191 protein-coding genes, 2 tRNA genes and 1 other RNA gene (2 of these 194 cut by a window edge) are annotated in these 230,686 nt (G+C 51.4%); 110 read left to right on the forward strand and 84 right to left on the reverse strand.

Annotated elements, in window-relative coordinates; genetic code table 11:
- Positions 1–2,125, forward strand: partial view of a hybrid sensor histidine kinase/response regulator transcription factor gene (locus ACS5NO_RS23730; protein WP_439417436.1) — the 3' portion only. 1,016 nt of this gene lie to the left of the window's left edge; the window shows 2,125 of its 3,141 coding nt (coding positions 1,017–3,141); the start codon falls outside the window, past its left edge; its stop codon occupies positions 2,123–2,125.
- Between the two features lie 301 nt (positions 2,126–2,426).
- Here the strand turns inward: ACS5NO_RS23730 and ACS5NO_RS23735 are convergent, their stop codons facing one another.
- From ACS5NO_RS23735 to ACS5NO_RS23745, 3 genes are all read right to left on the reverse strand, one after another.
- A complete protein-coding gene (locus tag ACS5NO_RS23735) occupies positions 2,427–4,064 on the reverse strand; it encodes a two-component regulator propeller domain-containing protein (protein WP_439417437.1) in 1,638 nt (545 codons plus the stop codon).
- 560 nt (positions 4,065–4,624) lie between these two features.
- Positions 4,625–4,997: a transfer-messenger RNA gene (gene ssrA / locus ACS5NO_RS23740) on the reverse strand.
- Between the two features lie 37 nt (positions 4,998–5,034).
- Complete coding sequence (locus tag ACS5NO_RS23745) at positions 5,035–5,664, reverse strand: hypothetical protein (RefSeq protein ID WP_439417438.1); 630 nt, start codon at positions 5,662–5,664, stop codon at positions 5,035–5,037.
- A 209-nt stretch (positions 5,665–5,873) separates the two neighbouring features.
- Between ACS5NO_RS23745 and ACS5NO_RS23750 the strand changes: the two genes are divergently transcribed.
- The 5 genes from ACS5NO_RS23750 (at position 5,874) to ACS5NO_RS23770 (ending at position 16,749) form a co-directional block, all read left to right on the forward strand.
- Positions 5,874–9,230, forward strand: coding sequence for a ThuA domain-containing protein (locus ACS5NO_RS23750; protein WP_439417722.1), 3,357 nt, complete (start codon positions 5,874–5,876; stop codon positions 9,228–9,230).
- A 177-nt stretch (positions 9,231–9,407) separates the two neighbouring features.
- Positions 9,408–9,812 (forward strand): BlaI/MecI/CopY family transcriptional regulator, encoded by a 405-nt coding sequence (locus ACS5NO_RS23755; RefSeq protein ID WP_439417439.1) that lies wholly within the window; start codon positions 9,408–9,410, stop codon positions 9,810–9,812.
- A 21-nt stretch (positions 9,813–9,833) separates the two neighbouring features.
- Positions 9,834–11,795 (forward strand): M56 family metallopeptidase, encoded by a 1,962-nt coding sequence (locus ACS5NO_RS23760; protein ID WP_439417440.1) that lies wholly within the window; start codon positions 9,834–9,836, stop codon positions 11,793–11,795.
- Between the two features lie 130 nt (positions 11,796–11,925).
- A complete protein-coding gene (locus tag ACS5NO_RS23765) occupies positions 11,926–15,501 on the forward strand; it encodes an SNF2-related protein (RefSeq protein ID WP_439417441.1) in 3,576 nt (1,191 codons plus the stop codon).
- A 450-nt stretch (positions 15,502–15,951) separates the two neighbouring features.
- Positions 15,952–16,749, forward strand: a complete 798-nt coding sequence (locus tag ACS5NO_RS23770; RefSeq protein WP_439417442.1) for a hypothetical protein — start codon at positions 15,952–15,954, stop codon at positions 16,747–16,749.
- Positions 16,750–16,800: 51 nt separating this feature from the next.
- On the opposite strand, the gene ACS5NO_RS23775 is transcribed toward ACS5NO_RS23770, so the two are convergent.
- Positions 16,801–19,320 carry a PAS domain-containing sensor histidine kinase gene (locus ACS5NO_RS23775; RefSeq protein ID WP_439417443.1) on the reverse strand — a complete coding sequence of 840 codons (2,520 nt, stop codon included), beginning with the start codon at positions 19,318–19,320 and terminating at the stop codon, positions 16,801–16,803.
- Positions 19,321–19,645: 325 nt separating this feature from the next.
- On the opposite strand from ACS5NO_RS23775, the gene ACS5NO_RS23780 reads away from it, so the two are divergent.
- Entirely contained in the window at positions 19,646–20,281 is a 636-nt protein-coding gene (locus tag ACS5NO_RS23780; RefSeq protein WP_439417444.1) for a hypothetical protein, read from the forward strand.
- Here the strand turns inward: ACS5NO_RS23780 and ACS5NO_RS23785 are convergent.
- From ACS5NO_RS23785 to ACS5NO_RS23800, 4 genes are all read right to left on the reverse strand, one after another.
- Positions 20,276–21,796, reverse strand: coding sequence for a GH3 family acyl-acid amido synthetase (locus tag ACS5NO_RS23785; RefSeq protein WP_439417445.1), 1,521 nt, complete (start codon positions 21,794–21,796; stop codon positions 20,276–20,278). The two genes, ACS5NO_RS23780 and ACS5NO_RS23785, sit on opposite strands and share 6 nt — an antisense overlap.
- Before the next feature lie 78 nt (positions 21,797–21,874).
- On the reverse strand, positions 21,875–22,663 hold the full coding sequence (locus ACS5NO_RS23790; RefSeq protein ID WP_439417446.1) for a carbohydrate-binding family 9-like protein: 789 nt from the start codon (positions 22,661–22,663) through the stop codon (positions 21,875–21,877).
- Positions 22,664–22,736: 73 nt separating this feature from the next.
- Positions 22,737–23,063, reverse strand: a complete 327-nt coding sequence (locus tag ACS5NO_RS23795; RefSeq protein ID WP_439417447.1) for a hypothetical protein — start codon at positions 23,061–23,063, stop codon at positions 22,737–22,739.
- Between the two features lie 69 nt (positions 23,064–23,132).
- Complete coding sequence (locus ACS5NO_RS23800) at positions 23,133–23,375, reverse strand: YcgL domain-containing protein (RefSeq protein ID WP_439417448.1); 243 nt, start codon at positions 23,373–23,375, stop codon at positions 23,133–23,135.
- A 292-nt stretch (positions 23,376–23,667) separates the two neighbouring features.
- Between ACS5NO_RS23800 and ACS5NO_RS23805 the strand changes: the two genes are divergently transcribed.
- Positions 23,668–25,611, forward strand: a complete 1,944-nt coding sequence (locus ACS5NO_RS23805; protein WP_439417449.1) for a KUP/HAK/KT family potassium transporter — start codon at positions 23,668–23,670, stop codon at positions 25,609–25,611.
- Between the two features lie 202 nt (positions 25,612–25,813).
- Here ACS5NO_RS23805 and ACS5NO_RS23810 read toward each other — a convergent pair whose 3' ends face one another.
- The 5 genes from ACS5NO_RS23810 to ACS5NO_RS23830 all read right to left on the reverse strand — a co-directional run bounded on the left by ACS5NO_RS23810 (position 25,814) and on the right by ACS5NO_RS23830 (position 30,621).
- The gene (locus tag ACS5NO_RS23810; protein WP_439417450.1) at positions 25,814–26,983 is read right to left on the reverse strand and encodes a chromate transporter; all 1,170 of its coding nucleotides are present in this window, start codon (positions 26,981–26,983) and stop codon (positions 25,814–25,816) included.
- Between the two features lie 156 nt (positions 26,984–27,139).
- On the reverse strand, positions 27,140–27,937 hold the full coding sequence (locus ACS5NO_RS23815) for an SH3 domain-containing protein (RefSeq protein WP_439417451.1): 798 nt from the start codon (positions 27,935–27,937) through the stop codon (positions 27,140–27,142).
- A gap of 19 nt (positions 27,938–27,956) precedes the next feature.
- Positions 27,957–28,943 carry a DUF1259 domain-containing protein gene (locus ACS5NO_RS23820; protein ID WP_439417452.1) on the reverse strand — a complete coding sequence of 329 codons (987 nt, stop codon included), beginning with the start codon at positions 28,941–28,943 and terminating at the stop codon, positions 27,957–27,959.
- Between the two features lie 139 nt (positions 28,944–29,082).
- Entirely contained in the window at positions 29,083–29,919 is an 837-nt protein-coding gene (locus tag ACS5NO_RS23825; RefSeq protein WP_439417453.1) for a chromate resistance protein ChrB domain-containing protein, read from the reverse strand.
- Between the two features lie 294 nt (positions 29,920–30,213).
- Positions 30,214–30,621, reverse strand: coding sequence for a hypothetical protein (locus ACS5NO_RS23830; RefSeq protein WP_439417454.1), 408 nt, complete (start codon positions 30,619–30,621; stop codon positions 30,214–30,216).
- A 476-nt stretch (positions 30,622–31,097) separates the two neighbouring features.
- On the opposite strand from ACS5NO_RS23830, the gene ACS5NO_RS23835 reads away from it, so the two are divergent.
- Entirely contained in the window at positions 31,098–31,232 is a 135-nt protein-coding gene (locus ACS5NO_RS23835) for a hypothetical protein (RefSeq protein ID WP_439417455.1), read from the forward strand.
- 216 nt (positions 31,233–31,448) lie between these two features.
- Here ACS5NO_RS23835 and ACS5NO_RS23840 read toward each other — a convergent pair.
- The 4 genes from ACS5NO_RS23840 to ACS5NO_RS23855 all read right to left on the reverse strand — a co-directional run bounded on the left by ACS5NO_RS23840 (position 31,449) and on the right by ACS5NO_RS23855 (position 36,608).
- Positions 31,449–31,521 (reverse strand) — tRNA-Lys (locus tag ACS5NO_RS23840).
- Positions 31,522–31,599: 78 nt separating this feature from the next.
- A complete protein-coding gene (locus ACS5NO_RS23845) occupies positions 31,600–34,437 on the reverse strand; it encodes a PAS domain S-box protein (protein ID WP_439417456.1) in 2,838 nt (945 codons plus the stop codon).
- Between the two features lie 426 nt (positions 34,438–34,863).
- Positions 34,864–35,256, reverse strand: a complete 393-nt coding sequence (locus ACS5NO_RS23850) for a T9SS type A sorting domain-containing protein (RefSeq protein ID WP_439417457.1) — start codon at positions 35,254–35,256, stop codon at positions 34,864–34,866.
- Between the two features lie 185 nt (positions 35,257–35,441).
- Positions 35,442–36,608 carry a YncE family protein gene (locus ACS5NO_RS23855; protein ID WP_439417458.1) on the reverse strand — a complete coding sequence of 389 codons (1,167 nt, stop codon included), beginning with the start codon at positions 36,606–36,608 and terminating at the stop codon, positions 35,442–35,444.
- Between the two features lie 197 nt (positions 36,609–36,805).
- Between ACS5NO_RS23855 and ACS5NO_RS23860 the strand changes: the two genes are divergently transcribed.
- Positions 36,806–37,888, forward strand: a complete 1,083-nt coding sequence (locus tag ACS5NO_RS23860; protein WP_439417459.1) for an SDR family NAD(P)-dependent oxidoreductase — start codon at positions 36,806–36,808, stop codon at positions 37,886–37,888.
- A 70-nt stretch (positions 37,889–37,958) separates the two neighbouring features.
- Here ACS5NO_RS23860 and ACS5NO_RS23865 read toward each other — a convergent pair whose 3' ends face one another.
- Genes ACS5NO_RS23865 through ACS5NO_RS23880 form a run of 4 tightly spaced genes read right to left on the reverse strand, consistent with a single transcriptional unit; the run spans position 37,959 to position 43,081 of the window.
- Entirely contained in the window at positions 37,959–38,591 is a 633-nt protein-coding gene (locus ACS5NO_RS23865) for an OmpA family protein (RefSeq protein ID WP_439417460.1), read from the reverse strand.
- 47 nt (positions 38,592–38,638) lie between these two features.
- The gene (locus ACS5NO_RS23870; RefSeq protein ID WP_439417461.1) at positions 38,639–40,399 is read right to left on the reverse strand and encodes a serine/threonine-protein kinase; all 1,761 of its coding nucleotides are present in this window, start codon (positions 40,397–40,399) and stop codon (positions 38,639–38,641) included.
- On the reverse strand, positions 40,392–41,339 hold the full coding sequence (locus tag ACS5NO_RS23875) for a Stp1/IreP family PP2C-type Ser/Thr phosphatase (protein ID WP_439417462.1): 948 nt from the start codon (positions 41,337–41,339) through the stop codon (positions 40,392–40,394). Before ACS5NO_RS23875 ends, ACS5NO_RS23870 begins: the two co-directional genes overlap by 8 nt.
- A 47-nt stretch (positions 41,340–41,386) precedes the next feature.
- Positions 41,387–43,081: a trypsin-like peptidase domain-containing protein gene (locus ACS5NO_RS23880; RefSeq protein WP_439417463.1), complete on the reverse strand. Its 1,695-nt coding sequence runs from the start codon at positions 43,079–43,081 to the stop codon at positions 41,387–41,389.
- Between the two features lie 221 nt (positions 43,082–43,302).
- On the opposite strand from ACS5NO_RS23880, the gene ACS5NO_RS23885 reads away from it, so the two are divergent.
- Positions 43,303–45,372, forward strand: a complete 2,070-nt coding sequence (locus tag ACS5NO_RS23885; RefSeq protein WP_439417464.1) for a tetratricopeptide repeat-containing sensor histidine kinase — start codon at positions 43,303–43,305, stop codon at positions 45,370–45,372.
- A 13-nt stretch (positions 45,373–45,385) separates the two neighbouring features.
- On the opposite strand, the gene ACS5NO_RS23890 is transcribed toward ACS5NO_RS23885, so the two are convergent.
- From ACS5NO_RS23890 to ACS5NO_RS23920, 7 genes are all read right to left on the reverse strand, one after another.
- The gene (locus ACS5NO_RS23890) at positions 45,386–46,036 is read right to left on the reverse strand and encodes a response regulator (RefSeq protein WP_439417465.1); all 651 of its coding nucleotides are present in this window, start codon (positions 46,034–46,036) and stop codon (positions 45,386–45,388) included.
- A gap of 218 nt (positions 46,037–46,254) precedes the next feature.
- Entirely contained in the window at positions 46,255–47,886 is a 1,632-nt protein-coding gene (locus tag ACS5NO_RS23895) for an FAD-dependent oxidoreductase (RefSeq protein ID WP_439417723.1), read from the reverse strand.
- Positions 47,887–47,986: 100 nt separating this feature from the next.
- Entirely contained in the window at positions 47,987–48,709 is a 723-nt protein-coding gene (locus tag ACS5NO_RS23900; protein WP_439417466.1) for an SGNH/GDSL hydrolase family protein, read from the reverse strand.
- 135 nt (positions 48,710–48,844) lie between these two features.
- Entirely contained in the window at positions 48,845–50,275 is a 1,431-nt protein-coding gene (locus tag ACS5NO_RS23905) for a RagB/SusD family nutrient uptake outer membrane protein (protein WP_439417467.1), read from the reverse strand.
- 4 nt (positions 50,276–50,279) lie between these two features.
- On the reverse strand, positions 50,280–53,753 hold the full coding sequence (locus ACS5NO_RS23910) for a SusC/RagA family TonB-linked outer membrane protein (RefSeq protein WP_439417468.1): 3,474 nt from the start codon (positions 53,751–53,753) through the stop codon (positions 50,280–50,282).
- A complete protein-coding gene (locus tag ACS5NO_RS23915) occupies positions 53,750–54,769 on the reverse strand; it encodes a FecR family protein (RefSeq protein WP_439417469.1) in 1,020 nt (339 codons plus the stop codon). The genes ACS5NO_RS23910 and ACS5NO_RS23915 overlap by 4 nt, the downstream gene beginning before the upstream one ends.
- A 22-nt stretch (positions 54,770–54,791) precedes the next feature.
- A complete protein-coding gene (locus tag ACS5NO_RS23920; RefSeq protein ID WP_439417470.1) occupies positions 54,792–55,472 on the reverse strand; it encodes an RNA polymerase sigma-70 factor in 681 nt (226 codons plus the stop codon).
- A gap of 150 nt (positions 55,473–55,622) precedes the next feature.
- Here ACS5NO_RS23920 and tnpA point away from each other — a divergent pair, with 150 nt between their 5' ends.
- A complete protein-coding gene (tnpA, locus tag ACS5NO_RS23925) occupies positions 55,623–56,084 on the forward strand; it encodes an IS200/IS605 family transposase (RefSeq protein ID WP_439417471.1) in 462 nt (153 codons plus the stop codon).
- Positions 56,085–56,694: 610 nt separating this feature from the next.
- On the opposite strand, the gene clpB is transcribed toward tnpA, so the two are convergent.
- From clpB to ACS5NO_RS23940, 3 genes are all read right to left on the reverse strand, one after another.
- Positions 56,695–59,340, reverse strand: coding sequence for an ATP-dependent chaperone ClpB (gene clpB / locus ACS5NO_RS23930; protein ID WP_439417472.1), 2,646 nt, complete (start codon positions 59,338–59,340; stop codon positions 56,695–56,697).
- A gap of 235 nt (positions 59,341–59,575) precedes the next feature.
- Positions 59,576–61,135, reverse strand: coding sequence for a C1 family peptidase (locus ACS5NO_RS23935; RefSeq protein ID WP_439417473.1), 1,560 nt, complete (start codon positions 61,133–61,135; stop codon positions 59,576–59,578).
- Positions 61,136–61,211: 76 nt separating this feature from the next.
- A complete protein-coding gene (locus tag ACS5NO_RS23940) occupies positions 61,212–64,562 on the reverse strand; it encodes a T9SS type A sorting domain-containing protein (protein ID WP_439417474.1) in 3,351 nt (1,116 codons plus the stop codon).
- 444 nt (positions 64,563–65,006) lie between these two features.
- Between ACS5NO_RS23940 and ACS5NO_RS23945 the strand changes: the two genes are divergently transcribed.
- The 5 genes from ACS5NO_RS23945 (at position 65,007) to ACS5NO_RS23965 (ending at position 69,163) form a co-directional block, all read left to right on the forward strand.
- Complete coding sequence (locus tag ACS5NO_RS23945) at positions 65,007–66,770, forward strand: histidine kinase dimerization/phosphoacceptor domain -containing protein (protein ID WP_439417475.1); 1,764 nt, start codon at positions 65,007–65,009, stop codon at positions 66,768–66,770.
- Between the two features lie 30 nt (positions 66,771–66,800).
- Entirely contained in the window at positions 66,801–67,538 is a 738-nt protein-coding gene (locus tag ACS5NO_RS23950) for a response regulator (protein WP_439417476.1), read from the forward strand.
- Between the two features lie 63 nt (positions 67,539–67,601).
- A complete protein-coding gene (locus tag ACS5NO_RS23955) occupies positions 67,602–68,384 on the forward strand; it encodes an RHS repeat domain-containing protein (RefSeq protein ID WP_439417477.1) in 783 nt (260 codons plus the stop codon).
- A gap of 75 nt (positions 68,385–68,459) precedes the next feature.
- Positions 68,460–68,906, forward strand: a complete 447-nt coding sequence (locus ACS5NO_RS23960; protein WP_439417478.1) for a hypothetical protein — start codon at positions 68,460–68,462, stop codon at positions 68,904–68,906.
- Between the two features lie 86 nt (positions 68,907–68,992).
- Positions 68,993–69,163 carry a hypothetical protein gene (locus ACS5NO_RS23965; RefSeq protein WP_165840955.1) on the forward strand — a complete coding sequence of 57 codons (171 nt, stop codon included), beginning with the start codon at positions 68,993–68,995 and terminating at the stop codon, positions 69,161–69,163.
- Positions 69,164–69,208: 45 nt separating this feature from the next.
- On the opposite strand, the gene ACS5NO_RS23970 is transcribed toward ACS5NO_RS23965, so the two are convergent.
- A complete protein-coding gene (locus tag ACS5NO_RS23970; protein ID WP_439417479.1) occupies positions 69,209–69,916 on the reverse strand; it encodes a DUF4369 domain-containing protein in 708 nt (235 codons plus the stop codon).
- Between the two features lie 57 nt (positions 69,917–69,973).
- Between ACS5NO_RS23970 and ACS5NO_RS23975 the strand changes: the two genes are divergently transcribed.
- The gene (locus tag ACS5NO_RS23975) at positions 69,974–70,150 is read left to right on the forward strand and encodes a hypothetical protein (RefSeq protein WP_439417480.1); all 177 of its coding nucleotides are present in this window, start codon (positions 69,974–69,976) and stop codon (positions 70,148–70,150) included.
- A gap of 40 nt (positions 70,151–70,190) precedes the next feature.
- Here the strand turns inward: ACS5NO_RS23975 and ACS5NO_RS23980 are convergent, their stop codons facing one another.
- From ACS5NO_RS23980 to ACS5NO_RS23990, 3 genes are all read right to left on the reverse strand, one after another.
- Positions 70,191–71,783, reverse strand: coding sequence for a cryptochrome/deoxyribodipyrimidine photo-lyase family protein (locus ACS5NO_RS23980; RefSeq protein ID WP_439417481.1), 1,593 nt, complete (start codon positions 71,781–71,783; stop codon positions 70,191–70,193).
- Positions 71,784–72,147: 364 nt separating this feature from the next.
- Complete coding sequence (locus ACS5NO_RS23985) at positions 72,148–73,245, reverse strand: fatty acid desaturase family protein (RefSeq protein WP_138990849.1); 1,098 nt, start codon at positions 73,243–73,245, stop codon at positions 72,148–72,150.
- Positions 73,246–73,614: 369 nt separating this feature from the next.
- Positions 73,615–74,973: a GH1 family beta-glucosidase gene (locus ACS5NO_RS23990; protein WP_439417482.1), complete on the reverse strand. Its 1,359-nt coding sequence runs from the start codon at positions 74,971–74,973 to the stop codon at positions 73,615–73,617.
- 191 nt (positions 74,974–75,164) lie between these two features.
- Between ACS5NO_RS23990 and ACS5NO_RS23995 the strand changes: the two genes are divergently transcribed.
- From ACS5NO_RS23995 to ACS5NO_RS24025, 7 genes are all read left to right on the forward strand, one after another.
- Complete coding sequence (locus ACS5NO_RS23995) at positions 75,165–76,331, forward strand: glycosyltransferase family protein (protein WP_439417483.1); 1,167 nt, start codon at positions 75,165–75,167, stop codon at positions 76,329–76,331.
- A gap of 44 nt (positions 76,332–76,375) precedes the next feature.
- Complete coding sequence (locus ACS5NO_RS24000; protein WP_439417484.1) at positions 76,376–77,983, forward strand: calcineurin-like phosphoesterase C-terminal domain-containing protein; 1,608 nt, start codon at positions 76,376–76,378, stop codon at positions 77,981–77,983.
- 110 nt (positions 77,984–78,093) lie between these two features.
- On the forward strand, positions 78,094–78,312 hold the full coding sequence (locus ACS5NO_RS24005) for a hypothetical protein (RefSeq protein WP_439417485.1): 219 nt from the start codon (positions 78,094–78,096) through the stop codon (positions 78,310–78,312).
- 132 nt (positions 78,313–78,444) lie between these two features.
- Positions 78,445–78,939 (forward strand): hypothetical protein, encoded by a 495-nt coding sequence (locus tag ACS5NO_RS24010; protein WP_439417486.1) that lies wholly within the window; start codon positions 78,445–78,447, stop codon positions 78,937–78,939.
- A gap of 182 nt (positions 78,940–79,121) precedes the next feature.
- Positions 79,122–80,513: a PhoX family protein gene (locus ACS5NO_RS24015; protein ID WP_439417487.1), complete on the forward strand. Its 1,392-nt coding sequence runs from the start codon at positions 79,122–79,124 to the stop codon at positions 80,511–80,513.
- 74 nt (positions 80,514–80,587) lie between these two features.
- Positions 80,588–82,417: a cytochrome-c peroxidase gene (locus tag ACS5NO_RS24020; protein ID WP_439417488.1), complete on the forward strand. Its 1,830-nt coding sequence runs from the start codon at positions 80,588–80,590 to the stop codon at positions 82,415–82,417.
- 54 nt (positions 82,418–82,471) lie between these two features.
- The gene (locus ACS5NO_RS24025; RefSeq protein ID WP_439417489.1) at positions 82,472–83,260 is read left to right on the forward strand and encodes a DUF1801 domain-containing protein; all 789 of its coding nucleotides are present in this window, start codon (positions 82,472–82,474) and stop codon (positions 83,258–83,260) included.
- Positions 83,261–83,270: 10 nt separating this feature from the next.
- On the opposite strand, the gene ACS5NO_RS24030 is transcribed toward ACS5NO_RS24025, so the two are convergent.
- The 3 genes from ACS5NO_RS24030 to ACS5NO_RS24040 all read right to left on the reverse strand — a co-directional run bounded on the left by ACS5NO_RS24030 (position 83,271) and on the right by ACS5NO_RS24040 (position 85,990).
- Positions 83,271–83,945, reverse strand: coding sequence for a hypothetical protein (locus ACS5NO_RS24030; protein WP_439417490.1), 675 nt, complete (start codon positions 83,943–83,945; stop codon positions 83,271–83,273).
- A 23-nt stretch (positions 83,946–83,968) separates the two neighbouring features.
- Positions 83,969–84,337, reverse strand: a complete 369-nt coding sequence (locus tag ACS5NO_RS24035; RefSeq protein WP_439417491.1) for a DUF6036 family nucleotidyltransferase — start codon at positions 84,335–84,337, stop codon at positions 83,969–83,971.
- Positions 84,338–84,739: 402 nt separating this feature from the next.
- Positions 84,740–85,990, reverse strand: coding sequence for an MFS transporter (locus ACS5NO_RS24040; RefSeq protein WP_150875561.1), 1,251 nt, complete (start codon positions 85,988–85,990; stop codon positions 84,740–84,742).
- Positions 85,991–86,188: 198 nt separating this feature from the next.
- Here ACS5NO_RS24040 and ACS5NO_RS24045 point away from each other — a divergent pair, with 198 nt between their 5' ends.
- On the forward strand, positions 86,189–87,313 hold the full coding sequence (locus ACS5NO_RS24045) for a hypothetical protein (RefSeq protein ID WP_439417492.1): 1,125 nt from the start codon (positions 86,189–86,191) through the stop codon (positions 87,311–87,313).
- Positions 87,314–87,537: 224 nt separating this feature from the next.
- Here the strand turns inward: ACS5NO_RS24045 and mutS are convergent, their stop codons facing one another.
- Positions 87,538–90,225 (reverse strand): DNA mismatch repair protein MutS, encoded by a 2,688-nt coding sequence (mutS, locus tag ACS5NO_RS24050; protein ID WP_439417493.1) that lies wholly within the window; start codon positions 90,223–90,225, stop codon positions 87,538–87,540.
- Between the two features lie 228 nt (positions 90,226–90,453).
- Here mutS and ACS5NO_RS24055 point away from each other — a divergent pair, with 228 nt between their 5' ends.
- The 3 genes from ACS5NO_RS24055 (at position 90,454) to ACS5NO_RS24065 (ending at position 93,247) form a co-directional block, all read left to right on the forward strand.
- Positions 90,454–90,999 (forward strand): RNA methyltransferase, encoded by a 546-nt coding sequence (locus ACS5NO_RS24055; RefSeq protein ID WP_439417494.1) that lies wholly within the window; start codon positions 90,454–90,456, stop codon positions 90,997–90,999.
- 77 nt (positions 91,000–91,076) lie between these two features.
- Entirely contained in the window at positions 91,077–91,526 is a 450-nt protein-coding gene (locus ACS5NO_RS24060; protein WP_439417495.1) for a hypothetical protein, read from the forward strand.
- Between the two features lie 434 nt (positions 91,527–91,960).
- Positions 91,961–93,247: a sensor histidine kinase gene (locus ACS5NO_RS24065; RefSeq protein WP_439417496.1), complete on the forward strand. Its 1,287-nt coding sequence runs from the start codon at positions 91,961–91,963 to the stop codon at positions 93,245–93,247.
- 124 nt (positions 93,248–93,371) lie between these two features.
- Here the strand turns inward: ACS5NO_RS24065 and ACS5NO_RS24070 are convergent, their stop codons facing one another.
- Both ACS5NO_RS24070 and ACS5NO_RS24075 read right to left on the reverse strand, forming a co-directional pair.
- Positions 93,372–97,157, reverse strand: a complete 3,786-nt coding sequence (locus ACS5NO_RS24070; protein WP_439417497.1) for a PVC-type heme-binding CxxCH protein — start codon at positions 97,155–97,157, stop codon at positions 93,372–93,374.
- Between the two features lie 24 nt (positions 97,158–97,181).
- Complete coding sequence (locus ACS5NO_RS24075) at positions 97,182–98,300, reverse strand: Gfo/Idh/MocA family protein (protein ID WP_439417498.1); 1,119 nt, start codon at positions 98,298–98,300, stop codon at positions 97,182–97,184.
- A 299-nt stretch (positions 98,301–98,599) separates the two neighbouring features.
- Here ACS5NO_RS24075 and ACS5NO_RS24080 point away from each other — a divergent pair, with 299 nt between their 5' ends.
- Positions 98,600–99,472 (forward strand): AraC family transcriptional regulator, encoded by an 873-nt coding sequence (locus ACS5NO_RS24080; RefSeq protein ID WP_439417499.1) that lies wholly within the window; start codon positions 98,600–98,602, stop codon positions 99,470–99,472.
- A 36-nt stretch (positions 99,473–99,508) separates the two neighbouring features.
- Complete coding sequence (locus tag ACS5NO_RS24085) at positions 99,509–100,849, forward strand: sigma-54-dependent transcriptional regulator (protein ID WP_439417500.1); 1,341 nt, start codon at positions 99,509–99,511, stop codon at positions 100,847–100,849.
- A gap of 62 nt (positions 100,850–100,911) precedes the next feature.
- Here the strand turns inward: ACS5NO_RS24085 and ACS5NO_RS24090 are convergent, their stop codons facing one another.
- Both ACS5NO_RS24090 and ACS5NO_RS24095 read right to left on the reverse strand, forming a co-directional pair.
- Positions 100,912–101,775 (reverse strand): alpha/beta fold hydrolase, encoded by an 864-nt coding sequence (locus ACS5NO_RS24090; protein ID WP_439417501.1) that lies wholly within the window; start codon positions 101,773–101,775, stop codon positions 100,912–100,914.
- Positions 101,776–101,874: 99 nt separating this feature from the next.
- Positions 101,875–102,936: a PA0069 family radical SAM protein gene (locus ACS5NO_RS24095; RefSeq protein WP_439417502.1), complete on the reverse strand. Its 1,062-nt coding sequence runs from the start codon at positions 102,934–102,936 to the stop codon at positions 101,875–101,877.
- Positions 102,937–103,111: 175 nt separating this feature from the next.
- Between ACS5NO_RS24095 and ACS5NO_RS24100 the strand changes: the two genes are divergently transcribed.
- On the forward strand, positions 103,112–103,813 hold the full coding sequence (locus tag ACS5NO_RS24100; protein WP_439417503.1) for a hypothetical protein: 702 nt from the start codon (positions 103,112–103,114) through the stop codon (positions 103,811–103,813).
- 300 nt (positions 103,814–104,113) lie between these two features.
- Here the strand turns inward: ACS5NO_RS24100 and ACS5NO_RS24105 are convergent, their stop codons facing one another.
- Positions 104,114–104,779 carry an ABC transporter ATP-binding protein gene (locus ACS5NO_RS24105; RefSeq protein WP_138990873.1) on the reverse strand — a complete coding sequence of 222 codons (666 nt, stop codon included), beginning with the start codon at positions 104,777–104,779 and terminating at the stop codon, positions 104,114–104,116.
- Positions 104,780–104,944: 165 nt separating this feature from the next.
- Between ACS5NO_RS24105 and sucC the strand changes: the two genes are divergently transcribed.
- The gene (gene sucC, locus ACS5NO_RS24110; protein ID WP_138990874.1) at positions 104,945–106,168 is read left to right on the forward strand and encodes an ADP-forming succinate--CoA ligase subunit beta; all 1,224 of its coding nucleotides are present in this window, start codon (positions 104,945–104,947) and stop codon (positions 106,166–106,168) included.
- A 109-nt stretch (positions 106,169–106,277) separates the two neighbouring features.
- On the opposite strand, the gene ACS5NO_RS24115 is transcribed toward sucC, so the two are convergent.
- Positions 106,278–107,096, reverse strand: coding sequence for a M48 family metallopeptidase (locus ACS5NO_RS24115; RefSeq protein ID WP_439417504.1), 819 nt, complete (start codon positions 107,094–107,096; stop codon positions 106,278–106,280).
- A 149-nt stretch (positions 107,097–107,245) separates the two neighbouring features.
- On the opposite strand from ACS5NO_RS24115, the gene ACS5NO_RS24120 reads away from it, so the two are divergent.
- The 10 genes from ACS5NO_RS24120 (at position 107,246) to ACS5NO_RS24165 (ending at position 115,523) form a co-directional block, all read left to right on the forward strand.
- A complete protein-coding gene (locus tag ACS5NO_RS24120; RefSeq protein ID WP_439417505.1) occupies positions 107,246–107,857 on the forward strand; it encodes a fumarylacetoacetate hydrolase family protein in 612 nt (203 codons plus the stop codon).
- A 50-nt stretch (positions 107,858–107,907) separates the two neighbouring features.
- Positions 107,908–109,872 carry a M23 family metallopeptidase gene (locus ACS5NO_RS24125; RefSeq protein ID WP_439417506.1) on the forward strand — a complete coding sequence of 655 codons (1,965 nt, stop codon included), beginning with the start codon at positions 107,908–107,910 and terminating at the stop codon, positions 109,870–109,872.
- A 66-nt stretch (positions 109,873–109,938) separates the two neighbouring features.
- The gene (gene bcp / locus ACS5NO_RS24130; RefSeq protein WP_114405797.1) at positions 109,939–110,388 is read left to right on the forward strand and encodes a thioredoxin-dependent thiol peroxidase; all 450 of its coding nucleotides are present in this window, start codon (positions 109,939–109,941) and stop codon (positions 110,386–110,388) included.
- Positions 110,389–110,461: 73 nt separating this feature from the next.
- Positions 110,462–111,319: a transketolase gene (locus tag ACS5NO_RS24135; protein WP_114405798.1), complete on the forward strand. Its 858-nt coding sequence runs from the start codon at positions 110,462–110,464 to the stop codon at positions 111,317–111,319.
- 2 nt (positions 111,320–111,321) lie between these two features.
- Complete coding sequence (locus ACS5NO_RS24140) at positions 111,322–112,422, forward strand: AAA family ATPase (protein ID WP_439417507.1); 1,101 nt, start codon at positions 111,322–111,324, stop codon at positions 112,420–112,422.
- Positions 112,419–112,979 carry a DUF4276 family protein gene (locus ACS5NO_RS24145; protein WP_439417508.1) on the forward strand — a complete coding sequence of 187 codons (561 nt, stop codon included), beginning with the start codon at positions 112,419–112,421 and terminating at the stop codon, positions 112,977–112,979. The genes ACS5NO_RS24140 and ACS5NO_RS24145 overlap by 4 nt, the downstream gene beginning before the upstream one ends.
- Complete coding sequence (locus ACS5NO_RS24150; RefSeq protein WP_114405801.1) at positions 112,976–113,935, forward strand: transketolase family protein; 960 nt, start codon at positions 112,976–112,978, stop codon at positions 113,933–113,935. The genes ACS5NO_RS24145 and ACS5NO_RS24150 overlap by 4 nt, the downstream gene beginning before the upstream one ends.
- Positions 113,936–114,028: 93 nt before the next feature.
- Positions 114,029–114,589, forward strand: a complete 561-nt coding sequence (locus tag ACS5NO_RS24155; protein WP_114405802.1) for an RNA polymerase sigma factor — start codon at positions 114,029–114,031, stop codon at positions 114,587–114,589.
- Between the two features lie 44 nt (positions 114,590–114,633).
- Positions 114,634–115,077: a hypothetical protein gene (locus ACS5NO_RS24160; protein ID WP_114405803.1), complete on the forward strand. Its 444-nt coding sequence runs from the start codon at positions 114,634–114,636 to the stop codon at positions 115,075–115,077.
- Positions 115,078–115,109: 32 nt separating this feature from the next.
- Entirely contained in the window at positions 115,110–115,523 is a 414-nt protein-coding gene (locus ACS5NO_RS24165) for a hypothetical protein (protein ID WP_114406023.1), read from the forward strand.
- Between the two features lie 83 nt (positions 115,524–115,606).
- Here the strand turns inward: ACS5NO_RS24165 and ACS5NO_RS24170 are convergent, their stop codons facing one another.
- The 3 genes from ACS5NO_RS24170 to ACS5NO_RS24180 are packed head-to-tail and all read right to left on the reverse strand — an operon-like array spanning position 115,607 to position 119,268.
- On the reverse strand, positions 115,607–116,851 hold the full coding sequence (locus ACS5NO_RS24170; protein WP_439417509.1) for an adenylate/guanylate cyclase domain-containing protein: 1,245 nt from the start codon (positions 116,849–116,851) through the stop codon (positions 115,607–115,609).
- 3 nt (positions 116,852–116,854) lie between these two features.
- Positions 116,855–117,535: a DUF6989 domain-containing protein gene (locus ACS5NO_RS24175; protein ID WP_439417510.1), complete on the reverse strand. Its 681-nt coding sequence runs from the start codon at positions 117,533–117,535 to the stop codon at positions 116,855–116,857.
- The gene (locus ACS5NO_RS24180; RefSeq protein WP_439417511.1) at positions 117,532–119,268 is read right to left on the reverse strand and encodes a hydroxysqualene dehydroxylase; all 1,737 of its coding nucleotides are present in this window, start codon (positions 119,266–119,268) and stop codon (positions 117,532–117,534) included. The genes ACS5NO_RS24175 and ACS5NO_RS24180 overlap by 4 nt, the downstream gene beginning before the upstream one ends.
- A gap of 212 nt (positions 119,269–119,480) precedes the next feature.
- Here ACS5NO_RS24180 and ACS5NO_RS24185 point away from each other — a divergent pair, with 212 nt between their 5' ends.
- Complete coding sequence (locus ACS5NO_RS24185; protein WP_439417512.1) at positions 119,481–120,074, forward strand: HD domain-containing protein; 594 nt, start codon at positions 119,481–119,483, stop codon at positions 120,072–120,074.
- Here ACS5NO_RS24185 and ACS5NO_RS24190 read toward each other — a convergent pair.
- Positions 120,055–123,300, reverse strand: a complete 3,246-nt coding sequence (locus tag ACS5NO_RS24190) for a cyclic nucleotide-binding domain-containing protein (RefSeq protein WP_439417513.1) — start codon at positions 123,298–123,300, stop codon at positions 120,055–120,057. The two genes, ACS5NO_RS24185 and ACS5NO_RS24190, sit on opposite strands and share 20 nt — an antisense overlap.
- An 87-nt stretch (positions 123,301–123,387) precedes the next feature.
- Here ACS5NO_RS24190 and ACS5NO_RS24195 point away from each other — a divergent pair, with 87 nt between their 5' ends.
- The 4 genes from ACS5NO_RS24195 to ACS5NO_RS24210 all read left to right on the forward strand — a co-directional run bounded on the left by ACS5NO_RS24195 (position 123,388) and on the right by ACS5NO_RS24210 (position 132,919).
- A complete protein-coding gene (locus ACS5NO_RS24195; protein ID WP_439417514.1) occupies positions 123,388–126,837 on the forward strand; it encodes a methylmalonyl-CoA mutase family protein in 3,450 nt (1,149 codons plus the stop codon).
- Positions 126,838–127,181: 344 nt separating this feature from the next.
- Positions 127,182–129,857 (forward strand): MGH1-like glycoside hydrolase domain-containing protein, encoded by a 2,676-nt coding sequence (locus tag ACS5NO_RS24200; protein WP_439417724.1) that lies wholly within the window; start codon positions 127,182–127,184, stop codon positions 129,855–129,857.
- Between the two features lie 301 nt (positions 129,858–130,158).
- Positions 130,159–132,315: a tetratricopeptide repeat protein gene (locus ACS5NO_RS24205; protein ID WP_439417515.1), complete on the forward strand. Its 2,157-nt coding sequence runs from the start codon at positions 130,159–130,161 to the stop codon at positions 132,313–132,315.
- Positions 132,316–132,484: 169 nt separating this feature from the next.
- Positions 132,485–132,919: a DoxX family protein gene (locus ACS5NO_RS24210; protein WP_439417516.1), complete on the forward strand. Its 435-nt coding sequence runs from the start codon at positions 132,485–132,487 to the stop codon at positions 132,917–132,919.
- 6 nt (positions 132,920–132,925) lie between these two features.
- Here ACS5NO_RS24210 and ACS5NO_RS24215 read toward each other — a convergent pair whose 3' ends face one another.
- A complete protein-coding gene (locus ACS5NO_RS24215) occupies positions 132,926–133,855 on the reverse strand; it encodes an AraC family transcriptional regulator (RefSeq protein WP_439417517.1) in 930 nt (309 codons plus the stop codon).
- Positions 133,856–134,079: 224 nt separating this feature from the next.
- Here ACS5NO_RS24215 and ACS5NO_RS24220 point away from each other — a divergent pair, with 224 nt between their 5' ends.
- The 7 genes from ACS5NO_RS24220 to ACS5NO_RS24250 all read left to right on the forward strand — a co-directional run bounded on the left by ACS5NO_RS24220 (position 134,080) and on the right by ACS5NO_RS24250 (position 139,851).
- On the forward strand, positions 134,080–135,618 hold the full coding sequence (locus tag ACS5NO_RS24220; protein WP_114405813.1) for an aldehyde dehydrogenase family protein: 1,539 nt from the start codon (positions 134,080–134,082) through the stop codon (positions 135,616–135,618).
- Positions 135,619–135,727: 109 nt separating this feature from the next.
- Positions 135,728–136,120, forward strand: coding sequence for a DUF779 domain-containing protein (locus ACS5NO_RS24225; protein WP_439417518.1), 393 nt, complete (start codon positions 135,728–135,730; stop codon positions 136,118–136,120).
- Positions 136,121–136,295: 175 nt separating this feature from the next.
- A complete protein-coding gene (locus tag ACS5NO_RS24230) occupies positions 136,296–137,174 on the forward strand; it encodes a cell division protein FtsX (protein ID WP_150875596.1) in 879 nt (292 codons plus the stop codon).
- Between the two features lie 62 nt (positions 137,175–137,236).
- Positions 137,237–137,440: a DUF3098 domain-containing protein gene (locus tag ACS5NO_RS24235; RefSeq protein ID WP_439417519.1), complete on the forward strand. Its 204-nt coding sequence runs from the start codon at positions 137,237–137,239 to the stop codon at positions 137,438–137,440.
- The gene (locus ACS5NO_RS24240) at positions 137,437–138,216 is read left to right on the forward strand and encodes an undecaprenyl-diphosphate phosphatase (RefSeq protein ID WP_138990897.1); all 780 of its coding nucleotides are present in this window, start codon (positions 137,437–137,439) and stop codon (positions 138,214–138,216) included. The genes ACS5NO_RS24235 and ACS5NO_RS24240 overlap by 4 nt, the downstream gene beginning before the upstream one ends.
- The gene (gene truB, locus ACS5NO_RS24245; protein WP_439417520.1) at positions 138,206–138,919 is read left to right on the forward strand and encodes a tRNA pseudouridine(55) synthase TruB; all 714 of its coding nucleotides are present in this window, start codon (positions 138,206–138,208) and stop codon (positions 138,917–138,919) included. The genes ACS5NO_RS24240 and truB overlap by 11 nt, the downstream gene beginning before the upstream one ends.
- Positions 138,916–139,851, forward strand: coding sequence for a bifunctional riboflavin kinase/FAD synthetase (locus ACS5NO_RS24250; RefSeq protein ID WP_439417521.1), 936 nt, complete (start codon positions 138,916–138,918; stop codon positions 139,849–139,851). Before truB ends, ACS5NO_RS24250 begins: the two co-directional genes overlap by 4 nt.
- A gap of 101 nt (positions 139,852–139,952) precedes the next feature.
- On the opposite strand, the gene pheA is transcribed toward ACS5NO_RS24250, so the two are convergent.
- Together pheA and ACS5NO_RS24260 are read right to left on the reverse strand one after the other, a co-directional pair.
- Positions 139,953–141,029, reverse strand: coding sequence for a prephenate dehydratase (gene pheA / locus ACS5NO_RS24255; protein ID WP_439417522.1), 1,077 nt, complete (start codon positions 141,027–141,029; stop codon positions 139,953–139,955).
- A gap of 101 nt (positions 141,030–141,130) precedes the next feature.
- The gene (locus ACS5NO_RS24260; protein WP_439417523.1) at positions 141,131–143,023 is read right to left on the reverse strand and encodes a DNA topoisomerase IV subunit B; all 1,893 of its coding nucleotides are present in this window, start codon (positions 143,021–143,023) and stop codon (positions 141,131–141,133) included.
- Between the two features lie 319 nt (positions 143,024–143,342).
- Between ACS5NO_RS24260 and ACS5NO_RS24265 the strand changes: the two genes are divergently transcribed.
- From ACS5NO_RS24265 to ACS5NO_RS24370, 22 genes are all read left to right on the forward strand, one after another.
- On the forward strand, positions 143,343–145,925 hold the full coding sequence (locus tag ACS5NO_RS24265; RefSeq protein ID WP_439417524.1) for a polysaccharide biosynthesis/export family protein: 2,583 nt from the start codon (positions 143,343–143,345) through the stop codon (positions 145,923–145,925).
- Positions 145,926–145,960: 35 nt separating this feature from the next.
- Positions 145,961–147,058, forward strand: coding sequence for a hypothetical protein (locus tag ACS5NO_RS24270; protein ID WP_439417525.1), 1,098 nt, complete (start codon positions 145,961–145,963; stop codon positions 147,056–147,058).
- 81 nt (positions 147,059–147,139) lie between these two features.
- Entirely contained in the window at positions 147,140–147,979 is an 840-nt protein-coding gene (locus ACS5NO_RS24275) for an ABC transporter permease (RefSeq protein WP_114405824.1), read from the forward strand.
- Between the two features lie 93 nt (positions 147,980–148,072).
- Positions 148,073–149,344, forward strand: coding sequence for an ABC transporter ATP-binding protein (locus tag ACS5NO_RS24280; RefSeq protein ID WP_439417526.1), 1,272 nt, complete (start codon positions 148,073–148,075; stop codon positions 149,342–149,344).
- Complete coding sequence (locus ACS5NO_RS24285; RefSeq protein WP_439417527.1) at positions 149,337–150,410, forward strand: DegT/DnrJ/EryC1/StrS family aminotransferase; 1,074 nt, start codon at positions 149,337–149,339, stop codon at positions 150,408–150,410. Before ACS5NO_RS24280 ends, ACS5NO_RS24285 begins: the two co-directional genes overlap by 8 nt.
- Positions 150,411–150,554: 144 nt before the next feature.
- A complete protein-coding gene (locus ACS5NO_RS24290) occupies positions 150,555–152,597 on the forward strand; it encodes an ArnT family glycosyltransferase (RefSeq protein WP_439417528.1) in 2,043 nt (680 codons plus the stop codon).
- Between the two features lie 58 nt (positions 152,598–152,655).
- Positions 152,656–153,354 carry a WbqC family protein gene (locus ACS5NO_RS24295; protein WP_439417529.1) on the forward strand — a complete coding sequence of 233 codons (699 nt, stop codon included), beginning with the start codon at positions 152,656–152,658 and terminating at the stop codon, positions 153,352–153,354.
- 101 nt (positions 153,355–153,455) lie between these two features.
- Positions 153,456–154,109 (forward strand): acetyltransferase, encoded by a 654-nt coding sequence (locus ACS5NO_RS24300; protein ID WP_138990908.1) that lies wholly within the window; start codon positions 153,456–153,458, stop codon positions 154,107–154,109.
- Positions 154,110–154,120: 11 nt separating this feature from the next.
- Entirely contained in the window at positions 154,121–155,317 is a 1,197-nt protein-coding gene (locus ACS5NO_RS24305) for a glycosyltransferase family 4 protein (RefSeq protein WP_439417530.1), read from the forward strand.
- Positions 155,301–156,011, forward strand: coding sequence for an NAD-dependent epimerase/dehydratase family protein (locus ACS5NO_RS24310; RefSeq protein WP_439417531.1), 711 nt, complete (start codon positions 155,301–155,303; stop codon positions 156,009–156,011). Before ACS5NO_RS24305 ends, ACS5NO_RS24310 begins: the two co-directional genes overlap by 17 nt.
- On the forward strand, positions 156,008–156,991 hold the full coding sequence (locus ACS5NO_RS24315) for a glycosyltransferase family protein (protein WP_191908744.1): 984 nt from the start codon (positions 156,008–156,010) through the stop codon (positions 156,989–156,991). The genes ACS5NO_RS24310 and ACS5NO_RS24315 overlap by 4 nt, the downstream gene beginning before the upstream one ends.
- 102 nt (positions 156,992–157,093) lie before the next feature.
- Positions 157,094–157,927, forward strand: a complete 834-nt coding sequence (locus ACS5NO_RS24320) for a DUF5672 family protein (RefSeq protein ID WP_439417532.1) — start codon at positions 157,094–157,096, stop codon at positions 157,925–157,927.
- The gene (locus ACS5NO_RS24325) at positions 157,911–158,939 is read left to right on the forward strand and encodes a glycosyltransferase family 2 protein (RefSeq protein WP_439417533.1); all 1,029 of its coding nucleotides are present in this window, start codon (positions 157,911–157,913) and stop codon (positions 158,937–158,939) included. The genes ACS5NO_RS24320 and ACS5NO_RS24325 overlap by 17 nt, the downstream gene beginning before the upstream one ends.
- A gap of 7 nt (positions 158,940–158,946) precedes the next feature.
- Positions 158,947–159,909: a hypothetical protein gene (locus tag ACS5NO_RS24330; protein WP_439417534.1), complete on the forward strand. Its 963-nt coding sequence runs from the start codon at positions 158,947–158,949 to the stop codon at positions 159,907–159,909.
- A gap of 157 nt (positions 159,910–160,066) precedes the next feature.
- Positions 160,067–161,416 carry an O-antigen ligase family protein gene (locus ACS5NO_RS24335; protein WP_439417535.1) on the forward strand — a complete coding sequence of 450 codons (1,350 nt, stop codon included), beginning with the start codon at positions 160,067–160,069 and terminating at the stop codon, positions 161,414–161,416.
- Positions 161,417–161,433: 17 nt separating this feature from the next.
- On the forward strand, positions 161,434–162,594 hold the full coding sequence (locus ACS5NO_RS24340) for a glycosyltransferase family 4 protein (protein WP_439417536.1): 1,161 nt from the start codon (positions 161,434–161,436) through the stop codon (positions 162,592–162,594).
- Between the two features lie 17 nt (positions 162,595–162,611).
- Positions 162,612–163,790 carry a glycosyltransferase gene (locus ACS5NO_RS24345; RefSeq protein ID WP_439417537.1) on the forward strand — a complete coding sequence of 393 codons (1,179 nt, stop codon included), beginning with the start codon at positions 162,612–162,614 and terminating at the stop codon, positions 163,788–163,790.
- Entirely contained in the window at positions 163,787–164,710 is a 924-nt protein-coding gene (locus tag ACS5NO_RS24350; protein WP_439417538.1) for a glycosyltransferase family 2 protein, read from the forward strand. Before ACS5NO_RS24345 ends, ACS5NO_RS24350 begins: the two co-directional genes overlap by 4 nt.
- A complete protein-coding gene (locus ACS5NO_RS24355; protein ID WP_439417539.1) occupies positions 164,670–165,245 on the forward strand; it encodes a WcaF family extracellular polysaccharide biosynthesis acetyltransferase in 576 nt (191 codons plus the stop codon). Before ACS5NO_RS24350 ends, ACS5NO_RS24355 begins: the two co-directional genes overlap by 41 nt.
- On the forward strand, positions 165,242–165,994 hold the full coding sequence (locus tag ACS5NO_RS24360; protein ID WP_150875616.1) for a glycosyltransferase family 2 protein: 753 nt from the start codon (positions 165,242–165,244) through the stop codon (positions 165,992–165,994). Before ACS5NO_RS24355 ends, ACS5NO_RS24360 begins: the two co-directional genes overlap by 4 nt.
- Before the next feature lie 138 nt (positions 165,995–166,132).
- Positions 166,133–167,341 carry a glycosyltransferase family 4 protein gene (locus tag ACS5NO_RS24365; protein WP_150875617.1) on the forward strand — a complete coding sequence of 403 codons (1,209 nt, stop codon included), beginning with the start codon at positions 166,133–166,135 and terminating at the stop codon, positions 167,339–167,341.
- Between the two features lie 78 nt (positions 167,342–167,419).
- Entirely contained in the window at positions 167,420–167,728 is a 309-nt protein-coding gene (locus ACS5NO_RS24370; protein ID WP_439417540.1) for a hypothetical protein, read from the forward strand.
- Positions 167,729–167,794: 66 nt separating this feature from the next.
- Here ACS5NO_RS24370 and ACS5NO_RS24375 read toward each other — a convergent pair whose 3' ends face one another.
- Genes ACS5NO_RS24375 through ACS5NO_RS24395 form a run of 5 tightly spaced genes read right to left on the reverse strand, consistent with a single transcriptional unit; the run spans position 167,795 to position 171,055 of the window.
- Entirely contained in the window at positions 167,795–168,355 is a 561-nt protein-coding gene (locus ACS5NO_RS24375; RefSeq protein WP_439417541.1) for a YceI family protein, read from the reverse strand.
- Between the two features lies 1 nt (position 168,356).
- Entirely contained in the window at positions 168,357–169,079 is a 723-nt protein-coding gene (locus ACS5NO_RS24380) for a hypothetical protein (RefSeq protein WP_439417542.1), read from the reverse strand.
- A 19-nt stretch (positions 169,080–169,098) separates the two neighbouring features.
- On the reverse strand, positions 169,099–169,938 hold the full coding sequence (locus ACS5NO_RS24385) for a DM13 domain-containing protein (RefSeq protein WP_439417543.1): 840 nt from the start codon (positions 169,936–169,938) through the stop codon (positions 169,099–169,101).
- A gap of 49 nt (positions 169,939–169,987) precedes the next feature.
- Complete coding sequence (locus tag ACS5NO_RS24390) at positions 169,988–170,524, reverse strand: hypothetical protein (protein WP_439417544.1); 537 nt, start codon at positions 170,522–170,524, stop codon at positions 169,988–169,990.
- A 30-nt stretch (positions 170,525–170,554) separates the two neighbouring features.
- Complete coding sequence (locus tag ACS5NO_RS24395; protein ID WP_439417545.1) at positions 170,555–171,055, reverse strand: YHS domain-containing (seleno)protein; 501 nt, start codon at positions 171,053–171,055, stop codon at positions 170,555–170,557.
- Positions 171,056–171,352: 297 nt separating this feature from the next.
- Between ACS5NO_RS24395 and ACS5NO_RS24400 the strand changes: the two genes are divergently transcribed.
- From ACS5NO_RS24400 to ACS5NO_RS24425, 6 genes are all read left to right on the forward strand, one after another.
- Positions 171,353–175,210, forward strand: a complete 3,858-nt coding sequence (locus tag ACS5NO_RS24400; RefSeq protein WP_439417546.1) for a hybrid sensor histidine kinase/response regulator — start codon at positions 171,353–171,355, stop codon at positions 175,208–175,210.
- Positions 175,211–175,214: 4 nt separating this feature from the next.
- A complete protein-coding gene (locus ACS5NO_RS24405) occupies positions 175,215–176,690 on the forward strand; it encodes a sigma-54-dependent transcriptional regulator (protein WP_439417547.1) in 1,476 nt (491 codons plus the stop codon).
- A gap of 173 nt (positions 176,691–176,863) precedes the next feature.
- Entirely contained in the window at positions 176,864–177,610 is a 747-nt protein-coding gene (locus ACS5NO_RS24410) for an NRDE family protein (protein ID WP_439417548.1), read from the forward strand.
- Positions 177,588–178,706 (forward strand): ATP-grasp domain-containing protein, encoded by a 1,119-nt coding sequence (locus tag ACS5NO_RS24415; RefSeq protein ID WP_439417549.1) that lies wholly within the window; start codon positions 177,588–177,590, stop codon positions 178,704–178,706. Before ACS5NO_RS24410 ends, ACS5NO_RS24415 begins: the two co-directional genes overlap by 23 nt.
- Entirely contained in the window at positions 178,703–179,326 is a 624-nt protein-coding gene (locus ACS5NO_RS24420; RefSeq protein ID WP_439417550.1) for a LysE family transporter, read from the forward strand. The genes ACS5NO_RS24415 and ACS5NO_RS24420 overlap by 4 nt, the downstream gene beginning before the upstream one ends.
- Positions 179,327–179,361: 35 nt before the next feature.
- Entirely contained in the window at positions 179,362–179,808 is a 447-nt protein-coding gene (locus tag ACS5NO_RS24425) for a YHS domain-containing (seleno)protein (protein ID WP_439417551.1), read from the forward strand.
- A 16-nt stretch (positions 179,809–179,824) separates the two neighbouring features.
- On the opposite strand, the gene ACS5NO_RS24430 is transcribed toward ACS5NO_RS24425, so the two are convergent.
- Together ACS5NO_RS24430 and ACS5NO_RS24435 are read right to left on the reverse strand one after the other, a co-directional pair.
- Positions 179,825–180,112 carry a hypothetical protein gene (locus ACS5NO_RS24430; protein WP_439417552.1) on the reverse strand — a complete coding sequence of 96 codons (288 nt, stop codon included), beginning with the start codon at positions 180,110–180,112 and terminating at the stop codon, positions 179,825–179,827.
- A 95-nt stretch (positions 180,113–180,207) separates the two neighbouring features.
- Positions 180,208–180,471, reverse strand: a complete 264-nt coding sequence (locus ACS5NO_RS24435) for a hypothetical protein (RefSeq protein WP_439417553.1) — start codon at positions 180,469–180,471, stop codon at positions 180,208–180,210.
- A 213-nt stretch (positions 180,472–180,684) separates the two neighbouring features.
- Here ACS5NO_RS24435 and ACS5NO_RS24440 point away from each other — a divergent pair, with 213 nt between their 5' ends.
- Both ACS5NO_RS24440 and ACS5NO_RS24445 read left to right on the forward strand, forming a co-directional pair.
- Entirely contained in the window at positions 180,685–180,894 is a 210-nt protein-coding gene (locus ACS5NO_RS24440) for a hypothetical protein (protein ID WP_439417554.1), read from the forward strand.
- A gap of 61 nt (positions 180,895–180,955) precedes the next feature.
- Positions 180,956–181,432: an FKBP-type peptidyl-prolyl cis-trans isomerase gene (locus tag ACS5NO_RS24445; protein WP_439417555.1), complete on the forward strand. Its 477-nt coding sequence runs from the start codon at positions 180,956–180,958 to the stop codon at positions 181,430–181,432.
- A gap of 20 nt (positions 181,433–181,452) precedes the next feature.
- On the opposite strand, the gene ACS5NO_RS24450 is transcribed toward ACS5NO_RS24445, so the two are convergent.
- Positions 181,453–182,481, reverse strand: coding sequence for a dienelactone hydrolase family protein (locus ACS5NO_RS24450; protein ID WP_439417556.1), 1,029 nt, complete (start codon positions 182,479–182,481; stop codon positions 181,453–181,455).
- Between the two features lie 343 nt (positions 182,482–182,824).
- On the opposite strand from ACS5NO_RS24450, the gene ACS5NO_RS24455 reads away from it, so the two are divergent.
- The 4 genes from ACS5NO_RS24455 (at position 182,825) to ACS5NO_RS24470 (ending at position 185,797) form a co-directional block, all read left to right on the forward strand.
- On the forward strand, positions 182,825–183,724 hold the full coding sequence (locus ACS5NO_RS24455; RefSeq protein ID WP_439417557.1) for a bestrophin family protein: 900 nt from the start codon (positions 182,825–182,827) through the stop codon (positions 183,722–183,724).
- 111 nt (positions 183,725–183,835) lie between these two features.
- On the forward strand, positions 183,836–184,666 hold the full coding sequence (locus ACS5NO_RS24460) for a phosphatase PAP2 family protein (RefSeq protein WP_439417558.1): 831 nt from the start codon (positions 183,836–183,838) through the stop codon (positions 184,664–184,666).
- A gap of 151 nt (positions 184,667–184,817) precedes the next feature.
- On the forward strand, positions 184,818–185,447 hold the full coding sequence (locus ACS5NO_RS24465) for a Crp/Fnr family transcriptional regulator (RefSeq protein ID WP_439417559.1): 630 nt from the start codon (positions 184,818–184,820) through the stop codon (positions 185,445–185,447).
- Positions 185,448–185,617: 170 nt separating this feature from the next.
- A complete protein-coding gene (locus ACS5NO_RS24470) occupies positions 185,618–185,797 on the forward strand; it encodes a DUF1059 domain-containing protein (protein ID WP_439417560.1) in 180 nt (59 codons plus the stop codon).
- Between the two features lie 113 nt (positions 185,798–185,910).
- On the opposite strand, the gene ACS5NO_RS24475 is transcribed toward ACS5NO_RS24470, so the two are convergent.
- Genes ACS5NO_RS24475 through ACS5NO_RS24485 form a run of 3 tightly spaced genes read right to left on the reverse strand, consistent with a single transcriptional unit; the run spans position 185,911 to position 187,894 of the window.
- On the reverse strand, positions 185,911–186,189 hold the full coding sequence (locus ACS5NO_RS24475; protein ID WP_439417561.1) for a Txe/YoeB family addiction module toxin: 279 nt from the start codon (positions 186,187–186,189) through the stop codon (positions 185,911–185,913).
- Positions 186,179–186,556, reverse strand: coding sequence for a hypothetical protein (locus ACS5NO_RS24480; RefSeq protein WP_439417562.1), 378 nt, complete (start codon positions 186,554–186,556; stop codon positions 186,179–186,181). Before ACS5NO_RS24480 ends, ACS5NO_RS24475 begins: the two co-directional genes overlap by 11 nt.
- Positions 186,557–186,571: 15 nt before the next feature.
- Positions 186,572–187,894, reverse strand: a complete 1,323-nt coding sequence (locus ACS5NO_RS24485) for a hypothetical protein (protein ID WP_439417563.1) — start codon at positions 187,892–187,894, stop codon at positions 186,572–186,574.
- 247 nt (positions 187,895–188,141) lie between these two features.
- Here ACS5NO_RS24485 and ACS5NO_RS24490 point away from each other — a divergent pair, with 247 nt between their 5' ends.
- The 4 genes from ACS5NO_RS24490 to ACS5NO_RS24505 all read left to right on the forward strand — a co-directional run bounded on the left by ACS5NO_RS24490 (position 188,142) and on the right by ACS5NO_RS24505 (position 191,034).
- Positions 188,142–188,882, forward strand: a complete 741-nt coding sequence (locus ACS5NO_RS24490; RefSeq protein WP_439417564.1) for a methyltransferase domain-containing protein — start codon at positions 188,142–188,144, stop codon at positions 188,880–188,882.
- A 102-nt stretch (positions 188,883–188,984) separates the two neighbouring features.
- A complete protein-coding gene (locus tag ACS5NO_RS24495; protein WP_439417565.1) occupies positions 188,985–189,680 on the forward strand; it encodes a ferredoxin reductase domain-containing protein in 696 nt (231 codons plus the stop codon).
- Between the two features lie 61 nt (positions 189,681–189,741).
- Complete coding sequence (locus ACS5NO_RS24500; protein WP_439417566.1) at positions 189,742–190,554, forward strand: AraC family transcriptional regulator; 813 nt, start codon at positions 189,742–189,744, stop codon at positions 190,552–190,554.
- 126 nt (positions 190,555–190,680) lie between these two features.
- A complete protein-coding gene (locus ACS5NO_RS24505) occupies positions 190,681–191,034 on the forward strand; it encodes a hypothetical protein (RefSeq protein ID WP_439417567.1) in 354 nt (117 codons plus the stop codon).
- A gap of 65 nt (positions 191,035–191,099) precedes the next feature.
- On the opposite strand, the gene ACS5NO_RS24510 is transcribed toward ACS5NO_RS24505, so the two are convergent.
- Positions 191,100–192,155 carry a dihydrodipicolinate synthase family protein gene (locus tag ACS5NO_RS24510; RefSeq protein WP_439417568.1) on the reverse strand — a complete coding sequence of 352 codons (1,056 nt, stop codon included), beginning with the start codon at positions 192,153–192,155 and terminating at the stop codon, positions 191,100–191,102.
- A gap of 399 nt (positions 192,156–192,554) precedes the next feature.
- Between ACS5NO_RS24510 and ACS5NO_RS24515 the strand changes: the two genes are divergently transcribed.
- The gene (locus ACS5NO_RS24515) at positions 192,555–195,746 is read left to right on the forward strand and encodes a SusC/RagA family TonB-linked outer membrane protein (protein ID WP_439417569.1); all 3,192 of its coding nucleotides are present in this window, start codon (positions 192,555–192,557) and stop codon (positions 195,744–195,746) included.
- Positions 195,747–195,772: 26 nt separating this feature from the next.
- Positions 195,773–197,344, forward strand: coding sequence for a SusD/RagB family nutrient-binding outer membrane lipoprotein (locus tag ACS5NO_RS24520; RefSeq protein ID WP_439417570.1), 1,572 nt, complete (start codon positions 195,773–195,775; stop codon positions 197,342–197,344).
- Positions 197,345–197,438: 94 nt separating this feature from the next.
- Here ACS5NO_RS24520 and ACS5NO_RS24525 read toward each other — a convergent pair whose 3' ends face one another.
- From ACS5NO_RS24525 to ACS5NO_RS24565, 9 genes are all read right to left on the reverse strand, one after another.
- Positions 197,439–197,702: a hypothetical protein gene (locus ACS5NO_RS24525; RefSeq protein WP_439417571.1), complete on the reverse strand. Its 264-nt coding sequence runs from the start codon at positions 197,700–197,702 to the stop codon at positions 197,439–197,441.
- A gap of 41 nt (positions 197,703–197,743) precedes the next feature.
- Positions 197,744–197,932, reverse strand: a complete 189-nt coding sequence (locus ACS5NO_RS24530) for a hypothetical protein (RefSeq protein ID WP_439417572.1) — start codon at positions 197,930–197,932, stop codon at positions 197,744–197,746.
- Positions 197,933–198,045: 113 nt separating this feature from the next.
- Positions 198,046–198,882, reverse strand: coding sequence for a DUF2306 domain-containing protein (locus ACS5NO_RS24535; protein ID WP_439417573.1), 837 nt, complete (start codon positions 198,880–198,882; stop codon positions 198,046–198,048).
- Between the two features lie 103 nt (positions 198,883–198,985).
- Positions 198,986–199,570, reverse strand: coding sequence for a Crp/Fnr family transcriptional regulator (locus ACS5NO_RS24540; protein WP_439417574.1), 585 nt, complete (start codon positions 199,568–199,570; stop codon positions 198,986–198,988).
- A gap of 130 nt (positions 199,571–199,700) precedes the next feature.
- Positions 199,701–201,275 carry an FG-GAP repeat domain-containing protein gene (locus ACS5NO_RS24545; protein ID WP_439417575.1) on the reverse strand — a complete coding sequence of 525 codons (1,575 nt, stop codon included), beginning with the start codon at positions 201,273–201,275 and terminating at the stop codon, positions 199,701–199,703.
- A 109-nt stretch (positions 201,276–201,384) separates the two neighbouring features.
- The gene (locus ACS5NO_RS24550) at positions 201,385–202,005 is read right to left on the reverse strand and encodes an outer membrane beta-barrel protein (protein WP_439417576.1); all 621 of its coding nucleotides are present in this window, start codon (positions 202,003–202,005) and stop codon (positions 201,385–201,387) included.
- An 851-nt stretch (positions 202,006–202,856) separates the two neighbouring features.
- Positions 202,857–203,789, reverse strand: a complete 933-nt coding sequence (locus ACS5NO_RS24555) for a hypothetical protein (RefSeq protein WP_439417577.1) — start codon at positions 203,787–203,789, stop codon at positions 202,857–202,859.
- 3 nt (positions 203,790–203,792) lie between these two features.
- The gene (locus ACS5NO_RS24560) at positions 203,793–204,032 is read right to left on the reverse strand and encodes a hypothetical protein (protein WP_439417578.1); all 240 of its coding nucleotides are present in this window, start codon (positions 204,030–204,032) and stop codon (positions 203,793–203,795) included.
- A gap of 107 nt (positions 204,033–204,139) precedes the next feature.
- Positions 204,140–204,616 carry a helix-turn-helix domain-containing protein gene (locus ACS5NO_RS24565; protein WP_439417579.1) on the reverse strand — a complete coding sequence of 159 codons (477 nt, stop codon included), beginning with the start codon at positions 204,614–204,616 and terminating at the stop codon, positions 204,140–204,142.
- A gap of 123 nt (positions 204,617–204,739) precedes the next feature.
- Here ACS5NO_RS24565 and ACS5NO_RS24570 point away from each other — a divergent pair, with 123 nt between their 5' ends.
- Genes ACS5NO_RS24570 through ACS5NO_RS24590 form a run of 5 tightly spaced genes read left to right on the forward strand, consistent with a single transcriptional unit; the run spans position 204,740 to position 208,830 of the window.
- Positions 204,740–204,982, forward strand: a complete 243-nt coding sequence (locus ACS5NO_RS24570; protein ID WP_439417580.1) for a hypothetical protein — start codon at positions 204,740–204,742, stop codon at positions 204,980–204,982.
- Positions 204,979–206,256: a site-specific integrase gene (locus ACS5NO_RS24575; RefSeq protein WP_439417581.1), complete on the forward strand. Its 1,278-nt coding sequence runs from the start codon at positions 204,979–204,981 to the stop codon at positions 206,254–206,256. The genes ACS5NO_RS24570 and ACS5NO_RS24575 overlap by 4 nt, the downstream gene beginning before the upstream one ends.
- A gap of 58 nt (positions 206,257–206,314) precedes the next feature.
- Positions 206,315–207,445 carry a hypothetical protein gene (locus ACS5NO_RS24580; RefSeq protein WP_439417582.1) on the forward strand — a complete coding sequence of 377 codons (1,131 nt, stop codon included), beginning with the start codon at positions 206,315–206,317 and terminating at the stop codon, positions 207,443–207,445.
- Positions 207,442–207,918, forward strand: coding sequence for a hypothetical protein (locus tag ACS5NO_RS24585; protein ID WP_439417583.1), 477 nt, complete (start codon positions 207,442–207,444; stop codon positions 207,916–207,918). The genes ACS5NO_RS24580 and ACS5NO_RS24585 overlap by 4 nt, the downstream gene beginning before the upstream one ends.
- 12 nt (positions 207,919–207,930) lie before the next feature.
- Complete coding sequence (locus tag ACS5NO_RS24590; protein WP_439417584.1) at positions 207,931–208,830, forward strand: DUF8464 domain-containing protein; 900 nt, start codon at positions 207,931–207,933, stop codon at positions 208,828–208,830.
- A gap of 393 nt (positions 208,831–209,223) precedes the next feature.
- Here the strand turns inward: ACS5NO_RS24590 and ACS5NO_RS24595 are convergent, their stop codons facing one another.
- From ACS5NO_RS24595 to ACS5NO_RS24605, 3 genes are all read right to left on the reverse strand, one after another.
- Positions 209,224–210,243 carry a protein NO VEIN domain-containing protein gene (locus tag ACS5NO_RS24595; RefSeq protein WP_439417585.1) on the reverse strand — a complete coding sequence of 340 codons (1,020 nt, stop codon included), beginning with the start codon at positions 210,241–210,243 and terminating at the stop codon, positions 209,224–209,226.
- Between the two features lie 39 nt (positions 210,244–210,282).
- Positions 210,283–210,843 (reverse strand): hypothetical protein, encoded by a 561-nt coding sequence (locus tag ACS5NO_RS24600; RefSeq protein WP_439417586.1) that lies wholly within the window; start codon positions 210,841–210,843, stop codon positions 210,283–210,285.
- Positions 210,844–211,160: 317 nt separating this feature from the next.
- Positions 211,161–211,245, reverse strand: a tRNA-Ser gene (locus tag ACS5NO_RS24605).
- A gap of 108 nt (positions 211,246–211,353) precedes the next feature.
- Between ACS5NO_RS24605 and ACS5NO_RS24610 the strand changes: the two genes are divergently transcribed.
- The 8 genes from ACS5NO_RS24610 (at position 211,354) to ACS5NO_RS24645 (ending at position 218,028) form a co-directional block, all read left to right on the forward strand.
- Positions 211,354–211,614 carry a 4a-hydroxytetrahydrobiopterin dehydratase gene (locus ACS5NO_RS24610; protein ID WP_421831066.1) on the forward strand — a complete coding sequence of 87 codons (261 nt, stop codon included), beginning with the start codon at positions 211,354–211,356 and terminating at the stop codon, positions 211,612–211,614.
- Positions 211,615–211,709: 95 nt separating this feature from the next.
- On the forward strand, positions 211,710–212,378 hold the full coding sequence (gene rsmI, locus ACS5NO_RS24615; RefSeq protein ID WP_439417587.1) for a 16S rRNA (cytidine(1402)-2'-O)-methyltransferase: 669 nt from the start codon (positions 211,710–211,712) through the stop codon (positions 212,376–212,378).
- Entirely contained in the window at positions 212,344–213,588 is a 1,245-nt protein-coding gene (locus ACS5NO_RS24620; RefSeq protein ID WP_439417588.1) for a lipoprotein N-acyltransferase Lnb domain-containing protein, read from the forward strand. Before rsmI ends, ACS5NO_RS24620 begins: the two co-directional genes overlap by 35 nt.
- Complete coding sequence (locus ACS5NO_RS24625) at positions 213,575–214,423, forward strand: inositol monophosphatase family protein (RefSeq protein ID WP_439417589.1); 849 nt, start codon at positions 213,575–213,577, stop codon at positions 214,421–214,423. The genes ACS5NO_RS24620 and ACS5NO_RS24625 overlap by 14 nt, the downstream gene beginning before the upstream one ends.
- A gap of 12 nt (positions 214,424–214,435) precedes the next feature.
- Positions 214,436–214,972, forward strand: coding sequence for a YfiT family bacillithiol transferase (locus ACS5NO_RS24630; protein WP_439417590.1), 537 nt, complete (start codon positions 214,436–214,438; stop codon positions 214,970–214,972).
- Between the two features lie 123 nt (positions 214,973–215,095).
- Entirely contained in the window at positions 215,096–215,269 is a 174-nt protein-coding gene (locus ACS5NO_RS24635) for a FeoB-associated Cys-rich membrane protein (protein WP_439417591.1), read from the forward strand.
- A 79-nt stretch (positions 215,270–215,348) separates the two neighbouring features.
- Positions 215,349–216,719, forward strand: a complete 1,371-nt coding sequence (locus ACS5NO_RS24640) for a DUF4403 family protein (RefSeq protein WP_439417592.1) — start codon at positions 215,349–215,351, stop codon at positions 216,717–216,719.
- 97 nt (positions 216,720–216,816) lie between these two features.
- Positions 216,817–218,028 (forward strand): metallophosphoesterase family protein, encoded by a 1,212-nt coding sequence (locus ACS5NO_RS24645; protein WP_439417593.1) that lies wholly within the window; start codon positions 216,817–216,819, stop codon positions 218,026–218,028.
- A gap of 77 nt (positions 218,029–218,105) precedes the next feature.
- Here the strand turns inward: ACS5NO_RS24645 and ACS5NO_RS24650 are convergent, their stop codons facing one another.
- Positions 218,106–218,714: a DNA-3-methyladenine glycosylase family protein gene (locus tag ACS5NO_RS24650; protein WP_439417594.1), complete on the reverse strand. Its 609-nt coding sequence runs from the start codon at positions 218,712–218,714 to the stop codon at positions 218,106–218,108.
- Positions 218,715–218,961: 247 nt separating this feature from the next.
- On the opposite strand from ACS5NO_RS24650, the gene ACS5NO_RS24655 reads away from it, so the two are divergent.
- Positions 218,962–219,942 (forward strand): c-type cytochrome, encoded by a 981-nt coding sequence (locus ACS5NO_RS24655; RefSeq protein ID WP_439417595.1) that lies wholly within the window; start codon positions 218,962–218,964, stop codon positions 219,940–219,942.
- Positions 219,943–219,965: 23 nt separating this feature from the next.
- Here the strand turns inward: ACS5NO_RS24655 and ACS5NO_RS24660 are convergent, their stop codons facing one another.
- The 7 genes from ACS5NO_RS24660 to ACS5NO_RS24690 form a co-directional block, all read right to left on the reverse strand.
- Positions 219,966–220,994 (reverse strand): sensor histidine kinase, encoded by a 1,029-nt coding sequence (locus tag ACS5NO_RS24660; protein ID WP_439417596.1) that lies wholly within the window; start codon positions 220,992–220,994, stop codon positions 219,966–219,968.
- Positions 220,995–221,805: 811 nt separating this feature from the next.
- Positions 221,806–222,501 (reverse strand): 2OG-Fe(II) oxygenase, encoded by a 696-nt coding sequence (locus ACS5NO_RS24665; RefSeq protein WP_439417597.1) that lies wholly within the window; start codon positions 222,499–222,501, stop codon positions 221,806–221,808.
- Between the two features lie 58 nt (positions 222,502–222,559).
- A complete protein-coding gene (locus tag ACS5NO_RS24670; RefSeq protein ID WP_439417598.1) occupies positions 222,560–223,429 on the reverse strand; it encodes a methylated-DNA--[protein]-cysteine S-methyltransferase in 870 nt (289 codons plus the stop codon).
- A 61-nt stretch (positions 223,430–223,490) separates the two neighbouring features.
- A complete protein-coding gene (locus tag ACS5NO_RS24675) occupies positions 223,491–224,225 on the reverse strand; it encodes a T9SS type A sorting domain-containing protein (protein WP_439417599.1) in 735 nt (244 codons plus the stop codon).
- A 161-nt stretch (positions 224,226–224,386) separates the two neighbouring features.
- The gene (gene acs, locus ACS5NO_RS24680) at positions 224,387–226,303 is read right to left on the reverse strand and encodes an acetate--CoA ligase (RefSeq protein ID WP_439417600.1); all 1,917 of its coding nucleotides are present in this window, start codon (positions 226,301–226,303) and stop codon (positions 224,387–224,389) included.
- Between the two features lie 47 nt (positions 226,304–226,350).
- Positions 226,351–226,572 (reverse strand): DUF6814 family protein, encoded by a 222-nt coding sequence (locus tag ACS5NO_RS24685; RefSeq protein ID WP_114405895.1) that lies wholly within the window; start codon positions 226,570–226,572, stop codon positions 226,351–226,353.
- A 12-nt stretch (positions 226,573–226,584) separates the two neighbouring features.
- Entirely contained in the window at positions 226,585–228,114 is a 1,530-nt protein-coding gene (locus ACS5NO_RS24690; protein WP_439417601.1) for an MFS transporter, read from the reverse strand.
- A 201-nt stretch (positions 228,115–228,315) separates the two neighbouring features.
- On the opposite strand from ACS5NO_RS24690, the gene ACS5NO_RS24695 reads away from it, so the two are divergent.
- Positions 228,316–230,686, forward strand: partial view of a TonB-dependent receptor plug domain-containing protein gene (locus tag ACS5NO_RS24695; protein WP_439417602.1) — the 5' portion only. 194 nt of this gene lie beyond the right edge of the window; only the first 2,371 of its 2,565 coding nucleotides appear in the window; the start codon lies at positions 228,316–228,318; the stop codon falls past the right edge of the window.

A 230,686-nucleotide genomic window follows, 5' to 3' on the forward strand; every position in this document is an offset into this window, starting at 1 on the left:
AATTCCCGCGTTGAATCTGATCGACATCGTCATCAACCAGAACCGGCTGGAAGAACCCGGTTCCGGATACCATGTCGTTCGGGACTCGCGGGGGCATCCCACGCTGACGGTGCAGGAGGGTGATTTGATTACCCTGCGGGTGTCGCCCCAGGTGCTATACAGGGCCCGGGCGTTCCGGCTGCGGCTGGACGGATACGATCAAAACTGGAACGTGGTCGAAGACGTCGTCAGCCAGGTTGCCTATCAATTGGGGGCCGGAACGTATACACTGACACTCAATCAATACAACCGGTCGTTGGGTTGGGAAAAACCGGTATCTACGATGACCATTACCGTTCGGCCGGTGTTCTGGAAAACCGCCTGGTTCTGGCTGATGGTGCTGGCGGTGACGGGCTTGGTGGGCGGAAAGCTCCTGCACAGCGGCCACCAACGGCGAAAACTTCGGCGGGAACTGACCCGCCGGGAATTTGAAGCTGCGACAATTCGGGAACTGGATGAGTTAAAAAGCCGGTTTTTTACCAACATTACCCACGAACTACGCACCCCACTGACCATTATTCTCAACGGCACGGAACAATTGGAACAGGCTCCGCTGGCGGAACCGCACCGGCGACAACTACACGCCATTCAGCGCAATACGCAGCACCTGATGCGACTCATCAACGAAACACTCGACATGGCCAAACTCGACGCCGGGCGACTCGATAAACGGGAACGGGTGGGCGATCCGGTGGCCTTCGTCGCGCAGGTGGTGGCACAGTTTACGGACCTGGCCCACCAGCGCCACATTATGCTCGAGAGGATCGACCGGGAATCGGAGGCCCTTTCTCATTCCGACCCATCCAGCTCAGGACTCTACTACTTCGACGATGACAAATTGGAAAAAATTACGCACAACCTGCTTTCGAACGCCCTCAAATTCACCCCGGTAAACGGACAGGTGCGTGTCGAAGCCCGGATCAAAACCGATCATCGACTGATGCTGGTCGTGGCGGATACGGGTATTGGTATTCCGGGCGATCAACTGCCCCGCATTTTTGAACGGTTCCACCAGGTTGACAGCTCTTTGACACGGTCTTATTCCGGCACGGGCATTGGACTGGCGCTGGTCAAGGAACTGGTCGATTGGTTAGAGGGGACGGTTTGGGTCGAAAGTACGCTGGGAAAGGGCAGTGTTTTTACCGTCGAGTTACCCCTCTCTCCTTCATCAATCGTCGTCCCGGTTGAGGGCGCCGACCCACAGGGTGGCTCCCGATCCGATGCCCAGAGCCCTGAAGAAAAACGGTTGTCACCCGATTCCGAGGCCGTAATTTCTGCGGGCAATGGGTCCGTTCAGATCGCGTCGGCGTCCCCTCCTTTTCTGCTGGTAATCGAAGATAATAGCGAATTACGTACGTACCTGGGTGAACATCTTGCCCGATCCTACCGCGTTGCCACGGCCGAAAACGGTCGATTGGGGTTGGAGATGGCACTGGCGGAAGTTCCCGACCTGATTATTAGTGACGTGATGATGCCCGAACTGGACGGGTATCAACTGGTGGAGCGCCTGAAATTGGACGAGCGAACCAGTCATATTCCCATTATGCTCCTGACGGCCAAGTCATCGTTTGATAGTCGACTGAAAGGATTAAGATTCGGTGCCGACGATTACCTGGAAAAGCCGTTTAGTCTGGCCGAATTAAGCCTGCGGATTTCGAATGGCCTGCGCACCCGCCAGAACTGGCAACGGCAGCTCACCGGCAACAATCCGCCGGAAGAAGTTATTTCCCCATCCGATCCGCTATTGAGCCGCGAAGAACAATTTCTGGCCCGGGTGAAGACGCTCATCCTGGATCACCTGACCGACGAAGCGGTTGATGTCGATTGGCTGACGCAGAAAATGGGCATGAGTCGCACGCAGCTTCACCGGAAACTGGTCGCCCTGACCAATCGGAGTACGACCCGCTTCATTCACAGTGTGCGGTTGGAAAAAGCCGTTGAATTGTTGCAAACCGGGGAGCTAAATGTGGCGCAGGTAGCCCAGGCGGTTGGGTATAGTTCGCAGTCATATTTCACCAAAATGTTTCAGGAACATTTTGGGTATTTGCCGGCCAGCCTCAAAGGAAATGGATTCGTTTCTTTTTAGATCCTGTAACATACCCTAACCTGCTGCTACTTACTCTTGACTGACAAGTAGATTTTGGCATTGGCCCATCTCCCCCTAGCCCATTGTGGTATTTTGAGTTTCTACTGGTATACCAAAAAACGAGCCGGATAATTTCATCATTTCGCCCACATGCCGGTAGATAAACCCGATTGAAGCCGTTTCTTCATTAAGTCGAAGATCGATGTTCTCTGCTGTAATTTGATCGAAAGCAACCGAACAGGTTGTCCGGTTTTGGGCTAATATCTTTAAAAGTACCTCTTACGGCATCGTTATTATTACGCTATTTTTTTGCCACGATTTTCATAAGGAGTTTAACGTCGTCCAAAATCGCATTACCAGACTTAGACTGATAAAAGTGCTTTTCTGATGCATAATCGATCCCCCAATCTGTTCGATCAATGGTCAGCGTGCCATTCAACTCGATAGTTCCGTCCATTCCGTCCTTAAAATACATTTTGGCTGGAAAAGTAACTGTTTTCGTGATGCCCTCAATGGTCAGGTTCCCTGTAACTTTTATATTCCCATCGTTAACTCTTACACTTCCATCATTTGGAACTTTTGTATTTCCATCGTTCCCTGTTTCAACCTCCGTAATTGCGAAGGTTGAGACAGGGAATTTTTTGACATCAAAAAATGCAGGTAATTGATTGAGTGAACGTTGATCGACAAAATTTTCAATTGTATTCATGCCGACTTCAACGGCACCGCCCACCAGATGACGATTTTCGATCAACAATTCTCCTTTTAACAGATCGACCTTTCCTGTATTGGAACCATCACCAAGAAACTTAGCGCCTTCCCATTCACCAAGTAGCCAAGAAGCTTTCCATATTACCACACTCTGTTTCGTATCTATGGTATATTTTTTCTGACCTTCTTTATTATAAAAGTCCGTGATGATCTTTCCATCATAACGATACACTCCGGTCGCATCTCCAAACCAAACACTTCCATCGTTCGCTTCCAAAAGACCCAGAAAAGCATTTCCTGACCTAATTTCGGTTACAGTGGGCTTATTACTATACAAGGACCTTGCATCATAACGGGAAAGTGCCTGGATCGTCGAATTAGCAGGATTTACCGGACCAGTAGTCCAGATGTTTCCTTTTTTATCTTCGATGATAGCATAAGCACCTCGCTCCGATACCTTAGTAAAGGTACCGTCGTCATAGCGCCAGAGGCCACCGGGTAGTCGGCCTCCTTTAAAGCCATTGAAACCGCTGAGCCAAATAGTGCCTTTTCGATCTTCCATTATACCCCAAACCTCGAGAAAGGGCTCGCCTTGATGGGTTAAAGTGGTAAATTTCTTCCCATCATAAACAAAAGCGTCGCCCCTTGCGCCAACCCATAATTTCCCGGTTTTATCTTCAAGGATGGTAGTAATATCATTATTCAAATGCCCTTCTTTATAAAAAAGCGGGGCATTCGGGTTTTTAAAATTTCGAAAAGACTTCCCGTCGTAGCAACTCAGGCCATTCCCCGTGCCGAACCAAATAATACCGGCTTTATCTTCATAGACAGACATAACCCGGTTATCTGCAAGCCCATCCCTGGTAGTAAAATGTTGAAAGGATTTCCCGGTGTGATAATAAACGCCGGAATCAGTAGTAGCGAACCAAAGATTTCCTTTGCGATCTTCCAGGGCGTCCCAGAATCTATGCTGACCTATTTTACTTGTAAGATTAGTAAAAGATTTTCCATCGTATCGAAAAACATCCCCAAACAATGAGTTGTTGGGTCCAGCAATCAAAATGGTGCCATTTCTGCCTTTTTTTAAATGACGAACCATCATATTAGGCCCCATGTCTTTAATTTCGGTCTTGATATTATCTTTTGGTACGCTTGTTTGGTTTTGTCCACAGGAAGTGCAAAAAACAAACAGCAAGAACAAAGGACATACATACACGAGTTTATTCATTTCATTTTTTGTTTTCGAGGATTTCAACAAAGCTAGAAGCTTTTATCCTGCCCTCTGTCAAGGACCTGTAAAAGAAGTTTAATGAATCGTAAATGCCGCTTTTACGCAATGTGGTCAATGTCATGAATGCCATCGACGTCGTCGACAATGATAGCAATCTGAAAAAATGTTAGACAAAGGCGGTTTATTGATCGAACTGCGGAAACGGCTTAACCTGTGGCTGTATTTCAATGTACGCCGAAAAATCTGCACGATTGATTTCGTGGATGACGCTGTCGGAGGCAATTGTTCCTGCTTCGTCTTCAGACAGATCTGTTTATATGGTCACGTTGTTTGAAGCTGTATGGAGTATGTTTGTACCGGCGAAAGGACAGTGACCCATTGTTTGGACAAATTGTTGTCTTCTGGTTTCGATAGAAATGGGTATTTAAAGGGGTATTTTGCGGTGTTATGGAGTGCTTCTGACATCAAAATTTTGACTTTTCTTTGCCATTTTCTTGCCATTTTTGAGGATATGGCAAGAATAAGCCCTGTAAATACTTGATTTACAGGGCTTTGTGAAGTGGAGACGCAGGGAGTCGAACCCTGGTCCAGACAAGGAAACCGTCGTGCTTTCTACATGCTTAGATGCGATTGGGATTGTCGGGAATCGGTCAGGCCCGCATCACGCCGTACCTCATCCTTAGGTATTTTTGTCTCGCTCCGTAGTCAACACCATTACCGGAACCAGCGCTGCGAGTCGATGCCCCAGAGTCCAACCCAGCAGCACGTAGGGTCGGTGAGACAATGGCATTTGCTAATCCTCCGGATTAAGCAGCCATGGCGTAGTTATATTCGCCAGTTATTGTGTGAAGGTTTGTTATACAGGAAATGCCCTCAACTCCCGGCATGCTTACACGCAGCGTCAACAAGCTGTCAATTCCGGTCGTCCCCAGAAACGTGTGCTAAGAATAACACAAAGGTACGGAAATTAGTTTTCCTTTCCTGCAATGATTTTTTCTGTCGCCATCAGGCTGGTCAGCCAGGCCGTATACAAACCGGTTTCAATCGCCACCGCCCGCTCGGCGTGGCCCTGCCAGTCGCCAAAAAATGTTTCCATCTGCCGCAGCATCTCGGCCAGGTGTCCCTCCTCTTCCACAATGATCGACCGGACGTTCACCTTGCTGCCCGACTCGGTCAGTACGTCCTGGTACACCGGATACAGTTCGTCGGCCCGCACCTCAATGGCGTAGGTCACCAGCAGGTAAGCCGCGTATTTCAGTTCCGCCCCCGCAAAACCCAGCGTGTCCTTCAAATACCGGCAGACCTGCACATCGAGCCGGTTGAGGTACGCGTGGCTGTCGTTCGGAGCCAGCAGATAAGCCGGTTCGTAGGTCGGGCAGTCGGTTTCGGCCACTTTCTGAATCTGCTTTTTCAGATAATACGCGTGCCGGGCTTCCTCAGCCGCGTGTTTGAGCATCAGCAAATCGACAGTGGTTTTGGGTTCAGCCGCCGAAATCTTGCGGGCCCCGGTATTTTCCATCATCGACAACGTGTTGAGCCAACGGGCGTGCAGCGAATCGTCGGCCACGATATGCATTAAAAGGTTTGTAAATTCCATCCAGAAATTTGAATTGATATCCCGCAAAGATACGGCACAGGCGTGGGTCGCAGACCGTTTTTTTTTGTACTTTTGAAGCTTTGTAAAAGTCTATTTGAAACCCGAATCTTTATAAGCCGGTTTCTTGACCACGTAGTATTTTTTAACTAACCTCTATGTATTCTGACAACCCCCAATCCTCATTGCGCTTTCGGGCATTCCTGTCGTGGATGCTGGTGGGATTCCTGACGCTGTCGACCCTTTGGGTGCAGGCGCAGCCCCCCCAGAAACGTTTATTAGTTTTTTCTAAAACCGCCGGTTTCCGGCACACGTCCATCCCAGCCGGCCAGCAAGCCCTGATGAAACTGGGCAAAGAAAACGGTTTCGCCGTCGATACCACCGAGAATGCCGCCAAATTTACCGAAGCGAACCTGAAACGCTACAATGCCGTCGTCTTCCTCAGCACCACGGGTGATGTCCTGAACGATGGTCAGCAAGCGGCTTTCGAACGCTACATTCAGGCCGGTGGCGGCTTCGTCGGGATTCACGCGGCTGCCGATACGGAATACGACTGGCCGTGGTATGGCAAGCTGGTGGGTGGGTATTTTGCCAGCCACCCCGGCAATCCGAACGTGCAGGAAGGCGAAGCTTACGTCGTCAGCAAAGACCACGTTTCGATGTTCGGTTTCCCCGATCGCTGGAAGATCAAGGATGAGTTTTATGATTTCAAGAATGTCAACCCCGACGTGACGGTTCTCGTAAAAATCGACGAGAAAACCTACAAAGAGGGTAAAATGGGCGACAACCACCCGATGTCGTGGTTTCATGAATACGATGGCGGTAAAGTGTTTTACACCAACTTCGGCCACCCCGACGAAACCTTCACCAATCCCGTTTACCTCAAGCATTTGCTGGGCGGTATTCAGTATGCCGTTGCGCCGAAACTGGATTACACGAAAGCCAAAACGCTGCCCTTTCCGGAAGAAAACCGCTTTAACAAGGAAGTGCTGGCCGAGAAACTGGACGAGCCTACCGAACTGGTTGTGCTCGACAACGGCAAAGTGCTGTTCACCGAACGGAAAGGCGCGCTGAAAGTCTACGACCCCAAAACCAAAGTTACCAAAGTGGTGGCCACTCTGCCGGTGTATACCAAGCAGGAATACGGTTTGATGGGGATGAACATCGACCCGAAATTCAAGGAAAACCAGTGGCTGTACCTCTATTACTCGCCAACCGTCGAAAAATGGAAAGCCGATACGGCCCAGCACCTGTCTCGCTTTAAGTTCGATGCCGAAAAGAACGAGCTGAAAATGGAGAGCGAGCAGGTCATTCTGCGGGTTCCGGTGAAACGCAACAACGAGTGCTGCCATACCGGCGGTTCGGTAGCCTGGGATAAGTCGGGCAACCTCTACCTGTCGACCGGCGACGATACCAACCCGTTCGAGTCGCGGGGCTTCAGTCCGTCCGACGACCGGCCCGGCCGCGAGAGTTTCAATGCGCTGGTGACGTCGAGCAACACAATGGATCTGCGCGGAAAAATCCTGCGCATCAAACCGCTCGACAACGGTACCTACGAGATTCCCGAAGGCAACCTGTTCCCGAAAGGCACGCCCAACACCCGGCCCGAAATCTACGTGATGGGCAACCGGAACCCGTATCGCATCTCGGTGGATCAACGCACCGGTTTTCTGTACTGGGGTGAAGTTGGCCCGGATGCCGCCAACAACATCGAAAAATACGGCCCGCGCGGCCACGACGAAGTGAACCAGGCCCGCAAAGCCGGGTATTACGGCTGGCCTCTGTTCGTTGCCGACAACAAGGCGTATCGTCATTACAATTTTGCCGACAGCACCTCCGGCCCGTCCTTCGACCCGGCCAAACCGGTCAATCCTTCAAAATTAATCAAGGGACTCAGCGAGTTACCCCCGGCCCAGAAGGCCTTTATCTATTACCCGTATGCCGACTCGCCCGAATTTGGTCCGATTGTCGGCAAAGGTGGTCGGAACGCGATGGGTGGCCCGGTGTATTATTACGACGATTATCCGGAAACGCCGGTGAAATTCCCGCGCCATTACGACGGCAAGTTTTTTGCCTACGACTGGATTCGTGACTGGATTCACCCGGTAACGATGACCAAAGACGGTGATTTTGTGAAGATGGAAACCTTCATGCCAAACACGAAATTCAGCCACCCGATCGACATGCAGTTCCACAAAGACGGTTCGCTCTATGTGCTGGAATACGGCAGCAACTGGTTCGCTCAAAACGACGACGCGCGCTTGTCGCACATCACCTACAACGCCGGAAACCGCAAACCGCTCGTGGTTGCCAACGCCAGCAAAACCGTGGGAGCCGCGCCCCTGGCCGTTCAATTCAACGCCAAAGGTTCGCTGGACTACGACGGTGACGCGATCAAATACGAGTGGACCTTCGGACAGGGATTGCCAAAAAGCACCCAGGCCGCTCCCACTTTTACCTATGCCAAACCGGGTGTGTATACGCCGACGCTGAAAATTACCGATGCCGCCGGAAATGTTTCGACCAAGAAACTGGAAATCCGGGTTGGTAACGATGTTCCAAAAGTGGAAGTGGCCGTGAAAGGCAACAAAACCTTCTATTTCGACAACAAACCGGTGGAATACGAAGTCAAAGTGGCCGACAAAGAAGACGGTAGTTTGACGACCGGTAAAATTAGCCCGGAAGACGTCACGATGACCATCAACTACCTCGAAGGATTCGACAAAACGCTGCTGGCGCAGGGCCATCAGGCCAACGTCGGTTTTGCGACCGGCAAACGGCTCATCGAACTCAGCGACTGCAAAGCCTGCCACAGTGTCGACAAAAAATCCATCGGACCGGCTTACCAGGAAGTGGCTAAAAAATACGCCAAAGAACGCCGGGCGGAGATTGTCAACAAACTGGCGAAGAAGGTGATCGAAGGCGGTGGCGGTGTCTGGGGTGAACAGGCGATGAGCGCCCACCCGCAATTGAAAGAAGACGAAGCGAAAGAAATGGTGAGCTACGTAATGTCGCTGGGCGACAAAAAGCAGGTCGACAAAAAACCGCTGAAAGGTACCTACACCGCACAGGCGAAAGAGAAAGACGGTTCATATCTGTTCTCCGCCAGCTATACCGACAAAGGCGGTGCTGTAATCGGGCCCCTGACGGGTAGCTCGACCGTTGCGCTGCGCAGTGCCAAGATGAAAGCGGCTGCGTATGACGGCGGGAAAGACGTTTCGAAATACAAACTGCCGTCCGGCAATGAAGTGGTATTCGGTGCCAAATCGACCGGTTTCTTCTTTCTGGATGATATCGACTTGTCGGGTATTCGCAGTCTGACGGTGCTCGGTTCGGCATCGTCACAATACATGGCGGGCGGCACCCTGGAAATTCGGCTCGATTCGCCCACCGGAACGCTCCTGGGCTCCGGCGATGTAAAAAGTGATAAATCGGAGCCGGTGAACATTGCTTTCAAAACCCCGGTTACCGGTCAACACAAGGTGTACTTCGTTTTTGTCAATCCGAATGCCGGCAGCAAACCGCTGTTTGCGTTGAGCGACATTCAGTTTAACGGGGAAACGATGTAAGGTATCTCAGGATTAAAAAGGGTTGTATCGCAGAGATACGCAGAGGAAATCAGAGTTACGCAGAGAAAAACTCCGCTCGACTCCTTTAACTCCGCTCAACTCCGCGATACAACCTTTTTTTTTGCAAAAAATATCCCTAATAATTTGTTCGTACGAAATATTTCCTACCTTTGAATCATGAACGATTCAAAGAACAAAAACACCCCTTCCACCGAGCCGACGAAGGCCGAGTTGGAAATCCTTCAGGTGCTCTGGCGACACGGCCCTTCTACCGTCCGGTTTGTCAACGAAGAACTGAATCAACAGAAGCGGGAAGTGAATTATTCCTCGACGCTCAAGCTGATGCAGATCATGTTTGAAAAAGGGCTGGTCCGGCGCGACGAAAGCCAGATGAAACACAAATACGAATCGGCGGTTGAGGAAAGTGTTACCAAGAACCTCCTGCTCAACCGCTTTGTCGACACGCTCTACGAAGGCTCCGCCACCAATTTGATGCTTCAGTTGCTCGGCAACCAAAAAACGTCGAAAGAAGAAATCGAAGCCATCAAAGCATTGATCCGCAACCTGGAGTCCGATCAATAACCCTTTCTTCTTTCTCCCAACATGTCAACAACAGATTCTATTTTGAACGCTTTCTGCTGGATGCTGATCCATTCGCTCTGGCAGGGAATTCTGGCCGCGGTCTTAGCCGGTCTGGTTATTCTTTCAACGCCCAAAGCGGGGGTCCGGTGGCGGTATGGCCTGCTGGTTTCGGTGGTTTGCCTGTTTCTGCTGGCCTGCGGTTTTACCTTTTTCCAGCAACTGGCCCCATCCGGTGTCAGCTCTCCCACCCTGGTGACTCCTTCAGGCAATGAAACCCTTCCCTCCTTCCGGCAAACCCTCATTCCAGCATCGGCGGGGCCGGAATCCACGTTTTGGCAAGCTACCGTCCAATTTCTGAATACGCACACTGATTGGATTATATTGATCTGGGCCTGCTGTTTTTTGTTCAAAGCGGCTCGCCTGTCGATCGGCTTGCGGCATTTGCACCAGTTGCGCCATCGGAACATCCATCCGCCAACCGAGCGGTGGCAGTCGGAATTGCGTCGCTTGTGCGGTTTGCTCGGTATTCCGAAAACCGTCCGGTTGCTGGAATCGGAACGCGTACAGGTTCCCGTCACCATTGGCTACCTCAAACCGCTGGTTTTGGTCCCGCTGGGTCTGCTGGCATCGCTCTCGCCGGAACAGGCCGAAACCGTTCTGCTTCATGAACTGGCGCACATTCGGCGGAAAGATTACCTGGTGAACCTGTTGCAATGTGTGGTCGAGACCGTGTTTTTCTTCCATCCGGCCCTGCTCTGGATTTCGGCGCTGATTCGGGATGAACGCGAAGCCTGCTGCGATGACCTGGTGATGACCACCGCCGGAAACCGAAAAAGCTACCTCGAAGTGCTGGTACTTTTCCAGGAAACTCAGCTTGGTGTTCTTCCGTTGGCAATGGGCTTGGCCGACCGGCGGATGCCCCTCCTGAACCGGGTGAAACGGATGCTTTCCAAAGAAAACCAGCCGTTGACCAGCCTGGAAAAAACCCTGCTGGTGCTGGCACTGGTGGGCATGACGGCATTCACGTTTTTACCCGAAACCTCACCGGCTCCCCTAAAAACCAGAACCGGGTTCCAGCAAGCGGAGCAAAAACCGGCTCCTGCCGGACAGAAACCACAACCGCCCCAAACGCCCGCGGCCAAACCCAAGAAGAATGCACCGAAAAAAGCGGCTTCGTCCAAACCAAAACCCATCCAACCGTTGGTGATCGACACGATCCGGTTTGAAAAAAAGCCTTTCACCAGCATCCGGTTTGATCCAACCAATCAGCAGAACAGCCAGGATGTGACCATTACGGCCATTGATGAAACCAGCAAAAAATACACCATCCTGAAGCGCAACGGACAGGTGGCCGGTTTGTCCATCAACGACCAGCCCATTCCGACGAACGAGCTTTCCCGGTATACCGATCTGTTCCAACAGGTCGATCGCTTCTTCGGGGAGCATTTGGAACGAAAGCAAAAACGCATCGCAGAGCGACTGGCCGGAAACCAGGTGGAACACAAACGGAGCCAGGAGATAGTGAAGCAGGCGATGGCGTACAAACAGGAAATGCTCCGAAAGGAAAGAGCGGAATTGTTCGACAAGAGCCGGGAATTTCATCCGCAGAAAGAAAAACTTCGTTTGCGGGAAAAAGAAACGCTTTTGCGGGACAAGGAAACAGCTTTCCAGATTTCTTCCGTAAAAAAGAAGCGGGAATTCGATCACGCCCGGATTCAGCCGGATGTCGACCGAATCCACGGCATCATGGCCGATCTGGTTCAGGAAGGCATTGTCCAGGATTTGGATGACATCGACTGGTTTGGTCTGAGCGAGACGGAGCTGATCGTCAATGGCCGAAAACTATCGCCCGAACTGCACGAAAAACTGCGGAGCAAATACGGTATTCGACCGCAATACGGTTTGTATTACGGCCCCGTTCAAATGTCCGGCACCGGTTTTTTCCTGGATCGGAAGGAAACTTCCACCCCATCCAAAGAGTAAACCAGCGATACCAATAAAACCGGTCTTCTCCGGTAAAGCCGTCGGATCACTCATCTGGCGGCTTTTTGATGCAATTCCCGGAACCCGGATGCCATTTGCGTAACAGGGTGTTTCTGCCGTATTTTGCTTTATGAGAGGGATTCAAGGAGGTGGCAAAACCACTGTTCCGGCTTACGGCAAAACCTGGTGGGGACAGCAATGGCTCAACGCCCTGACCAAAATCGACTGGTCGAACCGCCTGCCACGGGGCCGGGCCTACGCCAACAAGGGAGCCGTGAAGGAGGTTCAGATCAAAAACGGCAGCATTGAAGCCCAGGTGCAGGGCTCAAGACCGCGCCCGTATAAAGTGACCGTCAAAATCCCGGCTTTTACCGAGCGCGAAAAACAACAGCTTGTCGATGAAGTGCTGACCAACCCGGCTTTACTGGCCCAATTCCTCAACCGCGAACTCCCCGCCGACCTCAACGACTTTGCCGAACGCAACGGCATCCGGGTGTTTCCGCGCTCGTGGGCGGATTTTCCCATGAGCTGCTCCTGCCCCGATTTTGCGGTGCCCTGCAAACACCTGGCCGCCGTGGTGTATCTGATTGCCAACGAAATTGACCGAAATCCGTTTGTGGTCTTCCAGCTTCACGGTCTGGACTTGTTGCAGGCTCTCAAAAGCCGGAACCTCGACGTCAAAAAAGGCACCGCCGTGTCGATTCCGACGGCTGCGGAGTTGGCGAAGCCGGAGCCGTTCGACCCAATCGCACCCGATGAAAGCATCTGGTCGACCCTCGACTTCAGCCGGATGAGTCCATTGGGTGACAAGTTGCTGAAATTATTACCCGACAACCCGATTTTCTGGGAGAAGAACTTTAAAAATACCCTCGGGAAAGCCTATAAGCTCGCGGCAAAAGGAGCGGCAAAAGTTAAACGGGAAGACACCCAAAAGCTTGACTCCTTTGCGTGGCACCACGACCTGGCCCTGCATTTCGACGCTTCGTTTCGCCTGCAACGTCTCTCGTTTCGCGATGACGACGAGCAAATCGCATCGGCCAACCAGCCCGACAACCTGAGCCAACATTTCTGCAACACCCTGCTGACCGATGACCTCCGGGTGGTAGAGCAGGCGTCGGACTCGCTTCGGGCCTTATACTGGATTCAGCAATTTTGCCTGAAACTGCTCGAAAACGGGGCTATTCTGCCGCAACTGCTGCAAGTCGAAAAGAATACGTTTGCCGTTCGCTGGCTTCCGGCGACCAACGAAACCACCGTCAAAACGCTGTTTGACCAGTTGCTGTCCATCACGCCCGTTAACGTGGTCAGGGTGTCGCTGATGGACAACCAAGCCGGTTTTCAGGCTCCTGTCGAGCAGTTGTTTACGCTTTGTTCGCTGTTTCTGAGCGAATACATGCGTCAGTTTACGCAACCGCTGGGACAGTCGTATTACGACTTCAAATCGCGAAACCAAACCCAGTGGTTTGAGTGGCCCGACGAACTGTTTTTCCAGCACCGCCCGGTTTCGTTCGACGGCAAGGGCATGAGCGATTTCCCGGCGACCATTCAGCTCTGGCTCAATCCGTTTTACATTACGCACAAACAATGGGTGCCGCTGCTGCGTGTAGCCGACACCGACCTGGGTGAACAGTTTAAAGTGGACGTGCTGGCCGAAGACCGAAGTCAGCCCCTGCAACCGCCGGTTGAACTTCATCCCTTTCTGACCCAAAAGCAGTTTGACCCCGTCAAATTTGATTTTTTGCAGGATTTGATATTACTGGTCAATCATTTCCCGCAACTGAACGCCGTTGTGCGGTCGCAGGGGCAGAAAAAGGCGGTTTTTGATGCCCGGACGTTCGTCGAAATCTTGCTCGAAACGCTCCCGGTGATGCAACTGCTGGGCATCTCAATTCTGTGGCCCAAATCGCTGCGGGAGTGGATTCGGCCGCAGGTGTCGGGGCAAATCAAGAAAACCGCTACCGACAAAGCCGGTTCCTTTCTGGACCTCGATAACATGCTGTCTTTCGACTGGCAGGTGGCACTGGGCGATGAACGGCTGTCGCCCGGGGAATTCAAAAAACTGGTGAAAGGCGCATCCGGTCTGGTCAAAATCCGGGATCACTACGTGCTCATTCAACAGGACGAATTGGATAAGCTTTACAAAAAACTCGAAAATCCGTCCAAACTGACGGGCAACGATTTACTGAAAGTGGCGCTGGCCGAAGAGTATATGGGGAACCACGTTGGGTTGTCGCCTGACGTCATTGCCCTGCTGCGCGAACTAACCCAACCGGCGCCCGTTTCGTTACCAAAGGGCTTGCGGGCCGACCTTCGCCCCTATCAGCTACGTGGTTACGAATGGATGGTGAAAAACACGCGATTGGGATACGGCAGTCTGATCGCCGATGACATGGGGCTGGGTAAAACACTCCAGGTCATTGCCCTGTTGCTGAAATTTAAGGAAGAAGGCCGGTTTGAGAAAAAACGCGGGCTGGTGGTGGTGCCGACGACCCTGCTGACCAACTGGCAGAAAGAAATCACCCGATTTGCACCCGGTTTACGGGCTGAGATCTACCACGGCACCAAACGCCAGCTTGACCTAGACGACTGCGATGTGTTGCTGACCACCTACGGATTGGTTCGCAGCGACCTTGATGTGTTGAAAAAACAGGCGTGGCACACGATGGTGATCGACGAAGCGCAGAACATTAAAAATCCGGGGGTGGAACAAACCAAAGCCGTGAAGGCCCTGAAAGCCGATGTAAAAATCGCCATGAGCGGAACGCCCGTCGAAAACCGCCTGTCGGAGTTCTGGTCGGTGCTCGATTTTACCAACAAGGGCTATTTGAATACCCTGCCAAAGTTTATCAACGAATTTGCCAAACCGATTCAGATGGAACGCAATCAGGCTCAGCTTGAGGTGTTTCGCAAAATAACCGCGCCATTTCTGCTGCGCCGACTCAAAATCGACAAAAGCATCATATCGGATTTGCCCGACAAAGTCGAAAACAACCAGTATTGTACGCTCACCAGCCAACAAGCCGCGCTCTACGAAGGGGTGGTTCGCGAAAGCCTGGATGCCATCCAAAGCGAAGACGGGATCGCGCGCCGGGGACTGGTGTTGAAGCTCATGACGGCGCTGAAGCAAATCGGCAATCATCCCACGCAGTATACCAAAAAAGGCCAGCCCAAATCCGAATGGTCGGGCAAAATGGCGCAGTTGTTCGAACTGCTGCCCACGATGTATGATGCCGGCGAAAAAGTCCTGATTTTTACGCAATACCGCGAAATGGGCGAATTGCTGGCCGGGTTTATCGAAACCGAATACGGCACAAAACCGCTGTTTCTACACGGCGGCACCGACCGCAAACAACGCGATGCGCTGGTGGATCGCTTCCAGACCGACCGCCATGCCAACACCTTCATCCTGTCGCTCAAGGCGGGGGGAACCGGCCTGAACCTGACGGCTGCCAACCACGTCATTCATTACGATTTATGGTGGAACCCCGCCGTCGAAAGCCAGGCGACCGACCGGGCCTTCCGGATTGGGCAAACCCGCAACGTGATGGTCTACCGGCTCATCAACCAGGGAACGATGGAGGAAAAAATCGACGCCATGATCCGTTCCAAACGCGAATTGGCCGACCTGAGCGTATCGACCGGCGAAACTTGGCTCGGTGACCTTAGCAACGAAGACCTGCGGGCGTTGGTCAGACTGGAGAAGTAGAAAACCGGAAGATTAGAAAACAATTCGACCTGCCTAGTTATAAATAACTAATGATCACTCCCGTATCGAGTTGCTGCTAACTGATACTATTTTACCATTTCTGTCTGGCAACTGGCAAAATCTGGAAAATGATGACGCAATTTTTCAAGTGGCTTACTTTGGGCGGCTGCGGACTTTCATAGAATGAACTACTCATTTTCGAAAAACTACCGTTAAACGTATAAGTATTTTTACTTCCCGAAGCAGGCTGACAGTAGACTTTTCGGCCTGCTTTTCAATAAAGCCATCCTTCAAACGCCATCGAATTTTCCAAAAGATTTGGAAAAACGAATTGTGGCCTACTTCCCGCCATTTATTTATCCAGATCAACTCGGTACCAATTTGAACTGGCTTGCTGCCGGATGTCCATCTATTTTTAGGGGATCACGCCATATCGTATTGACTGATGTTATGAAACCCGTTATTCTTATCCTTCTTGCAACGACCTCATATCTGTTTTGCGGCTGTGAGCCGGAAGACCATGCGCTGGTGGTCAGCACCTACCATGGTCACACGCTGCAATTAATCGACCACACCACCGTTCGAAGCATCGGCGAGCGAAACCACCAGGCGGTGTTGGTGTTTGACGGAAAAACCGTGTGTGACTACAATGCCGGGTTCCCGTTGTTGCCGGAGCAGTATCCAAACTGGGTCATTCGCAACTACGACCTGGAGCTTTCCAGCCCCGATCAGACACCCTGGACCGTTTATATGTCGCCCAAAGCCTTCAGCCGGGCCGAATTCGACCAGTTTATTGCCTGTTTCGAAGCCAAATGGAATGACATCGATTCGACCCTGACGCATTTCAGCACACCGACATCCGGCAAAACGGGTCGCATCGAACGGGTGGTATACGGCGAAGCACCCAGGCCCCTGGTGTTCCGGCCGGCCCGCCTTCGCTACCAAACCGTGTATGGCCCCAATGCCGACCCCGAAGAAACTTTCATCATCCAGCCCGATGGCACCTGGTCTTTTCAGATCGCCGGCAACGGCGACGGGAGTCGTTTTGTAGCCAATGCCGCCAGTGGAATGTTGATGGCGATCAACGGAGAATTGTGGCTCGAAAAACCATTTGTGATCGATCATCCCATGCTCAGCATTCGGCCCGACATGCTCGACCTCTCCGACTCAGAATACTTCCGGTCTTTTGCCGACTCAACCGGAAAACCGTTGCTGAGCATCATGAAATATCCTTTTACGACAAATTAGCCCTTCGATCGGTCAGGCAGGCGGCAGACTTTTTGTGCTGGTTGAAACCGGTCAAAGATGAGTACCGCGTTCTTTCCGCAGGGATTCCGCCACGGGGAGATAGACGCTGAACGTGGCTCCCAAACCGGATTGGCTCGTGGCGGTGATGGCTCCACCGTGGTTGGACGCAACTTTCTCACAGATCGCTAGACCGATGCCGGTTCCGGCAAATTCGGCCTTGCCATGCAGCCGTTGAAATACCTGAAAGATGCGATCTACGTATTTCTGTTCGAAACCGATTCCGTTGTCTTTTACCTCGATGCAGTGGTAAGCTCCGGCGGCCCGGGCCGGTTTTACAGTTGTCGGCAACGCGATGCTGCTCACGATTTGGGCCGTAACCCGAATCTCGGGAGTCACCAGAATCCCATTGACTCCCTTCCGGCGAAATTTGAGTGCATTGCTGAGGAGATTTTGAAAGAGCTGTTCGAGTTGCGACGAATCGCCCGGCACCGTCGGCAGCGGATCGACCGTCACCACGGCTTTTGACTCCTGAATCACCAGTTCCAGGTCATTAACAACGGTTTTGACCACAACCGCCAGCGAGACCGGCTCAACGGTATCCTGTTGCGTGGAAATGCGCGAAAACGTCAGCAAGTCTTTGATGAGGGCCGACATCCGGCCGGCCGCCAGTTGCATGCGCTCCAGGTAGTTGATGCCGTCGCCCAACTGAGAGAAGTACTGATTTTTGAGCAGGTCACCAAATTGCTGTACCTTTCGCAGCGGTTCCTGCAAGTCGTGGCTGGCAATGTAGGCAAACTGCTCCAGGTTTTCATTGGAACGCATCAGGAGCTGGTTGGATTCGGAAAGTTCCTCATTGGTCGTTGCCAGTTCTTCGATGGTCGCGGCCAGTTCTTCGTTGGTCGACGCCAGTTCTTCATTGGTGGCTTCCAGTTCTTCCGTTCGTTCCTGCACCTGGTGCTCCAGGGCAATCTGTATCTTCCGTTGTTCCGTTATATCCTGCGCCGTTCCGACCAGCCTGAGCGGTTTTCCCTTTGCATCGATAAAGAGCCGGGCCTGGGCGTGAATGATCCGCACCTGCCCCGTCAGGCGGTTGATGATCGGATGTTCGTTGTCGTAGAAACCGGACGATCCGGGCTGGGTCACAGCCGCAATGGCATCGGCAACCGACTGCCGGTACTCATCCGGCACCGGATTAAAGGCTTCATCCATGCTTTTGGTGTTTTCCGAAAAGCCCAGCCAATGCATGAACCGGTCCGAATAGGTGAACAGGCCGGTTTCTACCTCCATGCTCCAGGTGCTGAGTTCCGCCAGTTCGACGGCATCCCGCAGCGCACTTTCGGCTTCTTCGATTTTTTGGCGGGCGCGCCGTTGCGCGGTAACGTCCAGCGCTACATTCAGAATGGCATACACCTGGCCCTGCTCGTTGGTCAGCGGCTGGTAGGTGAAGGTAAACCAGAAGCTCTGCAAACGGCCATCCACTACCAAATCGGCCTGCTGTTCAGCCGATTGGTAAGGCACGCCGGTCGTGTAGACTTCTTCCAGCAAACCGATAAACGGCTGTCCTTCCAGTTCCGGCAAAGCCTCTGCCAGTTTCATTCCAATCACGGCGGGGGTTTTCCCCCAGACGTGGATCATGGCGTCATTGGCCATTTCGATGACAAAATTCAGGCCCGCATACACCGCCATCGCCACCGGGGCCTCCGCAATTAGCGTTCGGAAACGGGCGTCGCTTTCCCGCAGAGATTCTTCGGCCAGTTTCTGATCATGTACGTCCACCACCGTTCCAATCATTCCCTCATACTGTCCGTCTGCATTAAAACGGGGGGTACCACTGTCGATGGCCCAGCGATAGTGGCCGGCTTTGCTGCGCAAGCGATAGAGGGCGGTGAAAGGCACCTGCTTTTCATTGGCCTCAATAAATTGCGTTCCGGCTTCTTCCTGGTCGTCGGGGTGCGTCATGTTGAGCCAGCCAAATCCTTCCGCTTCCTTGTCCGACTGACCGGTGTGGTCATACCACTGCTTGTTCAGGTAGGAACAATAGCCATCGGGTTCGGTAATCCAGAGGATGGCCGGCATGGTTTCGACAAGCTGGCGGAAATAATTCTCAGTTTCCTCCCCTTTTTCTCGCCCGGCTACGGAAGACGCTTTTTCAATGCAAACAACCAGTACCCCGCTGATTTGTCCGTTATCGTCATAGGCAGGACTGCTACTGAGAGTCCAGTAAATAGCATCCAGCCGGTTGTTTCGGAAAAGGGGGATGAGCAGGTTGTCGCTCCAGGTTGCTTCGCCCGTTGCCCGTACCTGGTCGATCAGGGGGCTGATGATGGGCCAACTCTCCGGCCACACGGTTTCGCCCTTCCGGCCCAGCGCACCGGGGTGCTTTCCTTCCACCCCGAAGCTGGCGCGAAACGCATCGTTGTAAAAAAAAAGGAGATCGTCACCCAAGAACAGAAACATCGGAAACCGGGACGACAGAATCAGGTTCAGGGTGGTTTTCAGGCTCTGTGACCAGTTTTCAAGCGGTCCCAGGGGAGTTGCAGACCAGTCAAACGAACGAATGCGGCTCTCCATCTCACTTCCTCCAGCCGGGAAGTCCGGAGAAGACGCAGGTTTATTTATACCAGTAGAGTTCATAAAGCAAATACGCAGCGCAAAGGCAAGGAAAAGAATATCGAATAAGTTAACGGAATGTATTTTTAACAAATAAAAAGGGGAAATTCTGATTGTATGGCCCCTAATACACGCATTTTTTCATCTATCCCTTTTCCCAAGCCTGCTTTTCAGGCAATTTTGTCTCGGTCAATCGGTGAAACGCTGACCAGGTTTTCAAAAACCAATCATTCAAAAATGGGTTATTGTGGTACCTATGCCCCCGTGGGTTTTTGTTTCGTAGCCTATGCTGTCCTCCAAAATTAGCCCTCAAAACCAGGAAATCACGCCCGCGCTCGCTGAGTTCGGAGCCCGTAAAATCATTCCGGCGGTGATCAAAAAAAACGTTCTGGTGGCTTTGTCGTTCTATCCGGCACTAAAAAACACTGCCATCCGATTCGTCTTCAAACAACGCATCAGATCGTCGGTCATGCAGGCCCAGCCGGTTTTTTATACCCTGCTACACCGCCGGAAAAACCGCTCCTACCAGATCAACATCAGTGCGATGTTCAAACTGACGCATACCGCCATCCCAATTCACCAGATTCCTGATGCCATTCTGATCGGCTGGATTGGCCACGAGCTCGGTCACATCATGGACTACGAAAACCGCAGCAACCTTGGCCTGGTGGGCTTTGGGCTTTCGTACGTTCTTTCACCCGCGTACGTCCGGAAAGTGGAAAGAATTGCCGACGCCTACGCGGTCAGCCACGGACTCGGGCGGTATTTGATTGAAACCAAACAGTTTATCCTGAATCACGCGGAGCTTCCGCAAGCCTATAAAGACAAGATAGCCCGCTTGTACGTTTCGCCGGAAGAGATTGTCGACCAGGTGAAAAAACTGGAAGAGCAGAAGCTGGACGAGCAGAAAAAAGCCCTATGACAGACTCCTGATGTACTGTTCAAAGTCCAGAAAATCCTCTTCTTTCATCACCCGGGGTATTTTGGTTTGCCCCCCCAGTTTTTTGTAGTCCTCACTCCAGCGGTAGAATTGCTCGACCGGAATCACCTCCGCTTCCACCCCTTTCAGCGACTTGCTCCGGGCTACTTTGTAATTCTTGTTGGATTCACACAATTCCTGATCCAGCGAAACCGCAAATGCCTGATTGTCAACCGTCCGGTTGGAACCAACATACCATTTGTTGATGTATTCCCCGTCTTTCCGAACGGCGGCCACCACAAATTCCTTGATTTCCAGATCATACTGGCTCTGCAAATTCTGCATCGCCTGGTTCATTTGAAAAACCGACAATTGCTCGCCCACCACGTTCAGGAAGTGCTTCGTCCGTCCGGTAATTTTGATTTCCGACCGTTGCTTGTCCGTAATCATCACCGTATCGCCAATCATGTAGCGCCAGGTTCCCGAAACTGTCGAAATCAGCAATACATAGTCAGTATTTTCCTGGGCCTGTTCCAGGGTCAAAACTTCCGCATCGGGTTTCACCCGGCCGTCTTCGTCCATATTTTCGTTCGAAAACGGCACGAACTCGAAGAAGATACCGTTGTCCAGAATCAAAGCCAGCGATGTTGTATCCGGTCTTTTCTGGGTCGCCAGATAACCTTCGGACGTCAGGTAAGTGTCAATGTAGATCAACGGTTTCGCCAGCAGCTTTTCAAAGCTCTTCCGGTAGGGTTCAAAAGCCACCCCGCCCGTGGTGTAGACCTGTAGATTGGGCCAGATGTCGTGAATCGTGTTCAGGCGGTTGTGCGAAATCACTTCTTTCAGCATCATTTCGACCCAGGACGGAATACCGCTCAGGCTGCCAATATCCCAGTTGGGCGCTTCTTCGGCAATCCGGCGCACCTTTTCGTCCCAGTCGGTGATCGATGCAATTTCGGCACCCGGTTTATAAAACGCTCTGAACCAGGTTGGTATATTGGCTGCACTGATGCCACTGATTTCCCCTTCCTGGTGGTCGTCTTTTTCGATCAGGCTGACACTACTCCCCAGCATCATGATCTGTTTCTCGAAAAAATCGGCCGGCAGATCGAAGTTTTTCAGACTCATCACCTGCTGCATACCCGACTTTCGGATGGCATCCAGCATGTCATCCGTCACCGGAATGGATTTGCTGTTGCTGGTGGTGCCGCTGCTCAGGGCAAAATAGTCCTGACCACCCGGCCAGGTCACATTCTGATGCCCTTCCAGCAAATAATGCCACCAGTCGTCGTAGAGTTTATCGTAATCATGGACAGGCACTTCCCGCTGAAATGATCCGATGACATCGTCACTTTGGAGGATTTTGCTGAAGTTGTATTTTTTACCAAACGCGGTCAATCGGGCCTTTTCCAGCAGGTTTTGTAAAACCGTGAGCTGCGCCTTGGCCGGATCGGGTTCCGACGTGATAAAACCGTATACATCAATTGCTTTGCGGATGAATTCGCCAATTACTGCCATAAAGAGTGTTTACCGGATAGGATTCCTACCCGGTAAAACCGCTTTGCCGTGACATTGTTTGCCAGGGTGAGCTGCGGTTTAGTTCTGAAACTCAATTTCGCTCCAGCGTTCGGGCTGGTGCGTGTCATTGACTCCGTGCGGGCTGAGTACCATGGCTTGCTGCCCCTGTGAACCCGAAAGCGGCACTTTCTGAAAGCGGCCGAGAAACATCCGCCAGCGGTCGCCGTTTTGGGGAGGCAGCGAACGACCGTTGGCCAGCCACGTCAGGCTCTGCCACGGAATGGCAATTTCCAGACTCCAGCCCCGGTCAATGTCCCGGTTATCGTTCAGGCTGCCATCAAGCCGGACGGCGGTTTGCAAACCGGGCAGGTCATAGTTCAGAAAAGCCCAACGGAGTCCGCGCGGGTGGTTTCCGTACCAGAATGTGGCCTCATCCCGGTCAAAGTTGCCGCCAAAGGTCATGGCCTGCGGATGATGGACATCGAAAAGCGGCACATCGAACCGCCCCCCTTTCCGGTAAGCATCGCGCCAGATAAAAAATACTTCATACACGGTATTGCGGGCATTGACCTCCAGTTCGTAGTAACAATCGCCCCCGTCAATGAGTACTTCCAGGTCGTTCTCCTGAAAAATAATCGAATCCCGTTCGGTCAGGTGGGCTTCCAGAAAGGGCTCTTCGGCCACGAAGGCGATGTAGAGAAAGTGGTCATTCCAGCACAGGGCGGTTCGCGTATCGTAGAGCCCCGGCCCGGCGGTCGTCATGTCAACAAAGCGGGGGCTCCAGATGGCCGACTGCCAGGCGGGTTTGGTCAGATCGCCATCGATTTCCAGGGTTTCCGAAATTTTTCGGGCGGTATAGTCAGGCATAAGGGAGGGTTATTTTGGCAAATATACGCGGGATTGCCCGGCCAGCTATCGCTCCGGTTCTAAAAAGAACCCATCAATCTTCATATAGATGGTCAATGATTTTATCGGCAATATCTACACTGTCCATTTCACGGAGTTCGAACTGGGAAAAAAAGCCGATCACTTCAAGCCGGTTTTGTTCACAATACTGGTGCATCCGGCGCGCGACCTCCGAGTTTCCTTTGGCGAAAGTCAGATCGAAATGAACCGCCCGGGTGGTGGGTTTGCAAAACAATACGTATTCCGAATCGTCGGATTCGTCCAGGGGATGGCCCCATTTATTCAGGGCCTTGTCAAAAGCCGTCCGTACCGTTTTGGCAATGGACTTGATATCGGCGACGGTAAATTTCTCGGTCCTCATGCGCTTGTCTTTTTGCGAAAGTACGGCGGTAAACCGGATTACCGGCACAGACTCCGCAAATGACTTGCCTCAAGGCGCTGCGGGGGCCACGACTTTTGCCACATGATACTGCTGGGTATCAAAATCACTTCTGACCTGAAAGAGATCGATCCCCAGCGCGCCCGGACCCACATCAGGCGATTCGATTTTTAGGAGCTCCCCGAATTGGGCAAGTACGTCAGCCGGAACATCGGAAAAGTCGTCCTCTTTTTCGACTGGAAGAACCAGATACCAGTTTTCGTGGATACTGGATTGATAGATATGGGTGATCATCGTTTGAATTGGTTTGAATACGTTTAAAACTCCGTTCAGCCCGTTGTGTTCAGAAAGCAACACCGCACCGTCGGGGGCCACTGAGAACGGGTGCCGTACGCAGTCCGATTACCAAAATGAAAAACGACCACTCCAAAATGAAAAAGTGGACGGAGAGTAATTTCGACCTTCAATTTTTATTCAGCTTATTTTCAATCGGATAGAAAATAATCACCGTTATGGCACACAATTGGATGGGATCATTTTTTAACACCTCATTCTCCCCGCTGCCCTGACAGACCAGGGGCCTTTCATGGAACACAAACAACAGTTGGATAAAGTAACGGCCGCCGGTTTACTGGTAGCCATGGGTATTATTTTCGGAGACATTGGCACGTCACCTTTGTATGTTCTGTCGGCCATCATGGGGCCCACCCAGCCGATTCGGTCGGATGTTGTTCGGGGAGCCATCTCCTGTATTTTCTGGACCCTAACCCTGCAAACCACCGTCAAATACGTCATCCTGATCCTGCGGGCCGACAACAAGGGAGAAGGTGGCATTTTTGCCCTCTACGCGCTGGTGCGCAGGCACGCCAAATGGCTCACCATTCCCGCCGTGATTGGCGGCAGTGCCCTGCTGGCGGATGGCATCATTACCCCGCCGGTTTCGGTTTCGTCCGCCGTCGAGGGGCTGGAGTTATTGTATCCAGACATTCCCACGGTTCCCATCGTCATTGGCATTCTGACGGTTCTGTTTTTGATTCAGGCTTTGGGAACGAGCGTTGTCGGGACGGCTTTTGGCCCCGTCATGCTGCTTTGGTTTATCATGCTGGGGACCCTGGGATTGATCCACATCGCGGATTCACCCGGCATTCTGAGTGCGGTCAATCCGTATTATGCCTGGTGGCTGCTGGCAGAATATCCGGGTGGTTTCTGGCTTTTAGGCTCGGTTTTTCTCTGCACAACCGGTGCGGAAGCGCTATATTCCGATCTGGGCCACTGTGGGAGGGGCAACATCCGCATCAGTTGGATCTTTGTAAAGACCTGTCTGCTGTTGAATTACTTCGGACAGGGCGCCTGGCTGCTCTCAATGGAAGGCCAGGCCCTGGGAGATCATAAACCGTTTTATGCGCTCATGCCCGACTGGTTTCTCTTCGCCGGCATCGGCATTGCGACGGCTGCAACGGTTATTGCCAGCCAGGCCCTGATTACCGGCTCGTTCACCCTGATCAGTGAAGCGATCCGGTTGAACCTGTGGCCCAAGGTGATTCTGCGCTACCCATCCGTCAAAAAAGGGCAGCTCTACGTACCCAGCATCAACCTCTTGCTGTGGCTCGGTTGCGTTGGGGTTGTGCTCTACTTTCGGGAGTCGGCCAACATGGAGGCTGCCTACGGATTGGCCATCACCCTGACAATGCTGATGACCACCATCCTGATGACGTATTATTTATACAGCCACCGGTATAAAGCCTGGGGCGTCGTGTTGTTTCTGGTCGTCTATGTCCTGCTGGAAGGCGCTTTTCTGGTGGCCAATCTCATCAAGTTTCCCCACGGCGGCTGGGTATCGCTCTTTATCGGTTCCGCCATTGCGGTGGTGATGTACACCTGGCTGCGGGCGTTTTACATCAAACTCCGGTTGACGGAATACGTCCGAATCGACCATTACCTGAAACCGCTCATCGAACTGAGCCGGGATATCAGCATTCCCAAATATGCCACGCACCTGGTGTTTATGAGCAATGCCGCCCGTCAGTCCGAAATAGAATCGAAAATCATTTATTCCATCTTTCAGAAGCGCCCCAAGCGAGCCGATATCTTCTGGTTTGTCCACGTAGATACGACGGATGATCCGTATACGATGGAATACAAGGTCAACACGATTGCGACCGACGATGTGTATAAAATCACGTTCCGGCTGGGCTTTCGGGTGGAGCAGCGGATCAATCTGTTTTTCCGGAAGGTGATCGAAGATCTGGTTAAAAACAAGGAAGTGGACATCACCAGCCGCTACGAATCCCTCAGTCGTCAGCACGTCATTGGTGATTTTCGGTTTGTGGTGCTGGAGAAGTTTCTCTCCTTCGAGAACGACCTCCCCTGGATGGAGCGACTGATCATGAATCTGTATTTTTTCATCAAACGATTCACGACTGCCGAAGACCGCTGGTTTGGCCTCGACAGCAGTTCGGTCAAGATAGAGAAAGTGCCGCTGGTGATTCGTCCGGTCGAAAACATCAAACTCAAACGAATCGAAGCCTGAGACTCATCCCGCAAAAGCCCACACACTTCAACGGCGGGCGTGAAGATCCAGCCAGATTCCCCGGCGATTGCTCAAACGGGTTTGGTGAAGGAACTCAGCCAGGCTTGCTGCCGGGTTTGAACTGGCCTGGCAGGTACGGTTTGTGTCGTCAGATCTTGGCTGAATCCGATGAAGACTAAAAGCAGAACGGTTATGGTACGAATCATAAAAGTGTAGAGAAAATACCAGATCGCAGCAACAGGCCCAGGATGGCTGCGGCTGCGATCAGACCTAATTCCGATATCTTTTTATAACGATATAGTAAAATGGTGGCGGTTAATGCAATGATGATCGCTGGCAGATCCACCAGTTGCCGCCGGGCCAGAACGACGACTGCACCAGCGATTGCCCCAACAGCCGCGATCGTGACCCCATCGACAAAAGCCTTCAAACCGGGGTGTTTTCCGTACTTTTTGAAATAAGGGGCTGGCAGGATGGTGAGCAGGTAACAGGGTAAAAACGTGGCGGCTGCGGCCACACAAGCACCGGGAAGTCCGGCCACCAGATAGCCGATAAAAGCGACGGTAATTACCACCGGTCCGGGCGTAATCATAGCCACAGCCACAGCATCCAAAAATTGCTGTTCTGTCAGCCAGCCGTATTCCTTGACAACACCACCGTATAGAAAGGGCACGATGGCCAGACCACTGCCAAACACGAAGCTACCGGCCTTGGCAAAAAACAGGGCCAGTTTCCACAGAACGGAGTCGGTGGGTACCGCTAACACCTGCGTGAGAAATGGCCAGCCAGCCTGGCTCACTTTTGAATCCAATCGCAGCGGTGGCGCTTTGATTAGCCAATAAATCCCACCCGATCCGATGACCAGCCACAGTAATTCGGATTCCGTCAGAATGGTGGCTATGGCCGAGATAGCGAACAACAGCCACGCCAGCCAGTCTTTTCCAATCGTTTTGGTGGTTAGTTTATAAGTACCCATCGTAATGATGCCAATAACCGCGGCTCCAATGCCATAGAAAATAGCCTGCATCCACGGCAATCCGTCAAACTGCACGTAAGCCCAGCCCAGCCCTAAAACCATCAGGAAGGATGGCAGCACAAACGTAAAGCCCACCAGGGTGGCACCCCAAATGCCGTAATGAACATACCCCAGGTATATCGCTAATTGAGCCGCCAGCGGCCCCGGAGCCAACTGAGCGAGTGCCATGCCTTCCCGGTAATCTTCTTCGGTTATCCATTGTCGATTTAACACCAGATCCCGGTGCATGGCACTGACTAAGGCAGGAGGACCGCCAAAGCCAAAGGTTCCCAGGCGCAGGAAGTAACTCGTGAGTTGCCAGAGTGAATACGGGGGCGTGAGGAGTTCAGAGTTCATGACTGTAATGAATACTGAGGGGTTGGGCAACCAAGTGGCTACTCAACAGCAGGAAAAGAAAGAGGAAAACGTTTTTCAAGTTCGTTCGGCAGGCGTTTCTAGCCCCCTTTGCAAACATCAGGGCCGCTTCGGCGACCGTCCGCGGCTGCGATCAGATCAAAAGCTCGTAGCCAGCATCAGTCCGTACTGAAAACCCGGGCCGCGTTTTGCTACGCCCAGAATTTTCCCGTCATACCAATACGCACCCACTTCGGGGAGCAGGGCTATATTGGGCCGGATATCTTTTTTCAACCCCAGCGACACGCCCGCGATGTTGACAAAATTAGCCTTTGCACCCCCAGTGGCTGTCGGGATTCCAAGGTGAACGTAACGACCCATGATGGTCAGTACGGTGGTGCCACCCAGATGGTAGGAGTTTAGCAAGGCTACGTTTGGGCTGTAAGCCAGCCGGTTCCGATCTTCAATCAGGACGTGTGCTCCGCCCAATCCCAGCACGATCCCCCAATCAACCTTGCTGGTGGGTGGGGTGAAGCAGTATTTCGCGTCTAAGTTGATGCCAAAACCCGGCCCAACCGACGCGAAAGGCAACGGAATGGGGGCCAGCCGAAGCCCCGCGTCTAAACCCTTTGCCAGGCCCAGCCGAAAGCCTGCGTGTGGAATGGTGAAAAATGCACTGGTTTTCCGGGGGTCGCCGAGGAAAACCACCTGCCCACCCATACCGGCGGCAAAGCCGATTTTTTTGGGCGGCAACGTCCGGGCTGTACCAAAGTTAACGACCCAGAACAGTTTTTTTTTAGGGTATTGAGGAGCAAGCGCGATTAATTCAGGTGCGACCCAGTCAGCAAAGGCTACCGATACGGAATCGGGCCGGGCCAGGGCGGTGGAGAAACACGCCCAGACTATCAGGCAGGTAAAAAAGACCGATTTGATAGAGCTATGTTGTAAAAAAGGCATATCCTGTACGTTTGTCAAATTAGTGTTTCATCCCATCGTTGCCCGTTTTCTTCTCCCCGCGACCCAATTGGTTCAGGGCCGCCCGAAAACCTTTTGCCAATTCCGGGGCCGGACCGCGCCCGTAGTAATGCAGGAAAACCGTCCGGGGTTGTTCCCCCAGCATGTGGTGATGCAAAGCAACCACTTCCAGTTTATGTTGCCGCAGCGTTCGAACGACAGCATTGACCTCACTTTCCAACATAGCAATGTCACCGGCAATATGCGCATCAGCTTGCTTTCCGGCAAAAGAAGCCCAAGAGTTTAGGCCGATAGCGGCCGTCATTTCCGCCCCCATCGCGATAATCTTTACGTCATCACGACCCACGGTGTATTTGTAGGTGGGACCATTGACCGACCCGGTATAGTTGACGATGGCATCCAGTGCGGGCAGATCGAAGAAGTCTTTTCCGGTTGATGGCGTCGTGCCACTTTGCGCCACGGGCGTAGGTTGGTTTGCCGGGAACAATTTGGTGTTGCCAATCGCCTGTGCGTATTTTTTGGCTAAATCCGCCACCGTTCCGACCCCGTGCAGGTGCATGTAGAAGATGCGCGGTTGTTCGTAGAAAAAGTGGTTGTGAATGGCCGAAATTTCCAATCCGGCTGCGTGCGTGGCATCGATGAGGGAATTGACTTCGGTTTCCAGCAAAACCGTATCGCTCATCATGACCGTCTGCTGACCGTCCACCGTTTTCTTAAAGGATACCCAGCCGCCAAATCCAAAAGAGATGGGTACGACTTCCCCTTTGACCGTGACTTTCAAATCATTGCGGGGCAAAGGTACGGTGTAAACCGCCTGCGCTTCGTTATACGTACCCTTTTTACCCAATGCCGTTGCAATGGCTTCCTGTTCACTCACACTCAAAGGTGGGGTGTTTCCTAAAACCGCATTGGGGTCTGGATCCTGGGAACCGCACAAAGGTACAACGCCCGCGATAATGGTATTTTGAATAAACTGTCTGCGTTTCATAGCTGGGTTCGTACAAACTAAAATTGAACTTCTTCTGCGTAGTATTGAAAAAAGAGATCAGACAGAGAGGGTAGCCGGGTACAATGCTACGGGCTTCTACGAGCGAAAAATAGAACAGAACTAACCATTTGTACATTCTTTACTTTTTTGGCAAACTTTTTCGAAAATCGGAAGGATTTTGCCCGGTATGTTTTTTAAAGATGCGGGTGAAATGGCTTTGGTCGGAAAAACCCGTCAGGTAGGCAATTTCCACCAAAGAATGTTTGGAGGTTTGAAGCAAGTCCATCGCTTTTTCAATGCGAAGCTTGCGGATGTATTCCCCGAAGGAGAGATTGCCGAAGTATTTTGAAAACTCCCGGGATAGATACGCTGGATTGACATCCAGACTTTCCGACAATTCCTTCAGGGTGAGCGCCAGGTTGGTATCGGCCTGGTCCTGAATCAGTTCCTTGAGTTCATTAACCCAGACCGGTATTTTCCTGCCCCTGGGTTTGAGATAGGGATGCAGGACTTGAATCAGTAATTTTTCGACGGTACTTTGGGTGTGTTTTTCGCGCTGCAAATACTTCGCCCAGCTATAGAGTGCATCATACAGGTGCATTCCCTGCTCCAGCAGTTCGTAGTCCTGGCGGATATTGAATGCCAAACCCGCCGAAATCGCCCATAAACCGGCAGCCTGGGGAGCCAGCGCATGGTCATCTGTGTCCGCTCCCCGAATGATCGGAGCCATCGCGTGCAAGGCGGGATCGACCAGCTCATGCTTTTTGAGGAAGTAATCAAACGTACACTGATCATTATAATGGGTGTATTCCACGCCCGGGATGTCGAACGGGATAGCCGACCGTTCTTGTGCCAAAGCCACTACTTCGGTATCTGGAACGAAAAGAATTTCGGCCTCGGGATCAATGAACCGCCTGATCAACCAGGGACAGGCAATGCGATCAATTTTGGGACGTTCCCGCGTAATCCATTTCATCTCTGTAAAGTTTTATTCCTGCTCCAATCTCTTCAAGACCCCGATCTGGGACGCTATGGCATCAGCCAAAAGCCGGAGGATAAAAACAAATTCCGGGTGCCAAGCCTGCGCAATATCGCCATGACCACTTAGTATATGCACGACGGTCGTTTTAAAATGCTGGGTCAGGTGCTTAATCCCTACACCACGGGTATTCAGGATGACCCTCAACTCGACTCGCTTCTTAAGAAAAACGATACACCCGGCATTCCCTTGAACCGGCAGGAGCAGCAGGATATTGTTGTTCGTTGGCGATTATGGAATGGACTTTTTAGGCTCCAAAAGAGTCAGATACTGCGCAAACTCGGCACCGGTCATGTCCGAAATTTTCATGGCAAATAATTTCTCTTTCAGGGCCATCTGTTCGATTGCTTTATAGTGTATCAGTAAATTTTGAATCATTTCGGGGTTATTGACGGTCAGACCAAAGAGAAGCATGGGGCTCCCCTGACTGTTGGTGTAATAGAGTTTGTAATCGTGTGGCGCATTATTGACGTGTTTCGCACCAAATTCCAGTAGTTTTCGAATGGCGGGAAAGACCCGGTCGAGATCGTCTTGCGCATAATCGCCGGTTTGTAGTTGTTGATGAACTTTTCCCTGGCTGGCCCGCGCCATAAAGTGTTCAATGGCCTCTAGTTCTTCACGATTGATTGTAGATTCCATACGGGATCTGTTTTAGTGGTTGAATGGTTGAGTCTGTCTTACGCATCTTATAAGTGATAGCGCAACAATTCCAGGTAGTGACCGGGCGATAGATGGAAGGAGAAAACGCATGATCAGCCAGACAGTCGCTATGACCGAAATGACAATCCGGGTTATCCCGTACGAAAGGATTCAGTATTGCAAGAAAGAATAGAAAGTGGGCTAGCTAATAGCCAAAAGAAGGCTGACTCCAGACTAAAAGGTCAGCAGGAAGAAGAAAATGCAAAAGGGGGAGCACGAAGCAGCAGAGAACTAAAGGCCGGTGGTGGTGCCTTGGCACAGGCATAGGTGAGCCAGGCGGTACGGCTTACCCAATGAACGGATGAAACCTGAAAAGTAAAGAGGCAATTCTCACTAATTTCCGGAGTCGTTACCTGAACGTGATCGTTCTTTGCAGCAGCTACATACACGAACCCGGTTTGAACAGCTCCATGCGTGTGCGAGGTCCAGTCCAAGTCATCGGACTTATTGGCCTGATCTTCGTGATGGTGGTGGCCTATTCCCTCGTGATCATGCTCATGGGTGTGATGATGCGGCAACCAGTCGTGAACCAACACGAGGGTGTAGGTTAACAGTAATAACGACGTTATAAAGGTCCGCCAGATCATTCACGGGTAAAGGTATGGAAAGAATAGTTTGAGGGCAAGCGTGATTTCACTCATTCGTAATTGAGATCGGATCGCACTCCAATGGCTTTGTTTATTACAACTCGAATAAGTCTGTTGCAACTTGTATTGCGAGCAAACAAAATAGCACTTGCAATACCTTTGCAAGTGCTATTTTTAACGTGACCCCGGACAGGTTCGAACTGTCGACCCATTGATTAAGAGTCAATTGCTCTACCAGCTGAGCTACGGAGTCGGGTGGTTGGTTAACAAGGATGCGAATGTAATTCGTTCCGGGGATAAAACAAATTCCAGGCGAATCGAAAGAAGTCCGTTACCCTTCGCCCGTTCCTCCCCCCTCCGAATTAGCCTCCAGAACACCCTGGATCACCGGCAGTTCGGATTCCAGCACCAACAGATACTGACTGATCAGCGGGGCGATTTCAGACAGGGCCTTTTTGTCGGCAATCAGGGCTTCTGTGGCCGTAATGAGTCGGGCGGCCTCGTTCAGACCAAAGGTCTGAATCACGGCTTTCTGAGTATGAATCAGCCGCTTAATAGCGAGCAGATCGCCTTCTTCCAGCGACTGTTGCAATTGTTGAATCTCCACCGGCGTCTGGTTCAGAAACAACGTCATCATTTCAACCGCAAAATCCATGTCATGCCCAACGGCTTCCAGGAGCGGTTCCACCGAGAAACTGGGTTTCGGCGTCATATACACTTTTTGGGTTTGAACTTTAGCCGGTGCGATCGGCAGGTATTTACGCATAATTCGTTGTAACTCTTCAATTTGAAACGGTTTGGGTATAAAATCATTCATACCGGCCTGCAAACACTGCTCCCGCTCATTGGCCAGCGCATGGGCAGTCATGGCAATAATTGGCACCGGGCTTTTCAGCGTCGTTCGGATCCGGGTGGTGGTGGTATACCCATCCATCACCGGCATCTGAATGTCCATTAATACCAGGTCGACCTCCTCTTTTTCCAGAATCGAAAGGGCTTCCTGGCCATTCTCAGCTACCTGCGCTCGGTAGCCCAGCCGGTTGAGCACCTGAAGGGCCAGCCGCTGGTTCATCACGTTGTCTTCCACCACCAGAATGGTCACCTCGCGCCCCCCCAGCCCGGACGTCTCCATAGTCAGATCGACTTCATGCTCGGGTTGATGGGGTGCTATTTTATACGGAATTTCCACCGTAAACGTGGAGCCCTCTCCCATTCTGCTTTCCACCTTGATCCAGCCGCCCTGCATTTCCGTCAGCGACTTGACAATGTTCAGCCCCAGCCCCGTACCGCCGTAATACCGGGTCGTGAAATCACTGGCCTGCCGGAACCGCTCAAAGATATGCGGCAGAATGGCCGTTTCCATGCCAATTCCCGTATCCTCCACCGTGAATCGAATACGAACGCTCTCCGGTGTTTCCTCTTTCTTTTCGATGCGTACGGAAACCCCGCCCTGACGGGTAAACTTGATGGCATTGCTGAGCAGATTCAGCAGGATTTGCGTAAGCCGGGTGGGATCGCCCAGAACGACCGCCGGCAAATCAGGATCGGCCGTAACCGTCAGCCGCAGGTTTTTATCCGTTGCCGACGCATCGAGCATCGTCCGGATCGAATCCACCAGGGAACCGATGCTGAATGGAATGCTTTCCAAGGGCAACATCCCCGCTTCGATTTTGGAAATATCCAGAATGTCGTTTACAATCGTCAGCAGATTTTTGCCGGCCGTTCGGATGTATTCTACAAACTCTTTCTGCTCCCGATTCAAAGCCGTCGATTCCAGCAGGTTGGAAAACCCCAGAATGGCATTGAGGGGTGTGCGGATTTCGTGGCTCATGTTGGCCAGAAACTGCTTCTCGGTATGCCGGGCGTCTTCGGCAACCTGCGTAGCCTGGGCCAGTTGCTGTTCGAGCCGTTTCCGTTCCGTAATGTCGTAGTGAATGCCCATCGATCCGATCACGTTCCCGCGTTCGTCGATGATGGGTGCCCCACTGATGATGACCCAGATGCGTTCGCCATCTTTCCGGATCAGTTGCATTTCGTATGAATTGGCACCGCCCTCTCCCCGAAATTTCTGCTGTTTCCCCAGAAAGTCTGTAAATTCTTTCGGTACCAGCAATTCGTCGGCCCGCTGCCCAATCAGTTCTTCTTCCGTGTAGCCCACCATCTGGCAAAACCGGTCGTAGGCCTGCCGAATAACCTGATTGGCATCGACTTCGAGTAACCCGAGTTCCATCCGGTTCATAATCCCCCGGTATTTCTCTTCACTCCGCCGAATCCGTTCATCATAGCGGTATTTTTCCGTGATGTCGGTAAATTGCCACAGGTGACCCCGGTACTGACCCTCCTGAAAAATGGGGATATAACTCCAGTCCAGAACGCGCCCGTCCAGCAGGTTAACAGACGCATTGACCACGGTATGCTGCCGACGGATAGCCTCTTGCATCTGTTGACGGAACAAATCCGGATTGGCAAACAAGGTGTCGTTCGGATGAGCCCACTGCTCAAACCCGGTCCCGATCAGTTCGCCGACCGGCCTGGAAATACCAAACAGATCGCAGTATAACTGATTGACAACAATAACGGTACGGTTTTCATCTTCAACCAGCACCCCGGTTTGCAGGTTGGTAATGAGCGAGGTCAGCCGGGCCTGTGTTGTCCGGAATTCGTCTTCGTTGATGATTCGGTTGGTAATGTCACGGGCCACGGCCACCAGTTCGGGCAGGTCGTTTTCACCACCCACCACCCGCAACGTCTGACCAATCCAGACCGTGCGGCCGTCTTTGGCCAGCACCGGAAACTCCGTGTAGGAACTCCGCTGCTTGTCCAGTAACATCTTCTGGTAAAACTCCGCTACAGACGCTCGCCAGGACGGCACCACGAGCGTCATAAAACTCAATCCAATAATTTCGTCTTTTGTATACCCCAGACACTGTTCGACAACCGAATTGACGAACGTAAAATAACCGTCGATCGACGTCTTGAAAATAATATCCGGCACCGACTCCACCACGTGGCGGTAGTGTCGTTCACTTTTTTTCAGTTCCTTATAAAGAAGAAGCTGCTCATTAGCCTGGGAAAGCTGATGGTTTTTTTCTTCCAGAATAGCCTCCGTCTGCCTGCGGGCTTCTTTTTCAAGAGCCAGTTGGCGTTCGAGGTGCTCTATTGGGGACATATACGGGTTGACAATGATATACGGACGGTACCTATCTCTTCGTTAAGGGCTTCCGGTAAATAAAGCTTTTTATGGATGTGAATTAGGCTTCCACGAATCAATTAATCGACAACGAAATGGATCCCCACGTCGGTTTCCCTCTGGAGTTAAGCACGACTTGTCTCTTGCATTGACTGATAAACCACCAATATGTTACCAAATAGGCGGTATTGTAAATTAATTGGAGCAACAATTATGCCGTGGACCGTCCCGTAAAGGTAAGAATTCCGCCGGTCTTTTCAGATGATCCGTCTTCTGACAGAAGGAATAAGCGAAAAACTTCCCACCTAAACCAGCCAATTTATCAGACAATTCAAATGATAAAAAAAACAGGAAACCCGGTTTTTGAAGCCGGGTTTCCTGTTCAATAATTCGAATGCGGAGCGATTAGTTCATGCTCACCAGACGCTGCGATTCAACTACAGGTGTTTTGGTTTGCAGTTTTACAGTTTTAACCTCCGTATTAGCGCCGTCGGTGATTTCAACTTTGTAGACCCCGTCTTCTAGTTGATTCAGATCAAACCGGATGGTCGTGATCTCGTGGCCCTCGCCCAATCGTTTGGTAGCCAGCGTCCGGCCTTCGCTGTTGATAAGCCGAATATTGATTTTACTGTCGGTTTCTTTCTGAACGTTCACACTCACCTTCATACTGTTGATCATGGGATAAACGGCCGATTGAAACGTTGATTTTGGTTTAACTTTTTCGTTGTTGTCAGCAGCAAACGTGGTTGAAATGGCAAAAGTCAAAGCCAGTAAAGTGGAAGCGAATAGCGTTTTCATAAGATTTGTTGTTTAAGGATGTTCGTGTTTTGTGTTGTTTACTGCCTGGATCGGCCGTTTTGATGATTCAAAGGTAGTCTTTCATAAGGTACCTTGCTATGCATAGTACTTTGGCGGCAAAAATACCTGGACGAATGGTCAATAAACCGGATGAGATTTCGGAGGACCTTCCGAGTCGGCGTTTTTCAGGCTTTTTTGGGTGCCTTTTTCTGCTGACCAATGCCAAACTGATCGCCCGCGGCCACGGCTTTTCCACCACTGAAATGGATTTCAACCATCTTCTCGCTCTGCACCCAGTTGTAATTCGAATCCTCCAGGCTGGTGATAATTTTACGTGTTTTCACCTCGATGACATCCCCGGTAGACGGATAGGCGTATTTTCCGTCCACACTGAACGTAATCCAGCCCGGCATGTCACGCACCAGAATAGAGGTTTTCTGAACCGGCGGCATCACGGTATTGTCAAAAACGTGCAGCCGGTTGTTGGCACCGTCGCACAGCCAGATCTCCTTTTCATCGGGTGTCATCCCAATCCCGTGGCTTGGACAGCCGTGGCGTTTTACCTCGCCGATGTTGAAGCCCTCCACCACCACGCGGTGCAGAAACTGGCCGCTCACCAGATCGCCCACCTCGAAACCCAGCAACCCATTCACGTTTACGTACACCAGGGTCTGCGAACCGTTAATGGTAAACGGACGGATGTCGGCCCCAAAAGGCCCGACTTTTTTGGTGACCGTATGCGTTTTTGCGTCAGCTACATTCAGCATCGTCGATTTCAACCCGGCCAGGTATACAAAATTCCCATCAGGTCCATAAATGGTATTGTGTGAACCCGAATTGGTCACGATTTTGGTGATGACGTTGCCGGTTTTGGCATCCACCACCGTCCAGAATTCTTTTTCCAGTGAAGGCATGTAAATCGTTTTTCCGTCCGGCGAAATCGAAATCCGGTCAACACCGCCTTCGTATTCCTTTTCCCACAATACTTTCTCGGTCGTCAGGTCGAGGCATTGCAACGCTTCCAGCGTGCTGATATACAGGCAATTGGTAGCCAGGCTAACATCCACGCCCTTCACATTCGACGGTTTTCCGTTCTTCTGAAAACCCTTCGTCGGGATAAATTTCACAAACCGGTGGTGGTTATCGATGTCGAAAACCTGAATCCCGTGGCCACCGTAGCCCAGGTAATTACGCACACCCGGCGTTACGACATACAGATACCGCTGCACTTTCGGCGCGGGTTTCACCAGGAAATGGCTGTTTTTTTCGGTAGAGGTAAAAACCCAGGCCGTCGTAAATGTAAGCAACAGCCCGCCAAGCAGAAAGCATGAAATCATTCGTGTCGGTTTCATTTCAGGAGGATTTAGGATGTTATTATCGACGAATGAAGAAAAAATTCAGCCCAATCTACCCGCCGGAAAGTGGGGGAAAGACCGAAACCCGAGCGGTTTTTAATCCCCCTGCGTGCTTTTTTGAATGAAGCTTAAAATATTTCCAACCATCTGACCACCTACGCAGTTAGATTGAAACGAATCAACCAACGCACATCATGACGACAAAGGCAAGCAAAACAGCACTGATTACGGGAGCCTCAAGCGGAATCGGCCAGGAACTGGCAAAACTGTTTGCAAAAGATGGTTACAACCTGGTTCTTGTTGCCCGCAGCACCGACATTCTGAACGAACTCGGCGGACGGTTTTGGGACGAATACGGGGTTGAAACGACGGTCATTACGAAAGACCTTTCGGAAGAAGATGCCGCTCAGGATGTCTATAACCAGGTCAAAGCGAAGAATCTATCGGTCGATGTACTGGTCAACGACGCCGGTGTCGGCCTTTACGGGCTTTTTGCCACCGAAACCGACTGGGAACGGGAAAAATCGCTGATTCACCTGAACGTCCTGACCACCACGCAGATGACCAAGCTCTTTCTGAAAGAGATGGTGGAGCGGAATGAGGGAAAAATCCTGAACCTGGCGTCGCTGGTATCGATAACCCCCATGCCGCTGATGGCGGTATATGCCGCCACGAAGGCCTATATTTATAATTTTACGCAGTCGCTGATCAACGAATTGAAGGACACCAACGTCAGTGTGACGGCTTTGCTTCCCAACGCCACCGATACCGACTTCTTCAACAAAGCCGGTGCCGCGAACACGAAAGCAACTGAGAATCTGGACAATCCGGCCACGGTTGCCAAAGATGCATATCACGCATTGATGAAAGGAGCGTCGAAAGTCGTACCAGGCGGTTTGGTCAACAAAGCCTACGAAGTGGTGTCGTACGTGGCTCCGCAGGAAACCCTGGCGGGGATGATGCGGAAGACAATGCAGCCGAAAGCGGAACCCAAAACCGATGAAAAAGACAACAAAGCGGCTTTGACGTGGGGAATCGGTCTGGCGGCTGTGGTGCTGGCCGGAGCGGCCATTGCCCTCGTGTATGCCAATAGCAGCGAATACGATAAAGTTCGTTATCGCTACAAAGCGGGTAAAATCAAATCCGGTGCCGACGACGTATACGACGATGTGAAAGACAGCCTGCTCAACGGATTGAACAGCATCAAAGATGCCGTCAGCACGGCGAAAGAAGTGGTCGCCAAAGCGAAAGAAACCTTCGCGGAAGCATTGTCCTAACGGAACGATTCGAAACCCTGACAGGGTCTTCGACCACATCGGTGGCCCGTCGCTGTCAGGGTTTCGAACTTCACAATTCACTCAAATACAGCACAATCCCCGCTGAAATCCGAAAGGTGCTGACATCGGCTTTGTCCGTCGTCCGTTCGCCGTTCAGATCGATGCCCGATTTGCCACCTACCTGAAAAGAACCGTTCAGGGTCAGGGCCACAGGCAACGACAAAAAGTAATTGAGTCCCGCGCCGATGTGGGCGGCTCCCCCTTTGAACAGAATGTTGTCGTACGAATTGTTGTTGATCACCTGATCGACTTTCCCGGCCCGGTGAACATACCCAATCTCCGCAAAAGGGCGCAGGGCGTGGGTGGTGGCCGAAAAATTAAAGCGCACACCGCCCGTCAGGTTCGTGAATTGAAAAGACTCGGCGTCAATTTTTTTCAGGTTCATTTTCGTCCGGTCATACTGCGCAAACACCTCAAGCCGCTGCGTCAGACCAAACCCGACACGACCGCCAAAACCGATGCCGTTGCCGGAATTTTCGTCCAGGAACTGGAAATAGTCCGACGACCAGCCGAGCATGTGGCCCTGCAAACTTAGGTTAAGGCCTTCAGTCGTCGATTTCTGACGGATGGTTTGTGAGAAAGCGGGTGCCGATTCGACTAAACCAGTCAGCAAAAACAACAAGAATATCAAGGAAAGTCGCATGGTTGAAAGACGGTTTAAGTACAAAAAATCGACTAATGGATACTGGATTAAAAAGTAAGAACCGTGTCGCCGGTGCGGACTTCGAAGGTTTGGCCGGCCGGAAAAACCACCGGTTTCCCTTTGACTTCTTCACTGATGGTGGCCGACCGCAACGCGAGCCGTTGGCCGTTGGCGGCTTCAACGGCATAGATCCGAAATTCGAGCAAGTCCTTTTTCCGGAATAGATCGTTGCCCGCCTGCCTGATCCGGGTCACTTCTCCAAAAGCCGTCGCACCCGCCAGAATCACCACTTCGCCCTCACTCACCACCGCGTCGATGACCCGAAACCGAACCGTCTCTCCCTCCTGAGCGCGGGACGACGACAGATCGTTGCTCAACGCCAGCTTCACCGGCAAACGCCTGATGGCAACCGACTTGCGGGTCACCGGTCGTTTCACCGGTTCCGGCATGGGCTCGGTAGTCGTCGGCGCAACGGGTTCTGCTTTGGGCGGAGTCACCGGTGTTTCCTCAACCGATTTGGGCGGCACGGTTTTAGGTTTTATTGCACCCGGTTTTTTCGGCAGGCTCGTTTTGGGTTTGTTTTCAACCGGATCAGGTGTTGGTTCAGGAACCGTCACCCGGTTTTCGCGGGGTTCCGCATAAACCAGCGTCGGCGAGGTTACTTGCGAAACAACGGGCTTTACCGGTGCCGATGGCTTCTTGCCGCTATCACCGATTTTTGTCGTGGGTTTGGGCAGCGGCTTGCGTTCCAGCAGCAGCATCCCCAGAAACAGCACCGCGACCAGCGTGAGCGTTCCCGCCAGTAGAAACTCCCAGTTCGTACGAAACCAGTCCGGCGTATGTTGGGCCAAAAACCGCTCCGAAAAGGATGAATCGGCTTTTTGGGTTCCGACCAGCTTTCGGTTGGGCTGCATATCTACCACATCCGTGACCGGCAGTGGTGGTATGATTTGGGCGGGATCCAGAACCGGGGCCGAGGCATAAAAAGGTTGCAGGGCTTTTTGAAAGGCTTTGGCGTCGGCAAACCGTTTGGCCGGATTTTTATCCAGTGCTTTTTGCACCACCGCTTCCAGTTCTTTCGGAATCTGACCATCCAGTTTTCGCAGCGGAATCGGTTTTTCCCGCACAATGGCCTGCATCAGTTCGTAGTCCGTCCGGCTGGCAAAAGGCAGTTTTCCCGACAGCAGTTCGTACAGCAAAACGCCCATGGCATACAGATCCGAAGCGGGCGAAGGCTCCTGTCCTTCAATGAGTTCCGGAGCCATGTATTCGAGCGTACCCACAAGGCGGTTGGCCTGCGTCAGTCGCTGCTCCCCGCTCACGCGGGCAATGCCAAAATCCATGAGCTTGATGGTGCCTTCCGGCGTCAGCATCAGGTTGGCCGGTTTGATGTCCCGGTGCAGAACCCCCTTCCGGTGCGCGTGCGCCATGCCTTCGAGCCCCTGTCTGACAACCTCCGCAGCAATGGCGGGTGACAAAGCCCCGGCTTTTCGAATCAACGCTTCCAGACTATCGCCTTCGACGTATTCCATGGCCATGAAATAGTCGGCGTTATCCTGCAAAAAATTGTAGACAACCGCAATGTTGGGGTGGTTAAGCCGGGCCAGGATCAGGGCTTCGTTCCGAAACCGCTCCATGAAAGACGTCTGCGAAACGAGGTGCGGGTGGAGCATTTTCACCGCAACCAGTCGTTGCAGCAGCGTATCGGTTGCCTGATAAACCGTCCCCATACCGCCTTCGCCCAGGAGCGATTCGATGCGGTAGTGCTGGATGAGACGGCCTTGTAGGGTGGGCTTCTGGTTATTCATGAGCACGTTCGCTGTCACGCGTAAAGGGTACGTCAATTTCGCGGGTTTCGCGCGGGGCGGGCAACGTTCCGGCGACGGTTCGCTCGGCCAGAACCACGGTGATGTTGTCGTGTCCACCCCGGTTTTTGGCCAGTTGAACGAGTTCGGAAGCGACCTGGGGCAAGGTGTCCTGGGCCAGCAGCCGCAGCAAATCGTCTTCCCGGCAGTATTCGTACAGACCGTCGGAACACAGCAGCAGCCGGTCACCGGTATCGAACGGCAACACACAACGGCCCAGATCCACCCGCAGGTCAGCTTTCGTACCCATTGCCTGCGTCAGGACGTTGCGTTCGGGATGGCGGGCGGCTTTTTCCTCCGTGATTTCGCCCATTTTCAGCAATTGCTGGACATACGTATGGTCTTCCGTCAACTGAACGAGCTGGCCATTTTTGTACAGATACGCCCGGCTGTCGCCCACATGCGCGAAGTAGAGTTGCTCGTTCTGAACCACCACGGCGGTGCAGGTTGTCCCCATTCCCCGGAAGGTTTCGTGTTGAAGCGACTCGTCAAAAATTTGCCGGTTGGCGATCTGAAAAGCACGCATCAGGCTGTTTTCAGTGGTATCGCGGAATTGAAAATACTCCCGGCTGACCATCTCGGCGGCCATCTGACTGGCGATCTCCCCGGCCAGATGCCCACCCATGCCATCCGCCACCAGCAACAGATACCCTTTAACCCGGCGGATGCCTTCATCGGCCAGCCGGACGAACAAACCGGTGTCTTCGTTGTTTTTCCGGACATTCCCAATGTCCGAAACGACAATGGCATTGAGGTCGCCGGAAACGACGGGCAGCGGGGTCGACTCTTCCCCCCCGCGTTCCGCCGACACGCTTTCTTCAACGGTTTCCGGCAAGGCGGGTGACAATTTTTTCCCGAAAAGATACTGGACGATTTTTCTCATGAACGTTCTTACTATCAGTTCGTTAAAGCATCTTTTCAGGACTTGAATCAATCGACCACCTGCCGACGTCCCATCAGTTCCAGGCCATACGAGATGGGCACGGCGAAGGTGATGCGGGTCGCATCCTGCGTGGTGTTACTGGCGGTGAATATGCCGATGACGTTGCCTTCCCGGTCGAAAACCGGCCCTCCGCTGTTGCCCGCGCCGGTGGCGTTCACCGTGAGCTGGTAATAATCCCCGAACTCGCTGTAATAACTGGACGACTTACCGCTGCTCTGGCCTTTGATGATTTTGCCGACGTTGCCGGGGGTGACGGTCACGTCCGGCACCTTAACAAACTGCGGGTTGCGATTGGCAAAATCCGACGAATTTTCACCCACAAACACATCCGGCGAAATACCGGGATAACCCATCACCGTGACCAACTGGCCCGAGGCAATGTCTTTTTCCGCATTGCGCATCTGAACGGGTGACAGCGTTTCAGCCAGGTCGATTTTGATCATGGCCACATCGTGTTTCGGCGAGATGATGGGTTTTCCGCTGGCCGGAAAACGTTGTTCGTTTTTGTTAAAAGTCACGTCGAGGTACGTATTGACGCCTTCGATGACTTTTCCCGACATCGGTTTTTTGCCAAAAAACCGTGTTTCACCCGGCACCCAGCGGAACGGCTGCACCCGCTCCGGGCTGATTTCCCAACCCTTGGCACCCTGCACCAGCAACAGGCCGGGAAACGCATCGGGCGGGAAATTGTAGTAGGAATTCCAGGCGGCAGCCACGTGGCGGTTGGTCAGAATGTGGCCCTGGGGCGAAACCACAAAACCCGATCCGCTGGCCCCGTGCATGGCAATGGGTTCGCCCACGGCCACGTCTTTTTTCAGCCCCAGCAGCGGTTCGATCTGGCCGGGTTCGACTTCAATGTACATCGGAATATTTTTAGTGGTACCGTCCCATTGTTTGACCGGCATATACTGGTGGTAAATATCGTCGCCGGTCGGGGTGTAGATCAGTTTGTAGCCAAATTCGATGAAAACCACTTTGCTGGTGTTGGCGGTGGCAATTTGCTCGGTTGTCAGGGAATGATCCGGTTTGGAAGCCGGTAACACAACCGGTCGGTTGACAACCACCGTGGTATTGGTGCGGAACTTGTCCTTAAACGCGAAGGCAATGCCCGAAAGAATGGCCAGCACCAGGGCGGCTCCCACCAGCACCGAGCGCGTTGTTTTTTTGCGTTCGGTCACCATCATCCGTTCGACGGTTTGCTTGCCCAGGCCCACCTTGGCCGGCACACCGGAAAACGCATCAACGTCGGCAACCGGGGCGGGCATTTTGAATTCACTGGTTGGGTTGTAGGGTGCGGGCATGTCAACCACCCGCGTGCTCTGCATCCATTCGGCGGGGCGGGGGTTGAGGTCGAACTGGAAAACCGGGCCGCCCTGGCCAAGCTGCACTTCGTCGCCCGGTTGCAGAATCGCCGAACCGACAATGCGGGTTTTGTTGACGAAAATACCGTTCCGGGAGTTGTTATCGACCACCTTGAAAACCGGCAGCGGGCCTTCTTCTTTCACGAGTTTGCCGTGTTCGCGGGAAACCGTCGAGTCTAGTTCGGGATCGAACCGCAGGTCGTTGGCGATGCCCCGCCCGAACGTCAGTTCAGTGTACTTTTTGTAGTCGAATTCTTCGACCTGGTTGGCTTTGGTGCCGGTAAGATGGCGGATGACAAACCGTTCTATTCGAGTGGCCATGAGTGACAGGAGTTAATACGTTGTAGGGTTGGACTATTTTACCGTTTGGACGATACAAAGGTGGGGAATCGGTCGGCGGGAGGAAATCGGGAAAAGCCCTGATTTTCGACTCCGGGAAACCTGTATTTTACGTCTATAGGAAAACCTATATTTTACGGTAGTCCGTTGTTCTTGAACGTTTTATATCCGTACTTTCGGTGTCTTCTTTCTCTTTTCAGGCCATGCGCAACCTTCTGCTCCTGCTACTTTCCGGTACGTTCGCCCTTGCCCAGAATCCGGTAATCGATTCGTTGCAAAACCGGCTGAAACAGCTCCCGGCGGATAGTTTTCGTGTTCTGACCTTGCACGAACTGGCCACCAATTACTGGTGGAATGGCTATGATTCTCTCGCCATCCAAACGCTTCGTACGGGCCTGCAGGTGGCCCAAAAAGCAAATTACCCGACGGGCGAAATCCGCGCCCGGCTGGCCCTGGCCCGCATCGAAGCCGATTACCTGTCTGACACAAAAACCGCTCACGCTCAACTGGATACAGCCTACAACCAGGCCGTATCCATCCGTGATCTGTCGTTGCAGGGGCAGGTTTTTCTCCGGCGGGGGCAGTTGTATGCCAACATCATGGCGAAACTCCCCGAAGCCCGAACCCTGTTGCAGCAGGCCCTGGCGAAGTTTCGGGAAGGCCACGACCGGCGTTGGGAAGCACAGGCGTACAACGAACTGGCGATCATGCAAATGGGGGAAGGACAGTACGTCGAAGCGATCAATCTGTGGCTTAAGGCCCGGCGGATTCAGGAAAGCATGAACGACTGGAAAAGCCTGCGGTCAACCCTACCGAATCTGGGCGCGGCTTACGTGAAACTCAACCGGTATGACGACGCGCTGGCCTGTTTTGCCGAGGGCGAAAAAATTGCCAACCGGCTGAACGATCGTCTGGTTAAAACCTTTCTGATCGGCAAAAAAGCGGAAATCTTCGAGCGAAAAGGCCACTACACGGCGGCACTTTCCCTTTACCTCGAACAGGTGAAAGCGTATGAGAATCCGTACCTGCCCAGTAATCTGGCGCGGGCCTACGGCGCGGTGGGCCGGATGTACATTGCCCTCCACCAGTATGACAAGGCCCTCGCCTATTCGCAACGCTCGCAGGACACGTACCGAAAAACCGTTGAGAAAACCGAGGAAGCCCTGGAGCACAATGCCCAGCATAATTTCGGGGAAATTTACATCGGACGGAAGCAGTATGAACGGGCGATTCCGTATGCCAAAACCGGGCTGGCCTGGACGAAAGACATTCGTGAAATGCGCCCCGAACGCACCAAATACCTGCAGCAACTGGCCGTTTCCTACGATCACCTGAACCAGCCCGCCCAGGCACTGTATTATTTCAAATGGTATAAAGCGGAAGCCGATACGATGCTGAATGAAGAAGCCATTCAGAAAGCGACGGTGGCCAGCATGACCTACGATTTTGAAAAAAAACAGCAGGTAACCCGGCTCCAGCAGGCCCAGCAACAAAACCGCATTACGACGCTGGAAAAAGATCAACTGGCCCAGTCGCGCAATTTCCTGATTGCGTTGCTGGTGCTCAGTGCCGGAACGCTCGGCTACGTGTTCTGGAGCAACCGGCGGCTGCGGGCCACCAACGAAGCGCTTTCCCGGAAAAATGCCGAGATTGAAGCCGCGCTCTACCGCGGTCAGACGATGGAACGGAAGCGGGTGGCCAGCGAATTGCACGACAGCGTGGCGGCTAAAGTTTCGGCCCTGAAGTGGCGGTTCGAAGCCATGGATACCTCGCAGTTTGACGACGGCCAGCAGCGGGAACACACACGCCTGCTGGATCACATGGGTGAAGTCTACGACGACATCCGGGCGATTTCGCACAACCTGATGCCCGAAATTATCGAAAAACAGGGCTTACAGGCGGCTTTGATCAAACTGACGGATACCTTGAACGTGCAGAACCGCACCCGGTTTCTGCTGGAAGTGGACGACTCGGGCGCGGACGTGCGGGGAAAAACCGCCTACGAACTCTACGCCATTTCGCTCGAACTGGTCAACAATATTCTCAAACACGCCAACGCCCGCAGTGCCGGGATTGCCCTGCACCGCCAGAACGGTTTTCTCAAACTGACCATTCAGGACGACGGCGCAGGAATTGATGAGAACAGGCTTTCGGACGGAGTTGGCATGCGCAATATTCAGTCGCGGCTGGAACGGCTGGGCGGCAGTTTCTACATTTCAAGCCCCGAACCAGGCGGCACCTGTGTGAATGTCCAGATTCCGATGGCCAGTTAAAACAGCCCTGACGTTACAGCAAGCCGTGCCGGACGGCGTATTTGATGATGCCAATTGAATTTTTGACGGCCAGTTTTCGAAGAATGTTGTGGCGGTGTGTCTCGACCGTTCCGGGGCTGATGAACAGTTTTTCGGCGATGGCGTTGGTGGAAAGCTCCTGCGCCACGAGCCGGATGATCTCCAGTTCGCGGTCGGTTAGGGGCGACAGGGGCGCTGGAGCTTCATCCAGCGCCCGAACCGGGCTTACCGGCAGCGCCACCAACTGGGTCATGACCGATTCCGAGAAATACTTCTCCCCACGGGCCACGGTTTTCACGGCTTTCTCCAGTTCGGCTTTCCCGGCTTTTTTCATGACGTAGCCCGAAATACCGGCCCGAAATGCTTCCCGAATGCTGTCGGCATCTTCCGAAACCGTCAGCATCAGCACTTTGATGTGGGAAAACTGCTGGCGGATTTTCAGCGTCAGATTAATTCCGTCAAGGTGCGGCATGTTCATGTCCGACAGCACGATATCAACCTCGTGATTCCCCAAAAAATCCATGACATCGCGGCTGTCGTTCAGCGTACCAACCACTTCCACTCCTTCGATGCGGCTCAGCAGCAGGGACAGGCTGTCCAAAATAATTTCGTGATCATCCGTTAAGAGGAGACGTATGGGGGTCATAGGCAACAGCGTCAGGGTGAATCTCGCGGGTCTTTCAAAGATAAAGAGGATTTAGAAAATAGCAAGGTATCGTGCTGATGTAAAACCACTTAGCTACGTTGGTTTTTACTGTAAAGAATTTTAAATGGAAAATGATGAATGGTAAATGTAAAAGTGCGGGCTTGGAGACTCCTTTTACATTTACCATTCATCATTTTCCATTTAAAATTCTCTTTCTCCTACAGCGTCAGCCGCTGCTTGTCCTTGAGCAGCACCTCTTTCAGTTTCGCGTACGGTACTTTCTGAACGGATGTCTTGCCGTCAATGGCCAGCACGGCGGCTGTGGCGGCTGATTGTCCCAGAATCATGAACACCGGTTCCATCCGGATGGAACCGTAGGCAATGTGTGAACTCGACACACAAACCGGCACCAGCAGGTTTTTGCACTCGTTTTCTTTGGGTACGATTGAACCATAAGCAATCGAATATGGCTTGTCGGGATGAACACCGATATCGCCTTCGTTCTGAACAAAACCGTCTTTTTTGACAAACCGCTGCGAATTGTGGGCGTCCAGCGCGTAGGAACCCATGCCCACCGGATTCGGCACGTCGGTTTTGCCCAGGGCGTCGACTTCTTTCATGACAAATTCGCCCAGCATCCGACGGGCCTCCCGGATGTAGAGTTGGTGCGGCCAGTTTCCGTTGTCCTTGAATTCATCTTTGGGTAACCCCCACTGCTGCATGGCCTGGTGAACATCTGCCGGAATTTTCGGATCGTTCTGCATATAATACAACAGCCCCTTCTGATACAGTTCATGGTCGCGGATGATCTGTTTGCGCCGTTCGTAGGTCGCTTCGGGGTAATCGTAGTTTTTTCCGATGTAGTCGGTGCTGAACGGGCCGTGGTTGTTGGTATCGGTTTTGCGGTTCGGAATGGGGTCGTATTTATCAAACGTTTCGCGCCAGCCCGTGGCGAACACGCGGGCCAGGAGTTCGTAGCGACTCGGATCGTAGCCCGCGGGTTTCGGGAACGGAATACGGTTTTCGGGGTGGTTGCTCAGGCACATCCGGAAACAATACGCCTGAATTTTGTGGTCGCCGGTGCCGTTTGCGCCCGGTTCATCCGCCGATATTTCGGGCAGCAAACCACTTTTGGGGTCCCCTTCGATCTTGTAGGGACTCACATTTTTCTTGAAATAGTGGCCGTGCTGAAAAACGCCAACCTGCACGCCGTTGTGCGTTTCGTTATAGACACTGTTGGCTTCCCGGCCGACGTGGTATTTCACGCCCGCTGCCGCCATCAAATCGCCTTCGTAGGTGGCATCGATGAACACTTTTCCCTGATAAACCGTACCGCCCAGCGTTTTGAACGAGGTGATGGCCCCCGCCTGTTTCTCAATCCCTTGCGCCGACCGGTCCAGCCATTCGTTGCGGTATACCGTCAGCTTGTTTTCCCTGACAAAATCCTCAAAGACCTGCTCGGCCGCGTGTGGTTCAAAGATCCACATGGTGCGGTTGGTGCCGTCGAGTGCGGGCGTTCCCTGACCTTTGTTGCCGTATTCCGAGCGTTTCTGCCAGGTCCACGAAGCGTCTTTCTGGTAGTGCTGATAAAGCCGCTGGTAGAACTCGCGGGAAAGTCCGCCGATGACCTCCTTGTTGCCCGTATCGGTGAAGCCCAGTCCCCCCGACGACAAACCGCCCAGGTGCTTATCCGGCGACACGATGATAACCGATTTGCCCATCTTTTTAACCTGCACGGCGGCCGTGACGGCGGCAGAGGTGCCGCCATAAATGATCACATCGGCCTTCCGCACCACTGCCTTTCGGGTTTCAGACGGTTGAAGGATGGACGTACGATAGCCGGGCAGCATCAGGAGTAAGCCCAACAGGAGGCTGGTGACGGACCCTTTTTTAAAAAATTCAGAAGCGAACGGGTTGTACAAAGTCATAGTGATTCAGGAAAGACAGCACTCAGGCTGCCACTAGTTTTTGAAGATAAGCCGGATAGTTTTTACCATCGCCGTCACCGTGGGTAATGCTGTCACCGAAACAGACGATGCGGTTTTTCACCAATTGACGCTGCACCAGAAACGTGTAAAGGGCCACGGCCATCGTCCGGTAACCCTCCGGCGTAGGATGAATCCCATCGGTTTTGTTGCTGTTGGCTTCGTTTTTCAGCAAGCTGCTCGCTTCCAGACCAATGTTCCCTACGGTTTCGAAAATATGGTGCATATCCAGCAAAGGCAGGTTGTTGTCCAAAGCTACTTTCCGAATGACGTCATTCATGGCCTTTTTTCGGGCAGCATGGCCCTCTGGCTGGTAAAAAGCCGGATCATGTCGGGTCATCAGGTAGGGTTCATACACCGGCAAAATCGTCATCAGCACCAGTTTGCTCCGGATTGCGATCAGTCTGGAACAGATCGTCCGCATGTTTTGCTCATAGACCGGCAATGGAACGTACTTTTTGCTGTTCACGTCGTTGGTTCCGGCCATCAGAATGGTCAGTTCGGGCCGCTGCGCCAGGCAATCTTTTTCGATCCGGGCCAGCAAATCGACGGTATTGTTGCCGCCAACCCCCGCATTGATGACCACCGGATGAGGTTCTGCGGCATTCGGTTGCCCATTCCCAACCAGAGACGGACCCAAAAACGGGGCAACGGCCAGGGTACTTTGCAAAAACGTTCGACGCTGCATGATATAACGGTTTTCGGTTTTCAGTTTACAGTTTTCGGTGGCTGACGCGTTGTTTTTCATTCCCCATTTATTGTTAACTAATGATTTTCAACTGTAAATCGAAAAACCGTATACCGAAAACCGTACACCGAAAATTCAATACCCCGGATTCTGCTCCAGCTTGGGGTTCACATCGCGTTCCGTTTGGGGAATGGGGAACAGATAATGGTGCTCGGCCACAGTAATCGCCGGATTCTGGGCTTTCATTGCACTGATCAGCCGTTTCGTCCGGGCCAGGTCATACCACCGGTGGCCTTCGAAAGCCAGTTCCAGCCGTCGTTCCAGCAGCACACTATCCCGGAACTGGGCCTGCGTCAGGTTCGGGGCCAGATTGGGTAAGCCCGCCCGGTTGCGAATGCGGTTGATGGTGGCATAAGCCTCAGCATTGTTGGCACCCAACTCGTTCAGGGCTTCAGCATACATCAGCAACACGTCCGGGTAGCGAATGATCGGATAATTATTCCCGCCATCCGCGTTACCGGTTGCGGCCGGGTCCAGGTATTTGTAGACGTAACACGGAAACAACACACTGGCCGGAGCCGCCGGGGTGCTGGTGGCCGAATAGAGTCTTAGGGTAACATTCCGGCGTTTGTCATCGTCGCGGTAGGCTCTGTACAGATTTTCGGTGGCGGGGTCATCGCCAAAACCGGCAACGCCGTTGACGCGGTCGAAATTGGGGCGCATATATCCCTGCATCCAACTGCCTTCTCCAAAACCACCACTCAGGGCCTGCATTTCGAAGACGGCTTCTTTGCCATTTTTGTTGGCGATCAGAAAGGCATCGGCAAAGTTGGCCCACAAATCGTATTGCCCCGAATCGATCACCTCTTTCGCCTTGGCCGCTGCCTTCGCCCAGTCCTGACGGGTCAGATAGACCTTTGCCAGATAGGCGGTTGCGGCTCCTTTCGTGGCCCGGCCCCGATCCGCTCCGGTGTAACTCGCGGGCAGTACGGTTTCGGCTTCCGTAAAATCCTGAACAATCAGCGTATAAACCTCATCCACCGACGCCCGGGCCACGCTCAGGTCATTCAGCGATGTGGTTTCGGTGGTCATGATGGGTACGCCCCCGAACAGCCGAACCAGCGTGAAGTAATAAAAACCGCGCATAAACTTCGCTTCGGCTAGGTAGCGGCCTTTCAGAGCCTCATCCATCGGAACGGCCGGTAAGCGGGTAATCACCGCATTGGCCCGGTTGATGGCGGAATAGACCGTCGACCAGATGGCCTGAAACGTATTGGTGGCCGGGGTAAACGTGTATTTGTCGAGGTCGTTTTTCGGCTGGTTCGCGGTCGAGCGGCCATTGCCCCACTCGGCATCGTCGGTGGCCTGATCCTGCAAAATCCACATCACCTGACTATACAGGTTCGCGTTGTTCAGTGGGTCATAGACCGCACTGACAGCCGCTTTGGCATCGTCGGCGTTTTTATAAAAATTCGCGGGCGTAAAATTCGATTCGGGCTTCTGGTCCAGCACTTCACAGGACGTCATCAGGCCGATCAGGCAGAGAAGGATTAGGTGTTTTTTCATAGTGTTAAAATCCTACGTTAAGTCCGAACAGAAGTGTTTTGGCCGCGGGGTAGCTGGCGTAGTCGAAGCCCTGGCTCCGGCTGTCCTGACCAAACCGGTTTACTTCCGGATCGTATCCCGAATAGTTGGTCCAGGTCAGGTAGTTCTGCGCCGTTGCATAGACCCGTACCGACTGAATTTTCAGCCCTTTGAGTACGGAGGCCGGTAAGTTGTACGCCAGTTGAATGTTTTTCAGCCGCAGGTACGACCCATCTTCAATCTGCCGGGTCGACACGCGGTTGGCAGGCCGGGTGGTCGAAGCCCGTGGGATGTCGGTATTGGTGTTCGTAGGCGTCCAGCGGTTCAGCATATCCCGGCTCTGGTTGGTGGTCGCGTTCAGGTATTCGAGTTCGTAACGGTTGGCATTCAAAATGCTGTTTCCGTAAACGCCCTGAAAGAATGCCGTCAGTTCCAAACCCTTGTATGAGAACGTGTTGCTGATTCCGCCGATGAACTTGGGTTGCGACCGGCCGATGATCGTCCGGTCGTTGTCGTCGATTTTCTTGTCGCCGTTCAGATCCAGGTATTTGCGATCGCCCGGTTTTCGGGCCTGCGGATCGGCCAGAGCGGTCAGTTCGTCCGTGGTTTGGTACAGGCCGTTGGTCACGTAGCCAAAGAACGACCCCAGCGGTTCGCCCACCCGAATGATTCCGGAGTTGAGGCCCTGGCCAATGTTGGCAACACTCCCGGCGAAAATCTGGGGTGCTCCGCCAATATCGAGCACTTTGTTGCGGTTGAGGGCAAAGTTAAAATCGGTATTCCACTTGAAAGCTCCCACCAGATTGCGCGACGAGATGCTGAGTTCGATGCCTTTGTTCTCCACTTTGCCAAGGTTTTTAATGGCACTGGAAAAACCCGACGTACTCGGAACCGTCACATTCAACAGCAGGTCTTTCGTCCGTTTCAGATACGCATCGGCGGTCAGGGTAATCCGGTCATTCAGAAAACCGACGTCTATGCCCACATCGGCCTGCGAAGTGGTTTCCCACGACAGATCCGGGTTGGCAATCTGATTCGGCCCCAGGCCCGTCGAAACCGTGTTTCCAAATACGTAGTTCTGGGTACCCAGCAGCGAATACGCCGGGTAGTTGCCAATCCCGTCCTGGTTGCCGGTCGTACCGTACGTCATTCGCAGTTTCAGATCACTGATCACGGCATTGTTCTTCAAAAAGGCTTCTTCCGAAACCCGCCAGGCCAGGGCCGCCGAGGGGAAATAGCCAAATCGGTTGTTCGCGCCAAACCGGGAAGAACCGTCGGTTCGGAACGAAGCCGTCAGCAGGTATTTGTCTTTGTAGCCGTAATTCAGCCGCGCCAGATAGGATTGCAGTCCCCAGGTGCCAATGCTCGATTCGGGCGTCAAGGGCACCGAACCGGAGGCCAGGTTGCTCGAACCCAGGTTGTCGTTCACAAAATTACGTGCCTGCGCCCGGTTGGCTTCCGTCCGGCTGGCCTGCTGCGTATACCCAATCAGGGCCGTTACGTTGTGGTCGTTGTTAAAGGTACGGGTGTAGGTCAGCAGGTTTTCGTTGAGCCAGGTAATGGCCTGTGAATTAAAGATAGCCGCCGATCCGCCCTGAGCCAGACCACTCGAAACCGAGCGGGGCAAGTACGAATCCTGTTTTTGCAAAATCCCGTCGATCCCCAGCGAAACACGCAGGCTCAGCCCGTCAATGATCTGGTAATCACCGAAAATACTACCAAAAACGCGGTAGGCCGTATTGCGGTTTTTGTTGTCGCGGGCCAGCGCCACCGGGTTGTCGGCGGTGAAAGCCAGTGCCGGATTGGTCAGCAGATAGGAACCGTCGGCGTTCCGAACCGGCAGAATGGGCGGAAACTGGAGCGCGGCCATCGTCACCAGACCAGCACTGCCCAAATCGCCGTCCGAGCGGGCCTGGTTGGTAACGGTGCGGTTGACAGTCAGGCTGTTGCCAATTTTGATTTTATTGGTCAGCTTGCGGTCCAGATTGACCCGGAACGAGTACCGGTCAAAATCGGAGTTGACAATCACGCCATTTTGTTTGAAGTAACCGCCCGCAATGGCATACTGCGTTTTTTCATCCCCTCCGCTGATCGATAATTGGTAGTTGGAAATAGGGGCCTGCCGGAAAATCTCATCCTGCCAGTCGGTGCCTTCGCCAAACGCATCGACCTGCGCGGGCGTATACACCGCCGGGCGGCCTTCGTTCGTGTTGGCGTCGTTGACAAACTGGGCGTATTCGCGTCCGTTCAAAACCGGGTATTTCCGGCGCACATTCTGAATTCCGTAATAGGTATCGAAGGTGATGGTCGATTTTCCGGCCTTTCCCCGTTTCGTCGTGATAATTACCACGCCGTTTGCGCCCCGCGACCCGTAAATGGCCGTGGAAGACGCATCTTTCAGCACCGAAATCGACTCGATGTCGCTGGGATTGAGCGTACTCAGCACGTTAAAGCTCGACCCGGAATTGGCTCCATCGTTTTTGAAGGGAATACCGTCGATGACATACAGCGGCTCGTTGTCGCCTTGAATCGAGTTGCCACCCCGGATGCGGATGCTGGTTGAGCCGCCCGGTGCGCCCGAGTTCTGGGTAATCTGGACGCCAGCCGCCCGGCCCTGCAACGCCTGATCGAGCGACGTGACGGCTACTTTGCGAATTTCTTCGACCGGAACCGTGGCCACCGCCCCCGTCAGATCGCTCTTTTTCACCTGGCCATAGCCCACTACCACCACCTCGTTCAGCGATTTGGTATCCGGCACCAGTTGAATATCGATCACGGAGCGGTTTTGAACCAACTGCTCCTGACTCACGTAACCCACAAAGCTGTAAACCAGCGCGGTAGCCTCGTCGGGAATGCTCAGTTGATAACGACCCTGCACATCGGTCGTCGTTCCGCGTGAGGTACCTTTCACCACCACACTGACGCCGGGCAGCCCCTCGCCGGTTTCGCTCGTGACCCGCCCGGTTATCCGGACATCGGCCCGGGTCGTTTCAATGGGCTGAATGGTCGACAGACTCATCAGGCCATCCAGCGAAACGGGGCCGGTTCCGGCGGTTGCGGATGTGGCGGCAACGGGTACACTAATCGTTGTCCGCTCGTTTTTAGGCGGCAAAATCAGATACGCCCCGGAGCGCAGTTTTTTAAACCGCATCCCGTACTTCTTCAGCAACAGGTTGAGATTGGTTTCCAGCCGGGCGTTGAGGTTGAGCGGTTCGGCCGGGCTCAGGTGTCGTGCCACGACTGATTCTTCGAATAAAATATCGACGCCGTAATAGTCCTTCAATTGCAGCAAGGTGTTTTTCAACGGCTGGCTCACCCCAAGGGTGGGCGTGGTTTTTCCGGCCTGTGGGTAGTTGGTCTGCTGTGTTCGGACAAAAGCCAGCGTCTGGGCTACGGCGTGGCCGTAACCGACACTGAGCAACCAGCCAGTGGCCAGTGCAAGCGGTATTGATTTTCTCATTGGGTAAGTGGGATTTCGGTAGGGGTTGAAAAAATGAGATTCTGGTCGCGGTGGCTGAGTTTCAGATCAAGCAGTTCGGCAAGGGCCTCGGCCAGTTCGTCGGAGGAACCGGCGCGAATGGTACCCGTCAGCGTTCGCCGGGCGAGCGCCGGATCGGCGAGCTGGGCATTAACGCCAAAAACCGCCCGGATCTGGCGCACCACCTCGCGCAGGGAGGTATTATTGAAACTAAAAAGCCGGTAGCGCCAATGGGCAAAGCGGTTCGTGTCTGCCTGCTGCTGCAAGCGTAAGGCCCCTTTTTCATCGAGTCTTGCCCAGTCGCCGGGTTTCATCAGCAGGTTTTGCGCCGGTTGATTGGCTGTTTTGTAGTGGAGATTTACTTTCCCCCGCTTCAGCACCACTTCGGCGTGGGCGGCCCGGCTTCGCACCGAAAATTCCGTTCCCAGCACCTCCACCTCCAGGCCATCCGTTGCCTGAACGACAAAGGGTTGGTGCGTGGAAAGGTGCTTCACGTCAAAAACCGCATCGCCTTTCAGGGCCACCCGCCGGGAAAACCAGCCGTAGCCCATCCGGGGCATTTGCAGTGACGAGTTGCTGTTGAGCGCCACCGTGGAGCCGTCGGGCAGGCTCAGCGAACGGAGTTGGTAGGCATTGGTCGTAATGGTCTGGTAGAAAAGCGGTTTCCGAAAAAACCAGCCGCCAGCCAGCAACACGAACGTGAGGGAAGCCGCGATCAGCCAGCGGCCCGGATGCCAAAACGGGCGGATTTCCTCCGGCAGCGATCGGATCACCCGGGCCGGTGTTTCGTCCGGATTGTCGAGCCGTTGCCGGAACTGGTCGAGGTGATGGGCGAAATCGGGGGCATACTGCGGAAAGCTTCGCTCCCATTCGTCCAGCCACTGAAAATACGTTTCCCGGCTGGCCGGGCGAGTCAGCCATTCGCCGATCACTTTCTGCTGGACCGACGTGGCCTGACCGGCAAAGTACGTAAACAACAATTCTTTGGTAGGTTCCATGATGAGGTGTATATCGGTGAGGCTACGCGAAAACCGTCAGCAAAAGCAGCCCATAACTAATCAGTTTCTGATTTCGGAGAAATTGCCGAACCGTTGAAATGGCCTGTAACAAGTGATTTTCGACGGTTTTGGGGGAAAGCGTCATCTCGCTGGCAATCTCTTTGTAGGATTTCCCTTCGAACCGGCTCAACAAAAACACGCGTTGCCGCTGGGGCGACAGTTGCTGAACGGCTTGTTCGAGAGCACGGTACAGTTCGTCCTGTTGCAAGAGCCGGTCGGGCTGCATGGCGTCCTGATCGGGCTGATCGAGGTCGTCGGGCAGCGGTTCCTGGCGGCTCAGCTCCCACCGCAGGCTGTTGTAGGCCCGGTTGCGAACCGCCTGGTAGAGATACGCCCGGTACGATCCCTTGATCTGTTTGTAAAGTTCTCTCTGGTAGAAGGTATAGAACAAATCCGCGACCACATCTTCGGCCACCTGCCGGTCGTAGACAAACCGGATGGCATGGCTGCACAGGGGCGCGAAATACTGCCGGAAGAGCAGTTCACAACCCAGCTTCGGGTCAGCGGCAAAGGCATTGCGGATGAACAACTCGCTGTCGGCACTCACCGGAACCGGGGTTGCGGCATCGCTCCTGAGCAGTGGCGGTGGACCGCCGGGATTTGGGTCGGGAGAGGGCCGGAATGGAAACGCGTTGGCTGGCATCGGTCAAAGGGTCTGGTACAGTGAAGACAAGTTAGTACCAAAAATCCCCCAATCGATTTTTATTTTTTATGTTTAAAATGCAAAAAAGAATCCATACAAGGTGACGATACCCATCCTGGCACCGTCTAATTCCTGTTATTATCGATGGTCATGCCAAACACTTACACCCAACTTTACATCCAGACGGTTTTTGCGGTCAAACACCGTCATGGCCTGATTCGGGTCGAATGGAAAGAAGATTTGTACCGCTATATGACCGGGATTGTCCAGAATCAGGGGCATAAAATACTTGCAATCAATGGAATGCCCGATCACGTTCATGTTTTTCTGGGTCTGAACCCGAATCAGTCGGTTTCGGCACTCCTGCAAGACCTGAAAGGCGACTCTTCCAAATGGATGAATGATCAGCGTTTAATTAAAGGCCGTTTCGAGTGGCAGTCGGGCTACGGTGCTTTTTCCTACGGGCAATCTCAAATCGACCGAGTGGTGCGTTACATTAAAAATCAGGAAGAGCACCACCGTACGATGACGTTTCTGGAAGAGTATACCACCTTCCTGCAAAAGTTCAATGTACCTTTCGACGCGCGGTATATTTTCAAAGCGGTAGAATAAAAATAATGAGATGGTAATTTTCCCGTCGCGTTAGCGACGAAATGTTTGTAGAAACCCGATCTTCTCAACATGTCTCCGGTCGCGTAGCGAACGAACCAACAGAGCCATACACATCAGCAAAAAATAGTTTCGTCGCTATGCGACTCGGTTTCTGGCGGGTCAAGGTTCTTACTACAAACATTGGGTCGCTAACGCGACCGATCATCCAAACGCCCGAAAACGAGTCGCGTAGCGACAAAATGTTTGTAGAAATCGAACGATCTCCACGAAATCCCGGTCGCGTAGCAAACAAACCAACCGGGCCACACACATCAGTAAAAAATGGTTTCGTCGCTACGCGACGGGGTGATGGGTGGGGATTGCTACACTACTACAAACATTGGGTCGCTAACGCGACCGATCAGGCAAACACCCACAACCGAGTCACGTAGCGACGAAATGTTTGTATAAAACCGAACTACTCAGTATGTCCCCGGTCGCGTTAGCGACCCAATGTTTGTAGCAACCGAACGATCTCCACGAAATCCATGGTCGCGTAGCGACCAAACCAATCTGAAACAAAAAATGCCCGACTTCATCAGCCGGGCGTTTCCAATCCAGTACCAGCGCGTTAGTCTAACGCCGGAATCACTTTATCGAGGTTGTAAAATAGAATATCCTCCTTGCCGTTTTCGCCTTCGTTCATCATCATGCCGACCACGGCGTTTTTCTGAATCCGGCCTGCCAGAATCTCCTTCGACAGGGCGTTCAGAATGCGCCGTTGCATGACGCGTTTCAGCGGACGGGCACCAAACTGCGGGTCGAAACCTTCTTCGGCGAGTTTGTCTAGTACTTCCTGATCGGCTTCGATGGTAATGCCCTGCTCGGCCAGCCGGTCCTGAATGTGCTTGAACTGCAGCCCCACGATCTTGCGGATTTCTCGTTTGGTCAACGGCTGGAACATCACCAGCTCGTCGATTCGGTTCAGAAACTCAGGGCGCAGCGTCTGTTTCAGCAACTCAAAGACTTCGTCCTTGGTATCTTCAATGATCTGCTCCCGGTTCCAGTCCTCCATTTGCGCAAACCGCTCCCGAATGATGTGGCTGCCGATGTTCGACGTCATGATCACAATCGTGTTCTTGAAACTCGCCACCCGGCCTTTGCTGTCGGTCAACCGGCCGTCGTCCAGCACCTGCAACAGGATATTGAACACGTCGGGGTGCGCTTTCTCGATCTCATCCAGCAGAATGACGCTGTACGGTTTCCGGCGAACGGCTTCGGTCAACTGACCGCCTTCATCGTAGCCGATGTAGCCCGGAGGAGCGCCAATCAGGCGACTGACGGCATGGCGTTCCTGAAATTCAGACATATCGATCCGCACCAGCGAGTTCTCGTCGTTGAACAGATAATCGGCCAGGGCCTTCGCCAGCTCGGTTTTTCCGACGCCGGTCGTTCCCAGAAAAATGAACGAACCCAGCGGTCGTTTGGGGTCCTGCATTCCGGCGCGGCTCCGGCGAACCGCATCGGCCACCGCCTGAATGGCTTCTTCCTGACCTGCTACGCGTTTCGCCAGTTCGTCTTCCAGGTGTAGCAGTTTTTCCCGTTCCGACTCCATCATCCGGCTCACCGGAATACCCGTCCATTTGGCCACCACCTCCGCAATATCGTCGGCGGTCACCTCCTCCTGCAACAGGTTCTGGCCGTCGCCTTCCGATTTAACCAGCTCATCCAGACGGTTTTGCATTTCGGGCAGACGACCGTAGCGAATCTCGGCCACCTTGCCGTAATCGCCCGACCGTTCGGCCTGCTCGGCTTCCGACTTCAGTTGATCGAGTTGTTCTTTCAACGTCCGGACTTCGTTCACCGACTGTTTCTCCACCTCCCAGCGCGCTTTCAGGCTGTTCCGCAGTTCGTTGAGGTCTTCAATTTGCCGGTTCAGAACGCTTTCCTTGTCACGGTCGGACTCCCGGCGAATGGCTTCCCGTTCAATTTCCAACTGCATGATCCGGCGGTTCAGTTCGTCGAGTTCTTCCGGCACCGAGTCGATTTCCAGCCGCATTTTCGCAGCCGCTTCGTCCATGAGGTCAATGGCTTTGTCGGGCAAAAACCGGTCGGAAATGTAACGGTTTGAAAGTTCGACGGCGGCAATGACCGCGTCGTCCTTGATCCGAACGCCGTGGTGCAATTCGTATTTTTCCTTGATCCCCCGCAGAATCGAAATCGCATCTTTCACATCCGGTTCGTCCACCAGAACCGTCTGGAACCGTCGCTCAAGAGCTTTATCCTTTTCAATGTATTTCTGGTATTCTTTCAGCGTGGTGGCGCCGATGGCGTGCAATTCACCCCGCGCCAGGGCCGGTTTCAGCAGGTTGGCCGCATCCATCGCACCATCTCCTCCGCCAGCACCAGCACCGATCAGGGTGTGAATCTCGTCGATAAACAGCACGATTTCGCCCTCTGAATCCGTCACTTCCTTGATAACCGCCTTCAGCCGTTCTTCAAATTCGCCCTTGTATTTCGCACCCGCCACGAGCAAACCCATGTCGAGCGACACGATAATTTTCGATTTCAGGTTTTCGGGAACGTCGCCCTGCACAATCCGTTGGGCCAGCCCTTCGACAATGGCGGTTTTTCCGACACCCGGTTCCCCGATCAGCATTGGGTTGTTTTTCGTCCGGCGGCTCAGGATTTGCAACAACCGGCGAATTTCTTCGTCACGGCCAATCACGGGGTCAATTTTCCCCTTTTCAGCCCGTTCATTCAGGTTAATACTGTACCGTTCCAGGGAGCGGTATTTTGCTTCGGCATTGGGATCTTTCACAGGATTATTTTTTCCGCGTAATTCTTTAATGGCTTCTTTCAATACTTTTTCAGTGAACCCGACGTCTTTCAACAGCGTCGCCACGGCGTCTTTGCCCCCCGAAAGTCCCAACAGAATCAACTCGATGCTAACGTACTCATCGCCAAACTCTTTCAAAAGTTTGGTCGCTCGTTGCAAAGCTGAATTCAGGTCGTTTCCGAGGTAAATATTGGGGGTTCCCTGCGCGCCGACCGACACTTTCGGGTACCCGTTCACAATGGCGTCCAGGGCCAACGTCAGTTGGCTGGAATTAACGCCGGTTTTTTTCGACAGAAAGCCCATCGTGTTGGGATCTTCGTCTATAATCGCTTTCAGCACGTGGCCGGTTTCCACCGACTGCTGCTGATTTCCCTGCGCAATCTGGGCCGCCTGCTGGATGACCTCCTGCGCTTTGATGGTGTAATTTGTTAAGTTCATGGTTGTGGGTTAAACGCTTTACCGGACTAACAGTTCCTGCCCGGTTTGCGTTTTCGTTGCTGTAATCTATTTATCAAAGAGCAGGCCAGCCGGGTTTTTCGGACAATTTGGCGGAGATTCGGCAAAAACCGATAAAATATTTGCCATAATGACACACCCATCCAAAACAAAACGGGGCACCTGATCTCTCAGGGTGCCCCGTTGGTTAAGTAAGCAATAGGTTACATCAACTTATCTATTTCTGAATTTTCAGATCAAATGTAATCCACCAGCCTGTGCCGGTCTTTCCCCGACCCGTCAATTGCATCAGCCCTTTTTTCCCATCCTGAGTCACAAATCGCCGAAGAACCTTTGTCTCGAAGGTGTCGGCATTACAGGACGAACTTGAAGTAATCAGGGTCCCGATGCTGTAGGTGTCATTGGGTGTGTTGTAACTACCAAAGTTCAACTGATCAATGTCTACGCTGGTTTTTAGATTTTCCCAGATGCTCGACGAAATCTGGCTCTGGTCGTTAAAACTCGTTGCCCCGGTTTCAAAACTCCCCTTGCGGTAAACGCCCCATTTCTGATCAATCACCGTTTTACTGGTTTGGGTTGTCCCGCAGCCAACCGCGCACCCCTGCAACGTTACGGGTGTTATGACCGAAACCTGGCAGATGGAACTCATAAACACACCGTCGATTTTATCGGCATATTTAGCGCCATCTTTCAACTGAAAGACCTCGCCCGTTCGGTAGTTAACGAGACAAGAATCGGCTAAAACACCCTGCTTATCGCTCACGGTAATCCGAATATTTTTGAAATGGTCCAGCGGATCACCTTTAGGCGGCACGGGTTTATAGAGGGTCAATTGCTCCAAAACCGGACCCGTAAACGGGATATAAGCCTCTACCACCACTTTGTTTAACAATCCGTAGTCCATCCAAATAAAGCCCTGATTGGCCCAGTTACTCCCCCAGGAATTCATGATTTTGAAAGCATTTTTCGAGTCATCGAAACCAACCAATACAACCGCATGTAATCCATTCCAACCAGGAATAGACGAAGCATCGAAAGTTTTCCAAATAAATTCTCCACCGACTTTCTCCGAGGGTCGGTTGAAGTTTGGGTCGGTTTTGATCGTGACCTGCACCACATTGTTATCCGATAAAACTGACTTCAGACTTTCTTCCGTCATTGGCGTCCGACCAAAACCCGCGATCCGGTAATTTAACGCGGATTGTTTCTGGCTGGCTGTTGGCTGCGTTTTGTAACTGGGCCAGGCATCTTTATACGGCATGTCTTTCATCGTACAGACGCCACTGTTCTTCATCAGGTTATAAGCCTCCGAAACACTAGAACCTTTATCTTCGCCCTTATTGATCTGGTTATACACAAAAGCCGGACTGAAAACCGCACCGTCATCCCGATTGCCATTGAGTACATACGGTTTTTTCGTTTCTTTATGGTGTAAATAGCTCCTCACCGCATAGGCCGAGGCCCAGGCGTTACAAGATCCTTGCTGTCCCTGATTGCCAACCGGAGGCATCTCGGCGCTAAAGTCAACCTGCGTTTTAGCGACTTTTCTTCCTCCTTTGTAGGTTTTCGAAACATACAACGGTATTTTTTCGTATTCCTCTTTGTCCAGCGGGATCAAACCGGTCTGGCTTTTAGCCTCCTCGCTCAGCGGAGGGGCATCTTTCGGAGGTTCATCCGGTGTTGGATTCGTATCCGATTTTGTACACTGTATGAGTATAAAACCAAGCAGAAGTAGCCAGGTAATCGTACGGAAAGCAGAAAGTAGTTTTTGGATCATAGTAAGACCGTTTAATTTTTAATTCTTTTTCACACTTATCCTACCAATGTTCTGCCATAGAGCCCCGGCTTCCGTGTTAATATTTTGTAAACTTCTTAGTTATAACAGCCTTTTCACTTTGTAATCTCAATAGATAATTTCCACTTGAAAGGTCACCAATGTTTACAGAATAGCTATTTGTTTCATTCGAAGGTTCTGCCGATCTATTACCAAAAAAACGGCCAGTCATATCATAAATCGATATTTCAAAACTGCCACAAGGGTACCAAAAAGAAATTTGTCTATCTGTAGGATTGGGTTTAAGTAAAATATCGTCAGGGCAATCATCACATACCGGAATCTTAACTATCTGTTCAGTCTGGCACATATTGATATCCGTAATATAAAACGCGGTTTCACGGTTTAGAGCAGACCGTTTAATGACTGCATTTACTATGTTTTCTTTTTTCAGACTATCGGGAAAAAGAATTGTCTGATAAACATCGCTAACAATCGAGATCGGTAACGTTGCATTGCTAATCTGACCGGTTATCGTAATATTATCCGAATCACCCCAGCAGGCGGCTGTAATAGTCGATGAAAGTCCACAGGGAGGAAGTGGGCAAACCGCTTTACCACTGACACTTAGCGAGCATTTATCCAAATCGTTGCCACCGGAAATAATGATATGATAAGCCCGACCAGGTTTATAGGGTCCAAACAGGATGGAAGTTGTTTTTCCATCGTCTATAAAAGTCGTCTCTTTCAGTTCTTTGTAGAGATTATTTTTTTCATAAACCCGATAGACCTGGTTACTTGCTAATCCTCGTATGGGAATCCTGACACTATACCCACCGTCCGGATGGCAGATAATTTCTTCTTTTTCCATTTTTAAGGGGCAGGCAGCAAATCCCTTTTCAGCCGTTAGCGAATACAGACATTCACTACCATAGGACCCATCAATCATCAGATAGTATTCCTGCCCTTTCACTAGCCCGCTTACATCAAGTTTTCCAGCGGTAAAGAGGCCATTAAAATTCTGGCATTTCAGGTATTTCCAATTCGTTTTAGGTAAGTCACATGCACCATCCGGTTGAAGAATCGCAAGCTGAACCCCTTCACAGAGTTTATGTGTTCCTCCGCGAGACTGATAACCGAATGTAATTGTTGTATCTTGAGCCAGAAACTTGAAAAATGAATTATTGTGGATAATCCCACAAAATCCTTGCGCCATATTTCCGATTATACTAGCCGAATAATCAATGGATGAAACGCCACAAAAGGTCTGCAAATTATTGATTAAGGGTGCTTCATCACAGGTATTGGAAGGAGTTGGATTGGTGCCACAATTGCAATACTCAGGCGGTTTTACCGCGGTTTCGGTCGTACTTATTCTTGCAATCCAGCCTTCACGAACTGACGAATTATCTGAATCAAATACGACCGTTAGACAACCTCCAGAATTTGAAGAAGCCGTAAAGGTTTGCGGTTTTCTCAGATTATTTTCCAGAATACAGGATGTACCAACCCCATCATATACAGCTAAATGATCTAGCGAGACCGACGTAGAAACAATATCGACGGTCGTGAAATCCAGCGTTATGTATTTTGGGGCACCAGCCTGTTCGGGTGGACAAATCGTATAGACTTTATATTCATTGTTTGCATAAGATCCGTTTTCCCCTCCGCTGTCAGTAAATGTTCCGGAACCCGCTCGGATTTCATGCAAACAACCCGGCGGGGGATTGTCGGTTGTCGTAATGGTTGCCTTCCAGCCTCTCCCGGAAATGTCGTAGGAATTAGCCCGGAAGAAAACCGTCAGACAGCCTTTTGACGTGGCCGAAGCGGTAAATGAAGCTGGGCGATTTACGTTTATATCGAGCGGGCAATCGAAGCTAAACCCGTCAAAAACCCGTAACACGTCCTGGTTATTGTAATTGATCACATCGACCTCTGTAAAATTGAGAACGATGAATTTATTGGGTGATTCAGGGCAAATTGTTACCAGGCGATTTTGGTCACCCGTGTAATCTTTGGTAGGGCCGCCATCATCGTAAAAATTGCCGACGTCGGCCTTCACATTTCCGTCGGAAATCCAGTAACCGGTTTTTTCAAAAACGTCAACCGAATAGGAAGAACTGCATTTAGCGGCATTCGTAACTGTGAGTTTATACGTTCCGGGCGTCGTTACCTCAATCGAAGGCGTGGTAGCGCCGTTTGACCAGCTATAAGTCAAACCGGTTAGTGTGGTATCGGCAGCATTTAGCGTTGCAGTTTCACCCTTTCGTATGGCTACATAGGGAGGTAAATTTATAGTGGGTACAGGCGACTTGTCGTCGATAACAAACGATATAGCCTGTGCGCAACCCGACGGATCACGAACAATAACATAATGCGATCCTTTGGCCAAACCCAATACCGACGACCCGGTTCGTCCGTTACTCCATTCAAAGGTTGCATTCGGGATGGTTGGAATCGAAATGCTGGCCCGGCCGTTGGCCAGACCGCATCGAGCATTCACAGTATCAACTTTGGCTTTGGAAAGGTCGGGGCAGTTGTTTGAAGTACTGGACCCTGTGTAATCAATCCCTGAAATTAATCCTTTTATTGTCAATCCTTCGGGTAAAGGAGTTCCATTTTCTCCAGTGAAATTTTTTACAACTAGTGAGTTTCTAGAAATTGCACCAGCATTTGAACCACATACAATTCGTGCTTTGGGATCAACTCCCATGGCCACTGATTTTGCATATAAAGTACCTTCAACATTTAGTGCGAATACACTTTTACCTTCTGGCACATAAATTTTTAAGACCTTCCGATCATTTGCGTCTTCCATCGCCAAAAACTCTCCATCTTCTAAAATAACCTCTCCATACGCAGTGGCTTTTTGTCCACCAAGTGCTACACTAAGATTAGCTTTAGCAAATGCTGAGGCTCCACTTGGATTACAAAAAGTTTGAACTGCAACAAGAGTAGCAGTGGCTTCAAAAGGCAATTCTATAATAACTCCTTTCTTTGAGTAAATTTCTATTTGATCTCCATAAGAAACATTACTTGGATTAGCAAAACTAAGGGGAATTATAAATGGGTTAACAAGATACGCTTCTACATAACCAGATGCATGTAAAATGTCAGTCGAACAGCTTACACCAAAATCGTAGGTAAGAAAAAAGTCACTAGGGGCCAGAGAAAATTTTCCGCTAAAAACTTTGGCTACACCCAAACTAATCAGGCTTGGAAAACTACTCTTTATTTTGACATTAAAATCTAGTGAAGATCCGGTAAGGCTATCTTTCCCTGATAAGTTTATTGAAGAGCATATACCATCTTTACTAATTTTATATTTTGGATTTAAATTAAATTCGCCCGTTCCAGCATTAATCGAAATTAATTGAGCCTGTACTGAAAAAGAAAAAAGACAAGCAATAAACTGAAGTATATTTCTCATGATGATAACTCAAACACACACATAACTCAATTTTAACACTAAATCACATTACCAGCGCTATGCTAATCAATAAAAAACATTGATTTATAATAAGTTACAATTTTTAACATACACTATTCCTTGCATAAATTAATCTATTGAAAAATCGGGTTATTCTGTAATAAACAGTCTTGTAGTTGAGGAGCTACCCTGCCAAATTATTTATCGCTCGCTGTCTAGAATAATATTATATTCGTAATTTTAAAATTAGTGCTCACCATTGCAAGATCTAACTTATCAAACCCCAGTTTCTTCTTCCCAAACCAATCATTTTTCTTCCATTACAAAACCATACTCGTTCACATCAATGTGTCTTCTATGAAAATTTGACTGTCTGATTGCAATCATCTAACTCTTGAAGTAACTTGTCATGACCAATATGCCCTGAACTGGAAACTTTTCTCAATGCTCCGTTTTGCTCAATGCTGCCTTCTACTCGGCTGTTGGCTATTCACGATTAGCGAAAGTCAGGCACAAGAACACCCCGGCCTCCGCGTCAATCCGGCCCGAATCCAGCACGTCCGGCAATTAGAAGCAAAAGCTCTGCGTGAAAAAGATTCGCTACTTCTGGCCGAAAGCTGGTATTTATTTGGTGAGCAATATCAAGAAGTGGGTAATTATCAGTCAGCTCATCCTTATTTTCTGAAAGCCTTAAAGATTCTGGAACCCCGGGGCGATTCGTATGAATTGGTAAAACTGTATGTCCGGCTGAGTGAAACCGAACAGCGTCAGTCGCATTTTCAAGAGTCGTTGCATTATGCTCTGACGGCCCGGCAGGTAGCCCAGCGGATTGGATCGATAAAAGGGTTGGCTATTGCTTACCGTATGTTGGGTCATATCCGGCAGTTCATCTGGAATGGTCAGGGTACGAAGGCCGAATACGACAGTATATTTTTTTGCTATAAAGAGTCGGAACGACTCAGTACGCTGATTCAGGATACCCTAAAAATTGCCGAAGCAAATGCCTTCATCGGCGCATTATTACTAAGAGACAAGGCGAAGCAATCGATACCTTATCTGACCAAAGCATTGAATCTATTTACATTAAAAAATGATATCGAATGGCAGGTTCGAATATTGATTCATCTTTCAACCGTTTATCAACGGCTTGGCAATCTCAGATTAGCCTGGGAATATATTTCTGAAGCAGATCATTTATACGCTTCCCGCCGGCTCAATGAACACGGAATACGAGCCATGATTGCCGGTTGTTTCTTGACTTATTACGAGCAAACCCATCAATGGGAAAAAGCGCTGGATCAGCACAGAAAATTGACAGATCTGGAAGGCAAACGGCTATGGGCCGACCGCGAAGGTGCTCTATCCCGGCTTAGTATCGAATACGAAACCGCTAAAAAAGAAGCCCTCCTTAAAGCCCAGAAACAGGAAATCGATTTACGAAACAAGGCGCTTGAGAATCAACAGCGTTTCATTGTGGCAACTACCCTGTTTTCTATTTTAGCCGTGATCGCCAGCATCTTTTTTTATAAATTATACCGGAAAAACCAACGCATCAATCACCGAAACGAAGAATTGTTAAAAGAACAGAACCACCGGGTTAAAAATAACTTACAGGTAATATCGAGTCTGCTTAACCTGCAATCCAAGCGCCTGTCGGATAAAAACGCCAAAAAGGCGGTGGAAGAAAGCCGGTTGCGGATCGAATCGATGGCACTCCTGCACCGGAAGCTCTACGACGGCGACAAGCTGGCTCAAGTCGATCTGGATGAATTTGTCCGCGAACTGGTGCAGGGCGTGTTAAGATCCTACGGGTACGATCAGATTCTACCAGAATTTGAGATTGATGCCGGTTACCTGACCGCCGATAAGGCCGTTCCCCTGGGACTGGTCATTAATGAACTCACCACGAATGCCTGTAAATATGCTTTCCCATATACGGTTTTGCCTCGGTTTACCATCCGCTGCCACCGCCACAAAAACAAAATTGAACTAACCGTAGAAGATAATGGCCCCGGAATCGAAAATGCGGAGGTAAGCCGCCTGGTGCTGGTTCAGGATGATAGGCTCCCGAATACCCGAAAAGCTTCGTTCGGAATGTCCCTGATTCAATCCCAGGTCGTTCAGTTGAATGGAATGTCCCGGTTTGTCTCCGGCAGCGAAAATCAATCTTCGGGAACCGTATTTACGATGATGTTTACGGTTTCTTGAGTATACTTGTCCGGTATTCTCTCTTATTCTATGCCTACCTCATTAAAAATTCTGATCGTTGAAGATGAAACCATAACCGCAATGGATCTCAGCGAAACCCTTGAGGAAGCGGGTCACAAAGTCACGGCCATTGCCCGAGATTCTCAACAGGCTTTAGCTGCCGTTAAGCGAAATCCGCCCGATTTAGCCCTCATCGACATTGTACTGGAAGGTTCAACAGCCGATGGGATTGCGACTGCGAAAGAATTGCTGGTTCATCATCAGATGCCCATTCTCTACCTGACAGCGAATTCGGACCCCCAGACGTTTCAAGAGGCCAAAGCGACCCTCCCAGCAGCCTATGTGCTTAAACCTTACCGGGCTAACGAATTAGTATTGCAGGTAGAACTGGCTTACCATTTTTTCCAGTCGACTCTGACTGATCCCGCGGATTCCTCCAGATCACTGTTCTTGCCGGTAAAAAATGGTCATGAGAAAATTGCCCTTGACGACGTTCTATACTTAATTGCTGATAGAGCCTATACCAATGTATATTTAATTGGGAAAGATATCCCCTATTGCATTAGTACAAATTTGAGTCATTTGTCTCAATATTTTCCGGCTTCTAATTTCTACCGCGTATCACAGTCAATATTGATTAACCTTCATCACCTCAAAAGGGTTGAACAGAATCATCTCTATATGACTAATCATACGATGCCCATTCAAATTCCGGTAGCTAATCGGAAAAGGCTTATGCAAAAACTCAAAGTGGTCAAAACGAAGTAAGCGAACTATGAAATAACCCGTACAATTCCCATTTTTACAAAACCGATTCCACTCATTCAACGTATGAAAGCCAGAACTACTTTGCTCGTTTGTGCCGCGGTTGCTTTCCTGCTCGGGTGTGGTGGTGACAAAAAGGATCCGCCGGATCCTCAGAATCAGACCTGCCTGGTCAATGAGGTTCCCGACTTCTATTTTGACTCCGGCCCGGTGTCCATTACCTACGACGCCAACAACCGGGTGGCCGCCATCCGGCAGTCGTCGTTCAACGTGTTTTCGTTTACCTACAACGCCACGGGACGCGTGACCCGGTTTCTGGCCGGCATCTCCCAATTCGAGAACCTCGGGGCGGAAGAGCATACCGTTACCTACGACGCCAGCGGCCGCATTGCAACCATCAACGCCATCGACAATGCCCGGACGGTAACGGCAACGCCGACGTATGATTCGCAAAACCGCATTACCAAAATTTCGGTGGTGGACCCCAGCGGGCAGCGGACCTACTTCAAACGCATGGAATACGATGCCGCCGGGAATGTGACCAAGGTGTTTTACGCGAAAAACCAGGAAGCCGAAAGACTCTATGCAGAATACCGGTACGACGACAAAAAATCGCCCTTTCTCAACCAGCCCGCTTTTCAGCTCATTCCGCTGGTGTCTTCGCTGGTCGACAAAAGCCACTACCTCAGTGCAAACAATCCGGTTCAGTACAAGGATTTCGGCTATGGCTACACCGCAACGTACCAGTACAGCAATGACTTGCCCACCGAAACCTCGCTCCTGTTGCAGCAAACCGGCAATCCATCGATTGTTAACAAACAAAAAGTATATAAATACGACTGTCAGTAGAAAAACCGACAAATTTTAGCCGTTTTTCAATCAAAGCAGTTAGTAAGGGGAATAATCCCTTAACTGACTGACCCCATGAAAATTACCGGTTTCTACCTGGCTCTGCTGCTGCTGACAGGTTGCAAAAACGAGAATTCGCCCAAATTACTGAAAGAAGTGGAAGTGCGGAAAGACGGGTCCAATGGTCTGATTGTCTCCGTTGCGCTGGTGGACGAAGCGGGCAAACCGACCACTGCCGAGGGCCTGTTACTGATTGAAATTCAGGGTATTTCCGCCAAGGATTCCGTTTTTACCGTGACCGAAGTGGATACGGCCTTGACCGAAGCCAGTTTCCGAACGCTTTCGTTTGGGGAAGGATCGCTGAAAAAAAAGATGCTGGGGTTTGAAACGAACCCGATTCCGTATAAAACCTCGGATCAGGAAGCTTCCTATCAAAAATCCAACACAAAAGGGTTGATGCAGGTGTCGTTCAAACCGGTAGGTGGACCGGTGCTTCATCAAACCGTAACCTATGAACTTTAACAGGCTTCTAAGGAAATTCTAAGGAGATATTCAGTTGCGTTTAAGCTTCTGGGGGCAGTTTTGAATCGTGAAACAACCCCAGCGTCATGATGTCTCAACTGTTTTTCCAACGCCCTCTTCAAACCCGATCTACCCGTTTTGCCAATTATTACAACCAATACGGGAAACCGGCCCGGAAAAATCCCCGTCCCGAACGACCCGACTGGCTGGTGGTGCTGACATTCGTAGCCATTGCGCTGACAATTCTGTTTAGCTGACGATGCGGGATTGTGCCCTTCGGGTTCATTCTCCGGGTATCTGACTTACGGAACCCGCTTTCCTTTCACAGCGGCCTGTTCCAGAATTTCCCGGCCAAAACCGGAGTTCTGCCAGGTGGGCGAAAGCGTCCGGTACATCTCCAGGTAATCGGCTTTGGTTAAGTAATTCCCTAAGGTACAAAGCGTTGGCAGTGCCGCACCCACGGCGGTGCTGTGGTAGCGCTTGACGTACGACTTCAACAGCCCGATTCGGCTGTCGGTCATTTCATCCATAATTTTCTTCAGTATTCCCGCACGGGCCGTATCTTTTTGGGCTACCAGTGCTTCCTGAACCTGTTTGATCCGAAAACGCTGGTAACCGATCTGCTGATCTTCGCGCCACCATTCTTTCCAGAGCCGGTCGATGTCTGAACCGTTGACCGTCACGCTGTCATAAACCGGTTTCGTCCCCTCCACCTCGACGGTTCGGTTGTCGAGCAGAATGTCCGCCAGTTTGAGACTTACACTGCCTTTTCCCGCATACAGATACGTGTGGGCAGCCTCCGCCATACTCCCGTCAAAAACAAACCGCTCCTGCCGAACCACCGCCGAATCGATGACCTGCCGTTTTCCGCCGTCGATCAGGTACATTTTTGTCTGATCGGGGAGCCCCCGAATGTGGCCAATGACACGGTAGCCGGGACGTTGCTGGGCAAAACAGAGCGTGCCTGAAAAGAGCAGAATGAGAGTGGAAAGACGTTGGGCGGTTTGCATGAGGTCGAAAGCTAGCGTTGATACCGGCATAGACGAATCCAAGCGGTTTTTATTACAATGAATCCGGTTTTTCCGGTTGCCAAAAAATCGTTTACTTGGTGCTGGCTTCTCCAAACGCCACCCGGCCCCCTCATGCGGTTTTATGAACGCAACGGTTTTCAGCCGACCTATCAGAGCGCTATTGAAGAATTTGGGCAGACCTTTTTGTGTCAGTATTACGTCCTGCGGTTTTAGGATGAAAGCGCTGGCACAGCGGTTTTCCACTACCCAAAGGCTACGGATTCGCTTTCATGGGAATCGTGTGTCGCGTTAGAATCCGCTCGATTTCAGCCTGACCGGTTTCGGTTTCACGCGGTTTATACAGCAGCAACCGCGCCCGGCGGCCCGTCTCTTCGGTATCGATAATCGGAGCCGGGTAATCGATCCCAACCTGAAAATGGCACATAATCTGTTCCAGGGGCGGCATCTGCCACGGTTCGTGGAGGTAGGCCAGCGGACAATTGACCAGTTCGGGCACCCATTGGCGGATAAAGACGCCTTCCGGATCGTGGTCCTGCGACTGCTTGACGGGATTGTAGATCCGGACGGTATTGGTCCCGGTCATGCCAGTTTGCATCTGCACCTGCGCGTAGTGAATGCCGGGTTCAAAATCGGTGAAGAGTCGGGCCAAATGCCAGGCTCCCTCCTGCCAGTGCTGGAACAGATGATGACTCAAAAACGACATCAACATGGCCCGCATCCGGAAATTGATGTAGCCCGTCGCTTTTAGGCAACGCATGCAGGCATCCACCAGCGGATAGCCCGTTTGGCCGTCGCGCCAGGCCCGGTACTGCGCCGGGTTCTCATTTTTTTGCAGCCCGTCGAAAGCCCGGTTGATGTTTTGAAACTCCATCCGGTCTTCGGATTCAAATTTCTGAATGAAATGGCAGTGCCAGCGCAATCGCGAGGCAAAAGCATCGAATTGCCGGCGAAACGACATGCCATCGATGCTCTTTTTGGCCGTTAACTGCGCCTGAAAAACCTGCCGGATGCTCAGACAGCCCCAGGCCAGGTAGGGCGACAGTCGGCTGCATCCCCGACGGCTGGCCAGCGGTTTGGAGATCGACCGGGCATAGAGCGAGATTCGCTTTGCCAGAAAACTGTTCAGATAGCGGTAGGCATTCCGTTCTCCGCCCGGCTGAAACAGCGGGTGGGGTTCCTGCCACGCCGGGGGAAGGTCGGGACCGCGCTGGGCCCGATACCACTCGTCGGGCAAATCAGCCGGTTTCCAGCGGCTGAGGTCAGGATGTTGCTGGGGCGACCGCATGGTTTGTTGCCAGTCGTCCGCCCAGGTTTCCCGATTTTTGAGCCCCCGGATCACGCCATTGGACGGAAATTCCCGCCAGGAAATACCGGCCTGACGACAGAACCGGGCCACGGCTTTATCGCGGTCGTAGGTCACTTTCAGCCCCGTTTCTTCGTAGGAGAAAATAGTGTCGATCGTAAAAATCCGGTGAAGGACGTCGAACACCTCCGGCACACTCCGGTGAAAAATCCAGATGTGGGGTGGGCCTTCCGGTTCCAGTGACTTAACCGATTCGGACTCATCGTCGAACACAAAGGGAAGCCACTCGTGATTGAATTTAGGAGCCACCGGCCCGGTTTTTTCCAGCTCCGAAAGCTGCTGGTTCAGATCGGCCAGTGACTCGCTGACAAACCGCCAGTGGCGCAGATCATAATTCGGATCGGCGATGACTTCGGGTTCGAAAACGTATACCAGCAGCAGCGGCCGGTTACTCACGTTGAGGGCTGTCTGCAAAGGCGCATGATCGCGCAGGCGTAAATCACGCTTGAACCAGAGGATGTTGACAGCAGGGCGATCGGTCATGAGCCAAAGTCGGGCTAAAAAAGCCTGAAAAACAGTGGACAATACAAGATCGTGTTGAATCTAAATGTTTGCGTTCTGGAGGAATTTTCAAATACAAACGCCCTGAACCCGGAAAAACCGCCTGGTGATCAGGCATGTGTAAGACCTGCTTTAGAACGTTGAGTTTCCTGGCCGCCTAGCGAGTGGCCTTTTCGCTTAGAAGTTGTTCGGAATTGCAAAGAATAATAAATGTAAAATGATGAATGCTAAATGTAAAAGTGCTGGATTGAGAGCTGCTTTTACATTTGGCATTCATCATTTTACATTTATTATTCCCTTCATTTTTGCCCTATTTTAAATCCTAAACAGGTGCTTATATGAGTTATCAAGCCGCTTCGGCCAGTTCCTGCCGTCCCTGTCGTTTCAGGATGCGGTAGTGGGAATGCAGCGCGGAGAAAAACGTGGGATTTTCCAGGTAGGGCAACTCAAATTCTTCGGCGGTTTTTTTCACAATTTCCGTGATGGCCGGGTAGTGAATATGGCAGACTTTGGGAAACAGATGGTGTTCGATCTGGCGGTTTAGGCCACCGCAGAAGAAAGCGGCCGTCTTGCTCCGGGGGGCAAAATTAGCGGTCGTGCGCAACTGATGAACCGCCCAGGCTTCCTGAATGCTCATGCCGTTGACCGGAACCGGGAATGACGTTCCTTCGACCAAATGCGCCATCTGAAAAACGATGGCGATCAAGGCCCCCTCCACCAGATGCATGACGACAAACCCCAGCGCAACCTGCCACCAAGCCAGATCCAAAACCAGGTAAGGAAGCACCAGAAAGCAGAAATAGTAGGCCGCTTTGGTTGCAAACAAGGTGATGTATTCATGCCGGGGATGGCGCGGATTGGCGTGCTGTCCGATTTTCTTCTGGAAAAATTTCACAAAATCTTTCCGAAAAACCCAGGAAAGCGACGTCAGCGAATACAGCGGCAGGGCATACAGATGCTGGTAGCGTTGCCACGGCCGGTAGCGTTCGCCGTCTTCCAGCCGAATCAGACCCGGTGCCACGTCGATATCTTCGTCGTGTCCAAAAATATTGGTGTAGGTATGATGAACAATGTTATGTGAAATTTTCCAGACGTACGGATTGGCCCCGATGAAGTAAAAACTACTGCTTAGTATTTTATTGAGCCAGTTTCGGGACGAAAACGCACCGTGCATTGCGTCGTGCGATACATTGAAGCCAATAAATGCGGCAAAAATGCCCAACAAAACGGCCAGCCCCAGCATGGTCCAGGCGCTGAACAGGTTGGAAATGATCAGGCCATACAGGAGTCCATAACCGCCTAAGAAAAAGATGGTTTTAAACCACATGGCGAAGTTGGCATTGGGCGAAATACCGTTTTCCTTAAAATAGGCATCAACTCGGCGACGAGCGGTGGCAAAGAACTGCGACCGACCGGTATTGGTAAATTTTACGGGTGTTTGCATCAATTCAAATCAGTTGACAAGCCGACCGGGTTCCTCAAATTTTCTGCGAGCCAGACAAAGGCCGGTTCTTGGAAGTACGACCGCACCAGACTGCCTGACATCTGGCAGGCGGGATGGATCGGGAGTAACCAGGGGCTTCTATACTAACAAACAAATTGGATTAATGATTGAAGATTTATTGAAGGGCGTAATCCCTGACCTGTTAAATTGTAAATTTTACGACGTGGAAAATTACTACCCAAATTTCTATTTTCCACTACGATCCGAATTTATTTACACAAACGGCTATCGCATCGGGTCACAAGCCGCACTAAAACAACAACTTGTTGCCTAAAACAAAAACCGCCAGCAGAAGGCAGGTGTCGACGTTTATTGGGTCAAAAAATCCCGAAACCACTGTCCCGATTGTTTCACAATTCGCTGCTGGGTGGGGTAGTCGACGTAGACCAGTCCGAAGCGGGGGCGGTAACCTTCGGCCCATTCAAAATTGTCCATCAGCGACCACGCAAAATAACCGCCGACCTTGAAGCCCTCCTGTTTGGCGCGCAACACTTCCCGAAGGTAGGCCTGGTAGAAGGCCACCCGCTGCGGATCGTCGACCACGCCGTTTTCCAACCGATCCGGAAATGCCGCCCCGTTCTCGGTGATGATGATTTCGTTGACTTTTTCGTAGGCCGAAAACTGGCGGATCACCTGATAAATCCCTTCCGGATACACTTCCCACGCCATGTCGGTCGTCCCGGTCACCTGCCGCCGGTGGGGTTTCACCTCCCGCGCCCAGAAATACGGCGTCAACCAGTCGTGCCGCACCACCAGCCGGAAGTAGTTTTGCAGGCCGATAAAATCGAAATCGAAAGCCGCCCGTTGCAGATCGCCGAGGTTGGCATATTTGGTCATGATCTGTTTTAGCAAGGGCGCTTCCCGAACCGGATAGCCCAGCCCCAGACTGGGTTCGATGAACAGCCGGTTGCCCAGCGCGTCGATCCGGGCGGCTGCCCGAACATCCCGCACCTGCTGCGTGTGGGGTTCGACCGGGGCGCAGAAAAGCGTGGTGCCAATCCGGGCGTGAGGCACGTTCCGGCGAATGATCCGCCCGCCTTCGCCCTGACAGATCACGGCATGATGAACCGCCGGCAGAAAATTCCATAGCCCCCGCCGACCCGGCGCGTGAATACCGGCAAAATAACCGCCCGCCGTAAACACCAGCGGCTCGTTCAGTACCATCCAGTTTTTGACCTTGTGGCCAAAGGCTTTGGTGCAACAATCGACAAATTCGGAAAACCAGCGAATGACCGCGCGGTTGGTCCAGCCGCCTTTGGCTTCGAGGGCGTGGGGTAAATCCCAGTGGTAGAGCGTAACCCAGGGTTCAATGCCCATCGCCAGACAGGTGTCGATCAGGCGGTTGTAAAAAGCCAGCCCCCGTTCGTTGACGCGGCCCGTTCCGTCGGGCATGATCCGCGACCACGACAGGGAAAAGCGGAAAGCCTTGAAACCCAGACTTTTTAACAAAGCCAGATCGGTTTCGTAGCGGTGGTAAAACTCGCAGGCCACGTCACCGTGGTCCCGCAACCGCCCCCAGCGTTTGTCGTGCGTGAAGGTGTCCCAAATAGAAGGTCCGCGTCCGTCGGTCTGGTGAGCGCCTTCGATCTGATAGGCGGCTGTGGCCGCTCCCCAGACAAAGTCGGCCCCGAAATCCTGACGGGAAAAGGATGATAATGAAGGATACAAAAGCGGTACAAAGGAAGATTGAACGCGGAAAGGTAGCGGGTTTCGGGCGGCATCGACCCCTCCAGCCTGTTAAGAAAGTGTTAAGAAAACTGTAAAAAACCGCCGGATACGCACGCATTGATAACCGGACCGTAAAATTCATGTAACCCTGTCAACGTAGCTTCGCTTCCGAAAACCGTACAATTACTTTCATGCGATTATTGTTTCTGGTACAGGGCGAAGGTCGCGGCCACCTGACGCAGGCTCTTTCGTTTGCTCAGTTGGTCGAAACCGCTGGTCATGAGGTAGTTGGTGCGTTGGTGGGAGTTACCCAAAACCGCCCGACACCTGCTTTTTTCAGCGAGCAGTTCCCGGCTCCGATCACACCCCTGCCCAGTCCCGGACTGGTCTACCACACCCGGACCAATGCGCTGCAACCTTCCAGAACGGCGCTAAAAGCGGTTTTAAACGCCCGAATCTACCGGCGCAGCATGCGTCAGATTCGGGATGCGATTGAAACCCTGAAACCGGATCTGGTCATTAATTTTTATGAACTGCTGGGCGGACTGACCTACGGTTTTTACCGTCCGACGGTTCCGATGCTCTGCGTGGCCCACCAGTATCTGGCTTTTCACCCCCGGTTTTTCTTTCCGAAAGGTCAGCTTCTGGACCGTATGCTGTTCAAACTCACCTCCCGGCTCACGGCCTGGGGTGCCCGGGAACTGCTGGCGTTATCTTTCGATCAGCAGCCCGACGTGCCGGGCAGCCGGGTGCGCGTGGTTCCTCCCCTGCTGCGTCGGGAAGCCACCGAACGCAATCCGACATCCGGCGATTTTTTGCTGGCCTACACCACCCATCCCGGTTTGGTGTCCCAACTGGTGAAGGCCCATCAGCAACACCCGGATCTGCCCATGCGTTGTTTTCATGCGGGAACAAAGGCGGCAGAAGAGCGGATCGACGCAACCCTCACCTACCACGCCATCCACAGCCAACGGTTTCTGGAAGCCATGCAGGACTGCCGGGCCGTGGTGACTACGGCCGGTTTTGAAGCCGTTTGCGAAGCCTTTTACCTGGGAAAACCCGTCCTGATGATTCCCCAACCCAACCATTTCGAACAGGCCTGCAATGCGCTGGATGGTCAGCGGGCCGGGGTTGGCGTTGCTTCCAACACCTTCGACCTGAGCCGTTTGCTTGATTTTATGCCCCACTACGATGCCAACGCCAGCGAACAGTTCCGGGCCTGGCACGGGCGGGGCTATTTCCTATTTCTGGCGGCTTTAAACCGGGCGGTCAGCCCGGAAAGCTCCAACCGAAAGCCCAGACAGCGGTCGAAGACCCTGTCTGCGGCTGGGAATGGCAGCATTTTTACCACAAAATGATTACATTGAATCACTAAATCGGTCTACTCTTCTCATTTCCAAACATGCTTTTCATTCCTACCTTACGCGGGCTGCTGTCCGGTACCTTGTTGACGGTTTCGGTGCTGGCTCAGGCCCAACATACCGCCCAGGGCTTTGTTTTTGAAGACCGCAACCAGAATGGCAAAAAAGACCGCACCGAACCGGGGCTGGCTCAGGTGCCGGTTTCCAATGGCCGCGAAGTGGTGCTGACGGATGCAAAGGGTCAGTATCAACTGCCGGTCGGGCTGGATCATATTCTTTTTGTGATCAAGCCGACAGGCTACAAACTGCCCGTCAACGCCCAGAATTTGCCCCAGTTCTTTTACCGGCACAAACCCAACGGCTCTCCGCAACTGAAATTTCCGGGCGTTGTCCCCACGGGCCCCTTGCCCAAATCCGTCGATTTCGCGCTGACGAAACAGGACGAGCCGGATCAATACCAGATTCTGGTGTTTGGCGATCCGCAGGCCTACACCACGGAGCAGATTGCCCATTTCGACCGGGGGGTGGTTTCCGAACTCCAGGGCAAAACCGGCAATTTCCGCTTTGGCATCAGCCTGGGCGATCTGGTGGGCGACAATCCGGCCTTGTTCGGTGCCTACAATACCGTCATTCGCAAACTCGATCTGCCGTGGTTTCAGGTCATGGGCAATCACGATATGAACTACGATGTCAAAGTGGATAGTCTGTCGGACGAAAGTTTCGAGGCTATGTACGGTCCCAACACCTACGCATTCACGCAGGGAAAAGTCCATTTCATCGTTCTGGATGACATTCTCTATCCCGACCCGCGCGACCAGAATGGTTACCAAGGCGGTTTACGCCCCGATCAACTGGCGTTTGTCGAAAACGACTTGAAACACGTACCGAAAGATCATCTGGTGGTTTTGTGCCATCACATTCCGCTGTCCAGCGAGGGCGCGGGAGAAACGTTTCGGATAGCCGACCGCCAGCGGTTGTTCAATGCGCTCAAAGACTTCCCACATACGTTGTCGCTCTCGGCTCATACGCACATTCAGCAGCACTTCTTTTACGGCAAGGAGGCCGGGCTGGATCGGGTCAATCCGCACCACGAATACAACGTCGGCACGACGTCGGGCGACTGGTATTCCGGCGAAAACAACGCGCAGGGCGTACCGGTTTCAACGATGCGCGATGGAACGCCCAAAGGCTATATGTTCCTGACTTTCAACGGCAATCAGTATTCGTTCGACTACCGGATTGCCAACCATCCCGAAACTTACAAGATTGGTTTGTATGCACCGAAAGCGATTACCAAAGGACAGGTGGGCCGTAACGACCTGTATGCCAACTTCTTCCAGGGCAGCAAGCGCGATTCGCTGGAATATCGCATCGGACAGGGAGCCTGGAAACCGATGACCCGGGTCGAGGAAGCCGATCCCGGATTGCTCGGCGTTCGGTACCGATATGATTCTGCCGAACAGCCATTGGGCGGAACGAAACCTTCTGCGCCTATTCTGTCGACGCATTTGTGGAAGGCCAAACTGGGCGGTGACCTGCCCGCTGGCGATCACACCATCGAAGTGCGTGCCAGAGATGCCTACGGCCGGATGTTTACCGCCAACACGGTTTTTAAGGTAGTTGCAGCCACTGCGGTTTCTGAAAAATAGACCTGAAACCTTAACAGAAACTTAACATTGGGCTTTTGTTTCCGGCTATTTTTTTGTATTTGTTTGTAGATTTTTTTATTCCCAGGAATACCATCAAACCAACACACTGTATGAAGGCCCAAAAGAAGGCACTGGCTACCGATATTTCAACTTCTGTCGAATCAAAACTGGCCGAAATTGGTGAACAATCGAAGAAGGTCAAAAAGATGATTCAGCAATCGGCAAAGAAGCTGGCCGCCAAACTGATCAAAGTGACTAAAAAAGAAGAGAAAAAGAAGCTCAAGGCCAAGAAAACGAAAAAAGCAAAACCCGCAGCAGCCATTCATTAAAATAAAAAGAACCCGGAAGCAACATCTTCCGGGTTCTTTTTTAGCTAAAAACTTCGCAAACCGTTCACATTTCCTTTACGCTGGGGTCATTTTCGAGTTGCACCTTTACGCAAACATTCCGAAACCCGTTGCGTGACTCAATCTCTGCGTGAACTGCTGCTCCGACGACTCAACCAGGTATTCTGGTTAGTTTTGCTCATGAGTCTGGCCGGATGGGGAGCCTGGCGTTTCTCTCGATTGGCCACTCCGGCGAATGAATCCATGCCAACCAACCGAATCGACCGGGATTTTCAACAACTTCATCTCCAATCCATTACCTCGCTCGATTCTTCGGTAAACGGGCTTCGGATGGCGGTGATCAGCGGGGAATCGGAACCCGTACTGCTCGCCCTGACCGAACAACTCCGACAGAAGGCGCAGGAAGTCACACTCCTGTCATCGTCCCGAGAAACCGTATTAGTCCCCCACTCGTCGGTTATCCAGCCTTTGCTGCTGGATCAATGCCAGAAATTCCGGCAGCTTCTGCATCGAAGGGCATCGGTTCGTTTGCTCTCTCAACACCTCGCCGAATTTCAGTCGCAAGTCCGGCATCTCCAATACCGGGTTGCGGGGGATTATCACCCCTAGAAGCGGTTGTCTTTGTGTTAATTCGACAGATCTTCATTTCTTCAAGTCATCATCTTTCCTTAAAACTGGGGTAAAATGCGATTGGCTTCTTTGCATGATCAATTTTACTTCACAATAGCTTCTTATCCATGAGAATTTCTCCCCTTCTGTTTGCAACCGGTTTGGTTGTGACAAGCTGTACCGTGCAAGACCATCAAACCCCCGACACGTCGGCGGTTCAACTGAAAACCCGGTCCGTTAACCCTTCGCTTGTCAAAACACTTCCCGGTTTTGAAAGCCTTTCGGTGTTCCCGCTCATCAGCAGCGATGACAAACTGGACGAATCGCCCGATTTTGTTTTCGGTGCCCAGCCCGACGGAGCCGGTTTGTTGAAAAACCCCAACGGTGAAGGCTTCATCCTGATCAACAATCACGAAATCCACCAGTCGGTTTCGCGGGTGTATCTCGACAAAACCTTCAAACCCGTCAAAGGCGAATACATCGTCGATTATGAAGGAGGCCAGTGGCGGTTGTGTTCGGCCACGTTGACCACGCCGGAAGAACATGGTTTTGGCCCGGTATTCCTGACCGCCGGTGAAAGCGGGGCCGAGTCGATGGTACACGCGATTGACCCGCTGGGTTCGCCCGACAAAAAGAATAAAAACCGGGTGTTACCCGCGTTGGGAAAAGCCAGTATGGAAAATGCCGTACCGCTACCGAAAGACGCTTTTCCCGGAAAAACCGTCATCATCATTGGCGAAGACGATTCAAACGGCCAGGTACTGGCTTATGTGTCTAATTCGGTTGGTGATTTGCAAAATGGCAAACTCTACTTTCTGCGTCGGATAAATCAAAATCCGGTTGAAACGGACATGGTCGCCGGGACGATCTACGACATCGAATTTGTGGAGGTTGATAACGTGGCGGCCTCGACCGGGGCGCAGATCGCGGCCCAGTCGGTGGAGAAAAAAGCCGTTCAATTTGCCCGGGTTGAAGACGTCGACTACCGCAAAGGGGGCGGTGGTGAGCGCGGACGTGAGTTTTATTTCACGGCAACGGGGGTCAGCCAGGCCGACAAGAAAACGCCGGTAACGGGCAAAACCATGTGGGGCCGCGTTTATAAAGTAAACCTCAACGAAAATGATCCGCTGAAAGGCACCCTTCAGGTCATTGCCGACGGCAGCGTCGATCCGGGCAACAACATCGTGAACCCGGACAACATATGCGTTACGGAAAACTACGTGTACATTCAGGAAGATGGCGACTCGTATTACGCCGACAACAAGCACGACGGGCGCGTGTGGCAATATTCAATGGCAACGAAGGAACTGAAAGCGGTTCTGGAAATGAATCATCGCCGGTCGGACCCGACGTTCAACAGCAAATACAACTCCGCGAACAACCAGCAGCTTAGCTCCTGGGAATACGGAGCGATGTATGACGTTTCGAAGTTAACCGGCGTCCCAAACACCTTCCTGCTCAATCTGCACCCGCACACCTGGCAAAGCAACAGCTACGCCAATCCGGACGGTAGCGGTCTGAGTACCAACAAAGAAGGAGGTCAAGTTGTGATTTTGCAAGGTTTACAGAAATAAAAAGCCTGTCTTCGACAACCCGCCTGCCATCCGACAGGCGGGTTGTCGTTTTTTCAATTTATCATTTTCCGGGTATGAAAAAAACAGTCGGTTTATTTGCCGGAGCGGTCGTGGTCAGTATTCTTTTATTTGGCTGGATTGAAAAATCGTCGCGGCCCGTTCAACTACCAAAAGACCGGGTTCGCCAGCACTTTACACAGGATTTGGACACCCTGGAACGGCTTATTGCAGGTCGGCTTCTGCCGCTGGCGGAAGCGTCGGCTCCGGTCGATAGCCTCCGGCTGGCCTTCATCGATTGCCGTCAGCGGTTTAAAAAGCTGGAACATTTTACGGAATATTACCTGCCCGGAACCAGCCGGTTGATCAACGGAACACCCCTGGATGAAGTGGAAGTAGAAGAAACCAAAGCCTTCGAACCCGCCGGTTTTCAGGTGATTGAAGAATTGCTCTTTGCGGAAGCTACCATCACCGAAAAGCCGGAGCTGGTTCGGCAAATTCGGAATCTGCGGAATCAACTGGCCCGCATCCGAACGGTCTGGACAGCCACGGAACTCACCGACGCCCACGTTTTCGATGCGTTACGGCTGCAGGTTTTTCGGATCATGACGCTGGGCATTGCCGGTTTCGACACGCCCCTCTGCCGAACCGCCATGCCCGAAGCGGCATCATCACTGATTAGTTTGCAGTCCTATCTGGCGTTTTACCCCGGTACTGACTCCTCCGATGTACTGAAAAACCGCCTTCAGGAAGCCGCAACCTACCTGACTACCCATTCCGATTTCGACGCCTTCGATCGGGCGCATTTCATCCTGACCTTTGCCAACCCGATTTCCCGGGAACTGCTCGCTTATCAGAAAAAGATTGGTGTTCAACCGTTTACGGATGTTCGGACCTTGCGGGCCGATGCCGCCACCTTGTTTGAACCGGGAGCGTTCAACGCCGATTTCTGGGCGCCCAACGCCGACATGCGCACCAACCAAGCCAAGGTGCTGCTGGGCGAAAAACTGTTTTCTGACCCGATTTTGTCGGCTACCAACACCCGCTCCTGCGCCAGTTGTCACCAGCCCGACAAAGCCTTTACCGACGGTTTACCAAAAAACACGACGCTGGCCGGTTCGGGTCTGGTACTGCGGAATACGCCGACGATTATCAATGCGGCTTTACAGAACAGCCAGTTTTACGACATGCGTTCCCAAACCCTTGAAAACCAGTCGCTCGATGTGGTTCATAATGTAACCGAAATGCACGGTTCGCTCGACTCTGCCGCCCGAAAATTGCAGGTCAGTTCCGATTACGTGAAGCGGTTTCGGCAGGCTTTTCCCCAATCCGATGGCCGAATCAGCCCGGTGCAGATTCAAAACGCCCTGTCGGCGTATGAACGCTCACTGGTGCGGCTGGATGCGCGTTTTGACCGGTATATGCGGGGCGAAAAGGCAGCAATGAGCCTGGAAGAAATCAATGGCTTCAATCTGTTTATGGGCAAAGCCAAATGCGGCATCTGCCATTTCATGCCGCTTTTCAACGGAACGATTCCACCCGGTTTCACAAGAACCGAATCCGAAGTGATCGGCGTGCCGATTCACCCCAAATCCCGGCAGATTGATCCCGATTTAGGCCGTTATGCCCTGACCAAATTGCCTTCGCTCAAGTACGCCTTCAAAACCCCGACCGTTCGCAACACTACGGCCACGATGCCGTATATGCACAATGGGGCGTTCCAGAACCTGGACGAAGTAATTGATTTTTATGACGGCGGAGGTGGTCACGGACTCGGCATTGAACTCGAAAACCAAACCCTGCCTACCAATCGGCTTGACCTGAGCAAATCCGAAAAAAGCGCGCTGCTGGCGTTCCTGAAAACCCTGACGGATTTACCCACTTCCCTGAAACACGAAGGGCTTTAGAGCGCGTTGTATCTTTCACGAATTAGCCTAAATTTGGTGCAGTGAACACTGCGTATGAACAAGTCTACCACGATCGATCGCTACATCTCCGACTTTCCCACCGAAACGCGGGAACTCCTTGAGCAGGTTCGGGAAACCATCCGGAAAGCCGCACCCGAGGCCGAAGAGACCATCAACTATGGCATGCCGACGTTTACGCTGAAGGGTAATCTGGTTCATTTTGCGGGCTACAAAAACCACATTGGCTTTTATCCGACTCCATCCGGCATTGAAGCCTTTCAGGAACGCCTGTCGGTGTATAAAGGTGCCAAAGGCTCGGTTCAGTTTCCGATTGACCAACCCATGCCGCTGGCTCTGATTGCTGATATTGTGAAATTCAGAGTGTCCGAAAACCGGCAACTCGCCGAAGCAAAACCGAAAAAGAAAACAGTTGCCCGTACTCCAAAGCTTTCCGATACGGAACAGGTTACGGAGCATATTCAAAAACTCGACCCGAAACGGGGCCCGCTTGTCGAGTCGATCCGGCAATTGATTTTGAGCACCGACCCCGACATTGGCGAACGGATCAAGTGGAACAACCCGAGTTTTTATTACACAGGTGACATGAAACCGTTCGATCCGAAGGAATACAAACGGGAACTGGCGGTTTTCAACCTCCATAAAGGGAAAATCATGCTGGTTTTTCCCAGCGGGGCCAAAATTACAGACCCCTCCGGATTACTCGAAGGAGCGTATGAAGACGGCCGACGAATTGCTTTTTTTACGACACAGGAAGATATTGACGCAAAAGCAACCGCATTGCAGGCCGTGATCAAAGAATGGCTGAGGCTGGTGGAAAAATGAACACAGGGTTCTACTTCAACGCAAACCGATAGACCCGGTCGTAGGGATAGTTGGGATCCAAAACCGTTTTTTCGACGAATCGAAACCCATTTAAATCCATCAACTGAAGTAAGACTTCTTCCGTGAATAACGGTCGACGGCATCCCTGGTGCTTTTGGCCATTTCGACGGGCGATCAACTCCCCAATAAACAGATAACCGTTTTTTTTCAAATTGCCCCGAATGCTGGTCAGCATTTCATTGGAACGGGTAAACTCATGGAGGCTGTTTTCAATGATGATTTTGTCGAAGAACCGGCTGGGCAACCCGGTTTCCTGCTCACTCCCCCGAACCGGAATAAAAAACGCCGAACAGGTTCTTCCACCGATTTGATACAATTGCCGGATGGTTAACGAAAGCCTTTCAGGCTGAAGGCAAATCGGCTCAATATCCTGAAGATGAATGGTTAGGCTATCGACCATCATCGAGTAAATGACTTCCCGAACGCCCGAACCCGCCCCAATGCTGGCAATATTTTCCGTCTTCTGAAAATTGTAGACTCCCCGATAGCTTTTCAACATCCAGTCGATCGCTTCCTTTTTCGCATAATGCTTGTCCAAACATTCATTACCCTCAAATTGAGCCTGCGAAAAGGGGCTAATCAGGAGTAGTAAGAAAATGAGATAGAATTGCTTTTCTACATCCATGGGTGCGGCTTCATTGTTATTTTCTAACTATTATCGGTCTTATTCTCGCCAAGTCTTTTCTTTTCCTCTATCACTTCATCAATCATCAGCACGTCGTTTAAATCTTTCGGTCGTCGTGCCAAGATCTTTATTTCACGTAAGTCATTGATACCAATGAAACAAATTCGATGGCCTGCTTTCGTAATGAACTCCTGCGCTCGACTTCGGCAGTCTTCATAATTGAATCGAAAATGAACGCGTGTCATTATGTCGATTGGCCCCAGATCAATCCTTATAATTTGCGGTTTTGTAAAATCGAGTAAACCAATCGTCGCTGTATCTTCTTGACTATAGCCCAGATCCTGCAATACTTTCAATAATTTCTCCTTGTTTACATTAGTTGGTTGTAACATAAATCAGCGTCCTGGGTGAAACGAACGGCCCCATTTAACAAGAGGGCAAGCCCACCAACCAACATATATTCTAACTGCTGTTTTTCGGCAGATGCTACAAATTGGAGAAAATCACTGTTTTCTACATCCATGATGGCCTACTTATTCTAATTCTTTGCCCAGCTTTTGGCTGAAATCCTCCCAGTTCAATATAAATCCGGCGCATCTTTATATACTCCTCCCATCTCTCTTCCGGTGTCATTCGGGCATATAACTGCACCTGTTCCCTATGAGGGCATTCAGGTCTTTATAAACCGTGATCCTCTTCTTCTTTTCCATACCTCAAACAACGTTAATTTCCACTAAAACACAAAAAGGACACCGCTGGAGCGGCATCCTTTTGAAAATTTTAACACGGGAAGCTTACAACGGTCCCGTTACCAGTTCATCCTCAGCCGGTACGGTTTTCTTCCGGTCGTTGAACATCAGAACGAACAACACCAGCACCACCGCAGCAATGCCCGCCGGAACCAGCCAGACAGAGGTCCAGTCTACTTTGCCATTGACCGTATATTGGTCGGCTACGATTCCGGCCAGTTTGGAACCAATGCCCATTCCGATTCCGTAGGTCGCCAGCGTAATCAGGCCCTGCGCTGAGGACTTGATGCGCTCTCCGGCTTTGTTGTCGGTGTATATTTGGCCGGTTACAAAGAAGAAATCGTAGCAGACACCGTGCAAAACGAAGGCAATGTAGAACATCCACTCGCCCGAACCAGCGTCGCCGTACCCAAACAATAGAAATCTAATAATCCAGGCCACCAAACCGACCACCAACATGTATTTAACGCCCAGCCGAGTGAACGCCAGGGGAATCAGAAGCATGAAAAAAAACTCGGAAGCCTGCCCCAGCGACATGATATTCTCAACATTAAAACTTTTCGGATCGGCACCCGGGAAGGCAGCCTTGTATGCATCGGTCACCGACGGATTGGCCATCGCGTAGTAAAACGACAGTGGAATACAGATCAGAACCGACGACAGAAAGAAAATGGCAAACGAGCGGTCTTTCAGCATTTTGAAAGCATCGACGCCCAGAATCTGGCCAATAGACGCGCTAGCAGTAGCTTTGGGGGGCGTATGCGGCAGTGTGAAGGAAAACAAGCCAAAAAACAGCGCAGTGTACATAGCGATCTGGAAAATGGCTACCTGATCGCCTATTCCCAGGAATCCCACAATATTCGTAACGACGATCCAGGCCACGGTTCCCAACACCCGAATGCCCGGAAATTCTTTCTCCGGATTTTTCATGTGCTGCATGGCAATGGAGGTGGTCAGCGACATGGCCGGGGCAAACGTGATACAATAGGCTAGAATCTGCCAGAAAAACGAATCCGGATCTTTCTCCTGAATCAAAAAAAACAGAATGGCCGCACCGGCCAGATTTAAAACGCCCAACACTTTCTGGGCGGCAAAATACCGGTCGGCAATAAGGCCGACAAAAAACGGCGCCACCAGCATCGCCAGCGAAAAAGCCAGATACGCATTGCCGACCTGATCGCCGGTTGCGTTCAATTGGGTGAAAAGATACTTGCTCATCTGTCCGTACCAGGCTCCCCATACCGAAAACAGGAGGAACATCATTACAGAGAGTTGAATGCGGGTTTTGAGATTCATTGGGTTACGTCAGGATTTGATGAATGCGTTCAAATTGGGTTACGCTTGCGGGTTTGAAGTTAATTGAAATGCATTTAGCGTCAAATGTTGGTTGCATAAGTTTCAATCCGATCCAATTTTTTATCAATTCAGCCCTAATCTTTTACGTTTGATAAATACTTCGCAATTTTCATTTTTTGCAACCCTTACCTTTGGATCATGAAACCGCTTTACTCGCTCTTAGCCCTGTTTTTTTTCACGACCAGCCCACGGGTTCAGGCCCAGAAGGTTGACCTTGACCGCTTTTATTTCGACGCCGGTTATCTGATTCTCCCGAAAGAACACACCCCCGCCGATAACCGCACGTTTGGCGTTCGGGTCGTGGGTTCCCCTTCGGTCGCTTCGGCCTATCCGGAATCGGCGATCTACGAAAAAATCAATTTATCCGGGTTTCAACGGGTCGAGAACAACCCAGCGGTCGGCATTACGGTGGAATTCGGGAACGTGCGGTTTGAGAAAAGCGAAACGAAAACCCGCACCGAAGAAAAGAAAGACAAAGACGGGAAGGTTACCGACCGAATCACGTATTACAGCATGATCGTTCGGTATAGTTTCAGCGGCAATTACAAGGTGCTCGGCGCGCGCACCGACGAAAAATCGCTGAGCCGGAAGGAAAAAGAGAAAGCGAAGGAGTTACAAAGCAACCGGTTTTTGCAAACGGCCTCCCAAGCCGGGCCGGAAAAAAGCGTCACAACCAGCGGTTATTTTCCGTCTGAATTGTCATTTACCACCGTCGAATACAAAAACTTGGCCGATGCGCGCCGGTATATCGAGCAAAACCAGCAAACGATTCGGACCGATCTGATTACGAAATACGTGACCGATGCACTTGTTCGGGTGAATGAGGATGCTAATCGGTGGTATGGGTATGTGCCGACCCAAACGCGGGAATTTCTCTGGATTCTGGACTCCAAAAGCCACCCCGAATACCCGATTCAGCAGGAAGCCATCAAAGCGGTGAAGGAATTGTCGAAACGAATGACCGCCACCCAGCCGATCGACCAGCTCGCCCGCGACCTGCAACCGGTGCTGGATTATTTTCAGGAGCTGAAAACCAAATACCCCGGCTCGGACAAACGCAATCAGAAAATGCGGTATTCAGCTTTTTATAACCTGATGGTTTTGAACTATTTCCTCGACCGTCCCGATCAGGCGATGGAAGAAGCCGACGGCTTAATCAAGAATGGTTACGACACCAAAGACGGCGAAAAATACCTGGGCTGGTCGGAGGAGCTGAAGAAGATGCTGGCGAAACACCAAATGGTGTCGCGGCATGTGCAGTAAATTAGAGACAACTTTTAGTAGTGTAGGTTTAGATTTTATCTAATGATAATGAACCAATCAAGTGCCAGAGGCACGAAATGTTTGTAGCAACGACAGTAGGCCAACTCTTTTCTCGTGCCTTTAGGTACGTAACGATCAGGATTATTGCGTACCTAAGGCACGCTTAAAACACATGGTGACTATTCTTACTACAAACATGTCGTGCCGCTGGCACTTGGTCGATTTTATTCAATCATCTTCAACAACTCGTTCAGTTTTAGCAGGGCCTCGATCGGCGTCAGCGTATTGATATCCAGTTTACGCAGTTTTTCCTTGATGGCTTCGGCTTTGGGATCACCGGCTTCGAAAATCTTGAGTGTGATGTCACTCGCCCGGGGCAAGTCCCGCAACGCTTCGCGTTTGGTATCGCCCGACCCTTCCCGCTGGCTTTCCAACTGTTGCAGAATCTCACCGGCCCGGCTGACAATGCCCGTCGGCATCCCGGCCATTTGCGCCACGTGAATTCCGAAGCTGTGTTCGCTCCCTCCTTCCTTCAGCTTCCGCAGGAAAATGACTTTGTTGCCCATTTCCTTGACGGCCACGTTGAAGTTCTTGATGCGGGGCATATCCGTCGCCAGTTCGTTCAGTTCGTGGTAGTGGGTGGCAAACAGCGTTTTCGCGCGGTAGGTCGGGTGGTTGTGCAAGTATTCGGCAATCGACCAGGCAATGGAAACACCGTCGTAGGTGCTGGTTCCCCGCCCGATTTCGTCCATGATCACCAGACTCCGTTCGCTGAGGTTGTTCAGAATGCTGGCGGTTTCGGTCATCTCGACCATAAAGGTCGATTCGCCCCGCGACAGGTTGTCGGAAGCCCCAACGCGCGTAAAAATCTTGTCGACAATACCGATCTCCGCTTCCGATGCCGGCACAAAACTGCCCGTCTGCGCCATCAGCACAATCAAAGCAGTCTGGCGGAGGAGCGCCGATTTTCCGGCCATGTTGGGACCGGTGATGATGATGATCTGCTGGGTTTCGTCGTCCAGATACAGGTCGTTCGGCACATACGGTTCGCCGGGCGGTAGTTGCTGTTCGATCACCGGATGCCGTCCGTCTTTGATCTGCAAAACCTTCGAATTGGTGATCGTCGGTTTGGTATAGCGGTTTTTCTCGGCAATGCGGGCAAACGACGCCAGCACATCCAGCACCGAAATCACCCGGGCGTTCTGCTGAATGTGGTTGACATATTCGCCGGCCGCCAGCACCAGATCATTAAACATCCGCTGCTCGATGCTGAAAATCTGGTCTTCGGCGTTCAGGATTTTGTCTTCGTATTCTTTCAGTTCCGGGGTAATGTAGCGTTCGGCATTCACCAGCGTCTGCTTCCGAATCCACTCCGCCGGAACCCGGGATTTGTGGGCGTTCGACACTTCCAGGTAATAGCCAAACACCTTGTTATACGCCACTTTCAGCGACGAAATGCCGGTGCGCTGCACTTCCCGGTTTTGCAACTGCACGAGGTAATCTTTCCCGGAAAAGGCAATGGCGTGCAAACCGTCCAGGTCGGCATTGACGCCACTTTTGATCATGCCGCCCTGATTGCTCACCACCGGCGCTTCATCCCGCAATTCCGCTTCAATCTTATCAACCAGAAACGTACAGGCGTTGAGCTGATCGGCGTATTTCTTGATCGACGATGTCATCGGCTGTTGCGCCAGCGCAGTGATCAGCAATTCTTTGATGGGCAGAATATGCGACAGCGACCGTTTCAACTGCACCATTTCGCGGGGTGAAATCCGCCGAACCGCCACTTTGGAAATCAGTCGTTCCAGATCGCCAATTTGTTTCAGGTGGAGTTCCAGCGACTCCCGCAGGCTCGGCCCGTCGGCGCCCTGTGCGGCATCGCCGTGGCCGTTTTTAAGGAGTTCGACGGTATTGAGCCGCTCTTCAATCAGCGGTTTGTCTTTCAACGGCAACAGCAGCCACTTCCGCAGCAACCGGGCACCCATCGGTGTAACGGTCTGATCCAGAATCTGAATCAGCGGAATTCCACCATCCTGTTGCGACGCTACCAGCTCCAGATTCCGAATCGTAAACCGGTCGAGCCAGACGTATTTATCTTCTTCGAGCCGCGTCAGCCGGGCAATGTGGTCGATGTCTTTGTGCTCGGTTTCATTCAGGTAATGCAAAATGACGCCAGCGGCCACAATGCCGTCGGTCAGCCCTTCGACGCCGAAGCCTTTCAGGGAAGACGTCTGGAAATGCTGGGTTAGCAACGGATAGGCAAAGTCGTAGGTAAACGCCCAATCGTCCAGCGTATACGTATTGAATTTATCGCCAAACTGTTCGACAAAATCCTTGCGGTATTTCTTACAGAACAGAATTTCGGACGGATTAAAACTTTGCAGGAGTTTATCGGCATAGGCTGCATTGCCCTGCGAGGTTAGAAATTCCCCGGTCGAAATGTCCAGAAACGCCACGCCAAACTGGGCATCGGCGCCCGAGCCTTTGGCAAAGTGAACCGCAGCCAGGTAATTGTTTCGGCGCGTATCCAGCACGTTGTCATTGAAGGAAACGCCGGGCGTCACCAGTTCCGTCACCCCGCGTTTGACGATTCCTTTCGCCATCGCCGGGTCTTCGAGCTGGTCGCAAATAGCCACGCGCTCGCCCGCCCGAACCAGTTTGGGCAGGTAGGTATCGAGCGAATGATGCGGAAAACCAGCCAGGTCTTCGTTGGCTCCGCCGTTGTTCCGTTTGGTCAGCGTAATGCCCAGAATCCGGCTGGCTTTGATGGCATCTTCGCCGAAGGTTTCGTAAAAATCCCCCACGCGAAAAAGCAGAATGGCACCGGGGTATTTGACTTTAATCTGGTTGTATTGCCGGTTAAGGGGGGTTTCGGTCGTTTTCTTGACAAGCTTCGTGCTGGTACTTTTCACAAATTCCGGATGCTTAATTTAAACAAAAATACGAAATTTTAGGGAGAGGGCGGTCTTCTCATCCGGCTTGTTGCCGATAAAGGCTCATTTGTTTGTCCTTTCCCGAAAAGAATATAAATTTCGGCCCCTCATCCACCTACGCCATGAACAACCGATTTCTTCATCCCCTATCACCAGCCTTTTGGTCGTCAACTGCCTGGTAACATGCTCGATTTTAAACTTACTCAGATGCCCAGAAAAGTCAGTCTCGACGAACTCAATCGCCTAACCGTCGAAGACTTTAAAACCGCCGACAAATACCCGTACGTTTTAATTTTAGACAGTGTCCGGAGCCTCAACAACGTTGGGTCGGTGTTCCGCACGGCCGACGCCTTTCGGGCGGAGAAAATTTACCTCTGCGGCATTACCGGTACGCCCCCTCACCGCGACATCACCAAGACGGCCCTCGGTGCCACCGAATCGGTCGATTGGGAGCACGTTCAGGATGTTGTTGCGTTAATCGACGGGTTGAAGCAGGAAGGCTGGATCATCGCAGCCATCGAGCAGGCCGAGGGCAGCGTCGGTTTGCAGGATTTCGAGCCGCTGCCTAACAAAAAGTTTGCATTTGTGTTTGGTAATGAGGTTGCCGGTGTCAATTCGAGTATTGTTGAGCAAGCCGACCTGGTGCTGGAAATTCCCCAATATGGCACCAAACATTCGCTTAACATCGCCGTCAGTGCGGGCATCGTTTGCTGGGATTTTCTGACAAAACTTAACAAAAACTTAACACACTGATTTTGTTTTTCCTGTTTCTTTCGTAGTTGTTTGTAGATTTTTTTATTTACCGCAGTATACCTTAACAACATTCCCATATGAAGACCAAAAAAAAATCGCTGGCAACTGAAATTGCAAGTTCGATTGAAACCAAACTGACCGAAGTAGGCGAACAGTCGAAAAAAGTAAAGAAAGCCATCGAAAAAGCCGCCGAAAAACTAGCCGACCGGGTCAGTAAGCTCTTTAAGAAAGAAGAAGAAAAGAAGAAAAAACAACTGGCGAAGGCGAAGAAAAAAGCCGATCAGAAAGGCAAAAAAGTCGCTAAAAAGCTCAAAAAAACCACCGTAAAGGCGGCTAATAACGGTCAAGAGAAGGCGTCGGCACCCGAAAAAGAAACACCTGCACCCAAAGCGGCAGCCACTCCCAAAGCACCCGCCAAGCCCAAACCGGCACCGGCCACCAAACCGACGGCAACCCGTACGACACCTGCAACCCGGAAAGCGCCTTCCCCCAAACCGGCACCTGAAACCAGCCCATCCGAATCCTGAAAAGAGGGATTTGTCTCACTATCTTGTAAACTATTTTTGCGTAGGGCAGTTGCTCTACGCTTTTTTTGTTTTTTCTCTAACTCCCTTTGAATCTGTCACTTAAAGGAATTTGTGCATAAATATCGCTGCACACCAACTATTAAACATACGTTAATTACAACTTTTTATTGCCACAAATTTGAATTATTGCTTATTGTTCAATTACTTAGCAACATAAGTACCCCATATTTAACGTCTGATAAACACCTATTATTGTTACTCTCTATCCTACTACGTTAACCTCCATTAACGGAGCATCACCTGCTCAAACGCCAGACCAGACTCTTAACACGTGTAAGTTTTTCGTAAAAAAAACCTTGAATAGCTGACTTTCAAAAGATTCGTTCGTCTAAACGGAGTATAGTCTATCAAGTCCACCTAACATGACATAACACATGTCACGACTGACTACCCGTATTCTGATTGCACTCTCCATCCTGTCGATTGTTGGCATTGTGTCGACGCAGGTTTATTGGGTCAGGAAGGCGTATGAATTGCGCGAACGGCAGTTTCTGCAAACCGTTACCAAAGCTTTGAGCGAAGTGGCCCGGCGTGTAGCCCGCCCAGAAACCGGTGTACCCGTTGGGGTTCAGGTTGTTACTTTGTCTCCGTCGTATTATCTGGTTAATCTGGATGCCCCAATCGATCCGAAGAAACTGGACTTCTATTTGGGTGCTGAACTGGAAATTCACCAGATTCTGACTACGTTCGAATATGGCGTCTACGACAATAATGCCGGACAAATTATCTACGAAAACTCGTCCCGTCAACCGGATCAACCGACTGTAGCCACCGGCAAAGATAAGCCCTCGGCGTCATCACCCTATTACTTTGTCGTCCGTTTCCCCAACCAGATTCAATACCTGACCCAGCAACTGGACAACTGGATTCTGGCATCTCTGATCGTACTGCTGCTCACCTGCTTCTTCATGTACCTGTTTTACCGGATGCTCACGCAGAAAAACCAGACGGATGACCAGCGGGAATTTATCAACAACATGACGCACGAGCTTCAAACGCCCATTTCGTCGATCAAAATTGCCGCCGATGTACTTTCGTCTCCCAAGATTATTGAACAGCCCGAGCGGATGCTGAAATATGTCCGGATGGTGCAGGAAGAAACCCTGCGGCTCCAGCAGCAGGTCGAGACGGTTTTGACAGTGGCCCGCTCCGACAACAAAGGAGCCTTCAAACTGAACCAGGTTCCCATCGACATGCACGAGTTGCTGTTCCACCTGGCGGAACGACACGGCGATTACCTGCATCTGGAACTGGAAGCGCATTACCCAATCGTTCAGGCCGACCGTTTGCACCTAACCAATGTACTGGGAAATTTAGTCGATAACGCGGTTAAATACACCCCCGTCAATCCGTTCATCCAGTTGATCACCCGCAATGAAAATGGCCAGTTTGTTCTTTTTGTTCAGGACAATGGCATTGGTATTGCGCCCGAACACCAGCCCCACATTTTCAACGCGTATTACCGTGCACCGGGTGCCAACACCCACAGCGTCAAAGGGTTCGGGCTTGGATTAAGCTACGTACAGAAGATCGTGAAAGCCCACCGCTGGAAATTAAGCGTCAGCAGCGCCCCCGGTCAGGGAAGCACATTCAGCATCCGGATTCCCCAACCGACCGTCCAACCCATCCGAAGCCAAAAAGAGTTAAAAGTTAAGAGTTAAAAGTTAAGAGTTGGCTGACGCATTCTTCTTGTTCTTGCGTCAGCCAACTCTTAACTTTTAACTCTTAACTCTTAACTCTTAACTCTTAACTCTTAACTCTTAACTCTTAACTCTTAACTCCCTTTTATTTAGCCGCTTTTTCAGCCGGAGCGGTTTTTACCCGCATGATTCCGTTCATGATCCGCCAGTGGCCGGGGAAGGTACAAACGAATGGATAATCGCCGGGTTGGGCCGGAGCCGTGAACTTCAACCGGTAAGTTTGCTCGGGATTGACGAGGGGCGACGATGCCACCACCTGCGGGATGGAAGGCACATAATTCCGTTCTGCACCATCTTTCGCCGTAATCAGCTTATCGGCAGCCGCGCCAATGATCTCCAGCGACTTCGGTTTGCCGACCACAATGTTGTGTTGCATGGCGTCGGTGTTCTCGAAAATGATTTCGACCTGTTTGCCTGCCGTTACCGTAAATTCCTTTTTGTCAAACTGCAACGCTTCCTTGATCGGCTTGATGCGAACGGTTTCGACATTCGGATCGGCGGCAGGTTCGGCCGATACCCCCCAGGCCTGCAACACCCGATTCATCCGCTCCCGGTTCTCACTCGGAATCGTAGTGACCAGGCTGGCGACAAACGATTTGTCAGCCTCATTCAGTGTTGCTTTCCGCCGGAATCCCCAGCCATCGGAAATTCCTTTCACAATGGCGGTACTGCCCGCAGCATCCATTTGTTGTGACAGCCGGAGCAACCCAACGACCGCATCTGCCGGTGCTGCCGAGGTGTAGTTCCGAATTGCCCGTTCCAACACAAACGCACTCATGCTTTGTGGTGGACGATAGGTCAGTTTATGCGTGAATCCATTGTTGTTTTCATTTCCTTCGGCCAGAACGTTGTTGCCATCCACGGTTGCCACCACCGAATAGTCTCCGGCCGTCTCAAACGAAACCGTAAAGTTGGTATTCCAGGGACCGTTGTTTCCTTCCTGAATGACCACGGTTTCGCCCGGCTTAATTCCTGCCGTGTGTTTCTGGCTGACATACTCCGTTTTCCGGCCCTGTCCTTCAATCCGAATCGCCAGCGGAATTGGCGTTCCTTCCGGAATGGCGACACCGCCCCGGTTGGTTACTTCGACAAAAATGCGGGTCGATTCACGAACATACGGAGAAGCCGGTTCAGTGCGCACTTTTGTGATCACCAGATCCGGTTTATCACTCGAAGAAGCCATTGTCGGAGCAGGCTGCGCGGTGGCTTGAGCCGTCATGGCCGCGTGGTCGTGGTGGCCGCTCATCGACTCCGCTGCTTTCGGACCCGTCTTGCTGTTCTGCACCATTTGCTTCAAAAATGTCTGCATCAACTTCCCGTCGTGGCTCGTCAACGCACAGGCAAAAGCATCCGGCAACCAGCGGTCGTTTACCTCTTTGGCGTCGTTCAGGCGCGTCAGAACGGCGGTTTCTACCGCAGGTGTCAACGGCATTTCCGACAAGGCCAGCAGTGTATTTAAAACCACCAGCGGTTCTTTGTCATTCAACGCATTGGCTTGCAGCAACGCACTGGCCGATGCTTCGTTGCGGGGCAGCACCTGAACGGCGGTTTTTCGAACTCCGGCACAGGCATGTTTCAAAGCCGCCGTGGCGGTTTGCAGCGCATTCGCATCTGAACCGTCCAGCGCTCCTAACCCCTGCAACGTCCACAGAGCGTGGATGGCCGACGGGTTGATCCCGATTTCGTCCAGCGTCTGGTCTTTCACCAGATCCAGCAGTTGTGGAACGATATCTTTCTGCCCTCTTTCCACCAGCAACCGTTGCGCCGTCTGACGCCAGAACATGTTGTTGTTTTTCAAAGCCGCCACCAATTCCGCCGGACGATCCTTGCTCAGCGACAAAGGCGTATAAGCCGGAGCTTTTTTGTAGGCGACCCGGTAAATCCGACCGTGGGTGAAATCGCGCAAATCCGTCTGGTACGCATTTCCCGGCCCATTCTGGGCTCCTTTCGGCGTGGGGTTGTGTTGAATAATGTAGCTGTACCAATCGACGACCCAAACTGCGCCGTCGGGACCTACCTCGGCAAAAACCGGGGCGACCCACTCATCGGCACCGGCCAGCAGGTTGAAACCCAGCCCTTCGCTGTCGTCAAAATCGGTCCCTTTTTTCACCATGATGTTCTGGTGCAGAATGTGACCGGTTGGCTCCGATACGAAAGCCACCTTATTCCAGTAGCTTTTCGGGAAGGCCCGGGCCGTGTAGAAATTGTGCCCGGCAGCCGCCGTAAAGCCCCCAAACACATCGACCTGCCGCACTTTTTCCGTAATCGGTTTCATGTCCTTATGCGTATCGGTGCCCCGGCTACCACTGCCGAGACCGCCGGGGAAATACCGGTGCGGAATGGCCATGTACCAGCCGTGGGAATTGTTGGCCGTCGAGCCAAATACGTCGCCGGTTTCGTTGAACGCCAATCCCCAGGTGTTGTTGGAGGTGCTCGTCACGAATTCCAGTTTCGAGCCATCGGGCTTGAAGCGAAAAAACCCTTGTGAAAATTTGAGGCTGTCGGCGCCCACTTTGCCCACAAAACCGGAATAACCGATGCAGCCCCAGACCCAGTTGTCGAAACCGACGTGCAGGTTGGACGGGCCGGCGTGGGTATCACCCGTTCCAAAACCGGTGAACAGGATCTTTTTCTCGTCGGCCTTATCGTCGCCATTGGTGTCTTTCAAAAACAGCATGTGCGGTGCCTGCGACACCATAATGCCCCCGTTGACGAACGCCAAACCGGTCGGAATACTCAGGCCGTCGGCGAACTTGGTAAACTTATCCGCCTTGCCGTCTTTGTTGGTGTCTTCGCAGATAAGGATGTAATCGGTTCCTCCCGTGTCTTTCCGTTCGTTCGGATAATCCTTGGTAATCAGCACAAAAAGCCGTCCGCGCTCATCCCACGCCATCGCAATCGGGTGCATCACGTCGGGTTCGTGGGCAAACTGTTCCAGCGTAAAATCGACCGGCACCTGAATGTGTTTCATCGATTCTTCGGGCGAAAGCGGCAACTGGCGCATTTGCGGTCCCGAGCGTTTTTCGTAGTTTGGCAAATTAGCCTCAACATACTGGAAGGGCTGCGGTTTCAGATCGTCGTGCAACTTTTTCACCTTGTCGCCCACCGCCCAGAGAATGCCCTGTTCGATCAAATCCTGAAAACCGGGGACATTCCACGTCCGTTGATCATGGCCGTAGGCCGTATAAAAAACCCGGCCTTTGCCGTAGTTGCGGGTCCAGGTATAGGGTTCGGTTTTCTGACCGGGTCGGTCTTTTTCCTGATCCGCCTTGATGTCGCGCACCGCCAGCACATTGTTGTCGGCCTGGAGTTTTTCGTGCAGATACGTTTCGTCGTAGGCTTTAAACGGTTTCAGGCCCATAATGGCCGGGTGGCCGGGCTGAACGGTCAAGGTCTGAATCGTATCCATCCGGTGACGCCAGAATTGCCCGCCCACCATTTTGACGTATTCCGGCGAATTCCGGAAACAGTACGAAGCGCAGTGAATCGGAATCAGGCCTTTGCCACCAGCCACAAAATCGATCAGCGCCTTCTCCTGGGGCTGCGGGATGCTGTCCCAGTTGGCATAAATCAGCAAACCGTCGTATTTCGCCAGGTTCTCTGCATTGATGTCTTCCAGCCGGTCGGTGTAGGTCAGGTTAATGCCTTTATCCCCCAACGCAGCCATCAGTTCCGGCACGCGTTCCGACGGGCGGTGGTGGCCGTTGTCGCCCAGAAACAGAATTTCCGTCCGCCGGGGCTGGTCGGGATTCGTGGCCGAAACGCCCGGTCGTCCGCCCATGTCGCGCGGACTGCTGGCCGGTTGCCGACGGGCGCAATCGGTGAGCAGAACCACCAGCCCCAGGGTCAGAAATATATTAAAGTTTTTCATAGTGGGTTGTTTTAACGCGTGGTATTACAAACTCCCAAAATCCGGCAAATTCTTCAGATTGCCGCCTTCCATCGCCGAGTCGTGCGCCAGAATGCCCACGCTCGTCCAGTTAGCCGATTGCACCGCATTGGGGAACGGGTCGCGGTCTTCGACAATAGCCGACACAAATTCGTGCACCATATGCGGGTGCGAACCGCCGTGACCACTGCCCTGAATGAAGGACAAGTGGGCGTTATCTTCCTCATTATAAACCCCCTGGGTCGTAAACGACTGAATTTCAGCCGGCAGATAGTGCGCAAAATCCGGCACTTTCACCCGTTCCGGAATCTCGGGTTCGGGCTTTTTGGCCGTATGAATAACCGGGTCTTCGCCTTCGATCAGCGGCCATTCAAAGGACTTCAGCGAGCCGTAGACTTCAAAACTTTCGCGGTATTGACGGGCGGTATCGAACAAAGACCGGTAGACATAGGCCGACAAGTCGCTGTCTTTGAACTTGATGTGGGCCGATTCAACCGCAAACGGAGAGTTGTAATGCGGAATCAACTCTTCCCGGATTGTTCCGGAACCGAAGCACGACACGTATTCGGCTTCCAGTTGCAGCAAACCGGCCACCGGGCCAACGCAGTGGGTAGCGTAGTGCATGGGTGGCAAACCGGGCCAGTAGCCGGGCCAGCCGTCCATGTCCTGCTGGTGGCTGGCTTTCAGAAACTGGATTTTCCCCAACTCCCCTTTTTCATATAACTCCTTGACAAACAGAAACTCACGGCTATATACCACCGTTTCCATCATCATGTATTTTTTGCCGGTTTCGTTGCAGGTTTTCACAATTTCCATGCACTCTTCTACCGAAGTTGCCATCGGAACCGTGCAAGCCACGTGTTTTCCGGCGCGCAGGGCTTTCAGGGTCTGTTCGGCGTGGTTGTGAATCGGCGAATTGATGTGAACGGCGTCCACATTCGGATCAGCCAGCAGATCGTCGATATTGCTGTAGCGTTTTTCGATGCCGAACGCATCACCAATTTCATTTAGTTTTTCCGTATTGCGCTGGCAAATGGCATACATGTTCGTATGCGGGTGACGCTGATAAATGGGGATGAACTCGGCTCCGAAGCCCAGTCCGACGATGGCAATATTGATTTTCATACTGGTAGAACGGATTTTCTGACCCGTCTTTCTTTTGGATTTAGAACCGGTCTGCAACCAACTTTAACGAGTAGCAGCCGTGGAGTGATGAAATTAATTAATAATTTGGGTTGCTTGTTGCAAAATTTTGGGCTGAATAAATCCATTGATTCCGGCTTATTCCTATTTATTCTCAATCAATTACTACAAAAGTAAGCAACAATTTATGATTCTTCTCGGCTTTTCTTGCCAAATACCGATTGTATTTTAACTAAAAAAGTTTGATAAATTTGTGAAAGACAGCAAAAGAGAGCAAACTTATGCGAATTGCCCTGCGAAAAGACCTGGAACCCGTTGCATCTTCCTTCATCGTGAAGGAGCTTGTTGAACCACACTTCGACCCCAACTGGCATTTTCACCCGCACTACCAGTTGTTTCTGGTGGTGGAAGGAACCGGAACCCGGTTTATTGGCGACTCGATCAAGCCCTTTTCGGAGGGTGATCTGGTTTTTCTGGGGCCGAATCTGCCGCATCTCTGGCGCAGTGATCACGCGTTTTTTCAGCGCGATTCCGGTCTGGTAACCCGGGGCATTGTTGTCTATTTTCCGGAGGATTTTCTGGGTGATCACTTCTTCGACAAACCGGAAATGAGCCTGATCCAGCAATTGCTCGAACACGCCCGCCGGGGTCTGGAATGGACCGGCCCGACCCAGAAACTGGTGCAGGATACCTTGCAGAAATTAGCCAGCCAACCGGTCAATTTCAACCGCGTGATGACCCTGCTCAGCTTGCTCGACGAACTTTCCCACGCCGTCGACTACCGGTATATTACCAGCCTGGGGTATACCAATACCGTGAAACCGTCGGAGACCGACCGGATGCAACAGGTGCATAATTACGTGCTGGGCCATTTTCACGACGACATCAGTCTGGATTCCGTGGCCGATCTGGCGGGGATGACGCCACCGGCTTTCTGTCGCTATTTTAAAGCCCGGGCCAACAAAACGTTTTCGGAATTTGTATCGGAAATCCGCATTGGCCACTCCTGTAAACTGCTGATGGAAGGCAAATTGACGGTCACACAAGTTAGTTACGAAAGTGGCTACCGCACCCTTTCCAACTTCAACCGCCAGTTCAAAGGCATTACCGGGCAGACACCGTCGGAATATGTCCGCACCGTTCGGGCGGTCTAACATCGTCCAACGGCCTTGTTTTGCTATCTTTGCCCCATGCAAGGCACTATCCTCATTATCGACGACGAAGACCGTCTCCGCCAACTCCTGGCCCGACTCCTCAGCCTTGAAGGGTATCACGTTCTGGAAGCCAACAACGCCCGCAACGGCCTTCGGGTGCTGGAACAGGAAGATATTCATCTGGTGATCAGCGACGTGAAGCTGCCCGACAAAAACGGCATTGACCTCACGGCCCAGATCCGACAACAGTATCCCGCCACCGAAATCATTGTTCTGACGGCGTTCGGCACCATTGCCGATGGCGTTACTGCCATTAAAAACGGCGCTTTCGATTACATCACCAAAGGTGATGACAATGATCGCATCATTCCGCTCGTCAGCCGGGCCATTGAAAAGGCGCAGTTGCAGTTTCGGATTCGGCAACTGGAAGAAAAAGTCAGCAAACGCTATGGTTTTGAGAGCATTATCGGCGAATCAAAACCCATCAAGCAAGCCGTTGACCTGGCCCGAAAAGTGGCGGTAACCGACACAACCGTGTTGCTGACCGGCGAAACCGGAACGGGAAAAGAAGTGTTTGCACAGGCGATCCACCAGGCCAGCCCCCGGCGGTCGGGCGGGTTTGTAGCAGTCAATTGCAGTGCGCTGGGAAAAGAAATTCTGGAAAGTGAACTTTTTGGCCACCGCGCCGGGTCTTTCACCGGAGCATCCCGTGACAAAAAAGGACTGTTCGAAGAGGCCAGTAAAGGCACTATTTTTCTCGATGAAATCGGCGAAATGGCGCTTGATCTACAGGCCAAATTGCTTCGTGTGCTGGAAATGCACGAGTTTATCCGGGTTGGCGATACCAAACCGACCAAAGTGGATGTGCGTGTTGTGGCCGCCACCAACCGCGATCTGGAACGAGAAGCCACTGCCGGACAATTTCGACTCGATCTGTATTACCGGCTGTCGGTATTCCGGATCGAGTTGCCTTCGCTGCGCGACCGTCGCGACGACATCCCGGCTTTGGCGGAGCAATTCGCCCGGCAAAGTGCGCTAAAAATTGGAAAGCGTGATGTACTGCTCCGTCCGGATTTTCAGCAAAAACTCCGGCAACACGATTGGAAGGGGAATATTCGGGAGTTAAAAAATGTGATTGAGCGGGCGGTTATTCTCGCCGATGGACCGGAATTAACCCCGGAACTGCTGCCCTACGATCTACTCTATGCCGGGAAATTTACGCCCTCCGGACCGGTTTTTGATCTGGCTCAGGTCGAAGAAAACCACATCCGGCATGTTCTCGACCATACCAACGGCAACAAAACCGAGGCCGCCCGGCTTCTCAACATCGGCCTCACCACGTTGTACCGAAAAATAGCCGAATACCAGATTAGTTAAGAGTGAAGAGTTAAGAGTTAAACGCGGTAGCCAACTCTTAACTCTTCACTCTTAACTCTTCGCTAATAAGTCGTTTCCGTCACTGTGGTGGTTGACGTGATGAACGAAAGGAGGTCTTCATTCAACTCGTCTTTTTGCGTGAAGTACAAACCGTGCGGTTCGCCTTCATACACCAGCAATTGCGATTGTGGAATCAGCTCGTGCGTTTTCTGACCGGAAGATTCAAAGGGAACGGTTTGATCCGCATCACCGTGAATGATGAGCGTTGGAACCGTAACGGCTGCCAGGTCTGAGCGGAAATCTGTACTCGAAAAGGCCTTAGCGCATTCAATCGTCGCCTGGGGTGAACCCAGCAACGCCAGCGTTTGGTCCCACTTGAGATGCGAATCACTTACCGGATGATTCAGCATGCTGACCCCATAGAACTGTTTGCCAAACGAGGCTAAAAAGTCCGCCCGGTCGGCCTGCATTTTCTCCAGCATTTCGTCAAAAACCGATTGATCGACGCCGTCCGGATTGTCTTCCGTTTTCAGCATGTAAGGCGTTACAGCACTCACCAGTACAATTTTTGAAACCCGATTCGAGCCATAGCGGCTTAGATACCGGACAACTTCGCCCCCACCCATCGAAAAACCAACCAGGGTCACGTTCTGCAAATCCAGTTCGTCCAGAACCGCTTTCAGATCGGCAGCTAACGTATCGTAATCATATCCATCCCAGGGTTTCGACGACTTCCCAAATCCCCGGCGGTCATAAGCAATGCAGCGCAGCCCATGTTTGGGCAATTCAGTCAATTGATACTCCCACATCTCGTGGCTCAACGGCCAGCCGTGAATCAACACGACGGGATTTCCCGTACCCCAGTCCTGATAGAACAGATTGACCGGCTCGCCATTGCGACCGGTTCCAGCTTGAATGTAACTCATAACGTTGATTGATTAAAAAGTTATGCCATACTAACGTAAGCATTCGGCAGACGGTTTTTTATTTTGCAAAAACTGACGGAAGGTCGGCGCACAATCGCTTTAACCAAACAAATTCAGTTGCCTTTTCCGAAGAAAACGGGTCGTGTCCAGTTTCGGGAAAGCATGGTTAGGCATGTATTTCTGGATGGCAATCTCGTGAAACTGCCGGATCTGTTCGGCATACTTGCCCTCGCCCGACATCCGGGTTCCAAACCGCGAATCGTTCAACTGTCCGCCGTGGCACTCACGAATCTGATTCAGCACTTTGTCGGCCCGATCCGGGTAATTTTTGCGAATCCAGTCTTCAAACAAAGGCCCAATGGCGCCATTCAGGCGCACAATGGTGTATCCCGCACACGATGCCCCGTGTCGGGAAGCCGCTTCGATCAGCTTCGGAATCTCCTGATCGGTCAGACCGGGAATAATCGGCGCCGTCATCACGCCCACCGGAATACCGGCTTTGGTGAGTTCAGCCACGACCTGTAACCGTCGTTTGGCCGTCACCGTCCGGGGTTCCATCGCCTGACGTAATTTATCATCTAGGGTTGTAATGGTGATCAAAACCATCACGAGATTCTGGGCCGCCATCTGCTGCAACAGGTCTATATCCCGCAAGATGAGCGCATTTTTCGTAATGATGCTGACCGGATTTCGGTACATCAGGCACAGCTCCAGAATCCGGCGGGTCAATTGAAACCGACGTTCAGCGGGCTGGTAGCAATCCGTATTGCCAGACAAATGAATGACTTCCGGCTCGTAATTTTTCGAGAGGAACTCCTTTTCCAGCAAGACCGGTGCATTTTTTTTGACCATGATCTTGCTCTCGAAATCAAGCCCCGCCGAAAAACCCCAAAACTCGTGCGAGTTCCGGGCATAGCAGTAAATACAGCCGTGTTCGCAACCCATATACGGGTTTACCGAAGCAATAAAACCGATGTCCGGGCTATTGGGTCGGCTGACAATCTGTTTGGGGTTTTCTTCAAAAAATTGCGTTCGAACGGTTGGCTCCGGAAAATCGTCATCGGGAACATTCTGCTCCTCGTCGGGTTCTATCCGCAAGGCCTGAAAGCGATTGGGCGCATTGAACTGGGCTCCACGCCCTTTTAAATAGTCGTTTTTCATATCCTTGAGTCTTCAGCAGTTCAGTCCGTAATAATATAAGTAAAATATATGCAACACAACTAAAATATATTTTATTTTCCTGGCTGATAATTTGTACGCCCTTGCCTGTTAATTTTTCTTAAATAACCCTCTTACTTTGTCTACCTTTTTGTTTATATCGAACTTGCCGTCGATTATGAAACTTTTATTATTCTTCTTCCTTTTTATCTCCATTGCGTCGCTGGCCCAAACGCCGAAGTACATTATCGGCAAAGTACTGGATCAGGAAACGGGCCGGGGTGTAACCAACGCCAGCGTCATCAACAAACGTTCGCTGGCCGTCGGACGCACCAATCAGATTGGTAATTATTACCTCCAGGTGAAACCGGGAGATTCGGTGGTTATCACCAGCCCCACCCACGGACGGATGGCTTTTCTGTGGGACGGAACCACGCAACAACCTGTGATGCGAATCAAGCGACAACTGGCCGATAACGTCATCGAACTGGCGGAAGTGACCGTACGGGGCAAGCAGGAAGCCGAACTCAAGCGGGAACTCGAAATCCTGCTTGCGGAACCGGAAGCCAAACGCGGGGTGTCGGGCGAACAGGTGCTCGACCGGGTGGCTTCCGGCTCGGTGATTACGCTGCTCTATGAAGCCTTCAGCAAGCGGGCCAAGTCGGATCGCAAAGCGCTGGTGTTGATGCAGGAAGACCGCCGGCACAAACTGGCATCGTACCGTTTCGATCTGGTGGCTGGCCGGGCAACCGATTTATCGGGGGATGAACTCACAAAATTTAAGGATTTCTGCCGCTTCGACGATATGTTCGTCCTGCAATCCAGCGAGTACGAATTGACTTTCGCCATTTTACAGCGATTAAAAGAATTCAAGCGGTAACTTCTGCGGGTGGGTATTGAGATTACTGGAAATTTGAAGCCATTGGACGGTAAGTAAAATCACTTACCGGAAACAAAAAAGCCATGCGGGATTTCCCTCATGGCTTTCTGATTTACTCAACGTTATGAAAAACTTTTCTTTTCGATGCAAATATATACTATTAGTTATAATATAAAATCCAAAAAGGTTAAAAAAATTTTACATGATCAATTTCTCCCTTATTACACCCTCACAATCAACCTATTAAACTGTTCACGAAAACCGACAAATCGCGGTAAAAATAAGTACTAATACTCATTATTATTCAGCCAATATAGACCCGTCGCGTATTGTAAGCTTCCGGTCAGCCATGTTGGCCAACAAATCGTTATGCGTTACAATCACGAATGTCTGTCCCAACTCATCCCGCAGCCGAAAAAAGAGCTTGTGCAGTTCTTCGGCATTGTGCGAATCGAGGTTGCCACTGGGTTCGTCGGCAAAAATAATGGCGGGGGTATTGATTAGCGCCCGGGCTACAGCCGTCCGTTGTTGCTCCCCTCCTGATAATTGAGACGGTAAATGGTGCTTCCGGTCACTCACTCCCAGAATATTTAATAATTCTTCGGCTCGCTCCCTCACCTTTTTGTCCTCATGCCCAGCAATATAGCCGGGCAAACAGACATTTTCCAGGGCCGAAAATTCGGCCAGCAGGTTGTGAAACTGGAACACAAAACCAATCCGTTCATTCCGAAACCGGGCCATTTCTTTTTCATTCAGGCTAAAAACATTTTTTTCAGCCAGCGTTACCTGGCCGGAGTCGGGCCGGTCGAGCGTACCCAGAATGTGGAGAAGCGTACTTTTGCCGGCTCCGGAAGCGCCGACAATCGAGACAATCTCGCCGGCTTGAATACTCAAATTAATTCCTTTCAAAACGGGCAAATCGCCGTGGGAACGAGTCAGGTCAACAGCTTTCAGAAGCGGTTCCATAAGAGAATGATTGATGTCAGATTTACCGTTTCTGGTGTAGTGCAACGAAGTTCATATCACATGTAAATTGAAACTCACGACCCGAAACTCAGAACTATAACAGATTAATTTGTTAAGTTTACCGCGAAAATAGCTTTTTTTTCACCATTCCTTGTTTCGCTCAATATGAACATTCACGAGTACCAGGGTAAAGAGATATTAAAAAACTACGGTGTCCGTGTTCAGGAAGGGATCGTAGCCGAATCACCCGAAAAAGCCGTTGAAGCCGCCAAGCTGATCATGGCGCAAACCGGTTCCAAGTTTGTTGTAATTAAATCTCAGATCCATGCCGGCGGTCGCGGGAAAGGCAAAATCCGGGGTTCGGAACAACGCGGAGTTCAGTTGGCCAAATCCGTCGACGATGTTCGGGATATTTCGAAGAATCTGATCGGTAACGTCCTGATTACGCACCAAACCGGCCCTGAAGGCAAAAAAGTAAACAAAGTGCTGGTTGCACAGGATGTTTACTACCCGGGCGCTTCTGAACCGAAAGAATATTACATCGGTATTTTGCTGGACCGGGCAAAGGCCTGCAATGTCATCATGGCCAGCACCGAAGGCGGGATGGACATTGAGGAAGTTGCGGAACACACGCCCGAAAAAATCTTCAAGGAGTGGGTTGATCCGGCCATCGGTTTGCAACCTTTCCAGATCCGGAACATTGCTTTCGCGCTGGGTTTGCAGGGTGAAGCCTTCAAGGAAATGGTGAAATTCATCGGGTCGCTCTACAAAGCGTACACGGAAACGGATTCGTCCATGTTTGAAATCAACCCGGTTTTGAAAACGTCTGACAACAAAATTCTGGCCGTTGATGCGAAAGTCAATCTGGATGACAATGCACTGTATCGTCACCCCGATCTGATCCACCTTCGCGACATCACAGAAGAAGATCCGCTGGAAGTCGAAGCCACGGCCAATGACTTGAACTACGTCAAACTGGATGGAAACGTAGGCTGTATGGTCAACGGTGCCGGTCTGGCAATGGCGACCATGGACATCATCAAACTGTCAGGTGGTGAACCGGCCAACTTCCTGGACGTGGGGGGAGGGGCCAATGCCAAGACGGTGGAAGCCGGTTTCCGGATCATCCTGAAAGACCCGAACGTCAAAGCAATTCTGATCAACATCTTCGGCGGTATCGTTCGTTGCGACCGGGTTGCCACGGGAGTTGTAGAAGCCTACAAAGCCATCGGCGACATTAAAGTGCCGATCATCGTTCGTTTGCAAGGTACGAATGCGGAAGAAGGCGCGCGGATCATCGACGAATCCGGCCTGAAAGTGTTCTCAGCCGTTCAGTTGAAAGATGCAGCGGCACGGGTGAAGCAGGTACTGGAAGATATGGGTGAGTAAATAAGTTTCGCGGAGTTGAGCGGAGAAAAAAAAGAGTTAAGCGAAGAAGAATAAATTTCTCTGCTTAACTCTTTTTTTTTCTCCGCTCAACTCCGCGAAAAAAACCTCTTTATCTTTTGTAATACTTCATCGCGTCGGGCATTTGTTTTTCCAGATCACGAATCCGGCGCTCGTCAGATGGGTGGGTAGACAGGAATTCAGGCGGTTTTTGACCCGATCCGGCTTTCGCCATCCGACCCCAGAAATTGACGGCTTCCTGCGGATTGTAGCCCGCCATCGCCATAAAAATCAGCCCCAGTTTGTCGGCTTCGGATTCCTGCGCACGGCTGTGGGGCAGCGCACGGCCTACCTGATACGCAATCGGTAAGCCCGCTCCAACGGCCTGCAACAACAGCGCGTTGGTTTGGCTCCGCTGGTTCTGCGAAAGCGAGCCCAGCACCAACTGTCCACCCTGCATCAGACCATTCGCCAGCAAGCCTTCACTCATACGTTCGTTCCCGTGTTCGGCAATGGCGTGTGATACTTCATGGCCCATCACAGCGGCAACACCGGCTTCATTCTGGGTAAATTTCAGGATACCGGTGTAGAAGGCCACCTTCCCGCCCGGCATACACCAGGCATTCACCTGCGGACTTTCAATGAGGTTAAATTCCCACTGGAAGCCCTGAAGGCGGTCGCTGAGGTTGTTGGCGGCCATATACGACTCAACGGATTTTTGAATCCGGCTACCTACCCGTTTGATCATATCTTCCTGCCCACCGGAACGAACCACTCTACTGGTATCCAGCACTTCTTTATAGTTTGTAAAACTCAGCGGCAACATCTGCGCATTGGGAATTAATACCAGTTGATTCCGGCCCGTAAGCGGAACTTTCTGACAGGCAATGACGAGGCCAAGCAGTAACATGGCCATTATCGCTCTTTTCATGGTTGAAATATGATAGTGTTTATATTGAGACGTCAAAACTACCTATTAGAGACTGTTGAGGGCCTCACTTTGTTCATTTTTTTTGATAAGCTTGCGGTTGAGCCGTCTTTCCTGTTTAGATTTGTGCCAGCAGAAAAAGTTTAAAGCGCATGAAAATCATTGCCGTCGGGCGGAATTACGCCGAACACATCAAGGAGCTCAACAACGAACAACCCGAAGATCCGGTTATTTTCACCAAACCCGAGACGGCTATTCTGCGCCCCGGTGACCCGTTTTTTTATCCCGATTTTTCCACCGACGTTCACTACGAAGTGGAGATTCTGGTTCGGATTAGCCGGACGGGAAAAAACATCGAGCAGAAGTTTGCACACCGGTATTACGATGAAATCGGAATCGGGGTCGATTTCACAGCGCGCGATCTGCAATCGAAACTGAAAGCCAAAGGTTTACCCTGGGATTTGGCCAAAGGCTTCAACGGTTCGGCGCCCATGTCGACGTTTGTACCCAAAACGGATTTCCCGGATTTGCACAACCTGAATTTTCGGCTCGACGTCAACGGCGAAACCCGGCAGGCGGGCAATACGTCGATGATGTTGTTCCAGATTGATTACCTGATTTCCTTCGTTTCAACTTACTTCATGTTACTCCAGGGCGACATCCTTTTCACCGGAACCCCGAAAGGCGTTGGCCCCGTACACATCGGCGACAAACTGACGGCTTATATCGAAGACCGGAAAATGCTAGAATTTGATGTCAAATAGTGAATCGCCAAGGCCGAGGGATTATGGTAGAAATAGTGAGAAGTAAGCTGGTGCAATGGTTCCTTTCCGTCATTTTTCTGTTTGTTTACGCAGCAGGTTGGAGTCAAATTCGAGATAAACACATTCTGAAGGCCGTTCAACCCGGTTATTTTCTGTTTCCCATCATGCCCGGTGAAGCCAATTCGCTTTCGGGTGGTTTAGGCGATCTTCGCCCTAATCACTTTCATGCCGGCATCGACATCCGGACGGCCCAACGCGAAGGCCTGGAGGTGTATGCAGCCGCCGATGGTTACATCTCGCGGATTGCGGTTTTTACCGGCGGGTACGGCCACGTCATCTTTATCAAACACCCCAACGGCCTGACCACGGTTTATGGGCATTTGAAAACCTTAAACGATACGCTCGCTCAGTTTCTGCGGGCCGGGCAATACAAAAAGCAGTCGTTTGAGATCGATCTGCGCCCGGAACCGAACCAGTTTCCGGTGAAAAAAGGTGAAATCATTGCCTTATCGGGGAATACCGGCGGCTCCGGCGGGCCGCACTTACACTTTGAAATCCGTGACGACAAAAACAACCTGCTAAACCCCTTGCTGTTTGGTTTTCAGGAAATTGAAGACGAACTACCGCCTTTTTTTGAACGGATTGCGCTCCAGCCTTTAACCCCGTCGTCCCGCGTGAACGGACAAGCGGGTCGGCTAGCCCTCACTCCCATCCGTCGACCCAACGGCGATTGGGTGTTGACGCAACCGATTTCGGCGTCCGGTCTGCTGGGCCTGGAAGTGCTGGCGCACGACCGCACGTCGGGCTCACCCTTCAAAAACGGATTGACCTGCATTGAAATTCAGTTGGATAACCGGGAAGTATTCGCCTACAACATGAATAACTTCCCGAACGAGGAAACCCGGCTGATCAACCTGCATATGAACTACGGTATCGAGCAGTTGACGGGCCAGCGTTTTCACCGCTGTTACATCGCGGATGGCAATACGCTGGATTTGTACCGGTTTGATCAGACACGCGGCAAATTACCGCTATTTGACGGTCAACCTCATGAAGTAACCATAACGTTATACGACTGCACCCAGCATACAACCACACTCCGGTTTACGGTCAATCCCGAAGCCGAAAATTCGGCCATTGGCAAACTGACCCCGAGCAAATTACCCACCGCGCTGTTCAGTTCGGTGGAAGAAAATACCCTGATCATTCGGGCGCGGAATTTTCCAACGGCGACGGCTCCGACGGCTCAGGTATACCTGAGCGGTGCCACGCTGGAACTCCCCTCGCAGTATGTCCGGGCCAATGAAGCGTACTACGTCATTGATTTACAGAAACATCTGCCGGATTCTGTTCAGATTGGCAAAACCGTACTGCCCCTGAATTTTAAAAAACGGATTCTTCCAGGACAAGCCAGTACTTACACGGATTCGGCAATTACCGTTACCTTCCCGTCCGAAAGTTTGTACGACACCCTTCATCTGGCGGTTTCGCATGGCGGTAACCGGGTGTCGATCAACCAGGGAACGATTCCGTTGAAGGATTTTTTCGAGGTCAGTTTTCTGCCGACCGAACCGCTGGAAAATTCCGGAAAAACCCACATGTATCTCGTGAACGGGAACCGCAAGTCGTACGTCGGCGGTTTCTGGAAAGACAACCGGTTCATTTTCAAGGCCCGCCAGTTTGGTACCTTTCAATTGTTGACGGATCTAAAACCCCCGGTCGTAAAGATTTTACGCAAAGATTACAACGCGATTGTCGCCACGGTCAAGGACGATTTATCGGGGCTGGACACCATCCGGGCGTTGGTAAACGGCGAATGGATTCTGATGCAATACGACTATAAACGAGCGTTGATCTGGTCCGACAAGTTCGACCCGACCAAGCCGTTTGAAGGCACGCTGGTGCTGGAAGTGACGGACCGGGCGGGCAATCTGACGACTGTAACGGCCCAACTTCCACCGGCCCCCCGACCAATGGTGGTGGATTCAGCGGCTGTGTTGGAGAAGGAAAATTAGGGTTTGGCAGACAATGTGCATTTTTTGCCGTTACTTGCCAATCCGAAGACTGTAAACCTAAAAACTATGGCTCTCCAAATCGGCGACGCGGCACCCGACTTCGAAACCCGCGATCAGAATGGCAACCCCGTCCGTCTGTCGGATTTCCGGGGCAAAAAAGTCGTTCTGTATTTTTATCCCAAAGACGACACGCCCGGTTGTACGGCGGAAGCCTGCAACCTCCGCGACAATTACCATTACCTGTTGAAAGCCGGTTATGAAGTGCTTGGTGTGAGTGTCGATGATGAAAAGTCGCACCAGAAGTTTATCAAAAAGCACAACCTGCCGTTTGCACTGCTGGCCGATACCGATCAAAAACTGGTGACGGCTTATGACGTCTGGCACGAAAAATCGATGTATGGCCGCAAATTCATGGGCATCGTCCGGACTACTTTCGTGATCGACGAAAACGGGATGATTTCGGACATCATTACCAAAGTCGATAACGAGAATCACACCGAGCAGATTTTAAAATAGAAGTGAGACTATAGACAAGAGAGTAGAGACTTTCACTGTCTTTATTCTCTTGTCTCAACTCTTTTACCTGAACATGGAAATCGAACAATTACAACACATTGCCACGCAGGTCCGGCGCGATATTGTCCGGATGGTACACGCTGTCAATTCCGGTCACCCGGGTGGTTCGCTGGGCTGCACCGATCTTTTGGTCGCCCTGTATTTCGACGTCATGCGCCTGAAACGCGACGAGCAGGGCGCGGCAATTTTTGACATGAATGCCACCGACGAAGACGTTTTTTTCCTGTCGAATGGCCACATCTCCCCGGTTTTTTACAGCGTTCTGGCGCGGTCGGGTTACTTCCCGGTTTCGGAACTGGCCACGTTCCGCAAGCTGGACAGCCGCTTGCAGGGACACCCGGCCACGGCGGAGCACCTGCCTGGCATTCGGATCGCGTCCGGTTCACTGGGTCAGGGTTTGTCGGTGGCCTGCGGGGCGGCTTTTGCCAAACGGCTGAACGGCGACGACAAACACGTGTATGTGCTGATGGGCGATGGGGAGCAGCAGGAAGGCCAGGTTTGGGAAGCCGCTACGTTTGCGCCCCACCACAAACTCGGCAACCTGACGGCCATCATCGACTTCAATGGACAGCAAATCGACGGGCCGACCAAGCTGGTGATGGACAACCGGGATCTGGGTGCCAAATACCGGGCTTTCGGCTGGAACGTCACTGAGATGAACGGCAATGACATGAGCGACATCATCAAAACCCTAAAAGAGTCGAAGACGGATGCTGAAGTGCCGACCCTGATTCTGATGAAAACCGAAATGGGCTACGGTGTCGATTTCATGATGGGAAGCCACAAATGGCACGGTGTTGCGCCCAACGACGCGCAACTGGCCACCGCCCTGAACCAACTCGTCATCACGGCAGGATCAGCCGATTATTGAGCATGAAGATCAAACGCCTGGTCATCGAAAATTTCAAATCCATCGAACGGATTGAGCTCATCGAGCCCAATCCGTTCACGGTATTCGTCGGCCCTAATGGGTCGGGGAAATCGAATATTTTTGAGGCTTTGGAGTATGTGAATTTATCTTCCAAAAGTTTAAGTAATGAGGTTGATGAGTTATTTGGAGGGGATAACGTCTTTTTAAATCGTAATTTAAGAAAAGATAAAAGACAAATAGAATTTACATGTCAGTTCGAATCGTTTGAAAGTATTTTTAGAAAAACATATAACAAAGAAACTACATCCTTTATTTCCAATGAGGGATTTAGTAAGTTAGTTATACCTACTGAAAAAGTTTTTAGCGTTAACAATACACGCGAGAAAGATATACTAATCAGATCAAAAAATTTTCACTATCAATCTGAATATAACAATAACTCTTTGAATAGAGAGGAAATTGTAACATTTGATTATATACAATTTTTTGATAAATTCTCAAGAGTTTTTATCTCAAATAGTAGATATGAAAAGCAAATTAGAGATAGTAGTTTAAGACTTTCATTATCAGCCAACAATTTAGAGAAAGTCCTTCGACGGCTTCTAAACGATCCAATCATTAATGAAGAGTTTCAAAATTGGTTATCATTATTTATACCAAGTTTCGCAAAAGTAGAAGTACACACTGATGAATTAACTGGAAGTGACAATTTATTGTTTTACGAAGGAAGTTCTACAAAACCTTTTACAAAATCTTTAATTTCAGATGGCACATACAACATTCTTTGTCTACTTACTGCTATCTATCAAAGCTATGAGCCTCAATTTCTTTGTATTGAAGAACCAGAGAACGGTTTGCATCCTCAAGTCTTGATGACTTTGGTTGATTTAATTCGTCAACAATGCAAAGAAAAAGGTCATTATATCTGGCTCAATACGCATTCTGAATCACTAGTGCGTATGTTGACTGCGAAGGAGATAATTCTGGTCGATAAGCGAGGTGGAGCTACTCAAATCAAACAGGTTGATGATCGAAATTTATATGACATTCCAACTGATGAAGCCTGGTTAACCGGTGCCTTGGGAGGAGGCTTGCCCTGGTGAGAATCGGTATCATTGTCGAAGGTTTTTCTGAGCGAATCGTCTTGAAATCGCCAGCTTTTACTGATCTTTTACAACGCAACAGCTTGGAACTAGTCAGTGATGTTGTAAACCTCAAGGGCAAAGGCAATCTTAACACGCAACGTATGCAAAGCCAAGTTCAATTGCTTCGTGATTTGGGAGCTGAAACGATTCTTGTTTTGCGTGATTTAGATGACATGCCTTGCATCACATCGGCCAAGCAGGAAGTTTACCAAGCAGCCGATGTAAAAATTTGTATAGCGGTGAAGGAATTGGAAGCTTGGTTCTTAGCGGATTCGAAAACGCTGTCAAACGTATTTCGTACCAATTTTTATTTCGACAAACCCGAAGAAGAAGCAAATCCTTCTTATACGCTTTCACAGTTAAGCTTGAATTATACGAACCGGGGGGCGAGCGACAAAAAATTGTTTGCAATGACGATGAACCGAAATGGCTTCTCCATCGAAAATGCCGCCAACCACCCCCATTGCCCGAGTGCGAATTACTTTTTAACTAAATTGCAATCGCTTAGACCATGAAGAAATACACCTATACCGAAAAAAAAGACACCCGCTCCGGTTTTGGTGCGGGCATCCTTGAACTGGGCCGCACCAATCCGAACGTCGTCGCCCTGACCGCCGATCTGGCCGGGTCGCTCAAACTGGAAGGTTTTATCAAGGAATTTCCGGAACGCTACGTACAGTGCGGAATTTCGGAGGCCAACATGATCGGCGTTTCGGCGGGGTTGACCATTGGCGGAAAGATTCCGTTTGCTACGACTTTCGCCAACTTTGCCACCGGTCGGGTGTATGACCAGATTCGGCAGTCGGTTTGTTATTCGAACAAAAACGTCAAAATCTGTGCTTCCCACGCTGGTTTGACGCTGGGCGAAGACGGCGCAACGCACCAGATACTGGAAGATATCGGCATGATGAAAATGTTGCCGAACATGACGGTTATCAACCCCTGCGACTTCAACCAGACCAAAGCCGCCACCATCGCCATTGCCGAGCACGAAGGCCCGGTTTACCTGCGGTTTGGCCGCCCGGTGGTGCCGATTTTCACCCCTGCCGATCAGAAATTCGAAATCGGGAAAGCCATTGTGCTGAATGAGGGACCGGATGTTTCCATTTTTGCGACGGGTCACCTGGTTTGGGAAGCCATCAAAGCCGGTGAAATGCTGGCCGAACAAGGAATTGAAGCCGACATTATCAATATTCACACCATAAAACCGTTTGATGAAGAGGCCGTTCTGGCTTCCGTTCGCAAAACCCGGTGTGCGGTTTCGGCCGAAGAACACCAGTTGAACGGCGGTTTGGGCGACAGTGTCGCGCAGACTTTGTCCCGCAACTATCCCGTTCCGCTCGAAATGATTGGCGTACACGACAGTTTCGGAGAAAGTGGCACGCCCGACCAGTTGATGCAGAAATACGGCCTGACCGCCGGGAAAATTGTTGAAGCCGCCAAACGAGCCATAGAAAGAAGAGTCGTTTAAAGTTTAAAGTTTAAGTTTAAAGATGAACCGGAAAGCGATTCCGATTTACACTTTGAACCTTAAACCTTTGAACCTTAAACTTTAAACCAGCGTATGACTGACGAGGAACTCCTGCAAAAATACCGCGATCCGCAAAGCCGGAATTATGCCTTTAACCTGATGGTGCGCCAGTATCAGCAGAAAATTTACTGGCATATCCGGAAGATGGTGATCGACCACGATGATGCGGATGATCTGGTGCAGGAGACGTTTATCAAAGTCTGGAATTCGTTGGAGAACTTCCGGGGCGATTCGCAGTTGTATACCTGGATTTACCGGATTGCGACGAACGAATGTTTGAATTTTTTGAATAAAAAACGCCGTCGATTTTTCCTGCCCATTGGCGATGTAGAAGGCGAATTGATGGAGAAGCTGGAAAGCAATTCGGACTATGTGACCTCCGGCAATGACCCGTCTGGCGAAGAAATTCAGATGAAGTTACAAAAAGCGTTGCTAAAATTACCTGACAAACAACGCCTTGTCTTCAACATGAAGTATTTCGATGATATGAAATATGAAGAAATTTCCGAAATTACGGGAACGTCGGTGGGTGCCCTGAAAGCATCGTATCACCTGGCGGTTAAAAAAATTGAAGATTATCTGAATACCAATTAAACCCGATACAGGCTTGCTTGTCAAACCGTTGTGCCTTTAAGACAATGGAACCGAAAAAACCAATACGACTTGACGAATTAGACCGGCAGAATCCGCTGCGGCAACTGCCGTTTACGACGCCGGACGGCTACTTCGATACGCTCCCGACCCGGATACAGGCCGAAACCGCCCGCCGGTCACACCGTTTCACGATCAGTTGGTCGTGGCAGCGCTCCCTGTCTACGCTGGCCGGGGCCGGTTTTGTGGCGGCTTTGGTATGGTTTACGTACCCGGAAAAGCAGGATTCGCTGGAACCCGAACTGTTGAGCAAAGTGAGCACCGAATCAGTGGTAGATTATTTGCAGGATCAGGATATCTATCTGGAAGATTATTCAGACCTGATCAAAACCCATGATATGCCCAATGATTCGACGCTGATTCATGAATTGCACGTTTCGCCGGAATCCATCCAACAACTGATTGAAGAAGACGGAACTGCAGCCATTTGATTATGATCGATCGTTTATTTTTAACCATTCCTATGAAATCGTTCACCCGCTTACTGATTTTGTTCTTTGGCTTGCTGCTGACTTTACCGGCTGCCGCACAAAATCAGGATCGTCAGAAAATAGAAAGTGCTAAAATCGGGCTGATTACCAACCGCTTGAATTTAACTACGGAGCAGGCTCCCCAATTCTGGCCCATCTACAACGAATACAGCGACCGGCGGAGGGATATTTCCCGGCAACTGCGCAAATCGAGCAAGCCCGGTGGCAACGAAGCGATCAGCGAGTTGAACGAATCCGTCGAACTCAAACAGAAGCTGGTTGATCTGGAAAAAGAATACAACGCCAAATTTTTGCGCGTGATTACGGCTCAACAGCTTCAGGAGCTTCACAATACCGAGCGGATGTTCAATAAAATGCTGATCGACCGGGTCAGTAACCCCAATTAATATTTGTTGTGCCTTGCACGACGCACTCTTTGCTATACTACAACTACGACAAGCCCGACCAGATTGGCCGGGCGTTGTGTTTTCTAGTCGACAAAATACATGTCGATCCTTCCCTTGTTTTTCGCATCGATTTTGCCCCGGTGCTGACACTGAAAATGATCTTTGATGTGTTCGTAGGTCGTGCCCGACACATTTACTTTCCCTACCTCGCCGTGCTGCTCCATGCGGGCGGCCGTGTTGACGGTATCCCCCCATATGTCGTAGGCGAATTTTTTAAGCCCGACAATCCCGGCCACGACGGAGCCGGAATGAATCCCGATCCGAAAATCGAAAAAGGGTAGATTGGTGGCCTCCCGTTCGGTTCGGGTCTGTTCCATAAAGGCGCGAATTTCCAGCGCGGCTTTTACCACTTCCCGCGCATTGTCGGCGTAAGGCACCGGCAAACCGCCAGCGCACAGGTACGCATCGCCAATGGTTTTGATTTTCTCGATGCGGTATTTGCTGATGATGTTGTCGAACGACCGAAAGTAAAAGTCAATCTGATTCACCAGGGCTTCGGGTGTCATGTCTTCACCATGTGCCGTAAAATTCTGAATATCAATAAACAACACCGTTACTAAATCAAAAAAGTGCGGAGTCGACTTGCCATTTTGCATAATCTCCTCGGCTATTTCGGACGGCAGGATATTCAGCAACAACTCGTCGGATCGCTTTTTTTCCGCTTCAATCTGCTGGTTTTTTGCCTGAAGCTGGTTCAATGCAGTATTCTTTCCATTCTCGAAAACCAGCACAATGATGAAGCAAATGATGATCAATCCAATCAGACTGCTGGCATTGAAACTCAACTCCCAGGACGTATCGTAGTACATCTCCATCACGGTCCCATTAGCGGCCAGTATCCACAAAGTAAGAGAAAACAGACAGTTGTAAATCAGGCAAATAACCGCATTTCGTTGCCCGGCAACCAGTAGAATCACCATCGGGGAAGAAATGAGCCACGGATGCGCTGGTGAATACGCTCCTCCGCTGAAGAGAATAATGCTGTGAACCGTGATGGCACCCACGATGCTATAGCCATTGGCCACCCACTGAAAAGGCCGGGTCCGCAGTTGGTACAGCAAAACGAAATACAAAATGCCGAACACAAACATGCCGATGACGCCCGGTATAAACGAAAACCGGATGGAATCCAGGGAGTAATAAAAGGCAAAGACTCCGGTAATGAAACAGGTGTAAGCCAGCAGTTTATACCGACGTAAGGTGATTTCGTCGGAAAAGGCTTCGGGAGGAATAAATCCGTAGATGTAGTCCTGGAGTCGCTTCATCATGGCTTACCGAAACAAGTAGTAACAAATCACGTAGGCCAGCCAGATCCAGGCACCCTGAGCCAGCCCCAGGCCAATGGCATCAGACCAGCCCGATCGGTTGTTGATTCGCCGGAAAAAAACCGGCAACAACGTGCAGATGACACCCTCTCCCACGATAATGTATAACGGAGCACTTCCAATCATCTGGCAATGTACATAATACCACCAGCCCGCATCTTTAGCCCAGTGTTCCATGAGCGGAATGATCGACAAACCCAGCAAGGCTGCTGCCAAAACCGCCAGTCCCATCGGCTTCCAGGTGCTGATGAGCCAGCCCAGATAACCGATCTGAACCAGAATAACGGCCCAGGCAAACGGCATGTACAGCGGTGATCGGATGAGCATGGGTTCATTGTTTGGGTAAATCAACGTCCCCGTTGCATCCACCAGCCACCAGTCTGCCAGCAGTTCGCCAACGCCCGCAATCAGACCGAAGAGCAGCAGTTTCCGCAGAAACAGATCGTGATAGAACCAGGCAAACAAAACCAGAACCGCGTAGGTACCATAGGCCAGCCAGGCCGCCGACTGCCAGCCCAGTTGATAGCGGTCGCTGACGATGCCGATGCCCAGTACCAGGCCCAGCGTTAGCAGAATGAAATAGGTTCGGATGCGTTGGTGATGTCGGGTAACCGGTAGCGAAATCATAGAAAAGGTCGTTTGACCACGACTTTCATTTTTTGAAAAATAGCGTTTGCGGTGGCCACCGTCTGCACGGTTTTGGGCACGTCGGAATGCCATTTCAACCCTTTCCGGTACCGGATTTTATCGAGCCACCGGAATGGTAACAACAGGAACGGTTCGTGCAAATCCCAGAGTGTACACAACGGAGCGTTTGAACCGGAACGCTTGATGATGTTGTTGACGGCCCGCCGGGCGGCTTCGTTGGCCCCCTCCATCGAAGCCAGATCGGTGAAGGTTTTAACGTAGTCGGAAGCCAGAAACAGATTGGGAATTTCGGTATAAGAATTGGGGCGCAAATCCCAGGTATTCGTCAAGTTCACCAATAGTTTTTCGGTATTCTGCACTGCGATGCCATTTTTTTCGACGATATCCGAATCGATGTAATACGTCACCAAACGGTCATCGTGCAGGAGAACCTTTCCCTCGACGTTGAAACTTTTCTTCAATTGGGCCCAGACTTCGTCTTTAATTTCGGCGAAGGTGCATTGCTGAGCGGTTTTGCCGTACAGAATCCCCGGTGTTTCCCAGTCCGAGACATCGACCGACAAAACGGTTTTCACCGTGCCGTCGCCATAACCGCTGACCTCGAAATCGCCCCAGAACTGGAGCTGGGAAATCGCCGTCAGCGCCCAGGGTGTATCGACGCAGATGATATGGCCGTCGATGATGTCCACCTGATCGGATAAATAAAACTGAATCCCGTTCATCCAGTCGACGTTGTTGGCCAGCGTTCGGATATTATCCAGGCAAGCATCCTTGTACAGCATGTTCTCGTTCACGAGCGGAGCCATCGCTTCGACCGGCATGGCCGAAATGTAGTAATCGCCCTGAACGGTTTTCCGATTACCATCTGCATCCTCAACAACGACGCCCGTGATGGTCTTTTTGTCGCAAAGAAATTCAACGGTCTCCTGCCCTTTTTCGTAGTATACCCCTCTTTGCACGAGGTAATCATACCATGGATTGAGCCACACGTCATTGGTCGGGCCGTTGAGAACGCGGTCGACCTGAATTTCCGGATTCAGCAAATCGAACACGAGTTGAATCAGAATATCGCCCCCGGTTTTCGTACTGGCTTTGCGGGCTTTTGCGGCCACCAACGTCCGGGTCAACCCGTTCACAAACAGGGCTTTATAAGCATCGCTATGATCGTCTGCTTCCGTAAACTCCCACCAGCCAATGCTTTCGTAGTCGTCCAGCCGACGGGTTTTACAACTCGTCATGAGTTGCCAGAGCTTGTGCGCCATCAGCTTCGACTCGCCCGGTTTCAGGCCCGTATGGGTCTTGAAGATGTCATCGTAGATCACTTCCAGATCAGCGAGCGAGGTTGGAAATTTGCTCAGGGCGATGATGGGCGCCTGATCGAACCGGGCCATCATCATTTTGTTGCTCTGCACCAGGTTATCAAACACCCCCCGCTTGTTGGCTTTCCCGGTTTTCGGGTTTTTGAAGGGAATCCGCTTCATGGTGTCGGTAATGTGCCGGTAGAATCCGGGAAAAAACCGGAAACCGTGTTCGCCGGGAAGCGGCAGTCGCCCCCCGCTGGCACTGCCGGGGACATTCACGCTACGGGCCTTTCCGCCCACATAGTCGGGTTTCTTTTCATATACTTCAACCGCAAATCCCCGTTCGATCAATTCATGGGCCGCACTCATACCGGCTACTCCTCCGCCGAGAATAACTACCTTTGGACTCATAGCTTTACAATAATTTGGGTTTAGGGAAAGCGGGTAGTATATAAATTGGAAAAAAACCAATTTATACTTAAAATAGGTCCTCCGCAATAAGATAATTAAAATATTACCGTTTGCCTACTAATAGTCACTTGTAATGAATATTCAGACAGATGTTGACAACCGTACCAATTTGTAGTACGTTTGATTTATCACCCGTTATTAGCCTGTATTCGATGAATCTGCGGAAAGCCGAGGAGTTTATCCTTGCTAAATTGAAGCGCGATCTTTCGCCCACCCTGTATTACCACGGTCTTCATCATACCCTGGATGTGGTTGATGCGGTTTCTAAACTGGCACAGGCAGAGGATGTTACCGACACGGAATCGCTGACGTTATTGCGAACGGCCGCGCTCTACCATGACTGCGGTTTTATCACCACCTACCAGGGCCACGAGGCTGAAGGGTGCCGCTACGCGCGCGAAACACTCCCGCAGTTTGGCTACCTTCCCGAGCAAATCGAGCAGATTTGCGGCATGATTATGGCAACCAAAATACCACAAAATCCGCAGAATCTGTTCGAGGAAATTCTATGTGATGCGGATCTGGATTACCTGGGCCGTGCGGACTTCGACCCGATTGCCAGCTCGCTTTTTGAAGAATTGAAAGAGCGAAATTTTATTCGCGACGAAGCCGCCTGGAACCGGATTCAGGTCAGTTTTCTGGAAAGCCACCACTACTGGACCAAAACCGCTACGGCTTTACGGCAGGTCAACAAGCAGGAACGATTGAGCAACTTGAAAGAAATTGTCAGCCATTATTCGGTATGACCGACATGGTTTGAATTTTCTCATTTTGCAACCGGATTCGTTGACACAGAATGCGCATCATGTTCCGCAGCACTTCCTCACGTTCTTCCATGAGGTCGTAAAAATCTTCGTGGTCGATCCGGAACAGCAGCACATCGGAAGCTACAACCGCCGAGGCTGATCTCGGTTCGGTGTCGAGCAAAGCCAGTTCACCGAACACATCGCCCCTTCCGAATTGCGCCAACCGCTGCTGGCGGTCAAAAATATCGACCGTTCCCGAATAAATCACGAACATACAGTTCCCGATATCGCCTTTCTGAAAAATCGTCTGACCATCCTGGTACGTGACTTCTTTCATGATAGGCGCTATCGTACTCAAAATATTTTCTGGCGTATCGGCAAAGAGACGGGTATTTTTCAAAACAATAACCCGCTCAAAATCAGAAATGTGGGCTTCTGTTGGTTTCATGTGTTGACTTGCTAACGTAGGATGATCGGCCAGCAATCGCTGGTACCATTCGGGGTGATTTTCCTTCACAACCTGCAAAACGCCATCGGCGCTTTCCCGCAGCAATTGAATCGGATGGTTGATATACAAACCCAACAAACGGGTGTTTGCCAGCGAGCGTGAGGTCCACCGTCGCAGGGCGACACTGATCGTCCAGGCAGAAAACATGGTTTCTCCCTGGTGCAAAATGTAGGTTAACAAGGGCTCCTGCGAATGAAAAGGCTCCAGTTGCGCATCGACCAGGCGGACTTTTTCGGCCACCGGCACATCGTCGAGCAGGGCCTGTAGGCACTGGTATACTACCCGGGGAATCAGATTGTCGAGCATCTCCAGCGCATTCGCCCGTCGTTCCCGCGAGGCATGGTCAATTCCCGTCCGAACGCTGGCAATCACGTCGCGATCGTACAGTTGCATGAGCAGAAAGAAAATCCGCTGCAAGAGCAGACCGATTTCATAATCAAGACAAGCCAGCAGTTCTTTGTCATTTTTGTGGAGACTTCCGTGGAGCAACCGTTGCGCCAGTTTCAGTTCTTCCTGTAAAACCGGGTAGTATATTTCCGATTTGGTAGCGACGCTTTCCAGATGACTCAACGCCCGCAAAGCGGCCAGCCGAACCGTCAAGTCGGGTTTACCGACGAGGGTAGTCAATACGTGATGGCTTTCAGGAACTTTGATTTTTGCACAAACTGACGCGATCCGGCGAATCAGCAGGGTGTCGGATGACGCCAGAACGGCCTCTTCCAGAAACGGAACAGCCGCCGTTTGCATATCGCTCAGGCTGCGGGCAGCGGTTCGCCAGTAGAGTTTGTCGGACAACAGGTTGACGAGTTGGCGGGTCAAACCGGCATTTTGCATGACGCCAGCCGTTCGAATGGCGGCATTAACGATGGCGGAATCGCTGCTTTTTAAGGAAGTGGTAACCAGGTCGCTGCGCTGTTGCAGTTGAAGCCCCCGGATGACCTCCAAAACCGCCATTCGGTCGGCCGGATCGTTCGATGTACTCAACTGATCCAGACTTTCGGTAGCTGGTTTCGTATACGGGCGGTTTTTCCAACTTCCCAGAATGGCACCTTTGCGGATCGTCAACTCCGGGTGGTGCAGCAAATCCGCTACCGCTTTCGCATCGGCTTTGGGCAATCCCGCGTATAACCGACTGGCCAACGCCCGGATTACCGGTTCGGGATCGTGAATAGCCAGACGGTAAACAAGCGGGGCGTCAACGGGAAATTTCAAGTCGATAAATGATTCCAGCGCAAACCGGCGAACCGGTAATTCGGCATGATTGAGGAGCATTACCGATGCATCCGACAGTTTTTCCGGGTGGTGCGTTTTCAGCCAGTTCATGGCGTTGATGACTTCCTCGACCCGCGCGCTTTCCAGATTCGTCAGCACCAGATTCAACACCTCTTCGGGTGCGGCCAGTTCGTTCGTTTCCAGGAACCGCCGGCTCAAAGCCGACTTCAGTTCGTTCAGGTAGTTCTGATACGTCCGTCGGAGCAGCAGGAAAGCGACCAGCGTTCCGATGCCCATCCAGACAAACAGCACCCATTCGTTCAATTCCGGATAGGCATGAAACGCGTAGATCATGACCCCGGCCAGGGCCATCCCGAGCGGTTCGTAATACCCTTTGACGAGCGTGTGGCCGTGCAAGCGTTGCTGGGTTGTCAGCGGCTGGAAAAGCACCAGAAAAACCGGATCGAACAACGAACGGCGCATGACTTCGAACGTCAGATAGAGCGCACAGTAGTACAATAGCCAGGTCGGTTCACTCACATCCAGCACCCAGACAATCCAGAATACGATTACGCCCACCAGGGCGGTTATCGGCAATAATTGCAGCGAACGCCGAATACCGAGTCGGTCGAGCGCCTGTCCCGAGATGATCACCTTCACGACCATAGCGATCAAGTACGTCAGCGCCAGGACCTTACTCAGGTATTGCAGCAACGAGGTGGTCGAGTGAATTTTGTATTTGACGTTGATAAAAAAAGCATATTCCACGCTGGCGGCAACCGTAGCCACCGCCACCAGACTCAAACACATCGAGGTAATCAGACGGCTGTTGCCGAATAAATGCTCGACAATCAGCGACTGATTGGGTTGACGAACCCGCGAAGAACCGTGCGTTGCGTGAACATCGTGGGAATGATAGGTGAGCCGCAGGATGTAGATGGCCGCCAGAAAGGAGCCGAAAGCCACAATCAGCAGGAAAAACATGTCGGTATGGGCGTGAACCAGGGCAGCCAGAATGGCACCCATTGCTTTGGCGGGCATATCACCCGAACTGATGACACTGAACAACCGCTTGCTTTGCCGGACATCGAACACCACCGCCGAAACGCCCCAGAACTCCAGATTCGTGAGCAGATAGATCATCCGGAAACCGACCATGATGGCAATGGACGACCACACAGAATGCCCCGCCAGAACGAGCACATCGATGATGAATGTCAGGATGATAACCGCCCACAGAACCCGGACGGCCAGCGTTCTAAGGGCCAGAAGATGCTCGTAATGTGCGTACAATTTCCCGACAATCATCATCGCAATCGCGGAACCGATGTAGGCGATAGGCAGACTGGTTTCGGGGTGATTTTCAAGCAAAATGACGTTCGCCGAAACGTAAACCAGGATCGTCCCAATGCCGAGAAAAAAGTTGTGTAAGAAAAATAACCAGACTGTTCGAACTTCATGATGGCGTACACCAATCGAACGGTAGAACTTTTGAGCTGGCGACATGCCGGTTTTAAAACTTGCTAATGATAATCAATAATACTGCTTTTCCGCCATTCTGCCTACTTTTACACGACAATTTGCAATTTGATCATGGTATCGCAACAATCCAATAAACCATACCAGCCCCGGAACCCCATACGCATCGTTACGGCGGCTTCTTTGTTCGACGGCCACGATGCCGCCATCAACCTCATGCGCCGGATCATGCAGGCATCCGGTGCCGAAGTGATCCATTTGGGTCACAACCGGTCGGTGGCCGAGATCGTCGACTGCGCCATTCAGGAGGATGTGCAGGGCATTGCCGTTACGTCGTACCAGGGTGGACATGTCGAATTTTTCAAGTATATGGTGGATTTACTTCGGGAACGAAAAGCAACTCATATAAAGGTATTTGGCGGTGGCGGTGGCACCATTTTACCCGCCGAAATAGACGAGTTGCACCACTACGGCGTTACCCGATTGTATTCCCCGGACGATGGGCGAACGATGGGGTTGCAGGGCATGATAAACGACTTGCTGCAACATTGTGACCACCCGACCGGAACGGCCGACCACCTGGCAAAGCTGAACGGTCAACTGGCTTCACTCGCCCAAACCAAAGATGTGAACCTGATCGGGGAATTGATTTCAGTGGCGGAAAATGAACCAGCATCCTACGAAAAAATCGACCGGTCGTTTCCACAAACCGATCGCGGTTTTGTCCCGGTTTTGGGGATTACCGGAACCGGTGGCGCGGGTAAATCGTCTTTGGTCGATGAACTCGTTCGGCGGTTTCTGCTGACGATTCCCGACAAAACCATCGCCATTATTTCCGTCGATCCATCGAAACGCAAAACCGGGGGTGCCTTGCTGGGCGACCGCATCCGGATGAATGCGATTCATCCCGATCTGGCGGCTGGCCGGGTGTATATGCGTTCCCTGGCGACCCGGCAGGCCAATCTGGCGCTCAGTAAACACGTTCAGGATGCGATTGAAATCTGCCAGCGGGCTCAATTTGACCTGATCATCATCGAAACCTCCGGCATCGGGCAGTCGGATACGGAAATCACCGAGCACTCGGACGTCAGTCTGTATGTCATGACGTCTGAATACGGCGCAGCCACCCAACTGGAAAAAATTGACATGCTCGATTTTGCCGACGTCATCGCCATCAATAAGTTCGACAAACGCGGGTCGTTGGACGCGATGCGGGATGTTCGCAAACAATACCGCCGAAATCACGCAGTTACCGATCCCGGCATTTGGGAACTCCCGGACGATGAACTTCCCATTTTTGGAACGATTGCTTCCCAGTTCAACGATGCCGGCATGAATGCCCTGTTCTCGAAACTGCTGCATCTCGTTCAGCAAAAAACCGGGGCTCATTTCCTGCATCAGGTCGTCACCAACCAACTTTCTACCCCGCCCTCGGCCATCATTCCGGCAGAACGGGTTCGCTATCTGGCCGAAATTGTCGAAACCAGTGAGCAATATAATGCCTTTGTGAACGAGCAGGTGGCGATTGCCCGGAAGATGTATCAAATCGACGGGGTATTGAAAACCCTGTCTTCTGAGACCCTGTCAGGGTCTCAGACCGCTGACAGGGTTTCACCATCCCTCCAAGCCCTCTATGACGACTTCGAAAACCGCCTTCACCACAATTGCCGGCGACTCCTGGAATCCTGGCCGGATCTGAAGCAGAAATACCGGGCGGATACGTACCAGTATCAGGTTCGGGACAAAACGATTCACCAGAGCCTGTTTTCAACCTCCATGTCCGGTTTACGAATCCCGAAAATCAGTTTGCCGACCTACGAAGACTGGGGTGACGTTCTGCATTGGCTGCTGACCGAAAATGTGCCGGGCGAGTTTCCCTATGCCGCCGGAGTCTTCCCGTTGAAACGCGAAGGCGAGGACCCCGCGCGGATGTTTGCGGGCGAAGGAGGCCCGGAGCGGACGAACCGACGGTTTCACTACGTCTCGAAAGGCATGCCTGCAAAACGGCTTTCCACCGCGTTTGATTCGGTGACGCTCTACGGCGAAGACCCGGATTACCGCCCCGATATTTACGGCAAAATCGGCAACTCTGGCGTCAACATCTGCACCCTGGACGACGCCAAAAAGCTCTACAGCGGTTTTAACCTCTGCGATCCGGCCACGTCGGTTTCGATGACCATCAACGGCCCTGCTCCCATGCTGCTCGGTTTTTTTCTGAATGCCGCCATCGACCAGCAGTGTGAGTTGTATTTGCGACAAACCGCCCCCCAGCCTCCTGAAGGGGGAGTGGAAACCGTCGGAGCAAACTCCCCCTTCAGGGGGCCGGGGAGTAAAGTCGCTTATCAGGGCGAATTACCGGACGGCAATACGGGGTTGGGATTGATGCTGCTGGGCACCACGGGCGATCAGGTTCTGCCGAAAGAGGTGTATGAAAAAATCAAAGCGGACACGCTGCGGCAGGTGCGGGGAACGGTTCAAGCGGACATTCTGAAAGAAGATCAGGCGCAAAATACCTGCATTTTTTCGACGGAATTTGCCCTGCGGATGATGGGTGACATCCAGCAATATTTCACCGACCAACAGGTGCGCAACTTTTATTCCGTCTCCATCTCGGGTTACCACATTGCCGAAGCCGGTGCCAATCCGATCTCTCAATTGGCTTTTACGCTCTCCAACGGGTTTACATTCGTGGAATACTACCTCGCCCGGGGCATGAAAATCGATGATTTTGCACCCAATCTGTCGTTCTTTTTTTCCAACGGCATGGACCCTGAATATTCGGTGCTGGGCCGCGTGGCCCGTCGCATCTGGGCGAAAGCGATGAAATACAAATACAAAGGCAACGAGCGTTCACAAAAGCTGAAATACCACATTCAGACTTCCGGCCGGAGTTTACATGCCCAGGAGATTGCGTTCAACGACATCCGCACCACCTTGCAGGCCCTGAGCGCGTTGTCGGACAATTGCAATTCCCTGCACACCAACGCCTACGACGAAGCCATCACGACGCCCACCGAGGAAAGCGTTCGGCGGGCGATGGCCATTCAGTTGATCATCAACAAAGAATTTGGCCTTTCCCGACACGAAAACCCCTTGCAGGGCTCTTTCAGCATGGAAGAACTCACGGATTTGGTTGAACAGGCGGTTTTGAACGAATTTCGCAGTCTGAATGAACGTGGTGGCGTGTTGGGAGCGATGGAGCGCATGTACCAACGCAGCAAAATTCAGGACGAGTCGATGGTGTATGAAATGCAGAAACACAGCGGCAAACTCCCCATCATCGGCGTCAATACGTTTCTGGACCCCAACGGTTCGCCCACCCGCATTCCGCAGGAAGTCATCCGCTCGACCGACAACGAGAAACGGTACGCCATCGAATCCCGGAAAGCCTTTCAGGAACGGAATCGCGAAGCGGCCAATGTAGTTTTGAAACAGGTACAACAAACCGCATTGGCCAACGGCAACATCTTCGAAGCCCTGATGGAAGCCACCAAAGTTTGCTCGCTGGGCCAACTGTCCCGGGCGTTGTATGAAGTGGGCGGCCAATACCGCCGGAACATGTAAAAAGCGCAACCGTTACCTGGTTGAAACCGGAAAAAAACATTTACCAACTGGTGTAGAGATTGGCGCGAAAAATGCAAAGGCTCGGTAAATGTATCAAAAATCCGCACCGTCTTTTGTCTGACAATCCACTTTTCCTCTAGCCTATAATTAATAAAACATCAACTGTTGATGCGTTTTTTTGGAGAAAGGAATAAAAAATAATGGTCTACCAATGACACCATTATTGGATGAGAATACTAATTTAAGGCGATCAATGACTTCATGGCAGTGTCATCGTTGACCTGATTTATCTGAATTTGCCGCAACACTGTACTTGAAGCTTCACAATGGGATACAACCTCAAGATGGAAAACAGCATCGAACGCGAACGCATTTATACCCGCGCCGATAACAAAGGGTGGAAGAAATGGGGTCCATATCTGTCTGAACGCTCCTGGGGCACGGTTCGCGAGGATTATAGCGTCCACGGCAATGCCTGGGGTTTTATCACCCACGACATGGCACGCTCCCGGGCCTATCGCTGGGGTGAGGACGGAATTGGTGGGCTTTCCGACAACAAGGGTCACGTTTGTTTTGCCCTGGCTTTCTGGAATCATACGGATAGCATCATCAAGGAACGGCTTTTTGGTTTGACCGGCCCGGAAGGAAACCACGGCGAGGATGTGAAGGAGATGTACTATTACCTGGATAGTACGCCCACCCATTCTTACATGAAAATGCTGTACAAGTATCCCCAGCAAGCGTTTCCGTATTCCCGGCTGGTGGATGAGGCTCGTCGCCGAAACCGTCTGGAACCCGAATTCGAGCTGGTCGATACTGGTATTTTTGACGATAACCAGTATTTCGACATTTTCATTGAATACGCCAAAAATGACGAAAATGACATTCTAATCAAAATTACCGCCCACAACCGGTATACAGAGGCTGCAAAACTCACAATGCTGCCCACACTCTGGTTCCGCAATACCTGGTCGTGGGGTTATGAGCAGTATGCTTACAAGCCCATTCTGAACGGCATTGCCACCACCCAGATTGCAGTCGATCACAAACTCCTGGGAAAGTATAAACTGTATTGCGAAGACGCCGACGAGCTGCTGTTCTGCGAAAATGAAACCAATACGGAGCGGCTCTACGGCATTCCCAACGACTCCCTGTTTTGCAAAGACGGCGTCAACGATTACATTGTTTCGGGCGATAAAAAATACGTCAATCCAAATCAGATCGGCTCGAAAGCTTCGGCCCGGTATGTCCGAACGGTTCCGGCCGGCGAGTCCGTCACCATTCGGCTGCGATTTAGTCAGGATACCCATAAAAGCCAGCCTTTCGCTGATTATGACGCCATTTTTGAACAACGGGTTCAGGAAGCGGACGATTTTTACGATCAACTGCAAGCCAATGTGACCGACCCGGAATTGCGAATTATTCAGCGGCAGGCCTACGCGGGCATGTTGTGGAACAAGCAGTTCTATTATTATAACGTGAACGAGTGGCTGAAAGGCGACCCAAAAATGCCCACGCCGTTTCATGGGCGGGCCTACCAGCGCAACTCCGGCTGGCGGCACATGTATACCGCCAACATCCTGTCGATGCCCGATAAATGGGAATATCCGTGGTTTGCCGCCTGGGATCTGGCCTTTCACACCCTGACGCTGGCGCGACTCGATCCGCATTTTGCCAAACGCCAACTGGCGGTTATCCTGCGGGAGTATTACATGCACCCGAATGGGCAAATTCCGGCGTACGAGTGGAATTTCGGCGATGTGAACCCGCCCGTTCATGCCTGGGCGACGTGGAAAGTCTACGAGATCGACCGTGACATGAACGGCAAGGGCGATATCAACTTTCTGGAACGCGTATTTCACAAACTGCTGCTCAACTTCACGTGGTGGGTAAACCGGAAAGATGTCAGCGGCAACAGCGTGTTCGGGGGGGGCTTCCTCGGCCTCGACAACATTGGGGTGTTCGACCGCAGCCAACCCTTGCCGATGGGTGGCCACATCGAACAGGCTGACGGAACGGGCTGGATGGCCATGTATACGCTGAACATGCTGCGGATTGCCTGCGAAATTGCGCTGACCCGGCCGACGTACCAGGACATGGCCTCCAAGTTTTTCGAGCACTTCCTGCACATTGCGGCTGCCATGAAAAACCTGGGCGGACAGGGCATCAGCCTGTGGGACGAAGACGATCAGTTTTATTATGATGTGCTGCACACGCCCGACAACGCGAGTATGCTGTTGAAAATCCGCTCGATGGTGGGCCTGATTCCGCTCTTTGCCGTCGAAATTCTGGATGATGACTTGCTGGAAAAACTGCCGGATTTCAAACGACGGGTCGAGTGGGTGCTAACCAACCGCCCGGATCTGGCGTCGATGATTTCGCGCTGGCACGAACCGGGCAAGGGCGCTACCCACCTGCTTTCGCTGCTTCGGGGTCACCGGATGAAAATGCTGCTCAAACGGATGTTCGATGAAACCGAGTTCCTGTCTGATTATGGCATCCGGGCGTTGTCGAAATACCACGGAGAAAAACCGTATGAATTCAACCTGAACGGCGAGATTTTCTCCGTAAAATACGTTCCGAACGAATCGGAAACGAGTCTGTTTGGTGGTAATTCCAACTGGCGGGGGCCGATCTGGTTTCCGGTTAATTACCTGCTGATCGACTCCCTGCTGAAATTTTACAACTACTACGGCGACGATTTCGAGATCGAATACCCGACCAATTCCGGTCAGGTCATGAGCATCAAGGAAGCGACGGTGCTGGTGGCCGAACGTCTGGTCAACATTTTCCGGCGCGACGAAACCGGCAAAATACCGGCTTACAATGGCTACAAAAAATACCAGGATGATCCGTATTTCAGGGATATGCACCTGTTTTTTGAATATTTCCACGGCGATAACGGCAGCGGCCTCGGCGCCAACCACCAAACCGGCTGGACCGGGCTGGTGGCAGACCTGATCGAATTCCTGTATCAACACCGGCTTCAGAAAGAACCGGTTCATGCCAAAGTATTGTAACATACGTAAAAAGCCGGCATCGAACCGGCTTTTTACGTTTAGTAGCGAACGGTATTTCTACCGGTCTTTCCTTTTTGATTACAATTTAATACGTACATATAAGCACAAATTCAATTTGTATTAATTGGGGTTACCGGCTCAGTATCCTCCCAAAATTCAGTTTTGTGATTCGCTTACTTTAACGTTTTCCAGCGCTGTTTATTCGTCCATATACTCACAAAAGCAGACCGGCAACTCACTTTCTTTGGCTCGTATAATCAAAAATTGTATCTTCACCAGCCCGTCCTAACTAATTTCTCTGATGCCGCGGTTGTTGTACCCTGTGATTCTGTTGTTGTGTTTTGTCGTTTTTCAACCGATAACCGGGTATACGTCAGGACTAACGTCTGACTTAAAATCAGACAACGATTCCGTTCCCCGGCTCAACAATACCGCCATCAAACTGGCCCGAAACAAGAATTACAGCGGGGCGCTCCAGCTTCTGCAACGCGCTTCCTCGGGTCGCCCTTCCGACACGTTGCTCTACAACCAGGCCATCATTCTCAGCCGTCTGAAACGGTATGAGGAAGCCAGCAGCCTGTTGCAGCAGATCCCCAACTTTGCGTACGCCCAGGCCAATCAGGGCGTCTTTTTCTGCATGAGTGGTGACGTTAAAGTGGGCCTGGCCCTGCTGGAAAACACCCCCGGCGGAAAAGGAGCCGACAAAGTGGCCTTCAACCGGGCCGTTGCCCACCTCCACGCCGGCCAATTCGAAGAAGCCAGCCGGGCCGCTTCGGATGCCGTTCGGATGCGACCCGGAGAGCCGGTGTACCGAATGGTCAAAGGCGATGCATTGCTGGGTTTAGGAAAATTCCGCGAAGCCCTGAACGCTTATGAATCAGTCGAAAAAGTGGCAGAACTTACCATGATGCTGCCAGTTCGGCTGGGCAATGCGCTCATCGGCCTGAAAGAATACGAAGAAGCGGCCGAAAAATTCACCGATTACCTGCTCACCAACGACCGAACCTACCAGGCACCAGCCCGATTTGGACTGGCGAATGCCTTCTATGGCCAGAAAGAATTTACCAAAGCAGTGGCCGAATACCGCCGGGCCGTTCAGTTTCGTCCACAATGGGTAGAAGCCCGAACCGGTCTGGGCAATGCTTTGGCCAGCATTCGCGATTACCGCTCGGCCCGCATCGAGTTTGAAACGGCTTTGGCCCTGGCACCGGAAAATCAGCACATTCACCTGGGTCTGGGGGTTATCAGCCACCGGCAGGGCCTGCACGAAGAGGCAATGGAACACTTCCTGCAATCACCCGATTTATTCGATCAGAAAGACAAAAATCTCGCCGACTGCTTTTTAAGTCGTGGCCTTACGCACCTGGAACTCAATCAACTGGATACCGCCCTGGTCAACCTCAACGTGGCCATGCGGTTGAACAAAGACCATCCGGCGGCCTATGCCGGTGCCAGTGAAGTCTACCGCAAGAAAGACAGCTTTCGCTACACGCTGGCCTATCTGGAAAAAGCCATTCGCCTGTCTCCGCAAAACGACAAAATGCTGACCAACAAAGGCAATATGCATCTAAAGTCGGGGAACATGGAGGAAGCCTACGACAACTTTTCCTGGGCCTTGCACTATAACCGTCAGAGTCTGAATGCCTTAAACGGTTTGTCAATTTCCTTGCTGGAGAAAGACCGGATTGAACAGGCGGAGGCTGTGCTCGACAGCGTCATCAACCGGGGGCATCACAAAGCGTTTCTGTACAACAACCGGGGTATAGTCCGTTCTTATCTGGCCCTCAAACACGAGAAAGAGCGGGATTTTCACAACGCCAAACAGTATTACTACCGCTCCGTCCGCGATTACGAGCGGTCACGCGACCTCGATTCGACGCATAAAACGTACTTCAATAATTTAGGAAACGTCTACAAAAACACGGAAGAATACGACAAGGCCGTTCAAAGTTACCTGGGCCATCTGGACAAAAGCGCCATCAACAACCTCGGCGTTCTGTATGCCCGCAACAAAAGAGGGGAATATGGTCTACATTACCTGAACATTGCCCTGACCATCGATTCGGCCAGCATGGTGTACCAATTTAACCGGTATAAGGTCTACAAGGAGTATTTTAAAGATTCGCTGGCGCGCCGTCCCGACATTCTCCAGGCCCAGAATCTGATGCCGACCAACTCAATTAGTTCAAAATACAGCAAGGACGGTTACATCAATATTTACCTCTACGATTACGAATTCGAACGCTACGAATTCCCCGGCGACCACTACTTTCCGATCCAAACCGACGCCCCTACCCCGCCGGACTACCGGCCGCTGGATGACCTGGTGACCATGGAAATCATCGCGAATCCTTCCAAAACCGTCGCCCCGCAAACAACCCGGGTGGCCAGCAAACGTATGCCTAAACCGCGCCGATCCCGGCTGGCGGGCAGCACGAAGTGTCCGAAGATTATATAGCATTGAGTGAATGAGTGATTGAGCGATTGAGTGAATGGATCAAAAATTCTGCTTTTTCACTCAATCGCTCAATCACTCATTCACTCAACAACAAAATCACCCAATAAATCCTTGCTTTTGTCTAATAAAAGTGATTAACTTAGGATAGTTTTACCAAAAAAGCGATGTCATGAATGTGTTACAACGAGTTGAACACTGGGGCGATACGCATCACCCCGCCTGGATTGACGCTCTTCGCATTATGCTGGGAATTATCCTGTTCCTGAAAGGAGTTAGTTTTATTGGCGACACCACCTACCTTTCTTCTCTCGTTGGCGGAAGCCGCTTCGGTCTGACGCCGGTTATGCTGGTTCACTACGTTGCCTTTGCCCATCTGGTGGGCGGGGTGCTGATCGCCTTCGGGATGCTGACGCGCCTGGCGGTGCTGGCTCAGTTGCCCATTTTGCTGGGGGCCGTGTTTTTTATCAACATCAGCAAGGGTTTCTCGGCCCTGAATTCCGAACTCTGGTTGTCGATTGTCGTTCTGTTTCTGTTGATTATGTTCCTGGTCGTTGGGTCGGGCAGATTTTCGATGGATGACTGGATGAGTCGGCACGATCACTAAAACCGCCTAGGTGAGTTGCTGTTTGTACTGACGGGGGCTGATGCGCTCAACGGTTCGAAAGGCATTGCTGAAATGCGTCAGGCTATTGAATCCCGATTCATAACAGGCATCCGTAATTGACTTGGCGGGATTGCTTAGAATCTGTTTCGCCAGCCGGATGCGTTCCTGAAGAATAAACTGGATCGGCGACACCCCAAGTTCGTTTTTGAACAACCTGAAAAAGTGGGACTTGGACAAACACGCCTGACTGGATAACTCGTCGATTGCCAACGCCTTCGTCAGATTGTTGCGTATATACTCCACCACAAACGCTAACCGATGCGAGCTCATGTATTTCCGCGCCTGATCGACCAGCACCCGCCGGGCCTGGGTCTGCATCAGCCGCACGATCAGTTCTTCCAGCGAATTGTGGATGAAGAACGGTTTCAGGACGTTGTTTTCCCGGTATAATCGGATGATTTTATCAATCAACGAGCTGATTTCGAAGTTGTTCTGTAAATGGTAATTATTGGTATCCACCTCCCAGAGTTCACTGGGTTCACTGCGGGGATATTCTTCATTCAGATAGTTGACGGTCTGCTGAATAAACTCCCCCGAAATCGTGAGCGCAATGCAGCGGGTGGGCGTTTGGACGGTCGCTTCCGGAAAATCAATTTTCATCGGTTTGTTGGCCGGTAACACCAGCGATTCACCGGGCAGATAATCAAACGGTTTCAGCTCGTCAATGTGCATGACCTTCTTCCCGGTCAACATACTGGTCAGCACCGGCGCACCAAATTCCAGTTCGACCAACTGCGCCCGCTGGAACGTTTCGTACAAATGAAGTTCCGCCACGTCGTGGCTGAGGGTCAGCTTATTTTCCACCAGTGCGTCCAGGCGACCACCCCAGGCCGGCAACGCTTCCAAATTCTGCAATGACTTTTTTCCCGATGTCATAAGCTACTGGTTCTGTTCCGTTTACCATTCCGATTTCAACTTCCCGAATTCCCTAAAACCGTATTCACTACGAGAAGACGCATATTCCAGTAGGGTTTATAGAGGAAAAAGAAAGAGACAATACCGTAAGTTTTTGAGAGAATAGCGAAAAAACTTTAGTACGATTTCGGCAAAATTTGTCATAATTCAAATTCCGAAAATCAGTTTAACGTATTCTTACATCCATGGAAACCTTAGAAGCACCCGTGGCCACCCGCTCGGCTACCCAACTGGAACGACCTCAGTTCAAGAATCAGTATGAAAACTTTATTGGCGGGAAATGGGTCCCTCCCGTTGGCGGTGAATATTTTGAGAATAACTCTCCCATCGACGATAGCCTGATTTCAAGAATGCCCCGTTCCAAAGCCGCCGATGTGGAACTGGCGGTGGACGCGGCTCATAAAGCGTTTGCAACCTGGTCGCGCACGTCGGCCACCGAACGCAGCAACATCATGCTCAAAATCGCCGACATCATTGAGAATAATCTCGAATTTCTGGCGCGCGTCGAAACCGTCGAAAACGGAAAAGCCGTCCGCGAAACAATGGCAGCCGATCTGCCCCTGGTGGTCGACCACTTCCGCTATTTTGCCGGTGTCATCCGGGCCGAAGAAGGATCGGTTTCGGAGCTGGATGCCGATACGGTTTCCATGATCATCAAAGAGCCGATTGGCGTGGTGGCCCAGATTATTCCCTGGAACTTCCCGTTGCTGATGGCCACCTGGAAACTCGCCCCCGCCCTGGCGGCCGGTTGCTGCGTGGTGTTGAAGCCCGCCGAGCAAACGCCGACCTCAATTCTGGTGCTGATGGAGCTGATCGAAAACGTCGTTCCTCCGGGGGTCATCAACATTATCAACGGTTTTGGCCCGGAAGCAGGCAAACCGCTGGCGCAATCGAAGCGCGTCGCCAAAGTGGCTTTTACGGGCGAAACCACCACCGGTCGTCTGATTATGCAGTATGCGTCGGAAAACCTGATTCCGGTCACGATGGAACTGGGCGGCAAATCGCCGAACATCTTCCTGCCGTCGATCATGGATGCCGATGATGCGTTTTTTGACAAGTGTATCGAAGGTGCCGTAATGTTTGCGCTGAATCAGGGCGAAATCTGCACCTGTCCCTCGCGTCTGCTGGTTCACGAAAGCGTTTTCGACGGTTTCATGGAGCGAGTGATCGAACGTACGAAAGCCATCAAACTGGGGCATCCGCTCGATACGACTACGATGATGGGCGCACAGGCTTCCAACGACCAGTACGAAAAAATTCTGTCGTATATCGACATTGGTAAGCAGGAAGGCGCTGAAATTCTGACCGGCGGTGGCCCGGCGAAGCTGAACAATGGCCTGGAAAACGGGTACTACATTGAGCCGACGATTTTCCGGGGCAACAACAAGATGCGGATTTTCCAGGAAGAAATCTTCGGCCCGGTGGTTTCGGCCACGACATACAAAACCGTCGATGAAGCCATCGAAATGGCCAACGACACGCTGTATGGTCTGGGAGCCGGTGTCTGGACCCGCGACGCACATGAGCTATACCAGGTGCCGCGGGCCATTCAGGCAGGTCGGGTGTGGGTGAACTGTTATCACAACTACCCGGCACACGCGTCGTTTGGTGGATACAAGAAGTCGGGCTTCGGTCGGGAAAACCACCTCTCGATGCTCAACCACTACCGCCAGTCGAAAAACCTGCTGATTTCATACAGCAAGAATAAACTGGGGTTCTTTTAATTAATGACGGTTAAATGGCCGGATGGTTTAAATGGTTAATTGATGGTTGTCAACCAATTAAACCATCCAGCCATTTTTAACCATTCAACCATTTTTTGCCATCCAACCAATGCTTACCCAACCTATTTCCCGCGTTGAGATTACACCGGCTGCTGCCATCATCATCGACAAACTACGCCGGGAGCATGGCGAATTGATGTTCCACCAGAGCGGAGGGTGTTGTGATGGATCGTCACCGATGTGTTTTGCCAAAGGTGACTTCCTGATCGGCTCCTCCGACGTCTGGCTTGGCGAGGTTCATGGCTGTGATTTTTTCATGTCAGAAGACCAGTTCGAGTACTGGAAACATACCCAACTGACCATTGACGTAACGCCCGGCCGGGGGGCCAGTTTTTCACTGGAAATTCCGCTTGGCATCCGGTTTTTCATTCGCTCCCGGCTTTTCGAGCTGGACGAACTCGATCAATTGACGCCCATTCACGTAGGACCAATGGAAGTTTGAGCGATATAATTATCCGACAGGAAGCAGAGCAAATTGCCCCTTTTTGCCCCCTATCTCTTAATTTTTCCTAAATCTCCCTCCTCTATCCAACAGAATGAGTTGGTGTTCGGGCAAAATCCGTATTTTTGTAACCGACGTCGGCATGGCAGGATGACACTGCCCGACGGAGTTTTCTATGGCTTCAAAAAAGAAAGTGGGTGCGTATCCGAGTGGGATGATTCTTTTCAGCCTGACTTCGGCCTTATTTTTGATTGGTTTTTGTGGAATGCTGGTGCTTCAGTCCAAGAAACTGGTCCGGTATATTCGTGAAAACAACGAAGTACGGGTGTTTCTGGACAAGGATCTGGATGCCGGCAAACTCGAAAAGCTCCACGCTGAAATTGTAAAAAAACCGTACGTTCTTTTCAATGGGACCTCACCCCAGATTACGTTCGTCAGCAAAGACGTAGCGGCCAAGGAGTTTATGGCCGACACCAAAGAGAATTTCACCAACTTCCTGAACGAAAACCCATTACGCGACAGCTACCGCATCAAATTGCAGGAGGATTACTTTGAAGAAGCCCGGCTACAGGAAGTGAAAACCGATCTGGAAAGCGTCAACGGCGTTTTTGAAGTGATTTACCAGGAAAATATCGTCGACGAAATCAATAAAAACATCACCAAAATCTACATCATCATGTCGGTTTTTGCGGTGATTATGCTGGTCATTATCGTCGTTCTGATGAACAATACGATCCGGCTGGCCTTGTATTCGCAGCGGTTGCTGATCCGGAGCATGCAGCTCGTCGGAGCGACCAACGGGTTTATTCAACTTCCATTTCTTCGGCGTGGCATGACGCAGGGCCTGATGAGTGGCATCGTAGCCGCTGCGCTCCTGTTCATTTTATTGCAGGTAGCTCTCCGCAACATCGATGGCCTGGCGACCTTACAGGAACCCGAAAAAATTGCCATTTTGCTGGGTGCCGTCGTTGTACTCGGTGTAATCATCGGTTTAATCAGCACGTTCCAGGCGGTTCACCGATATTTGAGCTTATCGCTGGACGATTTGTACTAATCCATTGAATGGTCTAAGCAGCCATCCTTTTTAACCATCTAGCCATTAAACCATTTAATTACATGAGTAAACTTCCCTTCGGACGCGCCAACTACACCCTGATGGTGATCGGCGTGGTAATCATTCTCCTGGGCTTCATCGTGATGAGCATGGATACGGAAGAATTTGGCTTTGGAGCCCTGGGTCTTACCGTTGGCCCGCTGATTGTCATGGGTGGTTTTATTCTTGAATTTTTTGCCATTTTGCGCCGACCAACGAATCAATGAGTTTCCTCCACGCGATCATTCTTGCCATTATTGAAGGGTTGACCGAGTTTTTGCCGGTTTCTTCCACGGGCCACATGATTATTTATTCGTCCCTGGTCGGCATCAGCAAGTCGGAATTTACCAAGCTATACACGGTCAACATTCAGTTCGGCTGCATCATTTCGGTTCTGGTGCTTTACCGGCGCCGGTTTTTACAAACGACCGATTTCTATTTTAAACTCCTCGTGGCCTTTCTGCCAGCCGCCGTCATCGGTTTTTTGCTGAATGATTTCATCGATTCGCTGCTGGAAAATGTAACCGTGGTTGCCATTACCCTTTTGCTGGGCGGTATTCTACTGGTTTACATCGACCGCATTTTCAAGCAGTTTCCGCGGGATTACGACGTCACGTTTCCCGAAGCGCTCAAAATCGGATTCTTTCAGTGTATCGCCATGATTCCGGGTGTTTCCCGCTCAGCCGCCACCATCATTGGCGGGATGACCCAGGGACTTACGCGGAAACAGGCCGCTGAATTTTCGTTCTTCCTGGCCGTTCCGACCATGGCGGCAGCCTCAGGCTATAAATTACTGAAAACCTACAAAACCATTCAGTCCGACGATATTCAGATTCTGCTGATTGGTAACGTTGTTGCGTTCATTGTGGGCCTGCTCGCCATTCGCGGATTTGTCGGTTTTCTGACCAAATACGGTTTCAAAGTATTCGGATATTACCGCATTGCACTCGGCTTGTTATTGCTGGGCCTGATGGCAGCCGGCGTAAAACTGGATGTTGTCTAAATCCATGCAGCAACCCGACGAAGGCCAACTAATTCTCATCGATAAACCGCTGACCTGGACGTCGTTCGATGTCGTTAAGAAGCTCAAATTTGCGGGGAAGTTCAAGAAAATTGGCCATGCCGGAACGCTCGATCCGCTGGCAACGGGCCTGCTGATTCTCTGCACCGGTAAAATGACCAAGCAAATCGACAGCTACCAGGCGCAGGAAAAAGAATATACCGGCACGCTGGTGCTGGGCAAAACCACGCCCTCCGTCGATCTGGAAACGGATTTCGATGCCGAATTCGATGTTTCCGGAATCACGCCCGAAGCCATTCAAACCGCCGTTCAGCAACTCACCGGCGTTATCGACCAGATTCCTCCCATTTATTCCGCCGTTCGGGTCAATGGTGAACGGCTTTATGAAAAAGCCCGACGGGGTGAAACCGCCGACAACGTGGAGGGTGGGATCAAATCCCGGACGGTGACTATCTCTACTTTTGAAGTCGATACCGACCGGTTTCCAGAAATTGATTTCCGGATTATTTGCTCAAAAGGGACATACATCCGTAGCTTAGTGCGTGATTTGGGATTGTTTTTGCAAAATGGCGCGTATTTAAAAGCCCTCCGCCGAACTCGAATCGGTGCGTTTCGGATTGAAGAAGCGGACACCGTCGACGGATTTATCAGCAAAAACCGCCCGGCTGAGCCATTACATTCATGAAGATTTACCACGGAACCGATACTTTCCAACCCATCTCCCACGCCGTTGTCACCAGCGGTACCTTCGATGGGGTTCATTTAGGCCACCAGAAAATTTTAACCCGGCTCACCGAAATTGCCCGTCGCGACGAAGGCGGTGAAACCGTGGTGCTGACGTTCTGGCCGCACCCGCGTACGGTGGTTTCCAACGACAGTCAGGGCTTGAAACTGCTTTCGACACTGGAAGAAAAAACCGAGTTGCTGGCGGCTGCGGGCGTCGATAATCTGGTGGTGATTCCTTTCACCCGTTCGTTCTCCGAACTATCCTCAGCGGAATTTATCGAACAGATCCTGGTGGATAAAATCGGAACGAAAAAACTGGTCATCGGCTACGATCACCATTTCGGCCGCAACCGGGAAGGCAGTTTCGAGTATTTGCAGCAACACGCCCACCACTACGGTTTTGAGATTGAAGAAATCCCGCGTCAGGATGTGGAAGATGTGGGGGTTAGCTCCTCCAAAATCCGGGCGGCTTTGCTGGAAGGTGATCTGAAAACCGCTACCAAGTTTCTGGGGCGTCCCTACAGCCTGAGCGGAACCATCGTCAAAGGGCAGCAACTGGGTCGCACCATTGGCTACCCAACCGCCAACATTCAGGTCGACGATCCGAGCAAGCTGGTACCGGCCAACGGCATTTATGCCGCCGAAGTGATTTACAAAGGCGAAAAACTCGGGGGGGCAATGAGCATTGGCACCCGGCCCACCGTCGGCGGCACGCATCGCACGATTGAAGTGTATATTTTTGATTTCAACCAGGAAATTTACGGCGAACACCTGACCGTCCGGTTTATCGAGTACCTGCGTCCCGAATTGAAGTTCGAAGGTTTGGCGGCTTTAGTGGATCAGATGCAACTGGATGTTGAACAGACGAGAGAGATTTTAGGAATTAATTGAATTTTAAATGTAAAATGATGAAGGCTAAATGTAAAAGTTTGTCAGCGACTAGCCACTTTTACGTTTAGCCTTCATCATTTTACATTTAAAATTCTTCCAAATTACCCCAGCGATCGCACATAGCTCCCCAGCCATTTGACATCAGCCCCGTGGTGTTCCAGAATTTCCTGAACGCCGGGGTCGCTGGCGTGACCTTCAAACTCGATCAGAAACCAGTATTTAAACGTGGCCCCTTCCCGCAGTGGGCGGCTTTCAATTTTGGTCAGGTTGATTTGACGGGCATCGAACTCCTGAAGAAACTGCGCCAAAACCCCCGGTTTGTTCGTATTCGGCAGCCGGGCGACAATCGTGGTTTTGTCGTGACCACTCCTCTGGTTTTCAAAATCCTTCGCCAGAACCAAAAACCGGGTCCGGTTCAGGTCCGTATCTTCGATGTTGTCGAACAAAACCGGAACGCCGAACAGCTTGGAAGCGATGTTGGAGCAAATGGCAGCCGCCCGGGGTTGCTGAGCCGCCAGTTTGGCCGCTTTGGAGGTCGACTCGACTGGCACCAGTTCGGCGGGCAAACCCTCGAAATAATCCCGCAAAAACTTGCTGCACTGACCGAACGCAATGTCTTTGGAATAAATGTGCGTGATTTCGCTCAGCACGTCGGTTTGGGTGGCAAACGTAAAGTGAATCGGAATCTGGGCTTCGGCCGCAATCAGCAGGTCTTTTTCGAAGAGTAAATCAATCGTCTCATTGACCACGCCTTCCTGGTTGTTTTCAATGGGAACCACGCCAAACCGGCTGCGGCCCGTTTCAACACTTTCGAACACCGACCGGATGGTGGGCAGGGCCATGTAATCGCTCATGGCCCCAAACCGGCTTTCGGCGGCCTGGTGCGTAAAGCTTCCTTCCGGTCCCAGATACGCCACGCGCTCCGGCATTTCCAGATTCCGCGAAACCGCAAAAATTTCCAGGTAAATGGCGTCGATAGCCGCCGGGGTCATCAAGCCCTTATTCAGTTCGTGCAGCCGATCCAGAATCTGCTTCTCCCGCTCGGGGCGGTAAATGACGGATTTACTCGATTTTTTTAGTTCGCCAACCTGCCGCACCACTTCCATGCGCTGGTTCAACAAATGCAACAATTGATCGTCGATGGAATCGATCTGTGTACGGAGGGATTCGAGGGTCACTTTTAAAAAAGTTATGAGTGAAGAGTTATGAGTGAAGAGTTGGCTGACGCATGAAACTCTTCACTCATAACTCTTCACTCTTAATTCCTAACTCATATAACTTATTCCAATACCAGCGCAACTTCCTCCATATCTTTCTCGATGCGGAGGTTGTCGATGATGAAACGCTGGCGATCCGGGGTGTTTTTACCCATATAATAGCTGAGCAATTTCGGAACGGACGTTTCTTTCTCCATAATCACCGGCTCCAGACGCATGTTGTCGCCAATGAACAGGCCAAATTCTTCCGGTGAAATCTCTCCCAAACCTTTAAAGCGGGTAATTTCTACTTTTTTACCGCCTTTGGTCAATTTATCGGTGGCCTGCTGCTTTTCCGTTTCCGAATAACAGTAAACTGTCTCTTTGTGGTTTTTCGGATTTCGAACGCGGAACAACGGCGTTTCCAGGATGTAAAGGTGGCCATTTCGAACCAAATCCGGAAAAAATTGCAGGAAAAAAGTCATTAGCAGCAACCGGATGTGCATGCCATCGACGTCGGCATCGGTGGCGACCACGATGCGGTTGTAGCGCAGCGTATCCAGTCCGTCTTCAATATCGAGGGCGTGTTGCAGCAAATTGAACTCTTCGTTTTCATACACCACCTTCTTGGTCAGCCCGAAACAGTTCAGCGGTTTTCCGCGCAGACTAAACACCGCCTGGTTCTGCACATTCCGCGATTTGGTGATGGAACCGCTGGCCGAATCCCCTTCCGTGATGAACAGCGTGGTGTTATAGCGATCCTCGGACTTGATGTCGGGCAGGTGGTTCCGGCAGTCGCGCAGCTTCTTGTTGTGCAGATTGGCTTTCTTCGCCCGGTCGTTCGCCAGTTTTTTAATCCCGGCAAGTTCTTTCCGTTCCCGCTCCGACTGTTCGATCCGCTTTTTAAGGGCTTCCCGCGTTTCGGTGTTCATATGCAGGAAATCATCGAGTTGGTTTTTCACAAAATCGATGACAAACGAACGCACCGTCGTGCTGTTGGAGTCGGGCGCCATGTTGATGGACCCCAGTTTGGTTTTGGTCTGCGACTCAAAAACCGGTTCCTGCACCCGGATGCTGATGGCCGAAATGATGGAAGCCCGAATATCGGCGGCATCGTACTCCTTCTTGAAGTATTCGCGGATGGTTTTGACAAAAGCTTCGCGCAAGGCCGCCAGGTGGGTTCCGCCCTGGGTCGTATACTGACCGTTGACGAACGAATAGTATTCTTCGCCATACTGGTTGCCGTGCGTCAACGCGATCTCGATGTCGGAACCTTTCAGGTGAATGATGGGATACCGCAGGGCATCTTCGTCGGTTTTATTTCGCAACAAATCGAGCAGCCCGTTTTGCGAAATAAATTTCTGGCCGTTGAAACTGATCGTTAACCCGGCGTTCAGGTAACAATAGTTCCAGATCATGTTCTCCAGAAACTGCGGGATGTAATGGAAATTCTTGAAAACCGTGTTGTCCGGTTCGAAAACGACCAGGGTTCCATTGCGCTGGTTGGTGGAATCTTCGCCCTGCCGAACCAGAATGCCGCGTTCGAATTCGGCCCAGACGGTTTTTCCTTCCCGGTACGACTGCACGCGAAACAGGGTGGATAGGGCATTGACGGCTTTGGTACCAACTCCGTTCAGACCCACCGATTTTTGAAAAGCGCCCGAGTCGTATTTCCCGCCGGTGTTGATTTTGGATACGACATCGACCACCTTTCCCAGTGGAATTCCCCGGCCATAGTCCCGTACTTCAACGCGGTGGTCGGTCACTTTAATGTCGATGAGCTTGCCATTACCCATCACGTGTTCATCGATACAGTTGTCTACTACTTCCTTGATCAATACATAGATTCCGTCATCCGCGGCCGACCCGTCGCCCAACTTCCCGATGTACATTCCGGGCCGAAGCCGGATGTGTTCACGCCAGTCGAGCGACCGGATGCTGTCTTCCGTGTACTGAACCTGATTACTATCTGCCATATGACTATTAAACTGGTTTTACGTCAGAAAACACCCCAGAAACCGTATTTTAACGCATTCATCTGCGGTCTGCAGTTTATTGGATGTTCGCAAAATATGAAATTTTGACCTTTAAAAAGAAAATGTTTAAAAAGTAGTAAAAGTTCGTTTACTTTGTAGCGCAAAGTGCGTCAAAAACCGGCAATGCACGATTTACTACTGATAGCAAACCAAAGCAAATGAGATTGAGCGCCGGAAACCGGTCGTATACTTTCTTAAAAATATGCAAAAATATCCACATTTCCATTGTTTTAGCTCAAATTTTTCCGCCTACTCTTCGATGCAATTTTTCCGCAAAACCATTCTAGGTGTATTGCTGCTCTGTACTGGCTTCAATGCGGCAGCTCAGGTCATTCAGGCTCCTTCGGCCCCCACGTCGGCCCCTTCTACGCTCCCTTCCGGTATGCCACGCCCCACGCAGGGTCAGGCACCGGCCGGACAGCTTCCGGGACAAACCGGTAACGCCCCCCGCGGTACGCAAGGTACCACCGGTACCACGCAACAGGGCGGTAACCAACAGGGAACCCGGGGCCAAACCGGCACCACACAACAGGGCGGTAACCAACAGGGAACCCGGGGCCAAACCGGTACGACCGGGCAAAACGGCACGACAGGTACCAACCAGAACGGGCAGCAAACCGCTCCCGACGGAAGCAGCCAGAATGCCACCGAGCAACCCCTGGACGACCAGAACGAGACTCAATTAAAAACGGAAGCCGAACTGTTGCGGGAACGGGAACTGGCCGCCCAACGGCGTAAATTATTCGGGTACCAGCTTTTCAACGATCCGGCCAACGGCAGCGTTTTTCAGCCGAACATCAACATTGCCACACCAAAAGGCTATGTGGTGGGTCCCAACGATCAGTTGAACATCAACATCTACGGCTATTCGGAAGCCGTTTACCAGACCACAGTCAACCCCGACGGGTTTATCTACCTCCAGCGGGTCGGGCCGGTTCACGTTTCCGGTCTAACCATTGAACAGGCGAGGGGTCGCATTTTGGACCGGCTGGCGAAAATCTATGTCGGATTGAAAAGCGGGCCTTACGGACCGGCCAACACGTATATGATCGTAACCCTGGGTGATATTCGCAGCATCCGGGTAACGGTGACGGGCGAAGCCGTCCGGCCGGGAACCTACACGGTATCGTCGCTTTCGACAGCCATGAACGTGATTTACCAGGCCGGTGGCCCCAGTGAAATCGGGTCTTTCCGGAATGTTCAGGTGATCCGCAACAACCGGGTTGTGGCCTCCATCGATTTGTATGACTTCCTGACGACCGGGATTCAGCGGAACGACATCCGCTTGCAGGACAACGATAACGTACGTTTCCAGACGTTCAAGTCGCACGTGGAGATTAACGGATCGACCAAACGCAACAACATTTTTGAAATGTTGCCCGGCGAACCCATGGCGCGATTGCTCGAACTGGCCGGCGGTTTTAGCAGCAATGCCTATAAAGCCCGCATCAAAGTAACCCGGTTTACGAACCGGGAATTGAAGGTCATCGACGTTGTGGAATCCGATTTTCCGACCTTCCCGATGGAAGATGGTGACCAGGTTGTGGTTGAAGGCGTATTGGTTCGTTACGAAAATCAGGTCGGTATTCAAGGCGCGGTTTTCCGTCCGGGCATTTATTCGCTGGATCAGAATAAAACCCTGAAACAACTGATTGCCAGTGCCGAAGGTCTGAAAGGAGAAGCTTTTACGGGGCGGATTCAAATTGTTCGCACCCGCGAGGACATGGCGATCGAAAATATCTCCCTAAATTTGGTCGATATTATGAACGGAGTGAAACCGGATGTGGAATTGAAACGGGAAGATCAGGTCATTATTCCTTCCCGCTTCGATATGGCCGAATTTGCCGAAATCAGCATCACCGGGGAAGTGATCACCCCCATCGAGGCTACGCCGTATGTGGCCAACATGACGCTCGAAGATCTGATTCTGCGGGCGGGTGGTTTGAAAGAGTCGGCTGCGGCTGCGCAGATTGAAATTGTTCGTCGGAAAAAAGACGTCGATGTGAGTTCAAAATCAGCGCAGGTTTCGGAAATTTTCCGATTCAACGTCGATCGGGATCTCAGCATGAAGCCAACGGATACGCAGTTTCCGCTCTTTCCCTACGATCAGGTGATCGTACGACGCTCACCAAATTACCGGATCCAAACCTTTGTCAATGTGGAAGGGGAAGTCGTCATGCCGGGTGAATATCCGGTGGTAACGAAAGACCAGCGCGTTTCGGATCTGGTTAAAATGGCGGGGGGCATTACACCGTTTGCGTACGTTCAGGGCGCTACGCTGGTGCGGACCATCCAGCTGAGCGAGGCCGAAAAACAGTTGCGTCAGCAAACCATTACCGAACTGGCCGACGACAGCCCAAAGGCGATTGTGAAGCCGGAAGTAACCACGGATGTTACGGAGCAACTGATCGGGATTAGCCTGCAGAAGATTTTAAGTAATCCGGGTTCCGCAGAAGATATGATTCTGGAAGAAGGTGATATTTTACGAATTCCGAAACAACTGGAAACCGTACGGGTTGGTGGAGAAGTATTGTTACCGACGACGGCGAAATACCGGAGAGGACAAACGTTCCAGGATTACATTTCGCAGGCCGGTGGTTTCACCAGCCGTTCAGCCCGGAAACGCGCCTACGTCGTATATGCCAACGGGTCGGCCGACCGGACACGCCGGTTTGCCTTCTTCAATGTGTATCCACGCGTTGAACCCGGTTCCGAAATTATTGTTCCGCAGCAAACCAAGGGCGAATTGACCCCGCAGCAGCTCATTTCGAACACCACCGGCGTGCTCAGTTCGATCATGACGTTGATCACGACAGTGTTGGCATTCCGGTTGCTTCGTTAATACAGACATAAATCGCTTTGGTAATCTGACTTCGTATGGAAACCATTGATTCAAAAAAAACAGACAAAAATCAACTGCCTCCCGATCAGGTATCGCCCAAGGAAGTTGTCAACCGGGTCATCCTGTTCAAAGACCAGTTGGTCCGCAGTTGGAAACTGCTGGCGATCTTTATGGTGATCGGCGGAGCCATTGGCTTCATCATTGACTTCAATACCGACAAACGGCCTACCTACACGGGATACATTACATTTAACCTCGGGGGCGGTTCAAGCCAGGGTGGTTTGGGCGAACTGGGCAACCTGGCCGGCATGTTTGGGCTGGGCGGTGGCGCTCCGGATGCCAACATCTTCACGGGTGAAAACTTTATGTATTACGTGGTTTCCAAACCGATCATCACCCGGTCTTTGCTGAAAGAGGTGGACACAACCGCCAACCACAAAGACCTGATGGTCAACTACTACATCAACAAGAGCGGGATTCGTGACGATGAGTGGGAAGACGACGATACGTTGCGGAACTTCCGCTTTATCCGGGGAAAAGATCCGAAGAATTTTACGCGACTGGAAAACAAGGCGCTGGATGGGGTCTTCAACCGAATCAAAGGCGAGACTTCCATTGCGCAACTCGACCGAAAATCCTCCTTCCTGACCCTGAGAACCGGTATGCACGCGGAAATGCTGGCGGCAACGTGGCTGGATATTCTGCTGGAAACCGTACAGGAAGACTTTACGGAAAAGCAAAACCGCAAAACCCGAGAAATGCTGGTGCTGATGGAGAACCGCCGGGATTCGCTGGGACGCGTGCTGGGTCGTAATGATTCGAACCTGGCCCGTTATATCGACCAGAATCAGCAGGTCGTTGTGGCCGAAGGGCAGCTCCAGCAATCGAAACTAACCCGCAACTCGACCTTTCTGCAACAACTTTACTATGGGGCGGTTCAAAGTGTCGACAACCTGAAACTCAGCCTGATCAAGGAAGCGCCCCTGTTCACCATCGTGGAACCCGTGTCGCTCCCGCTGTTTAAAGAGACCCACGAACCATATGCCTTCCAGGCCGGCATTGTCATGGGGCTCATTCTGGGTCTGATCTTCATCTTCCTGAGACAGACCTTCCACAGCATCATGCAGAGCTAATATTGCCAATGAACCCTTCCTCACCAACCGAACGGTTCCGGAGGAAGGGAACTTACTTACACTCTTCATTTATTCAAGTTTGTGAAAACACACGAAGTGGTTATTGAACCCGGCCGGTCGGAAAAGAATTACTGGCGGGATCTCTGGAAAAACCGGGAATTGCTCTATATTTTATCCATGCGTGACATTTCAGTCCGCTACAAACAGACGATTCTGGGTACCTCCTGGAGTCTGATCCGGCCACTGATTACGATGATGATTATGTTCTTCGTATTCAGCAAAGTAGCGAAACTGAAAGGCGACCCCGGCATTCCGTATCCACTCATGATTCTGGCTGGTTTGACGATCTGGACGTTTTTTTCCAACTCATTTACCCAGATCAGCACCAGCATCACGGCCAACTCGAACCTGGTCACCAAGGTGTATTTTCCCCGGCTGATCATGCCGCTCAGTTCGTCGGTCGTGAGTTTCATCGACTTTCTGGTGGCGTTGGGCCTGTTTGTGGTCCTGACAATCTGGTACCAGTTCTGGCCCGACTGGCACATCCTGTTTCTGCCCTTCTTTATCCTGCTGGCGTTGCTGGCATCCTTTGCATTTGGTCTTATCTTTGCAGTGCTCAACGTCAAATTTCGGGACATTGGTCAGCTCATACCGTTCATCGTTCAGATCGGTTTTTACGCCTGCCCGATTGCCTACAGCAGCCGGCTGGTAGAAGAAAATGCCGGCGAATGGTGGCACCCGATCTATTACATGAACCCGATGGTGGGCATTATCGACGGATTCAAATGGTCGTTATTGGGTGAGAAAGCCTTTTTCAATCCGACCAGTGTGATTAATTCAGTGGTGATCATTACGATCTTTCTCTTCATCTCCATTTATTTTTTCCGGAAACGGGAAAACTCCTTTGTGGATGATATTTAAAATTAAGTTGCTGGGTTTCGTTTTGAACAGAATGTGTTTATTTACGTTAGTTAACTGAAAACAAACAACTTACAACTGGCAACTTAGTAAGCTATGGCGGTCATTACAGCAGAAGATATTAGCAAACGATACATCATCGACCATAAACGGGGCAAGGGCAGCACCAGTATCAAGGATGCCCTGGGCGACCAGATACGAAAGATTTTTAATGGTAAGAAGTCTCCACACGAGGAGACCGAACACATTGAACACGAAGACTTTTGGGCACTGAAAGACGTTAATTTCAGCGTCGAGCAGGGCGACCGGATCGGGATTGTTGGTCACAACGGAGCCGGCAAGTCCACACTCCTGAAAGTTCTCAGCAAAATTACCGAACCCACCACGGGCCGGATTCACATCCGGGGCCGCATTGCCAGCCTGCTCGAAGTCGGCACCGGTTTTCACCCCGAGCTGACCGGTCGCGAAAATATTTTCCTCAACGGCGCCATTCTGGGCATGACCCGGGAAGAAATCCGGAAGCAGTTTGATGCCATCGTCGATTTTGGTGGCATCGAGAAATTTCTGGATACGCCCGTCAAACGGTATTCATCGGGGATGTACGTCCGGCTGGGATTTGCCATTGCCGCCCACCTCGATCCCGAAATCCTCATCATCGATGAGGTTCTGGCAGTCGGTGATGCCGAGTTTCAGAAGAAAAGTCTGGGGAAGATGCGCGATGTTTCGGCCAGCGGCCGGACCATTCTGTTCGTCAGTCACAACATGACGGCCGTGCAGGCGCTCTGCAACCGGACGCTCTACTTCGAACGCGGGCAACTGATCGAACAGGGCGAAACCAACCAGGTCGTCGCGTCGTATCTGAGCAAAATTTCAAAAACGAAACTGATTCGGGAGTGGAATACGCCGGAAGAGGCTCCCGGCAATGATCTGGTGCGGATCAAGAAAATCGAAATCCTGCCCGAATACGTTGACAATCAGATTTTTATCGACGTTCGCACCCCGTTCCGCGTTCGGTTCGAATACTGGAACTTCATGGACAAGGCCAACCTCAACCTGAGCCTTCACATGAACTCCATGACCGGCGAATGTATTTTCAACGTCGGAACGCAATCCCAACCCTATTCAAAGGGGCTTATCGCGGGCGAGTGTCTGGTACCGGGTCACTTTCTGAACGATGGGACGTATAACGTCTCCATGATGATTGTAAAAGATACCGTCACTCCGCTGTACAATATGGAAGAAGGACTTATCTTTGACGTTGCCGATTACCGCGACGGTGTGGCATGGTATGGCAAATGGCCAGGCTATGTGCGTCCGCAACTGAAGTTCCACACCGAAATGATGGAAGAAAACATTCTGAATGATTAACATCACCAAGTCGTACCTGCCTCCCCTCGAAGAATACGTCAAGCATCTTGAGGGAATCTGGGAACGTGTCTACCTGACCAACAATGGTCCGCTCGTCCAGCAACTGGAAAAAGAGCTGAAGGCGTATCTTGACATCAATCACCTGCTGTTTTGCGGAAACGGAACCATCGTTTTGCAAATGGCAATCAAGGCATTGGGGCTCACCAAAGAGATCATTACCACCCCATTTTCGTACTGTGCCAGTACGCACGCCATCCTGTGGGAAAACTGCACGCCGGTTTTCGCCGATGTTCGGGAAGATGATTTCACGATCGATCCGCTGAAGATCGAACCGCTGATCACCGAAAACACGGAGGCTATTCTGGCCACCCACGTCTACGGAAATCTCTGCCAGATCGAAGCCATCGAAGCCCTGGCAAAAAAGCACAATCTGAAAGTGATCTACGATGGAGCACATTCATTTGGCGCCACCTACAAAGGTAAGTCTGCCCTGTCATACGGCGACATCAGCACGTGTAGTTTCCACGCAACGAAGGTATTCCACACCATCGAAGGCGGTCTGGTTACCTGCAATGACGACGCCATTGCCGAAAAACTCAATCTGTACCGCAGCTTTGGGCACCGCTTCGATGACTACATCGACATGGGCATCAACGGCAAAAACTCCGAATTCCATGCCGCGATGGGGCTTTGCAACCTGCCCGTGGTGCCGAAACTGATCGAAGCCCGCCAAGAGCGGTTTGCCCGCTATGATGCGCAGTTGAACCTCTCGAAGATCCAACGGCCCGTGATTCAGCCCGAAACCGGCTACAATTACGCCTATTATCCGATTGTTCTGGAAACTGAGGCCAAATTGCTGGAAATCAAAGCGGCACTGGAACAGGTAAAGATCAATCCCCGGCGGTATTTTTACCCCTCGCTGAATACCCTGCCGTTCCTGAAAACCACCCAACCCTGCCCCATTTCGGAAAGCATTGCGCTCCGGGCCCTCTGCCTGCCGATGTATCCCGATCTGGAAGAAGAAGTGATCGATCAGGTTTGCGAGATTGTGAATAAATACGTTTAAAAAAAGAATGAAAAATGTAAAATGAAGAATTAGAAATGTAAAAATAGTTTACACGGTAGCCTTGAACCGGTTATCACTTTTAAATTTTACATTCATCATTTTACATTTTTCATTCATACGCTAATTCACTGCCAGCATTACATCATGACTTTCTTTTACCTGCTTACGTTTGCCCTGTTCGTTGTTTACATTGGCAACACCGCAGCCGGTATCAGCCGACGATCGCTGACCGAGTGGTTGCTGGTTTGCTTCATTCTCTTTGCCGGTAGCGTTATTCTGACCGGTTATTGCCTTTCCGCCCTGTATTTGACAGCCACTACGCCGGTTTGGGCGTTTGCCGTTTTTCTGACCTTAACGGTTTTGCGTCTGGTTTTTGGAAGGCTCGTCAATCAGCCGCGCTGGTCGGTGGGATCGCTGTTGCGGGAAAGGCGGGAAACATTTGGCAACTGGTACCGCTCACTGTCCCTCTATTTCAAGGTTCTTTTCACGACTCTGCTGGCAACCCTGGGCGTCATTGCCATCACCAACCTGTTGCTGGTGCTGCTCACGCCCCCGAACGAATGGGACAGCATGACCGGCCACCTGAACCGGGTGATGCAATACATCCAGCGCGGCAGTATGCGGCATTTTGGCGGTACGAACTGGAACATCGACACCTACCCCAAAAGCGTCTGTACGATCCAGATTTATTCCTTTCTGATCACCGGCCGCTTCGAGAATGCCTTCAAACTCATTCACCATCTGTCCTACTGGATGGCCATTATCGCGGTTTTCGGTATTGCCCAACGCATTGCCCGGAACCTGTCCGCCAGTTTTTTTGCCGCCCTGTGTTACGCCCTGCTGCCCGATTTTCTGATGCAGGCCGTTACGACCGAAACCGATATTGTGCTGACGGCCTACCTGGGGAGTTTCCTGTATTTCCTGTTTGCCTACCGCGAATCCGGCACGGAAACCACCCGCGATGCCCGGTATCTGTATCTGGCCGGCATCACTTTCGGGATTGCCTACGGCCACAAAGTTACATTTACGCTGCTCCTGCCGTCGCTGTTTGTCCTGATGATCTACACGGTTTTCTGGGCACCCACACCCTCGATCTTTTTTCAGCGACTCAAACACGTCGTACCGGCTTTCGTCGTTGGTGTTTGTTTGTGGATGCTGCCAACGGGGTATCTTAAAAACATCGAAGTATTCGGCCACCCCATTGGACCACCGACCGCCCTGAAACACCAGTCGGTGGAACGCGCCGGGCCGTTGCGGAATTTGCTGGAACAAGGCAGCCGAAATGTCATTCGGTACGGCTATGATCACATCAACCTCGACGGTTTGCGGAACACGCAATGGGGTCTGGACGCCAACGTGATCATGCGAAAACCGCTGGTCAAACTGGAGGAAGTCACCAAAATGCGGCTGGACGAGGAAACCGACTTTTCAATCTTCCCCTTCGTTTTCAGCCGTCGGTTTGAGTTTTACAATGCCAATCCCTACTGGGGCATCATCGGTTTCGGCCTGATTCTGCCGCTGGTCGCGCTGTCGTTGCTGGGCCTCCTGCGCTCGAAAGCCCACTTTTTCCTGGCGGTTGCCTTCGTGCTTCACTTTCTGGCCCTCTCCTATTCAGCGCCGTATGATCCTTTCAAAGGGCGGTATTTCATCGAAACCGGTTTGCTGGGGTCGCTCTTTTTACCCATCCTCTTTACGAACCGCTGGCTCAATATTGTGAAACCGGGCCGGGTGATGCTCAAAACGTATGTGGGTTTCGTCATCATCGTCGGAGGTCTTTCCGCCCTGTTTACGGTTTTCCTGAACGAGCGCTGTTTGCCGCTTCCGGCCTATGGGCGACCGTCGGCGTTCAGTGCCGAACGGATGTATTCGCAGATGATGTTCCGGCCCGATAGTTACGTGCCCTACAAACGGTTCGATACGCTGGTGCCGGAAAACGCGACGGTTGCCCTGGGAACCATCAACGACGATTTTGAATACCCCCTGTACGGCAAAAACCTGTCCCGGCGGCTGATCGTGATCAATCCCTTCGAAAAAGGGGTTCAACCCATTCCGAAAGAAGCGGATTATCTGTTTTTCTCGAAAAACGTCATCAAACCGCAACCGGGCGATGTACGGTTGGGAACCGACACCACCATGACTCACCTGATCGTACCGGGTGAGGATTATTATTTGCGAAAATTGAAGTAGCCCAACTTTCGAAACCAGTTTCCACACAAAAGACGGTTTTTGAAAACCGTTTACCGAGATGACCATTGCCATCATGCAGCCTTATTTTTTGCCTTACATCGGGTATTTGCAACTGATGAACGAGGTCGATAAGTTTATTTTTTACGACGATGTGGCGTTCATCAACCGGGGCTGGGTAAACCGAAACCGGATTCTGGTCAACGGCAAGGATTTTATGCTCACGGTGCCGCTCAAGGATGCCAGCCAGAACAAACGGATTGCCGACATCCACCTGAGCGACGATCCGAAATGGCGGCAAAAATTGCTGCAAACCCTCGGTCAGTCGTATCGGAAAGCACCTTTTTATAAAACGGTATTCCCCTTGCTGGAAAAAATCGTAAACTTGGAGGTTCGAACGATTGCCGAACTGGTTCGTGACGGTTTTCCCCTGCTCAATGATTACCTGGGCATTGATACTGAACTGGTTCCGTCGTCGGATCAGTATAACAACAGCGAACTCCGGGGGCAGGAACGGATTCTGGACATCTGTCTGCAGGAGAAAGCAACCCGGTACATCAATCCCATCGGGGGCATGGAACTCTATGACCGGCAACGGTTTGCCGACGCGGGCATCGAACTGTTTTTTATTCAGTCGAAACGGGTCGAATACCCCCAGTTTCAGAACGAATTTATACCCTGGCTCTCCATCGCCGACGTGCTGATGTTCAACGACGTACCGACGGTGCAGGAGATGCTGAAAGAGTTTGAGTTAATTTAATTTTGAATGAGTGAATGATAGAATGGATGAATAAAACTATTCATCGACCTGATTCCCCGGACATTCTATCATTCACTCATTCTATCATTCAAAATTAAAATATGGCAAAAGTGATCATCTTCGGCGTACTGGATACCGCCGAACTCGCGCATTTTTATTTAACGCATGACTCTGAACATGAGGTGGTTGCGTTTGCCCTCAACCGGGATTACCTGAAAGAAACCGAGTTTAAGGGGCTTCCGGTGGTCGCTTTTGAAGAGATTGAAACGGTGTATCCTCCGCAGGAATTCAAATTTTTCGCGCCCATGACGGGCCGGAAAATGAACAAAAACCGGGAAAAAATTTACCTGGAAGCCAAAGCCAAAGGGTACGAGTGCATTTCCTACGTCAGTTCCAAAGCAACGCTCTTCAACAACCCGATCGGCGAAAACTGCTTTATTCTGGAGGACAATACGATTCAGCCTTTCACGACCATCGGCAACAACGTCGTGTTGTGGAGCGGCAATCATATTGGCCACCACGGACAGATCAAGGATCACGTCTTTTTCACCTCGCACGTCGTTTTGTCAGGTCACTGCGTGGTGGATTCCTACAGCTTTTTCGGCGTCAACAGCACCATTCGCGATTACCTGCACATTGCCGAAGGCACGCTGGTGGGCATGGCCGCAGCCGTCATCAAATCGACCGAAGCCTGGGGTGTTTACATGGGCAATCCCGCCGAAAAACGCCCCATTCCGAGTCACAAAGTTTATTAATCATTTTTCTCTTGACCAGGATTCTTTTTATCGGCCACGATGCCAACCGGGCCGGCGCGCAATATTTACTGCTTCACCTGCTGACTTTTTTACAGAAGTCGGGAGTCGAAACGGCCTTGTTGCTGGGGGATGGCGGACCGCTCCTGCCCGACTACGAACGGGTTACCAGGGTCTACGACGGTTTTGTTCCGCCCGCGCCACCGCAGCCCAATGGTCTGATTACCCGGGCTTTCAAGCGGCTCGGGGTTGGCAACTCGAACCAGGATAACGATCCCAGAAGCGAGCTTTTTGCCGAACTGCTACCGGTTTTACAAGCGCAGTCGTTTGATCTGATCTTTTCAAATACCATCGCCAACGGCGGTTTATTGCAACGGCTTCAACCGCTGGGATTGCCCTTTGTTTCCTACGTTCACGAACTGGAAACATCGATTCATATTTATACCCAACCGAACGAACTACGCTACCAGCTCGACCACGCCACCTTGTTTCTGTGTGGTTCGGATGCGGTTCGGCAGAATCTGATTCAGAATCACGGACTGGCCCCCAAAAAAACCAATGTCCTCAATTCACTCATTCGCACCGAATCGCTGCTGAACACGCTGCAAAGCGTGGACCAGCCCGCGATTCGCACCCGGCTGGGCATCCCGCCCGATGCCGTGGTGGTGGGTGGCTGCGGCAATGCCGAATGGCGGAAAGGCGTGGATTTGTTCGTCCTGATGGCGCAGCAGGTGCTGAAAACGCACCCCGACACCTATTTTGTCTGGATTGGCGTTCCCAAAAAAGGGGAAGAATACCGCCGGTTGACCTACGATCTGGAACGGATGCGACTCAACGAGCGCGTGATTCTGATCGAACCGGGTGGCGATTACCTGAACTATTTTGCCTGTTTTGACATCTTTACCTTAACCTCGCGCGAAGATCCGTATCCGCTGGTAATTCTTGAAGCGGGCCTGAACCGGATCCCGGTTTTGTGCTTCCGCGATTCGGGCGGCAGTCCGGATTTTGTCGGGGAAGATACAGGTTGTCTGGTCGCGTATTCCGACGTTTCGGCCCTGGCCGACGTGATTCGGCGACTGGCTAACGCACCGGACGAACGCAGCCGGGTTGGGGCGATTTTTTACCAGCGGGCCATGAATCATGATGCCGGGGTGCTGGTGCCCCGTCTGCTGGCCATTCTTGAAACCGCGTTGAATGAACACACTCCCTAGCATGGTCGTTGGAAACGGTATGATTGCCCGGCGTTTTTCAGCTTTCGACGACCGGGATGATGTTCTGATTTTTGCCTCCGGAGTCTCCAACTCCAAGGAAAACCGGGCGTCGGCGTTTGCCCGCGAGAAAAAGCTCGTGGAAGAATCCATCGCGTCGTCCGGAAACCGGCTGTTTGTTTATTTCAGTACGTGCAGCGTCACCGACCCCACCGAGCAGGGCTCTCCGTACGTGACCCACAAGCTGTTTCTGGAAGATTACATCGTCGGAAATTGCAAAAACTACCTGATAATCAGAGCTTCGAACGTTGTAGGCAAAACGGACAACCCGCATACGGTTCTGAATTTCTTTGTCAACCGCATCCGAAACCACGAACCGTTCGACGTCTGGCAGGGTGCTACCCGGAACCTGATCGATGTCGATGATGTGTACCGGATTGTGACGGCGTACATCGGTCGCGGACCGGGCGAATGGAACCAGATGATCAATGTGGCCAATCCATACAGCGTCAAACCGCTGGACATTGTGCAGGCCATCGAAAAGCAACTCGGTTTGAAAGCCCTTTACCGGCTGATCGATAAAGGTCAACCCTTTGAAATAGATACTACCCAAAGTGCGGCTGTTTTACTGGACCAACGCGCTGATCTTCAGCCCGAACGCTACTTAAAACACCTCTTGCAGAAATATTACGCATGACGCTAGCTTTCACGATTTGTTCGATCAACTACCTTGCTCAGGCCCGAACCCTGGGTGACTCGCTGCGGCAAACCAATCCCGACTGGCAGTATGTGATCGGTTTGGTCGATAAGCTGGATCAGGCCCACCTGCCCCCCGAGTTGGTTCCTGCCTATCCGATGCTGGAAATCGACCAGATCGACATCGAGGATTTTGCGGGCATGTGCGAGCGGTACGACATCACGGAGTTGAATACCGCCGTCAAACCGTTTTACATCGACTACTTTTTCAAACACTATTCCGACGCCACCGAGGTCATCTATTTCGACCCGGATATCATTGTTTTTCAGCCGCTTACCCGACTGAAACAGCATTTGAGCGAATACAATCTGGTGGTGACCCCACACATTTGCCAACCCATCACCGACTGGCTGATTCCCAACGAGTTGAACCACCTGAACACCGGCACCTACAACCTGGGGTTTATTGGGTTGCAGAAAAGTGAGGAGTCCAACCGGTTTGTACAATGGTGGAAAAAACGGCTGGTGAACGAGTGTCGCATCGACCTCTGCAACGGGTTGTTTGTCGATCAGCACTGGGTGAATTTTGCGCCGATTTATTACGACAAGGTCTGGATTGAAAAGCATCCCGGTTACAATGCCGCCTACTGGAACCTCCACGAGCGGTTTTTCTCGGAACAGAATGGCGTCTGGAAGGTCAACGAAACGGCGGATTTGCAGTTTTTCCACTACAGCGGCTACGGGATTCACAAACCGCAGGAAATCTCCAAATACCAGAATCGGTTTACCTTTGCACAACGCCCCGATGTGGTGCCGTTGTTTGAACTCTACCGGCAGCGGCTGTTTGATAATCAGAACGAAACGTACCGGAATTACCCCTGTTTTTACATCAAGCCACCGAAAACGCTGTATTACCAAAGCGTCCGAAAAGCCCTGAAATCGCCAATCGATCGTTTGATTTCGGTGCTCGAAAACCGGTGATTAGTTTACGGGTTTACGGTTTACCGATTTCGGTTGGCTGACGCATTCCAATACGTGCATCAGCCAACCGAAATCGGTGAACCGTAAACCGAAAACCGAAAAATGAACAAGCTACGTAAAAGTCCGCAGGTCGCCTGTGTGGTCATTCCGGTTTATCAATCGTCGCTGACGGCGTATGAAAAAATTTCGCTCACGCAGTGCCTGCGCGTGCTGGGTCAGCACCCGATTATTCTGGTAACCCCCCGTTCCCTGGATGTATCGTACCTGACCCAGCCGCATCCGCATCTCCAGGTGCGGACGTTCGATGATGCGTTTTTCAAGGACGTGCAGTCTTACAACCGGCTGATGCTTTCGGAAGATTACTATCAGGCCTTTACGGATTTCGAATACATGCTCATTTACCAGTTGGATGCGTTTGTGTTTCGGGATGAACTGGCGGAGTGGTGCCGGAAAGGCTACGAATACATCGGGGCTCCCTGGCTCCGCGACCGCGATTTTGCCGACTGGAAGGATGAAACCGTGTTCAACATCAAGAAAAAAATCGCCATCTGGCTGGATCTGAAGAAGGACGACGGCGTTACCCCGCGCGAAATCACCTCCCTCAACGGGGTGGGCAATGGCGGTTTTTCGCTGCGCAAAATCCCCACGCTGCTGCGCTGGATTCGTTTTTACAAGAAGAAGATTGCTGATTACGAGAAAATTCACGCCCACCAATACAACGAAGATGTGTTTTGGGGTATTGAAATTAACCGGTATTTTCCCCTGATCAGCGTTCCGGATTTTCGGACGGCACTGCGGTTTTCGGTCGAGTTTTATCCCGAACGCGCCATTCAAACCTACAACAAAGGCCAGTTACCCTTCGGCTGCCACGCCTGGAACATTCACGGAACCGACTACTGGCGGCCCATCTTTGCAACCTATGGCTACACCATCTGATCCGAACCAGCCGACGATCTCGGTGGCACTTTGCACCTACAACGGCGAAGCTTATCTGGAAACCCAGCTAGGGAGTATTTTGAAACAGAGCCGGTTACCTACCGAACTGGTCGTCTGCGACGATGATTCGACCGACCAGACGCGGGCGATCCTGGAAAAATTTGCCGCCAAAGCCCCTTTTCCCGTCCAGATCATCCGGAATGCGACCCGCCTGGGATTCAATAAAAACTTTGAAAAAGCCCTGTCACTTTGCAATGGCGAGCTGATTTTTATCTGCGATCAGGACGACTGGTGGTTGCCCGAAAAAATCGAAACGCTCACCAACTACCTGATTCAACACCCGAAGGTCGATCTGGTGTTCAGCAATGCCGTCATTGCCGACACCAGCCTGAACAACACAGGGCGACTGTTTTGGGATGCCGTACGGTTTACCGAACCCATCCGCGAGCGGTGGCGACGGGGCGAAGCGGTGGAAGTGTTGTTGGACGGCAACCGGGTGATGGGCTGCACTTCGGCCCTGCGCCGGCGGTTGCTGACGTCGTTTTTGCCCATTCCAAACCTGCCCAATTACATTTATGACGGCTGGATGGGCTTGGTAACAGCCGCCAAAGGCACCATCGACTTTTACGAAAAACCGCTGGTCTGGTATCGAACCCACGAAAAACAGCAGGTCGGCACCCGTCCGCCGGAGGCCGGAAAACCGGTACGCTTCAAAGACCGGTTTTCGCGTCCGCACCAGGAGAAACTCGACCCGCTGATTCGCAAGCACCGGGAATTGAAGGATTTATACACCCTGGTAACCCAACGAATCGCGGCCAGAACACCGGGAATCGAACAGTTTGAACGGCGGCTGGCGCATTATGCCCGGCGAAGCACGATGCCCGACGGGCGGTTTTCCAGGATCGGTTCGGTCGTTCGGGAACTGGTGGCCGGAAATTACCACCGCTATGCCGATCAGGAAGCGAATCAGTATGCGCCTTTTCTGGCGGCTTTGGGCGATTTAGTAGAGTAACCAACTTATGATGACATTTCTGACCGTTTGCACCATCCGACAACTGCCGCAGGCCCTCGCTCTGGGCGAAAGTGTGCAACAACAGCATCCCGGCGATTCGTTCGTCATTGGGCTTTGCGATAAGGCCTCAAACCTGCCAACCGGTTTTCAAATCCCGTATCCGGTGGTTTTGATCAGCGAGCTGGCGATTACGGATCTGACGCAGCTTTCGCAACAATACACTCCTGCCGAAATGGTGGCAGCCTGCAAACCGCTGTTTATCAATCACGTCTATAAAAATCAAACGCAAAGCGACTGGCTCGTCTATCTCGATCCGTCTGTTGTTCTGTACCAACCACTGACGGACTTGCCGAACCGGTATGCCGATGCGACGCTTGTGCTGACCCCACATCTCCTCAAACCGGTGACGGACAATGCCTTTCCGGACGAAAAATACCTTCAGAATATCGGTTTATACGCTTCCGGTTTTCTCGGTCTGAAACGGTCTGCCGAAGCGGCCCGGTTTCTGGACTGGTGGAGTCATCGGGTGCCGGAACGGGCCTTTGCCCGCCCCTGCGAAGGCATGTATACCGACCAGATCTGGCTGGCACTGACCCCTGGATTGTTCGAAGGCGTTACAATCGTGAAAAACCCCGGCTGGCACCTTGGCTTATGGAATCTGCACGAACGACCTATTAGCAAAAGCAATCCGGTTGTTTTTCTGAATTACAAAGGTTTAGCCGATCAGGAGGGCTATTTTCAGGCGCAGGACCGGGTTCGGATTTCAGACTTCCCGACGATTAAAAAGTGGCTGGGCGACTACCAGACCCGCCTGCGCACGTTCGACCGGAACGGGCTGGGGTCAGTTGTGCCGGCCTACGGGCTTCAGCCTTTCAAACCGCCGGTGAAAGGCTGGCGCAAAAAAGCCGTCGAGACGTTGCGGGAAACCCTTCAGTTTATTGAAACGGTCGATATTCCCCGGAAAATGTAAGTGCTCAAAAACACCGTTGCTCATTATTCATTGTGCATTGTTCATTCTTGACTATTCTTTTCTCTATCTTTGTATAGATATTAAAAAAATACAATTGCTTTCTGAATCGGATCAGGCCAATTGAGGTATTTTTAAAATCGTATAAAACGAATACGCTATGCTATCGTCATTGAAAGAATTATTTACCTGGCGGAGAATACACCTGATGCGGTATGTCGTCGGTATTTTAATGGTTATTGACGGCTATCCCTTGATTTTCTTCTTTAAGGAAACGCTTCGCATTGCACCGGGAAGTACGGCTTTTACGGCCGCTTTTCTGGCGCTGGGTTTTGCGTTGATGATCCCTTTTCATTTTCTACGTAAACTTTACCGCCTGAATACCAACCTGTTGAATATGGCACTGCTGTTTTTTGCCGTGATCATTTTCTACATGGCTTTTTACCGCGACCAGTGGTTCAGAGACGGCACGATGGATACGATTTATTACATTTATGTAGCCCTGTTCTTGTTTCTACTGATTAACATTCCGAACGATATCATCGAGGTTTTTGTGCCGATTGTGATTGCTTTTACGGTGATTTCCAACCTGGCTCTGGTGTATGCCCTGATGACCGACCCCACCTGGAACATCGGCCAACGGGCTGCAATTCAGTATGGTGAGGGAGAATATCGATCCGGGAACCCCCACGTCTTTTCCCGGAATGCCCTGATGTGCGTCGTGGCCTGTGGGATTTGGGCCTTCCGCCCCCAAACGGGTTTCATTGTCCGGATTCTGGCCCTGGGCTCCTGTGTTTTCAGCATGGGCATTCTGGTCATGACGCAAACCCGCTCGAGCATCGTGGCCCTGATTCTGATCATCGGCCTGTTTTTTATGTTCAATATCCGCCCACGGCAGATCAAAGAGGCCATACACGGTCTGACGCGCCCGGCTTCGCTCTTGTTGTTTTTCGTGGCATTCATGGGTATTTCCTATTTCATGCGCAAAAACGGCGATCTGATCGCCATCCTGTATGGCTACGCCGTCGCCTTCATTGAACGAAATCTGGAGAACGTGTATGCCGTTTTGGGGATGAAGGTTCAGAATCAATTTGCGGCCACCCTAGATGCTTCGGCAGGCAACCGGGCCACCAGTTTTATGTACCTGCAAAACATCCTGCAAGGTCATATTCACGTGATTCTCGTCGGACAGGGCTACAAGTCTACCTACCTGGATGTGCCGCTGATGGAAGCCCTGATCAACCACGGCATTCCCGGTTTTGTAACATTTACGGCCTTCTGTTTCTCGGCCCTCTTCTACAGCCTGAAGACCATCCGCGACAACCCCGATACCCTTTCGACCTTCCTGGCGTACTTCTACATCATGCTGTTCGTCCAGTTGTTTACGAACGGTCGTCCCTACGAAATCTCGTTCTGGCACCCGTTCTGTCTGATGATCCGGTTTGTGGGAATTAGTCACCTATACCCCCCCAACCTGCTCAATCATCCGGTGGTTAAACCGGCACTCTGAGGCCTTACCCCATCTCTATGAAGATTTTGATTGTTCACAACATCCTGTGGGCACACTATAAAGCAACGGTTTTCAGTGAACTCCACCGGCTGGCTTCCGCCTTTGGCAGCACTGTTCATGTGTTGCAGATTGCTCAAAGCGAACAATCCCGGGCGCTGTTGGGGAAACCGGATCAACTGCCGGATCAATACAGCTACGAACTGCTGTTTGATACGTACATCGAGCAGGTTAGCACCTCCGCCAAAAGCAGGGCGCTGGTAAGCCGGATGCGCGCCTACGGTCCCGATGTGCTATTGCTGACGGGTTATTACGACCCCGCCCAGTTGATCCTGATGGCAATTGCCAAAGTCAGCGGCATCAAAGTCATCATTCAGACTGAATCTACGCCCGTCGATCTGGTGCGAAACGTACCCCGCGAATGGCTGAAAAGGCGTATCATTTCGATGGCCAACGGTTTTTTCTGTTTTGGTACTCCCCAGGCCCAGTACCTGATGCAACTGGGTGCCCGACCGGAACAGATTCTGGTGAAAAACAACGCCGTTGTAGACAACGCCAAACTGAGGCAGGTCTACGAACAGGCTTTTCCGACCCGGTTAGTGCATCAACAGGCATTGGGGCTAAAACCGGCCAATTTTGTGTATGTAGGTCGCCTGGCCCCCGAGAAAAATCTGTCGGCTTTGCTGGATGCCTTTCATCAAGCCCGGCAACAGGCTGCGGACCGGAACGATTGGGGGATGCTGCTGCTCGGCGATGGCAACCAGAAAGCGGTTCTTCAAACGCAGATTGAACGGCTTCATCTTCAGGAATTTGTCAAAATATTACCCAATCAACCCTGGTACCGCGTTCCCGAAACGCTGGCGCTGGCCGATGTGCTGGTGTTGCCCAGTTTGTCGGAACCCTGGGGGCTGGTGGTCAACGAAGCCATGGCCTGCGGTATGCCGGTGGTGGTGTCGGACCGCTGTGGCTGCGCGACCGATCTGGTGAAAAACGGCCAAAACGGCTACGTTTTCGACCCGCAACGGCCGGACGAACTCGTGACATGCCTGTTGAACTTTATGAACGAACGAGTTGACCGGAAAGCCATGGGGCGGGTTTCAGCCGACATCATTGCCGGTTTTACCCCGGAAACCGTTGCCCGGGAAATGCTCGCCGGATTTGTGAAAGTGACCCGTACTTAGTTATTTCGAACCATCGTATGCGAATCCTCCACATTTGTGCTTATACCTGGTCCATCGGTGGCCCGGCCCGGATGATTTACGACCATACGCAGGTTGCGGTGGCGGCAGGCCATCAGGTCGATATTCTGAGTCCGATGTCACCCGGCGACAAACTGTATCCGGCCCCGGAAGGCAGTCGGGTCATTCCCTGTCTGCGAACGCCGTTCATCAGCCGGTTTTTTCGGGAAGTTTCGCTGGACCTTTACCGGTATCTCAAAGCCCACAGTGCCAACTACGACATCATTCATTGCCACGGTCTGTGGCATTTTGGCAGCATAGCTCCCTTTCTTGTCAACAAAACCGTGCCGAAAGTGATCACCGTTCACGGCGTTCTGGACGCCTGGGCGCTGCGGCAAAGTCGCTGGAAAAAGCAAACGATGGATTTTCTGGTCCAGAAGAAATTCATGGCCCGGGCCGATCTTATACACATTCTGAATGAAGACGAGCGGCAGGATGTGGAAACCTATCTGGGCTATAAACACCCGCGAATCGTTCTGATTCCGAATGGCATTGAAGTCGCGGATTTTGCCACTTTACCACCCAAAGGCCAGTTCAAAAAGGAATTCAACCTGGACGTCAACCAGCGAATGGTGCTGTTTATGAGCCGTTTGAACGTCAAAAAGGGACTGGATTTGTTGTTACCAGCGTTTCGGAACTATTGCCGCCAGCATACGGATGCGGTGCTGGTGCTGGCGGGTTCCGACGACGGCTACCAGCACCAGGCACAGCACTTCATCAGCCAGAACGGACTGGAAAAACAGATTCGGCTGGTGGGGATGCTCACCGGTGAAACCAAACTGGCGGCCCTGTCCGATGCCGATGTCTTTGTGCTGCCCTCCTTCTCCGAAGGTTTGTCGATGGCGGTTTTGGAAGCGATGGCCGCCGGGGTGCCGACGGTGATTTCCGACCGCGTGGGCCTGGGCCGCCATGTGGGCCAAATTCAGGCGGCTTGCCTGACCGATCTAAACCCGGAATCAATCTGCAAACAACTGGATGCGGTTTTACACCAGGCCGACTACGCCGAAACGCTGCGAAGCAATGCCCGCAAACTCGTCCGGAGCCAGTATGAAATTAAAGTAGTTGGTCATCAACTGCTTCAAGAATACCAAAATCTGGTTTTCAGTTCTCACCAACGCTCTGAATCCCATCCCGCATGAGTTCGATCTCCGTCATCATTCTGACCCACAACGAAGAAAAACACATTGGCCGGTGCATTGCCAGTTTGCTCCCGTTTACCAAACAGATTTTCATCGTCGACTCCTTTTCAACCGATCAAACCGTTGAAATTGCCCGGGCGATGGGGGCCGTTGTCGTTCAGAATCCCTGGGTCAATTACGCGACGCAGTTCAATTACGGCATCCGTCACATCCCGTTCCAGACCACCTGGCTGATGCGGATGGATGCCGATGAGTATGTTTTGCCCGAACTGGCAACCGAAATCAACACCCGGCTTACCGCCCTGCCCGATGATGTCAGCGGTATTTACGTCAAACGCCGGGTGATGTTCATGAACCGCTGGATGCGGCACGGCGATTATTACCCAATCTGGCTGCTCCGAATCTGGCGCAGCGGTCAGGGCATTTGCGAGGAAAGCTGGATGGACGAACACATTAAACTGTCGACGGGCCGCTCCATTCAGTTCGGGCATGATCTGGTGGATCACAACCTCAACAATTTAACGTGGTGGACCCAAAAACATAACCTGTATGCCATCCGCGAGGTGATCGATATTCTCAACATTCGCTTTAACTTTGACCAGTCGATTCGGGTTGAACCGAAGTTTTTTGGAACGCAGGAACAACGCAAACGGTATCTGAAGCAGCGGTATGCGTCGCTGCCGCTCTTCACGCGGCCGGTAATGTATTTTCTGTACCGGTACATCGTGCGGCTGGGTGTGCTGGACGGACGCCCCGGACTGATGTGGCATTTTTTGCAGGGACTCTGGTACCGGTTTCTGGTCGATGCCAAACTGTACGAAGTCTATCATCGGGTAGGCACTGATAAACAAGCAATTATAGATTTTTTCCGAACAGAATATGGAAAAGACCTCCAGGCCCGGCAGCCGGGTCAGCACTGACCTGTCGGTTTACAACAACAGTTGGTGGAACCCCGGCTCCAGGCTCAAAATCATCCTGTGGTTTTTGGTGAGTTCGATTTCCATCAATTCGTATATGCCCCTTCCAGTACGGGTCAAAAAATGGATTCTCACCCTTTTTGGGGCCAAAATCGGGGTGGGGCTGGCCATCAAACCGGCGGTCAACATCAAATTCCCGTGGCTGCTCACCATCGGCGATCACGTCTGGATTGGCGAAGGCGTCTGGATCGATAACCTGGCTCCGGTCACGATCGGCAATCACGTCTGCATTTCGCAGGGAGCCATGCTCGAAACCGGCAATCACAATTACCGGAGCCGAACGTTCGATTTATTTGTTAAACCCATACACCTGGACAACGGCGTCTGGATCGGTGCAAAATCGGTCGTATGCCCCGGGGTTACCTGCCACTCCCACGCCATTCTTGCGGTGGGGTCGGTGGCCACCCAGCCGCTCGAAGCCTACGGAATCTACCAGGGCAACCCGGCCGTCTGGGTTAAAAACCGCGAAATTCAATGAAAGTAACGATCATAACGGTGGTGTTTAATGGCGCAGGAACGGTTCGCGACAGCATCGAATCCGTGCTGAACCAGACCCATCCCGATATTGAATACATCGTCATCGATGGCAATTCGACCGACAACACGGCCGAGGTGGTCCGCTCCTACGGTTCCCGCATCACCCGCTTCGTTTCGGAGCCTGACAAGGGTTTGTACGATGCGATTAACAAAGGCATCCGGCTGGCCACGGGCGACGTCATCGGGCTCATCAACGCCGACGATTTTTACCACCATCCCCAGGTGGTCGAAAAAGTGGTCCAGCTTTTCGACAAGACGAACTGTGATGCCGTGTACGGTGACGTCATTTACGTCAATGCGGAAAATACGCAGAAAATTGATCGCTACTGGAAAGTGGGCGAATACAAAGAGGGTGCCTTCCTGTGGGGCTGGATGCCCCCCCACCCGACCTGCTTCATCCGGCGGTCGGTGTATGAAAAACTAGGCGGGTATACGCTCGAACTGAAAAGCTCCTCCGATTATGAACTGCTGCTGCGGTACATCCACAAACACAAAATCAAACTCAGTTACCTGCCCGAAGTGCTGGTAACCATGCGGTCGGGCGGCATGAGCAACGCAACGCTGAAACACCGCTGGCGGGCCAATCGCGAAGACCGTCAGGGGTGGAAATTAAACGGTTTGCGTCCTTATTTTTTTACACTTTTTCTGAAACCACTAAGAAAACTTGACCAGCTATTACCAAAGCTGTGAAAAATAAACGTTTTTTGCACCGCATGATAAAAATACTATACCACTTAGTCAGTTTTGATTGTACCAAAATTATAAAACAGTAACATTTACGCTCTGTCCCTGTGATTTTATAACCAACGTATCATCACACCTGTCCCTATGAATCTGGAATTGCTTCTTTCTTATATCCAAAATAAACTCACCGACGATTTGTTCCAACTGGGACTTTACCAGTGCCTCCTGTCGTTTCTGGTCGCTTGTTTTGTAGCCGTCGTATCCATCCCAGTCGTCATCAAAATTTCGGAGTTGAAGTTTCTCATGGAGAAACCCGGCTCGCGCAGTTCCCACAAAACGGCTACCCCGACTTTCGGCGGAATTGCCATCTTTGCCGCCATTCTGATCAGTTATTTCCTCTGGCCGGCCATCGACCAGACCGATATTTACCGCACCAACCTGTCCATTGTCGGCATGTCGATTCTGTTTTTCATCGGGATCAAAGACGACATGGTGGGCATCGACCCCAACAAAAAGATTTTCTTCCAGGTGTTGCCGTCCCTGATTCTGATTTTCTTCGGAAAACTGCGGATTGACTATCTGTATGGTATTTTTGGTCTGTACCACATCAACGATGTGTTTTCAGTCATCATTACCTGTCTCATTTTCATTACGATCATCAACGCCATCAACCTCATCGACGGCATCGACGGCCTGGCGGGGGCCATTTCTACCCTGGCAGCGTTGACATTCGGAAGCTGGTTTCTGCTCACCAATCACTTTGCGATGGCGTGTCTGGCGTTCACCTTGTCGGGCGCACTGGTCGGTTTTCTGCGGTTTAATTTTTCGCACACCAGCAAGATTTTCATGGGGAATACCGGATCGCTCATTCTGGGCTTCCTGCTTTCGTTTTTTGCCGTCCGGTTTATCAACCTGAACAACTCGTTCCGGTTCGATCCGACCTCGTTTTTCAACGCGCCGATCATTGCCATCGTGGTGCTGATCGTTCCGATTTTCGACACCCTGCGGGTTTTTCTGGTGCGGATCATGGCCGGTCGTTCGCCTTTCTCGGCCGACCGCAACCACATGCACCACATCATGATCGACAACGGTCTGACGCACGCAGCGGCCACGGCGGTGCTTTGCACGATTTCGCTGGTGAATACGGTTTTGTTTTTCCTTTTTCACCGCGACATCACCAACACGGTTTCGCTGTTTATTCTGATCGGGATGTTTTTCCTCTATATGGCCACCGGCGTTTTTCTGAAGATGCGGGCGCGCGTTCAGGCCATTGACAAGCAACGCCGGAAAGGCCTCTACGCCAGCCAATTGGTCAATGCCCTGTCCGGGAAAAACTTTTTGAGATACCTGTAAGCAACGGCTCCGACGCCGGTCTTCGCTAACAAACGGGGTTCTCGTTTGTTATACGTCCATACTTAAAATGGACGAAACATGGAAAATCAGACCAAAGGAGACTCGGCCGCCGATGCTCCTAAACCCGGCAATTACCGTCAAAATCAATCAATGGAAGAAGAGGACGGCCTGCCGCCCCTCTCTGAAGCCGATACGGCTCCGATGTATACGGATCTCGGCCTGGGCTCCGAAGACACCTACAACAAAGGCGACGACGAAGCCACAGATACGCTGCTGTATACCGACACCCACACCGCCATCAATACCGCCGAAAACCGCTCCAACTCCCTGGCCTACGAGGGCGATATCGACGATTTGACGATGGAAATTGAGCCGGAGCAGGAATGAGGTTTTCAGTATTCGGTTTTCGGAAAAGGGCCACGACCAGTCAATCAGCAGGATCGGTTAACTACCTCACCGGGTTGTGACCGGCGTCATGACTTGCTGCGTCGGCACCACCACCTGAACGGTTACTTCATTTCCCATCAGCAGACCGGATTTTCCGACCTTGTAATCCAGCCGGTTGAGCGTAAACTGGCCCGAGAATGTAGCTGTCATGCCTTTCTGGACAATGGTGAGCGGAATCGTTACAGCGCGGGTAGTGTTTTTAATCGTCAGTTCAAACGTGCCGGTGTAGGCGTCGTTTTCCTGCCTCTCGATGCGGGTAGAGCGCAAACTAATCCGGGGGTAGGTCGCTGCGTCGAAATACTCCTTTTTTTTCAAGTGATTATTCCGCAGACCAATACCGGTTTCGAGGGTCGCGGTTTCCACACTGGCCGAAAGCTGCGCCTTTTCGGGCAGGGCCGGGTCAAAAACCAAGTCTCCTGAAAAACCGCCAAAGGTCCCGGTAACGGTTAGACCCGCGTTTCGGATGCTGAACGTCACCGTTGCTTTGGTGGGTTTCCAGTGGATTTGAGCAACCGCGCTCAGGTCGATCAGCAGGACCGTAATCAGGGTTAGAAAGGCGTTTTTCATCTTAAAAATGGTAGGCTAGCGCCAACATCGGCATGGCATTTTTACTACGAAACCGGTCGTTCTCGAAGGTTAATTTGCGGTCGGTGGTATACTCGACGAACTGGAAACCAATACCACCCCGTACACTCACTTTCGGCGTAAACCGATACCGCACATACGCTTCCGAGTTCAGACTGCCCCGGTCGCTGTCGCTGATCAGCAGGATGTTAAACCGGGTTGGGCTGGCGGGTTGCACCGTTCCACTCAGCGACGACCGCGCCGGGGCATTGGCGTAGAAAACTCCGCTTTGCGCTCCACCCAGCGTCACCCCAATGGCGTCGATGTTGATGCCGACCTCAAACCGCTGCGTCAGGGCGAACTCGATGTGAATGCTGGCGTTGAGCGAGGTAGTACGGGTGCGGTTTAGCTGGAGCGTGTCCAGGTTGGTGAGAATGTTCTCGGTAAACAGCGCGACGATGCTTTCGGTGCCGGACGTTAGCCGGGCCGGGGCCGTGATGTAGTCGAGCCTGCCGCCGAAAGCCGAGGTCAGCCGCAATCCGTAGCCCAGGCGAAACCGGTTCGAACGCCCAATGCCGTGCAATTGGTTGATCGTCAGTGCCGCCGTACCGAAATCAGGTTTGGCCGCAACACTCAGATCAATCGTTCGGGTCAGCGGTTTGTGGGGTGACTGTGCCAGGACGACCACGGGCAATGACAGGAGAAAAAAGACAAGGAATCGTTTCATAACGGTTCGGGTTAAAAGGCTATTGTAGTTTGGCGTGGCCGAATAAAACACTGTAGGCCTTGCACCAGATCAGGATGGTCCGCTGGCGGGACGGATTGAAGGATGCCGGAGCTTCCAGAAAAAAGGACCCGGTATTGGTTAATTTCTGCACTTCGATGAAATTGGTCAGGCTCGTATCTTCCGCGAGGTAAATCCGCAGATCCGGCCCGCCATCCGTACTGAAATTCTCAAACAGAATCGTCCGTTTGCCGGCTTTCTCATACACTTTCACCGTTCCTTTCACCGTGTGAACATTGTTCATAAACATGCCTTCCACCAGCAGTTGCTGCCCTGTTGCGTCGAATAGTTTGGTGTTATCGGTTGTGCTGACCGGCTTGTCAACCGTTCCGACCGGCGTCAGTTCGGGGTCCTTGGCACAGCCCGACAGTCCACTCAAAATCACTACCCAAACCACAAACTGCCGCCAGCGCCCCGGGTACCGGATGGTGGCTACTACCTGTCGGTAGCTGACGGCCAACACGTACAGACAGGCGACCAATACCGTCAGGGCGTAGGCAAAGAGTAAACCGCCATCGCCCTGAATTTCAATGCCTAAAACGGTCAAATGGGCACCAATAGCTCCAATCATGATGCCGACGCCCAGCAACGCCCCCATCCAACTGGTTCGGGGAATCAGCAGCAAAACCGACGCGAGGAGTTCGGCCACCCCGCTGGCAATCCGCCCGCCGGGCTCCATGTTCAGGGTTGAGAAGATATAAACGCTTTCAGGAGCGGCTGTAAACTTGAAATACAGGGTCTGGAGCATAATACCGGCGGCCACAAGCCGGGCCAGCCAGAGTACAAGGGATGAGAGTTTCATAGAGAATGAGAGATGGAGTGAATGAGATAAAATGGATTGTAGCCGACAGTTAACTCACCAAGTTTTTTTCCGATTGAGCGGGGGACGGTCTTTTTTGGTGAGCCACCGTAGCGTGAGCCACCCCGAAATGAGCCGGTATCTGAACGTGCGGAAAAACCGCTTCCAGGCCAATGCGAATGATGGCACTGTGGTGAATCGCGTGTTCGATGTTGTAGAGCAATTCGCGGTAAAACGTCGTCAGAATGGCCACATCGGGGATCGCGTCCGGCGAATACGACGCTTCCAGGTCCAGCAGGCGGTCTTCCGTACAACAGGCCAATTGGGCAATCATCTGCTGAATGGCAGCCACGGCTTCTGCCGGGCTGTTTTCCAGCGACTCCTGCCGAATTCGGCGGTCGTAATTGAGGTAACCGGTGTGGTAGGCCGTCAGCGAAAGCGCGTAAAATTCGATGATGTGCCGCAGGTGTTTCCCCACCGAACTCCCCATCAGCAAATTGAGTGGACGCGTGTATTCGTGGGGTTCAAGTTGGGCGATCACCGCCGTGAGCTGGCTCAACAGACGGGCCGAAGTGTCCTGTAATTTCATGAGTGGGAAGGTCAGGCGTGGAAAAGTCGGTTAGTTGTTTAGTAATTTTTGCCAGTTCTGATCGGCTTTGCGTTGCAGGTTCGGCGTATCTTTTTGCCATTTGGGTAGCGTATTGTTGAAAAAAGTGTGGTAGAACAGGTAAAGCCGACCGTCGCGCAGCTCGAACGTTTCCGGATCAATCTCCACTTTTTCGCCCGAATCGCCCATTGCGTAGGCACACCAGCCGCCGTAGGCCGGAGCATACGATTCGGGGGCTTTCAGAAACCGGTCCCGGTTGGCAACCGACGCAAACCGATACGTGGCTCCCCGATACTGGGTCGAAATCGTTTTCTGGCCTTTTGTGGCTTTTTTTGCCGTGAAATAGGCTACCGGGTCGTAGCCCTGAATGGCCAGTCCTTCGTCTACGTTGGCGTGTTTGGCAAGCATGGCCTCCCGCTGGGCCTGTGCCGCCGAAAACGTCAGGAGCCAAAGCAGGCTGCCAATGAGAAGATGGGCAAACGGGGTCCGCGCCCGGATTAGGTGGGTGTTCATGTTTTTCAAGATTCGTCATCAATCAGGTGAACTCCCTATCCAGTAGCCAAATAACATGCCCTACGGTGCCAGATCGCTGAAAACACCGCCAGCAGTCCGGAAAGCGGTTTTTTAGAACGTTGTCCTGAGTTCCCGGACGAACTGCCGGTTTTGATATGTCGGGAGAGTCACGCTATTTCGGGAATATGAACCGGAATTACGGCACCGGCATCAGCCTGCTTTAACCCGATGCAATGAGTAGAAGCGTATTTACGGCCGCAAAGGGCAACGGAATGAATTTTGCGGTTAACTTGGTCAATGAAATCGTTTGTAATCCTGCTGATCATCATCCTGGATGTCCTGACCGGGGCTGCGTATAGCCAGCCCGCAGGGGTGCCGTTTATCCAGCATTACGCCCCCAAAGTCTACCAGGCTCACCCCGAAAACCGGGCCATTGCGCAGGATAACCGGGGCGTTTTGTACTTCGGCAACCAACACGGTCTGCTGGAATTCGATGCCAGTACCTGGACACGATTACCCGTCACCGGCACCAACGCCCGCGCCGTGGCAACCGACACCACCGGCACGGTTTACATCGGAACCGACACGAACTTTGGCTACCTCAAAACCGACCAAAGGGGCGTAAACCGCTACGTTTCCCTCAGCGATCAGTTGCCCCCGGCCGAACGCACGCTGCCCAAAATAGCCCGGGTTTTCTGCACGGATCAGGGCGTTTATTTCAGTACGGCACAAAAGATTTACCGCTACCAGCCTAATCAGCCCATTGGCATCTGGCCTATCCCGGCCGGCATCCGGCACGTTAGTGTTGTGAACAATACGGTATTTTTGCAAACCCGGAACGGCGTTTTTTTCCGCTTGAACACCGCCCGATCTGGAGATGAAGCCCTGGAGGTGCCCCCCGGAACCGAGCGGTTGACCACCCAAACCATCGAGTCGGTTTTGCCGTTTCCCGGCGATCATCAGTTGCTGGTAGTTACATGCCAGGGTGGGCTTTTTCGCTATGACCCATTGAAAGCCAGCGTTTCAACATTTCCGACGCAGGCCGACGACTGGCTACACCAGGCCCGCGTCAGTCGGGCCATTTACATTCCCAATCCCGAAGCGGGCACGCACCAGTATATCATTGGAACCGCCCGGGGCGGGGTCCGGATTCTGAACCACCAGGGACAGGAACTGCAACGGATCGATGAAAGCAACGGGCTGCGTCGGAATGCGGTTCTGAGTTTGTTTCAGGACCGTGAAAAATCGCTCTGGATCGGCACCGGCAGTGGCCTCGACCGCGTGGAAACCAACCTGCCCGTCAGCCGTTTCGAAAGCAGCCTGAACGTCCGTTCCACGGTTTGGGCCATTCGTCGGCACGCGGGCGTACTCTACATCGGAACCGGTTTGGGCGTATTTTATTGGAACAACCCGACCCACCGTTTTGAAATGGTGTCCGGTACCGACGCATCCAGCACAACCTTGCTGACCGATGGAACGGATTTGCTGGCGGGTGCGGCAGGCTACATCTGGCGAATTCGGCAGAACCGGATTGTAGAAACCCTTTTGACCGAAAACCAGACCGTTCACGCGCTGCTTCGGCCCCGCCAGAAACCGAATCTGCTGCTGGCGGCTCTGGGCAATGGGCTCCGGCTCTACCGACGCGAAGCCAACCGGTGGCAAGAGGCAAGCCGAGTACTAAACCTGCGGGACGAGTGTGTTTCGCTCGCCGAAGCAGCCGATGGTACCATCTGGGTTGGGACCCGGCACAACGGTTTCTTTCAACTCGATAAAGACCTGATCCAGATCCTCTTTCACTCGAATTTCGGGGTTCGTCCGGCAACCGGAAGCTACGTTTTCCCGACCTCCGACGGATTGCTGTTTACCGCCGGTGGCCGTCTGTACCGTTTTGATGCCCGCACCAAACAGTTCGCAGCCGATCCGAAATTCAGTACCCTGCTCGCCAAATCCTCCTCCGATGCCCCGGCCCTTGCCGAAGACCGCCAGCGAAACCTGTGGTTTGCCACGCCTTCAGTAGCCCTCCGCCGAAACGCAGCCGGAACCTGGGAGTGTGACAGCCTGAGTCTGAAACCGATCAGTCGGGGTGGCTACGCCATCTATCCCGATCAGAACGGGCTGGTCTGGCTGGGCAATGACGAGGGACTGTTCCGGTACGACGGTGCCCAGATGACCATGCCCCCCGATTATCCGGCTTTGATCCGGGCCGTCCGGTTGCAGGCCAACGATTCCCTGCTGTATGCCGGGGGCAGCATTCCCGCCGGTCAGGGCCGGTTGACGTTGCCCTATCGGTTCAGGGCCTTGTCGTTCCAATTTGCGGCCACCAGTTTTGTGGGCGACAATGAAAATGAGTTTCAGTACAAACTCTCCGGAAATGCCCAGATGGCCGACGATACGGTTTGGTCGAAATGGGGTCGGGAAACGCGCAAAGACTACACCAACCTGCCCCCTGGCCCGTATACCTTCCTGGTTCGCGCCCGCGACTCCTACGGTCAGTTGAGCCGGGAAAGCCGCTTTTCGTTTGAAATCACCCGCCCCTGGTTCCGCGAACCCTGGGCCTACGCGCTTTATATTCTCATCGGGTGTTTCCTGATAGCGGTCTTTGTCCAGTATTACACCCGGCGGTTGATTCGGGAAAAGCTGAAACTCGAAGCCCTGGTGGACGACCGTACCGCGCAGGTGGTTCAGCAAAAAGAAGAACTGGTGGCGCAATCGGCACGTTTGCAGATGGCGAAAGAAACCGCCGAAGCGGCCAACCGGGCGAAAAGCGAATTTCTGGCCAACATGAGCCACGAACTCCGGACGCCCCTCAACGGCATTCTGGGTTTTACGCAACTGCTCCAGCGCGACACCAACCTGAGCAGCAGTCAGCAACGCGGTTTGGGCATTATTCGCACCAGTGGCGAACACCTGCTGACGCTGATCAACGAGGTGCTGGATATTGCCAAAATTGAAGCCCGGCGGTTCGACTTTCAGCAATCGGCGGTAGCCTTGCCCGCGCTCCTGGCGAACGTGTCGGCGTTCTTCCGAATCCGGGCCGAACAGAAAGGGCTGGCGTTCACCTACCGGGTGGAGACGCCCCTCCCGGCGGTGGTTTCCGGTGACGAAAAACGCCTGACGCAAATCCTGAATAATCTCCTGAGCAACGCCGTAAAATTTACGGAGCAGGGTACCGTCGAGTTGGTCGTGAGCAGTCAGGAAGTGCGCCCCGGCCAGTTTCGGGTGGTTTTTCGGGTCAGTGATTCGGGGATCGGCATTCCGGAAAACCGCCTGACCGAGATTTTTCAACCCTTCTACCAGGTGCGGGACGGAAAACAGTTCATCGAAGGCACCGGCCTCGGTTTGGCCATTTCGGATAAACTGGTCGAGTTGATGGGCGGCAAATTGAGTGTCGCTAGCACGCCCGGAAAAGGCAGTACTTTCACCGTCAGCCTGCCCCTGTCAGCCGCCCAGCGTGGCCCTGCACCGGAAACTTCTCACCCGGATCGACGCCGGATTCTGGGCTATGAGGGTCTGCAACGGCGGGTGCTGGTGGCCGACGACAATGCCGACAACCGGCTGGTGGTGGTGTCACTCCTGGAAACGCTGGGTTTCGTCGTCCTCGAAGCCGTCGACGGACGGGTATCCATCGAACTGGCAATCAGTCAGAAACCGGATCTGATTTTGATGGATCTGGTGATGCCCAACCTCAACGGTTTTGAAGCCCTACAACAGCTCCGCGCCCGGAAGGAACTGGCGCACACCCGAATCATTGCGTTTTCCGCCAATGTTTTCGAACAGAACCAACAGCGTTCGCTCAGCGAGGGCTTCGATGATTTTGTCGCCAAACCCGTCGATGTAGATAGTCTCCTGGTTAAAATCGGAGAGCAACTGGGTTTGCACTGGCGATACGCGGCTGATGATTCCGAAGCCGGAAAGCCGGTAATCTCCCCGCCGACAGACACCGCCGAACTGGTCATTCCGGGCTCTGATGACCTGAATGCCTTGCTGGAAAAGGCCCGGCAGGGTGACATTCGGAGCATTCTCGATACAGTATCCGACCTTGAAGCACACAATTCCGCGTTCGGTCCGTTTGCCAATCGCTTACGCCACTGGGCCGCAGAGTTTGATACCCGACAAATCCGGGATTATTTAACCCAACTCCTGCACAATCCCTAACCTTATGCCCGCCAGTATTCTTGTCGTTGACGATACGCCCCACAACATCAGCATTTTATTCGATGCGCTGACCCATTATGGCTACCGCGTGCTGGCCGAGCGCGACGGAAAAAGCGCCCTCGAACAGGTTCGCCACGCCCGTCCTGATCTGATTCTGCTCGACGTGATGATGCCCGGCCTCAACGGTTTCGAGACCTGCCGCCAGCTCAAAAACAACCCCGCAACTGCCGACATTCCGGTGATTTTTATGACCGCCCTGACCGAGTCCATCGACAAAATCAACGGTTTTAACATGGGCGCGGTGGATTACATCACGAAACCGTTCCAACTGCCCGAAGTTCTGGCACGGGTTCAAACGCACCTGGCGCTGCGGCAAATGCGTCATGATCTGGAGAAGCTCAACGAACAGCTCGAACAGCGGGTTCAGGAACGAACCGAAGCCCTCAGCCGCGCCTTGGCCGAACTGGAAACGCTGAAAGATCAGCTTCAGGCCGAAAATTCTTACCTCCGCGATGAGATCAGCCAGACCAGTGGTTTCAGCGAAATCGTAACCCAAAGTGCACCCTTCTGGCGTGTATTGACCAAAATAGAGCAGGTGGCCCCCACCAACACGACGGTGCTGATTCTGGGCGAATCCGGTACGGGCAAAGAACTGCTGGCGCGGGCCATACACGAACACAGTAGTCGGAAAAACAAACCACTGGTGAAGGTCAACTGCGCAGCTTTGCCGCCTACGCTCATCGAGAGCGAGCTGTTCGGTCACGAAAAAGGAGCCTTTACCGGCGCGACCAGCCAGAAAACCGGGCGATTTGAACTGGCCCAGAACGGCACTATTTTTCTGGATGAAATCGGTGAAATGCCCCTCGACCTGCAATCCAAGTTGCTGCGGGTGTTGCAGGAAGGCGAATTTGAGCGCGTCGGCGGCACCAAAACCCTGCGCGTCAATGTTCGGGTGCTGGCGGCTACGAACCGCGATCTGGAAGTTGAAATCGGAAACGGCCGCTTTCGCGAAGATTTGTATTACCGGCTGAATGTGTTCCCGGTTAAAAGCCTGCCCCTGCGCGAACGAAAAGAAGACATTCCGCTGCTGGTGCGGCACTTTTGCGACAAACACGGCCCCGATCTAAACCGCCGGATCGAGGTCATTCCGACCCGCGTGATCGATATGCTGACGGCCTACAACTGGCCCGGCAACATCCGCGAACTGGAGAACATCATTGAACGCTCATTGATCAGTTCGACCGGCCGACAACTCGAACTCGGCGACTGGACGGGCAACGACTGGCGCGACCGCAAGAATCCGCTGGCCCGTAAAGTAACGCCCCTGACGCTGGAAGAATGCGAACGCAACCACATCATCGCCGTGTTGGAATCCACCCACTGGAAAGTCAGCGGAGATCACGGGGCCGCCCGGATTCTGGATGTCATTCCAACCACGCTCGAATCGAAGATGAAAAAGCTTGGCATTACCCGACCCTGACCCCTTTCACTCATCCTGAAATGTCCTGACATTCCTGAAATACCGTAACCAACGCTGTACTAACCCAGCCACAGAAAACCACCTAACCATTTAACCATCAAACCATTACACAAACCATAAACGACTGGCATACGGCTTGATTACCAGATAGTATCTGTTAATTAAGTTGCGCCATGTGTACCGTTTCTTACCTTCCCCTGGCAAAGGGTGCGTATTTGATCACCGCCAGCCGCGACGAAAAAACCGCCCGGCCTTCCGCGCGTTTTCCCGTCAAAGCGACGCTCAATGGACAAGCGGTTTATTTCCCGCAGGACCCCCAGGGACACGGTTCGTGGATTGCCACGGCCCACGAACCCGGTTTTAAGCCTATCACGGTTTGCCTGCTGAATGGTGCTTTTCAGGCGCATACGGCCCATCCGCCCTACCGCCACAGCCGGGGACTGGTGGTGCTGGAGGTGTTCCGGTATGCCTCTCCGGGCGAATGGCTGGCCGGTTTTGATTTTGAGAACCTCGAACCGTTTACCCTGATTATTCTGCAACCGGGGCAACTTTGGGAGGTTCGCTGGGATGGAAAAACCGCCCACAGCCGCCAGCCTGACCCGGCTCAACCCGCCATCTGGTCGTCTTCGACGCTCTATACGCCCTCCGTGGTTGCCCGTCGCGAAGCCTGGTTTCAGACGTGGCTCCGGCAACAAACGCAGTTTACCGTGGCCGGTATTCGCCAGTTTCACAAGCAGGCCGGCCGGGACGACCCACAGAATGCGGTGTTGATGAACCGGGGAGACGGGATGCAAACCCTCAGCCTGACCACCGTTCGGCACTGCCCGGACCACACCGGGATTTTCTACGAAGACCTGACAACGTCCCGATTCCTGTATCAGCAACTAACGCCATCCCATGAGCTTCGCTACGCCCACTGAACGTCTCCACCCCCCGGTTTCCGCTGCGGTTCCGGGCTGGGCCGACCAGCTCAGCCAACGGCTAGACCGGTTTCTGATTCGGCTCCGGCACTGGGAATACTGGCCTTTTTCCGTGGTCTATTTCCCGGTAATCATCTACTACGGCTGGCTCGCGCTCAAGGCCCGTTCCTGGTTTTTCTTTTCGGCCAGTAACCCCGGCATTGAATCGGGCGGGATGCTGGGCGAATCGAAAATGGACATCCTGAACCGCATCGACGCAGATTACAAACCGAAAACCCTGTTTTTTCACCAACCCACCATCGATGCGGTTCTGGATCAGATGCTGCTAGCCGATTGCTGGTTCCCCATCGTGGCCAAACCCGACCGCGGAGAGCGGGGCTGGCGGGTCGAAAAGCTCCATTCCGTCGCCGAATTGACGGCCTATCTGCATGATAGCCCGGCGAATTTAGCCCTGATTGTGCAGGAATATGTGGATGAACCGCTGGAACTGGGGGTGTTCTATTACCGGATGCCAGACCAGCCGACCGGAACAGTTTCTTCCATCGTGGTCAAGGAGTTTCTGTCGGTGATAGGCGATGGAACGTCTACCCTACTGGAACTACTCCGTCAGAATCCCCGCGCCCGGCTTCAATTGCCGGTGTTGATGGAACGGTATGGCGAACGGTTAACCCATGTGCCGGAACCCGGAGAAACCCCGATGCTGGAGCCCATCGGCAACCACTGCCGGGGTACGAAGTTTCTGGATGGTAATCATCTGATTACGCCGGAACTGGTGGCGGTTTTTGACCGGATCAGTCAATCGGTAGACGGTTTTTACTACGGTCGCTACGACCTCCGCTGCCGCTCAATCGACGACCTCCTCCGGGGACAAACCATCCGGATCATGGAACTCAACGGGGCCGGGGCCGAACCGGCGCATGTTTATCAACCCGGCTCTTCGATCTGGACGGCCTGGCGGGTGTTGCTTGGGCATTGGCAGGTATTATACAGCATCAGCCGGGCCAACCACCAACGCGGTGTTCGGTACCTGACGTTCCGGGAAGCCTGGACCATTTACCAGCGTATTCAGCGGGACAAAACCAACAGACCATCATGATGTTGTTCGCGGGAAATTTTGTGGTGGGCTGGGTGGTCAGTTTTCTGGGGTCTCTGCCGCCGGGTGTTCTCAACCTGACCATCATTCGGGTATCGTTGCGGCAGGGGCTTCGGGCGGCTCTCGAATTTGCTCTGGCCTGCACCCTAATCGAGTTCCTGTATGGCTACATCGCGGTGTGGCTCACGGAACAGATCTCACAATATGCCTTTTTCAAACTCCTCACCGACGGGTTCACCATGCTTCTGCTGTTGATTCTGGGGCTTTACTACCTCCGGAAACAAAGCAACCGACCGACACCCACGGACCGAACATCGACCAGCGCGTTCGGGTTGGGTCTTGGCCTGAGTGTCATCAACGTGGCAGCTTTTCCGTTCTGGCTTTTTTATACAGTATTGCTCACCCAGAAAGGCTGGGTCAGCCTGGCGGCTTCGTCGTCGGTTCTGGTGTATGTGCTGGGGATTGCGCTGGGAACCCTGACCGGTTTGTGGTTTTTTGTGGGCGTAAGCCAGCGTCTGAATGCTTTTCTGGCGACCCATCTTCACCGGTTCGAGCGCGTCATGGGATGGCTGTTTGTGGGCCTGGCCATTGTCCAGGGCCTGGTTCTGGCATCGAACCGATGATTTTTTAACGATTGATCTACTAACCTCAATTCATCATGCAACGCAATTTTGTCCGTTTAACCGTCGTCTTTTTATTCTTTTTCGCTACGGCTTTTGCCCAGAAACCCGTTATCTTTTCAACATCCAACAAAGCCCTGGGTGGCTATGATCCGGTGGCTTATTTTACGGAAGGAAAACCGGTTGTAGGTGCCGATTCGCTGACCTGGACGTGGCAGGGCGCCCACTGGCATTTTGCCAGCGAGAAAAACAAAGCGGCTTTTCAAGCCGAACCCGAACGGTTTGCGCCCCAATACGGCGGGTATTGTGCCTTCGGCATGTCGAAAGGCTACAAAGCCCCCACGCAACCCGATGCCTGGACGATCGTCGATAACAAGCTCTATCTCAATTACAACCAAAAAGTGCGGACGGAATGGGACAATGATCGGCCTGGCTACATTCAGAAAGCGGATATGAATTGGGTTGAGGCAAGAGAGAAAAAATAAGCTCGGGATGAAACGGCTACGCGGTTTCGTCCTGGTATTTTTTTAGCAGATTGTGAAACCATACGCGGTCGTTGTCCACCAGCTTGATATACAGCCGGAGATTTCCGACGGCACTTTCGTACGTAAATTTCCGGCTGGCATCGCCTTTTCGGAGCGCGTATTTCACCATTTTATCAACCACTTTAAAAAACCGGTCTTCATCGTCTCTCGCAAATTTTTCATCCCAGAATAAAACCGTTGGTGAAGCCTCCGACGGCTTAAATGACAACCTGAATTTTGCCAAACCCATTTCTAATGTTTCCATAGCAGTCTACCACTTCGGCGATTTTTTCATCGTTTTCCAGAAGGTAGGCAATTCATTTGGCATAACCTAATAATCAGACTTTTAACGGTTTCGCCCTATTCACACAAAGGGGTTGTCAAGGCTCGTTGATATTCTCTTTCCAGCCCGTGCATGACACTGGTTACCGGTAAACCATCGAAAGCGGTCAGCGGCAGGTCGGTCCGTTTCCCTTCGTCATCTACCAGGAACGCCGAAAGAAGCCTACATCCTGAACCGGCAAAATAATTTAAAACTTCCATCAGGTGTTCCAGCTCATTGGAGTAGAGCCGGCAGGAACGGTTTTTTCCCTGTGAATAGCAAAGCGAAAAGTAAAGCCACATGTGTTGAGCAGAATAAGTAGACAAGCTAACCGGGGTATTATACGTTTGTCGGCCGTAAGATAGTTGAAACTACCGGAACCCGTATCCCATGACCCTTTTTTTGTAAATAGAATGAATCTCCCCAAAAGCCTCCCCTTTCCCATTTCACCTGTATGTGATTGCAATTTCCAAAGAATCGACTATATTTAGAGACGCAAAAAACCTTTTTCGATCATGAAAAAAGCGGCCGGTATTGGGTTAATTCTTCTCTCCTTCTCCTTCGTCTACATGTCGGTTCAGGTTTATACCAACGCAGACGCCATGCGGGTGATCGATGAATACGGCTGGATGGCCGTCGTGGCCAAAATCGGCAGCGTCATTCTGTTTACCTACCTGGCTTTTACGTCGCTGATGAGAGGGATTGCGATGATTCGGGAAGACTAAAATAGCCCGGTCTGTAGGGTATCTTCTGCGAAAGCAGTAGATTGCGGCCTATTTGTTTGCTATGAAACGATACGGATTTATGTTGTTGGCCTGGGCTTTGCTGGCCGGCAGTTGCCAACAGGCCGAACAGGCTCCCTGCGACCCAACCATTCCTACCCTCAAGGCACCCGATTCGGAAATTACCGCCTTGAAAAAGTACATCGACTCCAGTGGCATTTCCGCAGTGGCCGATGGACGGGGTTTTTATTACAGCATCCAATCCCCTGGCAGCGGCACCAAACCCACGCTGTGTTCCGCCGTGACCGTCAATTACGTGGGGAAACTGACCAACGGAACCACTTTTGACAGTGCCAGCAACATCACTTTTGGCTTAAACCAACTCATCGTGGGCTGGCAGGAAGGCATTCCGCTGATTGCCCCCGGTGGCAGCATTACGCTGTATTTACCTCCCAGTTTAGCCTATGGCGCACAGGCGCTGAACGGGATTCCGGCCAATTCAATTCTGGTGTTCACAATCGACCTCATCCAGAGCAATTAAAAAACCTTCGACCGACCCGCTTAGGCACCCTGAAGGTGTTGGGCGAAAACCGCTTTGGCCTTCGCCCACATGGCGTCACTTAACACATGGCCCTGGCCCGGGTCAATGAAGGAAGTAAAATTCCCGGCGGCACCGGCTTTCTGGTAGGCTTGAGTAATGTGGGGAATGGCCTTCCGAACAAAATCGATCGGTGAACCTGAGTCTTCTTCTCCAAAGTTCAGGTGCAGAACCCGGGGCGCAATGAGGGCCGCGATGTCGGGCGTATCGCCATACTGAAGCCAGCCCGGCACGAAGTTCGGAAAGCAATGCAGCAGGTGTTCGTGCTCAATGGCAGCATAGGAAGGCAGACAACAGTTTCCAACGATGCATTTCAGGCGGTTTTCGAGCGGCCCCACCAGCCACGAGTGCGTCGATCCCATCGAGTGACCGTAGCAACCGATCCGGTCGGCGCGTACTTCCGGGCGGCTACACAGGTAATCGACCGCCCGGCGCATTTCCAGCACATTCTTCCAGGCCATACTTCGTCCCCGAACCACCTGGCGCAGAAACTCGAAGCGTTCATAATCGCCTTTTTTCAACTTCCCGGTCGGGTCCTGCCGTTCCTCAAAGCAGAGTGCATCCGGACACAGCACAACGTAGCCTTCGCGCACCAGGGTCACGGCGGTATGGTGCATTGGGTTGCCGGCCAAACCGGCCGGCTCGGATTTACCCAGGTGATACTCGCCATTGTGCTGGTGCCAGACGGCAATGGCCGGGGCCGGTTTTTGAGCCGTCGCCGATTCGGGGATCAGCAACAGGGCCGGAACCCGGTCGTTGGGTTCCACTTCGTAGGTGATCGACTCAATGCGGTAACCGTCTTTCGGCATCGTTTCCCGGAGCTGTGGCAGCAGGGGTGTAGCTTTCGGAAAAGGCCCGCCCAGGCAGGTCAGGTAGTGTTTCCGCAAGGTTTCGGCCGACAAAACCGGGGGGGCGGGTTGCAACCCGTCCGCCATTGGCAAACTTCCGGCACTGGATAGCACGCCCAGTCCGCCCATCAGTTGCGACTTCATAAAATTTCGTCTCGTGTGTTTCATGGTGAGAAAACCGGTTACCACGTCCAGATCTGAAACGAGGTGAATTGCTGAAATTATCACAAAAAGTGACTAGTCGATTCATGGGTGACGTTTTACCGTAAAAAAATATTTTCTCCTTATAAACATTTTTTTCCGGGGCGGGTTTTGTAGTTGTAAATCGCGCCCAAGCGGGGTTGCTGTGAAAAGTGTCTGATTGAAAAAATAACTGTTTCAGTAGCGATATCATAGGGCCAGAAGACTTCCGTCGTCTGGCTTTTTTTTGTACGATCATATTCAAAAAACGCAATCACCAAAACCGTATTCCTTATCTGCCAGAATCATGTTACTTGACAAATCAATTCCGTTCACGTTTTTGTTTCGAAAAATTCGCCGGGAGGCTATGCTGGTGTTTCTGTTTGCCAATGTGGTCGTTTTGGCCAAGTACTTTTTTCACCTTCGGTATTTGACCATTCCCATTGCGATTCCGACTTTGCTGGGCACCTGCATTTCACTGCTTCTGGCTTTTCGCACCAATCAGGCTTACGACCGCTGGTGGGAAGCCCGGATTATCTGGGGAGCCATCGTCAACGACAGCCGCAGTCTGATCCGGCAGCTTCAGATGTTTCTGCCCATGACAGCCAACCAGCAAATGATTATTCATGCCTTTGTGCAGCGGCAATGCGCCTGGTGTTTTGTGCTGGGCGATTCGCTGCGGGGTCATGAAGTTGAACGGCGATTACAGGAATTTCTGACCCCGGCCACCGTCGAGGCCATTCTGGCAACCGACAACCGACCCAATGCGCTGATGCTCGAACACGGTTTAGCCGTTGGTCAGCTTTATCGAACCGGGCAACTAACGGATTATCAAATGGTGCAAATCAGCACCACGCTGAACACCCTGACCGACTCGATGGGGCGCTGCGAACGGATCAAAAACACGCCTTTTCCCCGTACTTATACCTTCAACATGCGGGTGTTCATCTATCTTTTTGCTGCCATTCTGCCGTTCTGTTTCGAAGCGGATCTGTATTACCTGGATGTGCCGCTGGTGACAGTGATTTCCTGCGCTTTTCTGTTGCTCGACAAAAGTGCCGTTCAGCTTCAGGACCCGTTTGAAAACCAGCCAACCGACACCCCCGTGACGTCGATTGCGCGCACCATCGAGATCAACCTCAAAACCATGACGGATTACAAAGAAATACCGCCCAAGCTGCTGCCGTACGATTATTACACCATGTAACTTCTTCAGTTGGCCGACAGCTTATCTGCTCAATTCAAACACGGACAAAATCCTGGCCATACCGTCAATACGTCTAAAATTTGGTATACTTGTTGTTCTGCCTGCCAAACTATGAAAGTATACCTGTCCATCCTTGTGCTGTGGATCCAGTGTTCGCCGGTTTTCGGGCAGTTGGATTCTGCCAGCCGCTCGCCATACCGGGTATACCGGGCCTACGAACTACCGGCTTCACTGGCGATGCTGGGTGCTTCGTTTTTTGGGTACCGGCAACTCGACCGCTACGCCAGTTTCAACGCCGGCGACATTGCCCAACTCGACCCGACCCGCATCAATGCCTTCGACCGGCCCGTCGCCTATTTCGACCCCGCCCGGTTTGAAGCGGCCCAGCAACGATCCGACCGGTTTCTGAATCTGTCGATTGCCAGCCCGCTGCTGTTGATGTTGAGCAACCGAATTCGGCACAAAGGGCTGGATGTGTTGACCTTGTATACGACGGCACATGCGGTCAATAACCTGCTCTATTTCGCCACGACTTTCTCGATCCGGCGGGCCCGGCCACTAACCTATAATCCGGCGATTCCAGTCTCGGAAAAAATCGGGAACGCCAAAAGCAATTCGTTCTACAGCGGACATGTCTCTTTCAGCACCACGGCCACGTTTTTTGGAGCCAAAATTCTGACGGATTTTTACCGCATCAGGGGCTGGAAACGGGTAGTGGTGTTTTCGGGGGCCGCCATCCCACCGATTCTGGTCGGGTTCAACCGGATGAACGCCGGTAAACATTTTCGGACGGATGTGCTGACGGGTTTTCTCGTTGGTGCCGCCTGCGGAATCGGGATTCCTGAGATTCATCGCATCCGCCGAAAAACCGGCCCACTCAGCCTGCAGCCGACGTTCACCTTTACCGGCCAGCGGGGAATCGCGTTTACATACCGGTTTTGAACGGCTAACAAAGTCCCCCTGACAGGCGACTTATTGATGCCCGATTATCCCGCGAATCACCGCTAAGATTCGGGCAGATTGTTATCTTTGGTAACCGGGCTTTCCGGGCGAATCCGAAACCATCTGTCCTCATCCTAATCGATCCAATTGCATGGAAGAAAGCGAAATCCTAGCCAAACTGCCACGGTTTTTTACGGAGTCGGCGCTTCGTCAGGAAATGCTGACCCACGGAAAATTCATCACAGTCAACAAAGATGATACCCTGGTTCGGGAGGGGCAATACCTGGATTTTCTGCCCATTGTCATCAAAGGCGAAATTCGGGTTTTCCAGCAAAAAGAAGACCGTGAAATTCTGCTCTACTACGTTCGGGAAGGCCAGACGTGCATGATGTCGCTTTCCGCTGCCTATTTCAATCACACCAGCACGTCGTATGGGGTGGCCACCAAACCGTCCGAAATCTTCGTTTTTCCGACCCGGCTTGTCAACGAATGGCAATTGAAATACTCTTCCTGGAACGCCTACCTGATCCAGACCTTTCGCAGTCGCTACGATGAGTTGCTGGGATCGTTTGAAAGCGTCGCCTTTGATCCGATCGACAAACGGGTCCTCTCCTATCTGACCGACCGGGCTAAAAAAGAGAACACCACCCAAATTGCCATTTCCCACCAGAATCTGGCCTACGAACTCGGCACAACGCGGGTGGTTATTTCCCGCATCCTGAAAGGATTTGAACAGCAGGGCAAAGTCAAATTGTTCAGGGGTTCCATTCAGCTAAAATAATTGAGGGCTTGTGTATCTTTTGATACCGTTTTTTGGCGGTATCCGGATCTACTTTTGTCCTGACCAATCCTCAAACCGGATGAAAACGTATTGGATCCACATCATTTTTCTCCTGTCCTTTTCCGTTATGCAAGCGCAATCGTATTAACCATTCCAAACTCCATAAAACCATGAAAACGCTCCATTGCCGGGACGTCGGCTTCGATTGTGAAGGCATTATCAAAGGCACCACTGACGAAGAAGTATTGCAACAGGCGGCTGAACACGCCTTTACGGTTCACGGCATGACGGTTACGCCGGAATTGGCCGAACAGGTCAAAACGTTGATCAAAGAAGAAGCCGCGCAGTAAGATACCGATTGGATCAATTGATCATCATCTTTTTGGTCAATTGATCCGATCACTAAAAGTTCGCAAAATCAGGTGCTGACCAAGGGAATAAACTGAGGTCACCCGGACTGGAGTTATTCATAATGCCCGTGACACGAATAAATCAAGATGACGGTAGGCTCTACTTTATATACGAGCCGATGCTCATCGGTAATCCTGCGCGACCAATAGCCTTTTAGGTTGTTTTTTAATCCTTCAGGCTTCCCCTTCCCTTCATATGGGTTTCGGCAGCATTCTGCGATTAGTTCAACGAGCTTTTTGGCTATTTTAGGATTCGTAGCAATCCAGGTGTGAAGTTCTTCCAGTGCACGCGCCGAAAAATTGGCTTCACGCTTGCCAACTTCAAATGGCATTGACTAATTCTTGAAGTTGCTCAACGGACATGCGCGTACCACGGCCTTCCCGAAAATCCTGATTTCCCTCTTCGATCTTTTGCTCAAGAGTGCCTGCCGGTTCGGTCAGAGTCTTTGTGGTGATGGTTGCTCCAACGGCTTTTGCCAAACGTTTAAAGGCATCCAGATGACGACCGTCTGTTTTGATATGAATACTGAAAGTTTCCATGCCTCCTTTGAGTACGTTTAATACCCTGGCCGATCCCAGGCCGCAATCGTTTTTTGTCCAATTGACGACATACAAATAACGGGAAATTTTGGCAAAAAATTGGTATTCAACGACAAAATAACCGAGTGATTGTCCTTCAATTAACCTGAAAGGTATCAAATCATTCCCGTTTTTTCATTCCGTCAATGGCAGGGAAAACGTAGCGCTGAAACGGGCGATGTCGTGAATGCGGGGGTAATCCGGGGTCGGCTGATTGTGATACACCAGACTGCCACTAATGGATCCTTCCAGCAATTTGTTCTTCCGGTCAATATTGGTGATAATCACCTTGCCATTGGCGTATTGCTTGCTATCGTCGGTCTCCACCCAACTGTGCACATACCCCGTGTGTTTCTGCGAAGGAAAAATACCTGATACTTCGACTTGTTCACCGAAAGGAAACCCGCCAACCGTTGGTTTTTTCACCGATACGGTAATGTTATGCTGTTTGTCATTCGGCGAATCCTGTTCGTGAATGATGAACTGAAGCCACGTCCCCACCTGCGGACTGTTCAGCAGGCTGGCTCCTCCGTAAATTTTCTTAAACTCACGGCCCTCTACCTGGAACGTGATCGGTGGTTTTATGAAAATGTTCGACGTCAGCATAAAAAGTCCTGTTCCCGGCAACTGCAATTCCAGGGTCAGCGCAACGGGGTTGCGGGCAGGCTGCTTGTCGGGAGAGGTGTACTCAATCACGGTTTTATCTGCCCCCGGCAGCATCTGAAAGCGACCCGCATCGCCCCCCGACTTTTGCCCGTTGAGGGTAATCGATTTAATCACAGATGGCTTTGCCGACAGAATCCAGCCCAGCGGAGCCAGAAGGTCTTTGCCATCCGCGTCAAACTTCGGGAAGCCGCCCGGATAATCGGTGTATTGGACCTCAAAGTTGTTTTTGGTATTGATTAGCATGGTATCGGCGGGCGGGATAAGTTGGTATTGTGTCACCAGCGACCACCAGCTAAAATGCCGGATTTGGGTCGTAATCGTCCGGTTGGCCGTATCCTGCCGGGCGCCCTGCGTGAGTACCCAGCTTCGGTCGGGTTGCTGGACGGCGATGGCGACCGGCCCAACCCCGTTGAACTCGCCGGGTTGGTAGTGGTAGGTCCAGGAAGCCGGTTTTGCAAAGCGGGTGCCTTCGGGGCCAAAATGGTAGCCCCGCCCCACGCCGTTGGGCGCCGTGTTTTCGACCGGTTCTACGGTCAGTGCGGTTTCGGCGGAGAGTGCCCCGGCGGGTATGGCCAGCGTCAGCCGACCGTCGGTGGAGGTGAGTGTTCCGCCGGCGGGGCCGATGGTTTTGGTGGCCAGCGGCCCAATCGACTGGCCCACTTCGGTGATGGCGGGCGGTCCGCTGGCTTGCTCCGGCTCCTGCCCGGCGGGTTTGCAGGCTCCGAACCACAGGACAAAACACAAAAAGAGCGGGCGAGCCCCGATCAGGGACAATGGGCGAAAAGAAAGCATGGCGGGCAAAAAAGATAGACGTTTCCTCAAATTTCCGTCGCTCCCCTCTACCCGGCAAGGTTCGTTATTTGAACCGGTGGTTTTGCTATTTAAAAATTTCCGGTGCGGAATGGCGCAACGCCTTTGGGTCGTAGCACTGCCGGTTTCGAAGTTAACCGGCAGAAATCAAATTAATTTTTGAGTAGAAACAGATAAGTAAATATGATACATTTGTCCTGCCATTTTCGATTCCATAGCCTTCCTTCTCATGACCATTGCGCGTGCCGAACTTGTCCGGCAAATTCATTCGGCCTATCCTGGTGATGGGTATACCCTTTATCATGCACATCGATACGCAACGACACTGGAATTACTAAACCGGTTTTCAGCCCCTGACACGCCCCTGCTCGACATCGGCGTTTCCCGCCTGACAGACATTTTGAAAACCCGCTTTAAACGCCCCATCCATACACTGGGATTTGAAAAAGAGGGACCAACCCCCTACGGACACCATTATTTTTATAACCTCAACGACTGCCAGTTTCCAGACCGCTACCGAACCGATTTGCCCCAATACGGAGCGATCGTGATGGCCGAAGTGATTGAGCACCTATACACCTCACCGTTATTGGTATACCCATTTTTAAAATCGGTGTTGCAAAAAGACGGTATTTTCATTGTCCAGACTCCGAATGCGGTAGCCCTCCACAAAAGGGTAAAGATGATTTTGGGCCAGAATCCGTATGAACTAATCCGAACGCAACACGACAACCCCGGTCATTTTCGGGAGTATACGGCTGAAGAGTTATGCCGGTATGGGCAACAGGCAGGATTGACTCCTATACACGTTTCATTCAACAATTACTTTGATTACCAATACCGACCGATCAATGGAGAGCATCCCCCTTTTCCGCAAAAAAAGTGGCGCTATCTGAACCGTTTCTTCAGCCTGATGCCCACCGGACTCCGACCCGGCCTGACGGTCGTGTATCAAAACAAGAAAGGTTGAACGAATTCCAAAATTGCCGCCATTCGTCCACCTATTCAGGCCATTTGTTGGACAAAAGCCCTGTTGCTTTGCGATACTTTTGCCAAAACAAATAGATTATTGATGGCAAATGTTCTCAAAAAAGCCGTATCGCAGCTAATTGATAAACTTTCAACGCCTTCACACGTCGTGGCCATCCGGGCCTGGCAACCGGCAACGCTGTATGAAGTCGACGTTCACCTTCCCACCACTGCGATGGAAAAATGGACCACCATCCAACGCTTGAAATGCAAAGTCGCGGAGTTTGAATACCGGGATTATACCCCGGCCACCTGGAACGCAGAAAAGAGAATTTGCACCCTCTATATCCAGGCCGGACACGACGGAGCCGGAAGCCGCTGGGTTCAGCGCCTAAAGAAGGGCGACAAGATTCCCTTGGGCGTTGCCCATGCAGCCCAGGTGCCGACGAAAGAAGGGAGAATCCTGTGCCTAGGCGACGGCACTGCAATCGGGCATTTTTTGGGAATGAAGCAGTTAACCGACCGGAAGCGGTTTCCGATGGAGGTCTTGATTATACTGCCTGAAATTTACCAGCTACCATGCTCCCTGATAGCGAATAATCCCGAATTTGAATTTATCTTCAACCCGCACGGAAACAGCCTTGAAACCCTGGAACAATGGGTGCTATCAAAAGAGTTGAGCGCGTATACCTCGGTTTATCTGGCAGGCCATACGCCCTTGGTGAAAAGCTTGCGGAAAAAGCTGAAGGCAATACCGGACGTCCGGGCGACATTCCAGGCCCACGGGTTCTGGTCATAAAAAAAGCAGCATGGCGACCCACGATATTCCCCTCTTTCATTTGGAAAAAAATCCGTTCGAAATGGGAATTTTATCCCTTTCGGATCAAGCCACCCTGGAACTTGTCAATGAAAAAGTCAGGATTCCCCACCGCCACGACCATTATTGCTTCTTTTTTATGGAAAGTGGTTGCCTGAATTTTAGTGTCGATTTCCAGAATATAGACATCCAGCCTTCCTCCCTTTTAATAACCCGTCCCGGACAAATTCACGAACTCGGTTTTGCCAAAGATCCTGCCGGGTGGCTACTGGCTTTTGATGCACACTTTATCGACGAAAAGGCCCGCAGCGTTATCGATCAGTCCTTTTTGAAGGTCATTTTACTCCAACTAGACGAAGCTGAAAAAACAGGGGTATGCACCCTTTTCAACCTGATTTATTCGACCGAAAACGAGAAATCAACGGCAAATTTTCATCACCAGCTTCTCCAAACGTTGATCAATGCCCTTTTTTACAAAACCGTACTGATTTTTCAGGCGCAGGAGGATCAACGCATTCAGAACCATTCGTCCCGGAGTCTGGAGATTACCAGGCGGTTTCATCAGTTGGTGAAGGACCATTTTCTCCTCCTGAAAAAACCCGCTGATTATGCTTCAAAACTCAATATAACCGTCAGTTACCTCAACGATACCGTCAAGGCGGTCACCGGTTTTTCGTCAACCTACCTCATCCAGCTTGAAATTTTTCGGGAAGCCCAGCGATTCCTGGTCTATACCACCAAAAGCGTTAAGGAAATTGCGTTTCAGTTGGGCTACGAAGATGAGAAATACTTCATCCGGTTGTTCAGTAAAACGATTGGGACATCGCCGGCTAGTTTTAGAAAAAAGTATCGATGACGGTTACTGTTCTTTTTTTTCAGATAAGGCAACGGGGAGTCGAAGCCTATGCAAAAGATGGGTATCTTGGACGCCTGTTTCTCCCATAAACCGGGAAACAGGAACCGCCTTTTATTACCCCTAAGCATGGAATCTACTTTCGATACGCACTGGGCCGACGAGGCCCGGCTTACATTCAATCAACTTCCAACGGAGGTACAGAACGCTTTTTTGCGGCAACTGCCGAACCTGGTGGCCAGCTATGCCAGCCTCTACGCCCAACGCCCGGAAGACTCAAAAGTAGTCGGGACCATTTCTCACATGCAGGCCCCGGACTGGAATTTATGGCTGCGAATGGGTACGGAATATGCGGAAGCCGAAACCGGGCCGATCCTGTTTGTCAACGAGTTTTCGTCATTGTCTCCGGAAGACTTTGAGCAATCGGTAGTCGCAGCCCGGCAGTCGGGCGACCGGGTCAATGAAGACGGGAACGCGGATTGAACGGATTTTTATCTGCGACAATCCGCCCGATCCATCCGCGTTCCCATCCAATCGCATGTTGACTTTTACCCGTTGATTTCCAGCCGCTCGCACCAGCCGAGAAACGTCGTGTAGGTATCATCCAGAATTTTTATCTGCTCCGCCGGAATGGATTGGGCCTTGGCCCGGCACACCAGTTCCAGAGGCACTCCTCTTTTTTTCAAAAAATACTTGGAACTGAGCGGATAAAATTTCGAGATAATGGGTTCGGTTCGGGTAATTTCGGACTGAATCCAGTCGAGATCCGCCTTTTTCGAGGGATCGTTGGCATTCCGGCACAACCAGCTATGGATTTCGGGGTAAAAATTACCGGAGATCGGCGACATACCCCGCGCTCCTTTTTGCAGCGATGCCACGGCGGTAGCGGTATGCGCATTGTAGAATTCCAGTTGGGAACCTTTGGCGATTTCCAGTTTGGTTTCGATGTTTTTCAGGTCTTCGGAGGTGTCTTTGTGGTAGATCATCCGCTTGTTGGCAACCAGCGATTTGAACACACCGGGCGAAAGCAGCCGCTTGTAGGGGTTCGGACATTCATACGTCCCGACCTTCATAGTACCAGTTTGCGAAAGAAACTTTTCAACATTCTCCGTCAAAACCGCATCACTTTCCTCCTTGTCCGCAAAATGGCCCGAAATCAGAATCACCCCATCCACACCGGTATCGTGAATTTTCCGGGCAAAGTCGGCTTTTGCGTTCAGCGTATCCCCGAATGAACCCGTCGACACCACCGGGACTTTTCCGTTCACCCGCTTCACCACGTGCCGGGTCAGCGCAATCCGTTCCTGGTTGGTCAGAAAGTACATTTCACTGCTCAGGCAATTGGCAAAAAAACCTTTGGCTCCGGCCTTCAGGTAAAAGTCGATCAGCCGGGAAAGCCGGTCATAATCAATGGCGGAATTGGAGTCGAAAGGGGTGATCATCACCGGAACAAACTTTTTTTCGTCCCGCCCGAATCCGCTGGCTACGGTTTTTGCCTGGGTCGTTGCGGGCAGAAGCGTCTGGGCACCGGCGAGAACAGCCACAGCGGCCGGGGTCATTTTTTCCAGAAATTCCCGTCGGGAAAAGGGAGTAAGTGGTTTCATTGATCATCAGGGTTTAGATTGGGATGGGAACGCTGATTGGACGGATTGAAACGGATTAGAACGGATTTTTATCTGTGTGAATCCGTTCGATCCGTCCAATCAGTGTTCCCTGGCCTAAACAGTAATACTCCGAATTATCGCAATCGGTACTCTCGATCCGTCCTCTTTTTTTTCAAGTCCTTCCTGAAACGCCTTCCGGGCCGGAAATAGGCGGATTTTGAGAGTAAATATTTCTTACCGAAGTACCCGCACAGCCATTTTGCAATTTATTTTTTAAAAATAGAAATAATCGTAGTACACTATTGGCATAGGAACGTATATGTAATGATTAAACCGACGCATCCCATCTCTATGACGTCCCTGTAACGATTCCTGAATATTCCAAACCCAATTTTTTGCATGAAAGGATTAGTTTTACCAGACACTGGTACACCCTTCGCATGGTTCAGCAAGCGGTGTACCCTGCTCACCGCTATGGCCATTGTGGCGACCACGGCCCATTCGGCGCCGGTTCTGCGGCCGGCAACACCGGAACGAAAAACCGCAACGATCGAGCGGACCCGGTCGCTGCCCAAACCGGTTGAAATCATCAAAGGGAAAGTCACCGACGAAAAAGGCGATGCACTGCCCGGCGTCAGCATTTTGCTGAAAGGCACCCAGAAAGGAACCACCACCGACGCGGGGGGCAACTTTTCGATCGATGTGCCTTCGATGAATTCGGTGCTTGTTTTTTCTTTTGTGGGGTATACGGCGCAGGAAGTTCCGATAGCCAACCGCACGACCTTGGAAATCAGGCTTCTGGCCGAAAGTAAGGCACTGGACGAAGTGGTAGTGACCGCCCTTGGGATTCGCAAGGAGACCAAATCGCTCGGCTATTCGGTCACCAAAGTCGATGGCGAAAGTTTTACCAAAACCCGGGAAACCAACTTTGCCAATTCATTGAACGGCAAAGTAGCGGGGGTCAACATCAGTCCGGCAGCAACGGGACCAGCCGGTTCCAGCCGCGTGACCATTCGCGGAAACACCTCGATTTCGGGCAACAACCAGCCGCTGTACATCATCAACGGGCTGCCGATGGACAACACCCAGTTCGGTGGACCGAAAAACGACAACCCGGACTTCGGCGATAACATTTCCAGCATCAACCCCGACGATGTCGAAGACATTACGGTTTTGAAAGGCGCTACGGCAGCGGCCCTGTACGGTTCCAGAGCCAAAAACGGGGCCATCGTCATCACGACCAAGTCGGGCAAGGGCAACAAGGGACTCGGCGTTGAATTCAATACCAACAACACCTTCGAGGTGCCCTTTTTTCTCTGGGAACTGCAAAAACAGTACGGCCAGGGCTACGGCGGTGTAAAACCGGCCAGCCAGCAGGATGCCGCTAACCACGGGCAAAACCACTGGGGCGCGTTGTATGACGGCTCCGAAACGATTCAACTGGATGGAATAAAGCGGCCCTATTCGTACGTAAAAGATCAGGTATTGGAGGATTTCTACGGCGTAGGCCACACCAACACCAACAACATCTCGTTTTCGGGCGGTGGCGACAAAGGCAGTTTCCGGCTGGGGATCACCGACATGCGGAACAAGGGCATCATTCCTAATGCCAGTATGCGACGGAACAACATCAGCCTGGGGCTCAATCAGAACATTTCCAAAAATCTGAACCTGGCGGCCAATGTCGATTACATCAACGAGCGCGTCGACAACCGCTACGTGTTTACGGGCAACTCGGGAAACAGTGCCGGAACAATCCTGTATGTCAACAGCAACATGCCGACCAGCGCCCTGTCGCCGGGCTACGATGACAATTACAAGGAAAAGGTTCTGGGAACGGATTTGAACGCGACCAACCCGTATTACACCCTCAACCGGATTAAAAACCAGACCAACAAAGACCGGTTTATTTCGACCGTGAATCTGCGATACAACATAGCTGACTGGCTTTTTATTCAGGGAAAAGTCGGACAGGATTACTACGGTTTTATGACCAACAAAATTGTTCCCGAAGGAACGGGCTACCGGCCGGCGGGTCAGATCGACCAGTCGCAGCAGACGTTCTGGGAGCGGAACTTTGAAGGGCTGATCGGTTTGAACCGGAGCCTGAACAAGGATTTCGACCTGTCGGTGAATCTGGGTGGTAACCTCATGGCGCAGCACCGGTATACGACGACAATTCTCGGCTCCGGTTTCGTAGTTCCCCAATTGCACGTGATCAACAATACCGCCAACCGGAACACCACGACGGCGACGTACGACAAAAAGATCAACTCGGTTTTTGCCACGGCAGAACTCAGCTACCGCAACTACCTGTATCTGAACCTCACGGGCCGGAATGACTGGTTTTCAACCCTGAACCCCAAGTCGAACAACTTCTTCTACCCGTCGGCGGGGGTGAGTTTCGTGTTCTCGCAGGCGTTTGACATGCCCCGGGCCATCAGCTTCGGCAAGCTGCGGGTTGCCTATGCGGCCGTGGGCGGTGATACCGACCCCTATCTGCTCAACCTGACCTACGGCCTGCTTCCCTACAACTACGACGGCCGTTCGCTCGGAACCATCAACCAGTTTACCGTACCCAACAGCAGCCTGCGGCCGCTGAGTGTCAACGAGTTTGAAGCGGGTCTGGATTTGCGGTTATTCAACAACAAGCTCGGCTTCGACCTGGCCGTTTACAACAAGCTGACCACCAACGACATCGCCGTCGAGAGTATTTCCTCGACCACCGGGTATTCCGGGGTATCGGTCAACGTCGGCGAAATCCGCAACCGGGGGGTTGAACTGCTGATTACGGCCAAACCGGTCACGACCAGCAACTTCCGCTGGGATGTTTCGTTTAACCTGGCCTACAACAAAAGCAAGGTGCTGAAGATTTCGAACACGTCCAAAGAGCTGATTCTGGCGACGTCTACGAAAGCGTTTATCAAGCATGTCGAAGGGGAAGAATATTCGCAGATTGTGGGTCGCACGATCAAACGGGATGCGCAGGGTCGGGATGTGATCGACGCCACCGGATTGCCGATCGTCCCTGCCAACGTGGTAGCGTTCGGGTCCGGGATCAACAAATACACGACCGGGATTATCAACAATTTTGCGTACAAAAACTTCACGCTGTCGGCGCAGGTGGACGGCAAATTTGGCGGCAAGATTTACTCCGAAACCAACTACAGTCTCGACCACCGCGGCATGTCTTTGCAATCGCTGTTGGGAAGAGCATCAGGAGCGGTTCTGCCGGGTGTGACCGAAAGCGGTGAGGAGAATAAATTTCTGGTGACGGCGGACCGCGTGAATAACCGGGCCATTACGGTCCGGCGACGGGATGCACTGGACGACTACATCTACGACGCCAGTTTTATCAAGCTACGGTATGTATCGCTCACCTACGCCTTGCCGAAATCCCTCTACGAAAAAATCGGGTTTGTCAAGGGTGCCAGTGTCTCGCTGGTGGGCCGGAACCTGAGCATTCTGATGAAACACACCCCCGGACTCGATCCCGAAACGAATCTTTCGGCTGGCAACGATCAGGGGATCGAATCAACTCCTTTGCCCCCAACCCGGAGCTACGGGTTCAATGTGAATTTGAAATTCTAGTTTCGTACCGGTTATCCTAAATTGACATGAAAAAGATCGTTTATATAGTTTTCACCGGCTGCCTGTTTTTCCTTTCGGCCTGTGACAATGGGTTTGAAGACCTGAACAAAGACCCCAACGCCGTTACCGCCGACCGGTTCAACCCGGCGTATCTGTTTACGACCGGGCAGTATAACACGGCGAAGGGCGATGAAGCCACCAGCCTGAATTATGCCGAACCCTTCGTTCAGCACATGGCGACGCTGAGCAACGTAGGGATTTTTGATTTTCAGGGTGATAAGTACGTCTACCACAAGGGCAATAATGAGGCTATGTGGAAAGGCACCTACAACGCCATTGCGGGTTCGTCCAAACTGATTGAGGACGTCATTACGCTGTCGAAAGACAAACCGCAATACCACAATCTGTACCACATGGCCCGGATCTGGAAAACGGTGATTTTCCACCGGCTGACGGATATGTACGGCGACCTGCCGTATTTTGAAGCGAATCAGGGCTATTACCAGCAGATTTACAAACCCAAATACGACGCGCAGAAGGACATTTATGCCCACATGCTGAGCGAACTGGAAGATGCCACCGCCAAACTCGACGCCAGCAAGACGCTATACACCTCATCCGACATTGTCTACGCGGGGAACATAGCCAAATGGAAACGGTTTGGCTATTCCATGATGCTTCGTCTCGGCATGCGGATGTCCAAAGTAGACCCGGCCGCTGCCGAGTCCTGGGTCAAAAAGGCCTTTGCGGGGGGTGTTTTTACGGCCATCGACGACAACCTGTTTATCAAGGGAACCGACAAAGCCGGGACGCAGGAAGTGCTGACCAACGGCCAGAGCTGGACCTTGAGCGTGTCGGGCCGAAGTCCGGGTAAAATTGCCAAGACGTTTTTCGACTACATGAAAAGCCACAACGATCCCCGGCTGAAATACACGGTGGCGGTCTACACTGATCCGACCAATGTGGCGACCAAAAACACCGATCCGGCGGTTCAGAAAGGGATGCCCAACGGACTGGACCGAATTACGCTGCCCAAAGACCCCAGTTACAACCCGACAGCAGCGGGCCAGGAACACCAGTTTTCGGGCGTCAACCGGGATGTGTTTGCCAAGCTCGACGGCCCCCGGATGCTGCTGACGTACGGCGAAGTTCAGTTGCTGCTGGCGGAAGCCGCCGTCCGGGGCTGGATTCCCGGCGATGCCGCCCAGTTCTACCGGAACGGGGTGACCGGCGCAATGAAGACGCTCCAGCAATACGACGGGTCGGCCACCATTCCGGATGCCGATATCACGGCCTACTTAACCGCCAATCCGTTTGTGGGTGTTGCCGACAAGGAAAAAGCATTCGAGCAGATCAACTCCGAATATTGGGTCGCGACCTTTCTGAACGGTTATGAGTCCTATGCCAACGTCCGTCGTTCCGGCTATCCGAAACTAACCCCGGTCAACTACCCCGACAACGAAACCGGCGGCACCTATCCCCGCCGGCTGCGCTACCCGGACGACGAGCCGGTTTTGAATGCCGCCAACTACAATGCCGCCGTGGCCCGTCAGGGAGCGGATAATTACAAAACCCGAGTGTGGTGGGATAAGCAGTAAATCGAAATCCAGCGCAGGTCACGGGATCGTATCTAACCTGCTGAACCTGAAAAACCCGCCGACACGCTGTTGGTGGGTTTTTCGTTGGCGTCGTCTACCGATAGGGTTGATCCTTAATCAGCCGGATGTTGTTCAATTCGGGCAAATCCTGAACGGCATCACCCGGAATGACACCCCTGGCAATCCAACTGGTAATGGTGCTTTGCGGGATAGCGTATTTTTTGGAATACCGGGCGATGGTCAGCCATTCGGCCATGTCGAGTTCAAAGCCGTGTCCCTTGATGATTGTCAGGCTTTCATCGGATGCTTTTTCAAACGCAGCCAATGCTTTTTCTTCACTTACTTTTTCCGTTATCATATTCGATCGGGTTATCGTGGGCGCGTGGCTCCCGGTTTTATTTATTCTTCGTCTGGCGTTTGGCTTTCCAGCCATTCTACGATTTTATTGTGTTTTAGGTAGCGGTTAATCCATTTGGTTTCTTCGTCCCTTGCTTCAAGATCATAGTAGCTCTGGTCGAGTAGCCGTTTGCAGTATTCCATCTGCGCCCGGTGTGTGCTAATCAATTCCTGTAAATTTTTCCTGGTCATACGGTGGTGGATCGTCTTATAAAAATAACTCTTGCGTAGTAACTACGCAAGAGTTTAAGAAACATTTTCCCATTGTCGTTCGTGAAACCGGAACTGACTGGAAATACAATCCTTCAAATTCGGGGCAGCCACATCCCCATCGTGGCCCCAAAAATCCCGATGGCCATGATGACCGTACACAGAAAAATGAGGGCTGCGGTGATGAGCCGGAAGGTCTTATCCGGTTTTTTCTGCGCATAAAAATACAATTCCAGCACCAGCAGCGAAACCGGGATGGCATAGGTAAAAACCGCCAGCGCCGTCAGAAAAGGGCCGGTAAACGTTTCCGGATCAAAACCGACCGGACCACCGTTGATCAGCAGCCAGCCCATCAGCCCCACCCGGAAAAACCAGACGCCATTGACCACCATGAACAACCGCAGCGCCCAGACCCGGTGCTGGTCGAACTGACGGGCTCTGGCGGATCGAATGGCGAGCAGGGCAAACGAAATGATGTAAATGGCCTGGAGGCTGATGCTGATTTGCTGGGTTAAATCGCCGATGGAACCCCGCGTCCAGACCATCAACAACCCCGCCGAACTGACCACGATGGCCGTCGTGACGTAGGTCCGGCCGAGCCAGCGATGAAACCGGGGAAAGGTTTGCCGAATGAACGGCATGAGTTGGAGGGGGCCGCCAATGACCAGAACCGCGGCCAGCAGGATGTGAACGCCAACGACGGTATTGCCTTTCCAGTCGCCTTCAACGTAGCTGTGCGACAAAACCTGGTTCCACCGTTCAAAATCGCCCGTCAGGGTAGCTTTCCCGTAAGACAGGAGAATGTAGAGGCCAAAAATCCATTGCCCCACCGTTGCCACCACCAGCCAGACGGTGGCCGCAATGGTCAGGATTCGGGTAGCGGTCGAAGTGGTTGCTTCTTTGGATGGGGAGATCGCAGTAGTTGTCGTCATAGCGGAAAAGCCGTTAAGTTTTCCCTAAACCTAAGACGAACCGGTTTTTTGCCGGGTAGACAAATGTCCTATTCGGATGAGCGGTTGGATTGGGGTATGGACGTCAGGAAGCCAAACCGCTCCGGAGTCGGCTCAGGTGCCGCTGTGTAATGCCCAGATACGACGCCACATAGCGCAACGGCACGTGCTGAATGATGGTGGGTTTCTGCCGGAGAAATTTCCGATACCGGTCTTCGGCCGTCAGACTGGTCATGTCGTTGATCCGCGACTTTTCTTCTTCGAGGTGTTTTTGCAGAATCTGAATCGTGTAATCTTTCTGCGTACGGCTGCGCTGCGCCCCAATGTCCACGTCCTCCCGACTGATGCGAAGCAGTTCGCAATCGGTAATGCAGTGCAGGTTTTCGTTGGAAACCGTGCGGTTCATAAAATGGAAATACGACGTAAAAAACCGGGAACCCTCGTTGAGGTCGGTCGTGATTTCGTTGGCATCCGGGTCTACGTAAAAGTTGCGCATGTACCCCGAAACGATAAAATTATGGTATTGGGGAACCTGCCCGGCCGGTTCGATAATCGTGTCTTTAGGCACAAAAACCGGCTGGAACGACTGGCGAATGGACGCCTTGTCTTCGTCGGGCAAACTCAAAATCTCCCCGACATAACTGAAAAACCGCTGGTAGTAATGTTCCATCGTGAAAGTGAGTAAGGTGAGCAAAGTACCGGTTTTAAGCAACTAAAGGATTTGCGTTTTTGCCCCCAACCCCCTAAAGGGGGCAAAAATATCCGGATTTCAAAGCCCACTTTAGGGGGTTGGGGGCAATCTACCGAATCGTATTTTCCAGCACCACAATCGAAGGCCCGGTGGTCAGCCATTTTTTACCCAGCCCGGTGGTGTCGCCCTGCGGAATGAAATACACAAATGAACCCAGCACCAGATCGATGTCGCCATCGGCATCCATGTCACCGGCGTCCATCACCACCCAGCGTCCTTTCGGAGCTTCGGGAAACGAGTAATCGTCAAATTTTAACTTGCCCTTGTTTTCCAGATAGACAAAGCTCTCTTCCTGATAGCGGCCATAGTCCGGGAAAAACGAAATCGCGGCCATATCCAGGTCACCATCCCGGTCAAAATCGCGGACCATCGCCTTGTACGCGCCATTCAGTTGGTAGAAATACGCCTGTTTGAAGTTGGATTTTCCATCATTCAGGTAAATAGATATCCCGTGGTACTTCTTCAGGATCGGCGTTTTATCGGCGTTGTCGCCACTCACATACACGATGTCATCAAAACCGTCTTTGTTGAAATCTACCAGTTCCATGTGCTGCGACCCGTTGAGGGGCAAAAAAGTCAGCAAGCGTTTTTCCTTGAACGTGCCAGCCCCCTGGTTTTCATACAGAAAAACGCCCTCATCGCCCTGCGCCATGAGCACATAAATGTCCGGCAAACCGTCGTGGTTGGCATCCCGGATGATGGCCGTGATGGCACCCGGTTTGTTCCGCAAAACCCGCCGGTCGTAGCCCCCGCGCCCGTTGCTGGCATACCACGCCAGTTGCCCGGTCTGGTTGCCAAATTCACAAGCCACGACGTCTTCAAAACCGTCTTTGTTCAAATCGCCGTAGGCCACGCAAACGGGTCGGCGCAAACCGGAAAGGGCGATGTTACCCAGTTTATAGCCCGGTTCCGTGCCATTTTTCACCCAGCGCAGCAGGGCACCGTCGGGCGCATCGTTTGGGAAAATGCCCTTACCCACCGTGGTGATATACAGATCATTGCCTTTTTCATCAAACTGGATCGGCGTGGCACCCAGCCCCAGGCTAAACCGCTCGTTCAGGTCGGCGGTCAGAAAGGTCAAGGTATTGCGGGTGCCTTTGCCATCGTTGAACACGATGCCGCGTTTGTCGGGTAGAATCTTGACCAGCGTTGTCAGGGCGGGGCGGTGCGCCAGGGACGGTTCCCGGAGCTTGAAATGCCGGAGTCCCATCCGGATTTTGCTTTGGCGAACGGGGGGCAGAATCGTGTCCGGCGCATTTTCGAGGTAATAGGCTTCGATTTTGCGCCAGTCCTCCAGCGCCAGAACCGGCTTTTCCGGATAGATCCGGGCATTCCGTACGAGTGTGCCGCTGAGGCCGGGTTCAAACAGACTGTCGGGCCGGACGCCCCCGCTGTAGATCCCCATCCGATGCCCCATGGCTGGCAGCACATCCCGCCAGTTCGTTTTCGACAGCAGGTCGGGGCTCACGTAGGCATGGCACCCGCTGCAATGCGCCATCGCCAATTCCTTGCCGGAAAGGCCCGAAACCGGGATGTCGCTCAACGCTTGTTGGTCATTCTGCTTTTTCGCCGTACAGGAAAGGAGGAGGGTGAATATAATGAAAAAGGGTAGCCGTCGTCTCATACACAAAGAAACCGAATTCGGGCGATTGGCGACACAGGAACACGCAATCTTTTGGCCTTTTTCCTACCCATTTAACGCACTCTTCCCTCCGCAATCCCATTGTTCAGGTTTACTTTCCAAACAACAAGGCAAAGCCGACATCGAACGATAACTTCTGGTAATTCTCCGTAATCGGAGTCACTGTCAATGTGTTGGGGTTCGGTTGCTGGAAACCCTGGTTTTTAGCATGGTAAAATGAATACCCAAAACCGGCAGACAAAAGCACGTTGCGGTTGATAAACCAGGCTGCGCCAACCGCCGGAACCAGGTTGGTCGAACTCCCTTTCAGCTTTATGTCATTCAGATTGAGGAGGCTTTCGTAGCGGATGGCGGTGGAATTGTAGGTAAAGCCAATCCCGGCAAAGGGTTTAACGCTCGAATTGCCCACATAGTAGCGGATGAAGGGTCCGATGCCGATGGATCGATTATTGTAATCCGATGGGCCAGCCTGATAGCGATTGCTGGTATTTGAAAAGGGTACAGAAACGCCCGCCAGCAGGTTCTTAGCGACAAAATAGCCCACCGACGGCGTTAAGTTCACCGACAGCGAATGGCCCTTAAACACTTTGAAGCGCTGGTAGGTCAGATTGCCCACCTGCGCGCCCACTTGCCAGCGTCCTTTTTCCGTTTGAGCCAAAGCCGCTGAAACGAGTGTCATGAGTAGCAGGAGTGTAAAACCGGTCGTTTTCATATCGATTGGTTTGGATAAGTGTATTGAAATTCCAATAGTACAAAATCTTATGAAATAATTATGATACGATCCATTGATTTGTAAATAATGTAGAATAAGATTCCGTTAGCCAAGCTTAACAAGTTGTTTGAGTTAACCGGGGAGAGCCCTGGAAGGGCGATCTGTCAATAGCCAATAGCCGATATCAACGAGTGGTAGCTCCGGAGGAGCGGTCTAAAAACATCTTCAGGCCGCTCCTCCGGAGCTACCACTCGTTGATATCGGCTGTGGACTATCGACAGGACAGGCCTCCGGCCTTCATTCAAACAACTTCTAAGACATTCGACAAAAGCGATAGCGGGGTTACGTTTGAACGAAAATCAGGAAAAACGAATCCAGATGCACGTATTTAAAAAACTCCGGCATCAGGAGAAAAACGGCGACGGTATGAGTGCCGATGAATGGGAATGGTATAAACGGAAGCAGAAGGAAAGCGATAAATATGCGGGTCGCCTACATAGCAGGTCATAAAAATGGTTGGGGATTTTATCACTAGGTGAAAAAATTCTTATAGCCCACTCAAAACGAAAAGGATAATCTGGAGGAGACAATTAGGGTATCAAATCAACAGAAAAGCCCCAAAACAGCGTGTTTTGAGGCTTTCAGCAGAGGGAGAGGAACATAGTAAACTACTGAGATTGAGCGCCTTAAGTTACGACTCACTGAAATAATCGAATTTTAAAAAAGATAATACTCTATAAAAGGAGGTTAACTTATTCATTTACAGCCAATTAACTTGTTTATTATTAAAAAATTGTTGCCAAAATTGTGGTTAAAGCATGAAAACTCCATGCCTTTAAATTAAAATTATTCTAATAATCTAAATACCCGAGAATTTTAGTTACTTCTTGATATCTATCTGAATTGAGCTCAAGTCTTTGTCTAAAATTAAATAATTTTTTATAACAATAATTTCGCACAGCTTTAGGAATATCTTTGTTTGAAAAAATATTACTAACTGCTTTTAAGCCCCAATATTGCCCAAATGGTGTATCTTCTTTATCTATGATTGTATCTATGAGAGTGAAAATTTGAAATTTATCTAATTTAACATATAAATAAATATATCCAATTAATCTATTACCTTTATTGTTACTTTTTAACTTTTCCTCAATATTAATAATATTGACGTAGGGAATTAATTCTATCATTTGATTTACAACTTTAGTCATAGATATAGTCCTTTCATCTCCAGGTTTTTGCGTCTCCCTAATGCTGTTGTATTCTTTAGCTAAGTAATTTAAACTATCAAGAGGAGAACCCGTTTTAACATAGCTGTAATTATCATTTGAATAATCTGTAGATTCATCTCTTTTGAAAACATAATTTTGGTAATCTATTTTGATCTCTTTAATTATTTTTTTATATTTTTTTATTGAATATTTTAAATCTTCAATATGCATTTTTGAAATTCTTAAAGCATTTTCGTTTTTATCAATTAATTTCATATCCTCTTCAAGCATTAATTTTAATTTATTTCTTAAACTTATTAATTCTTTCTTTGTAATCTGAACTATCTCATTATTATCTACCTCATTATGAAAATTTTCAAGGAAATGTAAATATTTACTTAGTTTTTTATCCAATAAATTGTAAGATTTTAAAACAAAGTTTCTATCTTTTTCAAATATCAATTTCTTATCTTTTTCTAAATTCAATTTAGTAATCTTAAGTAGCGACAACAATCCTATGGATAAAGATGCCACAAATAATGAAATAAACATATCAAAATATCCAAAATACATAATCTATCTATTTAAAATTTTAATATAGTCTAATAAAAAAATAGTCATTGCTGCAATTATTATCAACAGAAAAATCCAAAAGAATGTACCAAGCGCAAATAGTACAGCATATTTATCATGGTAATCAGATTGTTGAAAGGAAACAAATGACCCAGCAACTGTAATAAGAAATAGGCTAAAGAGAAGTTTCAAAATTTCAGTTAAAAACTTTACCCTTTCTTTAATGTAGTCTTTCTCTTCCATTTTAAAAGAATTTATAATTAGTGATTAAATAATTAGATTATTAGAATTAAGTAAAGCCATATTATAAACCTCCGGAACAAACCAAGCAACTAAAGTTTTGTATTATTTTAAGATTTTGGTAAAGAAACTTTATTCTTTATACTAAATGATATTGCCTCTTTTAGCCTCTCCAACTCTTCCTCTGAAAATTTATCTCCCTCTATGGTAGTCTCTTCCTTTTTCTCTCTCTTAAAAAGTGTATTTATTAAATCAAGACCCGATTGTACAATGTTCATATACACATCCTTCTCTGTCTTCTCTCTTTTGAGATCAGCTTTAAGGGTTTCATTTTCGTTTGCTAGTTCTTGAATTCTACTTTGCAGCCCTACAGTCTGTTGACCGCCATCAACCTGATAACCTAACAATTCGGCAAGTGACACTCCCAAAGCATCTGCAATTTCTTCTATTCGCTCTAATGTGAGCTTTTTCCCTTTCTTCTCAATTTTAGCATAGTTAGACACATCGACGCCCAACGCTGTAGCCATCTCACTTAACTTGATTCTTTTCTCTTCTCTGATTGCCTTAATCCGTTCTGAAAGTTCCATACCCCAAATTTATTGGTTTTATTTCAACAAACATTTGGTAATATTTTGCCAAAATAATGGCAATGATTACTTGTTTTATTGGTTTTATTTTGCCTGCTTTGTGGCATCATAACACCAAAACATATGCCTAATTCAAAAAACAATACCTTTTTAAGCGCAGCAATAGAGCGCTATGAACATTTAAGTGATCTTAAGTTCACCCCTGATGAAAGGTTCTACAATAGAATCAGCATCAACCGTATTCGTTTTTGGCAACTTGTCAAAGGCAAAAAACCGATGTATACTCATGAAGCATTAATACTGGCTGACTACTTCGGTATTCCTGTAAATGATCTCTTACAACCAAAATCTGAGCCTGTTGTATGAGCATTAAAAACAATCGACTGAAACAGCTATTGAGAATAGCTGATAGTCAAAAATACCGCGCAAAGGCTCCGATTTTCAATGTTGGCTTTATTGCCCGTAAAAAAGCCAGTAACCTTAAAATGGCTGGTATCTATTGCCGTCTCATGTACAATGGCAAAAAACGTTTATTCTCAACAGGCATTAATTGTAAGTTGGTTGATTGGGAGGTGATAACAAATAGTATTGTAAATGACCCTGAGAAAACCCGCTTATTGAATGATCTCAAGAACCGGGCGGAAAAGCTGTATTCTCACCTTGTACTTACTGAACAACCCATTGACCTTGCTCGGATTCAGGGAGCCTTATTTGGAGAGTCGCTTGCTATTGAGCAAGTCCCGACTCTCCTTAAATCTTTTGACCAGTTTTTAGAGCGTGTTCAGAAAGAATATGAAGTAGGAGATATTATACTGTCTACCTACGAACGACACGTCCAATGGGCTAAAATCATTGGCGAGTTCTTCATCCTTCAATATGGCCAAGGGTGTAAAATAGAACAGGTTACCCCTGCCGATGCGAAGGGGCTATTAATTGGTTTAAAAAAGAAGCATCGTTTCTCTCACAACTACACTGAAAAGATAGTCCAATATGCCAAACGTCTATTGAACTTTTCCGTTGAAAATGAATGGATTATCAGAAATCCATTCATGAATTACAGAGGTCAAAAGGTTTTCAAACAAGGTGAAATTCTCTCGGAGAAAGAACTTGAAATGATGGAAACAAGTCCTCTTTTCAGTCCGGCTCTCAACCGGATTAAAGACGTTTTTCTATTCCAATGTTATACAGGATTGGCCTACGCCGATGTTAAGAATCTTTCTCCCGACAACATTTTGAGTGATAAGGAAACAGGATGGAAATACATTCGGAAAGATCGACAGAAAACAAAAGTTTCGTCAACTATTCCACTCATTCCGCAAGCCGTTGAGTTACTAGAAAAGTACGCAAATGACCCCTATTGTAAAGAACATGGGGTGATGCTACCGGTTCTGACAAATCAGAAAATGAATAACTACCTCAAACAGATTGCGGGTTGTTTAAATATGACTAAACGGCTAACGACTCACGTTGCCCGACGAACCGCAGCAAGTGTTCTGATGAATAAGGGAATGAGTCTAAAGAATGTCTCCATGATGTTAGGCCACACGAATACAGCCATGACAGAACGCCACTATGTCAAGGTTCAACCGGCTACCATTATTCGGGACATGGAAAAAGCCATTAATCGTAACCAAGCATAAAAAAAGCTCTGACGCGCCACACGTCAGAGCTTCACACATTTAAAACATTTCGCTAAAAATGATAATCAAAGATACAACACCATTGCCAAAAAGCAATGGCATTCATGGTTTTTACCCTGATAGTCAGACTGGTAAGCCAAAAACCAAAATTGCAGATATTCTGCTAACCCAATTAACGGACGAAAGTGATGTTCCGCCCGTTGAAGCTACGATTTCCGTCAAAGACGGGATTTTTGCTATTAAAGGGGATATATCATTCGTATCCGGTATGGCTAAATCAGGCAAGTCAACGATTTGCCGATACATCATGGCTACTGCCTTAATGGAAACGCTACCCGAAGGGTTTGATTCTTTGGGGATTCGTTCGGTATACTGTCAGGGAAGACCCATTATCTACATTGACACCGAACAGCCGAAAGCCTTTACCATGAAGGCAAAAGACGAAATTAAAAAGCTCCTACGTACTGAACATCTACCATCAAACCTCCATATTTTCAATTGGCGGCATCAGGCATACAAGCAAAACCGGGACTCTCTCGAAGTCCTGTTTAATCATTATCAAGATTCTGCTTTATGGATTATCGATGGTATCACTGATTTTCTAGGTAGTGCAAACGACGAAGAAAAGGGCAATGAATTAATCAATTTCTTCATGCGCAAGGCTACCGAACTAAGCACTACCATTGTCCTACTCATCCATGAGATTCAGAATACGGGCAAATTACGTGGTCACCTGGGCAGTGAAGCAGAACGAAAATGCGGGGGTGCAATTTCCGTAAAGAAAGACCGTGAATCAAAAACCCATTGGATTCAGCCCAAACTCCTAAGAGGGTCGGGAGATTTTGACAGCTATGCTTTTCAATACGACGAAACCGCCAAAGGCTTCATTTCCCTTACTGACGCGAAGACCAAAGAACTACGGTCGCAAATCGACAAGAAAGAAGGGCGTATTACTGAGTTACGACGAATTGCGAAAGCCGTTTACGGTGATGCTATACGCATGAGTCGTGCTGAACTTGTAAGAGGTCTAAAAGCCAATGTCCCGCAGAATGCTGGACAAGGTGACGATGCTTACCAGAAAGCTATTAGCCGAATGATTGTTGAAATGCTGGACAAATACAATGTCCTAACTCTCACTGGTGAGCCGAAGGATAGCTATAAAATTCTCCCTGAAATTCTCCCAGCATGAGCAATCACCAAAGAAAGGGAAGCCCTGAATTTAGACATAACGACGGACGGACAAGCCAAGAAATGTATCAATGTCCGTCTCTCTATAAAGGACGGACAGGACAGATATATATAGGGGGTCTGTCTTGTCTGTCCAGAAAAAAAAGTCGATTTCCTACTTTTTTCAAAGTTGTCAGAAATCAAGAAATGGGTATTAATAACTTGAAAGGCAATGGTCAGAATTTAGAATGTTTGGTAAATCACCTAAATCAACAAGAAAAAGCAAACATTATTTGCCAGCAAAAAACAGCCATTCAGGACAGACAGGACAAAAACCCTTATATAGATAAATCTGTCCGTCTTTGTCTGTCCTGTTTAAAGTCTTTGCTTTTCCCAACTTCAAATTACACTTCAAAACAATATTTGGTTTACCCTTTCACAAACTCCCCTACTCAGGTAAGCAGGAAGGCAGGAATGAAAAGGGATAACCGCTAAAAGAAAAAAATAATGATGACTTCCCAAAGCAGTAAACAGTTAAAGCAACGGCCAAATCTAATTGTCGAATATCTAGGCTCAATAGGTATTGAACCTGAAAAAACGAGTGGTAACCAACTGGTTTACCTATCTCCTTTGACTGGAGAAAAAACACCGTCCTTTTATGTGCGTCCACAAACCAATCAGTTCAATTGTTTCAGCAGCGGAGAAAAAGGAGACGTAATCAGATTGGTTCGGCTATTGGAGGGAATTGATTTTATAAATGCGGTTGACCGACTTGCATCACTAGTTGCAAATCAAAATCCATCTTTTTCTTTTAGCGGAAAAACCTTTCTTGAGCCGAAAAAAGAAAAGATCGAAAACTGCTTGCAACTGAACACCGTAAAAGAGCTACAAAGCCTTGCATTGATCAGCTATGTGGAGTCTAGAGGTATACCCCTCTCCTTTGCAAAAATCTATGCTAAAGAGGTTCATTACACAAATGGGAACCGTAATTATTACTCGATTGGCTTCCGGTCGGATAATGGTAGTTACGCCTTGCGTAGTGCCGGATTTAAAAGCTGGATTGGTCATAGTGGGATTACAACCATTCCATCTTCTGACAATGCCACTGTAAACGTTTTTGAAGGCTTCTTTGACTTCTTATCAGCACTGGTCTATTTCGACGTTTTACAACCCCGTAACACGACTATAATCCTCAATTCAACGACCAATCTAAAACAAGCACTCCCTTATTTACAAAAAGCTAATTTGGTAAACGCCTACTTGGACAATGACCCTTCCGGTAAAAACGCACTGGCTCAATTGCATTCCAAGGGAGTGAAAGTAAAAGACCGATCTGAGCTATATGAAGGGTATAAGGACTTGAACGAAATGCTAATTAAGCATATGATTCAGAAACCCGATACCTAATAACCCAAAAATAGGCATCACGTACTGAATAGAATACATTATTAGGGCTTTATTCAGTAGAGTATACAGTATAGTACAAGCCATAGTATACGGCATAGTATACACCATAATATAACCCAAAATTCTAAACGAATGGAGAAAGAAGTAAAGACTCGTAGGTTCAGCTACAAATATGAGAGAGTCTACAAAATAGGCGGACAACACGGAAGTATCCGTTATATCAAGAGGTGTGTTTTCTGCAATAGCGAATTTACAGCAAGGCAAGTACATGCCGCCTATTGCTCACCCAGATGCAATAAGGCGGTAGCTTTTCTAAAAAAAAGAAGTGGTTAGGAATCATATATTGTTTAAAATAAAACCCTAGACATGTCTAGGGTTTTATTTTTTGAGCTTTTACGTAATAAACAAATTGTTTTTAAATTTCAATCGGTATTGAATTGGAGTAAATTCAAATATATCCTCATTTATATTTTTAACTATTTCAACATCGCCAGTCTTTTTTAATAAATCGAAATTAAATACCCTATACAAATAATATTGATTTGCATGTATTTTAGAAAAATCCAACTCATTCATTGACATATATAATACAGTTTTTAAAGGGCCTTGCGTTGTTTTAACCTCTATGTACTTTTCTTCTCCGCTTGGTAAAAAAGATAAAATATCGTACCCAGCTCCATCTCCTTCAATTAATGAGACATGACGGACTTTATCAGCTAAATCAATCCTTCCTGCTTTTTCCAATAAGTTTTTTTCATACTGGAGAATAAAGTACTCTCCTTCTAATCCCAATTCCTTATTTTTAGCATCAATTATAGAATAATCAGGTGTTTTTCTACTTCTGAAGGATTTTGTAACAACTCCAGCAGTCTTTTGTAATTGTGGAATTCCTGGTTCTGACAATATATTTATCTGTTTATCAATAACATAGTAATCTTCTTTAAACTTATTTAAAGTAAGATTCATTTTGTTTATTAATTCCTTAGGTATCGGCCAATCTAATAACTGCCATTGGAAATAAACAGGTTTTTCTCTCTCAAAATCATGAGAAATATACTTAAGTCTCCCCAAATAGTTATAACTTCCTTTCTTGCTGGTTCTCAAGAAAAGATATATTACATTCTTTAATTCATCATGATTAATAAATTGTAAAATTTGGGAACTCATTAAATTTTGACTCGGCTGGGATTGCCAAGATAGCACGCCAAACTCTGTTATTCCTTCATCAAACGTATGCTCACCTTGTTGCTGCCCAAATGTCACAAAAAACACAAAGTCACCTGGACGGTTTGGGATTGATACTATACCTTGTAAGCCCCATGTACCGGATTGCGGAGTAAAAATAGTGTGAGGAGAAAATATACTGTGAACTTCTTTTCTATCATATTCTTTAAATAGTTGTAGTTTATTCATATGCCACTTTAATAAAGGTAATGATATACTAATTTAAAATTACTTTGAGGAAGGCCTTGTTATTAAAGTGTCTATCCATTTCCCATCTTTCCTAATGTACTTACGATAGGGCGGAGCTTGCCAAGGCCCAAATGATAAGCTATCTAAACGATTTATAACGGAACCTATTTCGGTTTCCTGGACAGCAATTTTATTATTTGATTCTCCCTGTTTATATGTATTATAAACACTCCATGTAAGCGCAAAAAGACTTACTAATATTGGACCTGATTTAAAAAGACGCTCTTCTCGTCTTTTAGCCTTTTCCTTTCTCTCTTGCTTTTGTTCCTCCTTAAAATATCCCCCCTTGTGCTTAAAGAAATACCTTCCTGCATCTGTTATACCAATTATCGTGTACTGCCCAGTTTCACCAAGCACTTTTATGTGTTTATCTTCTAATAGCTCATCAAATGCTAGCTTGAAAACAAGGCTATCTAGTCCCGATTCTTTAAGAGTCGAGTTGTAATCAGCGTAAATATTGTCAGCTTCTGGATTATAATGTTCTACATACCTTTTATAAACTACTTCTAAAATGGTATCTTTTTCGTTTGCTGATGTCATTTTAGTGTAAATTAGTTCTCATACAATAGTATATATTTCAATTAGTTTAAAGAATTAAATCACTTTCATTCTCAAAAGCCTAGTCATACGACTGGGCTTTCTTTTTATAACTAATTCGAGATTGACCCAGATATTCGATAGCATAAAACACCAATGAAACGACCTTCAAAGAAAGCAAATAGGGTAATCAGGTACAACTTTAACACAAAACACACAACAACATCCTAAATATCAGCTTGTTAACTTTTTTCAGTTATATAAACCCAGATACATGTTAAATGAAAAACCCCGAAAACAGCTCGTTTTCGGGGTTTTTGCAGAGGGAGAGGGATTCGAACCCCCGGACCTGTTACAGTCAACAGTTTTCAAGACTGCCGCGATCGACCACTCCGCCATCCCTCTGGGTCACTTATTGTGGGTGCAAAAGTAAGACGGTTTTTTTATTTTCCCAACACCCTCCGCCAAAATCCGTATTTTTTCCTTCCGATCCCCTAACTTGCCTTCCAAACCATCCGGGTTCGCGCCCGGTCGACGGCTATGTGGCAGGAAGAAAACAACCAACTCACCCGAACCTTCACGTTCCGGGATTTCAGCGAAGCCTTCGCGTTCATGACCCGCGTGGCCCTCATCGCCGAAAAAATGGACCACCACCCGACGTGGACCAACACCTACAACCAGGTCTCGTTCCAACTCAGCACCCACGACGCGGGCAACACGGTGACGGAGAAAGACCGCAAACTGGCGGAAGCGATCGACAAACTTATTGAGTGATTGAGCGAATGAGTGATTGAGTGAAGGACGGAGCCATCGCTTCTGGTCTGAACTCTTTTCACTCAATCGCTCAATCGCTCATTCACTCAATAAATATGAAACTCTACCTCGTCCCCACCCCCATTGGTAATCTGGATGACATTACGCTGCGGGCGGTGAATGTGCTGAAGTCGGTGGATGCCATTCTGGCGGAAGACACGCGCACGTCGGGTTTTCTGCTGAAACACCTCCAGATCAGCAAACCGCTCCACAGCTACCACATTTTTAATGAACACCAGACCGTGCAGCGCGTCATTGCCCAACTCAAAGCGGGCAAAACCCTGGCGCTGGTGTCGGACGCCGGAACGCCCGCCATCTCGGACCCCGGTTTTCTGCTCGTGCGCGAGTGCATCAAACACGAGATTCCGGTCGAGTGTCTGCCCGGCCCCACGGCCTTTGTCCCAGCGCTGGTCAACTCCGGTTTACCCGCCGACCGGTTTACGTTCGAGGGGTTTCTGCCCCACAAAAAAGGCCGCCAGACCCGCCTTTCCGAGCTGGCCGAAGAAACCCGCACAATGGTATTCTACGAATCGCCCCACCGGCTGGTCAAATCGCTGACCCAGTTTGCCGAGGTTTTCGGCCCCGACCGACAGGCCAGTGTGTCGCGCGAGCTGACAAAACTATTTGAAGAAACCGTTCGCGGTTCGTTACAGGAAATAATTACGTACTTTGCCGAAAAAACGATAAAAGGTGAACTTGTCATTGTTGTCCAGGGGAAATCGTAAACGGCTCGCCCGCGCCTTTTACATTCTGCATTTTACATTTTTCATTTTACATTCCTCGTTCGCCCAAACCCTTTCCCCCCAGGCCAAAGTCAGCCTGATCACGGTGGCGCCGGGGTCCGAATTGTACTCGTCCTTCGGCCATACCGCCCTCTGGATCAGCGACCCGATGTACGGCGTCGACCGGGTGTATAACTACGGCACCTTTGCGTCCTACGCCGACAACTTTTACGTCAAATTCCTGAAAGGCACCTTGCCCTACTACGTGTCGGTGTATCCCATGCCGAACATGATTTACGGGTCGCAGTTGGAAAACCGCACGCTCAAGGAGCAAATCCTGAACCTGTCGGATGCCCAGAAACAGCGGCTGTTTCAGCTCCTGGAAACCAACGCCCTGCCCGAAAACCGGGAATACAGCTACCGGTTTTATTACGACAATTGCGCCACCCGCCCGCGCGACATGCTCGTCAAAGCCTGTGGCGACAGCCTGCGGTTTGCCAACGTGGTCGATTCCACCAAGTCGTACCGCGACTGGATGAACGAGTACATTGCCAACCAAGCCTGGGCGCGGATGGGCATGAACCTCGGCATCGGGTATCCGGCCGACATCAAGGCTACGCCCTGGCAGGCCATGTATTTGCCCGACAATGTGTATACGGAAGTCGACCACGCCCGACTCATCACCGCCAACGGACAGGAAACACCGCTCGTGGCCAATAGCCTGATGCTGTTCCGGGCCGTCACGGCGGAAGAAACCAACGCTTTTCTGACGTATCTGCTTTCGCCGGATTTCTTTTTTGCGGTGCTGCTGGTGGTGGTTTTTCTGATCACCCGCCGTCAGCAACGGGCCAAAAAAGCCGGTTTCTGGCTCGACCGACTGCTGTTTGGTTTCACCGGTTTCTGGGGCTGGTTTCTGGTTTTTCTGTGGTTTGGCACCGACCACGGCGTCACGACCTGGAACCCCGCTTTGCTGTTCATGATGCCGCTCCACGTGCCGCTGATTTTCTGGGTAACGCGCCGGGGCAATCCGCAAACAATCCGAACCTATTTCCTGTTGACGATGGTGTGTCTGGTCCTGTTCTTTTTGTATGCATTTTTTCAGGATTACCTCTACGGGTTTACGTTCTTTTTACTAACCTTGTTGTTTCGCGCGTTTTACCAATTCCGCACGGCATCCACCCAAACCGCACCGTCCACTTATGCCAGGTCCTGATATCCAATTGGCGGGTTTAACCCAGCAGATCACTGAAATTGCCCGGCAGGCCGGGGCATTCATCCGGCAGGAAAGGCTTTCGTTTTCCAGTGAACACATTGAATACAAAGACGTTAACAATCTGGTTTCGTACGTCGACAAAGAAGCCGAGAAACAGATTGTCGAAGCCCTGCACACGCTGCTGCCCGAAGCCGGTTTTATTACCGAAGAAGGCACCACCGGCCAGAACGCCGACCGCACTGGCCTGAACTGGATCATCGATCCGCTCGACGGCACGGCAAATTTCATTCATAACCTGCCGGTTTTTTCGGTCAGTATTGGTCTGGCTGACGGCAAAACACCGATTGCGGGGGTGGTTTACGACATCAACCGCGACGAGTGTTACCACGCCTTCACGGGCGGAGGAGCCTGGTGTCTGCGCAACGGCGCGGTCGATGAGCGCATCGCCGTGTCGCCCGCAACCCGATTGAATGAAAGCATGATTGCCACCGGTTTTCCGTATTCCAGCATGGACCGCATCGAGCGGTATCTGGCCATTCTGGCGTCGCTCATGAAGCGCACCCACGGCCTGCGCCGGATGGGTTCGGCCGCCATCGACCTGGCCTACGTTGCCTGCGGACGGTTTGAAGCCTATTACGAATTCAACCTCAACTCGTGGGACATGGCCGCTGGGGTGTTGCTGGTGCGCGAAGCGGGCGGTATCGTCACCGACTTCAATGGGGGCGACGAGTTTCTGTTCCGGGGCGACGTGCTCGCCGGTTGCGCCATGCAGCCCGAACTGCTGGCCGTCATCGAGGAATACTGGAACAACGAAGGAGCGCTGCCGATTCGTTAAAAACAAGGTTTTATGTCCGACACCAACGATCTCCGCTATCCCATTGGCCCGTTTACGTTCGGCCATACTTATACGTTCGATCTGTCGCAGGAGCACATTGCCGCCATTGCGGTTTTTCCACACAACCTCACCGAACTGGTGGGCCGCTGGGGTGACAGCCGGCTCGACACGCCCTACCGCCCAGATGGCTGGACCGTCCGGCAGGTGGTGCACCACGTCGCCGACAGCCACATGAATGCCTACGTCCGCACCAAACTGGCGTTGACTGAGGCCATTCCGACCATTAAACCGTATGATGAAAACGCGTGGGCGACCCTCCCCGACTACCGGCTTTCCATTGCACCGTCGCTGGTCATTCTGAGCAACTTACACCAACGTTGGGTAGCGGTTTTGAACGCCCTGACCGAAACGCAGCTCCAGCGGCTGTATTTTCACCCCGAAAGCAAAAAACAGTTTTCGCTCGCCGAAGCCCTCGCCAACTATGCCTGGCACGGCGAACACCACTACCAACACGCCTACCAGCTCGCCCTCCGGAACCATTGGGTTTAGTTAAGAGTTAAGAATTAAGAGTGAAGAGTTAGCTGACGCGAGCGAAAAACAAGTGCCACAGCCAACTCTTCACTCTTAATTCTTAACTCTTAACTCAAATTAATTCTTAACTCTTAACTCAAAGTGTTCGAACAACTCCTCATCGGTCTGATTTTCCTGGGTGCGGTGGCCTACCTCGGTCGTCGGGCTTGGAAGAGTCTGTTCCGGAAAGAGGCCGGTTGTGCGAAGGGGTGCGGGTGCAGCACCGATACAAAAGTCGCGTCTGTTAACAAATCAGGGCGGTTACCAGTTAACTAATTGGTAGTACGTATTCCGGCCCAACATGACGAGTGACGCAAGCGGGGGAAGCCGATTCCCTTCTTATATTCCCATAACCGTGATTCTCGCTTTGTTGATGGCGGGTATCTTTTCCTGCAAAAAAGTCAACCCTGATCCCCCTGCTGCCCGCAATTTCGATGACTCCCTGACGGCCGACAGTTCCTACGTGACGGCTCCGATCCTGTTTGAAATTTCTGAACTCGAAGAAAAAATCAACAAGGCCCTTGGTGTTGTACTGGTTGAAAAAGCCGAAATAAAAAGCGGCAAATCCCGGTCTTTAAACCTGCGCATCGAACGAAACGGCCCCATTAAGCTGGCTTTTGACGGCACCCGGTTGACGTTCAGTGCATCCCTGAAGATCTGGATCAGCAACCCCATAAATCTGTTGACCAACTCGAAAGATACCAGCAATCGGGTATATAGCGCCATCGACGTGCGGTTTCGCAGCCCGCTGACGGTACAGGACAACTGGCGTGTGCAAACCCGCGTGGAGCTGGAAAACTATCGCTGGATTACCGAACCCCGGATTCGGGTGCTGGGTATAGACATCCCCGTTACCCGGCTGGCCGACCGCATTCTGGAAAAACGGGAAGACGGCATCGAAAATGCCATCGACAACGCGGTTTTTAACGAACTCCGGCTGGACCGCGAACTGCAAACCGTCTGGAACGATATTCAGAAACCGCTGCTCATCAACCGGCAGTTCCAGCAGGTTTGGCTACTGCCCCGCCCCTACGCTGTCCTGGTCGGGCCGATTCGCGGCAATCCGAAAACGATTGTGATTCCGATGCGGCTCAAACTGGGTGTCGACACGAAATTTGGTACCCGGCCGGTTTACACGCCCCTGGCCCAACTTCCGCGGCTGCAGAAAGTGACCTCGCTGCCCATGATGTCGCGCATCAACCTTTTGAGCCGCATTCCCTACACGCAACTGACAGCGGTTTTGAATACCTTCATCCGGGGGAAAAAGCTCAACGTGATCAACCACCTGGTTAACATCGAAAAAGCCGATATCTACGGGGGTGAACACGCCCTTATCGTTCGGACAGACATCAAAGGAGCCATTCGCGGGAGTCTCTACTTTCGGGGCAGGCCGACCTTCGACACCGTCCGCAACGAACTGGTGATGAAAAACCTCGACTACGACATCCACACGGAGCAATCGCTGGCCCGGGTCGCCGACTGGCTGCTCCACGATACGCTCAAAGACACCTTGCAAGCTACGCTGAAACTTCCGCTTCAGGAACATTTTACGCTGCTTCCCCATAAAATCGAGACGGCCTTTTCGCGGGCTAAAGTGGGAAGAAAAGCCCGCATTGCCATTCCGAAGTTTGAGTTGAAACCCAAAGCCATTGCCGTCCGACCCGACGGTTTGTACATTCTTCTCCACGCCGATGCCGCGATGCGGCTTGAAGTTGTAGATTTGTAAACTGTAGACTATCCATTTCACTCCAACCCCGAATACGAGCCAGCCGTTCGGCCTTTCGATGCACTCTTTTCGGGAGTTGGAGACACTTTTTCCACCAATGAGTTCAGAAAAAAGAGACCCGGAGCAATACGTCGATTTAGGGCATAGCGATGTGGAAAACCACCTCAAAACGCAGGTGGCTTTGTACGAAAAGCGATTGAAAGAAGGCGGTTCGGCCAACAAAGTGGCCGCTTTTTTTGCGACAAATCTGTTCGGATTCGCCTACCACTACCTCAAAAGCCGCTTTGGCCCCAAAGCCGCCTACCAGTTTTATCCTAGCAACGGCGACGACGGCATTTATCCGCTGCATACCTACTCCGAAACCGTAACCTTGGCACTGGTGTCGGACTGGGCCACCGACACGCCCGAATCCGACCTGATCGGCCACCTGATTCGCGATCACGACCCGGATTATACCCTTCACCTCGGCGATATTTACTTTGTCGGCACCCCGGAGGAAGTGGCCACCAACTTTACGGACCCCGATGCGTCCTGGCATTTTGGCAAACACGGCAGTCTGGCTTTGTCGGGCAACCACGAGATGTATTCCAACGGAACGGCGTATTTCAAACACCTGCTACCCGCCATGAAAATCCGCAAAGGGAGCCAGATTGCCACCCAGCAAGCCGGTTTTTTCTGTCTGGAAAACGAACACTGGCGGATTATCGGACTCGATACGGGCTACAACTCGACCAACCGCCCATTGCTGGAAGTGCTGTTTAAACCCGACTGCAACCTGCGGAAAGAGCAGGTGCAGTGGTTGACCGAAACCGTAAAGCTGGGCAACCCGGACGACAAACGCGGCATCATTTTCCTGAGTCATCACCCGTATTTCTCCTCCTTTCGCGACGATCACCCGGTGGTGGGTCGGCAACTCAAAACCATCTTCGGAGCTGCCGAACGGCCGGTTCTGTGGTTTTGGGGCCACGAACACCGCCTTTCGTTTTACAATCAATATGGTTTTCCGGACGGTATTAAAGCCTGGGGGCGTTGTGTCGGCCACGGTGGCATGCCCGTCGAAACCGATCCGCCGGACCAAGGCCACCTGGGCCAGCTTGTGTTCTACGACCAGCGCGTTCGGGAGCGCATCCGCCGTCGCGACGTCGGCTTTAACGGTTTCGCCCTGCTGTCCATCAACGGCCCGGCCATCGACATTAACTATATCGACCAAACCAACAAAACCGTCATCGCCGAACGCTGGACCGTCGACCCCGCCGGGGCTTTATCCTCCGAAATCATCGAAGTCCATCCGGACGTGACGAAATACTGAAGGAGTTATGAGTTAAGAATGAAGAGTTGGCTGACGCATGCTTCACTCTTCACTCTTAACTCATAACTCTTAACTCTTTAGGGTTTCCACCGCCACAGATACCGTGACGCCAGCGTGCGGTGGGGGCGCCAGGGCTCGGCGATTTCGTGCAGGCGTTTGTAGAGCGCCCGCCCGGTTTCGGTCAGACCGTAGGCTTTCACCATCTTCTGCCGAATCACCAGATCATCGATCGGGAACACGTCGGGGCGATCCAGCACAAACATCAGCAGCATCTCCACGGTCCAGCGGCCTACGCCCTTGATCGGCAGCAGGTATTGCACCACTTCTTCGTCAGTCAGTGGGCCTAAGTACTCATTCGTCATCGGGTTTTGCAGGGCAAATGCGGCCACACTTTGCAGATAGACGGATTTCTGGCCCGACAACCCCGCGCTCCGCAATTCCTCCGCCGACTTGGCCACCAACAGTTCCGGATAGGGATAACCATCGGGAAACAGGGCCAGAAACCGGGTAAAAATGGAATCGGCCGCTTTGACAGAGATCTGCTGGGAGACGATGCTTTCCAGCAACGCCAGGTAAATCCGGTTTTTGGCCGGGTCTTCGTCGTATACAAACGCCACTTTGGGCAAGGGCGTCGACGCAATAATCTGCTTCAGAATGAGGTCTTTGGCGAGATGGTCAAGTGGCATGGGAAAGGTACTTTCTGGTCCTTGAATAGAAACAATAAAGATCGGAAGGAATGCGCAGACAGACACGGTTTCAGGCCGGTTTTCCGCTCCCCAACCGACCCGTATGATGGGCTTCTTTTGACGCTTCATCCGGAAGTTGTTACGGTTCAGCAGGTTGAAAATTGGGAGGAGAAGGGAAGTGCGGCAATTTTGTACTGTCCGGATTGAAAAAAGCCTATCCACACCACTTTTTTGTTCACTCACTCCCATGAAAAAAGTTTTTAAAATCATCGGCTACGCATTGGGTAGCCTTGTTTTGCTGATCGCCGGTTATTGCACCTACGTAGCCGTTGCGGGCGTGCCGAGCTACGACCCGCCCACGATCCCGGAAATCACCGTCGAAAGCACCCCCGCCCGCGTGGCCCGTGGCGAGGTGATCGGCCAGATCCAGTGTCTGGCCTGCCACGCCAACAACGAAAACCGCCTGACCGGGAAGTATCTGGGGGAAGTACCGGCCCTCTTCGGCAAGCTCTACTCCAAAAACATTACCCAGGACCTGGAAAAAGGCATTGGCAACTGGACCGATGGGGAATTGATTTACTTCCTGCGAACCGGCGTCCGGCGCGACGGCACCTACGCTCCCATCATGCCGCAGTATCCCAACATGGCTGACGAAGACCTGAAATCGGTGGTGGCCTGGCTGCGCTCCGACCGCTTCCCGGTTCAAGCCACCAAGGAAGAAGCCCCGGAATCTGAACTGAGTTTCGTGTCGAAACTCCTGACACACACCTTGATGAAGCCCCTCGCCTATTCACCCGCACTCGTTTCGCTGCCCGACAGCACCGATCCGGTTGCGTGGGGCAAATATACCGCCGACGCCATTGGCGACTGCTATAGCTGCCATTCCGGCGACCTGATCGATCAAAACAAGGTCCATCCTGAAAAGAGCAAAGGCTATTACGGCGGTGGCATCGAAATGAAAGGCGAAGGCGGAAAACCGGTTATTACGGCCAACCTGACCTTCGACGAGCAGACGGGGATCGCCAAAAAATACACCAAAGAGCAGTTCATCCGGGTGGTGAAGCTCGGTGTTCGGCCCGACGGCTCGGTTCTCAAACAGCCCATGTTTCCGCGTCCCATGCTGTCGGACAACGAAGTGGGCGCGATTTATGAATTCCTGAAAACCGTGCCGAAAATTCAGAATGACATCGCCAAAAAGAACGCAGAACTGCAACTGGCGGAGAAATAAAAACGGGGGTCGGCGGCCGCTGGTCAGACCAGGGGCAACGTTACCCGAAACTCCTGCCCAGTTTCTTCGATTTTCGGAACCGGCTGGCCCAGCATCTGGTATTTGGTCAGGATGTTGCTCAGGCCCACCCCGTTGGAGAGAATCCGGCTGGCCTTGCGCTGGAGGTTGTTGCTCACGATCAGGTGCTGTTGCGCATCGGTCGTGAGCATAATCGTGAGTGGCTGTTCAGGCAGAATGATGTTGTGTTTGACGGCATTCTCAATCAGCAATTGCAGCGTCAGGGGCGGAAGGTGCATCGTTTCCGTGCCCGGATAAATCCGGGTCACCAGCGTCAGGGCTTCGCCGTGGCGGGTTTTCAGCAGATGATAATACGATTGAATGAACTCCAGCTCGTTTTGCAGGGGCGTCAGCGCGCTTTCGTTGCTGCGGAGCAAATACCGGTAGACCGAACTGAGTTCTTCGGCAAATACTTCGGCCTGCTGTGGGTTTTCGCTAATGAGCGCCGTCAGCGAGTTGAGGCTATTGAACAGAAAATGCGGGTTGACCTGCTGACGAAGGGTGTCGAGCTGGGCCTGAAGCTGGGCCTTGCTCAGCGTATCGACTTCCTTGCGCGATTGCTGCCAGTGTCCGAAGCTATCCATGCTTTCGTAGGTGATGACCACAATCGCCACGATGATGGTGGTGAACACCAGACCCAGCAACAACCGGCTCACTTCCGGTTCGAAACCCGGCATCGCGATGAACCAGTACACGAAAAAGAGGACCGCAACGTGTAACCCGGAACTGAGGGAGCAAAACAAAAAGCGTCGGAAGGCGCGGCCTACGTATTGTTCAGGGTCCGGATACAACTGGTTGATGCGAATGGCAATGCCGTTGTTGACATACCAGGCCGTAAATGACTCCAGAAAGGCTAAACCAGTCGCCAGCCCGAGGGTCGTCCAGTTTCGCCAGTAGTCGTCGCCCAGCAGTAACCAGTTCAAAATACTGATATACAGTGGAACAACGATGATTTGTAAAAGCCAGTCGTATCGGGAATAGGCCAGAAGTTTCATAGGAAGCAGAAAGCAGAGCCGCTTTTCAAATCTACGAAATTCTCCAGACAGGTCAAGTCGGTTTTCCCAAACCATCCGAAACCGGTTTAGGTATAGGTTCGTCCAGGCGGCCGAATTAAAGAACCGCTGCCATTGATCAGATTTGATTGTTAACCGCAAACAAGACCCTGAAAGCATCACCTCATTAGCCCCGGATGCAATTCGGGGAATGGGAAACGCAAACACCAGACCCTGAAAGGGTCCAATCATTAGCCCCGGATGCAATTCGGGGAATGGGACATGCAAACACCAGACCCTGAAAGGGTTGAATAGATAAAATCCGTTATTGATATGACCCTTTCAGGGTCTGGTTCGTTGGCGGGGCTCGATTCCATTCCCCGGATTGCATCCGGGGCTAATGAGGTGACCCTTTCAGGGTCTTGTCCGTTCGTTGGCGGGTCTCGATTCCATTCCCCGGATTGCATCCGGGGCTAATGAGGTGACCCTTTCAGGGTCTTGTCCGTTCGTTGGGGCTCGATTCCATTCCCCGGATTGCATCCGGGGTTAATGAGGTGACCCTTTCAGGGTCTTGTCGGTTCGTTGGGGCTCGATTCCATTCCCCGGATTGCATCCGGGGTTAATGAGGTGACCCTTTCAGGGTCTTGTCCGTTCGTTGGGGCTCTATTCCATTCCCCGGATTGCATCCGGGGCTAATGAGGTGACCCTTTCAGGGTCTTGTCCGCTCGTTGGGGCTCTATTCCATTCCCCGGATTGCATCCGGGGTTAATGAGGTGACCCTTTCAGGGTCTTGTCGGTTGGTCAGAGAATGGGATTATTTGGCATCGTGGAAAATGATGCCTAGCGTGTACCGGTTTCCGGAATGAACTGCACTGACGCCGTGCTTCATCGTGACCCGTGAATACCCTCTCTTTCCCTTCTTCGGACGGAATTGCGTGGTAAACAGCAGAACGTCGCCTTTTTTCGGCGTGAGAACGGTCGCTTTGGACTGCGCCCGTGGAACCTGTTCGGTTAACACAAATTCTCCACCAGTGTAGTCCGCGCCTGGTTCGCTCAAGAAAACGACGGCCTGCAAGGGGAAATAGACATCCCCGTACAAATCCTGATGCATCGCATTATAGCCACCGGGACCGTATTTCAGCAGCAACGGAGTCGCCCGACGCTGCTCATTCCCGTGGCACTCATCCAGAAAACCGGTGTGTTCTTCGGGGTAATGAATCCCGAGTTTCAACAAACCTGCCCACTGATTCGCGACCGGAGCAATGGCTTTATAAATGGCCGTTCGCATCGTCTGAATGGGTTCGGGAAGCGGATACTGGAAATATTTGTACTCCCCCTGTCCGTAGCCGTGCCGTTCCATCACGACTGTTTTTCGAAAATGACCCGGTTCGTCGTACAACGCCTTAAGCGACAGGCATTCGTCCTGATGGAGAACCTGAGAGAGAAGCGCAAAACCGTTCGCATGGAGCGATTCGCGTGCGTCATCCCAGTTCAGTTGATCGATTCTCATTCTGCGGTCTGTTTTATAAGGATTTATTTTCTCTTATCTAACTTCTTACGTCGACCGTTTATTTTCCCGCATAAGCGGCTTCCCAACCTAACAAGGCGGTTTTTCGGGTGGCTCCCCAGCGGTAATTCCCAAACAAACCGGTTTTTCGGATGACGCGGTGGCAGGGAATCAGGTAGCCCACCGGGTTGGAGCCGATGGCCGTTCCGACCGCCCGCGAAGCGGCTGGCATGCCAATAGCCGCAGCAATCTGATCATAACTTACCACTTGCCCTTCCGGAATGCGCAACAGGGCTTCCCACACTTTCAGTTGAAACGGAGAGGCCTTGACCAGAACCCGCAACGGTTTTCGTTCGGAATCGGTAAAAATCGTATTGGCCAGGGGGAGAAGCGGTGCAGAATCGGGGATGACCGTGGCTTCAGGCCAATCGGTGGCAAATCGGTGGGCGATGCTCATGACGTCAGTTGGCTCGGCTTCTTCCAGGAACTCCAGCCGACAGATTTTATCACCGATCGTTCCCAGCAGATACGGTCCAAAGGGGCTTTCAAAAACCGCATACCGGATCGTCAACCCATCGCCGGCCTGTTTGAACTGACCGGGCGTAACGCCTTCCAGCACCACAAACAGATCGTGTAAACGGCCCGTACCGGACAGCCCGGCTTCGTCGGCGGCTTCCGCCAGGGTGAGGCCACTCCGCAACCGTTCCTTGGCAAAATCGAGGGTTAAATACTGTAGAAATTTCTTGGGACTCACACCCGCCCAATCTGAAAATAACCGCTGAAAATGGTATTCGCTCAGGCTGGCACGGTCGGCCACCTCGGTCAGCGAGGGTTGCTGACGAAAGTTCTCGGTCAAAAACTCAATCGACCGGGCAATCTGCTGGTAGGTAGGATTGGCTTCTGTTTCGTACATGGTTATTGTCGTTTGCATGAAACAAAAGTAGGCCACAAACCCCGTCGGAGAAACCCGATTCTTGCGGACTTTTCCGAGCTTATTGCTTGATAAACCGGCGGGTATAAAACTGGTGTTCCGTCCTGAACAGGATGATATACACGCCTTTCGCCAGGGTCGAAACGTCGATCTGGTGCTGCTTCCCCACTTCCAGTTGCCGGGTTTGCAGCGGCTGACCCGCCAGGGTAATGATTCGGACCGAAAGGGTTGAATACGGCAGATCGGGAACGCTGATCGTCAGCAGCTTGTCGGCCGGAACGGGGTAAATTTTTGCCAGATCCGGCTGGTGCTTACCCATGATCTGTTCCAGTTCATTGAAGAATTTCGTTTTAGACATCTCTTTATCAGACGACATGATCCGGCCACTGATCCGTTGATCTTCCCGAACGACATAGGTACCACAGCCGTTCAATTGATAATCACCGTTTCGCTCATCCTGATAATACGCGTTTTCGATCCGGTCGAGAATGAGGACGAGTCTATCGCCTTTCTTAAAGCCATTCGTGTAGAGTCGGCACATAAACCCCGGATCACCCCACACCCGGACCACAGACTTTTCCTCGCTCCCGTTCAATACCTCCAGAATTTTTACGTCCATACCGTGTGCCTCGTGGTCCCGGACTTCCGCCCGGACGATCAGCACACCGGGTTGCCAGGCGGCTTTCTCTGCAATGGTGAAAAACGATCCGGCATCCATACAGCTACATGCCTGAACGTCGGTTATCCCGCCCAACCCCGTTCCCACCATCATCACCAGTAGTAGTATTCGTCTCATCATCTCTCCGTTTTTTTGAGAGAGATTCCAATTCGGCCGGATTGGTTGGAATCGGTTTACGGTTTACGGTTTACGGTTTACGGTTTACGGTTTACGGTGGCTGACGCATGAAGCACGCGTCATCCACCGTAAAACGTAAACCGAAAACCGTAAACCGATCTTTACCCCTTCACACTGATTAGCGCGCCCGCTTTGATTTCATCGACCACGGCCGGATCCAGCAGCGTCGAGGTGTCGCCCAGACTTCCGGTTTCGCCTTCGGCAATTTTGCGCAGAATCCGGCGCATGATTTTACCGGAACGGGTTTTGGGTAATCCGCTGACAAACTGAATCTTGTCGGGTTTGGCAATCGGCCCGATTACGCGGCTCACCGTTGCCAGAATATCCCGTTTCATCAGTTCCGCATCGCTGTGCGACACCTGACTTTCGGCGATGACATACGCATAAATACCTTGCCCTTTGATGTCATGCGGATACCCGACCACGGCACTTTCCACCACGCCGGTGTGCATGTTGATGGCATTTTCTACCTCGGCGGTTCCAATGCGGTGGCCCGACACGTTCAGCACGTCATCGACCCGACCCGTAATCCGGTAATAACCGTCTTCGTCGCGTAAACAGCCGTCACCGGTGAAATACAGTCCTTTGTAAGTGCTGAAATACGTTTGCTTGCACCGTTCGTGGTCGCCGTAGGTCGTGCGGATGATGCCCGGCCAAGGAAACTTGATGCACAGATTTCCGCTCACGCCGTTGCCTTCGATTTCCTGCCCGTTTTCGTCCACCAGCAGGGGCTGAACACCCGGCAGCGGCAGGGTGGCATACGTCGGCTTGGTTTTCGTTAGTCCGGCAATGGGCGAAATCAGAATACCGGCGGTTTCGGTTTGCCACCACGTATCGACAATCGGACAGCGGTTTTTACCAATATGGTCGTCGTACCAGTGCCAGGCTTCTTCGTTGATCGGCTCGCCCACCGAGCCCAGCACTTTGAGTGAACTCAGGTCGTGGTTTTCCACTTTTTCCAGCCCAAAACTCATTAGCGAGCGGATCGCGGTTGGGGCCGTATACAGAATATCGACCTTGTATTTATCGACAATGTCCCAGAAACGACCGTTGTCCGGCCAGGTCGGAACGCCCTCGAACAGCAGTGATGTAGCACCACAGGCCAACGGACCGTAAACGATGTAACTGTGTCCGGTAATCCAGCCAATGTCCGCCGTACAGAAATGCACCTGACCGGGTTCATACTGGAACACATTCTGGAAAGTGTAAGCCGTAAAGATCATGTAGCCCCCGCAGGTATGCACAACGCCTTTGGGTTTGCCCGTCGATCCGGACGTATAGAGGATGAAGAGCATGTCTTCAGCGTCCATTTCTTCGGCGGGGCACTCGGCGGTGACCTGCTTCAGTTCCTGCTCCATCCAGACATCCCGGCCCTTGATCATCGAAACCGGGGTACGGGTGCGGGTCAGTACAATGACCCGTTTAACGCTGGGGCATTGCACGAGCGCGTCGTCGACGGTTTCCTTCATCGGAATTTCCTTATTCCCCCGATAGGCCCCATCGGACGTAATGACCAGCCGACACTGCGCATCGTTGATCCGGTCGGCAATGGACTGGGCCGAAAAACCGCCGAACACCACGGAGTGAACGGCGCCGATGCGGGCGCAGGCCAGCACCGCAATCGCCAGTTCCGGCACCATCGGCATATAAATACACACGCGGTCGCCTTTGCCAACCCCATTGCGTTTCAGCACGTTCGCCATTCGGCACACCTGATCGTGCAACATGCGGTAGGTCAGTGTAACTCCGGCTTCGTGCGGATCGTTGGGTTCCCAGATGATGGCGGGTTGATCTCCGCGCTCAGCCAGATGCCGGTCCAGACAGTTTTCGGTAATGTTGAGTTTACCCCCCACAAACCACTGCACATTCGGTTCTTCAAAATTCCATTGAAGCGTTTTTTTCCACGGCTTTCTCCACTGAAAATTCTGAGCGATTTCAGCCCAAAAGCCTTCGGGGTCTTCGACACTGTAGCGATACGCTTCCTGGTACTCGTCAAAGGTTCGGATTTGAAAATTCATATGCTTGAAATACTAAAGTTCAGGCCGCTAAACTACAATTATTTGCTCTAATTTTTATCGTATTCTCCCTGCCAGGCATACCGCCCGAACAACGCCAGACCGGCCGTAATAGGAAAAAAAATGACGACAATCACCAGCCAGAATACGTAGTCTTCCGCACTGGCGGTATCGGACGTTAGTTTCTGGATGGTTTGATACGGTAACCCGATCATCAGGGCCAGTCCGGCCAGCATACAAACTAGACCGAGTACTTTTTTTATGGCGTTCATTGCGGGAAGGGGTTAGTCGTCAGCGGTTTTGTACTGTTTTTTGTCGATGTATAAAGCCCCGATCACGAAGCAAACAGCGGCTATACCAATCGGATACCACAAGCCCTGTAAATACGCTTCGAGCGTGTTTGTCTTCTTCGCCGTTTCAACGAGACTCGTTGCGATAAACGGTGTCAAACCGCCAAAAACGCCGTTTCCAATGTGGTAGGGCAACGACATGGACGTATACCGGATCCGGGTCGGAAACAGCTCGACCAGAAAAGCCGCAATAGGGCCGTAGACCATCGTAACGTAGAGCACCTGGATAAAAACCAGAACGGTCATGAGCCAGAACGACTCGTCTCCCAACGTCACTTCCTTCACCACCGCCGTGCCGGGCGCGGCACCGGTTTTGGGTTGGGTTTCCCGGTACACCGTGCCGTCGTCAAAATAAGAAACCGACGAAATCGTGGCATTAAATTCTTTCGTATCCCCGATTCGTTCCTGTTTGGTTTCGATGCTTCGCCGGAAGGTCTGCTCGTTTTTCTGCGTCAGGTCGGCCAGGTTGTACATGGCCCGGTAAATGGGTCGGTACGTCAAGACGCCGAGCAACATCCCGGCCAGCATGATGTTCCGGCGACCGATGCGGTCGGACAAACCGCCAAAAATGACGAAGAACGGCGTCGCCACCATCAACGCAATGGCAATGATGTAATTCGATTGCGCAAACTCGACGTTGCAGACTTTCTGAATGAACGACAGGGCGTAAAACTGTCCGGTATACCAGATAACGCCCTGCCCCGCCGTGGCCCCAAACAAGGCCAGCAACACCATTTTCAGGTTGGCTTTTTTGCCAAAACTCTCCTTCAAGGGGTTAGTCGAGACTTTCCCTTCGCTTTTCAGTTTCTGGAAAATAGGCGATTCCGACATCTTTAGCCGGATGTAAATCGAAACCCCGACCAGAATGGACGACAGCAGAAACGGCACCCGCCAGCCCCAGCTCGTGAAGGCGTCGGTGCCCATCGCCTGCCGGGTGAGCAGAATGACACCCAGCGAAACGAACAGGCCGAGCGTGGCCGTTGTCTGAATAAAACTGGTGAAATACCCCCGCTTGCCATCGGGCGAGTGTTCGGCTACGTAGGTAGCCGCCCCACCGTATTCACCGCCTAACGCCAACCCCTGAACGAGTCGGAGCAGCAACACCAATGCCGGTGCCAGCATGCCGATGGTTTCGTAATCCGGCACACAACCAATCAAAAACGTTGACCCGCCCATCAGCACGAGCGTTAGCAGAAAGGTATATTTTCGACCCACCAGGTCGCCCAGCCGACCAAACACCAGCGCCCCAAATGGCCGCACGATGAAACCGGCGGCAAAGGTTGCCAGGGTTGATAAAAAACCGGCGGTGGGATTGTCTTTCGGGAAAAATTGGGCGGAGAGAATCGTTGCCAGACTGCCAAAAATGTAGAAGTCATACCACTCGATGAGAGTGCCGACCGAGGAGGCCGTTATGACCCGCCAGACTCCGGTTGCTTCGGAGGGTGCGGATTGTTTGATACGCATGTACTGTGTAGGGGTTTGGAATGCGGCATAAAAAAGCAACTTAAACCGCTTTTTTCCTAGACCTCTGCGAAAAAGGAGTGTTTTTAGGCTGAAAAAGGGCTTCTGTTTCTGAATTGTAAATCCTGAACCTGTAAAAACCAATAGCGTTATATTTGTTTGGATATAACGAATCGTTATCTTTCAGCAGAAATAACGCCGGGTATGAAATCCTTCTTCGTTCCGCTCCTTCTGATTGCTCAACTGACTGAGGCCCAAAGCCGGTCTGACAGCACCCGTTTTCAGCGGGATTCGCTCCGAAAAATTCAGTTGAACGAACTTGTGGTGACGGCGTCGCGGGTACCGGAATCCATTTTGAAATCGCCCGTCAGCATCGAACTTCTCGATGCGCGGCAAATCCGGCTGTCGGCCCAGCCGTCGTATTTTGATGCCATTGAAAATCTTAAAGGTGTTCAGTTGCTGACCTCCAGTCTGGGCTTCAAAGTGTACAACACGCGCGGCTTCGCCAATCCGACCAATGTCCGGTTTGTGCAGCTCGTGGATGGCATGGACAACCAGGCCCCGCACATCGGTGCGCCCATCGCCAATGCCCTCGCACCCTCGGATCTGGACATTCAGCAGGTCGAAATTGTGCCGGGAGCGGCTTCGGCACTGTATGGCATGAACGCCCTCAACGGATTGGCGCAACTGATCACCAAAGACCCTTTTACGTCGCAGGGGCTGAGTGTCAGTCAGAAAACCGGGGTGAATCACGTCAACGATCCGCTTGTTTCGGCGAAATTGTACAATGAGACCAGTCTGCGGTATGCCCGGACGCTCGGTTCCCGATTGGCGGTCAAACTGAACCTGACCTACCAAAGTGGCTACGACTGGATTGCCCGCGATCCGGACGACCTCAATCCCGGAGCCAATGCGTCGCTGGGATTGGTCGGTGCCGAAAACCCCGGCCAGGATCGGATCAATGTCTACGGCGATGAATCGGCCAACCGCCGGACGCTGACGCTCGATGGCAAGAAATACGTCATTTCCAGAACCGGTTATTTCGAAAATGAAACCGCCGATTTAAGGCTCCACAACCTGCGGGGCGATGTAGCAGTTTTCTGGCGTATTCGCCCCGGTTTAACGGTTTCGTACCAATACAAAGCCTCAACCCTCGCTACGGTGTATCAGCGCACCAACCGCTTTCGACTGGATGATTACCGGCTCGACCAGCACGGCCTGACGCTTGAATCGCCGTCGGTCCACTTCCGCGCCTACCGAACGCACGAAACGACCGGCGACTCCTACAACATTCGCTCGATGGCGGAGAACATCGATCGGTCGTTCAAGTCCGACAATCAGTGGTTTACCGACTTTTCCAACCACTTTCTGGCCGCTACGAAAACCGGGCAGCCCAGTTCCCAGGCTCTTCAAACCGCCCGCACCATCGCCGATCAGGGACGACCGCAGCCCGGTTCGGCCGCGTTCAATGCGCAGGTTGACAAGCTTCGCCAAATCAACAATTGGGACATCGGAGCGGCATTACAGGTGCAGTCGTGGCTGTATCACGCAGAGGGTCAGGCCGAACCAACGAAAGTGCTTTGGTCGGGTTTCCGCGAAAAAACCGGCCTCAACCTGCTGGCGGGTTTCGACTACCGGCAGTACGTCGTTTTTCCGGATGGCAACTATTTCATCAACCCCGAAGAGTCGGGCCAGAACCTAATTTACTACAAAACCGGCGGTTTTTTCCAGGCATCGCGGTCGTTTTTTCAGGAGCGTTTAAAGCTGACCGGCTCAGTCCGGGTCGACAAAAACCGCTATTTCGACACCCGGTTGAACCCGCGGGTATCGGCGGTATTTTCACCCGGCGAACGGCACCATTTCCGGGCATCCTACCAAACCGGCTACCGGTTTCCGTCGCTCTTCGAAGCGTTTTCCAATGTCAATTCGGGGGGTGTGAAGCGGGTCGGGGGCTTGAAAATCATGTCGCAGGGCATTTTTGAGCGCTCCTATTTCCGGACATCGATCGATGCCTTTCAGACCGCCATCAACACCGATGTCAACACGAACGGGTTGACGACCGAACAGGCTATTCAAAAGAATAAAGGGTTGATTCGGGCCAATACCTACACGTACCTCAAACCCGAGCAGGTCAATAGCCTGGAGTTGGGTTACAAGGGCTTGTTCCTCGAAAACCGCCTGTCTCTAGATATCGATTTCTACTACAACGTGTACCGGAATTTCATCGCCCAAGTCGAAGCGAATGTTCCCAAAAGCAGCAATCCGGATTCGCTGGCCTATTCTCTGGCCGACCGCACCAAACAGGACCGCTACCGGCTCTGGACTAATTCTGAAACGAAGGTTTTCAATTCCGGTTCGAGTCTGGGCGTACGGTATTCGGCGGGTCGCAATTGGGTTCTTTCGGGGAATGCATCACTGGCCCGACTCGACCGCACCGATCGGGGCGATGGACTGGAAGAAGCGTTCAATACCCCGAAATGGATTACCAATGTAGGAATCGCCAACCCGACCCTGTGGAAGAACCTCGGCTTTTCGGTGCATTTTAAATACCAAAGTTCGTTTCTCTGGCAATCGT

Source organism: Larkinella fluvii (assembly GCF_051857545.1).
Lineage (GTDB): Bacteria > Bacteroidota > Bacteroidia > Cytophagales > Spirosomataceae > Larkinella.

Bases quoted from the DNA above. Each gene is read 5' to 3' on its own strand.
- ACS5NO_RS24270 (WP_439417525.1), top strand. From the start codon at position 145,961: ATGGAAACCATTGATTCAAAAAAAACAGACAAAAATCAACTGCCTCCC.
- ACS5NO_RS24585 (WP_439417583.1), top strand. From the start codon at position 207,442: ATGAGCAATCACCAAAGAAAGGGAAGCCCTGAATTTAGACATAACGAC.
- ACS5NO_RS23945 (WP_439417475.1), top strand. From the start codon at position 65,007: ATGCTCCGTTTTGCTCAATGCTGCCTTCTACTCGGCTGTTGGCTATTC.
- ACS5NO_RS24565 (WP_439417579.1), bottom strand. From the start codon at position 204,616: ATGGAACTTTCAGAACGGATTAAGGCAATCAGAGAAGAGAAAAGAATC.
- ACS5NO_RS24005 (WP_439417485.1), top strand. From the start codon at position 78,094: ATGAAGGCCCAAAAGAAGGCACTGGCTACCGATATTTCAACTTCTGTC.
- bcp (WP_114405797.1), top strand. From the start codon at position 109,939: ATGGCTCTCCAAATCGGCGACGCGGCACCCGACTTCGAAACCCGCGAT.
- ACS5NO_RS24140 (WP_439417507.1), top strand. From the start codon at position 111,322: ATGAAGATCAAACGCCTGGTCATCGAAAATTTCAAATCCATCGAACGG.
- ACS5NO_RS24160 (WP_114405803.1), top strand. From the start codon at position 114,634: ATGGAACCGAAAAAACCAATACGACTTGACGAATTAGACCGGCAGAAT.
- ACS5NO_RS23735 (WP_439417437.1), bottom strand. From the start codon at position 4,064: ATGAATAAACTCGTGTATGTATGTCCTTTGTTCTTGCTGTTTGTTTTT.
- ACS5NO_RS24215 (WP_439417517.1), bottom strand. From the start codon at position 133,855: ATGACATCGGGAAAAAAGTCATTGCAGAATTTGGAAGCGTTGCCGGCC.
- ACS5NO_RS24395 (WP_439417545.1), bottom strand. From the start codon at position 171,055: ATGAACACCCACCTAATCCGGGCGCGGACCCCGTTTGCCCATCTTCTC.
- ACS5NO_RS23780 (WP_439417444.1), top strand. From the start codon at position 19,646: ATGCTGTCCTCCAAAATTAGCCCTCAAAACCAGGAAATCACGCCCGCG.
- ACS5NO_RS24325 (WP_439417533.1), top strand. From the start codon at position 157,911: ATGGCTACACCATCTGATCCGAACCAGCCGACGATCTCGGTGGCACTT.
- rsmI (WP_439417587.1), top strand. From the start codon at position 211,710: ATGAAACTCTACCTCGTCCCCACCCCCATTGGTAATCTGGATGACATT.
- ACS5NO_RS24430 (WP_439417552.1), bottom strand. From the start codon at position 180,112: ATGGAAACATTAGAAATGGGTTTGGCAAAATTCAGGTTGTCATTTAAG.
- ACS5NO_RS23970 (WP_439417479.1), bottom strand. From the start codon at position 69,916: ATGCAAACCGCCCAACGTCTTTCCACTCTCATTCTGCTCTTTTCAGGC.
- clpB (WP_439417472.1), bottom strand. From the start codon at position 59,340: ATGAACTTAACAAATTACACCATCAAAGCGCAGGAGGTCATCCAGCAG.
- ACS5NO_RS24460 (WP_439417558.1), top strand. From the start codon at position 183,836: ATGAAAGTATACCTGTCCATCCTTGTGCTGTGGATCCAGTGTTCGCCG.
- ACS5NO_RS24235 (WP_439417519.1), top strand. From the start codon at position 137,237: ATGAGTAAACTTCCCTTCGGACGCGCCAACTACACCCTGATGGTGATC.
- ACS5NO_RS24690 (WP_439417601.1), bottom strand. From the start codon at position 228,114: ATGCGTATCAAACAATCCGCACCCTCCGAAGCAACCGGAGTCTGGCGG.
- ACS5NO_RS23875 (WP_439417462.1), bottom strand. From the start codon at position 41,339: ATGAGAAAAATCGTCCAGTATCTTTTCGGGAAAAAATTGTCACCCGCC.
- ACS5NO_RS24505 (WP_439417567.1), top strand. From the start codon at position 190,681: ATGGAATCTACTTTCGATACGCACTGGGCCGACGAGGCCCGGCTTACA.
- ACS5NO_RS23820 (WP_439417452.1), bottom strand. From the start codon at position 28,943: ATGAAACGCAGACAGTTTATTCAAAATACCATTATCGCGGGCGTTGTA.
- ACS5NO_RS23770 (WP_439417442.1), top strand. From the start codon at position 15,952: ATGAAACCCGTTATTCTTATCCTTCTTGCAACGACCTCATATCTGTTT.
- ACS5NO_RS24240 (WP_138990897.1), top strand. From the start codon at position 137,437: ATGAGTTTCCTCCACGCGATCATTCTTGCCATTATTGAAGGGTTGACC.
- ACS5NO_RS24080 (WP_439417499.1), top strand. From the start codon at position 98,600: ATGCGAATTGCCCTGCGAAAAGACCTGGAACCCGTTGCATCTTCCTTC.
- ACS5NO_RS24155 (WP_114405802.1), top strand. From the start codon at position 114,029: ATGACTGACGAGGAACTCCTGCAAAAATACCGCGATCCGCAAAGCCGG.
- ACS5NO_RS23850 (WP_439417457.1), bottom strand. From the start codon at position 35,256: ATGAAAACGCTATTCGCTTCCACTTTACTGGCTTTGACTTTTGCCATT.
- ACS5NO_RS23800 (WP_439417448.1), bottom strand. From the start codon at position 23,375: ATGATCACCCATATCTATCAATCCAGTATCCACGAAAACTGGTATCTG.
- ACS5NO_RS23760 (WP_439417440.1), top strand. From the start codon at position 9,834: ATGTCAACAACAGATTCTATTTTGAACGCTTTCTGCTGGATGCTGATC.
- ACS5NO_RS23750 (WP_439417722.1), top strand. From the start codon at position 5,874: ATGCTGGTGGGATTCCTGACGCTGTCGACCCTTTGGGTGCAGGCGCAG.
- ACS5NO_RS24170 (WP_439417509.1), bottom strand. From the start codon at position 116,851: ATGATGAAGCGACTCCAGGACTACATCTACGGATTTATTCCTCCCGAA.
- ACS5NO_RS23950 (WP_439417476.1), top strand. From the start codon at position 66,801: ATGCCTACCTCATTAAAAATTCTGATCGTTGAAGATGAAACCATAACC.
- ACS5NO_RS24075 (WP_439417498.1), bottom strand. From the start codon at position 98,300: ATGAAAATCAATATTGCCATCGTCGGACTGGGCTTCGGAGCCGAGTTC.
- ACS5NO_RS24405 (WP_439417547.1), top strand. From the start codon at position 175,215: ATGCCCGCCAGTATTCTTGTCGTTGACGATACGCCCCACAACATCAGC.
- ACS5NO_RS24410 (WP_439417548.1), top strand. From the start codon at position 176,864: ATGTGTACCGTTTCTTACCTTCCCCTGGCAAAGGGTGCGTATTTGATC.
- ACS5NO_RS24300 (WP_138990908.1), top strand. From the start codon at position 153,456: ATGGCAAAAGTGATCATCTTCGGCGTACTGGATACCGCCGAACTCGCG.
- ACS5NO_RS23755 (WP_439417439.1), top strand. From the start codon at position 9,408: ATGAACGATTCAAAGAACAAAAACACCCCTTCCACCGAGCCGACGAAG.
- ACS5NO_RS24590 (WP_439417584.1), top strand. From the start codon at position 207,931: ATGATGACTTCCCAAAGCAGTAAACAGTTAAAGCAACGGCCAAATCTA.
- ACS5NO_RS23745 (WP_439417438.1), bottom strand. From the start codon at position 5,664: ATGGAATTTACAAACCTTTTAATGCATATCGTGGCCGACGATTCGCTG.
- ACS5NO_RS24020 (WP_439417488.1), top strand. From the start codon at position 80,588: ATGAAAAAAACAGTCGGTTTATTTGCCGGAGCGGTCGTGGTCAGTATT.
- ACS5NO_RS23775 (WP_439417443.1), bottom strand. From the start codon at position 19,320: ATGGAGAGCCGCATTCGTTCGTTTGACTGGTCTGCAACTCCCCTGGGA.
- ACS5NO_RS24365 (WP_150875617.1), top strand. From the start codon at position 166,133: ATGAATCTGGAATTGCTTCTTTCTTATATCCAAAATAAACTCACCGAC.
- ACS5NO_RS24450 (WP_439417556.1), bottom strand. From the start codon at position 182,481: ATGAAGTCGCAACTGATGGGCGGACTGGGCGTGCTATCCAGTGCCGGA.
- ACS5NO_RS24530 (WP_439417572.1), bottom strand. From the start codon at position 197,932: ATGACCAGGAAAAATTTACAGGAATTGATTAGCACACACCGGGCGCAG.
- ACS5NO_RS24445 (WP_439417555.1), top strand. From the start codon at position 180,956: ATGAAACGATACGGATTTATGTTGTTGGCCTGGGCTTTGCTGGCCGGC.
- ACS5NO_RS24180 (WP_439417511.1), bottom strand. From the start codon at position 119,268: ATGAGTCCAAAGGTAGTTATTCTCGGCGGAGGAGTAGCCGGTATGAGT.
- ACS5NO_RS24055 (WP_439417494.1), top strand. From the start codon at position 90,454: ATGCCCAGAAAAGTCAGTCTCGACGAACTCAATCGCCTAACCGTCGAA.
- ACS5NO_RS24025 (WP_439417489.1), top strand. From the start codon at position 82,472: ATGAACAAGTCTACCACGATCGATCGCTACATCTCCGACTTTCCCACC.
- ACS5NO_RS23910 (WP_439417468.1), bottom strand. From the start codon at position 53,753: ATGAGAAAATCAATACCGCTTGCACTGGCCACTGGCTGGTTGCTCAGT.
- ACS5NO_RS23920 (WP_439417470.1), bottom strand. From the start codon at position 55,472: ATGCCAGCCAACGCGTTTCCATTCCGGCCCTCTCCCGACCCAAATCCC.
- ACS5NO_RS24470 (WP_439417560.1), top strand. From the start codon at position 185,618: ATGAAAACGCTCCATTGCCGGGACGTCGGCTTCGATTGTGAAGGCATT.
- ACS5NO_RS24340 (WP_439417536.1), top strand. From the start codon at position 161,434: ATGAAGATTTTGATTGTTCACAACATCCTGTGGGCACACTATAAAGCA.
- ACS5NO_RS24685 (WP_114405895.1), bottom strand. From the start codon at position 226,572: ATGAACGCCATAAAAAAAGTACTCGGTCTAGTTTGTATGCTGGCCGGA.
- ACS5NO_RS24650 (WP_439417594.1), bottom strand. From the start codon at position 218,714: ATGCCACTTGACCATCTCGCCAAAGACCTCATTCTGAAGCAGATTATT.
- ACS5NO_RS23985 (WP_138990849.1), bottom strand. From the start codon at position 73,245: ATGCAAACACCCGTAAAATTTACCAATACCGGTCGGTCGCAGTTCTTT.
- ACS5NO_RS24495 (WP_439417565.1), top strand. From the start codon at position 188,985: ATGGCAAATGTTCTCAAAAAAGCCGTATCGCAGCTAATTGATAAACTT.
- ACS5NO_RS24230 (WP_150875596.1), top strand. From the start codon at position 136,296: ATGGCTTCAAAAAAGAAAGTGGGTGCGTATCCGAGTGGGATGATTCTT.
- ACS5NO_RS24660 (WP_439417596.1), bottom strand. From the start codon at position 220,994: ATGAAACTTCTGGCCTATTCCCGATACGACTGGCTTTTACAAATCATC.
- ACS5NO_RS23795 (WP_439417447.1), bottom strand. From the start codon at position 23,063: ATGAGGACCGAGAAATTTACCGTCGCCGATATCAAGTCCATTGCCAAA.
- ACS5NO_RS24265 (WP_439417524.1), top strand. From the start codon at position 143,343: ATGCAATTTTTCCGCAAAACCATTCTAGGTGTATTGCTGCTCTGTACT.
- ACS5NO_RS24295 (WP_439417529.1), top strand. From the start codon at position 152,656: ATGACCATTGCCATCATGCAGCCTTATTTTTTGCCTTACATCGGGTAT.
- ACS5NO_RS23765 (WP_439417441.1), top strand. From the start codon at position 11,926: ATGAGAGGGATTCAAGGAGGTGGCAAAACCACTGTTCCGGCTTACGGC.
- ACS5NO_RS24525 (WP_439417571.1), bottom strand. From the start codon at position 197,702: ATGATAACGGAAAAAGTAAGTGAAGAAAAAGCATTGGCTGCGTTTGAA.
- ACS5NO_RS23905 (WP_439417467.1), bottom strand. From the start codon at position 50,275: ATGAAAAAACACCTAATCCTTCTCTGCCTGATCGGCCTGATGACGTCC.
- ACS5NO_RS24350 (WP_439417538.1), top strand. From the start codon at position 163,787: ATGAGTTCGATCTCCGTCATCATTCTGACCCACAACGAAGAAAAACAC.
- ACS5NO_RS24500 (WP_439417566.1), top strand. From the start codon at position 189,742: ATGGGAATTTTATCCCTTTCGGATCAAGCCACCCTGGAACTTGTCAAT.
- ACS5NO_RS23975 (WP_439417480.1), top strand. From the start codon at position 69,974: ATGAATCCGGTTTTTCCGGTTGCCAAAAAATCGTTTACTTGGTGCTGG.
- ACS5NO_RS24185 (WP_439417512.1), top strand. From the start codon at position 119,481: ATGAATCTGCGGAAAGCCGAGGAGTTTATCCTTGCTAAATTGAAGCGC.
- ACS5NO_RS23870 (WP_439417461.1), bottom strand. From the start codon at position 40,399: ATGAATAACCAGAAGCCCACCCTACAAGGCCGTCTCATCCAGCACTAC.
- ACS5NO_RS24375 (WP_439417541.1), bottom strand. From the start codon at position 168,355: ATGAAAAACGCCTTTCTAACCCTGATTACGGTCCTGCTGATCGACCTG.
- ACS5NO_RS24065 (WP_439417496.1), top strand. From the start codon at position 91,961: ATGTCACGACTGACTACCCGTATTCTGATTGCACTCTCCATCCTGTCG.
- ACS5NO_RS24370 (WP_439417540.1), top strand. From the start codon at position 167,420: ATGGAAAATCAGACCAAAGGAGACTCGGCCGCCGATGCTCCTAAACCC.
- ACS5NO_RS24455 (WP_439417557.1), top strand. From the start codon at position 182,825: ATGTTACTTGACAAATCAATTCCGTTCACGTTTTTGTTTCGAAAAATT.
- ACS5NO_RS24440 (WP_439417554.1), top strand. From the start codon at position 180,685: ATGAAAAAAGCGGCCGGTATTGGGTTAATTCTTCTCTCCTTCTCCTTC.
- ACS5NO_RS24035 (WP_439417491.1), bottom strand. From the start codon at position 84,337: ATGTTACAACCAACTAATGTAAACAAGGAGAAATTATTGAAAGTATTG.
- ACS5NO_RS24150 (WP_114405801.1), top strand. From the start codon at position 112,976: ATGAAGAAATACACCTATACCGAAAAAAAAGACACCCGCTCCGGTTTT.
- ACS5NO_RS24165 (WP_114406023.1), top strand. From the start codon at position 115,110: ATGAAATCGTTCACCCGCTTACTGATTTTGTTCTTTGGCTTGCTGCTG.
- ACS5NO_RS23995 (WP_439417483.1), top strand. From the start codon at position 75,165: ATGCGATTATTGTTTCTGGTACAGGGCGAAGGTCGCGGCCACCTGACG.
- ACS5NO_RS24220 (WP_114405813.1), top strand. From the start codon at position 134,080: ATGGAAACCTTAGAAGCACCCGTGGCCACCCGCTCGGCTACCCAACTG.
- ACS5NO_RS23955 (WP_439417477.1), top strand. From the start codon at position 67,602: ATGAAAGCCAGAACTACTTTGCTCGTTTGTGCCGCGGTTGCTTTCCTG.
- ACS5NO_RS24520 (WP_439417570.1), top strand. From the start codon at position 195,773: ATGAAAAAGATCGTTTATATAGTTTTCACCGGCTGCCTGTTTTTCCTT.
- ACS5NO_RS24555 (WP_439417577.1), bottom strand. From the start codon at position 203,789: ATGTATTTTGGATATTTTGATATGTTTATTTCATTATTTGTGGCATCT.
- ACS5NO_RS24425 (WP_439417551.1), top strand. From the start codon at position 179,362: ATGCAACGCAATTTTGTCCGTTTAACCGTCGTCTTTTTATTCTTTTTC.
- ACS5NO_RS24540 (WP_439417574.1), bottom strand. From the start codon at position 199,570: ATGGAACATTACTACCAGCGGTTTTTCAGTTATGTCGGGGAGATTTTG.
- ACS5NO_RS24390 (WP_439417544.1), bottom strand. From the start codon at position 170,524: ATGAAATTACAGGACACTTCGGCCCGTCTGTTGAGCCAGCTCACGGCG.
- ACS5NO_RS23980 (WP_439417481.1), bottom strand. From the start codon at position 71,783: ATGACCGATCGCCCTGCTGTCAACATCCTCTGGTTCAAGCGTGATTTA.
- ACS5NO_RS23825 (WP_439417453.1), bottom strand. From the start codon at position 29,919: ATGAAATGGATTACGCGGGAACGTCCCAAAATTGATCGCATTGCCTGT.
- ACS5NO_RS24630 (WP_439417590.1), top strand. From the start codon at position 214,436: ATGTCCGACACCAACGATCTCCGCTATCCCATTGGCCCGTTTACGTTC.
- ACS5NO_RS24330 (WP_439417534.1), top strand. From the start codon at position 158,947: ATGATGACATTTCTGACCGTTTGCACCATCCGACAACTGCCGCAGGCC.
- ACS5NO_RS23785 (WP_439417445.1), bottom strand. From the start codon at position 21,796: ATGGCAGTAATTGGCGAATTCATCCGCAAAGCAATTGATGTATACGGT.
- ACS5NO_RS24345 (WP_439417537.1), top strand. From the start codon at position 162,612: ATGCGAATCCTCCACATTTGTGCTTATACCTGGTCCATCGGTGGCCCG.
- ACS5NO_RS23895 (WP_439417723.1), bottom strand. From the start codon at position 47,886: ATGCTGCCCGGCTATCGTACGTCCATCCTTCAACCGTCTGAAACCCGA.
- ACS5NO_RS24280 (WP_439417526.1), top strand. From the start codon at position 148,073: ATGGCGGTCATTACAGCAGAAGATATTAGCAAACGATACATCATCGAC.
- ACS5NO_RS24310 (WP_439417531.1), top strand. From the start codon at position 155,301: ATGAACACACTCCCTAGCATGGTCGTTGGAAACGGTATGATTGCCCGG.
- ACS5NO_RS24135 (WP_114405798.1), top strand. From the start codon at position 110,462: ATGGAAATCGAACAATTACAACACATTGCCACGCAGGTCCGGCGCGAT.
- ACS5NO_RS24575 (WP_439417581.1), top strand. From the start codon at position 204,979: ATGAGCATTAAAAACAATCGACTGAAACAGCTATTGAGAATAGCTGAT.
- ACS5NO_RS23940 (WP_439417474.1), bottom strand. From the start codon at position 64,562: ATGAGAAATATACTTCAGTTTATTGCTTGTCTTTTTTCTTTTTCAGTA.
- ACS5NO_RS24490 (WP_439417564.1), top strand. From the start codon at position 188,142: ATGACCATTGCGCGTGCCGAACTTGTCCGGCAAATTCATTCGGCCTAT.
- truB (WP_439417520.1), top strand. From the start codon at position 138,206: ATGTTGTCTAAATCCATGCAGCAACCCGACGAAGGCCAACTAATTCTC.
- ACS5NO_RS24600 (WP_439417586.1), bottom strand. From the start codon at position 210,843: ATGACATCAGCAAACGAAAAAGATACCATTTTAGAAGTAGTTTATAAA.
- ACS5NO_RS24115 (WP_439417504.1), bottom strand. From the start codon at position 107,096: ATGAAAAGAGCGATAATGGCCATGTTACTGCTTGGCCTCGTCATTGCC.
- ACS5NO_RS24315 (WP_191908744.1), top strand. From the start codon at position 156,008: ATGACGCTAGCTTTCACGATTTGTTCGATCAACTACCTTGCTCAGGCC.
- ACS5NO_RS23790 (WP_439417446.1), bottom strand. From the start codon at position 22,663: ATGCCTGACTATACCGCCCGAAAAATTTCGGAAACCCTGGAAATCGAT.
- ACS5NO_RS24040 (WP_150875561.1), bottom strand. From the start codon at position 85,990: ATGAATCTCAAAACCCGCATTCAACTCTCTGTAATGATGTTCCTCCTG.
- ACS5NO_RS23855 (WP_439417458.1), bottom strand. From the start codon at position 36,608: ATGAAACCGACACGAATGATTTCATGCTTTCTGCTTGGCGGGCTGTTG.
- ACS5NO_RS23935 (WP_439417473.1), bottom strand. From the start codon at position 61,135: ATGATCCAAAAACTACTTTCTGCTTTCCGTACGATTACCTGGCTACTT.
- ACS5NO_RS24070 (WP_439417497.1), bottom strand. From the start codon at position 97,157: ATGAAAAACTTTAATATATTTCTGACCCTGGGGCTGGTGGTTCTGCTC.
- ACS5NO_RS24320 (WP_439417532.1), top strand. From the start codon at position 157,094: ATGAACAAGCTACGTAAAAGTCCGCAGGTCGCCTGTGTGGTCATTCCG.
- ACS5NO_RS24570 (WP_439417580.1), top strand. From the start codon at position 204,740: ATGCCTAATTCAAAAAACAATACCTTTTTAAGCGCAGCAATAGAGCGC.
- ACS5NO_RS24380 (WP_439417542.1), bottom strand. From the start codon at position 169,079: ATGAAACGATTCCTTGTCTTTTTTCTCCTGTCATTGCCCGTGGTCGTC.
- ACS5NO_RS23890 (WP_439417465.1), bottom strand. From the start codon at position 46,036: ATGACCCCCATACGTCTCCTCTTAACGGATGATCACGAAATTATTTTG.
- ACS5NO_RS24675 (WP_439417599.1), bottom strand. From the start codon at position 224,225: ATGAGACGAATACTACTACTGGTGATGATGGTGGGAACGGGGTTGGGC.
- ACS5NO_RS24095 (WP_439417502.1), bottom strand. From the start codon at position 102,936: ATGAAAAACGACTATTTAAAAGGGCGTGGAGCCCAGTTCAATGCGCCC.
- ACS5NO_RS23860 (WP_439417459.1), top strand. From the start codon at position 36,806: ATGACGACAAAGGCAAGCAAAACAGCACTGATTACGGGAGCCTCAAGC.
- ACS5NO_RS23805 (WP_439417449.1), top strand. From the start codon at position 23,668: ATGGAACACAAACAACAGTTGGATAAAGTAACGGCCGCCGGTTTACTG.
- ACS5NO_RS24420 (WP_439417550.1), top strand. From the start codon at position 178,703: ATGATGTTGTTCGCGGGAAATTTTGTGGTGGGCTGGGTGGTCAGTTTT.
- ACS5NO_RS23885 (WP_439417464.1), top strand. From the start codon at position 43,303: ATGCGCAACCTTCTGCTCCTGCTACTTTCCGGTACGTTCGCCCTTGCC.
- ACS5NO_RS24360 (WP_150875616.1), top strand. From the start codon at position 165,242: ATGAAAGTAACGATCATAACGGTGGTGTTTAATGGCGCAGGAACGGTT.
- ACS5NO_RS23830 (WP_439417454.1), bottom strand. From the start codon at position 30,621: ATGGAATCTACAATCAATCGTGAAGAACTAGAGGCCATTGAACACTTT.
- ACS5NO_RS24205 (WP_439417515.1), top strand. From the start codon at position 130,159: ATGCCGCGGTTGTTGTACCCTGTGATTCTGTTGTTGTGTTTTGTCGTT.
- ACS5NO_RS24250 (WP_439417521.1), top strand. From the start codon at position 138,916: ATGAAGATTTACCACGGAACCGATACTTTCCAACCCATCTCCCACGCC.
- ACS5NO_RS24120 (WP_439417505.1), top strand. From the start codon at position 107,246: ATGAAAATCATTGCCGTCGGGCGGAATTACGCCGAACACATCAAGGAG.
- ACS5NO_RS24225 (WP_439417518.1), top strand. From the start codon at position 135,728: ATGCTTACCCAACCTATTTCCCGCGTTGAGATTACACCGGCTGCTGCC.
- ACS5NO_RS24105 (WP_138990873.1), bottom strand. From the start codon at position 104,779: ATGGAACCGCTTCTGAAAGCTGTTGACCTGACTCGTTCCCACGGCGAT.
- ACS5NO_RS23815 (WP_439417451.1), bottom strand. From the start codon at position 27,937: ATGCCTTTTTTACAACATAGCTCTATCAAATCGGTCTTTTTTACCTGC.
- ACS5NO_RS24200 (WP_439417724.1), top strand. From the start codon at position 127,182: ATGGAAAACAGCATCGAACGCGAACGCATTTATACCCGCGCCGATAAC.
- ACS5NO_RS24260 (WP_439417523.1), bottom strand. From the start codon at position 143,023: ATGGCAGATAGTAATCAGGTTCAGTACACGGAAGACAGCATCCGGTCG.
- ACS5NO_RS23900 (WP_439417466.1), bottom strand. From the start codon at position 48,709: ATGCAGCGTCGAACGTTTTTGCAAAGTACCCTGGCCGTTGCCCCGTTT.
- ACS5NO_RS24595 (WP_439417585.1), bottom strand. From the start codon at position 210,243: ATGAATAAACTACAACTATTTAAAGAATATGATAGAAAAGAAGTTCAC.
- ACS5NO_RS24550 (WP_439417576.1), bottom strand. From the start codon at position 202,005: ATGAAAACGACCGGTTTTACACTCCTGCTACTCATGACACTCGTTTCA.
- ACS5NO_RS24060 (WP_439417495.1), top strand. From the start codon at position 91,077: ATGAAGACCAAAAAAAAATCGCTGGCAACTGAAATTGCAAGTTCGATT.
- tnpA (WP_439417471.1), top strand. From the start codon at position 55,623: ATGCCAAACACTTACACCCAACTTTACATCCAGACGGTTTTTGCGGTC.
- ACS5NO_RS24030 (WP_439417490.1), bottom strand. From the start codon at position 83,945: ATGGATGTAGAAAAGCAATTCTATCTCATTTTCTTACTACTCCTGATT.
- ACS5NO_RS24285 (WP_439417527.1), top strand. From the start codon at position 149,337: ATGATTAACATCACCAAGTCGTACCTGCCTCCCCTCGAAGAATACGTC.
- ACS5NO_RS24100 (WP_439417503.1), top strand. From the start codon at position 103,112: ATGAAACTTTTATTATTCTTCTTCCTTTTTATCTCCATTGCGTCGCTG.
- ACS5NO_RS24545 (WP_439417575.1), bottom strand. From the start codon at position 201,275: ATGAGACGACGGCTACCCTTTTTCATTATATTCACCCTCCTCCTTTCC.
- ACS5NO_RS24335 (WP_439417535.1), top strand. From the start codon at position 160,067: ATGCTATCGTCATTGAAAGAATTATTTACCTGGCGGAGAATACACCTG.
- ACS5NO_RS24655 (WP_439417595.1), top strand. From the start codon at position 218,962: ATGAAAAAAGTTTTTAAAATCATCGGCTACGCATTGGGTAGCCTTGTT.
- ACS5NO_RS24510 (WP_439417568.1), bottom strand. From the start codon at position 192,155: ATGAAACCACTTACTCCCTTTTCCCGACGGGAATTTCTGGAAAAAATG.
- ACS5NO_RS24290 (WP_439417528.1), top strand. From the start codon at position 150,555: ATGACTTTCTTTTACCTGCTTACGTTTGCCCTGTTCGTTGTTTACATT.
- ACS5NO_RS24210 (WP_439417516.1), top strand. From the start codon at position 132,485: ATGAATGTGTTACAACGAGTTGAACACTGGGGCGATACGCATCACCCC.
- acs (WP_439417600.1), bottom strand. From the start codon at position 226,303: ATGAATTTTCAAATCCGAACCTTTGACGAGTACCAGGAAGCGTATCGC.
- ACS5NO_RS24085 (WP_439417500.1), top strand. From the start codon at position 99,509: ATGCAAGGCACTATCCTCATTATCGACGACGAAGACCGTCTCCGCCAA.
- ACS5NO_RS24400 (WP_439417546.1), top strand. From the start codon at position 171,353: ATGAAATCGTTTGTAATCCTGCTGATCATCATCCTGGATGTCCTGACC.
- ACS5NO_RS24535 (WP_439417573.1), bottom strand. From the start codon at position 198,882: ATGACGACAACTACTGCGATCTCCCCATCCAAAGAAGCAACCACTTCG.
- ACS5NO_RS24175 (WP_439417510.1), bottom strand. From the start codon at position 117,535: ATGATTTCGCTACCGGTTACCCGACATCACCAACGCATCCGAACCTAT.
- ACS5NO_RS24195 (WP_439417514.1), top strand. From the start codon at position 123,388: ATGGTATCGCAACAATCCAATAAACCATACCAGCCCCGGAACCCCATA.
- ACS5NO_RS23915 (WP_439417469.1), bottom strand. From the start codon at position 54,769: ATGGAACCTACCAAAGAATTGTTGTTTACGTACTTTGCCGGTCAGGCC.
- ACS5NO_RS24515 (WP_439417569.1), top strand. From the start codon at position 192,555: ATGAAAGGATTAGTTTTACCAGACACTGGTACACCCTTCGCATGGTTC.
- ACS5NO_RS24090 (WP_439417501.1), bottom strand. From the start codon at position 101,775: ATGAGTTACATTCAAGCTGGAACCGGTCGCAATGGCGAGCCGGTCAAT.
- ACS5NO_RS24190 (WP_439417513.1), bottom strand. From the start codon at position 123,300: ATGTCGCCAGCTCAAAAGTTCTACCGTTCGATTGGTGTACGCCATCAT.
- sucC (WP_138990874.1), top strand. From the start codon at position 104,945: ATGAACATTCACGAGTACCAGGGTAAAGAGATATTAAAAAACTACGGT.
- ACS5NO_RS24625 (WP_439417589.1), top strand. From the start codon at position 213,575: ATGCCAGGTCCTGATATCCAATTGGCGGGTTTAACCCAGCAGATCACT.
- ACS5NO_RS23965 (WP_165840955.1), top strand. From the start codon at position 68,993: ATGATGTCTCAACTGTTTTTCCAACGCCCTCTTCAAACCCGATCTACC.
- ACS5NO_RS24435 (WP_439417553.1), bottom strand. From the start codon at position 180,471: ATGTGGCTTTACTTTTCGCTTTGCTATTCACAGGGAAAAAACCGTTCC.
- ACS5NO_RS23880 (WP_439417463.1), bottom strand. From the start codon at position 43,081: ATGGCCACTCGAATAGAACGGTTTGTCATCCGCCATCTTACCGGCACC.
- ACS5NO_RS24485 (WP_439417563.1), bottom strand. From the start codon at position 187,894: ATGCTTTCTTTTCGCCCATTGTCCCTGATCGGGGCTCGCCCGCTCTTT.
- ACS5NO_RS24355 (WP_439417539.1), top strand. From the start codon at position 164,670: ATGGAAAAGACCTCCAGGCCCGGCAGCCGGGTCAGCACTGACCTGTCG.
- ACS5NO_RS24580 (WP_439417582.1), top strand. From the start codon at position 206,315: ATGATAATCAAAGATACAACACCATTGCCAAAAAGCAATGGCATTCAT.
- ACS5NO_RS24475 (WP_439417561.1), bottom strand. From the start codon at position 186,189: ATGCCATTTGAAGTTGGCAAGCGTGAAGCCAATTTTTCGGCGCGTGCA.
- ACS5NO_RS24665 (WP_439417597.1), bottom strand. From the start codon at position 222,501: ATGAGAATCGATCAACTGAACTGGGATGACGCACGCGAATCGCTCCAT.
- ACS5NO_RS24385 (WP_439417543.1), bottom strand. From the start codon at position 169,938: ATGAAACTCTCATCCCTTGTACTCTGGCTGGCCCGGCTTGTGGCCGCC.
- ACS5NO_RS24670 (WP_439417598.1), bottom strand. From the start codon at position 223,429: ATGCAAACGACAATAACCATGTACGAAACAGAAGCCAATCCTACCTAC.
- ACS5NO_RS23960 (WP_439417478.1), top strand. From the start codon at position 68,460: ATGAAAATTACCGGTTTCTACCTGGCTCTGCTGCTGCTGACAGGTTGC.
- ACS5NO_RS23810 (WP_439417450.1), bottom strand. From the start codon at position 26,983: ATGAACTCTGAACTCCTCACGCCCCCGTATTCACTCTGGCAACTCACG.
- ACS5NO_RS24000 (WP_439417484.1), top strand. From the start codon at position 76,376: ATGCTTTTCATTCCTACCTTACGCGGGCTGCTGTCCGGTACCTTGTTG.
- ACS5NO_RS24045 (WP_439417492.1), top strand. From the start codon at position 86,189: ATGAAACCGCTTTACTCGCTCTTAGCCCTGTTTTTTTTCACGACCAGC.
- ACS5NO_RS23845 (WP_439417456.1), bottom strand. From the start codon at position 34,437: ATGTCCCCAATAGAGCACCTCGAACGCCAACTGGCTCTTGAAAAAGAA.
- ACS5NO_RS24415 (WP_439417549.1), top strand. From the start codon at position 177,588: ATGAGCTTCGCTACGCCCACTGAACGTCTCCACCCCCCGGTTTCCGCT.
- ACS5NO_RS24645 (WP_439417593.1), top strand. From the start codon at position 216,817: ATGAGTTCAGAAAAAAGAGACCCGGAGCAATACGTCGATTTAGGGCAT.
- ACS5NO_RS23865 (WP_439417460.1), bottom strand. From the start codon at position 38,591: ATGCGACTTTCCTTGATATTCTTGTTGTTTTTGCTGACTGGTTTAGTC.
- ACS5NO_RS24465 (WP_439417559.1), top strand. From the start codon at position 184,818: ATGGAAGAAAGCGAAATCCTAGCCAAACTGCCACGGTTTTTTACGGAG.
- ACS5NO_RS24560 (WP_439417578.1), bottom strand. From the start codon at position 204,032: ATGGAAGAGAAAGACTACATTAAAGAAAGGGTAAAGTTTTTAACTGAA.